This is a genomic window from Puniceibacterium sediminis (assembly GCF_900188035.1).
Lineage (GTDB): Bacteria > Pseudomonadota > Alphaproteobacteria > Rhodobacterales > Rhodobacteraceae > Puniceibacterium > Puniceibacterium sediminis.
Genome location: NZ_FZNN01000003.1, coordinates 1 through 230,686 on the forward strand (window position 1 = coordinate 1; position 230,686 = coordinate 230,686).

Genomic DNA, 230,686 nt, shown 5'->3' on the forward strand with positions numbered 1-230,686 from the left:
ATCGTCATGTGCAGAGACCCGACGATACGCGACCCCTTCAGTGGCTTCTCTTCACCGAATTCGGTGCGCAATGCCATCAGGCCCGGCATTTCCGTCTCGGCAATATCCAGTTCCTTGCGGCCATATGCGGCAAGCGCGATGTCCTTGATGATATAGTCATTCGCCATTCCGGCACTCCAATGCATGTCTTTTAGTTGAGGCGGGACTACCATCCCTCGATTTGTGTCGCAACGTAGATCAGAATCCGCTTAACAAAAGGTCCCCGCCAAATGACGCAGCCCAAGACAGTCCAAACATTGCATGGCACTGTCGTCTATGCGACGTCAAAGGCCACCCCCCTGAGCCTGAGATGAGTCGCCCATCATGCCCAAACAGCCCCGCGCCTGGCAAAGAATGCTCTCTGGTCGCCGTCTTGACCTGCTTGACCCCACCCCGGTGGATATCGAGATAGAGGATATTGCCCATGGCCTTGCCTTTGTCGCGCGGTGGAACGGCCAGACACGCGGCGATCACGCCTATTCTGTCGCCGAACATTCCCTTCTGGTCGAAGCGTTGTATTCCCGCCTCTGGCCTGACGCCCCAGTAAAATGGCGGTTGGCGGCCCTTTTGCACGACGCGCCCGAATATGTGATCGGCGACATGATCTCTCCCGTCAAGGCGGCTGTCGGTCCGGACTACGGCGCCTTGGATGACCGGCTGACTGCGGCCATCCATATCCGTTTTGGCCTGCCCGCGGCCATTCCCGTATCCGTCAAGAAACAGATCAAACGTGCCGACAAGATCAGCGCCTGGATGGAGTCAACGCAAATCGCCGGATTTTCAGAGGCAGAGGCGAACCGCTTCTTTGGTCGCCCCGCCCCTTCGCTGATCGACGGGCTGGACATCCAGTTGCGCCCCGCACCGATGGTCCGTGCCGAATTCACCGCGCGTCACGCCAGCCTCATGGACAAACTCTAATGCTGACAGTCCGCGCTGCCGGCAGGCTGGACACACGCGACATGGCCGACCTATTGAACGCCATCGTCGCGCAGGGCGGCACCACCGCGATTTCGGAACCCTTAGCCGCCGCGGACCTGACCGCTTGGATGGCGATGGCGCCGGACCGTTCGGCCTGGCATGTGGCCGAGGATGAAACTGGTCGGATCCTGGGCTTTCAGTTCATTGAACCGCATCCGGATCTGCCGCTGGATACCTGCGATATCGCATCATATGTCCGGATGGGCGAAACCGGTATCGGCATTGGATCCGCCCTGTTCAATGCCACAAGTGCCGCCGCCCGCGCACTTGGATACCGCGCCATCATCGCCGTGATTCGCACGGACAATGTCGGCGGTCTGGCCTATTACCAAAGCCGTGGTTTCGAGGACTATGGCAGATGGGATGAAGCCCCCATCGCGCCTCGCATCCTCAAACGTTTCGCTCTCTGAGCCCCAGTGATGGCTATGACTATTTCGCAGAGTCCAAGGGCGGAAGAGTGCGCAAATATGCCACCACGGCAGCCAGATCATCAGGGGCCATCTGCGCGAAGTAGCCATAGGGCATCGGTGGCAACATGGCAGACCCGTCGGGCCTTTGACCCTGCGTGATCATCACCCTGATTTCGTCATCCGTATAGTGCGCCAATCCGTCCGGCCCACTGGTCAGGTTCGACGCGACCGAGGTGCCCCAAGGCCCATGGAATTCAAATCCACCCCGCCCCAGATCTGTGCCAACCATCGGACCCATTGGCCCAATGGGCGTGTGACATTCCATGCAGTGCGAAACGGCGCTGGCCAGATAGGCCCCATATTCCGCCGTCGGTCCAGGATTCGGTGCCGTCACGCTGGCAACTGGCGGCCCGTAGGCCGGGGGAAGGTCAATGTGATAGGCCGAAGTGCCGGGGTCATTCTCAACCGTCGGAACGGTGCGCAGATACATGACCATGGACATCAGATCGTCATCGCCAAGCCCGCGATACATGGTGAAGGGCATGGGCGGCCCGATCACACTGCCATCGGGGCGGATGCCTTCACGAATAGCACGGGCAAATTCGGTATCGGTCCAACCCGCCACGCGACCACCGGGCGTAATATTGGCCGCAACCGCAAAAAAGGCAGGGTTATCTTCGACGACGCGCCCCGAAAGCTCTTTGGCCATATCCGGCCCCGTCGGGCCGAGTGGCGTGTGGCAGTTGCCACAACCTGCGGGGCCTTGCACCAGATAGGCACCTCGCTCCACGCTTGGCGCCGCCACTGCCGCGAACGTCATCAGAAACGATGCGGACGCAGCGCTGATTAATATCTTCATGTTAAACTCTCTGCCGTAAATGACCTTACGTCACCATAACACCAACAGTGAGTCGCGCATTCAGAAATCTGAAGTCAGCGGGGACTTCGTTTCGCCAGGATACGCTGAAGCGTCCGTCGGTGCATATTTAGCCGCCGCGCGGTTTCCGACACGTTGCGGTCGCACAATTCGTATACCCGCTGGATATGTTCCCAACGCACGCGATCTGCGGACATCGGGTTTTCAGGCGGGGGCGGAAGGTCATCGGTCTTGGCCAGCAGGGCGTTGGTTATATCCGTCGCGTCCGCCGGTTTGGACAGGTAGTCTGTTGCGCCAATCTTGACCGCAGCCACAGCCGTCGCAATCGCGCCGTACCCCGTCAGCACCACAACCCGGCAATCGGGCCGTTTTTCGCGCAGCACTTCGACCACATCCAGACCGTTGCCATCCTCTAGCCGCAGATCGACCACGGCATAGGCTGGCGGGCGGGCGGTGGCAAACGCCGATCCGGCTGCAACCGAACCGGCCATCTCTACCTCGAAACCACGTTTTTCCATGGCCTTGGCAAGGCGACGCAGAAAAGGTTCATCATCATCCACCAAAAGCAGAGTCCGATCATCCCCCAATTCGTCTACTGCGCGTTCTGCTGCCACTTCCGACCCTCCAGTCAGGACTTGTCTGTCCTGTCACTTAACCTGCGACACAAGGAGGGTCAAATTATCCTGAAAACTCAGAGTTTTTCTACGAAACACCCGACCCGTTCCGCCACCTGATCGGCACTCAGATCGTTGCGGAAATATTCCACGAAGCCGTATTCCGGCAGCACCAGATAGGTAAAGGTCGAATGATCGACCAGATAGTACTCATCGTCAGCTTCCTGCGCCTTGTAGTAGGTGCGATAGGCCTGACTTGCCGCCTTGATCTGCTCTGGGCTGCCTGTCAGCCCAACCATCCGATCGTGCATATTGGCTACATAGTATGCCATCACCTCGGGTGTGTCGCGCTGCGGATCAATGGTGATAAAGACCGGCGTCACCTCTTCTCCATTTTCTTCAAGTATATCAACAGCCTCAGCGTTTCTGGCGTTATCTATGGGGCAGATATCTGGACAGAAGGTGTAGCCGAAATAGACCAACGACGGCTTGGTGATCACATCCTTGCTGCTCACTGTCTTTCCGGTGGTATCCACCAGGGTAAAGTCTCCGCCGATGGTGTCTGACCCGCCGGCGATCTGCGACGACCGGCAGTCGGCAAAAATATCATCCCCGGTTCGGGGCATCGTGACGTACCAGATTCCGGCCACCAATGCGGCGATGGCGGTCCCTGCAGCAAGGGCGGCGATGCGGCTCATCTTATGTTTCCTCATGTTTTCTGCGTCGTTGCCTAACAGGCCTGCGACACCTAAGAATTGCTTTCATCCGTGCAAGGAAGCGTACATGTCTTCGACCGAAATCGGCCTGATGGGGGAACACAACCGCAGCAACTGGATCCGCTTGCGGACCATCATCCTGCTGCGCTGGTTCGCCATCGTCGGCCAGCTTGCCGCGCTTACGGTGGCAGAGTGGCTGTTCAACCTCCAGCTTGAACTCGGCCTCTGTTACCTTGCCGTGGGCGTGTCCGTCATGGGCAATATGGTCGCAATCTTTGTGTTTCCCGAGAACAAACGCCTTTCGGAATCCGAAAACCTGCTGATGGTGATGTTCGACCTGCTTCAGCTGTGTTTCCTGCTTTACCTCACAGGCGGGCTGAACAACCCGTTTTCGCTTCTGGTTCTGGGGCCGGTGACCGTGTCCGCGGCTGTTCTGCCCCTGCGTTCGACCGTGATGTTGGGCGGGACCGCCTTTGCCCTGATCACTGCACTGGTGGTCTGGCACCTGCCACTTCGCACCGAAGCGGGAGAGGTTTTACGGCTGCCCGACATCTTTGTCTTTGGCCAATGGGCGGCAATCAGTATCGCGCTGATCTTTATTTCGATCTACGCGCGGCGCATCACAACAGAAATGCACTCCATGTCCGATGCGCTCGCCGCCACCCAGATGGCTTTGGCACGGGCGCAAAAGCTGAATGATCTGGGCGGGGTGATCGCTGCCACTGCGCATGAGCTTGGCACACCACTGGCAACGATCAAACTGACGTCTTCGGAGCTGATCGAAGAGCTGGCTGACCACCCGGATTTGCAGGACGACGCGCGGCTGATACGGGAACAAGCGGACCGGTGCCGCGATATCCTGCGGTCGATGGGCCGCGTCGGAAAGGATGACCTGCATATGCGTCAGGCTCCTCTGACCGAAGTCATCCGAGAGGCGGCAGAGCCCCATCAGGGTCGCGGCAAGGAAATCCACATCGAAGACGGTCCAACCGGCAGTGGCGTATTCGGCCAACCACAGATCCTGCGGCGCCCAGAGATCATCCACGGCCTGCGGAACCTGGTGCAGAACGCAGTTGATTTCGCCCGGGCGAATATCTGGATCGAAACCCTCTGGACTGACAGTACCGTGTCGATCCGCATTATTGACGACGGGCAGGGATTTCCCCCCCATCTTATCGGTCGTATCGGCGATCCTTTTGTCCGCCAGCGGCGCAACACTGTCGACAGAAGGTCCCGACCGGAGTACGAAGGTATGGGCCTTGGTCTGTTCATTGCCAAGACTCTGCTCGAACGTACAGGTGCCGAGCTGAGCTTTGCCAACGGGTCCCATCCATTTGTGCCTTCGACCCAGCAGGGCGAACGCCGAGGTGCCATAGTCGAGGTCGTCTGGCCCCGCTCCAAGATCGTCTCTGAAGTCGGCCAGCGCGGCGTCGCTATGGGAGAGAATCGACCGCTCGAAGCCTGACCCAGCGTCACCAGGCCTGGGTAACACCTTGTTAATCCTATCCATCACACTTGCGTCTGGGTGGTATCACGACTGTTGGAGATGACTTTGGACGTTATTCTTGCTCTTGGAATTGGAGTCTGCGCAAGTTTCGCAGCCCTTTTAGGATGCTTGATCCTCTTCAGTCGCAACCCAAAGGTCCGTACCGTCGTCAAGCCGACCAAATCAGACGATGACATCGTGTTCCTCATGCGCAGCGGCCGGATTTATAGTGCAAGCGATTCTGCCCGCCAGCTTTTGACTGGCATCCCGTTCGACGATGCAGAATGGCAGCAGATCCACAAGTTGCTGGTTGCCGTCTTTCCCGACCTCCCGGCAGAAGAACCCAAAAAATCGCTGGTCCTGCACGCAAAAAATCAACCGGAATGCAGACTCGCGGTGCAGCCGGATATCGACGGCTTACGGGTTGAACTGTTTGGTCCTGCGCCTTCACCAGCAGAAATGACGCTATGCATCCTGCAAAGCGCCGAACTTGACATGCTGCGCGTTGCAATGGCCTCGATCGCTAGTCCATTTTGGGAAAGCGACGCACAAGGCCGTGTCATCTGGGCCAATGCCGCCTATCGTGACCTTTGTGACAAGATCGGCACGGAACAGCCAGACGCCGCGCTGTTCGACATCGCCATGCCCAAGACGCCTGAGCCGACGCGGTGCCGCACCAGTATCTCTGATACAGCGCGCGAAAATCACCGCTGGTTTGAAATCACCTCGCGACAGTCGAACGGAACCTGGCTGCACCACGGGATAGATATAGACGCGGTCGTCCGGGCCGAGACGGCACAACGCAATTTCCTTCAGACCCTGACCAAAACCTTTGCATATCTTCCGATCGGTCTTGCCGTGTTCGACCGCAACCGGCAGCTTGCCCTGTTCAATCCAGCGTTGATCGACCTCACGTCGCTGTCGGCAGATTTCCTGACAGGGCGTCCCAACCTGTTGTCCTTTTTCGATCATATGCGCGAAAACCGCATGATGCCGGAACCCAAAAGTTATTCCGGCTGGCGCGAACAGATGGCGGAACTGGTCGCTGCGGCAAGCGATGACCGCTATTCAGAAGTCTGGTCGCTGCCGTCTGGCCTGACTTACAAGATCACGGGACGACCCCATCCCGATGGCGCCATCGCATTTCTGATCGAAGACATCAGTGCGGAAATCTCGCTGACCCGCCGATTCCGGGCGGAAATGGAGTTGAACCAGTCTGTACTGGACGCTTTCGATCACGCTGTCGCTGTCTTCTCACATCTTGGAGTGCTCACCTTTTGCAATACCGCATATCGCGAGTTGTGGAATACCGACCCCGACAGCACATTAGCCGAAATGACGGTGCTCGACGCGACACTGCATTGGCAGTCTTCTTGCGAAGCCAGCCCGATCTGGCCCGAGCTGCGCGATTTCGTTCTGGATGGTCAGGACCGCGCCACTTGGGATGCAGAACTCACACTAAGGAACGGCATGATCGTAGATTGCACGGTTGAGCCCGTTTCCGGTGGCGCTACTGTCGTGTGCTTTAAACAGTCCGAGCAGCGCATGGTTTCGGCGCCCCCCCGGCTGCGCCTGACCAGCGAGGGCTGATCCGGGTTGCAGTGGCGGACAGTGCAGGTAAAGCTGCCCGCATGATCACTGACCAATACCTTAGATTTACCACGCCGTGCGATACAGCCCGTCCGGCGCAGGCCGTTGCACACATGTGCTGCAGTCCGTTGGGCGATTCCATGACAGGCCTGATCTTTGACTTCTGCGCACCGGTAGCGGCATGACACGGTCCTTTCTGGCTGAAGCGGGCTGGTCAGGGGCCGCGATGACGCCCATTGCGGGCGATGCCTCGGCCCGCCGCTACACCCGCCTTGCTCGCGACGGTGACACCGCCATCCTCATGCAGGATCCCGATGGTGACACCGCGCTTTTTGCCCGGTTATCCCGCCATCTGACCAGTCTTGGCCTTAGCGCACCCCAAATCCTTGCCGATGATCACACCAACGGGCTACTTCTGATCGAGGATCTGGGCGACGCCCTTTTCGCAACGTTGTCCGCCGCCGATCCGGCACAGGAAACAGCGCTCTATCTCGCCGCCACCGAAACCCTTCTGACGCTGCATCGGCAATCCGCTCCGGCGCTGGACGCCGCCACCCCACCTAAACTGGCGCAGATGACCGACCTTGCCTTTGACTGCTACCTCGTCAACGCGACCGGCAATGTCGCGCCACAAGCCAAGGCCGATTGCATCGCCGAGTTTGAGGCAGCTCTAGCCACCCATGCGCCCGACACCGATGTGATGATCCTGCGTGACTTTCACGCGGAAAACCTGATTTGGTTGCCTGACCGCGTGGGCCCGGCCCGGACCGGACTGCTCGACTTTCAGGACGCGCTGCAGGGTCACCGTGCCTATGACCTTGCTTCGCTGCTCACCGACGCGCGCCGCGACGTGTCCCGGTCGACAGCCGATGGCGTCATCCGCCACTATGTGACCAAAAGCGGGCTTTCCGATGCCGACTTCCGCTCCGCGCTCGCGGTTTTGGGCGCCCAGCGCAACCTGCGCATTCTAGGCGTATTCGCCCGCCTCGCCAGAAATGGAAAATCGCAGTATCTGAACCTGATGCACCGGGTCTGGGGTCACCTGCAAACCGACCTCGCACACCCGGCGCTGGCACCTGTCGCGGCGATCCTCAATCCGGTACTGCCGCCGCCAACCCCTGACATCCTCGCCAGACTGAGACTCTCATGCCCGACGCAGTAATGCTGTTCGCCGCCGGTTTCGGCACCCGCATGGGTGCGCTGACACAAGACCGACCAAAACCGCTGATCCCCGTGGGGGGGCACCCCTTGATCGACCACGCACTGGATATCGTCGACGCGCACGGCACACTGCGCCGGGTCGTGAACACGCACTACATGGCGGATCAGATGGCGGCGCACCTCTCGGGCAGGAACGTCATGATTTCGCCTGAACAGCCCGAGATCCTCGACACCGGCGGTGGCTTGCGTGCCGCCCTGCCGTTGCTTGGAGCAGAGCCGGTGTTCACGCTCAACACCGACGCGATCTGGTCCGGGCCGAACCCGCTCGACCTGCTCAGCGCGGCCTGGGATCCTGATCGGATGGACGCCCTTTTGCTGTGCGTGCCTCTGCCACAGGCTTTGGGCCGCAAGGGGGTGGGCGATTTCAGTCTGGATCAGGGGCGCCTGCACCGGGGCGGGGACCTTGTCTATACCGGGGCGCAGGTTCTGCGCACGGACAGGTTGGCGGACATCGCCGAGACCGCGTTTTCGCTCAACCTGCTCTGGAACCAAATGCAGGCCAATGGGCGGTTGTTCGGCCTCACTTACCCGGGAAAATGGTGCGACGTCGGCCATCCCGACGGCATCACGCTGGCTGAAACCCTGCTACCCGATGTTTGAACCCTCCTCCTCCCCGAGGCTTTTCGGCCTTGCCCCCGGCGTCGATTTTCCCGAAGCACTGGTGAGAGGCCTGCGCGACCGCCTGACCGGACAGCCGCCCGAGGCGATGGCCCGGGTCGAGCTGATCGTGAACACCCACCGCATGCGCCGCCGCCTGCGCGAGATTTTCGATGCAGGCCCACCCAGCTTTCTGCCCCGCATCCGCCTGCTGACCGATCTGTCCGACGTCGGCCTCATCCTGCCAGAACCGGTTTCGCCGCTCCGCCGCCGTCTGGAACTGGTACAATTGGTGTCGACCCTTCTTGAACGCCAGCCCGACCTTGCGCCACGATCCGCATTGTATGATCTGGCTGACAGTCTGGCCGGGCTCATGGACGAGATGCAGATCGAAAACGTGCCCCCCGACCGGATCGAGGCGTTGGATGTCTCGGATCAGTCCGGCCACTGGGAACGCGCGCTGACGTTTCTGCGGATCGTACAGCGCTATTTCGACCTTTCTGACGAAACACCCGACGCCGGTGCATTGCAGCGGATTGCGGTGGAACAGACCCTTGCCCGCTGGGCGGAAAACCCGCCGAGGCATCCCGTGATCATCGCGGGTTCGACCGGATCGCGCAGGACCACCGCGCAACTGATTCACGCAGCCACCCGCCTGCCGCAGGGTGCCGTTGTGGTTCCGGGGTATGACTTCGACATGCCCGAAACGGTCTGGGACAAGCTGACCGACAGCCTCACCGGAGAGGACCACCCCCAGTTCCGCTTTGCCGCCATGCTGGCCGCGCTTGATCTGCGCCCGGATGACGTCCTGCCATGGACGGGACAGAATCCGCCTAACGCAGGCCGCAACAGCCTGATTTCTCTGGCCCTGCGCCCTGCCCCGGTGACCAGTCAATGGCTGACCGAGGGACCGAAGCTGCCGCTGCTCGATGCCGCCACAGCCGAATTGACACTGGTCGAGGCACAGTCATCCCGCGAAGAGGCGCTGGCCATCGCCCTGCGCCTGCGGCAAGCGGCCGAGGATGGGCAGACAGCTGCACTGATCACGCCGGACAGGATGCTGTCGCGTCAGGTGACTGCCGCGCTCGACCGCTGGAACATCCTGCCGGATGACAGCGCCGGCATTCCCCCGCAACTCACCCCTCCGGGCCGGTTCCTGCGTCACGTGGCTGCCCTGTTCCAGCAGGATCTGACCGCTGAGGCGTTGCTGACGCTGCTCAAACACCCGCTGACCCATACCGGCGCGGGGCGTAGCGATCACCTGCGTCACACCCGCGATCTGGAGCTCTACATCCGGCGCAATGGCATCCCCTATCCTACCGCCGAAGTATTGACCGCTTGGGGCGAAACAACCGAAAACACAGGCTGGATAGACTGGATTATCACTGTTTTCGTTCAACCACCGGAAGCCGGGGAAATTCCCCTTGGCGAATGGCTGAGCCTTCATGTCAAACGGGCCGAATCCATTGCCGCAGGTTCGCTCAGCGACGATGCCTCGGAGCTCTGGGCCCAAAATGCAGGCCGTGCAGTAAAGGACATCGTCGCGGATCTGCAACGTGAAGCGGCGCATGGCGGCACAATGGGTGCGCGCGATTATGGCGACGTCTTCGGTGCGGTCTTGGCACGTGGCGAGGTGCGTAACCCCGACACGCCCCACCCCCATATCCGCATCTGGGGCACGATCGAGGCGAGGATCATGGGGGCCGATCTGCTCATCCTTGGTGGGCTGAACGAAGGCAGCTGGCCCGAAATGCCCGGCGCCGACCCCTGGCTGAATCGCAAGCTGCGCCATGATGCGGGTCTGTTGCTGCCGGAACGGCGTATCGGCCTTTCCGCGCATGATTTTCAGCAGGCCGTCGCTGCACCCGAGGTCTGGCTGACCCGGTCGATAAAATCCGACGATGCCGAGACGGTTCCCTCGCGATGGGTCAACCGGATGATGAACCTGATGCGCGGTCTGCCCGACCGGAATGGTCCCGCCGCGCTGGACGCGATGAAGCAGCGCGGCGCGCATTGGCTTGCCATGGCTCGCGCGGTTGAGGCGCCCGAACCGGCCCCTTCCGCGCCGCGTCCCTCACCGGTGCCACCAGTTGCAACCCGACCGACCCAGCTTTCTGTCACGGAAATCAAGCGGTTGATCCGCGATCCCTATGCGATTTATGCCAAACACATTCTCAAACTCTACCCTCTCAATCCTCTGCAACGCGCGCCCGATGCGCTGATGCGTGGAATCGTTGTGCATGAGGTGATGGAGCAGTTTCTGCGCGACGTGATCGACGACCCTGCCCTGCTGACGACCGACCATTTGCTGGCCGTCACCCGGCAGATCATTGCGCGCGACATTCCCTTTCCGACCATGCGCCACCTCTGGCAGTCCCGTGTCGCGCGGATCGCCGACTGGTTTGTGGCCTCGGAAATCATCCGCCAGAGCCACGCCCTGCCGCACCCCGCACGGATCGAGATCAAGGGCCGGGTGCCACTTCCGGGACTCAACTTTGCTCTCGTGGGCAAGGCGGACCGCATAGATCTGGATGCCAATGGCAACGCCTATATCTATGACTACAAGACCGGCAACGCCCCCGGAAAATCCGAGCAGAAGTATTTCGACAAGCAACTACTGCTGGAGGCCGCGATGGTCGAAAATCAGGGGTTTGAGGGACTTTCGGCGCGCCACACGATCCGTGCCGCCTACATCGCCTTGGGCACTTCCCCGGCAGAGGTGGACGCCCCGCTGGACGACACCACCACAGCAAAGGTCTGGGAGGAATTCCAGTCACTGATCCGCGAGTATTTCGAGCCGGACAAAGGTTACACTGCACGTCGCGCGATGCTGAAAGAGGGCGATGTGTCCGACTATGATCAGCTTGCCCGGTTTGGCGAATGGGACGTTTCGCAACTCCCAGTCAGGGAGGTGCTGGAATGATCCGCGACGATGCAAGCGCACGACAGGTTCAGGCCGCAAGCCCCGACCTGTCCACCTGGCTGTCGGCCAATGCTGGCTCCGGCAAGACCCGAGTGCTGACCGACCGTGTCGCACGGCTGCTGCTGGGGGACGTACTGCCCGAACACATCCTGTGCCTGACCTATACCAAGGCCGCCGCGACCGAGATGCAGAACCGCCTGTTTCGCCGTCTTGGTGCCTGGGCGATGTTGCCTGATGACAAATTGCGGGATGAATTAGGTCTGCTTGGCGTCGATACCGGTGTGTCGGGCGACTTTCTGCAAAAGGCCCGCACGCTGTTTGCACGCGCTATCGAAACCCCGGGCGGATTGCGCATTCAGACCATCCATTCGTTCTGCGCCGCCCTCCTCCGCCGCTTCCCTCTCGAAGCGCGAGTTTCACCCCAATTCAAGGAGATGGAGGACCGCGCCGCCGATCTGCTGCGGACCGATATCCTTGATCGGTTTTCGGATGGACCGCAGGCACATTTGGTGGCGGCACTGGCCCAGTACCTTACCAACGACGAACCCGAGGCGCTGCTGCGTGACATCGTCCGCAAGCCCGACGCATTTCTGCCCCCTCGCGACGACGCCACGATCCACGCGCTTTATGGTCTGAAACCGGATGCGAACATGCGCCAGCTGCTCGCATCCACCTTTCTGGGCAGCGAAGTCGATCTGATAACATCGCTGATCCCCCTGCTGAAGGCGAGCGGCAGCAATGATCAGAAAGCGGCCGCTATTCTGTCTGCCTTTGACCAGCCTGACGAAGACGGTCTGACCATTCTCACGAAAGCGCTGCTGACGCAGACTGGCACGCTGCGCAAAAATTTCCCGGCCAAGGCTGTCCGTACGGCAAATCCCGACCTGACCGCCCGTCTGGATGAGCTTGCCCTGCGGGTCGAAGACGCCCGAAACATCCAACTTGCCCTGCGCGCGGCCCGGCGTGACATCGTGCTGCACCGCTTTGCCCAAGCCTTCCTTCCCGCATATGCCGCTGAAAAGCAGCGTCGTGGCTGGCTGGATTTCGACGACCTTATCGACAAGGCCCGCGCCCTGCTGTCGGACCCGCGCGTGGCGCAGTGGGTGCTTTATCGGCTGGATGGCGGCATCGACCATATTCTGGTGGACGAGGCACAGGATACCTCGCCCGCGCAATGGCAGGTGATCGAACGGCTGGCGCAGGAATTCACATCCGGCGACGGGGCGCGTGCCGATGTAAACCGGACGATCTTTGTCGTGGGGGATAAAAAACAGTCGATCTATTCCTTCCAAGGTGCCGATCCGCGTGAATTCGATCGCATGCGGGATGATTTTGCCGCCCGGCTGGAAAAGACCGGTTCACCGCTCAACGATCTGACACTGGACCACAGTTTCCGGTCTGCTGAACCGATCCTGCGGCTGGTCGACAACACCTTTGTGGGGTCCGAGGCTTCGGGTTTTTCCGCCGCGCAGGGCCACGTCGCGTTCAAGGAGAAGATGCCCGGTCGCGTCGATCTCTGGCCCCATGTTCCCAAGACCGAAGAGGACAAGGATGGCGACTGGCACGACCCCGTTGATCAGGTAGGCCAGCGGCACCACACCGTGATCCTTGCGCAGCGCATTGCCCGTTTCATGCGTGAAACCATCGATGCAGGCACCCCGCTGCCCACTGAGATCGGCCATTCCGGTACCTACGAAACGCGACCGGTCCATGCCGGCGATTTCCTGATCCTTGTGCGGGGCCGATCGCGCCTTTTCACCGAGATCATCCGCGCCTGCAAACAAGAGGGCCTACCGATTGCCGGCGCAGATCGGCTCAAGGTCATGGCCGAACTTGCCGTGCGCGACCTTGGCGCGCTGTTGTCTTTCCTCGCCACACCCGAGGATGATCTGTCGCTTGCCACCGCGCTGCGATCACCGTTGTTCCGCCTCAGCGAAAACCAGCTTTTCGGGCTGGCGCAGGGCCGCAAGGGCTATCTCTGGACCGCACTACGCGAACGGGCCCAAGATTTTCCGCAGGTGATGGACACGCTGGGCGACCTGATGGCGCAGACCGATTTTCTGCGCCCCTTCGACCTGATCGAGAGAATCCTGACCCGGCATCGGGGTCGCAAGCGACTGTTGGGCCGGCTGGGGGACGAGGCCGAGGATGGCATCAATGCTCTGCTCCAGCAGGCACTGGCCTATGAACAGAACTCGGTGCCTTCACTCACCGGGTTCCTGACATGGATGCAGACCGACGACCTGACCATCAAGCGCGCCGCCGACAGCGCCGGGGGGCGGGTTCGAGTAATGACCGTGCACGGCGCCAAGGGGCTGGAAGCGCCTATCGTCATCCTGCCGGACTGCGCCCAGCCCCAGACCGCTCTGCGCGACGCGCTGCTAAACCAGGACGACACGGTGCTATGGAAACAGGCGTCGACCCTGATGCCTCCTGCGCAAACCGCAGCGCAGGAAATCGCGAAAGAAGCACAATCGCGCGAGCGGGATCGGCTGCTTTATGTGGCCATGACCCGGGCAGAAAAGTGGCTGATCGTCGCCGCCGCTGGCGAATTGGGCAAAAACGGTGAATCCTGGTACGACCGGGTAAAACAGGGTCTGGATCGCTCTGGCGCCGTGCCACAGACCTACGGTTTTGGCGATCTCGGCACGGGTGAGGGTCTGCAACTGGGTGTCACGGACCTGTCCGGTCTGACCTTCACCAACCCTGACGTGCGACACGAAGTGATCCCGGAGCTGCCCGAACACTTCCTGCAAACCGCCCCGATACCCGTCCCGCCCCCCGAGGTCAGGACACCCTCGGACCTGGGCGGTGCCAAGGCGCTGCCCGGACCCGATGGGGATGACTCCGAAGTTGCGAAAGCACGTGGCGAGCGGATGCATAAACTACTTGAACACCTCGCCCTCCTGCCAGCCACCGAACGCGCTGGCATGGCCGAACGTTGGGCGGGCGAAGATCCGGACCAGGACACCCTGTCGCTGGTCGAGGAATCCCTTGCGCTGATGGCCCCCCCGGCGCTGAGCCATCTCTTTGCACCCGGCAGTCTGGCCGAAGTGCCCTTGACCGCAGATGTTCCGCCTCTCGGACGGCTGCATGGCATCATAGATCGGTTGATCGTCACATCAGAAAAAATCACCGCGGTGGACTTCAAAACCAACCGCACGGTTCCAGACAACGCGGCCGCGTGCCCCGAAGGGCTTTTGCGTCAGATGGGTGCCTACCTGGCCATGCTGGGCGCGCTGTATCCAGACCGCGATATAGAGGTCGGGCTGCTTTGGACCCGCACCGCACACTATATGCCGTTGCCACACGCGCTTGTGACACAAGCTATAAGACGCGCGGGCACACCTTGACGTGCCCCGGGCGGGTCCATACCTTCTGCATCAAATGACGCAAGTCACACCCCCTTTTTGTTAGGAGAGACTCTCATGGCCACAGTTGCCGTAACCGACGCCACCTTTGACGACGTGGTAAAAGGCTCCGACGTTCCCGTCGTGGTTGATTTCTGGGCTGAATGGTGCGGTCCTTGCAAGCAGATCGGCCCGGCACTTGAGGATCTCGCAAGCGAATATGGCGACAAGATCAAGATCGTAAAGGTCGATGTCGATTCGAACCCGAACACCGCCGCCGCAATGGGCGTGCGCGGGATCCCCGCGCTGTTCATCTTCAAGGACGGCCAGGTGGTTTCGAACCGCGCCGGCGCAGCACCCAAGGCTGCCCTGAAAAGCTGGATCGACGGATCCATCTGATCGTGTGACCACTGAATTTTCTGGAACGGCTCCGCTTTTTCGGGGCCGTTTCTTTTTTGCGGGGTCTTTTTCTGACTCAAAGTGACGGCTTAACGATGAAGATTCGATGCCTCACTTCGAACCGAATAGCCCTTTCGGTTCGTCACTAACGGGTCAAAACTGCGCCTTATCAAGGGTTTGAAAATCGCCGCCGGGAACGCTACAGGTCTCACGAGCGCCGCATTCGCTTGCACAAGCAGGGCCCCACTCCCATATGCGGTGGGATACGAAAGGACTGACAATGGCAGAAAACGACTTCCCCGGTTGGCACGGCACTACGATCATCGGCGTCCGCAAGGGCGGACAGGTGGTGATTGCCGGCGATGGTCAGGTGAGCCTCGGTCAGACCGTGATCAAGGGCACCGCGCGCAAGGTACGGCGGCTGAATCCGGGTGGCTATGACGTTGTATGCGGTTTTGCCGGGTCCACTGCGGACGCTTTCACATTGCTTGAACGGCTGGAAGCCAAGCTTGAGGCGACCCCGGGCCAGCTGCAACGCGCAAGTGTCGAATTGGCCAAGGACTGGCGAACTGATAAGTACCTGCAAAAGCTTGAAGCTATGCTGATCGTGACCGACGGCACCGATCTTCTGGTGATAACCGGCGCCGGTGACGTGCTGGAACCGGAACACGACGTTACTGCCATTGGATCGGGCGGCAACTACGCGCTGGCCGCAGCCCGCGCCCTGATGGACAGCGAAATGAATGCCGAAGAAATTGCGCGCCGTGCAATGGCCATCGCCGCGGACATCTGCGTCTATACCAACGGCAACCTGACTGTGGAAACCATCGGCAGCTAAAAGTTTCCCCGAAACTTTTGGCAAATTTCTTGATAAGAAATTTTGCCCGGTCCTACCGTGGCGAAAGGATACCCCATGACAGACCTGACCCCCCGCGAAATCGTCTCGGAACTTGACCGGTTCATCATCGGCCAGTCGGACGCAAAGCGCGCCGTGGCCGTTGCGCTGCGCAGCCGTTGGCGCCGCAAGCAACTTTCAGATGATCTGCGCGACGAAGTCTATCCCAAGAATATCCTGATGATCGGACCCACGGGCGTCGGCAAGACCGAGATTTCCCGGCGCCTGGCCAAACTCGCCCGCGCGCCGTTCATCAAGGTCGAAGCAACCAAATTCACCGAAGTCGGTTATGTCGGCCGCGATGTCGAACAGATCATCCGCGATCTGGTCGACTCGGCCATCGCCCTGACCCGTGAAACTATGCGCGATGACGTCAAGGCCGCCGCCCACCAAGCTGCAGAAGAGCGCGTGATTTCTGCAATCGCCGGCGAAGATGCCCGCAGCGCCACCCGTGAAATGTTCCGCAAGAAGCTGAAGGCAGGCGAGCTGGATGACACGATGATCGAGCTCGACGTTGCGGAAACGGCAAGCCCATTTCCGCAGATGGATATCCCCGGCCAGCCCGGGGCAGGTATGATGAATCTGGGCGACATCTTTGGCAAGGCCTTCGGCCAGCGCACCGCCCGCAAACGCCTGAGCGTCTCGCAAAGCTATGAATTGCTGATCTCGGAGGAAGCGGACAAGCTGCTGGATGACGAAACGGTCAAAGCGGCAGCGCTGGAAGCGGTCGAACAGAACGGCATCGTCTTTCTCGACGAAATCGACAAGGTGTGTGCCCGCTCTGACGCGCGTGGCGGCGATGTCAGCCGCGAGGGCGTGCAGCGCGACCTCTTGCCCCTGATCGAAGGCACCACCGTTGCCACCAAACATGGAGCGGTCAAGACTGACCACATCCTGTTCATCGCCTCCGGCGCCTTCCACATCGCCAAACCCTCGGACCTTTTGCCGGAACTTCAGGGCCGTCTGCCGATACGCGTCAACCTGCGCCCCCTGACCGAAAGCGATTTTGTCCGCATCCTGACAGAGACGGACAATGCCCTGACCCGGCAATACACCGCGCTGATGGCAACCGAAGGCGTCGTGGTGACCTTCACCGAAGACGGAATTGCCTCGCTCGCTAGGATCGCTGCCGAGGTCAATACATCGGTCGAGAACATCGGCGCCCGCAGGCTCTATACCGTTATGGAGCGGGTGTTTGAGGAGCTGTCGTTCAATGCGCCGGACAAGGACGGCGAACAGGTGACTGTCGATGCCGGCTTTGTCGAAAAGCATCTGGGCGACCTCAGCCGTTCAACAGACCTCAGCCGTTACGTGCTTTGATCTGGACCGGGTCGAGGGACGCTGACGCTCACCAACCTATTTGAAAAGAGAAGAGGGGCAATTCCACCCAGCGCTTCTTCTCTTTAAAAATACGCATTGCGGCGCTGGTCGCTGAGGCCGTGCAGGGGTATGTTCGCGCAAACAGCAATCTGAGGTTCCCTGATGAAACGGTCCCGCATCAATGAAATCCTGCGCGAAGGCGATGCTTTCATCCGCTCACACGGCGTTATCCTGCCGCCCTTTGCCTATTGGGCACCCGACAAACTGCGCGCCGCTGATCATAGCCAGATCAAGGCGCGGCGGATGGGTTGGGACATCACGGACTATGGCGCCGAAAAATTCGACGAGATGGGGCTTTTTCTGTTCACCACCCGGAATGGGCGCCTCAGCGATCTGAGCAAGGGGCGCGGCATGCTATATGCCGAAAAGATCATGATATCGCGCGATCAGCAGCTTAGCCCGATGCACCGCCATGACCTGAAGGCCGAGGACATCATCAACCGTGGCGGCGGCAAACTGGTGATGGAGCTTTTCGCTTCGAACCCCGATGGCAGCATCGACCGCACCTCGGACGTGACCGTGATGGTCGACGGCATTGCGCGCACAGTTCAGGCCGGCGGGCTACTGAAACTTGATCCCGGTGAATCCGTCACCCTGATGCCAGGAGACTGGCATGCCTTCTGGGGCGAAGGCGGCGACGTGCTGATCGTCGAGGTTTCAACGGTGAACGACGATCTGCTAGACAACATCTTCGAGATGGAAATCGGCCGTTTCTCGAATATCGAGGAAGACGAAGATCCCGTGCATCTGCTCGTGAACGACTACGACGCGATGCTCTGAGCCTGCTGCGAAGCTAGGACGCCCTGTCAGAGCTTCACAAACCGACACGCAACAAAAAAGCCCCACCAACCGGTGGGGCTTTTTCTATCAATGTCGCGGGGCTCAGGCCATGTGCCAGCGTTCAGCCATGCGCGCGTTGTCCATCTGCCAAAGATTGCCGACCGTATCGGGCGACACAACCTTGTTGCTGACCGCCTGCACGTAGTTGGCAAACATCGGGATGATCACGCCACCATCGTCACGCAGGATCTGCTGCATCTCGTGATACATATCCTTGCGCTTGGTCGTGTCCAGCGTCGCGCGGGCCGTCAGCAGAAGTTCCTGGAACCGTGGCTGGTCCCATTGGCTGTCATTCCACGGCACACCTGCTTCGTAAGCGGTCGCAAACATCCAGTCCTCGGTCGCACGGCCCGAGAAATAGGAGGCGCAGAACGGCTTTTTCAGCCAGACGTTGGACCAGTAGCCATCCGCCGGTTCCTGCACCACGTTCAGGTTGATGCCGCCCGACTTGGCCGACGCCTGATAGAGTTGCGCCGCATCTACAGCACCGTTGAAAGCCGCATTCGAAACGTTCAGGTCGATGTCGAGCGAGGTCAGGCCTGCCTCTTTCAGGTAGAACTTGGACTTGTCCGGATCGTAGGACAGCGGCTCCATGTCGCCGTAATAATACTGGTTTGCCGGCCCGATGGGCGTGTCATTGCCGACAAGACCATGACCCTGCAGAATCTTGTCCACCAGTTCCTGGCGGTTGATCCCGTATTTCAACGCCCGGCGCACGTTCACGTCGTCAAAGGGCGCGACCTTGGTCAACATCGGGAAGGTGTAGTGCTGGTTGCCCGTGACCTCCTGGATCCGCACCATCGGGTTGGCCTTCAGCAATGCCTCGGTCTTGAAGTCGATGCGGTTGATCGCATCCACCTGGCCGGTCAGCAGCGCGTTCATCCGTGCCGTGGAATCGTTGATCGCGATATATTCGATCTCGTCAAAGAAGCCTGCCGCGTCACCCTTGTAGTGGCTGTCCACGCGCTTGGCGACCATGCGTACACCGGGCTCAAAGCTTTGCACGGCGTAAAGACCTGTGCCGATGCCCTTGGCGATGGCTTCTTCGACCTGGCCCGCCGGATAGATCAGCAGGTGATAGTCCGACATCAGGTAGGGGAAGTCGGCATTGCCCGCATTCAGGGTGAACTGCACCTGATAATCGCCAGTTTTTGTCATCTCGGCGATCGAGGCAACGATCGGCTGCGCCGCCGATTTCGACCCTTCGGCCACATGCAGTTGCAGCGATTCAATCACGTCATCGGCACCGAATGCCTTGCCGTTATGAAAAGTCACGCCCTGACGCAGGTTGAACGTCCAGGTCTTGGCATCTTCGCTCGCTTCCCAATCGGTGGCCAGTTCGCCCACCAGCGACCCGTCCGCCGTGACTTCGGTCAGGCTGTCAAAAACTGCGCCCTGCGCCGAGGCGATCATGTAGAGGTCGGAATGTGTCCGACCGTCCCAGCTATCCGAGGTGTTTGCGCCGTTCAGGCCGGCCCGCAGCCGTCCGCCGCGCTTGGCCTGCGCCATGACCGGCAGGCCTGTGGCCGCAAGGACACCCGCCGCTGCGCCGGATTTCAGCAATCCGCGTCTGCTAATTCCCATCATTGATAGTCTCCCTGTTTGTTATCCGCGAAGGGCAGCCCCCGCGTTTTTTTAGCAACCCTTGGACTGGGTTCCATTATAGCTCATCTTGTTCACAGCCGCATCGCCGATGTTGTCGATGCCACGCTCTGCAAGAAGTGTACTCAGCCAATCCGGATCCATCTCGGGAACCGAACTCAGCAGAAGATCCGTGTATGGATGATGCGGAGGCTGGAACATCTGCGCCTTCGGCCCCTGTTCAACAACCTCGCCATCCTTCATCACCACCACTTCGTCCGCGATCGATTTCACGGTGGCCAGATCGTGGGTGATGAACATGTAGCTCAGGTGAAGTTCGTCCTGAAGACGCGCCAAAAGCTTGAGGATACCCTCGGCTACCAGCTGGTCCAGTGCCGATGTCACCTCGTCGCAGATGATGAATTTCGGCTCTGCCGCCAGTGCGCGGGCGATGCCGATCCGCTGTTTTTGCCCACCGGACAGCTCCGATGGCAGCCGGTCGATATACTGATCAGCCGGCAATTCGATTTCGTCCAGAAGTTCCTCGACCCGGCGACGTTTTTCGCGCCCTTTAAGGCCCATGTAGAATTCTACCGGGCGACCGATGATCTCGCCAATTGTCTTGCGCGGGTTCAGCGCGGTATCCGCCATCTGATAGATCATCTGCGCCTGACGCAGTTGCGCCTTGTTACGCTTGCGGTAATCGGCAGGAAGCGCGACGCCATCGAACTCTATCACACCTTGGCGTGGCGGCAGCAGGCCGGTGATGCAGCGTGCTGTCGTGGATTTACCCGACCCGGATTCGCCGACCACCGCGACCGTGCGCCCCTCGTGAATGTCGAAACTCACCTCGTTCAGGACATCGACCTTACCATAGGCTGCCGTCACGCCCTGCACTGACACAACCGGGGTTGCCGAGGTATGAACCGCAGGCTTTGCCGGGCGGACAAAATCGCGCACGGCCCAGAGGCTCTTGGTGTAATCCTCTTTTGGACTGCTCAGCATGGTGCGGGTGTCGGCGGTTTCAACCTCGTCACCCTTTAGCAGGACCTTGATGCGGTCGGCCATCTGCGCGACCACAGCCAGATCATGGGTGATATAGATCGCAGCAGTGCCGAACTGTTCGACGATGTCGCGAATGCTGGCCAGCACCTCGATCTGGGTGGTGACGTCCAACGCCGTGGTCGGTTCGTCAAAGATGATCAGGTCCGGTCGACAGGACATGGCCATCGCCGTCATAGCGCGCTGCAACTGTCCGCCGCTGACCTGATGCGGATAGCGAAAGCCGATCTGTTCGGGATCCGGCAGGCGCAACTTGGCATAAAGCTCCATCGCGTCCCGTTCGCTCTCGCTTTTGGACATGACGCCGTGCTGGACCGGGCCTTCGGTATGTTGATCGATGATCCTGTGTGCAGGGTTGAACGATGCCGCTGCGGACTGCGCCACATAGGCGATGCGTTTGCCCAGCAGGGCGCGTTTTTTCGCAGCTGACGCCTTTAGCAAATCGATCCCCTCGAATTCCACAGAGCCCTTGGAAATCCGCACGCCGTCCCGGCAGAACCCCATCGCAGCCAGACCCATGGTGGATTTACCCGCGCCGGATTCACCGATCAGCCCCAGCACCTCGCCCTTGTCCAGATGCAGGTCGATGCCGTTGATGATCGGGTTCCAGGATTCGTCCGAACGACCCTCGATCCAGACGTCTTTCATGGTCAGCAGGCGGCTCATTCCTTTAACCCCGACGATCTGTGCAACATCCAGTCAACGACAAAATTGACAGCCACCGTCAGCAGCGCAATCGCGCCTGCGGCCAATAGGGGCGCAGATGCGACCTGCGGCGCGAAAGCGGCGAAGTTGATGAATTGCGCCAGATCGCGCACCATCGTGCCCCAGTCGGCCAGCGGTGGCTGGATACCGACGCCCAGAAAGGACAGCGAGGCAATCGTCAGGAAGACAAAGCAGAACCGCAGGCCGAACTCGGCCAGCAGAGGCGAGATGGCGTTTGGCAGGATCTCTTTGAAGATCAGATAGAACAGGCCTTCGCCGCGCAGTTTGGCGGCCTCGATATAGTCCATCACCACGATATTCGCACCCACTGCCCGCGCAAGCCGGAACACCCGGGTCGAGTCAATCACCGCGATGATGACCACCATATAGAATGTCAGAAGACCCTTTTCGGACCCGGCCCAGGCGCTGGCGATTGTCATCAGAAGCAGTGCAAAGATCAGGGACGGAATCGCCATCAGCACATCCACCCCACGGCTAAGCACCTGATCAAGCCAGCCGCCCAGCGTTGCCGCCAGAAAGCCAAGTGTGCCCCCCAGAACGAACGCCAGACAGGTCGTGGCAAAGGCGATGCCCACAGTGTTCTGCGCGCCATAGATCAAACGGCTTAGGATATCGCGGCCGATCTGGTCGGTGCCCAGCGGATAGGCCGGGTTGCCCCCCATGGCCGGATCACCGCCGGGGGCGATATTCGCCGCTGCCCCCTGAATGATCTGCTCCTGCCCATAGGGCGCAAGCACCCCGGCAAAAATGGCCAAAAGTGCGTAGATGAGGATCGTCAGCAGGCCAAAACTGGCCGTCAGCGGCATCTGGCGGAACAGCTTTTTCGTGCCCTGCGTGCCGACGGACCGCCCAAGCAGGCGGAACAGCCAGGCAGCGATGGCGAACAGGATGAACGCGTCGATCGCGCGGCGGAAGAAGAAGTACTTGTTCACCTCGGGCGCTTCCAGCGTGCGGGCAAGGTAATAGGACCAGACGATCCACACCAGAACCACGGCACCCAGCGCATAGCCAAAGGCAATGCTCAGCGGCATGTCGCGAAAGAACGGCTTGCCGTGAGTGATCTTTTCCCCGGCAAACTGAAACAGCCAGCCTGCGGCCAGACAGCCCAGAAGAACGCCCATGATCTCCAGCCAGAAACTCATTTCGGGTGCCTCAGGCGCGGATTCGAGATGATCGACATGATGTCCGCCGTCAGATTGAGAAGGATATAGGCACCCGCAAAGATCAGGCAGCAGGCCTGTACGACAGGGATGTCCCGGATTTTGACCGAGTCCACGAAGAGCTGGCCGATGCCGGGATAGACAAACACGACTTCGACCACGACGACACCGGTGATAAGATAAGCAAGGTTCAGCGCGATCACGTTGATGATTGGCGCCAGCGCGTTGGGCAGCGCGTGGCGGACGATAACCCGCATCGGGCTAAGGCCTTTGAGACGCGCCATTTCGATATAGGGGCTGGCCAGCAGGTTGATGATTGCGGCCCGGGTCATCCGCATCATGTGCGCGGTCACCACAAGCGTCAGCGTCAACGCCGGCAGCAGCGTTTTTTCAAGCCGCTCGCCAAAGCCCATGCCCTGATAGATATTGGACAGGCTCGGAAGCCAGGGGTTCAGCACCGCAAGAAACAGGATCAGGATATAGGCGAGGAAAAATTCCGGACTGCTGATCGAGGACAGGGTGAAGATGTTGGTAAACTTGTCGAAAACCGAGTTGCGGTAGAGGGCGGCAAGAATGCCCAACACCACCGAAAATGGCACCGCGATCAGCGCAGTCACTCCCGCCAGAAACATCGTGTTCCAGAACCGGGGCGCGATCTGCGTGGCGACCGAAGCCGTGTTGCCTCCGCTGTCCGCGCCGACGAAGCTGGCAAAGTTCGCCTGAGCAAAGGAATTGCCAAGGTCGCCCTGAAGCGCTCCGGCAAGCCACTGGAAATACCGGGCAACAGGTGGCTGGTCGAGTCCGAGGTCGCGACGGATGGCCTCTACCGCATCGGGCGTCGCCCCCTGCCCCAGAATGGCCTGGGCAAAATCCCCCGGCAGCATGTTCACCGCAGCAAAGATAAGGATGGACACAACGAACAGCGTCAGAACCCCAAGGGCCAGTCGCTGCAGAATGATTTTGAGAACAGTGGACAAGGAAGCGCCAGTTCAGTTTTTTATTTAAGTGCTTACGTTAACGTTTGGATCCCGGGTGTAAACACATCTTTGCCAATTCACTCTGCCAGCGCGAAAGTTGACACCGATCAGCCTTCTACCCCGGCAATCTGATCCATCGCCCGCACAAGTTCCGCACTGATCCCGGGCTCTGACAGGGCGTGACCAGCGTTGCGGATCATCCGCAGATCGCTATTGGGCCAAAGCTTCGCCAGATTCCACGCCCGCGTCGGCGGACAGATCATGTCATATCGGCCCTGCACGATAACGCCCGGAATGTGGGCAATCCGATCGATATTCTTCAGAATCCAGCCGTCGGTCTCAAGAAATCCGGAGTTGGTGAAATAGTGATTCTCAAGCCGTGCAAAGGCGCGGGCGTATTCGCCGGGGGCCTCGCCCCCCTGTCCGCTGGAATAGACGCTGGCCAGCGCATTTTCCCAGCTCGACCAAGCTTTGGCGAATTTCGTTTCCGTCTGCAGATCCCCGGAAAACAGTCTCCTGTTATAAGCCCCGATCATGTCGCCACGCTCATCCTCGGGGATCAGGTCCTCGAACCGCGCCCATGGCTCTGGCCAGAACAGCCCAGCGCCCCCTCCATAAAACCAGTCAAGCTCGGCCTGCGTCATCAGGAAAACGCCGCGCAGCACCAGCTGGCGCACATGTTCGGGATGGCTCAGCGCATAGATCAACGCCAGCGTCGCCCCCCAGCTGCCGCCAAAGACGATGAATTGCTCGACTCCCAGTGCCGCTCGGATCTTTTCGATATCGGCGACCAGATGCCAGGTGGTGTTGTCGTTGATACTTGCATGCGGGCGCGACCGCCCACAGCCGCGCTGATCGAACAGGACCACGCGAAAGATGCGCGGATCGAAATACCGCCGCATCGCCGGACTGCACCCGCCTCCGGGGCCCCCATGCAGGACAATTACGGGTATGCCCTGCGGGTTGCCGCATTGCTCTACATAGATGGTATGCCCGTCCCCTACATCCATCATACGCTGGTCAAACGGATCAAGCGGGGGATAGAGATACTGCACTGCGCGTTTTTGGCCCAAGTCTTTATCCATGAGAGATATATATTGGACAGGAACGCCAAAATGCCACCGGAAAAGGATGGGAAATTCCCCAGATGACTACCAACACCGTAGATCCGTCCGAGATTGCCAAATTTACCGCCATGGCCGCCGAATGGTGGGACCCAAACGGCAAGTTCAAACCATTGCACATGCTCAACCCCTGCCGGTTGGATTATATAACCCGCCAGATCGCAGCCGAATATGACCGCGATCTGGCGGCGTCCATGCCCTTTGAAGGCCTGCGCATTCTCGACATCGGCTGCGGCGGCGGGCTGCTCTGCGAACCCATGGCCCGACTTGGCGCCACGGTGGTGGGCGTTGATGCGGCCGAACGGAATATCCCCGTCGCCCAGGCCCATGCCGCCCAATCCGGCCTAACCATCGATTACCGCTTCACCACCGCAGAAGCGCTGGCCGCTACGGGCGAGAGTTTCGATGTGGTACTGAACATGGAAGTTGTTGAACACGTGGCCGACCCGCTGGGTTATCTCACCGCATGCCAGCAACTTCTCAAACCGGGCGGTCTGCACATCTGTTCGACCCTCAACCGCAACGCCAAAAGCTTTGCGATGGCGATTGTTGGCGCAGAACACATCATGCGATGGCTCCCCAAGGGTACCCACGAATGGTCAAAATTCATCACACCCGACGAACTTTTCGATCTGCTGGGCCGCGCAGGCCTTGACCCTGTCGACCGCAAGGGTTTCCAGTTCAACCCCCTGACCTGGGGCTGGAAAATATCCGACCGCGACCTGAGCGTGAATTATGTCACTACTGCTCTCAAACCTACCTGAGGCTCTTATTTCGTCGGCCACCCGATATCTGGACAGATGAAGACAGGATTACTCCCGCGCTTCATCTGTCCATGAATACTCGGCGGGCAGAGCCCCCAGTTCCGTCACTATGGCTGGTCACTCGTTCTCAAGTTTAGTGCGCAGCTCCCGCAGGACCGGCAAGGCGGCACGCACCTTTGCTTCGCCAAGCTCTGACACCATCTCGTTGATCAGCGGGGTGATCGCATCAAGCGCCGCATCCCGCGCCTGAGCCCCTGCGGGGCTGATGGAAACCATCTTGCGGCGAGCATCGTCCCAGTCCGGCCGGATGTGAATATATCCGGAATTTTCAAGTTTGGTCAGAGTGTTCGTCATGGCACCGCGAGTCACGTGAAAGCTGCGGGCCAGCTGTGCCGGACTACGCTCTGCGCCACCCCGGGCCAGATGATTGAGCACCGAAAAATGTGAAATTTCCATGCGGTTCGGCAGAACTCGCGTCAGCCGGTTGCGCAGCAACTGGTCCGCCGTCAAAAGTTCGCTGAACAACGATATGGCCAGGGCGTTGCTATCGCTCATGCGGGCCCCGTGAACGTTCTGCCATGTTCCAGCGATGGTATTTGTCGGCGGGCGGTCCGTACCTGCTCAAGATCCAGATCGACGATAAAGACCCCAGCTTCGCTGCCTGCGTCCAGCAGGATCTCTCCCCAAGGAGAAATCACCATCGAGTGGCCATATGTTGTCCGCGATCGGCCACGAGCAGCCTCATGTTGACCAACCTGCGCAGGGGCCAGCACGTAGCATCCGGTCTCAATAGCCCTTGCACGCAGCAGCGGCTCCCAGTGGGCGGGCCCGGTTATGTTGGAAAAGGCGGCGGGCACTGCAAGGATATCCGCCCCCCCCTGCGCCAGCGCGCGGTACAGATATGGAAAGCGTAGATCATAGCAGATCGAAAACCCAATCCGCCCCATGCCCGTATCGGCCACGACAGCCTTGTCGCCGGGCGTATATCCTGATGATTCGCGGTAAGTTTCGGCTTCGGATACCTGCACGTCGAACATGTGCATCTTGTCATAGCGCGCCGCCACCGCGCCATCCGGCCCGATCAGGACCGAACGATTGGCGAATCGCTCTTCTGGTGGCTCTGATTTGAGTGTCAGCGATCCCAGCAGAAGCCAGATGCCCAGATCTGCCGCCTCCTGACGCATGGCGGACAGCGTCTGATCATCGGATTCACGCTGTAACACGGCGTTCTGATGCCTTCGGCTGGCCGAGACGCAGTTGGTCACCTCTGGCGTCAGTATGAATTGGGCACCGTCCGCAACCGCCTGACGGACCATGGTCCGGACCATTTCAACGTTCCGCTCCGGATCGTCAGACGAGGTGATTTGAAGCAGCGCTGTCCGCATCAAGCGTTCAGAAGCGAATCGAGCTTGCCCGCACGATCCAGCGCATGCAGTTCATCACACCCACCAACATGGACGCCACCCACAAAGATCTGCGGCACAGTGCGCGCGCCATGGGCCCTCTGGATCATTTCGGGCTTGCGGTCGGGGTTGGCCAACACGTCAACCTCGGAAAAGCTCACGCCTTTCTGGCTAAGAAGACGCTTGGCTGCGTGGCAATAGCCGCAGAGAGGCGACGTATAGATTTCTACGGTTTGCATGGACACCATCCTTTTTTTCCTTGTCAGGGATTTAAGCATCCTTTGCAACGCGTGCCAGTACAGTGACGCAAACCTCCTTTGCACCTGCAGCAAGACAGACCTCTGCGGCAGCCGCGAGCGTGGCCCCCGAGGTCAACACATCATCGACCAGAAGCACGCTCCGCCCCACCAGAAGATGCGCCCGTTTCCTATGCACGGACAGGGCATTTGAGAGGGTCGCAAACCGTTCATCGCGGGATTTGCCGTCCAAAGAAGGCGTGTAGGTCGTGCGGATCAGCGCATCGGGACAGCACGGCAGATTGGTCTGCCGTGCCAGTGCCTGCGCCAGAAGGGCCGACTGGTTGAAACGGCGTTGCAGTAAACGGTAAAAATGCAGGGGAATCGGCACGACAAGCATATCAGGTGAAAGGATTGGCTGCGTGGCCCGCGCCATCCAGAGCGACGCCGAAGGCACAATGTCGTGCCGGTCCCCGTGTTTTAGGGCCAGCACCAGTTTGCGACCCGCATCGCGGTAGGTCAGCGCTGCACGGCCATGCGACCAGGGGCGCGCCGTGGTCAGGCAATCATCACAGTGTTCGATCCCGTCCGAGGTACCGGGCAGAGGCACTCCGCAGAGATCGCACACCAGACCTGAAATAAATGGCGTGTCCCGCCAGCAACTGCCACAGAGGCCAAAATCGCTTTCGACCAAGCCGCCGCAGACAAGGCAGCGCGGCGGATAGATCATCTGAACCGCTGTTTGCAACCGCTCCGTCAGCATCGTATTTACCCTCCATGCACAATCCACTGCCTCTGACAGACCGTTCCGCCCTTCAGCGCCATCGTGCGCGCGCACTGCATAACTCTGCGCTGTTTCTGCACGAAGCTGCTCTTGAGGATGTTCAGGATCGGATTGGAATGGTTAACAAAATCTTTACGAACCCCGCGATCGTGACTGCCTTTCCCGACGTCTGGCGCAAGCTCTGGCCCGATGCTGTTTTTGTAGACGATTCGGACGTTCTTGCTCTTAAGGAAGGCGCTCATGACCTGGTGGTACATTGTCTTGGCCTGCACTGGGCAAACGACCCCGTTGGACAACTGATCCAGTGCCGAAGGGCGCTGCAACCCGATGGGCTTAGCCTGACCCTTTGCTTTGGCGGACAGACCCTGCACGAGTTGCGCAGCGTTCTGGGCCAGGCAGAGATCGACGTGACCGGGGGACTGTCGCCGCGCGTGGCGCCGATGGGAGAAATCCGGGATCTGGGGGCTCTGCTGCAACGTGCCGGGCTGGCGCTGCCCGTGGCGGATTCGGTGCAGCTGAAGGCTAGCTATGGATCCGCGCTGAATCTGATGCACGACCTGCGCGCGATGGGCGAAACCAATGCCATGACGGCGCGGCTACGCAAACCGACGCGCCGTGCGGTGCTGCTGCGGGCCGCCGAACTCTATATGAAAACCTATGGTGACAACGACGGGCGCATCCCCGCAACATTCGAGATCATAACCCTGACGGGATGGGCCCCTGACGCCAGTCAGCCACAACCCCTGCGCCCGGGATCGGCCGCGGCCCGTCTGGCGGATGCACTTGGCACGCATGAAAAACCGCTGAAAGATTGACCTGCGCGCCAGAGACTATACTTACGCCAGATAAACAGACAGATCAGGACGCCATCATGCTGGACGCCACGCAAGCCGCAGTCAGACCCAAGCACGCGCCGACCGATCACCCGAAGATCGCCAACGGTAAGGTCGGTATTCTGGTGGCAAACCTCGGCACACCGGACAATTACGATTACTGGTCGATGCGGCGCTACCTGAACGAGTTTCTGTCGGACCGGCGGGTCATCGACTATTCACCCTGGCGCTGGCAGCCGCTGCTGCAACTGGTGATTTTGACCAAACGGCCGTTCAGCTCGGGCAAGAACTACAAATCGATCTGGAACGAAGAGGCGGGGGAAAGCCCGCTGATGACGATCACCAAGAATCAGACCCGCGCGCTGGCCGCCTCGATGCAAGAGCGGTACGGCGATCAGGTGATGGTCGACTTCTGCATGCGCTACGGCAATCCTTCGACCAAATCCAAGGTCCGCGAGATGGTCGAGGCAGGATGCCACAAGATTCTGTTCTTTCCGCTATATCCGCATTACGCCGGCGCAACATCCGCCACGGCCAATGACGAATTCTTTCGTGCGTTGATGAATGAGAAATGGCAGCCGACAGCGCGCACGGTCGACCCGTACTTTGAGCATCCCCAGTATATTGAGGCGCTGGCCCAGTCGATCGAGACGGCCTATGCCAAACTGGAAAAGAAGCCGGACATTCTGTGCTGCTCTTATCACGGAATGCCACTGCGCTACCTGATGGAAGGCGATCCCTATCACTGCCAATGCCAGAAGACGACGCGCCTGCTGCGCGAACGGCTGGGTTGGGCCGAGACCGAGATAAAGACCACCTTTCAGTCCAAATTCGGCCCCGAAGAGTGGCTGCAGCCCTATACCGTCGAAGAGGTGGCGCGGCTTGCCGCCGACGGCAAGAAAAACATTGCTGTCTGCGCACCCGCATTTTCAGCGGATTGCATCGAAACGTTGGAAGAGATCAACGAAGAGATCAAGGAAAGCTTTGAGCATGCGGGCGGCGAACAGTTCACCTATATCCCCTGCCTCAACGATGACCCGGCGCATATCCGCGCGCTGTCTCAGGTGATCGAGGAAAATCTTGGGGGCTGGCTGGAATGACAGTCATATAGCGGTTTGGCCGGAAGCCGCAGGGGTTCTTGGTGGTGATCGCTAACAGATCGCCCCGCCCCTGTGGACCGAGCCGCCTTTAAAGGTGGCGCATCTCACCTGATGATTCGGCCCGTTGGTCATAGCTCGCCCGATACTGTCATCACGGCAGATCGGGTGATGCGCCCTGATCCCTAGCCACGCACTGTGTGTTTCGTAGTGAGACAGAGTTGCGCGGTTCACACGCCTTACCAATAGAAAAAGGCGGCGCTTTCGCACCGCCCTTCGTTTTTTTCAACTGGCCGTAAGGCTTAGTTGCTGGATGCAACTGCTGCTGCCACGAGGGCGAGCAGGATCAGCGGAACCAGGATGCCCGAAGAGGACGACGCTTGCTGGGTCTCTTCAACGACCACAACAGGCTCCATCACAACGTCATCTTTTGCATACGAGCCGGCCATTGCGGAAGTGGCAGCACCGGTCATTGCAGCGGCGAGAGCGAGTTTCTTCATACTATCCTCCAGAAATTCGCCTGTAATCATCGCCCACGGGCAATATGACGACAGGCACCCAAGACTTACCTCGTGAGTCGATCTATGCCGCAAAACATTGGGATTGCAAACTCTTCTTGAGAAAGCTGATCACTCCAGATGGCGAATGTCGTCAAATTAGCAACACCTGCGTTCCGACCTCAGCCAATTGATAAAGCTCTTCAATATGCTGATTATACAGACCTATGCACCCGTTCGACGAACGACGCCCGATCTTGCGCGTGTCGTGGGTGCCGTGGATACGATAATATGTCCAGCTGAGGTGCATCGCCCGGGTACCAAGCGGGTTGTCCGGGCCGGGACCGACGTAATCCGGCCACTCAGGGTTGCGAATCTTCATCGATGGTGTCGGGCGCCAGTCAGGCTCGGGGTCCTTGAGCACGATGCTGGTCCGGCCCCGGCGGGTAAGATCATCGGTCAGGGGGACAGAGGTCGGATAAAGCTTGTAGGTCCGGCCATCCTCCGACCAGTAGTGCAGCGCACGGCTGGTGGTATCGACCAGAATCGCGCCTTTGCTCAGGTTGCTGAAATAAGGGTGCCAGTCCAGCGAGCGGAAGCTTGAGATGTTCCGGCGCACAGCGGCAGAAATGTCGCGCTCGATCTCGACCGTGCCCGCGCCGTTTACATCCTGCGCCAGCGCCGGTGTTCCCAGCATAGCGGCCGTGCCGGCCAGAAAGGCGCGGCGATTGAAACTCGGTTTTGCCGATTTCGTCATGTCATCGACTCCATTGTTACGGAAAACATGTGCTTGATAATATGACCTGAATGCCGCAGTCGCAAATCAAACCCCTGTCAGATGGCAGGCTCACGCCGATGTGGGTTTGATTAGCAACGCCCATCACGATAAGGCAGGACGGGACAATACTTCGGGTGACGAGCACATGACGCGGATTTCATTTCTTCTGATACCTCTTGCGCTGGCGCTTGCCGCCTGCGCACCTGCCCCGGTCGCGCCGACCATAGGGGCGGACGGAAGGCCCCTTCCCAAGGTCTACCGAATAAACAGCGCGGACGAAGCGCGGGTCGAATTCCGCATGCTGGACGCGGTGAATGCGCTGCGCGATGCATCAGGCGTACCGGCCTTGCAAATGAACGCGGCGCTGAACGCCGCCGCTGCGACCCATTCCCGGGATATGTCCGTGCAGAACCGGCCCTGGCATTTCGGCTCGGATGGCTCATCGCCGATCGAACGGGTGCAGCGCGTCGGCTACATCGGAATCATGCTTGGCGAAAACATCTCGGAAACTTACGAAACCGAGCTTGAGACGCTGGCCGCCTGGATGGAGACGCCAGCAACCCGCGACGTGATCCTTGACGAAAACGGCCGGGATCTGGGCTTTGCCTGGTTTCAGGAATCCAGTGGCAAGATCTGGTGGACGCTGATCGTTGGCGGCAACTCTGTGTCGACGCAGGCGGTGGGCTTCGGGTCCTGACCAGCGGGACCTGAACGGGCACGTCCCGATCAGGTCCAAATTGCGCCGCCGAACTCAGGGATTGATGCTGATCGGGGTCCCGTCGCGGACCATGGCGTAGACTTCCTCAATTTCCTCGTCGGTTACCGAAATACAGCCCCAGGTCCAGTCGCGCTGGCCGTTGCGGTATTGCTTGGGGCGTCCGTGGATAAAGATATCACCGCCCGGGCTTTTCCCGATTTCTTCGGCCAGCGCACGGTCCAAGTGATTCGGATACGAGACCCCAATCGACAGATGAAAGCGCGAATTCGGATTGCGCCGGTCAATGAGATACGTGCCTTCTGGCGTGCGCCCGTCGCCTTCGACCATCTTGTGGCCGGTCGGCGCAAAGCCCAGGCCGATGTCAAAGTCGCGCAGCACCTTGTCGTTATGTAGAAGGTACATCTTGCGCGCGCCCTTCTGGACGACGACATGTGTGACGGCAGGGCCGTTGTAGCTTTTGAATTTGCTGTCGGCGCACCCGGCCAGCGTCAGCGCCAGAAGCGCCAGAATCAGAAATCTGGAAAATCGCATGTTTTTTTGCCCGCTCGTTCTTTTTTCGGAACTATAGCGCGAAAACGGCCAGCAAAATAGCCTCGGAATCTATGATCACGCGTCGTTTACCAACTAGCGCAGCGACAGACTGGCGATGATTTCGACATGCGTGGACCAGCGGAACTGGTCGACAACCTGCACCCAGTCAAGGCTGTAGCCCGCCGCGATCAGGGCCGCGCTGTCACGCGCGAAGGTCACCGGGTTGCAGGAGACATACGCGATCTTTGGCACCCGGGACAGTGCGATCTGATCCACCTGCGCCTGCGCGCCTGCGCGCGGCGGGTCGATGACGACGGCCCCAAATTTTGCGAGCTCCTCAGGAATCAGCGGATTGCGAAACAGGTCGCGCCGCTCAACGCTTATGGGTTTTAACCCCTGCGCATTGCGCTTGCCTTCGTCCAGCGCCTTCAACATGGCGGCATCGCCTTCAACGGCGTGGACAGCGGCTGTCTGAGCCAGACGCAGCGCAAAAGTGCCGCAACCGGCAAACAGATCGACCACGCGGGCGGCACCTTGGGTGATCTCTTGCACGCCGGCCCAAAGCGCGGCCTCACCCTCGGGGGTGGCCTGCAAAAAGGCGCCGGGGGGCGTGACCACAAGCGCCTTGCCGATCCGCAAAGCGGGCGGTCGGCTAAGCAGGACAACCTCTCCATCCCAACTGATGCGGGGCAAGTCATGCTGTCGCGACAGGTCGCCCAGATCGGATTGCAGTTGCGCGTCCAGCGCCCGGCCGCCCTTGACCGAGATATCGAGCCCCCCGTCGGTGCGGGTGATCATGACCGACAGTTCGCCCTTGCGGCTACCGGCGAGGATGGCGAGCTGTTCGACCATCGGCAGAGCTGCGGCGATATCGGGATGCACCAAAAGACAATTGGGCACCGCGATCACCACATCCGAGGCTTTCATGTGGAACCCGGCCAGCGCGCCCTTTTTGGTGCGGCGCGCGGAAAAGCTGGCGCGGCGGCGGGTGCGGGTGGGCGACGTCACGGTTGGACGCAGATCCGTCTCAAGCCCATGGGCGTGAAGCGCCTGCCGCACGACGCCCTGCTTCCATTCAGCCACGAATGGGTCGCTGGCGTGCTGAAGTTGGCAGCCGCCGCAAGATTTGGCATGGGTACAGGGCGCTTTGATCCGGTCGGTCGAGGGCGTTATGATCCTGGGCGCGGCCATGATGCCGCCAATGATCTCGCCCGTGACCTCTTCGCCCGGGAGCGTTCCGGGAACGTAAACAGGACCGGGTGCAATTCCGTCGCCCTGATGGCCCAATCGTTCGATGTGCAATGTGTTCATGCCAGCCGTCTTGCCCCGTTTCGCGCGCAGCGTCGAGACCTTGAAATCATAGCTTTATGAAGACGCGCGGAATCAGGCCACTGGCCACGCCCGATTTGCGTCGCGCCCGCAGATTCACCCGCCTCACTCAGCCGCGTCCTGCGCACCCAGAAAGCCACCCGACTGCCGGTTCCAGAACCGCGCATAAAGACCCTTTTTGGTAAGCAGTTCTGTATGGCTGCCCATCTCGGCGATGCGGCCCTGTTCCAGCACGATGATCCGATCCATCTGCGCGATGGTCGACAGGCGATGCGCGATGGCGATCACTGTCTTGCCTTGCATAACCTGTGCAAGCGCGGCCTGAATTTCGGCCTCGACCTCGGAATCCAGTGCACTTGTCGCCTCGTCCAGCACCAGAACCGGAGCGTCCTTGAGGATGGCGCGGGCAAGTGCGATGCGCTGCCGTTGGCCGCCCGAAAGTTTCACGCCGCGTTCGCCCAGCCGCGCGCTATAGCCAGAGCGGCCGGTATGGTCCTGCAGCGTCAGGATGAAGTCATGGGCAGAAGCACGACGCGCGGCATCGAACACCTCTTCGTCCGTCGCGTCCGGTCGACCATAGCGGATGTTGTCCAGTGCCGAGCGGTTGAACATCGACGTTTCCTGCCGCACGACAGAAATGCGTTGGCGTAGGGCCTCTTGCGTCAAGTCACGGATATCGGTGCCGTCCAGCAGGATCCGGCCCTGCTCCACCTCGTATAGCCGCAGAAGCAACGAAACGATGGTCGATTTCCCGGCACCTGAAGCACCCACCAGGCCAATCTTTTCACCGGCACGGATGGTCAGCGAAAACTCCTTTAGCGCCGTGACCTTGCCACCATATGCAAACCGGATCCCGTCGAACTGGATGCCACCGGGGCCGGATGCGGATTGCGCCGCGTCTGGCCGGTCAGTGATCTCATGCGCGGGGGCAAGCGTGTCGATCCCATCCTGAATCTCGCCCAGGTTGGTAAAGATCGATATGGCGACGCGCCCGATGCGGTTGGTCAACTGGCTGAGCCGGGTCGACACCATCGCGGTCATCGCAATATCGCCTGGCGTCGCAGTGCCGGTTGTCCAAAGGTACAGCGCGCCGAGAATGCTGAACAGCGGCAGCATCCCGCCCAGCGTCATCAGCACCATCCGGAAACCTGACGACAGAACGCCGAAATCCAGCGCCTTGGCGCGGAAGATTTCAAGTTCGCGCAAGGTGGCGCGGTCCTCAAACGTGTTGTGGGCAAAAAGCTTGACCGCGGCGACGTTGGACAGGGTATCGACGATCTGCCCCGTCACCTGCGTACGCGCACCGGCGCGGGCCGCAGAACGCCGTTTGACGCGGGGAATGAAGTAACGCAGGGCAACAACGTAAAGACCGCCCCAGACCACGAAGATCAGCAACAGGCGGGTATCGATGCTGGCCATCAGCAGCAGCGAGCCGCCGAAAACGGCAAGTGAATAGATCCCGACATCGGCGACTTCGGTCACCACATCGGTTAGCGCACGCGACGTCTGCAGCGCCTTCTGGCTGATGCGGCCGGCAAAATCATTTTCGAAATACCGCATCGAATGGCCCAGCGTGTGCCGGTTGAGACGGCTGAGCACCAGCGGGAACAGATGTGGCCCCAGAAGAATGCTGGTGACGCCCGCATCGGCGGCGAACAGGATGGGGCGAACCACCAGAAAGAAGATGAGTCCGAACAGGATCAGCGGCCAGAAAGGGACCCAGAAACCCGCGTTCGCCCCTGAGGCCGTGCTGTCGATGATCCAGCCGGTAAAGGACGCAGCGACTAGCTCCGAAAGGCCCGCGATGAAGGTGACGGCCAGCGTCAGCGCAATGGCCTTTTCCGACCCGCTAAGCGCCCATCTGACGAAGGGCCAGAGCCGTTGTGGCGGCGGACCATCGGCGACAGCGAAAGGATCTATGAGACCCACAAACCACCGGTAAGCTGCGTTCATTGCGCCGCCTCGGTGCCGTCATCGTACCCGATGAACCCGCCCGACTGGCGGTTCCAGTAGCGCGCATAGAGGCCGTCCTTGGCGAGCAGGTCTGCATGGCTGCCAATCTCGACCAGACGGCCCTGATCCATCACGACTATCCGATCCATACTGCTCAGCGTTGACAGGCGGTGCGCGATGGCAAGCACGGTCTTGCCCTCCATCACCCGTTCGAGCGCGGTCTGGATCGAGGCTTCGACCTCGGAATCAAGCGCGCTTGTCGCCTCGTCCAGAATGAGGATCGGCGCGTCCTTCAGGATGGCACGGGCTAGGGCGATGCGCTGACGCTGGCCGCCGGACAGTTTGACACCGCGTTCGCCAAGGTGCGCATCGTACCCTGTGCGGCCCTTGTGATCCTGCATTTTCAGAATGAATTCATGTGCCTCGGCCTGTTGGGCGGCACGTTCGACATCGGCCTGTGTCGCGTCGGGGCGTCCATAGCGGATATTGTCCAGCGCCGAACGGTTGAACATCGCGGTTTCCTGCGTGACCAGACCGATATTGCGGCGCAGGCTTTCCTGCGTCACGTCGCGAATATCGGTGCCGTCGATCAGGATGCGGCCCTGTTCGGCATCGTAAAGACGCAACAGCAGCGCAACGAAGGTGGATTTCCCTGCGCCGGATGCACCGACGATGCCCAGCTTTTCACCCGGCGCGATTGAAAGGTTCAGGTGTTCGACCCCGCCCGATCTGCGACCGTAGGCGAACCCAAGATCATCCAGCGTGATCGCGCCCTGCTGGACCGTCAGTTCGGTCGCATCCGGTGCGTCAAGCAGGGTGTGCGCGGGCGTCAACGTGCGCATGCCGTCCTCGACCTCGCCCACATTGGCGTAAAGACCCATGAGCGTGAAACTGACCCAGCCGGTCATCTGCGCCAGCCGCAGCGCAACTGCGCCGGTCGCGGCGATGTCGCCGGCCGTGATAAGGCCAAGTGACCAGTACCACAGCGCGCCACCGACCAGCAGAACCGGCAACACACCGGCGATGGTCATCAGCCAGAACCGGAAGGTGACCGACAGGCGGCCAAAATCCAATGACGTGTCGCGAAAGGAATCCATCGCACCCAGCGCGGCGCGGTCCTCAAAATCGGCATGGGCGAAGAGCTTGACCGTCTTGATGTTGGTCACGGTGTCCACCACCTGCCCCGTCACCATCGCGCGCGCGCTGGCGCGACTTTTGGACAGGGACCGGATGCGCGGCATGAAATACCGGATCATCAGCAGATAGCCGACAATCCAGACCACAAGGCCTAGCGCAATCCGGATATCGACCGTGCCCAGCATCAGCACCGCGCCCGCCACCGACGCGAGGGCAAAGAGAACGGTTTGCACGATTTCGACTACTGAATCGGTCAGCGCGCGGGCGGTCTGCATTTCCTTTTGCGCGATGCGTCCAGCGAAATCGTCGTCAAAAAAGGTGACCGCCTGACCCAGCGTGTAGCGATGCAGCCGCGACAGGACGAGGTTGAAGACATTCGGCGCAACGACGATGGATTGCAGATACGAGTTCGCGCCAAAGATCAGCGGCCGCAGGACAAGGAAGAAAAGCAGCGAGAAGAGAAGGACACCGCTCTGGTCCGAAAATATCTGATCCGGGGCCGAGCCAAGCGCCGCATCCACGACTTTGCCGAGTATCAGGGCCGCCATCACTTCGACCACGCCGGCAAAGATGGAGACAACCGAAGCGACGCCCAGCGCCATTTCACTGCCCGCGAGGCTCCAGCGCATGAACGGCCAGAGACGGCGGGGCGGTGGGCCCTTTGCCCCGGCGAAGGGGTCAATCCAATCAGACGGTTTCATTCCGTAGCCTCGGTATCTGTGTCGAGGAACCCACCTGACTGGCGAGCCCAGAACCCTGCATATAGCCCGCCCTGCGCCAAAAGCGCGTCGTGGCTGCCCTGTTCAGCGATCCGGCCCTGATCCATGACCAGAATGCGGTCCAGATGGGCGATGGTGGACAGACGATGGGCGATGGCAATGACGGTCTTGCCCTCCATCATGCCATAAAGCGTGTCTTGAATCGCCGCCTCGACCTCGGAATCCAGTGCACTGGTCGCTTCGTCCAGCAGCAGGATCGGCGCGTTCTTGAGGATGACACGGGCAAGCGTGACGCGCTGGCGCTGGCCGCCGGACAGTTTCACGCCGCGTTCACCGACCAAAGCGTCATAGCCGGTATTCCCGTGGCTGTCGTGCAGACCCAGAATGAAATCATGCGCCTGCGCCTGTTTGGCGGCCTTTATAATCTCGGCCTCATCCGCATCGGTCCGACCATAGCGGATGTTATCGCGGACCGAGCGGTGCAAAAGAGCCGAGTCCTGCTGCACCATGCCGATCTGTCGGCGCAGGCTGTCCTGCGTCACCTGCGCAATGTCCTGTCCGTCGATCAGGATGCGGCCCTGTTCAGCGTCGTAGAACCGCAAAAGCAGTTTCACGAGGGTCGATTTGCCGCCACCGGACCGCCCGACAAGACCGATCTTTTCGCCCGGGTGGATGGTCAGCGATATGTTGTCCAGTCCGCCGACGTCGCGCCCGTAATGATGCGACAGGTTTTCAATCTTGATAGCTCCATTGGTGAGGGCAAGTGGCTTGGCCTTTGGTGCATCGGTCAGGGTGATGGGCTGAGCGATTGTTTCCATGCCCTCGGACACAACACCGAGTTCGCGAAAGAAACTGGTCAGCGCCCACATGATCCAGCCGGTCATGGCGTTCAGCCGCAATGTCAGGGCAGTGGCAGCGGCGACCGCACCGACGCTTGCCGTTCCCTGCATCCAGAGCACCAGCGCAACGCCGGTCACACCGACGACAAGCAGACCGTTCAGCATGACAAGCGTGACATCCATGATCGTGTAGATCCGCATTTCCGCCTGAAAGGTGGCGCGGGTCTGGTCGATCGCTTCCTTGGCATACCGGATTTCCTGATCGTGATGGGCGAACATCTTGACCGAATGGATGTTGGTGTAACTGTCCACCACGCGCCCTGTCACAAGGCTGCGCGCGTCAGAGGCGGCCTTGGATGCGGGGCCGACCCGGCGGATGGTCCAGGTCATCAGCGCGGCATATAGCGCGAACCACAACACAAGCGGGATCATCAGCCAGGGGTCTGCCTGTCCAAGCAGAAACATAGAGCCGGCGACATAGGCCAGTGAAAAGGTGATGGCATCGAAGATCTGGAACACGGCCTCGCCCGCGGCCGGCGGGGTCTGCATGATGCGATTGGCAATGCGGCCGGCAAAGTCGTTTTCGAACCAGCCGACGGATTGGCGCAGGACGTGCCGGTGCGACCGCCAGCGGAACAATGTCCCGATGTTGGGCATGATCGTGTTGTTGAGGATCAGCACATCCAGCGCCTGCAGCGCCGGACGTATCAGCAGGATGAACAGGGCCAGCAGGATCAGCGCGGTGCCGTGGCTGTCCCAGAACTGCGCGGGATCACCAGACAGGATATCGACGACCCAACCCATGGCCCAGATCAGCCAGAGTTCGACCAGCGCGACAACCACCGACATCACCGCTGCAAAGATAAAGACCCTGCGGAACGGGCGCACATAGTCCAGCATGAACGGCCACAACCGCGTCGGAGGCACGTTGGTTTCGGGATAGGCGGTGTAGGGGTCCACCAGATTTTCAAAGAACCGGAACACGGGCGGTTTCCTTCTGGGAGTCGGGATGGTGGGACCTTCCCCGATATCGCCGGGAATGGCCATGGTCGACGGACCGAAAAACTGTCCACATGTTGCCCGACCGTTATAGCCAGATTATAACCTGCGTCTCGGTGGGCGGCCGCTTTTCAGGGCTGATCGAGCAGATCCTGCCTGCTCAGCGAAAACCCGGAACCGATCCACAGGGTCTCCAGATGGGACAGCCTGGCCCCCAGTTCCGGGCCGGAAAAGGCAGGCATCAGATCCTGAGCCCGGACCGGAAACCGCTGTTGTGCGGCCAGCCGGACGGGGCCCAGCGTTTCGCCATTGAAAGGCTGCTCCAGGAGTGCTGCACGCAACAGCAGGATATCGCGAGCAGTCTCGAACCCGTGACGGTAACCGAGCTCCGCGGGAGACATGCCATTGCCTACGCCGTCGATCAGCAGCGTCAGGCGTTTCTGATCGGCGCGTGACAAGCGCAGGCTGGCCCCGTCGATCTGGCCCAGCGCAGCAAGGCGGCGCAGGGCGTCAGGCGCAGTGCCAATCTCAGCCTCAGCGTGGATCAGCAGGGGCAGCGCCCTGGCCGATGCACCGGGCAGAAGGCGGGTCAACACGCCGGTCTGCGCCATGGTGGCAACCGCTGGTGCGGGATCGGGGGCTGCCAGCAGCTTGGTCAGTTCGGACCCGATGCGTTCACGCGACAGCGCCGCGAGCCCATCGAGATTGTCGGCGATGGCAGCCAGAGCATCGGCATCAAAGCCGAGGGTGGGATCGCCGTACCAGGCGGTGAAGCGGAAAAAGCGCAGAATACGCAGGTAATCTTCGCGGATGCGGCGAACGGGATCTTCGATAAAGCGGATGCGGCGTGCGGCCAGATCCGGCAGGCCGTTCAGCGGGTCGATTACATTGCCATTTGCATCGGCATAGAGCGCGTTCACGGTAAAATCGCGGCGGCTTGCGTCCTCAATCAGGTCGTCGGAAAAGCGTACCGTCGCCCGACGGCCATCGGTGTCCACATCGGCGCGAAAGGTCGTGACTTCGTATCCGATGCCACCAGAAACGACCGTGACCGTGCCGTGATCAATGCCGGTGGGAATGGATTTAAGGCCCGCAGCCTTGGCGATGGCGATGACCTGATCGGGCCGCGCGTCGGTTGCAATATCCACATCGGCCACGGGCACATCCAGCAGCGCGTTGCGAACACAGCCGCCAACAGCATAGGCCTGAAAGCCCGCGCCGGTCAGGGCACCCATGACGGCCTGGGGCGCTACGGCGGTCAGCCAGTCGGCGGTGATGCGGTTCACGTGGTCATGCGATCAGCCAGCCCGCGCAGGATGCGCGCCGTCGCCCCCCAAATGTAATAGGGTCCGTAAGGCACCGTGAAATAATGCCGACGCTGACCACGCCAGCGTCGGTACTGGACGCTGAAGTTTGCCGGGTCGGTGACATGGGCAAAGGGTACGCGAAACACCTCTTCGACCTCTCCGGGTTCGGCCACCGGGGTAAAGGGCCCTGTGATCAGCCCGACAACGGGGGTCATCAGAAAGCTTGTCACCGTTTCGTGCGTCGGCAGTTGCCCCAAAAGGGTGACCTGATCGGTTTGCAGGCCAATCTCTTCGCGCGCCTCGCGCAGGGCGGCGGCCACGACGTCGGCGTCACCTTCGTCCTGCTTGCCGCCGGGAAAGGCGATCTGGCCGGGGTGATGACGCAGGGCCGAGGAGCGTTTGGTGAGGATGAGGTCGAGCCCCTGCGGCCCCTCGATCAGCGGCAAAAGCACCCCGGCGGCGCGCAGTTCGCGCCCTTTGGGCAGCACGGCACCGGGGTTGAGGTCAAAATCGGACGACGCGCCGCTGGTGCGGGCGAGTGCCTGCCGCAGCGCGTCGACTGGGTCAGCCATCAGAATTGCCTTCTGCCTCGAATCCCACGGATTTGGGATCGAGATCGTAATGCGCGCTGCAGAATTGGCAGTCAGCGGTCACGCGACCATCATCCGTGGTCATCTTTTCGATGTCCTTTGCGGAATAGATCGACAGGGACTGACGCACCTTTTCTTCGGAGCAGCTACAGCCGAAACGGACCGGCAGCGCGTCAAAGACACGGGGCTGTTCTTCGTGAAACAGCCGGACCAGAAGGTCTGTGGGCGGCAGTGTCGGGCCGATCAGTTCGATGTCTTCCACGGTGTCCAGAAGGATATTGACGCGGTTCCAGTTCTCTTCTTCGTCACCGTCGACAAGGTCTTTGGCTTGCAAAAGACCACCTGCGCCAGAGCCGCCTTCGCCCGGGAGCTCCTTGGCAAAGGGCGACGCCTTGGGCATGTGCTGCAACATCACGCCGCCAGCGCGCCAGTGCTCTGGCGTTCCCGGCTCGGTCGCGCGGCCAAAGCTGAGCGCAAAGCGGGTGGGCAGCTGTTCGGACTGGGCAAAATACGCCTCGGCGCAATGGGCCAGCGTATCGCCATGCAACGGGGTGATGCCCGAATAGGGTGTGGTGCCTTCGCCCTGATCCAGCAGCACGGCAAAATACCCTTCGCCCAACTGCTCCATCGGCGGACCATCGGTCAGGCGGTCGGCATCATAGCTGGCATAGGCGCGCATCCGCGCGGGGCTTCCATCCTCTTGCGCGGCATAGAAATCCGTGGCGATCATGCGCACCGGGCCATTGGTCTGAACCTGAAGCGACAGCTTCCAGCGCAGCTTGATCGTTTCACCGATCAGGGCGGTCAGCGTGGCCATTTCGGCCACCAGTGCCTCGACCACCTCGGGGTAGTCGTGTTGTTTCAGGATCCCGTCCAACACGCCGTCAAGACGCGCAACCCGGCCACGAATGTCCGAGCGGTCAAGCTGAAAGGGCAGGACTGTGTCGTCCCAGGCGAGTTTCATTCCGAGAGTCATGGGGTTTCCTTATCTGCCGCGAGTTGGCATATCGCCTCGATATAGGCACAACAAGGCCGAGTCCAAGGGGGTTGCCCATGACACGACGTTTCGGAGAGGCGCCCGAACCCGGTCGCCGTTACGTGCTGCGGCCCGGAGTTTATGCGATCTTGCCCCGGGATGGCGCGCTGCTGCTGACCCATCAGGCCGAGCCTGTGCCGGAATTTCAGCTGCCCGGCGGCGGTATTGATCCCGGTGAATCCCCGCTGCGTGCCCTGCACCGCGAGGTGTTCGAGGAAACCGGCTGGCGCATAGGTCAGGCGCGGCGTCTGGGTGTCTTGCGGCGGTTTACCTTCATGCCTGAATACGACCTTTGGGCGGAAAAGCTGTGCACGATCTATCTGGCCTTTCCTGTGCGCCATCTGGGCCCACCAAGCGAGCCGGGGCATCAGGCAGTCTGGATGGCCCCCGAGGTTGCCGCCCGCGAGTTGGGAAATCCCGGTGACCGGCATTTCGTTCGCCGCTACGGCTGAGCCACGTCAAATTCGAACAAGGCGGCGGAAACATCGTCCTGCATGCCCACATCGGTCGACATTTGCGCGCTGAGACGCCAGAAAAGATCATCGAGGAATTCAGGCCCATCCGCCGTATCACCGCATTCCTGGACCATCCGAAGAAAGCCTTCGTCGTCAAGCATGGTGCCGTCTTTCATCAGCGCCTCGGTAAATCCATCGGAATAGAGCAGTAGGCGATCACCGGACTGCATGACCAGATCCTGCCCTTCGTAACTGGCCTCTTCAACGAGTCCCACCGGGAGACCGCCGGTGCCCAGAAATTGCGCCCCGCCATCCGCGCGCAGCAACAACGGGGAAGGATGGCCGGCCTGAACCATCCGAACCTGCCCGGTTTTCAGGTTCGCGCTGAAGTACAGCATGGTCAGATACTCCGCGACGCCGGGGTCGGGCGCGAGCCGGTCATTCAGCAGGCGCGCCACATCTTCTGGTGCGCGCAGGCAAAAGCCGTCACCATCGCGTTCGAGCGCCAAATTCTGATCGGGATGTGCGCTACTGAGGTAGCCCGCGACACGGGCCGTGATCAGCGCCGACGTGATGCCATGACCCGAAACGTCGATACTGTAAGCACCAAGGTGATCGCTGCCGGCACTGAACATCCCCACCAGATCGCCACCGACATGGCCGCAGGGCTTTAGCAGCAGGCTCATCCTGGACGTGCCGAACTGGCCGACGCGGTGGGGAATCAACGCCTCTTGTATGCGGCGGGCCTGCTGCAGGTCGGCATCTATGGCGTCATAGACCGCCTGCAGTTTGGCCAGCGTTTCCGTGATCATGCGGTTCTTGTCGCTCAGCTCACGCTCCATCGACAGAACGCGGGCGCCGGCGTTGATGCGCGCGCGCAATTCTTCTGCGTTCACGGGTTTGGTCAGGAAGTCGTCAGCGCCGGCATCCAGCCCGTGCGCCACCGCGCGTTTTTCCGATTTCGACGTGAGCAGGATGAAATAGCCGTAGCCGTCTCTGGGGAGTTCACGGAACCGGCGGCAGAATTCAAGTCCGTCCATACCCGGCATCATCCAGTCCGACAACACCACGTCGGGCGGCAGACGGGCACATATTTCAAGCGCCGCTTCGCCGCTTTCGGCCTGCAACACCTCAAACCCCCAGCGTTTCAGCATGGAGGTCAGGATTCTGAGCTGCACGGCGCTGTCATCGACAACCAGCACGCGCTGCAAGGGGGCGGTCAGCGGTCCCTTCGCAACCAGCGAATTCGGCGAAGCATTCAAAACAGGATCCTTTCCGACAACGTGCCGCCCCAAACCGGCCCGCGTATCTAGGCGCAGTGGATTTAACAGCATATGAAACATAAAATGCGCCGGAATCGTTTTTGGCCGCTAACCAACTGTTGACGATTGGCGTCCAGAATCCCCGCCAACAGGAGGGCGTGGCATGATTGACTGGAGCCGGATTCGCGAGTTGCGCGATGAGATCGGTCACGACGATTTTCAGGAGGTCGTCGAACTTTTCCTATCCGAGGTCGAAGAGACTTTGGAAACACTTGAAGGCGTCAGCGGAGATGCCCGTCAGCTGGAAGAAAAAATGCATTTCCTGAAAGGCAGCGCCCTGAATCTGGGCTTTGTTGCCATGTCCGGAATGTGCCAGGAAGGGGAGACTGCGGCCGCGGCGGGCAATGCAGAAGCCGTTGATGTGCATCGCGTTATCGCAACATTCGCCCAATCACGGATTGCCTTTTTACAGGAACTTCCCACCGTTCTTGCCGCCTGATTTCCCCCGATCAGATCAGGAATTGCGCCAGAACCTCATCATCTGTGATGTCCTGATAGGTAAAGCCTGCCGCGTCGAGCTTGGCAAAGAAGCTGGCGAAATTGGCGGCGTCCGTCGTTTCGATGCCGATCAGAACCGAGCCGAAATTGCGGGCGGATTTCTTGAGGTATTCGAACCGTGCGATGTCGTCGTCCGGGCCAAGAACGTTCAGGAAATCCTTGAGCGCGCCGGGGCGCTGCGGCAGCCGCAGGATAAAGTATTTCTTGACGCCAGAGAACCGCAGTGCGCGTTCCTTGACCTCTGGCAGACGCTCGAAATCGAAATTTCCGCCCGAGGTGACGCAGACCACGGTCCGTCCCCTTATGGCCTGCCCCAGATCCTTTAGTGCATCGACCGCGAGCGCGCCGGCCGGTTCCAGAACGATACCTTCGACATTCAGCATCTCAAGCATGGTGGTGCAAAGGCGGTCCTCGGGGATGGTCAGCGCATTGGCAAGGCCGACGCCCTTGAGCCGTGCATAGGTCAGCGCGCCGATCTGACCGACCGCAGCGCCATCCGCAAAGGTGTTGACGTGATCCAGTTTGACCGGATGGCCTGCCCGCAACGCGGCATGCAGGCAGGCACCGCCCAAAGGCTCGACAAAGCTGTACTGAGTGTCTGTGCCAAAATAGCTGAGCGTGCCGGCAGAAAGGCCCCCGCCGCCCACCGGAATCACGATATGGTCGGGGATGCGGCCAAGCTGTTCCTCGATCTCGACCGCGACCGAGGCCTGACCTTCGATCACATCCTCATCATCGAAGGGCGACAGAAAATGCGCGCCCTGTTCGGTGCAATACGCCTGGGCCGCACGCAGCGTGTCATCAAAATAATCGCCAATCAGGCGAATTTCGATCGCGTCGCCGCCGAATATGCGGGTCTTCTGGATCTTTTGCTGCGGCGTCGTGACGGGCATGAATATCACGCCCTTTTTGCCGAAATGCCGGCACATGAAGGCGACGCCCTGCGCGTGATTGCCAGCCGATGCGGCAACGAAGCGTTCGGCGGACTGCTTGCGCATCGCATTGAAAGCACCGCGCAATTTGTAGCTGCGCACGGGCGAAAGGTCTTCGCGTTTCAGCCAGATATCGGCCCCGAAGCGGTCCGACAGATGGGCGTTGCGCAAAAGCGGTGTTGCGGGAAATACATCGCGCATCGCGGCGGTGGCGGCCCGCGCCTTGTCCTGAAAATCACTCATATCCGTTCTGTGACCCAGAGTGGCAGATTGCGCAAGAGATCAGTCGATGGAACGTTTTTCGATGAAATGGCCATAAAGTGTCGTGAGCACAGATATACCGATGACGGTTGCGAACCAGTTAACCACGAGTCCGTAGATCAGGCTGAGCAGGGAATTTGGGTTGCCGCTGAGCATTGTGGGCAGCTGCAGCAGGAAACTGGCACCAACCACCAGCACCGCCAGAACAATGATCGTGCCATTTTCACCTTTGGTCGCCGTCCAGGCTGCGGAAAAGGTGATCTTTTGACTCAGGGCGGCACCGGGCAGCACCACGCCCAGCCGAAAGAACAGATAGACACCAAGGCCCACCATGACAAAGGGCAGAAACAGAGCCAACCCCGGCGCAGCCGCTATCACCAACCCGATTGGGATGGAGGCGACAGCGACGGAAATCACCACCAGAATGCCCAGAAGGATCGACCTGCCCAGATAGCTGAGCATGCTTGATCCGTGCCACTGCGGCAGCCATCCCTTTGGATATTCCTCAGCAAGAACAAAGCGGTGCCACCCAACGGCGATCCAGAGGCTGGAAATGATAGCCAAAATCGCGAACAGCAGGTTCTGGGTCGCGTATTCGGTGGACATCATCGGCATTTCGATGCCGTCCATCATCGTCATTTCGGGCGGGTTCAGGAAGGTTGCGATCTGGCTGACCGCCACCACGAGGTAGAGCACGAGCGACACGCGCAGGGCGTGGCCCAGATTGGAGAGGACGAGCCGCACCGAGTGCGTGAAAATCTGCCAGCCCTTCATGTCATTCTCCTGTAAACTGATGCGGTTGCAGGGCTAACATGTGACCGGCGGATGAGATAGGGGCAATGCTTGCCGTTGGCTGCAAAAGCAGATATTCCGCGCGCCAAACCTTGCAGAGGAAACGCCCATGTCCGCGCCCAAATCCGCGCCCAAGAAAGTCGTTCTGGCCTATTCCGGAGGCCTTGATACGTCGATCATCCTGAAATGGCTGCAGACCGAATATGGCTGCGAAGTGGTCACATTCACTGCCGATCTGGGACAGGGCGAAGAGCTTGATCCGGCGCGCAAGAAGGCCGAGCTGATGGGGATCAAGCCGGAAAACATCTATATCGAGGATGTTCGCGAGGAATTTGTACGAGATTTTGTGTTCCCGATGTTCCGGGCCAATGCGCTATATGAGGGGCTTTACCTGCTGGGCACGTCCATCGCGCGGCCGTTGATTTCCAAGCGTCTGGTCGAGATCGCAGCCGAGACGGGCGCGGATGCCGTGGCGCATGGCGCGACCGGGAAGGGCAACGATCAGGTGCGGTTCGAGCTGTCGGCCTATGCGCTGAACCCGGAAATCAAGGTGATCGCGCCTTGGCGTGAATGGGACCTGTCGAGCCGGACCAAACTCCTTGCTTTTGCAGAAGAAAATCAGATCCCGATCGCCAAGGACAAGCGTGGCGAGGCGCCGTTTTCGGTTGATGCGAACCTGCTGCACACATCCTCCGAGGGCAAGGTGCTTGAGGATCCGGGCGAGGAAGCCCCCGACTACGTCTATCAGCGTACTGTGGCCCCCGAAGATGCGCCCGATACGCCGGAAATGGTCGAGATCACCTTTGAAAAAGGCGATGCCGTGGCGATCAACGGTGAAGCTTTGTCGCCTGCCAACATACTGACAAAGCTGAATGAATTGGGCGGAAAGCATGGCTGCGGGCGGCTCGACTTTGTCGAGAACCGGTTCGTGGGCATGAAGTCGCGCGGGATCTATGAAACGCCGGGCGGCACGCTGCTGCTTGAGGCGCATCGCGGGATCGAGCAGATCACGCTGGATTCCGGTGCCGGGCACCTCAAGGATTCGATCATGCCGCGCTATGCCGAGCTGATCTACAACGGGTTCTGGTTCAGCCCCGAACGCGAGATGTTGCAGGCGCTGATCGACAAGTCACAAGAACATGTGTCCGGCACTGTTCGGATCAAGCTTTACAAAGGCTCGGTCAACACGGTCGCGCGCTGGTCTGATCATTCGCTTTATTCCGAGGCGCATGTGACGTTCGAAGAAGATGCCGGTGCCTATGACCAGAAGGACGCGCAGGGTTTCATCCAGCTGAATGCGCTGCGTCTGAAGCTTTTGGCGGCGCGGAATCGGCGCGTTAAGGGCTAAGGTCACAAGCTGCGAAAACGGCGTATGGAATCCATATGGAAAGCGTATGGATTCCATATGGCTGGCATATGGCTTTCCCATGTTTTCAAGACGTTGGCATAAAACGTCCTGACGTCACGATTGAAGCCCGCTTTCGACGGTCCTAGCGTCGCACGCGGAAGTCAGGGAGAACGACATGGCGCTTGAAGACATTGCAGCGAAAATGCAGCGCGGGCTGGACAAGCACCCGCTGGCGGACAGTCTGAAATTCGACTGCGGTGCGGCGGGGGCGATCACGCTGTCGGGTGGGACGGCGCGGCTGGCCGATGACGCGGCGGATTGCACGATCCGGATTTCCGAAGACAACCTTGAAAAGCTGATCGGCGGGAAGCTGAACCCGATGACCGCCTTTGCCATGGGCAAGATCAAGGTCAGCGGCGACATGAGCGTTGCGATGAAGCTGAGCCAGCTGCTGAAAGCCTGAGCGCTCTGATCGTTTTTGGCATCTTTTGGCGCGTCGTTTAACGCAAGCGGTGCGCGGCCAGATGGTCGTAGTACAGCAGAGCCTGTGCCGCGATGTCGGCCATGTCTTTGCCAAGCGGGGGCAACGGTCCCTCTGGCCCCGCAAAGCCGGTGGATTTATGGACTGATCCGTACCAGACATCGCTCCAGATTCCGTCCGCCGCGTGCCCGCCGGCCGGCCAGGACAGCATTGCCGCATCAAAGGGCAGGCCGATCGCGTCGCAGAGCAGACGCAGCATGCGTTCGGGATTTTCGCGGATATCGGCGCTGTCGATCACGACCGGGGTCTGGCCCTGATCCAGTAACTGGTCGAACAGTTCGGCCTGCTGGACAAAGCCGATATCGGAGAGCGTCGTTTCCTGGTATTTTGCGCTGAAGCTGGCAAGAACGCGGGCCGGGTGGCGGATCAGAAAGACGTTTGTCACCCCGGCGATCCAGTCGCGCGGCATACCGTCGATCATGTGCTGGGACATGTGTTTGTGATAGGCGTGGGGCCTGCCATCCGGGATCGGTCCCAGCAGGGACGCGACCACCTGATCGGCGGTTTCGGGGCGGCTGGCGATGATTTCGTCGCGCATCGGATGTTGCAGGCCGGTGTCGCGCAGGTACGGCCCATAAAAGGGTTCATCCACGGCGTGCATGTCGGCGCGGTTGCCGAAACTGTACATCAGCGCCGTCGACAGGTTGCGCGGCCCGGACCACATGGCGATGCGCATCAGCGGGCCTCTTGCTGGATCAGCGATTTGTAGAGCGTTCGGATGCGTTTGGTGACCGGCCCCATGTCCCCGGTGCCGATCTGGCGGCCGTCTATCTGGCTGACAGGCGTCTGCGCGCCAAAGGTGCCGGTCAGAAACGCCTCGTCCGCGCCGTAGGTGTCGACAAGGCTGAAATTGCGCTGAAATACGGGGATGCCGTTGACCTCGCAGACGTCGATGACCTTTTGCCGGGTGATGCCGTTCATGCAGTAGTCGCCGGTGCTGGTCCAGACCTGCCCGCGGCGCACGATAAAGAAGTTGCAGGCGTTGGTGGTGTTCACAAAGCCATGCAGGTCGAGCATCAGCGCCTCATCCGCGCCGGCCTTTTCGGCGGCGATGCAGGCGAGGATGCAATTCAGTTTCGAATGGCTGTTGAGTTTGGGGTCCTGCGTCATCGGCAGGCCACGCAGATGAGGCACAGTGGCGAGCCGGATCGGGCGCGGGATCTTGGGGCGGGAATGTTCCATGATGATCGCGACCGTCGGACCGGAACGCGACAGGCTGGGATGCTGGAACGGGCGCGTCTTGACCCCGCGGGTGACCATCAGCCGGGCGTGGGCATCCGTGGTCATGCCGTTGGCGGTTTGGGTTTCGGTCAGCGCGGCAATCACCTGTTCCCGCGTCATGCCGATATCGAGGTCGATGGCCTTGGCTGCCTCAAACAGGCGGTCCATGTGATCATCGAGAAAAGCCCAGCGCCCTTCGTACAAACGCAGCCCCTCCCATACGCCGTCGCCCAGCATGAAGCCGCTGTCATAGACACTGACCAGCGCCTCGGCCCGGGGTTTCAGCCTGCCGTTGATCCAGATGAGGATGGATTCGTTGCGGGCATCATCCTCGGCCTGATGGGTGGTCACATGGTCGGTCATCGCGGGCTCCTGATTTTTCGGCAGGCTAGGCCGGCCCGGCGTCGCGGCCAAGTGGTAAAGTCACCGTCACCTCTGCGTGACAAGCGGTGTCAGAGCTTGCCCGCACCGCCCCCGGTGTGGTGGCATGGCGCTGATCAAGGAGGATGTCATGTTTCATTCATCACTGTGGAAGCCGATGCTTCTGGCGCTGTCGATTGCCATTGGCCTGTCATTGCAGTCCGCAAAGGCCCACGCCGACGAAATTGTGGTCGCCGGCGGTTGTTTCTGGTGCGTGGAGGCCGATTTCGAAAAGGTCAAAGGCGTGTCGGACGTGGTGTCGGGCTATACCGGTGGCACGCTGAAAAACCCGACCTACAAACAGGTGACGAAGCACGGGACCGGCCATTATGAGGCGGCGAAAATCATCTATGACCCGGCAAAGGTAAGCCTGGCGCAGCTATATGCGCTGTATTTCCGGTCGGTCGATCCCACGGATGCGGGTGGTCAGTTCTGCGACCGGGGGGATAGTTACCGCACGGCGATATTCGTCGCTGATGCGGCGCAAAAGGCAGCCGCCGAGCAGGCAAGGGCAGATGCGGCCCGTGCGCTGGGGCAAAAGATCGTGACGCCGATCCTTGCCGCGGCACCGTTCTATGACGCCGAGGATTACCATCAGGATTACTACAAGGGCAGCAACCGCGTGGTGACCCGGTTCGGCGTGATCCGGCAGGCAGACGCCTATCACCGCTACCGCAAGGGATGCGGGCGCGATGCACGGGTTAAGGCGCTGTGGGGCGCGGATGCCGCCTTTGTCAGCGGTTAGGAAAAACGGGCGTCTTCCAGATCCTTGAGGTCGGGAATGACGTCCGCCGTGCCGATTCGGGTGACCATGATCGCCGCCGCCCGCTGTGCAAGGGTGATCGCCTGCGCCATGGGCATTCCGCGATCCAGCCCCGCCATCAGATAGCCGGTAAAGGTGTCGCCGGCCCCGGTGGTATCTACGGGGGTTACGGGAATGGCGGGGAAATGCTGGGCCTCGCCGGCATCGGTATTGTACCAGCGGCAGCCATCGGCCCCCAGAGTCACCACCACATCGCGCACCGGCAGATTGGCCATCGTCTGGCCGGTGGCCTCTTCCAGCTGCGCGGCCTCGACCGCGTTCAGGACCAGAATGTCGAGCAATGGCAGCACGGCAGCCACTGCCGCGGCATCAAAGGGCGCCGCCGCATAGGCAACGCGAAGCCCCTGCCGAGACGCGATCCCGGCGGCATATGCGCCGGCGTTGGTTTCGTTCTGGAACAGAAAGATATCGTCCGGCCCCGCGTCCTTCAGCGCCTGCGCGATCTGCGTTTCAGATATCGCGTGGTTGGCCCCGGGAAAAAGCAGGATCAGGTTTTCGCCCGCGTCGTCGACGGCGATGATGGCATGGCCGGTCTGCTGATCCACCACGGCAATTGAGCGTGTGTCGACGCCATATTCCAGCATCCGCCCGACTGCCCAGGCGCCATCCTCGCCCACGGCGCCGATATGCACGACCCGCGCCGCTGCCCGGGACGCTGCCACCGACATGTTCGCCCCCTTGCCACCCAACCCGCGTGACAAAGACGTCGACGCCAGCGTTTCACCCGCCGTTGGCAGATGTGGCACGCGATAGACAAGGTCCGCATTGATGGACCCAAGATTGTAGATGGCCACAGCGCCGCCCCTTCTTTTCTTTTCAAATACGCCGGGGGGTGCGGGATTGGTCCCCGCTCCTGCCCCATCATGATGCGCGGTCAGCCGACCTTGCAGGCCGCCAGAACCGCCATGTTCAGGATATCATTGGCCGTGGAGTTGGTCGAACAGATCTGGATCGACTGATCCACCCCGGCCAGGATCGGGCCGATGACCGTGGCACCCGCCATTTCCTGCATCAGCTTGACCGAGATCGAGGCGGAGTGCCGCGCCGGCACGACAAGGATATTCGCCGGCCCGCTGAGCCGCTGAAACGGATAGGCATCCTGTGCCTTGGCGTTCAGGGCCACATCGACGGTCATTTCGCCTTCGTATTCGAAATCCACGCCGCGCGCGTCCAGTACATCGGGCGCCAGATGCATCTTTTCCGCACGTTCCGACACCGGATAGCCGAAGGTCGAAAAGGACACAAAGGCCACGCGCGGTTCCAGCCCCAGATGCCGCGCCACGTCAGCGGCACGTTCGGCGATGTCGGCCAGATCATCCTCGTCCGGCCATTCATGCACCAGCGTGTCGGAAATCAGCACGATCCGCCCCTTGTGCAGCAGGGCCGTCACGCCGGCGGCGCCATGTTCGGCGTCGGCGTCAAAGACGTGGTTGATCAGCTCCATCACATGCGCCGATTTGCGCGTCGCCCCGGTGATCAGCCCGTCGCCGTGCCCGTGGGCCAGCATCAGCGCGGCAAAGACATGGCGGTCGCGCGCCGCAAGGCGGTGGATATCGGTGCGATCAAAGCCCTTGCGCTGCAAGCGGTTGTAAAGAAACGCCTTGTAGGTTTCGAAATGCGGCGTGTTGCCAGCGTTCACCACCTCGATCTCTTCGACGGCGTCGCCCATGCCGGCGGCCTCAAGCTTGGCCTTCACATCCGGCGCGCGGCCTACGACCACGGCCTGCCCCAGCCCGGCGCGCTGGTACATCACGGCGGCGCGCAACACGCGGGGATCATCGCCTTCGGCAAAGATCATGCGGGCCTGAGCGGCACGGGCGCGGGTGTTGATGCCGCGCAGGATGCTGGCCGTCGGGTCCATGCGGGATTTCAGCGAAAGCTCGTACGCCTCCATGTCGATGATCGGGCGGCGGGCGACGCCGGTATCCATGCCGGCCCGGGCCACGGCGGTCGGGATGCGGTGGATCAGGCGCGGATCAAAGGGCGTCGGGATGATGTAATCGCGCCCGAAGCTGAGGTTCTTGCCATAGGCCAGCGCGACCTCGTCCGGCACATCTTCGCGTGCGAGGGCGGCAAGCGCCTCGGCGCAGGCGATCTTCATCTCGTCATTGATGGCGCGGGCGTGGATGTCGAGCGCGCCGCGGAACAGGTAGGGAAAGCCAAGGACGTTGTTGACCTGATTGGGATAATCCGAGCGCCCGGTGGCGACGATGGCGTCTTCGCGCACGGCGTGCGCCTCTTCGGGGGTAATCTCGGGGTCGGGGTTGGCCATGGCGAAGATGACCGGGTTGGGGGCCATGGAGATGACCATTTCCTGCGTCACGGCGCCTTTTGCCGACACGCCAAGGAAGACGTCGCAATCCTTCATCGCCTCTTCCAGGGTGCGGGCGTCGGTCATGGCGGCGTGGGCCGATTTCCACTGGTTCATGCCTTCGGTGCGGCCCTGATAGATCACGCCTTTGGTGTCGCACATGATGCAGTTGTCATGTTTGGCGCCCATGGATTTCAGCAGTTCAAGGCAGGCAATGCCGGCGGCCCCTGCCCCGTTCAGGACGATCTTGACCTCTTCGATCTTTTTGCCGGAAATATGCAGCGCGTTGATGAGGCCGGCGGCACAGATCACGGCGGTGCCGTGCTGGTCGTCGTGGAACACCGGGATGTCCATCTGTTCCTTGAGCGTCTGTTCGATGATGAAACATTCGGGCGCCTTGATGTCTTCAAGGTTGATGCCGCCGAATGTCGGACCCATGAGGCGCACGGCCTTGATGAATTCATCGGGGTCTTCGGTATCGAGTTCGATGTCGATCGAGTTCACGTCAGCGAAGCGCTTGAAAAGGACGGACTTGCCCTCCATCACCGGCTTGGACCCGAGCGCGCCCAGATTGCCCAGACCCAGCACGGCTGTGCCGTTGGATATGACCGCCACAAGGTTGCCCTTGTTGGTATAATCATAGGCCAGTTCGGGGTTCGCCGCGATTTCAAGACAGGGCACCGCAACACCGGGGGAGTAGGCCAGCGACAGGTCGCGCTGTGTGGTCATCGGAACGGTTGCCGTCACCTCCCACTTGCCGGGGGTGGGATCGAGGTGAAAGGCCAGAGCCTCTTCGCGGGTGTATTTCTGGTTCGACATGTTGGGCGCTCCTCCCGTAACGGTCCGGTGGTTCTATCGTAGGGGGGCTGGCGGCTCAACGTTGGTTTTTGTCTTTCAGGCTGGGACAGGTTTTCGCCTTTCAGGCTGGGACAGGTTTTCGCCTTTCGCGTGTCGGCAGGGATTTGTAGTGTGCGGCTGGATGAACGGGGGCCCCATGAACGCAGTCACGCCGATGATGGCGCAGTATCAGGAGATCAAGGCGCAGTACAAAGATGCGCTGTTGTTCTACCGGATGGGCGATTTCTACGAGATGTTTTTTGACGACGCGGCGGCGGCCTCGGCGGCGCTGGATATTGCGCTGACCAAGCGGGGCAAGCACGACGGCGATGACATCCCGATGTGCGGCGTGCCGGTGCATGCCGCCGAGGGGTATCTGCTGACGCTGATCCGCAAGGGATTTCGCGTCGCGGTCTGCGAACAGATGGAAAGCCCGGCAGAGGCCAAGAAACGCGGCGCAAAGTCGGTGGTGCATCGTGATGTGGTGCGGCTGGTGACGCCGGGCACGCTGACCGAGGAATCCCTGCTGGAGGCGCGGCGGCACAACTATCTGGCCGCGCTGAGCAATGTTCGGGACGATTGGGCGCTGTCCTGGTGCGATATTTCCACCGGTGTGTTTCACGTGATGCCCCTGTCGCAGGCGCGGATCGGGGCGGAACTGGCGCGGCTGGCCCCATCCGAAGTTCTGGTGTCGGATACGGTCGAGGAAACGTTGCGCGAAGTGCTGGGGGATCTGGGGATTCTGCCGACCATTCTGGGGCGGGCGTCGTTCGATTCAACCGGGTCGGAAACGCGGCTGTGCGGGTTGTTCGGGGTTGCGTCGCTGGACGCCTTTGGGCGGTTCGGGCGGGTCGAGGTATCAGCCATGGGGGCGTTGGTCGACTATCTGGACATCACGCAAAAGGGCAAGCTGCCGCTGTTGCAGCCACCCCGGCAGGATCAGGTCACGCGGCTGATGCAGATCGACGCGGCGACGCGGCGCAATCTGGAACTGACGCATTCCCTGAATGGCGGGCGGTCTGGGTCGTTGCTGTCGGTGATCGACCGGACCGTGACGGCCGGTGGCGCGCGTCTGCTGGAACGGCGGTTGTCATCGCCGTCGCGCGAGTTGGCCGTAGTGCAGGCCCGGCAAGAGGCGGTTGCCTGGTGTCTGGATCATGTGGAAGTGGCGCAGTTCCTGCGCGATGCGCTGAAACGGGTGCCGGATCTGGATAGGGCGCTGTCGCGGCTGGGTCTGGATCGGGGCGGGCCACGGGATCTGGCATCGGTGCGCAATGCGCTGGAGCAGGCCGAGCGGATTGCCGGGCGTCTGGCGGATCTGGAACTGCCGGTGTTTCTGTCCGATGCGTCCCGCGATCTGGGCGGGCATGATGATCTGATTGCCCTGCTGGATGCGACGCTGATTGCGGAACCGCCCCTGCTGGCGCGGGATGGGGGGTTCATCGCAACCGGGTATGATGAGGCGTTGGACGAAGCGCGGACCCTGCGGGACGAAGGCCGCAGCGTGATTGCGCGGATGCAGGCGGACTATGCCGCGCAGGCCGGTGTTTCCGCGCTGAAGATCAAGCATAACAATGTGCTGGGGTATTTCATCGAAACGACGGCGACTCATGCGGAAAAGATGCTGTCGCCGCCCCTGTCCGAGACGTTCATTCACCGCCAGACCACGGCCAATCAGGTGCGGTTCACCACGGTCGAGCTGTCCGAGATCGAAACAAAGATCCTGAATGCCGGCGGCGAGGCGATCGCGATCGAAAAGCGGCTGTTTGAGAGCCTGAAAGGCGCGGTTCTGGAGCAGGCCGCCGAAGTGTCCCTGACTGCGCTGGCGCTGGCAGAGTTCGATCTGGCCTGTGGTCTGGCGGATCTGGCAGCGTCGCAGGACTGGTGCCGGCCCGTTGTCGACGAAAGCCGCGCCTTCGAGATCACCGGCGGGCGGCATCCGGTGGTGGAGCGCGCGTTGAAGGCGCAGGGCGGGGCGCCCTTTATCGCCAACGACTGCGTTTTGATGCCCGAAGACGGCGGCGCGGCGGTGCAACTGCTGACCGGTCCGAACATGGCGGGTAAGTCGACATATCTGCGGCAGAACGCGCTGATCGCGCTGCTGGCGCAGATGGGCGGCTATGTGCCGGCGACTTCGGCGCATATTGGTTTGGTCAGCCAGATTTTCAGCCGTGTTGGTGCCTCGGACGATCTGGCGCGGGGGCGGTCGACCTTCATGGTCGAGATGGTCGAAACGGCAGCGATCCTCAATCAGGCAGACGACCGCGCGCTGGTCATTCTGGACGAAATCGGGCGCGGCACGGCGACCTATGACGGGCTGAGCATCGCCTGGGCCACGCTGGAACATCTGCACGAGGTCAACCGCGTGCGGGGGCTGTTTGCGACGCATTACCACGAATTGACTGTTCTGGCCGGCAAACTGCCGGGGGTCAGCAATGCGACGGTGGCGGTCAAAGAGTGGAACGGAGAGGTGATTTTCCTGCACGAGGTGCGCCCCGGGGCGGCGGATCGCAGTTACGGCGTGCAGGTGGCGCAACTGGCTGGTTTGCCGACCTCCGTGATCACGCGGGCGCGGCATGTGCTGGAACAGCTGGAAAAAGGTGAGCGGGAAAAGGTGTCGCCCAAGGCGCTGATCGACGATCTGCCGCTGTTTTCGGCGGTGGCGCGGGCACCGGAGCCTGTGGCGAAGGCTGTGCCTTCGGAGGTGGAGGACAGGTTGAAGGGTCTGTCACCGGACGAGATGACGCCACGGGAGGCGTTGCAGGCGCTCTATGAGTTGAAGGGGTTGGTGAAGCCCAAGGGTTAACTGCCAGGGTGAATTGATCTGCCTGCGAAACCTGACAAAACGCGCGACGTGAGCCGGGTGAGGGCCTGCCCGTGGGTCGGCGTTTGCAAAGGTCCTGCTGCGCGATTTATGGCTGCAAGGTCATTCTGCAAAACGAGCTATATCCTGACGTCACCAAAGCGCCGACCCGTCGGGGCGGGCAGGCGCTTGCCCGGCGCGCTGCGCGCTTGATTCCGGGCTGGGTCTGCGTTTTTGACGGCATTCAAAAAAATAAGGCGGGGTGATCCCCGCCCTACTCCGTGTGTTTCACGTGAAGCCTTAGCTGGCGGGCATCGAGCTGACACCGACCTGCGCGGGGCGCAGAAGGCGGTCGTGCAGCATGAAGCCTTCGGCCGAGACCTGAATGATCTCGCCGGCCTTGGTGCCGGGCACCGGCGCTTCGAACATCGCCTGATGCTGCTGGGGGTCGAATTTATCGCCGGCTTTCGGTGTGATCGGCTGAATGCCGTGTTTCTTGAACACCGACGTCAGTTCGCGCAGAGTCAGTTCCACACCTTCGATAAGCGCGGCTGAGACCTGCTTCTGCTCATCTGTGGCCGTGGCCAGAGCGCGCTGAAGGTTGTCATAGACCGGCAGCAAATCGCGGGCGAGCTTGGATCCGCCGTAGTTTTCGGCCTCGCGACGGTCCTTTTCGGCCCGCTTGCGCGAATTTTCTGCATCGGCGAGGGCACGCATGAAACGGTCCTTCAGCTCGTCGCGTTCTGCGCGCAGGGAATCCATTTCAACCGCCTCGTTGTCCATCTCTTCCATGTCTTGGGCATATTCCTCGTCTGTGGCGTCATCCACATCGTCAAGGAAATTGTCGTTTCTCGGGTCTGCCATTCTTATCCTCTACCTCCGGTCGGAGATCAGCTTGCCGACCAACTGGGCCGTGTAGTCCACGATCGGCACGATACGTCCATAGTTGAGGCGCGTAGGTCCGATGACACCAACCGCGCCGATTATCTTACGATCAGCGTTCATATATGGAGAGACCACCAGAGAGGAACCCGAAAGTGAGAAAAGTTTGTTCTCTGAGCCGATAAAAATGCGCACACCTTCGCCGTCTTCGGTCAGTTCAAGGAATTCGGCGATGTCGCGTTTGCGTTCAAGGTCGTCAAACAGGCTGCGGATCTTGTCGAGTTCCTCGGTCTGATTGTCGCTGCCAAGCAGATTCGACTGCCCCCGGACGATGAGCCGTTCGGACCGGTCGCCTTCGGCAGCCCAGACAGCCAGGCCGGATTCAACAAGATCATGGGCCAGACTGTCGATTTCCTGACGACGTGCCTTGATTTCGGTCGCCATGACGTGGCGCAGTTCTGACAGGGTCTTGCCTTCGATCAGGGAGTTCAGGAAATTCGCCGCCTCGCGCATGGAACTGGGCGTCTGGCCCGGGGGCGGCGTGAACAGCCGATTTTCGACGTGGCCATCCGCAAAGACCAGCACAACCAGCGAGCGGTCGTGGCCAAGGCTGACGAATTCGATGTGGCGGATCGGCGCCTCGTGCTTGGGGGTAAGGACAAGAGAGGCGCCCTGGGTCACACCCGAGAGCGCGGAACCGATCCTGTCCAGCAGGCCGCCGACATTGTCCGTGTTGTTGGTGAGTGTGGCGTCAAGCTTTTCACGGTCGGAATTATCAAGATCACGCACTTCGAGCAGGCCGTCGACAAACATGCGCAGGCCCATCTGGGTGGGAACGCGGCCGGCGCTGACATGCGGGCTATTCAACAGGCCAAGATATTCGAGATCCTGCATCACGTTGCGGATCGTCGCGGCCGACACCTTTTCGCTGAGCGTGCGGGTCAATGCGCGCGATCCGACCGGTTCACCGCTGTCCAGATAGCCTTCGACCACGCGGCGAAACACCTCGCGCGAGCGATCATTCATCTGGTCGAAAACATTCCTGCCGTCATTCATCAAAGTTTGCCCATTGTGCCGAACTATTAAAGGCCCCGCCGGAGGTACGTCAATTGCGGTTTCTATTGCGGAAGGGGCGTCTGCCCCTATATCCCCGCGGGGATAGATATAAGGGAAAAGCCATGCGACCGTCAGGACGAAACCTAGACCAAATGCGCGAAGTGTCCATCGAGACCGGTGTCACGAAACATGCCGAAGGGTCCTGCATGATCCGGATGGGCGACACCCATGTCCTGTGCACTGCCACCATCGAAGACCGGGTTCCGCCGTTTATCAAGGGCTCTGGTCTGGGATGGGTGACAGCGGAATACGGGATGCTGCCACGGTCCACCACCAGCCGGATGCGGCGCGAAGCGGCGACCGGCAAACAGGGTGGTCGGACGGTCGAAATCCAGCGTTTGATCGGTCGGTCCCTGCGGGCCGGCGTTGATCGCGTGGCGATGGGCGAACGTCAGATCACCATCGACTGCGATGTGATTCAGGCCGACGGCGGCACGCGCTGCGCGTCGATCACCGGTGGTTGGGTCGCGCTGAAACTGGCCGTGAAAAAGCTGATCAAGGCGCGTGAAATCGTCAGCGATCCGCTGATTTCCCCAGTGGCTGCAGTGAGTTGCGGGATCTACGCCGGCCAGCCTGTGCTGGATCTGGATTATCCCGAAGACAGCGAGGCCGGTGTGGATGGCAACTTCATCCTGCGTGGGGATGGACAGATGATCGAATTGCAGATGTCTGCCGAAGGATCCACCTTCAGCCGTGACCAGATGACCCAGCTTCTGGGGCTTGCCGATAAGGGTGTCGCTGAACTGATCGAAGCGCAGTTGAAGGCGGTGGCATGACCCGCAAGTTCGAGGGCAAGCGGCTTTTGGTGGCAACGCACAACGCCGGCAAGCTGGAAGAAATCGCTGACCTGCTGAAACCTTTTGGGGTGGAGGTGGTGGGCGCGGCAGAAATGGGTCTGCCGGAGCCCGAGGAAACCGGGACAACCTTTGTCGAAAATGCCCGGATCAAGGCGCATGCGGCGGCGCAGGCGACGGGTCTGCCCGCTTTGTCGGACGATTCAGGCATCGAAATCGACGCGCTGGACAAGGCGCCGGGCGTCTATACGGCGGATTGGGCAGAAACCGGCAATGGCCGTGATTTTGTCATGGCGATGCAAAAGACCCACGATCTGCTAGAGGCAAAAGGCGCCCCTGCCCCGCACACCGCGCGGTTCTGCTGCACGCTGGTTCTGGCCTGGCCCGATGGACACGACGAGGTGTTTCCCGGCGTGATGGAGGGTCAGGTCGTCTGGCCAACGCGCGGGGCGGAAGGTCATGGATATGATCCGATCTTTCAGCCCGAGGGCCAAGACGTGACCTTTGGCGAGATGGACCGGTTCGAGAAGAACAGGATCTCGCACCGGGCGGATGCCTTTGCCAGATTTGTGGCTGGGTGTTTTGGCTGAAAACCTGACCGAAGACTGGCGGCACGGGGGTTTCGGCCTTTATGTGCATTGGCCATTTTGCGAAGCCAAATGCCCCTATTGCGACTTTAATTCCCATGTTGTCGCGCATGTGGATCAGACCCGTTGGGCACGGGCGCTTGTGTCTGAGGTCGAGCGGGTCGCCCGTCTGACGCCCGGCCGCGTGTTGAATTCAGTGTTCTTTGGCGGCGGAACGCCCAGCCTGATGGCGCCCGAAACGGTTGCCGCAGTGCTGGATGCCGTGCGCCGGTCCTGGACACTGGCGAATGATGTCGAGATCACGCTGGAAGCCAATCCCCGGTCAGTCGAGGCCGGCCGGTTTCGGGGTTATGCAGATGCCGGCGTGAACCGGGTGTCGATGGGCATTCAGTCGTTGCGCAACGACGATCTGCGGCGCCTTGGACGGCTTCATGACGTCGGAGAGGCGCAAAAGGCGTTTGATGTGGCGCGATCGGTGTTTGATCGGGTCAGTTTCGATCTGATCTATGCCCGCCAAGATCAAACGCTGGAGGACTGGCGGGTTGAATTGCGCGAGGCGTTGAGCATGGCGGTGGATCACCTGTCGCTGTACCAGCTGACGATCGAACCGGGTACGGCATTTGGGGATCGCGCGCAGCGTGGCCGTTTGAAAGGGCTGCCCGAGGACGGGCTTGCCGCCGATATGTACGATCTGACGCAGGAGCTGTGCGATGCCGCCGGAATGCCGGCCTATGAGGTGTCGAACCACGCAGCGCCCGGATCGGAATCACGGCACAATCTGGTCTACTGGCACTATGGCGATTACGCCGGCGTCGGTCCCGGCGCGCACGGGAGATTGACCGTGGACGGTATCAAATACGCCACCGAAGCCTGGACCGCACCCGGCAAGTGGATCGAGGCCGTCGAACAGGGTTCAGGCGACAGCCTGTTTGAAGGCCTCTCGGGTGCAGATCAAAGTGGTGAATACACCATGATGGGGTTGCGCGTTAACGAGGGACTAGATGTTGAGCGTATTCGACAAATGTCCGCACAGGCGCTGCCCGATGCGGCCTGTCAGTCACTAGAGGAAATGGGCCTGCTTTGGCGCGATTCCGGTCGGGCCGGCGTGACCCGGAGGGGACGCCTTTTGCTCAATTCGGTGATTGCCGAATTGCTGCCCTAACGCCCTGAACTCAGGAGCATGCAGAGCGCATCAAGCTGTTCCAGCGTGTCGTAGCTGATGACGACATGGCCGGCCTCTTGACCGGGTTTGTGATCAACGGAAACTCGCATGCCAAGGGTGGCAGAAAGATCGCCTTCCAACGCTTTGGTGTCTGCATCCTTGTCAAAATTGAATCCACCCTCAGGCCGCTTGCGACGGGGGCGATCAGGGTCGGCCGCTTCTGACGCTGAGCGGGCCAGCTTTTCGGTTTCACGGACCGAGAGGCCGCGTTTGACAATGCTCGCCGCGAGTTCGGACGGATTGGGAGAGGTGATCAGCGCGCGGGCATGACCAGCACTGAGCGAACCAGAGACGACAAGCGTCTGAACATCGTCTGGAAGGTTAAGTAATCTCAATAGGTTAGCGATGTGGCTACGGCTCTTTCCCAGGGCCTCGGCCAGCTTTTCCTGGGTGTGACCGAACCGGGTCATCAGTTGGCGATAGCCTGCGGCCTCTTCGATGGCGTTGAGGTCCGCACGCTGGATGTTTTCGATGATCGCGATTTCGAGGACTTCGGTGTCCGTCATATCCCGAACGAGCACCGGCACTTCGTGCAATTGCGCCATCTGAGCCGCGCGCCAGCGGCGTTCGCCGGCGACGATTTCATATGTGCCCTCTTCCCCGCTGGGGTGCGGGCGAACGATAAGGGGCTGGATGACGCCCTTGGTCCGGATCGAATCAGCCAGTTCAGTCAGTTGAGAATCGGTGAAAGTGCGCCGTGGCTGGTCCGGGTTCGGCGTGATGCGTTCCACCGGAACCAGACGATCCGGCCGCCGGGATGACTCAGCGCCGGCCTCAGCCGCGATCACCCGAGGTTCAACGTCCGCCATCAGCGCGGACAGACCACGGCCCAGACCGCGACGAGGTTCTCTTTTTTCCGACATTTTGGGCCTCTGATCTTAAGCTGCGATTTTTGCGTTTTTCCGAAGGAACTCACGGGCGAGTTCGCGATAAGCCGATGCGCCCTTTGAATTGCTGTCGTATGCCAGCACCGGAAGCGCGTAGGACGGCGCCTCACTGACACGAACGTTGCGGGGAATGACGGCGTTGAAAACCAGATCGCCGAGGTTTGCGCGCGCGTCCGCCTCGACCTGCTGGGACAGATTATTGCGAGCGTCGTACATGGTAAGGACCACACCTTCGATCCGCAGGTCAGGATTGGCAGATTGGCGGACTTCGCGAATGGTCAGCATCAGTTGGGACAACCCTTCCAGCGCGAAGAATTCGCTTTGGAGCGGCACCAGAACCGAATGCGCGGCCACCATTGCGTTGACCGTCAAAAGGCTGAGCGACGGAGGGCAGTCGATGAGGATGTAATCAAAGCCAAATTCATCAATGCCCTTTTGTCTAAGGGCATTATGCAACAGGAAGCTACGGTTTTCATTGGATATTAACTCCATATCCGCAGAACTTAGATCAATGGTTGCCGGGATCAGGTACAGGTCCTGGGTGTCCGTCTTCTGGATCACGTCAGCCAGATCGATGTCTTCGAGCAGGAGTTCATAGGTGGTGTAATCGCGGTCGTCAGGGACAATACCAAGGCCTGTGGAGGCATTTCCCTGCGGGTCCAGATCGACGACGAGAATCTTGAAACCTTCTTCAACCAAGGCGGCGCCGAAATTGATGGTTGTCGTCGTTTTACCGACTCCGCCCTTCTGATTCGCAATCGCAATGATTTTCGGGCCTTTGGCGCGGGCCGCATCAGACATGAGCGATATCTCCGATTTGAAGGATAACGGCGTTTGGGTCAGTTTGACTTGTATGCTCGATAAGAGAAAATGACCATGTGGCGCGAGCGTCTTCGACCTCTTTTTTCCAGTTGGCACCCTTCTGGAAAAGCGCAACTCCGTCGTCTGACAGGTGGCGATCGGCATAGCTGCAAAGCGTCGTGAGATCAGAAAGTGCCCTGGCGCTGATTGTTTTCGCGTTTTGCGGCGGAATTATTTCAATTCTTTCAGAAATCACATCAGCGACAACACCAGTTTCCCTTAGGACCTGGCGCAGGAACGTGGATTTGCGTTGATCGCTTTCCACAAGCGTTACTTTACGGCCGGGATTTCTTTCACGTGCCAAGATGGCGACGATGATTCCCGGGAATCCACCGCCACTACCCAGATCGACCCAAGTCCCTGTTTTATCGGGGGAAAGATCGTATATCTGAATGGAATCCCGCACATGTCGATCCCATACATCTGGCAGAGTGCTCCGGGAGACGAGGTTAATTTTAGGGTTCCATTTTTTCAACAAATCGACGTAAATTTGCAGGGCTTCCCCTGTTTCACGTGAAACATTTTTCAGTATTTCCGCTGCAGTCACACCAGTCACGCGGATTTAACCCGCTGCGCTTGACGCAGCTTAGCCAGTATCAACGTAAGGGCTGCCGGCGTCATACCATCCACCCTACTCGCCTGAGCAAGATTCACAGGCCGCGCCGTATTGAGTTTCATTTTCAATTCGTTGGAAAGCCCCTCTATCCGCAGGAAATCGAAATCTTCAGGGATCTGCAAAGCCTCATCTTTTTTAAGTGCGGCGACATCCCTTTGCTGGCGATCGATGTAATTGGCGTAAAGCGCGTCACGCTCTAACTGCGCCTGAATGTCATCATCTATCACCGCGAGATCGTGGTCATAAGCAGCGAGACGGCTGAAAGACATATCCGGAAATGCCAGAAGCTGATAGCCCGTGCGACGTGCTCCATCTTGGCTTGCCATCAAACCTATCTGTTTGATTTCACTTGAAGAATAACCCTTGGAGTCGAGCATGGATCGCCCAGCAGCAAGTCTGTCCATCTTGTCTTCGAAAATGCGCTGCCGTGCTTCGGCGACGCAGCCCAAGGCGATTCCCTTACCGGTCAGGCGCTGATCTGCGTTGTCAGCACGCAAAGACAGCCTAAATTCAGCCCGGGATGTGAACATACGGTAAGGCTCCGTTACCCCACGAGATGTCAGATCGTCGATCATCACACCGATATAACTGTCGGAGCGGCTAAAATGGACAGGTTCCTGATCAACGGCATGTCGCGCCGCATTTAGGCCCGCAACCAGACCTTGGGCAGCGGCCTCTTCATAACCAGTCGTGCCGTTGATCTGGCCAGCAAGGAAGAAACCAGACATGCCTTTGACCGCAAGACGTAGATCGAGGGATCGGGGGTCAACATAATCATATTCGATAGCGTAGCCGGGCTGAACGATCTGAACCTGGCTCAAACCCTCTATAGATCTTACGTAAGCCTCTTGAATATCAATCGGCAAAGAGGTCGAGATCCCATTCGGATAAACAGTTGTATCGTTGAGGCCCTCAGGCTCCAGAAAGACCTGATGCGAGGTTTTATCGGCGAACCGAACGACCTTATCCTCGATTGACGGGCAATAACGCGGCCCGACACCAGAAATTTGTCCGCCATACATCGCGGATCGCGACAGGTTTTCGCGAATGATGTCGTGCGTTGCTTCGTTAGTGTGCGTGATTCCACAAGAAATCTGGCGCGCAAACGGGAGTTTATTGAGAAACGAGAAGACAACAGGATCATCGTCCCCCGGCTGGGAATGAAGAGTGTCCCAATCAATCGTTCGCCCATCCAACCGCGGCGGCGTCCCAGTTTTCAAACGTCCCAGGGGGAGTTCAAAGCTGTCGATACGCTCAGCCAGACGAACGGAAGGTTTGTCGCCCATCCTACCGCCTGGACTGGAAACGTCGCCGATATGTATGACGCCGCGCAGAAAGGTTCCTGTCGTCAAAACCACTGATTTGGAGGAGATGCGCTGTCCTTCTGCAAGAACAACGCCCGTTACACGGTCGCCTTCAAGGATCAGATCGACCACCTCGCCTTCCAGTATTTCGAGATTCTCGGCGGAGATTGTTTCTCGCAACATCTCTGACCGATAGATCTCGCGGTCGGCCTGAGCGCGTGGTCCTTGGACCGCCGGGCCTTTCCGCCGGTTCAGCAGCCTGAATTGGATACCCGCTTTATCGGCGACGCGGCCCATAACCCCGTCCATGGCGTCGATTTCACGGACTAAATGGCCTTTCCCCAATCCACCGATCGCTGGATTACAGGACATAACACCGATTCCAGAACGTTTGAGCGTAATCAAAGCCGTTCGGACGCCTAAACGTGCAGATGCGTGCGCAGCCTCACAGCCGGCGTGGCCGGCTCCGATAACAACTACATCAAAGTCCAGATGTTTCACGTGAAACACTCCCTACTTCCCAACGCAAAAGCTCGAAAAGATTTCATCGAGCAGATTCTCAACGTCGACGTGACCGACAAGTGTACTTAATCGACGAATCGCAATGCTGATCTCTTCCGCAGCGATATCATAGCTATCAACGCCCTGCGCAACCACTGGCAGCGCAACATCTAGTGAGGAAATTCCCTCTAAAAGCGCCAGCCTGTGACGTTCGCGCGTAACAAGACTAGCTTGAGCCACTTTTTTCGACAACCGGTCTTCGATTGCCACAATCAATGCATCGAGCCCCTGCCCCGTGAAACCGGAAATTCCCCGTCCATCTGGGCGAAGATCTGCCTTGGCATGCAGGACAAGATCGTCAGGCTCTGGGATGATATCCAGATCAGATCCATCTTCCATCAGAAATACGCGAAGATCTGCCGCAGCGGCTCTGTCTTTGGCGCGGGCTACTCCGATCGCTTCAACGCGATCATCGGTATCCCTAAGCCCCGCGGTATCCAAAAGCGTAACAGCAAGCCCGCCGATATCCATCCGTACTTCGATGACGTCCCGAGTTGTTCCAGCGACATCTGATGTGATCGCCGCCTCCCGGCCTGCCAACGCATTGAGAAGAGTGGATTTACCGACGTTTGGCGCACCAACAATTGCTACCTCAAACCCAGTCCGAATTCGCTCTGCTCCGGAAAAACCCCGCAACTCTTGGACAAGCTCTGCGCGAACGCCAGTTACAAGGTCCGTGACTTCGGGAGTCACATCGACGGGAACATCTTCATCAGCGAAGTCGATCACCGCCTCCAGCAAAGCGGCGGCTCTGATCAAATCCCGCCTCCAGCTATTCACTCGCTTGCCCAGATCACCGGAAAGGACCCGCAACGCTTGCCGACGTTGCGATTCAGTTTCCGCTTCTATCAAATCAGCAAGCCCTTCGACCTGTGTAAGATCCAGCCGCCCGTTTTCCAGCGCGCGCCGGGTGAATTCGCCGGGCATAGCCGGCCGGAGTCCGGGCTGAACGCTTAGCGCAGAAAGAACGGCACGCACGACGGCAATGCTGCCATGCAACTGAAATTCAACAGTTTTTTCGCCGGTAAAGCTGTGGTTTTTCGAGAAACACAGCACCAGCGCTTCGTCCAGGTATCCACCGTCCGTATCAACCAGACGTCTGACTGAGGCACGGCGCGGTTCGGGCAAACCCCCGGTCAAGGCAATGCCGGCATCCCAGGCATTTGGACCTGAAACGCGTACCACTGCGACGCCCGATTTCCCCTGCGCCGTGGCAAGGGCAAAAATCGTGTCCATGACGCCTACCCCTTTCAGGTCAGGTGTTCATTGAATCGAAGAATTCCGCATTTGACTTGGTTTGCTTGAGCTTCGAAATCAGGAATTCGATCGCGTCGGTCGTGCCCATCGGGTTCAGAATCCGGCGCAGAACAAAGGTTTTCTGAAGATCGCCCTTGTCCACCAACAGCTCTTCTTTCCGGGTTCCGGACTTAAGGATATCCATCGCCGGGAACACGCGTTTGTCAGCAACCTTGCGGTCCAGAACAAGTTCAGAGTTACCCGTGCCTTTGAATTCTTCAAAGATCACTTCATCCATCCGCGACCCGGTATCGATCAGGGCCGTTGCAATGATCGTCAGCGACCCGCCTTCTTCGATATTCCGCGCCGCACCAAAAAAGCGCTTGGGGCGTTGCAGGGCGTTAGCGTCAACACCACCGGTCAAAACTTTGCCCGACGATGGCACCACAGTGTTGAATGCTCTACCAAGTCTTGTGATTGAATCCAAAAGGATCACAACATCTCGTTTATGCTCGACAAGACGCTTGGCCTTTTCGATGACCATTTCGGACACGGCCACGTGGCGTGTCGCAGGTTCGTCGAAGGTTGAGGAGACAACCTCGCCCTTGACCGAGCGCTGCATGTCCGTGACCTCTTCGGGCCGTTCGTCGATCAGCAGCACGATCAGGTAGACGTCCGGGTGGTTCCGCTCGATGCTTGCAGCGATATTCTGTAGCAGAACGGTCTTACCTGTGCGCGGCGGTGCCACAATCAGCCCGCGCTGACCCTTACCGATGGGTGCCACGAGGTCAATGATACGGGCCGAGCGGTCCTTGATCGTGGGATCCTCGATCTCCATCTTCAAACGCTCGTCAGGGTAAAGCGGTGTGAGGTTATCAAAGGCGATCTTGTGCCGCGCTTTTTCAGGGTCCTCGAAGTTGATACGGCCAACGTCGGTCAACGCAAAATAACGCTCTTCATTCTCGGGCGCGCGAATTTCACCTTCGATGGTGTCACCGGTGCGCAATGAGAATTTCCGCGTCATCTCGGGTGAGACATAGATGTCGTCTGGGCCTGGCAGATAGTTCGCCTCGGGCGAGCGGAGAAAACCAAAACCGTCTTGCAGGACCTCAAGCACACCATCGCCAAAGATCTGCCAGCCTTCGTCCGCCCGCTCCCGCAGGATCTGGAACATCATCTCGCCCTTGCGCATGGTCGAGGCATTCTCGATCTCAAGCTCTTCGGCCATCGCCAGCAGATCCTTGGGGCTTTTCGCCTTGAGGTCAGCCAGATCCAGTTTTTCGATTTCCATGGAAACTCCTCACGGGATCAGCTGCGCTGTCCGTCTCGTCTTGGTCGTAGGGAAAATTCACCTTCGGACGAAGGCGAGAGAAGCATGTAGCCATGCTTTGGTACAGAGTCAATCTAGGCTATCCCCAGACGCGCCTGATGGGGAGACACCCTTCTAATATAATATTAAGATTATAGAGATGATGATGAAAGTAGGTATCAGGATTTCTCTGGATAAGTTATTTTTACACTGGTTACCCCCAATGCGTGTATCTGTGGATAAAATCACGGACAAACTTTTGAAAAACGCAAGACGAATTCACTAACTTGATGAAAAATAGATGTTTTAGGCGGAATTTTAACATTTACGATCTGTGTATAACTCTGCGCAGAACTCCGCGTTCGTAGAGCTATAACCGCCAGGGACTTGTTCTTACCCATAGGCGGAAAACATTGCCGACAATCACTGGTGTGACGTCGTTATCCCCTGTCTTGCAATGGCAGGGCTTTTTCCGCAGAAGAGACTCAGCTGATGTCACCAGGGTTTTCAACGGGTTTATCCACATGCCGCAGGAGATCATTCTTGCTTCGGGATCGTCCATTCGGTCGGATCTGCTGCGCGCGGCCGGCGTCGCGCATCGAATCGACGTGCCCCGGATCGACGAAGAATCGGTCCGCGCAGCGCTAGCCGCTGAACAGGCACCGCCACGGGACGTCGCCGATATGCTTGCTGAGATGAAGGCACGCAAGATCAGCGACCGCAATCCCGGTGCGCTGGTTCTGGGCTGCGATCAGGTTCTTTCCATCGACCGTGAAATCATCGGAAAACCGACGGATGTTGATGATGCGCGGGCCCAACTGCGGCGCCTGCGGGGCAAAACACACATGCTGCTGTCTGCGGCGGTGTTATATGAGGATAGCGCGCCGCTATGGCGTCATGTGGGGATTGCCCGTCTGCACATGCGAGACATTTCCGACGCCTATCTTGACGACTACCTGTCGCGGAACTGGGACAGCATCCGCCATTCGGTCGGTGGCTACAAACTGGAAGAGGAAGGTGTGCGACTGTTCACCCATATACAGGGCGATCATTTCACCATCCTTGGGCTGCCGTTGTTCGAACTGCTCAACCATCTGATCCTGAAAGGAACCCTCCCCTCATGACCGAGGACCGGATTCCCCTGGCCGGCGTCATCGGCGCGCCGATCCACCATTCGAAATCACCGCGTCTGCACGGCCACTGGCTGCGCAAATATGGGTTGAAGGGGCATTATGTCCCTATGGAAATCGCGTCGGCCGATCTGGAAGATGCGCTGCGGATGCTGCCAAAACTGGGTTTTGTCGGCGTCAACGTCACCATTCCTTACAAGGAACGGGTGATGGAGTTGGCAGATCAGGTAACTGATCGCGCAACCTTGATCGGGGCGGCCAACACGCTGATCTTTCGTAAGGATGGCAAGATTCATGCCGATAATACAGATGGTTATGGATTTATCGAGAATCTGCGCCAGAACGCGCCGGACTGGAATCCTGCGGCCGGGCCGGCCGTGGTCATGGGGGCCGGCGGAGCGGCCCGGGCTGTCATTACCAGCCTGCTTGATTGCGGTGTCCCCGAAATTCGGCTGACAAACCGAACCCGTATTCGCGCCGACAAGCTGCGCGAGGATTTCGGCCAGCGCGTGCATGTGGTCGAATGGGTGCAGGCGGGCAATGTGCTTGACGATGCGGCGACCGTGGTCAACACGACGTCGCTGGGTATGGTGGGCAAGCCGGAAATGCGCGTGCCGCTGGACGGGCTGCGGCCCGGGACGCTTGTTACCGACGTGGTTTACACCCCGCTTCAGACACGCTTGCTGCGCATTGCAGCCGAACAGGGGTGTATCTGCGTAGACGGTCTGGGGATGTTGCTGCATCAGGCGGTACCGGGGTTCGAACGCTGGTTCGGACATCGGCCAGAGGTTGACGAAGCTACTCGCGCTGCCGTGTTGAGATGAGGTTCAAGCTGGGTCTGACCGGGTCGATCGGCATGGGCAAATCCACGACCGCAAAAATGTTCGCCGAACAGGGCTGCGCATTGTGGGATGCAGATGCAGCGGTGCATCGGCTTTACAGTGCCGGTGGGGCTGCGGTGTTGCCCATGCAGGCGTTGTTTCCCGACGCGGTCACGGATGATGGTATCGACCGCGCAATGCTACGCGAGATTATTGCCGAAGACCCGGATGCGATCAGACAGATCGAAGCCATCGTGCACCCGCTTGTGCAACAGGATCGGCAGAGGTTCATAGATGCCAATCCCGACCAGATTGGCGTTTTCGACATCCCCCTGCTGTTCGAAACCGGCGGAGATGCCGCAATGGATGCGGTTGCCTGCGTGACGGTTTCAGGTGAAATACAGCGGCAACGGGTGCTTGAGCGCGGGACGATGAGTGTGGAGCAGTTTGAGCAGATCCTGGCGCGTCAGATGCCTATCGCAGAAAAGCTCGGCCGGTCGGATTACAGGATCGAAACCGACACTCTTGAGCATGCCCGCGCTCAGGTGCAGGATGTTTTGAAAGATATCGAAAGGCGGCTGAACCATGCGTGAGATTGTGCTCGACACCGAAACCACGGGATTTGACCCTGAATCCGGTGACCGGATCGTCGAAATCGGCGCGGTCGAACTGATGGGCCACATTCCGACCGGGAACACCTATCACCAGTATATCAACCCCGAACGCATGATGCCGAACGAAGCGTTTCAGGTGCACGGTCTGGGTGACGATTTCCTGCGGGACAAGCCCAAGTTCGCGCATATCGCAGAGGCGTTCCTTGCCTTTGTGGGTGAGTCCAAGATGGTGATCCACAACGCAGCGTTCGATATGAAATTTCTGAACGCCGAGTTGCGTTGGCTGGGGATGCGGCAACTGCCGTGGGAACAGGCCATCGATACGCTGGCCATCGCGAAAAAGAGATTTCCCGGCTCGCCGGCCTCGCTCGACGCCCTGTGTCGCCGTTTCAACATCGATAATTCGTCGCGTACGCTGCACGGCGCGCTGCTCGACTCCGAGATCCTGGCCGAAGTTTATCTGGAACTCGTCGGTGGCAAGCAGCCGGATTTTGGCCTGTCCCAGGTACGCAACGATTCCCGCACCAGTGTGGCCAGTGACCAGAACTGGCGCCCGCAGCCGCGCCCGCAGCCCCTGCCGGCCCGGATCACGGAAATGGAAAAGGCGGCACATGCCGCCTTTGTCGCCAAGCTTGGGGAAAGCGCCCTATGGTCGAAGGGCTGATTCAGGCAGTGCCCGCAGGAGCCTGTGCTGCCTGACGGCGCGCGATTTCGTTCCGGTAAAGCGACACAAAGTCGATTGTTTCCAGATTAAGGGCCGGAAAACCGCCGTCGCGTGTCACGTCCGAAACAATGCGGCGCACGAACGGGAACAGCATGCGCGGGCATTCGATCAGCAGGAATGGGTGCATCTGGTCCTCGGGAACGTTCTCGATGTTGAACACGCCGGCATAGTCCAGTTCCATCAGGAACAGCTGGTCACGGCTTTCTTTGGCCTTGGCATCGACCTTCAGCTTCATGACGACTTCGTACTGGTTGTCGGCAGAACGTTTGCGCGCATCCAGATTCACCTGAACCTGTACATCCGGGACCGTTTCGCCGCCGGTGCCGCGCTGCGCGAGGATATTTTCGAACGACATGTCGCGGATGAACTGTGCAAGCACGCTCATTTTGATCTGCGGTGCTGCTGCAGCGCCAGTTTCCGCGCCGTTTGCTGTCGGTTCATCTGCCATCATCTTCTCCCTTGAAGGTCAATTTCGCACAGTGCTTAGCAGCAACCAGCGACTGCCTCAATGGTTACACGAAGCCTGTGAACCTTGGAATTCAGTGCTTGGTCCAACCCGATCCGGGGTGCGTCGGGTGCTTGGGTGACAGCCTGTCGTCGGGGGATGTGACGTCTTCGTATTCGCCGTCGATCACATCGCCGCGCGCGCCGGGTTGTGGTCGCCGCTGCGGACCGGGCCCGCCGCCCATTTCAAAACGCTGAACCTTGATGTGTTTGCGCAGATAATTGATCACGGCGTTCCGGACCGGCGGGGTCAAAAGCGCAAAACCCATGGCATCGGTGAAAAAACCTGGGGTCAGCAACAGCACGCCGGCCACAAGGATCATGGCGCCGTGGGCCAAAGGTTCGGTCGGGTCGCGTAGATCGGAGAACGACCGGCGCACGTTATTTAGCGCCATAGCCCCCTGTGATCGGACCAACCAGGTGCCAAGAACGGCGGTCAGCACAACAATCGCAAGCGTCGGCCAAAGACCGATCAGGCCACCGACCTGGATAAACAATGCAATCTCGATAATCGGGACTGCCAGAAAAGCCACAAATAGCCACATTGGACCGGTCTCCTTCTCTTGCGGTGCGGTGGACTTGCCCGCACACAGCACCTACATAAGGTATTAACTGTCCCTTTTAAATGCACACGCCACCGCGAGGTCTCGATGAATTCACCGATTATCCAGTTGCTGGTTCTTGCCGGAGTGGCAGTTTTCCTGATTTTGCGCCTGCGCGGCGTGTTGGGAACCCGGGAAGGTTTTGAAAAACCGCCTGCTTCGGCGACCAAAGGCAAGGCCCGGCCCGATTTCGAGGTCATTGAGGGCGGTCCTGACCCTGACATCATCGATCACGTGCCCGAAGGCAGCCCCGCCGCCGATGCGCTGGCACGGATGAAGCGGATCGAGCCGAGCTTTGGCGTTGGTGAGTTCCTTGGCGGCGCACGCGGTGCCTATGAGATGATCCTGATGGCGTTTGAAAAGGGCGATCTGTCCGAGATCAAGCCATTCCTGGGCCCCGACGTCTACGAAACCTTCAGTGAAGTGGTGGAATCCCGTGAAGCGCAGGGTCTGAAAATTGAATCCGACTTCATCGGTATCCGCGAAATGGTCTTGCAGGATGCGGCCCTGAACGATGAAACCGGGCTGGCTGAACTGACGATACGCTATGTCGGTGAGCTTACCTCTGTCGTGCGCGACAGTTCGGGCGAGATCATCGAGGGCAACGCCAATCAGACCAAGAAGCAAAAGGACATCTGGACCTACGCACGCACCATGGGCAGCGACAATCCCAACTGGCAGCTCGTCGTCACGGGCGAGTGATCCGGGCGCTGTTTGCGAAACCCTTGCTGAGGACGGCTATGGCAACGGCAGACGGTGGCTTTGGGCCTGAACTCATGATTTGTGATCTTTGCGGCGGAGCGGTGGATAACTGGTCCGCCGCTCTGTCTGTATTTGTGAACACAGGTGGGGGTCTTGGCGGGTCGAACCGGTGCACCTTGTTGCCGAGGTCGCGGCGATGACCCGGCGCCGCGTGCGCCCAGAAGAGCTCGAGCTTTGGCGTCAGGTGGCCCGCAGCACGGAAAAGCTGGGCCGACGGGATCATTTTGCCCCCGTGGGGCCGGCCCCGCGCAAGCCGGACGTTGAACCAGCCCCAAAGCAGGCCGAGCCATTGGCGCCCTTCACTCTGGGCCAGAAAAACCAATCCAGACCCGAAGCCCCTGCCCTTCCTCGGACCACAAGCCAGCGATTGAATGGCGATGCGGTTCAGATGGACAAGAAGGCGCATACACGGCTCAAGCGCGGAAAACTGGCGCCGGAGGCGCGGATTGACCTGCATGGCATGACACTGGATCAGGCGCACCCCAGTCTGATCCGTTTCATCCTGACGCAGCAGTCACAGGGCGCGCGGCTGGTTCTGGTGATCACCGGCAAAGGGCAACGGGAAGATCCCTATGCGCCCATGCCCCACCGCCGCGGCGTTTTGAAACAACAGGTGCCGATGTGGCTGCGCATGGCGCCCGTCGCTCAGGCCGTGCTTCAGGTCACCGAGGCGCATATTCGTCACGGCGGCGGCGGTGCCTACTACGTCTATTTGCGCCGCACCCGTTAGGCGGGCGCTATTGTGAGCAACGGTCTGGCCCGCCGTATCCCGATCAGCATCATCACCGTGGTGAAGATGAAATAGGCGGAAACCGCCACATATTGCCCGTTTAGCGAAACGCCGGCGTCGATCAGCACACCGGTCAGCCCCGGCCCGATCGCAGTCCCGAAAACCATGACTGCCGCGCCCATCGCCTTGATCGAACCAAGGTGCCGTGTCCCAAAGAATTCGGCCCAAAAGGCATTGGGAAGGGTCGATTGCATGCCTTGCGTCAGGCCAAGAAACATCAGTCCGACGAAAGCGCCACCAAGTGTGCCGGTCTGGGCAAAGAACAGGAAGGCGACCGCAGCAGGCAATTGAAACCATGGCAGCACCCGGGGCGTGCCGAACCGGTCCAATGCCCAGCCTGATGCGATCATTGATCCGACCCCGACCAGCGTAAAGATCGGGAACATGGTGACCAGCGACAAGTGTTCCCAGCCCTTGATGCCGGCGTAGTGGACCTGATGGAAAAAGAATGCCGTGCTGAACGCCGGCGGCCCCAGAAGCGCCGGAACCATGAACCAGAACAATGGGTTGCGGAAAACCTCGTTGCGGCGCCAGTGGCGTCCTTCCATACCGGCGGACTGATCGGTTTCCGCCATGCTTTGCGGTGTACGTTCCTGACGCAGCAATAGGAACAGTAGTGGAATCGCGGCCAGCGCGACGACGGCGGCAAAAACCCAAAGCAGCCGCCAGTCAATGAACAGCATCAGAGAAACGAATGTGATCGGCAGCACTGCCTCGCCCAGAGCAATGCCGAGGCCGGCGACGGACAGCGCCTTGCCGCGTGTCGCGAGGAACCAGCGCGACATCGACACCACCGCAATATGGCTGGTCATGCCCTGACCAAAGAACCGCAGCGTGAAAATCACCACCGGCAAGAGGGCCGCAACAGGGTTTATGGCCATGAACAGGCAGGCACTGCCCAGCAGACACAGTACAAAAGCGCCAAGTGCGCGGGACCGGTAGTGATCCGTCAGCCCGCCGGCCCAGACCATGGCAATGGCCGAGCAGGTGGTGCCCAGTGAATAAATGCCTCCCCAGGCACCGTTGCTCAGGCCAAAGGCCTCGCGGATCTCGCCCGAAAAGACCGCGATGAAAAAGGTCTGCCCAAAGCTGGACAGAAAGCTGAGCATTGCACCAGCGGCGAGCCAGCGGGCATTATCGCGAAGAAAGGAAATCGTTGTCATAGGTGTTCTTTGTCCCTGACGTTTGAGCTGTGCAAGTGGATTTCTATGCCGACGAATTTTGGACATACACGATGGGCCAGACTGACGCCGTTTCGGGCAATCGTTGCTCCAGCCGGTGAAGATTTTTGGCCGATGCATTTGATATGGCGTTATCGGCCCTGACCTCTGAACTGGGGGGCGACGTTTGCTGACTTCAGTATTCCGCTTGGCTGCACACTGATCATGCTGTCAGCAAAGGTCCGTGGCTGACCTTGGATGGGCGGAAGGTGGTCGGTTTCGGCGCCAGTACAAATCGACGCGGGGTTTGTTCTAATACGTTTCGGACACTTGGTGAGGATTAGCCCTGTCCGTAACGGGGCGACGGGACAAATCCAAAATTCCGCACTGGGATTGCGCGACAGGGTTAGGACCGGATTGTTGGCAGTATTTGTACGAGTATCCATTATGACTTACGCGGTGCTGTCACAATATTATGACACATCCAGCCGCAGGAGCCTGCAATATCCTTGAACGCGCGTATAGCCGCCGCTGTGCGGAACGCCGTTTCCATAAGGCGGGGCGGAATATCCCCACCGCAACTTTCCAAGGCACTGGGCTATGCGACCGAACCCGGAGGTACACGGATCCGGCCGGCCATCCTGATGTCGGTGGCACTGGCCTGTGGCGATGACCAACCGCAACTCACAGATGCGGCGGCGCTTGAACTGACCTTGTTCACGACGATCTGGCTTGTTTCGACGACGCTGACATGCGGCGTGGAAAACCTTCGGTCCATCGAGCCTACTCCGAACCGCTTGCTGTACTTACCGGTGATTCCCTTATTGTTCTGGGTTTCGAAGTCCTGGCGAAGGCCGCAACGATAGTGCCCGAGAGAGGCATAAAGTTGGTGCTGTCGCTTGCGCAGCATACGGGGGTGGCTGGTGGCATTTGCGCCGGCCAGGGCTGGGAAAGCGAACCCGAGATTGATCTTTCGGCCTATCACCGTTCAAAAACCGGGGCTTTGTTCGTTGCTGCGACACAGATGGGTGCCACCGCTGCCGCTCAGGATGAAGAACCCTGGCACGAACTGGGGGGCCGCATTGGTGAGGTGTTTCAGGTCGCGGACGATCTTTGTGATGCGCTGCACGATGCCGGGACGCCAAGTGAACCGGCTGGGCAGGATAATCTGCACGGGCGGCGCAATACGGTGACTGAACTGGGTGTGGATGGGGCGCGAAAACGGCGCCGGGATATCCTTGTCGGAGCCATTGCATCGATACCGTCCTGCCCGGGAGAGGCATCGCTTGCGCAGATGGTGAGGATGCAGGCAGAACAGATCATGCCTGTAATCAACCCCGCGCTCGTTCTCGTCGAAGGCGTGGTAGTTGAAGGGCTGCTGGCCGGTACGGGTTCTTCGCCCAAGACTTCGATGTTCAAAAGACGAAGTGCTCGGTCTATATGAAGAGGACGCTGGTGAGTGCGCACACAGGGGCGCATTGAAAATCGGGTCCAAGAGGCCGGGACATACCCAGCTGCGAGCAGGAGACGTATGGATGTCGGCAAAAATTCCCGCGTGGGTGAACGGAACACTGGTTCCGGTGGACAAACTCGAAGCGCATGTCAAAGGCCTGCGTCACAAGGCCGTGTCCGTCTTTGTCACCCGTGGGAATGAGGTGCTGATCCAGCGCAGGGCGATGGGCAAGTACCATACCCCCGGCCTTTGGGCGAACACCTGCTGCACCCATCCGAGGTGGGATGAGACCAGCGAGGATTGCGCCAATCGCCGCCTGTCCGAAGAGCTTGGAATTACAGGTTTGTCGCCCGAATATCGTGATCGCGTGGAATATCGGGCAGATGTGGGCGGCGGGCTGACCGAACATGAGGTGGTGGATATTTTCGTTGCCACGTCACCTGTCGACCTGACCGTTGATCCAGATCCATCCGAAGTTATGGAGACGCGATGGATCAGTTATGACTCGCTGCTGTCAGAGGTAATGGTCGCCCCCGAACGATTTACTCCCTGGCTGCTGATCTACCTTGATACCTATGCCAGCAGGATTTTCTCACCCGAGATGCTGGCGCGCGCCTGAAGCATCGGCGTAGCTTTGGATTATCATCGCGATGTCCCAGGTATCGCGTTTCGTTTCAGCGCTGCGTGGGGGCGGGTCGATCAGGTGATCGGCTTCATCACCCGCAGTCATATATAATCGTTCCCATTTGAAGGCATCGCCGCGAGCCTGTCGTCAGTTCGCCGAGAAGGTCTGTGCCTGCCGCGTCAGCCCGAAGACACTGCCAATCAGGCTGAACACGGTTTGTGCCTTTGTCAGCGGGGATTCAGTGGCCAGTACGGTGTCTTGCGGATGGATCGCGAACTTTCTGGCCGCGAATAGCCCGTCTGCCGAGGTCAGGTCGAAGGTAAATATGACCTGCTGACGGGCGGGGCCGGTGTTATCCTGACGTACCTGACGGGTGTCGTATTCGCGCAGGACCATCACGCCCTTGGGATCGGCGCGGGAATCCTGAATGCCGCCCATCAACGACATAGCCTCCAAGGCGGTGATCTGATCCTTGGGGAAATAGATCAGGTCTTCGTTCCCCGAGGCACCCAGGGCGGTAAAGCTGCGCTGGTCTTCTTCCACCACAATTGTGTCGCGGGCGTGCAGGGTCGTGTTTCGCCCATTCGATTCATAAAGGTTTTTGGCGGTGATACGGTAGGTCGATGAACCGCGCAGCAGTTTCACCACCGGATTGCGCATGGTTGGAGAAATGCCACCCCCGGTCGCAAGCAGGGTGAGAATCTTGTAATTGCGTGATAGCATTGGATAATTGTCCGGACGCGCCACGCCACCGAGCAGATCGACCGAGTTCGCCAGCCCGGGCGTCAGGCTTAGCTGGACCTGTGCTGAAGGCACAATCGTTTCAAACTGGGACTGAACCCGCTCGCGGGCGGATGCTGGCGTCAAGCCGCGAACATGAACCTCGTTCACATAGGGCAGGAAGATCGCACCATCGGAACCAACTTCAATCGACTTGAGCGCGGTCACCTTTTCCGAAGCGCCGGTGATCAGAGAATTTTCCTGGCTGTCCCAGATGATGACATCGACCAGATCGCCGGTTTCAATCACGGAAGAGTTCTGTCCCTGACTGGAGCCGATCCAGTTATAGGCGTATTCCTGTCCTGTCATCGGCCACGCCGCAATCCCGGGCATGTTGGTGCGGGTCACGGGGACGACCTGAAACGTCGGATTGTCGGCTTGGGATTCGGCCAACACCTCGGACTGTAGCGCGGCTCCGCGTGGCAGGCTGCAGGCTCCAACAGACACGACTGTCGCTAACATGGCTGCGAGGCGTAAAGTTTTCCGCAAGTATCGTTCCCCAAAAATTTGTTTTACCTTGAACGTGTTTGTAACGGTTGATGGCGTTTACTCAAAGATGGTTTATGCGGCGTTAGGAAAAAGGATCCCGGCAAGTGGCGGAAATACGGCAGGGTACGAGATTCCTGGTTCTGGGGGCGAACGGAAAAGTCGGCAGGCTGGTGCGTGCTGTCTGGGCCGACAGCAACGATGACCGGGTGAAATTCGTGCCGGTCGTGCGCCGTGACTGCGGTCTACCAGGGCAAGTGATCTGGTCCCCTGGGGAGTCTCTGTCCACTCTGCCGGCGGCGGACGCAGTGCTTGCGCTATGGGGGGTAACACCGGGGCCCGGGGTCAGGCTGGAGATGAACAGTGTGCTGGCGCTGAATGCGATGGAGGTCGCGCGCGCGACCGGGGCCGATCGCGTGCTGCATTGCTCGAGCGCCGCAGTTTACGCACCGGCGACGGAGCCGCTGAGTGAGGAGATGCCGCCTAACCCGATCTCGGCCTATGGCCGTGCCAAGCTTGATATGGAGCACGTTCTGGCAGCGGATCAGGCGCGGCACCCACAGGGCCCTCGTATTATTTGCCTTCGGATTGGAAATGTGGCCGGCGCAGAGAGCCTGTTCGGGGCGATGATGCGGTCCGACGACGTCTGCCTTGACCGATTTCCCAACGAATCTGGCCCTGAGCGCAGCTATATCGCCCCGTCGGAGCTCGCGCATGTCCTTGCCCTGCTGGCCAGCCGTCCGGTCCAAGACATGCCAGAAGTGCTGAATATTGCGGCCCCTGTCGCAACTTCGATGGAATCCATCGCCCGCGCGGCGCAGCGAAGAGTGATCTGGCGCGATGCCGCTCCCGGGGCCGTGCAGCAGGTCGTGCTAGATACAAAACGTCTGAATACGGTATGTCCATTGCGGCCCGAAACAGCCCGTCCGGATCATCTTGTTTCGGATTGGCTGCGCTGGAAAGAGGCCGGATGACACCGCAGAAAAAGCTCTTTGACATGCTGAGCGCTATCGGACTGAGTATCTTGCTGTCGCCGCTTTTGATCGGCGTGGCGGTTGTGGTTCTTGTCCGGGATGGGCGCCCCGTTCTTTATAAATCGAAACGGATGAAAACTCCGACACAGTCTTTTCTTCTGTGGAAATTCCGCACCATGACCGTCGTGGCCAGGGATTCTGGCGTTTCGGGCGGGCATAAATCGTCGCGTGTCACCAAAACTGGTCGCATCCTGCGGCGCTATCGTCTTGATGAACTGCCGCAGCTTTGGAACATCCTTCGAGGTGACATCAGTTTTGTCGGGCCGCGGCCACCACTGCCACGTTATGTCCACAAGTATCCCGAAGTCTACAAGGAGGTGCTGAAGGCGCAGCCCGGGATCACCGGACTTGCCACCATCGCATTCCATAAGCACGAAGAGATGCTGTTGGCCAAATGTCAAACGGCGCAGGAAACCGAGGAGGTTTATTGCCGCCGCTGTATCCCGCGCAAGGCCCGAATTGATCGGATCTATGCTGGTCAAAGCAATGTGTGTGCGGATTTCAAGCTGATGTGGGCCACGGTTATCAGGCGTGTGAGCATGCACAAACGGCCGCGCTGACTGTTTTCTGTCCGTGCATAACCCAACCTTGTTCGCCCACCGGGGCATCGGAAATCTGTTCCTCAGGTTACAGATCCGGCAACGATTAACCGGACATTTTTAATTGTTAAGTCGGTCGTAATGAGCGCTCTGCTACCTCTTGCCTTGGGTGAGTAAATAAGGTGGTGAAAATGGCTGCGGACAGCAATGTCGCGCCAGTTATCATCAAACGGAAAAAGATCATCGCAGGCGGCGGGCACCATGGTGGAGCCTGGAAAGTTGCGTATGCAGACTTTGTGACTGCGATGATGGCCTTTTTCCTGCTGATGTGGCTGTTGAGTGCGACGACAGAAAAACAGAGAAATGGACTGGCGGACTACTTTTCCCCGACAATTGCGATCAGTCGCATGTCTAGCGGCGGAGACGGCAGTTTCGGCGGTGACAATCCGTTTTCGGAAGAAACGCTGCCCAAGTCGGGCACCGGTGCAACAAGCATGAACCCGACGGAATCCAACCACTCGCGTGGTCTGGACGGGCAAAGTGAAGATGCAAATGCAGAAACCGCCGAAGACGAAGTGTTCAAGGAGATCGAAAAACTGCTCAAGGGTCGGGGTGGCGAAAGCATGGTCGCCGATCCACTGTTGCAGCACATCGAAACCCGTGTGACCGACGAAGGTCTTGTGGTCGAGCTTTACGAGACTGAAGATGCCAGGCTGTTTGATCGTGACGGCGCGCCGACTGAATTGTTGGAGCAGTTATCAGGAGTCATTCTACGGGTCTCGGATCTCGTGTCCAACCCATTGGCAATCGAAGGTCACGTGCGATCCGAGCCCATCGTGGTGGCAAGAGATCGCTCTTGGGAAACATCCACAGATCGCGCTGCTGTCATGCGCAATCTTCTGAGCGGACAAGGGATGCCGAACAGCAGATTTGATCGTGTCACGGCACATGCGGATCGTGAGCCGATCCGTCGCAACCGGATGGAATTCCGTAACAGTCGCATTGAAGTAATCTATCTGCGTCGTCTGTGATAAACATCCAAAGCCAGAATGGTTTGGATTTTATCTGTTAGCGGCCCGTTAAGTCTGCGCGCGTATCTGTGGCTCGAGAGAGCTTGATACAGCAGAAAGGCGTGTCCATGACGATTTCTTCTTCCCTGAGTGCGGGTGTGGCGGGTCTGGCTTCGAATGCCAGCCGACTTGCAACAATTTCCGACAATATCGCCAACTCGTCGACCTATGGGTACAAGCGGGTGGAAACCGATTTCCAGTCCATGGTCACGGCATCGGGTGGCGGTAAGTACACCGCGGGCGGTGTTCGGGCCGGCACCCAGCGGTTGGTGGATAAAAGCGGATCGTTGATCTCCACCAGCAATGCGACAGACCTTGCGATAAGCGGGGGCGGCTTCTTGCCGGTGGCAAGCATGAACGAAGTGTCTAACGCCAATGGCAATCCGCAGATGTTTATGACCACCACGGGATCCTTCCGCACCAACGCGGAAGGATATCTTGTGACGGAATCGGGACTTGTACTGATGGGCTTTCCGGCTGCGGCCGATGGAACGATTCCATCCTACCCGCGAGATTCGAGCGATGGCCTTGAACCGATCCAGATTAACATGAATCAGCTTACGGGTGTGCCGACGACACAGATGAGTCTGGGCATCAATTTGCCGGCGTCAGATACATATTTTGACGCTTCGGGCGACCCACAGGACGTGTCGGTCGGATACTATGACAACCTCGGCGTGTCCGAAACTTTCGACGTGACTTTCACACCAACCATTCCTCCATCCGGTGCGTCGAACGCTTGGACGATGGTCATAACGGATTCAGCGCAGGCGAGCGCGGTGGTCGGAGAATACACCCTGACCTTCACGGATTCCCGTACCGCCGGCGGCAACTTGGCCACTGTGGGGACAACTTCGGGCGGGATTTATGATGGGACCACCGGTACCGTCATTGTCAATGCTGCCAGTGGTCCGATCGAGATCTCTATCGGCATGCTCGGTTCCAGTGACGGGTTGACCCAGTTGGGGTACAGCTTTGCGCCTCTCAATATCACGAAAGATGGCTCTGCTGTCGGCAGCATGACCTCTGTCGAGGTTGACGCGCTAGGCATGGTCAACGCAATTTTTGACACGGGGCTCCAGCGCACCATTTATCAGGTGCCGCTGATCGATCTTCCGAACCCGAACGGCCTGATCGCGATGGATAATCAGGTCTACATGGCATCTCCGGAAAGCGGCGCCTACTATCTCTGGAATGCAGCCGAAGGCCCAGTCGGAGACATCGCGTCCTTTGCTCGCGAGGAATCGACCACCGACGTGGCTAAGGAACTCACTGATCTGATCCAGACTCAGCGGGCCTATTCTTCGAATGCCAAGGTGATCCAGACCGTGGATGAGATGCTGCAGGAAACCACGAACATCAAACGTTGATCGATGCCTTCAGGCGATAAGCCGACCCCGTCGAAATAAAGGAAACCGCTATGTCACTATCAGGTGCCCTATCCAATGCGCTCAGCGGTCTGACCGCGAATGCGCGCGCCGCCACCCTTGTGTCGTCGAACATTTCGAATGCCTTGACCGACGGATATGCCCGTCGCGAACTCGCGACCTCGTCCAACGGGATGGGTTTCTATGGCGGGGTCCGTGTCGACGGGGTGACCCGATCTGTAAACCCGGTGATCCTCGCCGATCGCCGACTGTCCGATGCTGAAGCGGGCAGGGGGGAGCAGCTGCAAAGCTTTGCGTCACGCATAGAGCTCATGGTGGGGGATGCCACAGAAAGCGGATCGCTCAGCGGACGCATGGCGGCGTTGGAAAATGCGCTGATCACCGCAGCAAGCAATCCGTCTTCAACCCAGCGATTGGACACTGTTTCTCGCGCTGCGGAAGATCTGGCAAAGACCTTCAATAGTCTCTCGGACGGTATTCAAACTGCGCGTCAGGATGCCGACAGGGCAATCAGTTTTCAGGTCGATTCGCTGAACGACACGCTTGAGCAAGTGGAAGCTCTCAACACCCGCATCACACGTGCTCTTGTGCTTGGCCGGGATCCTTCGTCCCTTATGGATCTACGGCAGAAGGCAATCGACACCGTTGCCGAGGCGGTGCCGGTGCGGACCGTGACGCGCGAGGATGGCGGGATCGCGGTGTTCACCACTGGCGGGGTCACGCTGGTGGATGGCAAGGCGGCCACGATAGAGTTTTCCAATACGGCAATCATCGTGCCGCACATGACGCAGGCAAACGGCCTGCTGTCCGGGCTCACGATCAATGGCAAGGCTGTCGACACCTCAGCAAATAGCCAGCTGGCGGGCGGATCTCTTGGTGCACAATTCCAGATCCGCGATCAGGATGCCGTTGCGTTTCAGGCACAGCTCGATGGCGTTGCGCGCGATGCCATTGAACGTCTTGGCCCGGGCGGACCGGACGGTACCCTCACCGCGACGGACCCGGGTGTGTTCATGGATGCGGGATCGGCCTTTGTTGCTACTGACGAAATCGGTATATCCGGGCGGATCACCCTGAACCCGATTGTATCGGTCAACGGTGGTGAAACTTGGCGCCTGCGCGACGGTCTGGGTGCCGCTGCGACCGGAGAGGTGGGGGATTCAAGCCTGCTTAATGGTATTTATGATACCCTTACTCAAGCAAGCACACCAACCTCAAGCAGCCTTGATCCTACGGCGCGTAGTTTATCTGGTCTTGTGTCGGAGTGGGCATCCGGCGTTGGTGCGTTTCGCGTCCGTCAGGATGGGCAACTCAGCTATGCCCAGGCCCAGAACGTCGCCCTAACCGAGCTAGAGCTGGCCGAAGGCGTAGATACCGATCAGGAACTGCAGCTTCTGATGCTGCTCGAACAGAATTATCAGGCCAATGCCAAGGTCATGACAACTGTTGATCAGATGCTTCAGTCCATCCTCGCGATCTAAGGAGAACAAGATGCAATCCATCGGCGATATGGCGCAGACCCTTGTCATGCGACACCACCAGACGAAGCTGCGTGAACAAATCAACTTTCTTGGGGTCGAACTTACCACCGGCGTGGTTCAAGATAAGGCGGCACATCTTGGCGGCGATTTGACCGTTCTTGCTACCTTGGACCGATCGCTGATGGCGTTGGATGGCTTCAGGGTCGCTACGGCCGAGGCCACCTATGTGGCGGACGTCATGCAAACAGCGCTGGGCCAGCTGCAGAATCGTATCGAGGATCTGTCGCCCGGGCTGCTAAATGTCGAATTGGTCACATCCGAGACTCTCCGCACCTCGATGGCTCGGGACGCTGAAAACGCGCTTGAGGCAACCTTGGCAAGCCTTAATTCCACCGCCGCTGGCCGTGCGGTGTTTGGCGGGGTGGCAACTGACCGGGCGGCTATCTCCGATGCTGATACTATCCTTAATGCCCTGCGTATCGAACTTGCGGGCGAAACCACGCTGGCAGGTATCCAGACAAAACTGGATGCCTGGTTCGACACACCGGGTGGAGGTTTCGAAACCATCGCCTACGAGGGATCGACGACAAGTGTAGCCGACACGCGGCTGAGCAGCACCGATACTGCCAAGCTCGACGTTCGCGCAGATGATCCAGTGTTTCGCGATATGATCAAGGCGCTGTCGATGGCAGCACTCAGTAGTGATGCTACTCTGGCGTTCCCTCAGGGATTGAAAGCCGAAATCATTTTTTCTTCGGGTGCGCAAATGGTGAATGCACAGTCCGAGCTGACGGACCTGCGTGCGGGTGTGGGCAACCTGCAAGCCCGCATCGAAGAGACAGAGACTCGCAACGCATCGGAAAGAACCGCGACGCAGTTGGCCCGGCTCAAGCTGATCGGTGCGGATCAATATGAGACTGCGGTTCGACTTCAGGATGTCCAGGTGCAGCTCGAAGCACTCTATTCCGTGACTGCGCGGGCCTCTCGAATGTCGTTCGTGGAGTTCATGTGATGATTTCACGCCTACGCCTTTTCGTTGCGGTTGTTCTGGGCGTGGTCGCGTTGGCTGCCCCGGTGACAGCTCAGAACGTAAGGATCAAGGATCTGGTGGAATTCGACGGCGTTCGGTCGAACGATTTGGTGGGCTACGGACTGGTGGTTGGGCTGAACGGCACGGGGGACGGCTTACGCAACGCCCCTTTTACCGAAGAAATCATGACCAACATCCTCGAACGGCTGGGTGTGAACGTCACCGGTGAACAGTTCCGCCCCAAGAATGTTGCGGCGGTCTTCGTTACTGGCCGCTTGCCGCCTTTTGCGCGTACGGGTGGACAGATTGACGTCACGGTTTCAGCCATAGGCGACGCCAAAAGCCTTCTGGGCGGCACATTGATCATGACGCCACTTAATGCTGCGGACGGGCAGATCTATGCTGTCGCGCAGGGAACGATTATCGCCGGCGGGATCGAGGCGACGGGACAGGCTGCAACGGTTATTCAGGGCGTGCCAACATCTGGTGTCATTCCGGCCGGTGCACGGGTCGAACGTGAGGTCGAATTTGACTTTACGCAACTGTCGTCCCTGCGCTTGGCATTACGTGAGCCGGACTTTACCACCGCGGCGCGAATCGAATCTGTCATCAACCGGCAGTTTGGCCGCGCTTCCGCGATCATGCTGGATTCCGGAACGGTTAGCGTGGATCTCACCAAGTCTGGCGCCCGATCGCCCGCCCACGCAGTTGTCGCTATCGAAAACTTACCGGTCGAGCCAGAACGCCGTGCCCGCGTCGTGGTGGATCAGCGATCCGGAACTATCGTGATGGGCGAGGATGTTCGCATATCGCGGGTGGCTGTTTCCCAAGGCAATCTTACGCTCAGAATCCAAGAGGCACCAATCGCGGTACAGCCGAACCCCTTTTCCGAAGGTGAAACCGTGGTCGTGCCACGGACGGAAACCGGTATCATAGAGGAACCTGGCATCGGGTTAGCCGAAATCCCGGGCGGCACCACCTTGTCCGAGGTTATTGCCGGACTGAATGCGCTGGGCGTGTCGCCACGCGACATGATCGATATCCTGAAAAGCATCAAGGCCGCCGGTGCGCTACATGCCGAATTTGTCGTCATGTGAGCCGTCTGCTTTGCCGAACTCCAAAAGATCCACGCTGATACAATTTTAACATTCCCATGACATCGTCGCGGTGTCGTTAAACGGAGCTTTCACATGCTTGGCATCATTGGCATCATTATGATTTTCGTGATGGTTTTCGGGGGATACATCCTTGCGGGGGGCAAGATGGCCATCATCCTAAAATCCCTCCCATTTGAAATGATGATTATCGGCGGCGCGGCCGTCGGGGCTTTTCTAATCGGGAACGACATGAGTGTGGTAAAGCACACAGTCAAGGATATGGGCAAAGTCTTCAAAGGACCCAAATGGAAGCCTGAAGACTATCGCGATCTGCTGTGCTTGCTGTTTGAATTGGTCCGTCTTGCGCGCAGCAGTCCGGTTGCCGTCGAAGAGCATGTGGAAAACCCGCTGGAGTCTTCGATCTTCACCAAATATCCGAAAATCCAGGGCGACCGCGAATCAGTTGAACTGATCTGCGACACGCTTCGCTCGGTTTCGATGAACTACGACGATCCACACCAGGTCGAAGAGGTTCTTGAAAAACGGATGGACGCGACGCTGCATCACGCACTGCATTCCAGCCATGCTCTGCAGACGTTGGCAGACGGTCTTCCCGCTCTGGGCATCGTTGCGGCGGTTCTCGGTGTTATCAAGACGATGGCTTCGATTGATCAGCCGCCTGAGGTGCTGGGAAAGCTCATCGGTGGCGCTCTGGTTGGGACGTTTCTGGGCGTGTTTCTTGCCTACGGTCTCGTCGCGCCATTTTCATCCAAGGTTAAAGCCGTGGTCGAGGAGGATGGTCAATTCTATCAGCTCATTCGCGAGGTGCTCGTGGCCAACCTATACAACCATTCCACAAATATCTGCATCGAGGTTGGCCGCCAGAACACGCCAGCGCATTGTCGGCCCAGCTTCGTCGATCTTGAAGAAGCTTTGAAGGCGGTCAAGCAGGATGCCGCATGATACGAGTGCTCGCCACAGTTTTTCTTTCTCTCTGGGCTGCAGGTGCTGCGGCCCAGACTCTGCAGGTTCGCTCCGGGGAGCACGGTGATTTTACCCGTCTGGTGATCGATATCGAAAGAGGTACACGCTGGAACATCGAAAAGGGACCGGACCCGTATAATCAGGTGATCAAATTCCCCGGAAAACAATATACCTATGATACCTCGGAGGTGTTTTCTCGCATAAACAAGGACCGCCTTACCGAAGTTGGCATGATCGCGGGAACGGGTGATCTCGGTTTGCGCTACACTTGTGAATGTAGCGCAACGGCGTTTCTGTTGAACGGCACAATGCTCGTTCTGGATATCGCGAAATCCGATCCAGATTCGGTTGCCACACCACCTTCCACCAATCCGCCTGGTCTCCAGCGGGCGGCGTTAGGTGCCAGCCTGTCGTTGGAAAAAACTCCGGCGCCGCCGATGAAATCATTTGGAGCGCTGCCGCTCGACAAGCTGGCCAACAGCACGGGGCAAGCGGTCTCGGATCCTGCGACAGAAGACAGCGGCCACACAGATCCAGGACACGCGGTGATCGCCGAACTTGAGCGTGACATCGCCGAACAACTGGCGCGGGCTGCGACTACTGGATTGCTCGATGTATCGGAAAACCCGATCACGTCAGGTGCTGAACCGAAACCGGACGTGTCCTTGGAGCATAGCTTGTCTCATGATACGTCATCCGAGGATCAGCATGGCGAGCAAGCGGTACACCAGGATATTCCGCGCTCAATGCTGGCGGACGGGCGCATCCTGCTGAGTGGCGACAATTGCGTGGAAGAGGCAGATCTTACCTTGGCGGACTGGGCTGACGAGACGCCCTTCGAGAGACAACTGAGCGACCTGCGGCTAGGTCTTATCGGCGAGTTTGATCGGCTAAATCCTCAAGTTGCCACGAAACTCGCGAAATTCTACCTTCACTACGGTATGGGTCCCGAAGCAAAAGTCCTTCTGCAGATGTTGGATTCGCCGCCTGACGGCACTCTTGAGGGATTGGCTGCTCTTATGGACGGCGAACCGGATCCGGCTGGCACATTTTCCAGTCAAACACATTGCGAAAGCTCCGCAGCAATGTGGTCTTTGCTAGATCTCAACGGAGCCACGACGGACCGAGAAATCAACAAACGGGCCATCCTGAGTGGTTTTGAAGCGTTACCGGACAATCTCAAGGGATACCTCGCAGACCGTTTGGTCAATGAGTTACTGGTGTTAGGTGAGAAGGCAACCGCGCAGGATCTCTTGAAACGGCTCACGCGGTCGCTGCCAGAGCCGAGTCCGGAAATCGAACTAGCCAGGGCCAAGATGGATATCGACGAGGGCCATCTTAGTGCGGCGTCTGCTCGATTGACACAGGTGGCGCACTCAACCTCAAACGCTGCCTCTGCCCATGCGGTCGAAACTCTTATGGAGATTGCCGCAGAAAATGGCATCCCCGCCGAAGAGGGAATTTCAGAACTTGCATCAGCCTATTCTGTCGAGTTTCGCGGCTCCGAAGAAGGTCCCGGTCTTTGGCGTGCTCATCTAAGGGCACTGATCGGAAACGGGGATTTCGACGAGGTGTTCCGTGAGCTGAACAGCGAGACTTCGGGTGATCCGCAGATCGATTCTGAGTCCCGGACCGAAGCAGCAAATGCTTTGATCCGCAGCGCCGGGGATGTCAGCTTTATGCGCAACACGCTTGCAGCCAGCCCCGAGCATCCACTTGGATTGGAACGCTCGACACTACTTGCGGCGGCCAATCGAATGCTGTCAGTCGGTCTGCCGGATGCGGCGTCCTTGCTGCTGGCTGACATTGCGCCGGATCGGGGCGACCGTGAAGCACGTGTTCTCAACGCTCGCGTGCTGCTGGCACAAGTACGGCCGGAAGATGCGGAAATTATGCTGATCGGCCTGCAAGGCCCGGACATCTTGGAATTGCGAGCAGAGGCGCGGTCCATGATGGGGGATTACGACTACGCAGAATCGGCACCTGATGAAAACGGCAGCCCTGATGCCTCGACTGAAACGGCCTGGATTTCGAGCGATTGGACGACTGACGCACAAACTGCGGATGGCCCGGCTTCGGATGCTGCGAGGTCGGCACCATCGGATCGGGCAGTGCCAGATGCGGCCCTGACGGCTAGCCTTGGCGGATCAAAAGCCCTTGTCGGTGACAGCGAAACGACGCGGGAAACTATGCGCGCCTTGCTGGAGGCGACCCAGATTTCACCCGATAGCTAGAGCCTTGGTACGTCCAAACTAAAAATAAACACGATTCACCTAAAACTTTCCTAGATGCAGAATGCAAAGGAAGAACAGAATGTCCGAGGCCTTTCATCAGCCTAATCTTATGCAGTCCCCTCCGGGCCGACCGGGCCCCACGCAGCGGCTGACACCTTCTCTCGTGCGTGATCTTGGACGATCTGTTTTCGGTCAGAGCGACAGATGATTTTCGATCTGAAAGAGACGTTTTTCCGCCCAACGGTATTGCTTGCGGTGGCGTTGATGGCAGTTATTGTCATGATGATCCTGCCTGTGCCATCTTGGGTGCTGGATGTCGGTCTCGCCGCCTCTTTCGCGCTGGCAATCCTGATCTTCACCGTTACACTTTTCATTGAACGCCCGTTGGATTTCTCGGCATTTCCGACAATATTGCTGGCTTCGCTGATGTTGCGGTTGTCACTAAATGTCAGTTCGACAAAGCTGATCATAGGACAGGGGCACGAGGGCACCCATGCGGCCGGAAATGTCATTCAGGGTTTTGCGAACTTTGTGATGAATGGCAGCGTCTTTATGGGCCTTGTGGTTTTTGGCGTTCTGATGATCGTCAACTTTACCGTGATCACCAAAGGCGCTGCGCGAATGGCGGAAGTCGGCGCGCGCTTTGCTCTCGACGGGATGCCTGGCAAACAGTTGGCTATTGACAGCGACATGAGCGCTGGCGCCATCGATCATGCCGAAGCCAAGGCCAGACGCGAACGCGAACTGCAAGAAACGACGTTTTTCGGCTCGCTCGACGGGGCGTCGAAATTCGTCAAGGGTGACGCGGTCGCCGGTCTTTTGATCACCTTGCTGAACCTCGTCATGGGCATCATCATGGGCGTTTTTGTCCACGGCATGGCGATTGGCAGCGCGTTTGAAACCTATGCAATTTTGACTGTCGGCGACGGACTGGTAACCCAAATTCCGGCGGTGATCATCTCGATCGCCTCGGCATTGCTGCTTGCACGGGGTGGCACAACCGGTGCCACGGATCTGGCGCTTGTCGCGCAGCTCGGCAGATTTCCGGCGGCGCTGGGCACGGTCGCTGTCTTGATGGGCCTATTCGCCTTAGTACCGGGGTTGCCATTTTTGCCCTTTATCGCCGGCGCCGGCGTTCTGGGTTTTGCGGCCGTTTATGTTAAACGCAAAGCTGCACGTGAAGAGGAAGCTCCGGAGGCCACTGAGGTCGGCGGCCCCCCGCCGCCGAAACCGATAGGCGACGTGCTCGATCTGGACGACATCCATGTGGAATTTGCACCGGATTTGGTGAACATGGTGCTGGATCCGGGCACCGGTCTCGATGTACGGATTTCAAATATGCGTACTCATATCGCTTCGACCTTTGGCCTAATTATGCCCGAGATCCGTTTGACCGACGACGCCGCCCTGCCTACGGGGACCTATGTGGTCCGTATCCAAGGTGTCGAGCTGGCGCGGGGGTCGCTGAATCCAGCTTTGGTGTTGGCGTTGGTCCCCGATGACCGCACACGGCTGCCTGACGGTCGCGATGTCAGCGAGCCGGTCTATGGCGCGCCCGCCCGTTGGATCAAGCCCGAAGATCAGGAGCGAGCCGCTCTGACTGGTGTCACCATCGTCACGCCGACCGAAGTGCTGGCTACCCACCTTCTGGAGGTGATAAAACGCAACTTTGGTAGGCTTCTCAGCCTCCGCGCGCTGCGCCGAATTTTGGATGAGATGGTGTCGCTTTCCAACCCCGCCCGAGCCGAGGCAAACCGGCGGTTGATTGATGAGTTGATCCCGGACAAGGTCCAGATCGACGTGCTGCATTCGGTTCTGCGCTTGCTGCTGGACGAGCAGGTTTCGATCCGCAACCTGCCACTTATCCTTGAGGCGATTGCCGAAACCCGCGGCCAACAGGCCCGCCCCGAAGCGATCTGTGAACACGTACGACAAAGGCTCGGCTTTCAGCTGGTCGCAGGAATGCGCCGTAACGACGGGACTATTCCGCTGATCCAGCTGGCGCCAGAATGGGAAGAGCTGTTCACGCACTACCAGATCGAAGGCGATCGTGGCGGCATCGACATTGCCCTACCGCCCGATTCCTTTGAGACACTGACCGACGGCGTCGCGAAGCAGATGGGTGACGCCGGGGCGCGAGGCGTTTTTCCCGCGCTGGTGACATCTGGAAGACGGCGCAGGTTCCTTCGTACGATCCTCGCGGCAAAGGGCATCAGCAACCCGGTATTGTCCTTCGAAGAGATCGGAATCGAGGCGCGCCCGTCGCTCGTGGGTGTGGTCGCCGCATGATGCAGCTGATCGAGACGTCGCAGCAGGCGCTCTGGCTCGTCTTTGTGGTTTTCGTCCGGGTTGGGGCCGCGATGTCGGTAATGCCGGTCTTTGGAGAACGTTCTGTCCCGGTGCGGATTCGCCTGATCCTATCGCTGGCCATGGCCGTGATCGTGGCCCCCGCCGTTTACGCTACGATTAGCCCACCTGTGCTTGGACTCGGGTCGTTGGCGCGGATCCTCATGACGGAAACCATCGCTGGCTTGGCGCTTGGTATCGCATTGCGGCTGTTCATTCTGGCGCTGCAGACCGCTGGCGCGATAGCAGCGCAATCTACCTCACTATCGCAGCTGACAGGCAACAATGCGATGGACCCGATGCCGGCCATCGGGCAAGCATTGACCGTGTCGGCGCTGGCTTTGGTGATGATGACCGGGTTGCACGTCAAGGCGGCGGCGCTGTTCATCTTTTCCTATGAAGCCATGCCGCTCGGGACCTTTCCGGATGCCGCCGTTCTGGGCGAATGGGGCCAGGCGCAAGTCAATCAGGCGTTCCGGCTCGGCTTCACGCTCGCCGGGCCTTTTGTCATTCTATCGATGCTCTACAATCTGACGCTTGGCGTTATCAACAAGGCGATGCCGCAGCTCATGGTCGCTTTTGTCGGTGCCCCCGTCATCACGCTGGGCGCCATTTCCATGCTGTTCACCATCGCTCCCGTGCTGCTGGGTGTTTGGAACCGGGCGCTGGACGCGTTTCTCATCAACCCGTTCGGAATGCCCTGATGGCAGCGGATGATGATGACAGCGAAAAGTCACACGAGGCATCCCAACGCAAACTGGATGACGCCCGCAAGAAGGGCGAGATTGCCCGATCTCCGGATCTGCTGACGGCGACCGCCTATGGCGGGATCTTGTTGATCGCAGTTGCGATAGGCCACAATTCGATCTTTGGACTCGCCGAGACGTTGCTTCCTTTTGTCGACCACCCGCAGCAGCTCGCAAAAACCTATTTCGGCGACGGCAGCATGTCGCCCGTCGGGTCACTGATCAGTAGCAGCATCGCTCCTGTCCTGCCATGGGTGGGCGCTCCGGGACTTCTGGTTTTGGCGGTTCTCTTTGCACAGAAGGGGATTGCCGTCGCACCGGAAAAGCTGACTATCAAATGGTCCCGCCTGTCGCCGGTCGAAAACGCAAAGAACAAGTTTGGGCGGCGCGGTCTTTTCGAATTTGCCAAGAGCTTTACCAAACTCATGGTCTATTCCGCCGTACTTGGCCTGTTCCTGTCCGCTCAGATGGAATCGATCACCGGTAGCCTGCAGGGCGCTCCTGAAAATGTGGTGATCATTCTGATGTCTCTTGCGATCAAGATGATGATGATCGTCGTCATTGTGGCCACAGCTATCGGTGCGATCGACTATTTCTGGCAGCATCAAGAGCACCTGCGCAAGAACCGGATGTCTCACAAGGAATTGCGTGACGAATACAAGGACTCCGAGGGTGACCCTGGGATGAAGCAGCAGCGCCGTTTCCGGGCGCAGGAAATCGCGATGAACCAAATGATGGCGGATGTACCAAAGGCTGACGTGATCATCGTCAACCCGACGCACTATGCAGTCGCGCTAAAATGGAGCCGCGCGCCTGGAGAGGTGCCCGTCTGCGTCGCGAAAGGCGTCGATCATGTGGCTGCGCGCATCCGTGAGGTAGCCCAGGATTCGGCCGTGCCGATCCACTCCGACCCGCCAACGGCCCGGGCACTGTATGCATCCGTGGACATCGACCAATCCATCGCACACGAACATTACCGGCCGGTTGCCGCCGCCATCCGCTTTGCTGATGCAATGCGACGACGCGCCAAGGAAAGGGGCCGCTGATGTCCACGGAATTCGACGACATTCGCGAAATTACTGCAATTATGGAAGAACGAGCCCTGGCCAAACATCGCGACGTTCTTGCTCAGGAAGCCGCCGTGAATCGTGAAATCGTAGAAATCGAGAAGCTGCGCTATCAAACTCTGCGCCAGGATGATGGAGCCCAGGCGCGGCGTATGCTGGGAGCTGACGGGCTCTGGCAAGGCTGGTTGGCGCAACGCCGTATGCATTTGAACCAGGACTTGGCTATGCTGAGGGTTCGTAAGGCCGACAGTCTGCATGCTGCACAGACTGCGTTTGCCCGGCATCAGGTGACAACAAATTTGGCGTCGGACGCAAGGGCAGAACAGCACCAGCGCCGTATCTCGCAGTCTGAAAGACGGTTGGAAGAGGGTTTTCACGCTGATCCCGATGGATGGGATTCCGTATGATTGATCAGCGGGTGGGAAAAAGGCACCCTCCGCAAGTGCGCTTTTCCTTTCCAGAGGCGCGGTAAGATCAAAGCACTGGACTGTGCCGTTTTTAGCCAATTTATCAAGACCGGGGAGGATCCTACGGCTAAAGGTCGGTCGCGAAGGACCTGCTGGGTCGACCAGAAGCTTTGCGCTTTGCTTCTGCAGTCTGAATCGCAGCGTCGATGCTGGTCCGGTCTGTCACGCCCGAGAAATTCTTGCCTGTTGGCAAAGCCTCGGCCACATGTACAAATCGTTCATGCGCAACATCAAAGAGACGCCACATCTCGGCCAGTGGATTGGGATGATCGTCGGCGCGCAAAGAAAGCCACGGGTAATCTTCGGTCCGGTGGATGACCAGCGCCGCAGATTGCGTGCCGCGCTTGTCCCCGCCCGCCTGCGCCCCTGCCTCCATCGCGGTGATCAGTCGTGGTCCGAATGGCAGATGCATGTGCGCGAGGTAGCTTGCTAGCGTGTTTGCCACGACCGCTTCCCCGGCAAGCATATTGCCGGCCACCGACACGCCCGGGCCGCTTTGATGGCCACACCAGTCGGTGCAGCGCGCTCCGGTATGGGCGGCGATGCGACCATCGGCGTCGATCATGTGTATCTGGCGGATTGCCTCACCACCATCCCGGGCAACCAGATCTGCCACCACTTCCCGCGCGCTTTCACCAAGCGCCAGCCTGTTGGCCGCCTCAATCCCCCAGATCGGGTTGACAAAGGCCTGTGTGGCCACGGCACATTTGCCGCCGCGCAGATGCGGCACAAGGGCGCCGGTGGCAAAGAAACGGCTTGCGACGATCACGCCGTATTCCCCGGTTTCGGGGTCCTTCGCGACAATGGAATAGGTCATGGAAGCTCCTTTCTTGTTCAGCGCCCGACGGCATAGGCCTGCATCTGGCGTGGGGTTGCAGCCGCCCGAAGCAAGCCTGATGGGCTGCGGCTGGCGGCGGTCAGGCGACCCAGACTCCAAGGTTCGGCCCGTTCGAGACGATGACCGCGGGCCAGCAGAGCGGCCATTACCGTGTCTGCAAACGATGGTTCAACGACCAGGTGCCCGGGGTCGGCTGCGCGCGGATAGAATGACGCAGTGGCATGGGCGGTGTGGAACATTGGCGCGTCAATCGCCTGTTGCAGCGACATTCCACCATGGATCAGCCGCAACAGGAAGATGAGTTGCCACTGGTCCTGCTGGTCACCGCCCGGAGTCCCAAAGGCGAGACGCGCGCCGTCAGGATCCTGAGCCATCGATGGTGTCAGTGTCGTGCGCGGCCGGGCACCCGGTGTCAGCGACCCGGGCAGGCCGGGGGTCAGCCAGAACATCTGTGCCCGGGAATTCAGCGCCATGCCAAGGCCGGGAACGACAGGCGAGGACATGAGCCAACCGCCCGAAGGTGTGGCCGAAATCATATTACCCCAGCGGTCGATCACGTCCAGATGCACCGTATCGCCGCGTTTTTCACTGGGATGGAACGTCTCCATCGGCGCTGCACTGTTTCGCGCCCGGGCGACGGCCGCGTCGGCCAATGTCTTGGACCCGGACATGTCGCCCGGTCGCTGTTCGAGCGAGGCCGTTTCGCCGATCAGGCCGCGCCGCGTTTGGGCGTAGTGATCAGAGAGAAGGGTCTCGATAGGGATCTGACTGAACTCCGGGTCGCCATAATAGGCCTCGCGATCTGCAAAGCTGAGCTTCAGGGTTTCTGTCACGGTGTGGATGAATTCAGACCCGACAGGGTCCATCGCGGCGATTCCTGTGCCTGATAGCGTCTTCAGGGACTGTAAAAGCAACGGCCCCTGCGTCCACGGCCCGGCTTTCCAGACCGTCCAGCCGCAGTAATCGACGGACAGCGGCGGTTCGTATCGCGCCTGCCAACCCGCCATATCATTTGCGTTCAGAACGCCCTTTCGCCTGTTTCCGGTAGCATCCATCACACATGCATCACGCAGCCAGATGTCGATGCGTTCGGCGATGAAACCCTGATAAACGGCGCGCCGGGCGGCGTCGATCTGGGCGGTTCTATTGGTTTCGCACTCCGCCTCGGCCAGCAGGCGATCCCATGTATAGGCAAGATCCGGATTGCGAAATAGGACACCGGGTTCAGGGGCATTTCCGTGAGGAAGCCAGATCGCGTGCGACGTGGGCCATTCGGTGCGAAAGAATTCCGACAGATCGGCAATGGTTTTTGCTGCGCGGGCCAGCATCGGATGGCCGTGGCGTGCATAGTGGATCGCAGGTTCCAGCACTGCGCGCAGGGACAGTGTTCCGTGATCGCGCAGCATGAGCAGCCAGGCATCAAAAGCGCCGGGAATGACAGTGGCAAGCAACCCAGATCCGGGTATGAGAGTCAGCCCCGCGCTTCGATAATGGGCAATCGTGGCCGCGGCAGGTGCGGTGCCCTGACCGCAAAGTACCGTTGGCACCTCAGCTCCGGCAGGGCGGATCAGGGCCACCATGTCACCCAGCGGCCCGTTCAGATGCGGTTCGACCACCTGCAGGACAAAACCCATGGCGCAGGCAGCATCAAAGGCGTTGCCGCCCTGTTCGAGAATGGACATGCCGACAGTCGACGCAATCCAGTGGGTCGAGGTGGCTACGCCAAAGGTTCCGCTGATCTCGGGGCGGGTGGTAAAGGTCATCGCAATCCGGCCCTTGTCTTACAGATCCCGGGGATCAAGGGCGTCGCGCAGCCCGTCGCCCAGCAGGTTGAACCCCAGCACAACGAGGAAAATCGCGATGCCCGGCCACATGGCCATCCAGTGCGCCTGTTCCAGAAAGTTCTTGGCCACATTCAGCATCGATCCCCACGAAGGTGCGGGCGGCTGTTGACCCAGTCCGAGGAAGGACAGCGAGGCCTCGGCGATGATCGCGGTAGCGATGGTAAGCGTGGATTGTACCAGGATGGGCGGGAAGATGTTGGGCAGTATGTATTTCCGGATCAACGAAAAGTGCCCGAGACCAATGGCGCGGGCGCTTTCGACATAGTCTTCGGTCATGACGCTCATGGTCTGTGCACGGGCGAGGCGGATGAACAGGGGCATCGCCGACAGACCGATGGCGATCATCGCGTTGGACAGGCTTGGCCCGAGGAAAGCCGCGAGGGCGATGGCGAGGATGAGGAAGGGCGCGGCGAGCAGGGCTTCGGTAAAGCGCGAGATTACTGCGTCCGTCCAGCCGCGCAGATATCCCGACAGCATCCCCAAAGGGACACCCAGAGCGACGGCGATGAGGACCGAGACAACCCCGGCGAGAAGAGATGCCTGCGCGCCCCAGATCATGCGTGAGAGGACGTCGCGCCCGATTTCGTCCGTGCCGAACAGATGCGCGGCCGATGGTGCCTTGCGCACTGCGCCCCAGTCCGTCTCGGTCGGGCCGGGCACAGGCAGGATCGGTGCTGCGAGGGCGATGAATACGAAGAAGGCCACAATGACGGCGCCAAGGCTTGCAGATTTGCTGGCGCGCATCTTGCGCCAGAAACGGCTGGGCGTTCTGGGGGCGAGTGTCGCGTTGGCGTCGGTCATGCGTCCTTCATCCTTGGGCTCAGGACGCGGTAGGCAGCATCGGCGAGGATGTTCATGGCGATAAAGGCGATGCCGGTGCACAGCACAATCCCCTGCACCACAGCATAGTCACGGTTGAATACCGCATCGACAATCAGCTTCCCAAAGCCGGGAATGGTAAAGATCTGTTCGGTCAGGACGGCACCGGCAAGAAGTTCACCAAATAGCAGGGTGGTGACGGTGACGATGGGCACCAGCGCATTGCGCAGCGCGTGTTTTATCAGAACAACCTGTTCTGATAGGCCCTTTGCGCGGGCTGTACGCACATAATCCGACCGCAGCACACCCAACATGGCCGAGCGCGTATGTCGCATCAGTGTCGCGGCAAGGCCCGTGCCAAGCACGAAGGCCGGCATCAGCATGGTCAGGATGGATTGCAGCGGATCATCCGTCAGCGGCCGATAACCCGAGGCGGGCAGCCATCCAAGGTTTACCGAGACGAGCAGGATCAGCATGATCCCGAGCCAGAAGTTGGGGATCGACAGGCCGGAAAGGGCGACCAGATTGGCGATCCAGTCGACCCAGGTTCCCTTTTTATAGGCCGACAGGACGCCTGCGGGAATGCCGATGGACAGCGCGATGATCAGGGCCATAATGGCCAGCTGGATTGTCACGGGCAGCTTTTCACCGATCAGTTCGGTCACGGGTTGCTGGGTGCGCAGGGAAATGCCCAGATCACCCTGCAATGCATTGCCGATCCAGGTGAAATACTGCACCGGGATGGGATCGTTCAGGCGATATTTCTCGCGCAGAAATTCCATGACCTCGGGATTGCGGTCTTCGCCGGCCATCACAAGGACCGGATCGCCGGGCAGCAGTTTCTGCATCCCGAACACGAAAATCGAGATCAGAATGATCGTCGGAATGGCGATCAGGATGCGGCGTCCGAGAAAGGCCAGCATGTTGTGGGCTCCGGTTCAGTAGTTGGCACGGCGATCATGCCGCCGGGCTGGTGTGTTTACTCGGACAGCGACACGCCTTCGAGCCGGATCATCCCATCGGGGTAGGGGACAAAGCCCTGTACCTTTTCATCCAGCGCCCAGATCCACGCCTGGTGGTAGAGATAGATGATCGGCATGTCCTCTTGCAGGATGGCGAGGGCCGCGTCGTAGTCTTTCTTGCGGGTCGCCATATCGTTGGAAACGCGCGCGCTGTTCAGCAAGCCGTCGACCTCGGCGTTCGAATAGTGTGAATCGTTGATGCCGCCGTCGGTGGTCATGAACTGATGGATGTTGCCATCGGGATCGACACGGCCAGACCAGCCAACCTGACTGGCAGTGTAGGCACCCGCAGACTGATCCGACAGCAGTGTGGCGAATTCCTTGGCCAGCAGTTCGATGTTGATCCCGGCCTCGGCTGCCATTGCCTGCACGACCTGCATCAGCTGCATCTGGACGGGGTTGTTGGGTACCTGAACTTCGACCGTCACGCCATCGGGGAAACCGGCCTCTTCCAGCAAGGCTTTCGCGGCCTCGATATCACGTCCGGGTACCGGGAAGTCCTTGTTGTACCAAGGCGAAGTCGGCGGGAAAGGCTGGTTGCCAGCGGCAAAGGCACCCTCAAACACCACCTGGTTGATCACACTGCGGTCAATTGCCAAAGATAGCGCGCGGCGTACGGCAGAATTTTCGCCCAGCGGATTGGCGGCGCGGTCGGTATTGGCGACGTTTACTGTAATGCCCTGATAACCCAGCGATACGGCCTGTTCCATCTGAAGGGAGCCGTCTTCCTTGACCGAAGTCACATCTGTTGCGGCCAGACGTTCCAGCATGTCGAGATCGCCCGAGCGCAGGTTCGCCAGACGCACCGTCGTGTCCGGGATCGGCAGGAACAGGACTTTGTCAAAATTGATGCTGTCGGCGTTCCAGTATTCGGCGAATTTTTCGAGAACGATACGGTCCTGCTGCACGCGTTCGACAAACTTGAAGGGACCCGAGCAGACGGGGTTGAGACCAAAATCGACGCCAGCCTCGCTCGCGGCAGTGGGTGACACCATCATGCCGGCCCGGTCGGCGAGCTGCGCAAGCAGGGTCGCATCGGGCGCGCCCAGTGTGAACTTGACCGTCAGATCATCGACAGCCTCGGCTCCGGTGATCGAGGACAGTTCCGATTTGCGGCGGCTTTCGTCCATGTTTTGGCTGCGGTCAACATTGGCGATCACGGCTTCGGCGTTAAAGGGTGTGCCATCGTGAAACGTGACGCCATCCCGCAGGGTCATGGTAAGCTCGAGTCCATCATCGGACCAGCTCCATCCGCTGGCCAGCTGCGGAACGATCACAAGCTCGGGCGTGATATCAACCAGCTTGTCGCAGAGCGAGGCATAGACGATCCGCCCGACAAAGGTGCGCGACTGATCGGGATCGAGAACATCCGGATCTTCCTGCAGGCCGATGCGCAGGTCTGCGGCGAATAGCGCTGTGGCGCTGATTCCCAGCACCAGCGCGAGGCCGAGTGTCTTTGAGATGGTCATGAAAGTGTCTCCTTTGTTGAACTGTCAGTTTTTTCAGAGGCGGTTATTCCGCCTTCTTGCGCCCGCGCCGCGCGGTAGAGTGCAAAGCGCGCCCTGGCAGACGGGCTTCGGGCGGCGTCGCCCCCGGTTAGCCCGGTCAGGTCAAGCGTTTCGGCAAAATGGCAGGCCACCTGACGGCCTGTCAGGTCCCGTAATGTAGGGCGTTCTGTTTTGCAGCGGTCCTGCGCGTGGCTGCAGCGGGTGTGAAAACGGCAGCCCGGCGGCGGTGCGGTCGGGTTTGGAAGATCGCCCTCAATCCGCGCTTTCGCGCGACGGGGGCCGACCCGGGCAATGGGAATCGCGGCCAGAAGCGTTTCGGTGTAGGGGTGCCGCGGCGCGGTGAATAGCCCTTCGGCCGGGGCCACCTCGACAATCTCGCCCAGGTACATCACCGCGACGCGGTCGGCCATGTGGCGGATCACGGCAAGGTCGTGGGCAATCACGACAAGGGTCAGGCCGAAGGCCTCTTTCAGGTCTTCGAGGATGTTCACCACCTGCGCCTGAATCGACACATCCAGCGCGCTGACCGGTTCATCCCCGATGATGACCTTGGGGCCAGTCGCCAGCGCCCGCGCGATACCAACGCGTTGCCGCTGGCCGCCTGAAAATTCGTGCGGATAGCGATCCGCATGGGCGGGGGTCAGGCCGATTCGGGTCAGAAGGTCGTCAACCCGGGCACGCCGCTCGTCCTTGTCTCCGATGCCGTGGGTGATCAGGGGCTCTTCGATCAGTGCGCCAACTGTCATCTGCGGGTTAAGGGAAGAAAACGGGTCCTGGAAAATGAACTGAAGGTCGCTGCGCAGGGCGCGCAGTGCTTCTGGTGGTAGCTGAGCGATGTCGGCCCCATCATACCAGACGGACCCTTCGGACGGGTCGATCAGCCGGACGAGCAGGCGGGCCAAAGTTGACTTGCCACAGCCGCTTTCACCAACGATGGCAAAGGTTTCGCCCTTGAGGATGGACAGGTCCACACCGTCAACTGCCTGTACGACGGTCGCGGGCCCGAACAGCGGCTTGCGGGTGACAAAGCTGCGCTTCAGCCCTTCGGCCCGAAGGATGATATCGCCGCTCATGCGCCCACGACCCGCAGCTTTGGCGTTTGCTCCAGTGGGGCGTGAAAACAGGCAACCTCGTGTTCGTTTCCGAGGCTGGTCAATGGCGGAACATTGTCGCAAATGGGGGTCCGGAACGGACAGCGGGTGGAAAACCGGCAGCCATCGGGCATGGCGGCAGCCTGCGGTACCACACCGGGGATCGTCACCAGCCGGTCAGACCGTGCCCCAAGTGAGGGCATCGAGGACATGAGGCCGATGGTATAAGGATGCTGCGGATCGTCGAAGACCTGCGCTACCGGGCCCGTTTCCACGATGCGGCCGGCGTACATCACCGCCACTTGATCCGCCATTTCTGCGACCACGCCCAGATCGTGGGTGATCAGGATCATCGCGGCGCCTGTTTCGGCCTGCAAATCCCGCATTAGGTCGAGGATCTGAGCCTGAATGGTCACGTCCAGCGCAGTTGTCGGTTCATCCGCGATCAGCAGTTCCGGGTCGTTCGCCAGCGCCATGGCGATCATCGCCCGCTGGCGCATCCCGCCAGACAATTCATGCGGGTAGGCATCAAGCCGCTTTGCCGCCGCCGGGATCCGCACGCGTTCAAGCATTTCCAGCGCACGGGCGCGGGCGGCTTCGCGGCTCACACCCTTGTGTCGGCGCACAGCCTCGGCAATTTGCTCGCCGATCTTCAGCGACGGATTGAGTGAGGACATCGGTTCCTGAAAAATCATCGCCATACGGTCACCGCGCACTTGCCCCAGTTCGCGCCGCGTCATGGTCAGCAGATCGCGCCCGGCAAACTGTGCCGTTCCGCCAGCGATCGACAGCGGCGGCGTCTGCAACAGCCCCATGAGCGCGAGGGAGGTCAGGCTTTTGCCGCAGCCGCTTTCGCCGACGATGCACAGCGTCTGTCCCGCGCGAAGCGAAAAGGAGATGCGGTCGACCAGCGGGGGCCGAACTCCAGCCACCTGGATTGACAGATCGCGGACATCAAGCAGGGGGGCGTTCAGGTTCATGTTTGATCCGTTTCGCGAACGGCCTGTAGGTTCCGCGACAGGTGGGTCAGGTGTTCGCGCATGGCCGCCCGTGCGGCGTCAGCATTCCCATCGGCGATGGTTGTGACGATCAACTGATGCTGTTGCGTATAGATCTCGCGCAGCCGGGGGGAGCGCGCCCGGTCCCGTTCATCCTGCCAAAGCTGCGACGAACGCACCTCATCCACCAGAGCGAAGGCGGCCATCAGGATCGGATTTCCGGCGGCACGGGCGATTAGCCGGTGCAGGGAGCCGTCCCAAAGCTCTGCGGCATCTGCGTCAGAACTCTGGTCGATCCGTTCCACCAGGAACCGCATCCGCGCGATGTCATCAGGTTTGGCGCGAATGGCGCAGAGGGCCGCCAGCTCCGGCTCGATGCATAGACGCGCCTCCATCACGCTAAGAGCATCTGCGTTGACGCCAATTTCGGCGGCAAGCCTGCCTGTTGGGTCCGGCGGTTCGCCGACGAAAGTGCCCTTGCCCTGACGACGCCAGATCAGGCCTTCGGCTTCGAGCGCATCCAGAGCGCGGCGCAACGCGCGGCGGCCGACATCGAGCTGTATGGAAAGTTCCCGTTCGGTAGGGAGCTTTCCGTCAGCAGCCACGCCGCCAGACTCTATCAGCTGACGTACCTGAGCCAGAACTCTGGAAGCATTTTCGGCGTTCTTCAAATGGGGCGGCACGGGGGTATCATCCTTGCTTGGGCCACAATTCGTAATTCAGCGCTAAGCACTTGCGTGAACCATTTAAAGATTGGTTCAATTTTGCCGGCTGTCAAACGTTTTCGCCGTTGCGGGCGTGTATGACGCGGACGATGCTTACTGGATTGGCATCGCAGTGTTGTGGCAATGCGCTGAGTATGGTGGATTGGCCTGCCGTGACTCCCGAAACGCAAAGGCCCGGAGCGGCGTGCAGCAGGCCTTTGACCAATATTTCAAAAGCGTCAACTTACCGGGCAGATGCACCGTTGTCGATCCAGGCCTGAACCAGTTTGCCCAGAACCTGTTGCGTGCCCGGGGCAGGGGTGCGCCCCTCTCCGGGCTCCCAACTCCAACCAATCAGGCCGTCTTCGGCCATATGTTTCTGAATCTCGTTCAGGTCACGGTTGCCGTTCCGTTCGGGGTCCTTGATCTGGGCACGGATTTCAGGCGCGGTCATGCCGACTCATGCCATCTCGACCGGGGGCAAGCTGCCAGGGAGAATGCCCCGAAATGTTGCCTTTTCCGGTCAAAAAGGCAACATTTTCCGCGCTGTGCCAGGTTGTGCAGTACAGCCCCGGTGCGCCAAAGTCCGCGCCACCATGCTGTACCGGCGGCATGTGCGGATGCATGTCATCCCCCTGCAAGGGCGTGTCGCCCCTGGGGTGGCAATTGAGGCATCGCGGGCTTTCGATGACTTTCATCACCTCCTGAAACACGGCGGTGGACCGCTCGGCTTCACTCTCTATCCCGGCGAATTCATCCACGGTTTTCAGGCCATTCACGGTGTCGGCCATTGCCGGGCCCGTCAGGGCCAGACTCAGGGAGCAGTAGACGTGTCATTCAGGCACCTGCCGTTACAAAAGGGTGACGGCGCACGACCTGTCCGGTTAGCGCGCGCCAGACATTGGCTACCGCAGGGGCAATCGGGGGCGTTGCGGGTTCACCAATGTCAGTCGGGTCGGCGACCCTGTTGATGATCGCGACTTCGACCTCGGGCATTTCGTGAATGCGCAGCATCCGGTAGGTGTCAAAGCTCTTCTGTGCAACTTCGTCGTCCTCACGCAGGGTCGGTTCGTTGAACAGGGCCGTGCCTAGACCGTAGCCGACTGCACCCTCGATCTGCGCACGGATCACGTTCGGGTTCACGGCAACGACGCAATCCACCGTGATCCAGACCTTAAGTACCCTTGGGAAGCCTCTGGCGTCAGACACCTCGGCAATCTGCGCCACGTAGGTGCCGAAGTTTTCGTGAAGGGCGACGCCATAGCCGCGGTCACCCTTGATTCGCTCGCCATCCCATCCTGCCATCTTGGCCACCCGTTCCAGAACCGCGCGGTCTCGCCCGGCCTCCGAGCTCAGCAGGTCCAGACGTCCCTGTACCGCGTCTTTTCCGGCCTTTTCAAACAATTCGTCAAGGAACACGCCTGTCGCAAAACTGGTGTGGGTGTGCCCCACTGATTGCCACCAAAGCACCGAAAGCGGGCTTTTCATCCGGACCCAATTCACCCGGATCGTGGGAAGATTATAGGGCATCTTCGTTGAACCATCGTATGAGGTGGCGTCCTTGCCTTCGGATTTGCCGTTGTCAAAGAAAGTGTCCAGTCATGATCGACTGATTGGCGACCGTGTTTTCCCATCCGAGGATGTTCCGGTCGGCATTCAGTCCGGTGCGCATCTTGTGCACGGTCAGGGGACGGTAGTAGCCGCCAGTCAGATCGTCTGTGCGGTTCCAGATCAGTTTCCACGCACCATCTGTGCCTGCCGGCTTGGCGATCTCGGCAATCTTGCGGCCGATCTGCGCCGTGGTCTGCGCGCGCCGCCCAAAGCTGCCGCCAGCAAGCATGACGTTGAGGGTTATATCGCCATCATCGATCCCCAGCGTCTGGGCGACGGCACTCTTGATCGCGTTACCATTGGATTTGGCGGCAGTGTCCAGTTTGGGGCGATTCATACCGATCAGCTTGAATTCGCTAGAGTTTTTAGGGCAGGTTCGACAGGCACCTCCTGTAGCGCGGCAACCTCCGCCCGATCGCCAAAGGACGATGATTGCCCGCTGGCTGCGTGGGAAACCACGCGATCCTCGACAGTGATTTCCCTGGCCGGTACATCCCACTTTTCGGCGACTGCGGCCACGAACATGGCACGGGCGGTAGCACCGGCCTGACGCATCTGAATGTAGGAATTGGCCATCGCGGTCGAGCCGCTGGTCGCCTAGAGTCCAAAGAATAGGCTTTTGTAGAGCTTGTCATCGGCAGGGGCGGATTCCGCGCGCATCTGATCCCAGCTGGCGTCTAGTTCCTCGGCCACGAGGGTGGCAAGGCCGGTAAAGGGGCCCTGACCGAATTCAATGTGTTTGATCTTCACCGTCACGGTGTTGTCGGGGCGATCCGCACAAAGGCATTTGGCGCAAAAGTCCCTGCAGGAAGCCCGTCTTTGGTTAGGACGGCGGCAGTACCAGATTGGGCACGACCTCTCATGGGCAAGGCAAGGGCGATCACGAGGCCTGCGCCAGTGGCCAGAAACTGCCTGCGATTTTGTACTGTCATGGCTCCGCCCTCCATCGAACTGGAGGCGTCATGAATGGCCTGACGGATCCGCACATAAGTGGCGCAGCGGCAGACATTTCCAGCCATCGCCGCGTCGAGATCTTTATCCGTCGGCGTGGGCACTTCGCGCAGCAACGCGGTGGCGCTGATGATCTGGCCTGACTGGCACCCGCCGCACTGGGGAACATCCAACCCCTCCCAGGCTGCGGTGATGGCCTCGGCCTCTGGACCCTCAAGTCCTTCGATCGTCTCGATGCTGGAACCGTCTACCGTTCCGACCGGCGTGATACAGGTTCGGCGTGGCATGCCATATACTATCATCGTACAGGCGCCGCATCCGAACTTGCTGCCAGTCAGCCGGAGTTCATCCCGGACCACCCATAAAAGCGGAGTATCCTTCTCAACATCGACGGTGACGTCCCTGACACTGATTGTGAAAGTCGCCATAGCTTTTTCCCTGGCGTGTTTTCTGGTTTGAACTTAAACGGCACAATTGCCATCGGCGTCACGATCGCCTGTTTGGCCGTATTCCGGTTCTGAATACCGTATCCGAGCGCTGGTCCGGTATTTAGCGTGCCAGAGGCCGTCAAACCGCTGTTCTTTCAGATAACTATATTTCTTCCGACCCGGGGCAAGGCTCGGGAAAAGTCTCTTTAAGCTGAAAATTAGCAGACGACGTACGGGTGACCTCTGTGACAACGCCCTTGTTGGCGTGCGCTCAAGTAGCAGTTGGGAGATAGGTATACCCCGGTTCTTCAGCGTTGCCCCAAGCAGGTGCTGTACATAACAGATGGCAAGATCCGGATCCTGCCATCTGTCTTATCCAACCATGTTTACCAAAGGCACCAACATGGCGAATGCATCGGGGCCGAATTTGGACCCTTTTTGCGGGGAAGGTTGCCTTGCCGACTGCCTTTTCAAACCACCGGTGGTTTCCCAAGGTCTGGCCGGGGCGCCAACACTGCAACTGCAATATTGGCTTTAGTTCTTCGGCACCTCTGCATTCCGTCCGGCGAGAACGACCGAAATTGTGTAGGCAGCTCGGGGGCTTAACCCCGCCATGATCGAAGCTGCAGCGTCCGAGCGCATCCGTGCGAGAAAGCCGGCCGCAAAGTCTGGGTCCATTTCCTCGAACAGCGCAGAGGCCTGTTTTGGTTTCATCGCCGCATAGACGTCAGTGAGTCGCGTCAGATCGTCCTCGGCCGCCGAATCCGCAAGTGAGAGCGTGCTGCGCAACTTTTCTTCTGCATCGACAAGCGCAGACATCTTGCGGTCAATCTCGGTTTCCACCACCGACAAGGCCTGCATCCGCGTGCGGATTTCGGTCTCGCGTTTTTTGATGCGCTCGTCTCGTTCGTTTAGGGCCGCGAGGATTGGCGCGATGTCCTCCTCGGAGGTGCAGGATTGCGCTTCGGCACTTTCGGCTGCGGCTGTGTGCGCCGCAGGTGTGTTTTCCCGGGCGAAAGCCTCACCGGCTCCGCCGCCGATACGCACCAGCGCCGATGCCACCAGCAGCCCACCAATCACAGCAAGTGATCCGCGCATACGGCGCCTGCGTGGCTTGCGGCCCTTTTTCGGTTGAATTTTAGCGCTCATCGGGCAGACCCCGACTGCATGCGGCGGGAGAAAACAGGCTCCTGCGGCGGCGGCGGTTCAGGTTTGGGCTGCTCTGGCGGAAGATCGTGCATAGAGGCGACCATCAGCTCAAGACGTTTGGCCACGCCCTCCGCCCTCTCGGTCAGTTCATTCAACGAGGAGGCAGAAGATCCAGCGGTTTTCTGCGCTGCTGCCAGCGTTCGCCTAAGGTCGTCAACCTGGGCTGACAGAACTGCTACCGCGCCACCGACGCCATTTTCCAGATCGTTGAAACGGGTCAATCGGCGCGCCAAAATAAAGCAGTAGAAGCCTGCTCCAAGCGCCCCGGCGACCAGTAAGATATCTGCGACAAGATCCATTCATGCCACCTTTCAGTTCAGTACAAATTCCATGACCAGCAGGTCACGCACGCGGTCTTCTCCGGCAACGAGTTGGATGCGCCTCAGCATCTGCGCCCGGAGCCTAACCAATGATGAGGGTTTTTCGATATCGCGAGGCTCGAGCGCGCGCAGATAGCTGTTAAGCACGTCAACGACCCGAGGCATGATCATTTCGACATCAGCAACCTTGCCTTTTGGCACCTCGAGATCAGCGCGAAAGATAAGGTTTTTATTGAGCGAACCGGGCCCAAGCGTCACGACGATCTGTGGCATCGATACAAATGAGATGTCTGGCAGTGGGCCCGAATCGACAACATGCTCATCCTCTGCATGTTGTGTTTCGCCGTGATCTCCACCGCCGAACAGCAGGCCCGAGGACACCGCAAAAAATCCACCCCCGCCACCCACGAGGGCCAGAACGAGGCCGATGATCATTGGCAGCTTAGACGGTTTTTTGGCCAGTTCTTCCTCCGGCACGGTGGCGTCAGTCATTCTCAACCCTTTCTGTGGTCCCGGCCTTTATAGCCCGGCAGGAACTAACTGATTGTTAAGCCTGATGCGCCAATGATGCCCTTGAACGGAAGAAGAATTCATCTGATCGGAGATAGCTATTGCAACAGATCCTGACAGTCTGGAACGCACTCAGTGCGCGGCGTCGGATCATGGTCGTGGGCGCAAGCCTTGCCATGTTCGCGGCGGTTCTCGCGATGTCACGTATGGCGTCTACTCCTAACATGGTGCTGCTTTACTCGGGTCTCGAATCGGGTGCCGCAGGCGAAGTCGTGAGCGCGCTTGAGCAGCGTGGCGTGCCTTACGATGTTCGTGGCGGGTCGATTTTCGTTCCTGGGTCGGATCGCGACGCGCTCCGCATGACTCTCGCCAGCGAAGGCCTGCCGGCGAACAATAACCGCGGCTATGAACTGCTCGACACGCTATCAGGATTCGGCACCACATCGCAGATGTTCGATGCCGCATACTGGCGCGCCAAGGAGGGGGAGCTTGCGCGGACAATCGTGTCGAATCCTCAGATCACCCAGGCGCGCGTGCATATTGCCAACAGTTCGGCAAACCCGTTTCAGCGCGATGTGACGCCATCGGCATCGATTTCTGTGACGACCACTGGCAGCATTCTGTCTGCCGCTCAGGCGCGGGCATTGAAGCATCTGGTGGCATCTGCTGTGCCCGGTCTGATCGCCGAAAATGTAGCGGTAATCGACGGAAAAGGCGGCCTCATCGGGTCGGAAGACGATGCTACCCCCGGAGGGGCTGCGGATGACAAAGCCGATCAGTTGCGGGACCGTGTGCAACGTCTGGTCGAGGCGCGCGTAGGTTCTGGCAACGCGGTTGTCGAGGTCAGCGTCGACACTGATACACAGAGCGAATCGATTGTCGAACGCAGCTTTGACCCTGACACGCGCGTGGTGATCAGTTCGGACACAGAAGAACGGTCCAGCCAGTCGCAGGATAGCGGCGGTGGCGACGTCACGGTCGCGTCGAATCTGCCCACGGGCGCGGGTGAAAATGGAGATAACTCAAGCAGCCAAAACAGTGAAACGCGCGAGCGCGTGAACTACGAAGTGTCCGAAACCACGCGTGAAATCATCCGGGCTGCCGGGACGATCAAGCGACTGACCGTGGCCGTTCTGGTCAATGGCAGCTTTGCCCCGAATGAGGCGGGTGAACTCGCCTTTGTGCCGTTACCCGAGGCAGAACTGACAGCGCTGCGGGATTTGGTCGCCTCTGCCGTGGGGTTTGAAGAGCAGCGCGGCGATGCCATCACCATCCGCTCGCTCCCGTTTGAGCGGCCCGAGGGGCTGGGCACGGAGGCGTCGGCACCTGATTGGCTGACGGCTAATCTGGATCCGTTGTCGCTGATCCAGATGGGGATATTGGCGGCTGTCGCGTTGATCCTCGGGCTCTTTGTTGTGCGCCCGATCTTGGCCGGAAAAGCAGCGGGCACGCCTGCTCTGGCTGGCGGTTCGGCGCTCGCCATCGGCAACAGTATGAATGACGAGGGTGGCGAATTCCTGACGGGTGAGATCGATCCGGATGACGATTTCGGTAATTTGCCTGCTTTGTCCACGAATAACGACTTTGGCGACATGGGCATGGGTATGGGCATGGGTATGGATGATTTCGGCGGGTCTTCGGAAGACCCGGTTGAGCGGCTCCGCGGGCTGATCGATCAGCGCCGCGATGAAACGGTCGAGATCCTGCGCAGCTGGCTCGACGAACCGGAAGAGGCTAGCTGATGCGTTTACGTGACCTTCTCGAAGATTTTGACGGAACCCCCGTTGTCTTCGCTCCGCAGAATACGATGAGCGATGAGGACGTCGAAAATTTGAAAACCGGCGCGTTCGAAGAGGGATATCGCGCGGGATGGGATGACGCGATCAAGGCGCAGTCCGATGATCGTTCGCGCATTTCAAGTGACTTCGCTCAGAATCTTCAGGATCTGTCTTTTACGTATCATGAGGCATATTCCGAGGTACTCAATGCCATGACGCCGCTGCTCGACGACATCGTGCGCAGCGTGTTACCGCAGATTGCCCATGATGCGCTGGGCCTGCATGTTCTTGAACAGCTTGAGGCGCAAAGCCGGGCCATAGGCGCGCTGGGCGTCGAAATCGTCGTCGCGCCAGAAAATGTCGAGGCAGTCTCTGGCGTGCTGGATCAGGATTTCGGCTTCCCGCTGCAAGTGACTGCGGATGACACGATGGCGGCAGGTCAGGCAGACATACGATTTGGAGAAACCGAACAGCAAATCGACCTGTCCGAGGTCCTGACCAACGTCAGCGCCGCCTTGCAGGGCTTTGTGCACGAAAACCGAAAGAAGGTGGTAAATGGATAACGCAACCCGCGAAACGTCTGCGCGGAGTGAAGGGGCTACACCCTTCACCTCAGTCCCGATTGAGATCACGGTTTCGGTCGGCCGCGCCCGTCCTTTGGTGCGTGACCTACTCAAGCTCGACGAAGGGTCGGTTTTGACGCTTGACCGCCGGATTGATGATCCGGTGGAGCTCTATGTTGGCGATCAGCTGATTGGTATCGGCGCGCTAGAGGTGATCGAGACGGATGGCCAGAGCATGCTTGCGGTACGTCTAACCGAAGTGGCCGATTTTCAGGCGCCGTCCTGACTATGCTGCGGATCCTGCCTGCGGTTCTGGCGGCGATGATTCTGTCGGCGCAGCCAGCCGTGGCGCAGCAGCTTTCGGTTGATCTGGGCGGTGAGGGATCGGTAACTGCGACCAGCCTTCAGTTGATCGCGCTGATTACCCTGTTGAGCCTGGCGCCCGGCATTGCCATGATGATCACCTGTTTTCCCTTCGTGGTGACGGTGCTGGCCATACTGCGGCAGGCTATCGGGCTACAGCAGTCACCCCCAAATATGCTGATTATCAGCCTTGCTTTATTCCTGACCTATTTCGTGATGGAGCCGGTTTTTCAAACGGCCTACACCAACGGCGTCGAACCGCTTTTGAATGAACAGATCGATGTGGAAGAGGCGTTGAAACGCGGCATAGAGCCTTTCCGAGGCTTCATGGCTGCCCGAACAGATCCAAATACTTTCTCCGCCATGGCGGATCTGCGACCGGATGCCATCGGGACTGGTCTGAGCCCGGATGCGAACCTGTCGATTCTCGTGCCCAGCTTCATGCTATCCGAGATTTCGCGCGCCTTTCAGGTCGGCTTTCTGATCTTTCTGCCGTTTCTGATCATCGATCTCGTGGTCGCGGCCGTGCTTATGTCTATGGGTATGATGATGGTGCCGCCAGCCATCGTATCTCTGCCGTTCAAGCTGGCTTTCTTTGTCATCGCCGATGGCTGGTCGCTGATCGCCAGTAGTTTGGTGCGTAGCTATTTCTGAAAGGTCAGGCGGGGCACAGGACGATGTCGGTGTCCCACTCACGACACTTTTTGGTGAGGGATGCAGGGGGCGGAGTATCTGTAAAGAAGGTGTCGACCTCGGACATAGAGGTGATGCGGGCCGGAGCGGTGCGCTGAAATTTGGAGGCGTCGGCCACCAAGAAAGTGCAGCGCGCTTGTTCCAGGATGGCTTGGCTGACCACAACTTCTTGGACGTCAAAGTCGAGCATATCACCATCAGCGTCCAGCGCGGAACAACCGACCACGGCGAGATCGAGCTTAAACTGGCGAATGATCTGGGTGGTCATGTTTCCAACCAATCCTCCGTCAGAGCGGCGCAGCAGCCCGCCCGCCACCACGATCTGGCAGTCTGGATTTGCCGTGAGGATATTGGCAACGTTCATGTTGTTGGTCACGACCAGAAGATTCTTGTGGCGAAGAAGCTCGCGTGCAACCGCTTCTGTGCTGGTGCCGATATTCAGAAAAATAGAGGAATCCGAAGGGATTTGCGCGGCACAGGCCCGTGCGATAGCGATCTTGGCAGCTTCATTCAGCGCGCGCCGGTCCTCGTATTCGATATTGGACGTCCCGGAGGGCATGACCGCACCGCCATGCACTCGTTCAAGCTGGCCCGAATCCGCGAGGTCGGCTAGATCGCGGCGGATTGTTTGCTGGGTAACACTGAAATAATCCGCCAGGCGCTCGACGGTAACCCGCCCTTCGCGCCGGGCGATTTCGAGGATTTCAGGGTGCCTGAACGTCTGCGACATGGCTTTACGTGATCTCCGTTCTAAAATTTGCACCCAATCGCATGTTTCACCCAAAGGCGGAACCGCCTTCACAGGCTGCATGTTCACATTCGATTCGCCCAAATGATCGCACATAAACGCACATTTGCGCGCATTAAATAGCCTGGAATTCGCCGATCGAGCGGTCATTCTTGCCAAGATATTCAAATTTTACACGACAACTCAATGCATTAATCGATTCGATCAAAAACGAAAAAACCGAACGCTGAGGGCTTTCATTGATCTTCAAATACTGACATAATTTGTAAGGAACGAACTGCGCCCGGGGAGGGGCTTATGTCCGAGACGGCGGAACAGATCGAGTCGTTTGATCTTTTCATCATTGGCGGCGGCATCAACGGTTGCGGGATCGCGCGCGACGCGTCTGGACGTGGCTTATCCGTTGCGCTGGCCGAGATGAACGATCTGGCTTCTGCGACCTCTTCTGCCTCGACAAAGCTGTTCCACGGTGGGTTGCGCTACCTGGAATATTTCGAATTCCATCTGGTCCGGGAATCCTTGATCGAGCGGGAAACCCTGCTGCGCGCAATGCCGCATATCAGCTGGCCGATGCGATTCATTCTACCGTATCACAAGGACATGCGCTTCGAGAACGAGACTCCGACTTCGAAGCTGCTGAACACCGTGATGCCATGGATGAAGGGGCGACGGCCCGCCTGGCTGATCCGCCTGGGCCTGTTCATGTATGACAATCTGGGTGGTCGCAAGATTCTGCCCGGCACCACCACCGTTGACCTGACAACCAGCCCAGAGGGTGCGCCGCTGAACGACAAGTTCGTGCAGGCCTATGAGTATTCCGACTGTTGGGTGCAGGATGCCCGCCTTGTGGTGTTGAACGCCCGCGATGCCGAGGTGCGGGGCGCAAAAATCATGACCCGGACAAAGGTAATGTCCGCCGAACGTGTGGATCAACACTGGGAAATCGAACTCGAAGACACCGAGACCGGTGCCCAGAAAACGATCAAGGCGAAGATGATCGTGAATGCCGGTGGGCCTTGGGTGGGAGACATCATCCGCACCAAGATACGCAGCAATTCCAAGGAAGGCGTGCGTCTGGTCAAGGGCAGCCACATCGTCACGAAAAAGCTCTACGATCACGACAAGTGCTATTTCTTTCAGGGCGAAGATGGCCGCATCATCTTTGCAATCCCCTACGAGCAGGATTTTACACTGATCGGCACCACGGATTCCGAACATCAGGATCCGGAGGTCAAGCCGACCTGCAGCGAGGAGGAGCAGACCTATCTGTGCAACTTCGCGTCCAAGTATTTCAAGACGCCGGTCAGCACCGGCGATATTGTCTGGACCTATTCCGGTGTTCGCCCGCTTTATGATGACGGCGCCAGCAGCGCCACGGCGGCGACGCGCGATTATACGCTGAAAGTTGATGATAGCGGCGGCGCGCCGGTGTTGAACATCTTCGGCGGCAAGATCACGACGTACCGTCGCCTTGCCGAAGGCGCGCTAGACAGGATGAAGCCCTACTTTCCGGATCTGCCGGACAAGTGGACAGCTGGTGTAACGCTGCCGGGCGGGGATTTCCCGGTCAGCGGTGTGGCGGCATTGACCGAAAAGCTGGCCGGTCAATATGCGTTTCTGACTGATAGCTGGGCCCAACGACTGATCCGCGCCTACGGAACCGAGGCATTTGGCATTCTGAGCGACGCAAAGTCATCCGATGATCTGGGCCGAAATTTTGGTGGCTCGTTGACAGAGGCCGAAGTTCGCTGGCTGATAAGCCGTGAATATGCACGCACCGCCGAAGACGTGGTCTGGCGCCGTTCAAAACTCGGGCTGCACATGACAGCGGGCGAAATCGCGGAGCTCGATCGATTTATGAAAGACACCCGCACTGACAGAACGGCACACGCCGCGCAGTGACGGGGTACAGGGGGAGGATGATATGACGCTTGCACTGCAAGGGGTATCCAAGGTTGTGGGTGGGCAGACGCATGTCCACAAGACTGACCTGACACTGGAAAAGGGCACGATGAACGTGCTGCTGGGGCCGACGTCGTCGGGCAAGACATCGCTGATGCGGCTGATGGCCGGGCTGGACGTCCCCAATACCGGAACCATTCACTGGAACGGCAAAGACGTGACAGGCATGCGGGTGCAGGACCGCAAGGTTGCCATGGTGTATCAGCAGTTCATCAACTACCCCTCGATGACCGTCTACGACAACATCGCCTCGCCCATGCGGCTGCTAGGCAAGTCACCGGCCGAGATTGATGCCGCCGTTCAGAAATCCGCCGACCTGATGAAGTTGACCCCAATGCTGCAGCGCAAGCCGCTGGAACTGTCCGGCGGACAGCAGCAACGCTGTGCGCTGGCGCGGGCGCTGGTCAAGGATGCCGGATTGGTGCTGCTGGACGAACCTCTTGCGAACCTCGACTACAAGTTGCGCGAAGAGTTGCGGATCGAGATTCCCAAGATTTTCGAAGAAGCGGGCAGCATCTTTGTCTACGCCACCACCGAACCGGAAGAGGCGCTTTTGCTGGGCGGCAACACTGCCACCCTGTGGGAAGGCCGCGTGACCCAGTTTGGCTTGACGCCGAACGTTTACCGCAACCCCGTCGATGCAACTACGGCACGGGTGTTCAGCGATCCGCCGATGAACTTTGTTCAGATTCTCAAGACCGGACAGACCCTGAATTTCGGCGACGGCAACAGCGCGCCCGCCGCAGGAAAGCTGGCCGAGCTGCCAGATGGGGAATACACTGCGGGTTTCCGCCCCAACCACCTCGAAATCATGCAGCACACGCCAGAGGCGGTTGCCTTTACCGCAAGGCTTGTGGTGACCGAGCTGACCGGTTCGGAAACATTTGTTCACCTGAACCATCAGGGCGAACGCTGGGTCGGTCTGATCCACGGCATTCACAAGCTGAATATCGGCGATGACTTGCAAGTCTGGCTCGACCCAAGCCACATCTATATGTTTGATAAAAAAGGCGCTTTGGTGGCCCCTGCCGCCTATGCGCTAGCTGCCTGAGGGAAAGAGTTCATGGCCAAGATCACACTCGACAACCTCGCCCATTCCTATCTGCCCAACCCGAAATCCATGGATGATTTCGCGTTGAAAGAACTGAATTACGACTGGGCCGATGGCGAAGCCTATGCGCTGCTCGGATCGTCCGGCTGCGGTAAGTCCACACTGCTGAACATCATCTCGGGGCTTTTGCACCCATCGCAGGGCCGTATCCTGTTTGATGGCAAGGATGTTACCGGATCACCGACGGCTGAGCGCAACATCGCGCAGGTATTCCAGTTTCCTGTTGTCTACGACACGATGACCGTGCGCGACAATCTGGCCTTTCCGCTGCGCAATCGCGGTGTCGATGCGGCGATCATTGCCGAACGGGTGCAGAAGATCGGCAAGATGATCGATATGGAGAACATGCTTGACCGCAAGGCGCGGGGTCTGACCGCCGATGCCAAGCAGAAGATCAGCCTTGGGCGCGGCATGGTCCGCGAGGATGTGAACGCCCTGCTGTTTGACGAGCCGCTGACCGTGATTGACCCACACATGAAGTGGGAATTGCGCACCCAGTTGAAAAAGCTGCACCACGATTTCGGCCACACGATGATCTATGTGACCCACGACCAGACAGAGGCGCTGACCTTTGCCGACAAAGTTGTGGTGATGTTTGATGGCCGCGTCGTGCAGATCGGTACGCCCGAAGAGCTGTTCGAAAAGCCCGCGCATACCTTTGTGGGCTATTTCATCGGCTCGCCCGGCATGAATGTGCTGCCTGCGACCGTGAACGGCAATGTGGCCGTGATTGACGGGCACGAGGTGCCGCTTGGCGCCAGGTACACCAGCCGACAGGGCAAGGTCGAAATCGGCGTTCGTCCGGAATACTGCAAACTGTCGGAGACCCAGGGTTTGCCGGTCAAGATCCGCCGGATCGAGGATGTGGGCCGCCACAAGATCGTCCGCGCCGCCTATGGGGCACACGACATCAACATCATCGCGAATGAAGGCGACAATATTGGCGCCGACATGACCTGCGTCACCTTCGATCCCGATCACGTCAACGTCTATGCGGATGATTGGCTGGTCAGCCCGTCGGGCGCGCAGGGCACAAAGGGGGAGGCCGCGTAGTGGAAAAGACCGTCAATCAAAAGGCGTGGTTCCTTGTCCTGCCTGTTCTCATCCTTGTCGCGTTTTCCGCCGTGATCCCGCTGATGACCGTGGTCAACTATTCGGTTCAGGACACCTTTGGCCAGAACCAGTTCTTCTGGGCCGGTCTGTCGTGGTTCGATGATCTGCTGCACTCTGACAGGATGTGGAATGCGCTGGGTCGGCAGATGATGTTCTCGGCCATCATTCTGGCGATCGAAGTGCCACTGGGCATCTTCGTCGCACTCAATATGCCGAAAAAAGGTTTCTGGGCGTCGTTCTGCCTTGTCCTGATGTCCCTGCCGCTGCTGATCCCGTGGAACGTGGTTGGTACGATCTGGCAGATCTTCGGGCGCGTGGATATCGGCCTTCTCGGCTATACTCTGGATGCGCTGGGTATCGACTACAATTACACGCAGGGCTTCTTTGCGGCCTGGACCACGCTGATCGTGATGGATGTGTGGCACTGGACGTCGCTTGTCGCGCTGTTGGCCTATGCGGGCCTGCAGTCGATCCCGGACGCCTATTATCAGGCGGCCAAGATCGATCAGGCAAGCCGCTGGGCCGTGTTCCGCTATATCGAGCTGCCCAAGATGACGGGTGTTCTGATGATCGCGATCCTGCTGCGCTTCATGGACAGCTTCATGATCTATACCGAACCATTCGTCGTCACCGGCGGTGGCCCCGGCAACGCCACGACCTTCCTGTCCATCGACCTAGTCAAGATGGCGTTGGGACAGTTCGACCTTGGCCCTGCGGCAGCCTTTTCGCTGATGTACTTTCTGGTGATCCTGTTGATTTCATGGGTGTTCTACACGGTCATGGTCAACCTCGACAAACGGGACGGAGTGTAAGATGACCGACGCCACCTCAACCTCCATCCCGGGCAATCTGACTGCTCAGCGTGCGAAAAAACGGTTCAAGCTCAAGGGGTCGGCCATCGTCATGGGCCTGTACCTGCTGTTCCTGCTGCTGCCGATCTACTGGCTGCTGAACATGAGCCTGAAGACCAATACCGAGATCCTCGGAGCCTTTTCGCTGTATCCGCGTGACCTGACCTTTGCCAACTACATCACGATCCTGACTGATCCCTCGTGGTACATGGGCTATGTGAATTCGCTGATCTACGTGGTGATGAACATGGTGATCTCGCTCGCTGTGGCGCTGCCTGCGGCCTATGCATTTTCGCGCTACAGCTTCATGGGGGACAAGCACCTGTTCTTCTGGCTGCTGACAAACCGCATGGCCCCGCCGGCCGTCTTTGCGCTGCCGTTCTTTCAGCTTTACTCAAGCGTTGGCTTGTTCGACACGCACATCGCCGTCGCTCTGGCGCATTGCCTGTTCAACGTGCCCCTCGCGGTCTGGATTCTGGAAGGCTTCATGCGCGGCGTACCCAAGGAAATCGACGAGACGGCCTATATCGACGGCTATTCCTTTCCGCGCTTCTTCCTCAAGATCTTTGTACCCCTGATCGCCAGCGGCATCGGCGTCGCGGCCTTTTTCTGCTTCATGTTCTCATGGGTTGAACTGCTGCTGTCGCGCACGCTGACGTCTGTAAATGCCAAGCCGATCGCCGCCACGATGACCCGCACAGTTTCGGCCTCGGGCCTTGACTGGGGCGTGCTGGCGGCGGCCGGGGTGCTGACCATCGTACCTGGCGCGCTCGTGATCTATTTTGTCCGCAACTACATTGCCAAGGGCTTTGCCCTGGGGAGGGTGTGATGCTGAACGCAACCGAGTTCTGTACGACGCGCCATTCTGATCGGACGTCGCATGTTCACACTGCAATGGGGAGCTTCTGACATGGCATGGATGGCATGGACCTGGCCCACGGCGGCATTCTTCGCGGTGATCGCCTGCCTGCTGATCACCTTCACGGTGCTCGCAATCAAATTTCCTGAGACACCCCGCACCGGCGTGCTCAGGATCGAAACGACAAGGGGCGACCGCCTCTTCATCACCCTTCTGGGTTCGGCCTTTATCAATCTGGCCTGGCTCGGGATCGTCGGCGCAAACCAACCTTACGCGCTGATCGCCTGCCTCATCTATGCCGTCGCGGTCTTTCGCTTCGTCTAGAAAATGGTGCATCCGGGGCGCGAGGAGTTCCCGGATACGACAAGTCTGGTTCACAAACGGGAGGAATAACATGAACCTGAACCTCAAATCCACAACTGCGGTGGCCGCGGCGCTTGCGTGTTTCGCAAGCCCGTCCATCGCCGACATGGCGGCGGCAACCGCTTTTCTCGATTCCGAGATTGGCGACCTGTCCAGCCTGACCCGCGCCGAGCAAGAGTCCGAAATGCAGTGGTTCGTTGATGCCGCTGCCCCGTTCGCGGGCATGGACATCAAGGTTGTGTCGGAAACCATCGACACGCACAGCTATGAATCCAAGGTTCTGGCCGCCGAGTTCAGCAAGATCACCGGGATCAATCTGACTCACGACCTGATCGGCGAAGGCGATGTTGTTGAAAAGCTGCAAACACAGATGCAGTCGGGCGAGAATATCTATGACGCCTATATCAACGACTCGGACCTGATCGGCACGCACTGGCGTTACAAGCAGGCGCGCAGCCTGACCGACTGGATGGCGAACGAAGGCGCGGACGTGACCAACCCCGGTCTCGACATCGACGACTTCATCGGCACCCAGTTCACCACCGGCCCGGACGGAGAGCTTTACCAGCTGCCCGACCAGCAGTTCGCGAACCTTTACTGGTTCCGTTATGATTGGTTCAACGACGAACAGAACAAGGCCGATTTCAAAGCGAAATACGGCTACGATCTGGGTGTCCCGGTCAACTGGTCGGCTTATGAGGACATCGCTGAATTCTTTACCGGTCGTGACCTGTCGCGTCTTGGTGTAGAAGGCGAAGTCTTTGGCAACATGGACTACGGCAAGAAGGACCCCAGCCTTGGCTGGCGTTACACTGATGCGTGGATGTCCATGGCTGGAATGGGCGACAAGGGTGAGCCCAACGGCCTGCCGGTCGACGAATGGGGCATCCGTGTAAACGACCAGTCCCAGCCCGTCGGTGCCTGCATGACTCGTGGTGGCGCCACCAACTCGCCCGCTGCGGTCTATGCCGTGGACAAGGCGATCACGTGGCTCAAGGACTACTCGCCGCCCGCCGCACAGGGCATGACCTTCTCTGAGGCCGGCCCGATCCCGGCGCAGGGCAATGTCGCGCAGCAGATGTTCTGGTACACCGCATTCACCGCGGCGACGGTTCTGCCTGACCTGCCCGTGATGAACGAGGACGGCACGCCCAAGTGGCGCATGGCCCCCTCGCCGCACGGCGCATACTGGGAAGATGGCATGAAAGTCGGCTATCAGGACGTGGGTTCCTGGACGCTGATGAAATCGACTCCGGTCGATCGTGCCAAGGCGGCCTGGCTCTATGCCCAGTTCGTGACCTCCAAGACTGTGGACGTTAAGAAAGCGCACGAAGGTCTGACCTTCATCCGTGAATCGACCGTTCAGCACCAGTCCTTCACCGATCGCGCGCCGAAACTTGGCGGTCTGGTGGAATTCTACCGTTCGCCCGCCCGCGTCCAGTGGTCGCCGACCGGTACGAACGTGCCTGACTATCCCAAGCTGGCACAGCTGTGGTGGCAGAACATCGGCGACGCCATGTCCGGCGCCAAATCCTCGCAGGAGGCCCTCGACAGCCTTTGCGGCGATATGGAATCGGTGATGGAGCGTCTTGAGCGGGCAGGCATCCAGGGCGACATCGGCCCGAAGATGAACCCGGTTGAGACTGCCGAATACTGGCTCGAGCAGCCGGGCGCACCCAAGCCCAAGCTTGAGAACGAAGACGAAGAGCCCAAGACCGTCAGCTATGACGAGCTGATCGCTTCGTGGAAGTAAGATGCCACCGCCGGAGCCCCGCACTTGGGGCTCCGGCTTTTTTGTGCTTAGTTTTCCGGGCGCGGTGTTTTGTACAAAGCGGGGCTGGCGGTCTGGATCGGGCCCCGTTTCGTACAAGGCAGACCAACCAGGAAAGGAACGGCCATGCGCTATATCTTAGCCATTGATCAGGGGACAACCTCCAGCCGGGCCATCCTGTTCGACGAATCCATGAAGATCACGGCGACGGCCCAGGAGGAGTTCGAACAACACTACCCGGCCTCGGGTTGGGTCGAACACGAAGCGTCCGACCTTTGGTCCACCGTGGCGGGCACCTGTAGGCAGGTCATTGAACGCGCGGGCATTTCCACGACCGAGATCGCAGCAATCGGGATCACCAATCAGCGCGAAACCACCGTTGTCTGGGACAAGGACACCGGACAGGCGATCCACAAGGCCATCGTCTGGCAGGACCGCCGCACGTCGCAGATTTGCGCCGAATTGCGTGATGCCGGCCACGAAGAGATGTTCACCGACCGCACCGGCCTGCTGCTCGACCCGTATTTCTCGGGCACCAAGCTCAAGTGGATCCTCGATCATGTGGATGGGGCGCGGGACCGCGCGCGCGAAGGCAAGCTGCTGTTCGGCACGGTAGACAGTTTCCTGATCTGGAAACTGACCGGCGGGGCCGAGCATGTGACCGACGCGACCAATGCGGCGCGGACCCTGCTTTATGATATCCGCAAGGGACGCTGGTCCAAGACCATCTGTGACTTGTTGGACATACCGATGGAGATGCTGCCAGAGGTCAAGGATTGCGCCGCCGATTTCGGCATGACCCGCCCGGATCTGTTCGGTCGCGAAATTCCCATTCTTGGGGTGGCCGGGGACCAGCAGGCCGCGACGCTGGGGCAGGCCTGTTTCCAGCCCGGCATGTTGAAATCCACCTATGGTACGGGCTGCTTTGCGCTGCTGAACACGGGGGATACGCCAGTCAAATCCCGGAACCGCCTGCTGACAACAATCGCCTACCAGCTGGATGGCAAGCCGACCTATGCGCTTGAAGGGTCGATCTTTATCGCCGGCGCGGTGGTGCAGTGGCTGCGTGATGGGCTCAAGATCATCCGCGACGCGAAAGAGACGCAGCCGCTGGCCGAAGGGGCGGACCCAAGCCAGAATGTCGTTCTCGTGCCTGCCTTTACCGGCCTTGGTGCACCCTATTGGAACGCCGAATGCCGGGGCGCGATCTTTGGACTGACGCGCAATTCCGGTCCCAATGAATTCGCCAAGGCGGCACTTGAATCCGTTGGCTACCAGACTCGCGACCTGCTCGAAGCCATGCATGCCGATTGGGCGCCGGAGGGTGGCGACCAAACCCTGCGGGTTGACGGCGGCATGTCGGCCAGTGATTACGCCATGCAGTTCCTGTCGGATATCATCGGAGCGCCTGTGGATCGACCAAAGGTGCTGGAAACGACGGCAATGGGTGCGGCGTGGCTTGCCGGTCAGCGCGCCGGGGTGTACCCGGATATGGAAGGTTTTGCAGAAATGTGGCGCCTAGACCGGAGCTTTGACCCCGGCATGTCCGAAGATGACCGCGCGACGAAATACGATGCCTGGAAACGTGCCGTTTCCGCTGCCATGACTTTTTAGACGCTTGATTTGAAAGGCCCGAAATGACCGCCATCACCCTTCGCCGCCATCTGACTGATGCCGGTCATGACTCTGACCTGATTTTCCTGCTCGAAGACATTGCCAGCGCCTGCCGCTCCACCGCCTACGAAGTGCGCAACGGGCCGCTCAAGGGCAATCTGGGCGTGGCTGACAGTATTAATGTGCAGGGCGAGGATCAGAAGCCGCTCGATATCATCGCCAACGACATCTTTGTGTCGACCTGCGCGAATTCGCCCCGTCTGGCCGCGCTGGTGTCGGAAGAGATCGAAGAGGTCGTGTGGCTGAAAGAGCCGAAAAAAGGCGACTACATGCTGTTCTTCGATCCGCTTGACGGGTCGTCCAATCTGGACACCAACCTGTCTGTAGGCACGATTTTTTCGATCATGCAGATCGAGGAGGACGGCAACAGAAACGTCCTGCGCAGGGGTGCCGATCAGCTTGTTGCCGGTTATGCGCTTTACGGTCCCGCCACGATGATGGTGCTGGCCGCAGGGCGGGGTGTTCAGGGGTTCACCCTGCATCAGGGTACGGGCATCTTCCGCCTGACACAGCCCAGCATGTCCATCCCCGAAACCACCAACGAATTTGCAATCAACACGGCCCGCCGCCGATTCTGGGATCAGCCGATCCGCGATTATGTTGACGACTGTCTTGCCGGGACAGAAGGCCCCCGTGGCAAGGACTTCAACATGCGCTGGGTCGCTTCTATGGTGGCCGAGGTTCACCGAGTCCTGATGCGCGGTGGCGTGTTCCTTTATCCGCTCGATGACAAGAACCGCGCCGCGGGCGGCCGCCTGCGTCTGCTTTACGAAGTCGCGCCAATGGCCAAGATCATCGAAGCGGCTGGCGGTGCAGCGTCCACTGGCACGGAACGGATTCTTGATCTGGTCCCGACCGAACCGCATCAGCGCGTCGCCACCATCCTGGGTTCGCGAGAAGAGGTTGCGCTTCTGGAGCAGATGCACCGAAAGCCAGCAGAAGCGTGAACTGGCAGGGGGCGCGGCAATGAAGTCATTTTCACTGCTCGCGCCCCGGATCGTCTTTGGCCGGGGCGTTGTTTCAAGCCTGCCGAAAGAGGTGGCGCGCTACGGTTCTCACGTCCTTCTTGTTCGGGGCCGGTCTGTCCCTTTCGTGGATGTTATCGATGCGGGCCTTCGGGCGCTGGGGTGCAGTGTGACCACGATCATCTGCTCGGGCGAACCGGATTTACCCCAGCTTGAGGTGGCGCTGACGACCGCCCGCGCTACTCAGGTCGATTGCGTTCTCGCCATGGGCGGCGGGGCGGCCATTGACCTTGGCAAGGCCCTTGCCGCGCTGATACCTGCCGGGCGCGGCCCGATGGCCTATCTCGAAGTGGTGGGCGAAGGTCTGCCACTTGACGCCGCGCCGCTGCCCTTCATAGCCTGTCCGACCACGGCTGGTACAGGGGCCGAGGCAACGAAGAATGCCGTGATCGCGGTGCCGTCCCACAATCGCAAGGTCAGCCTGCGCGACGACCGCATGTTCGCCGATCTGGCGCTTGTCGACCCCGCACTGACGGACAAATGTCCAAGGGGCGTGACACTGGCCTCTGGGTTGGATGCGATCACACAGGTTATCGAACCCTACCTGTCTGCCCGCGCGACCCCCCTGATCGATGCGCTGTGCCGGGACTCCATTCCACGCGGACTGCAGGCCCTGGCCCGACTGATGCAGGGCGAAGACAGCAGCGCCCGAGATGACCTCGCTTATACCAGCCTGATGGGCGGCATTGCCCTGTCGAACGCGGGCCTTGGGGCGGTTCATGGTTTTGCAGGGGTTATCGGTGGCCGCTATTCCACTCCACACGGCGCGATTTGCGGGCGGCTTCTGGGGCCAGTGCTGCGGATGAACGAGCGAGTGTTGCCAGAGCAGGGCGAAAAGATCGCGCGCTATCAGGAAGTGCGGCATTGGCTGGCAGAGGCGTTTGGCGGCGAGCCGGACTCAGCCTTCCGGCTGTTGGAGGATTGGGTCGATGATAAAGGCCTGCCACATCTGTCAGAGCTTATCGCGCCAGATGCGGACCTTACCGATATCGCGACCGAATCCAGGACCTCCTCTTCGATGAAGGCCAACCCAGTGACGCTGGAGACCCATCAACTCGTGCAGATCCTCTGGGAAACCCTGCATCGGTAGAGGCAGCGCTCTAGAATGTGCACCACTCGGGTGCGGTATCCTGTAACGGAAGCGTAGAATAAAAAATAGCGCGCCGGGCCACGGCGCGCCATCAACTCACAGACTTTCACGAACCCCGGGGATTAGCCGAGAACCTTTTTCACCGCGATGGCTGTCTTGTCGGCAACCTCGTCCGCCTCTTCACGGGTCAGGCAGAAAGGCGGTGCAAAGCCGAGGATGTCGCCTTGTGGCATGGCGCGTGCGATCACACCCTGTTCAAGCAGCGCCGCCGACAACTGCGGCCCGACCTTGTCCGCGCCGTCAAAGAACGTCCGGCTGTCGCGATCCTTCACGAATTCGACCGCACAAAGCATCCCTTCGCCACGGACATCGCCCACATGAGCGTGTGATCCGACGGCCTCTGCCATCACCTTGTTGAGGTAGGCGCCAATTTCACCCGCATTCTGTACAAGGTTCAGTTCATCGATGAGTTTCAGGTTGGCCACACCGGCTGCCGCCCCGACGGGGTGGGCCGAATAGGTCCAGCCATGGCCGATCGGGCCGTTCTCATCTGTGCCCTGCTCAAGCACCTTCCACATCTTCTCGCTCACGATGGAACCCGAAAGCGGCGCATAGGCCGAGGTCAGACCCTTGGCGATGGTGATAAGGTCAGGCTTCAGCCCGTAGTGTTCAGAGCCGAACATGGTGCCCAGACGACCGAAACCGGTCACGACCTCATCCGCGATCAGCAGGATGTCGTTCTTTTCCAATACCTTCTGGATCGCATCCCAATACCCGGCAGGTGGCGGCACGATGCCCCCGGTCCCCAGAACAGGTTCGCCGATGAAGGCGGCAATTGTATCTGCACCTTGCTCTTCAATCAGTTCTTCCAGCTTGGCGACGCAATGGGCGACGAAATCTGCCTCGCTCATCGCCAGATCGGGGCGGCGGAAGTAATAGGGCGCTTCGGTGTGCACTACCTGGCTTAGCGGCAGGTCGAACTTGTTATGAAACAGCTCCAGCCCGGTCAGCGACCCGGTCATCAGGCCCGACCCGTGATAGCCGCGCCAGCGCGAGATGATCTTCTTCTTCTCGGGGCGGCCAAGGATGTTGTTGTAATACCAGACCAGCTTGATGTTGGTTTCGTTGGCATCCGAGCCAGACATGCCAAAATAGACCTTCGACATATGTGCAGGCGCGCGGTTCATGATCATCTTGGCAAGCGTGATTGACGCCTCGGTGCCGTGGCCCACGTACGAGTGATAATAGGCCAGCTCTTTCGCCTGGACAGCAATCGCCTCGGCGATATCCTGACGGCCGTAGCCGACGTTCACACAGTAAAGACCCGCAAAGGCATCCAGCAGTTTGTTGCCATCACGATCCTCGATGTGACAGTTGGTTCCGCCAGTGATGATCCGCTGCGGGACATTCCCGCGCGCAAATTCGGCCAAATGGGTCGAAGGGTGGAAAAAGTTCTCGCGGTCCCACTGCTCCAACATGTCATTCTTCAGCATCATTTTTCCTTTTCTTAAAAATTCATTGGGACGCTTGGAAAAGAATTTTCGTACGAAAATTCTTGCCTCCGGCCCCAGCGCAGAGTCATGCCCAGTCGCGGCATACGTATTTGATTTCGGTAAAGGCCTCGAGCCCCTGCCGCGCCCCTTCGCGACCCAATCCGGATTGCTTCATGCCGCCAAAGGGGATCGGCGCACCTGTCACCTTGGTTCGGTTCACGGCAACCATTCCGAATTGCAGGGCCCGGGCCAGACGATAGATCCGCCGGGGATCGACCGTGTGCACATATGCCACCAGACCGTATTCAGTGCTATTGGCGCGGGCGATGACCTCGTCTTCGGAATCAAACGGTACAATTGCGGCCACCGGGCCAAAGGTCTCTTCCCGCAGCATCAACGCATCGGCAGGCACATCGGCCAGCACAGTCGGCTCATAGAACAGCGGACCCAGCGCATGCCGCTTGCCACCGCAGACCAGCCGCGCGCCCTTGGCCAGCGCGTCGGCAACGTGCTCTTCCTGCTTGGCGACGGCCTTTTCGTTCATCAGCGGGCCAAGGTCAGGGTCATCCATGCCTGTTCCGATCGTCAGCTTCTGCGCTGCCGCCGTGAACTCTTCGACAAAGGAGTCGTAAATGGGGCGTTCAACAAAGATCCGATTGGCGCCAAGGCAGTCCTGGCCAGAGGTCGCGAACTTTGCCTTGATTGTTTCCTCGACTGCCTGCGCCAGATCAGCGTCCTTGAACACCAGCACGGGCGCGTGGCCGCCCAACTCCATGATCAGGGTCTTCATGGTGTCGGCGCACTGACGGTACAGCAGTCTCCCCACTTCGGTCGATCCGGTAAAGGACAGCACCCGCACGCGGGCGTCTTTGGTCCAGGGCTCGACGATCACCGGGGCCTTGCCGGTCACCACATTGAACACGCCCGGGGGAAATCCAGCGCGTTCGGCCAATTCGGCCAGCGCCAGCGCGGAAAATGGGGTTTCGGCGCTGGGATGCGAAACCACAGTGCAGCCAGCCGCAATCGCTGCGGCGGCCTTGCGGGTCAGCATCGCAGCCGGAAAATTCCATGGCGTGATCAGCGCGGCAACGCCGACTGGCTCGCGCCACAATTCGACCTCGGCGTCGGGCAGGTGTGATGTCACGCCTTCGATATTCGTGCGACGCGTCTCTTCGGCGTAGAATTCCACGAAATCGGCGGCATAGGTGATTTCGCCCCGCGCTTCGGAAATCGGCTTGCCCTGCTCAAGCACCATGATCCGGGCCAAGTCTTCGCGGTGTTCGATCATCAGATCGTACCAGCGACGCAGCAGGCGGGCGCGCTCCTGCGGCAGGGTGGTCGACCAGGTGGCAAAGGCGGCCTGCGCAACGTCAACGGCACTGCGGGATTCGATGCCCGACAGACTGGCGACTTCACCCAGCCACTCTCCGTCCGCCGGGTTTGTCACGGCAAATGCGGCACCGTCTGCGGCCCGGCACCATTTACCGCCGATGTACGAAAAGCTGCGCACAAGGCGTTGGTCGGACACCTGGCCAAGGGGTGTTTTGGGTAGCGTCTGGTGAACGGTCACGGGGCATACTCCTCTGACTGGGTTGCGCAAAACCTAGCCGCCCGCCGCCAGTGAAAGAGACCAAATACACCACCCCTGGCAGAGGAATCCTCTGCCCATCACGCCGGAAGCAGCCCAAACTTGCCTCGGCCTCGAGAGGCGCCTCCTGCTTCTATCCAAATACGCAAAACTGACCCTGCGCCAAAGCCTCGATGGCTTATTCGTCCAGCAAAAGCCCCAGAGGCAGCCCGACCGAGGATTTAACGGGCTTTGTCACGATATAAGTATAGTATCGCGCCAGCCCGATCCGCGCCTCTAGCAGCGAGTCGATCAGCCTTTGATAGGCGTCGATGTCCCGCGTCACCACTTGCAAAAGATAATCGAACCCACCGCCCAGAGCCCAGCACCAGGTGACTTCATCATGCATCAGAACCGCGCGTTCGAAAGCTTGGAAATGCTCGGCCTTGTGTCCCTCAAGCTCGGCAGCGACGAAGACAACCACATGCGGCCCGAACGCCTTGAGCGATAGGCGCGCGCCGTAGCCTTCTATGATTCCGGCCGTTTCCAGTTTCTTCAGCCGCTCCCAGCAAGGAGTCGGTGACAGGCCCACCTGTTCGGCCAGTTCCGCCTTGGTGATGCGTCCCCGCTGGCTGAGCACCCGGAGGATTTCCATGTCGCGCGCGTCAAGTTTCAGCATGGCAGGCCCAGCACGTGGGTGGCGATCGCGGTGTCCTGCGCGCCGGTGCCTGTCAGGTCGGCTATGGTGATATCGCTTTGTTTTTGCCGTCCGTGGTGGGCGCCGGTGATGATCGCGCCCAGTTCCGGTGGGGCGCCACGGGTCCAGACACCGGCCTCAATCGCGGCGCGCAACTCGCCCAGGCGCTCGACTTGGGATACCCGGTCCGCGACATAAAGGTCGGCGCGCATCAGTGCCGCGGGCACCAGTTCGCATTTCCCCGGTGCGTCCGATCCCATCGCTGTGACGTGCAGTTCAGGGTGCAGCCAGTCTGCCTGAAGGATCGGTTCACGCGCCGGTGTCGTGGTCACGACCAGTTGGGACCGTTTCACCAGAATGGCGGGATCGCTCGCAACCTCGGCCTCGATCCCCAGCGCGTCAGCCAGATCCGAGGCACAAAGCGCCGCCTTTTCCATGTCCCGCCCCCAGACCAGAACCCGTTCGAAAGGGCGCACCAGATGTGCCGCGCGCATTTGCAGACGTGCCTGCAAGCCAGTGCCGATGACGCCCGCCGTTGTCACCTTGGCCGGTGCCAGATGCCTCGCCGCCACGGCACCGGCCGCAGCCGTGCGCATGTCGGTGAGGAAACCATTGTCCAGCAGCACTGCCTGCACCTGCCCGGTGGTGGCGGAAAACACCGTCATCAATCCGCCAAGGCTGGGCAGACCGCGTTTCGCATTGTCAAAGAACCCCGTGCTGACCTTCAGCGCAAAACTGTCGAGGCCGGGGATATAGGCGGTCTTTACGTCCACTTCGCCATGCACAGCGGCCAGATCCATCGACAGGATCGGCGGCATGATCACCCCACCACCGGCAAGCGCCACAAAGGCCGCCTCGACCACGTCGACAAGCGCCAGATCCAGCGGCACCATGTTGAGCAACTCGGCCTCGGTCAGGATACGGATATCATGCGCCATAGGGCATCCCCTTGATCGTGACATCGCCCAGAATAACGTCCCGCCCCGACACGATGCGCGTGAACACATCCATGTCCAGATTGCGCCCTGTGATCACGGTGGCCGTCGGGCCGGTCAGGGTCAGCTTTCCGGCCTGCACTGCGGCGGTGCCGACGACGCAGCCACCTTCGGCAACGATCCGATCTTCGTAATACAGCGTCTGCATGGCGCGGTAGATTTCTTCTTCGGTGACCAGAATGACATCATCCAGCAATGCGCGGCACATGGGATAGCTCAGCCGATTTTCCACTCCGATTCCGCCGCCCAGTGAATCCGCAAGGCTGGCGTATTCGGCGACCTCGACCGGGTGCCCGGCCCGCAAGGATTCGTACATCGCTGCACCCCGGTCCATGCTGATGCCGATGACCTTGACCGAGGGCTTCAAAGCTTTTGCGGCCAGTGCCACACCCGCCGCCAGACCGCCGCCTGAAAGGGGGACCAGCAACGTCTCGATTTCGGGGCGGCGCTCCATGATCTCAAGCCCGATGGTGCCTTGCCCTGCGATCACGAAAGGATCGTCGAAGGGCGAGATTTCGACCAGCCCTTCCTCGGCCACCAGTCGTCGGCTTTCGGCAAAGGCGTCATCCTGTGATCGCCCGACGATCCGCACCTCGGCGCCAAGGGCGCGAATGCCGTCCACCTTGGCCTGCGGCACAAGTTCCGACATGCAGACCACGGCCCGCATCCCCTTTTCCGCCGCAGCATAGGCCACACCACGTCCGTGATTGCCAGTGGAACAGCAGGTCACACCCGCCGTGCCGTCCGGCAGGTTAGCCACAGCGTTCAGTGCGCCGCGCAGTTTGAACGCGCCGATGGGCTGCATATTTTCGAGCTTGAGCCAGAACGGCTGGCCGAACTGCGCCTCCAGATAGGGAGAGGGGACAAGGGGTGTGTCGTCGGCAACACCGCGCAGCACGTCGGCGCCGGCCCGGATGTCGTTCAGCGTGAGGGAGGGGGACAGATCTGTCATGGCCGGACTATAGGATCGCGGGCAAAGGCGTGGAAGTCATGGCGTGATCTCGATCTGCAGATGCTGGCGGTAGGGCCGATCGGGGGTGCACAGGATTGATCCGAACTGCGGATGCATCAGCGCACCGGGGAGGTTCTGTGCCTCAAGGCAGATCCCGGCAAAGGGCGCGTGGGCGGCACTGCCATTGGTTTCAGCATGAGGCCCGAGGGTGTTCGAGGTATAGAGCTGGATGCCCCGCTGGTCCGTCCAGAGCCGCAGTCGCATGCCGTTTGGCGCGGTGACTTCGGCCTGTGGGCCGTCGGTGTCATCCAATACAACGTTGCCGTCCCAGCCGGTGCGCGCCGGGTCCGCTTCGGCCAGCACTTTCGGGGTGCGGAAATCGTAAGGGGTGCCGGTCACATCCGCAATCTCGCCCGTGGGCATCAGATCTGGGCCATTGGGTGTGTAGTGTGACGCGGCAAGGCGCAGCGCATGATCACGCACACCGCCGAAACCCATGAGGTTGAAATAAAGGTGCTGTGCCAGATTAATAGGCGTTTCCCGGTCGGGGCGCACCATCATTTCATAACTTAGGCGGTGGCCATCAAGGGTCATCTTCACTTCGGCATCGACCGCGCCGGGGTAACCCTGATCCAGATGCGGGGAATGCAGGCGCAGTGTCACCGCCCTGTCACCCTCGGGCGAAAGGATCCAGTTGCGCAGCCCAAACCCGCCCGAACCGCCATGAATGTGGTGCGGAGGTGCGTTTACGTTCAGCGGCCAGACCTGTCCGTTCAGTTCGAACCGCGCATCGCGGATGCGGTTCACGACCCGGCCGCAAAGCGCGCCCATGGCGACAGGATTTGTGCGATAGGATTCGGGATCCGCATAGCCAAGAACGACCGGTACGCCGCCCACACGCCAGTGTTGCACCACGCAACCCATCGACAGCACGGTGATTTCGACATCGCCGTCACGCAGCGTATGGCTTTGGATAGGGTCGGATGGCGTCACGTTCGCGGCTCCTGCGTAGAAGGGTCCGCGCCACTCTGACCAATGGGGCGGCACTGTCAAACAGGTGGGGGCAGGTGATACAATCGAAATACGGTCAGGGATGTCATTCCGGCGAAACCCCCGCCTGTTTTGCGCCCGACGAACGGGAGGTGATACCGCCAGTCCGCAACGGTCAGGGGGGCAGGGGAAACAAAGCACCTTGTTTTAGGATCATGGGTGGGACTGTGGGCGGGCGCAGAGGAGCGAATTGGCACAGACTGGCCCTGTCAGAGATGTAATCTGGCTATACCCCGGCGCGCAAACGCGCATAGGGTGCGGCGTATGACGCCAGAGCACGCACCCCCCGACACATCACCATTCGACAGCCGCTATTCCTGGGCGCGTCTGGGCATTACCCTGTTGATTGCCGTGATGGGCAATGTCGGCATGTGGGCGATCATCGTGATCATGCCCGAGGTCGGTGCCGAATTCGGTGTCAGCCGGGCCGAGGCCACTTTGCCCTACACAACCACGATGATTGGCTTTGCGCTGGGCAACATGGTTATCGGCCGCGCGGTGGACCGCTGGGGCGTGACAACGGCGCTGTCAGGCGCGGCGCTGCTGATCGCGGTTAGCTACGGCGTTGCCGCGTTCAGCCCGACCATCATGGTGCTGAGCCTTGTGCAACTGGCCATCGGTTTTGGCACGGCTTCGTGCTTTGGTCCGCTGATCGCGGACATATCGCTTTGGTTCGACAGGCGGCGCGGTATTGCGGTCGGAATCGCCGCCTCGGGAAACTACCTGTCGGGCGCGATCTGGCCGGTGTTGCTGGGCTGGCTGGCAGAGGACGCGGGCTGGCGGTGGATCTACATGGTTCTGGCGGTTCTGACCGTGGTGATGATCCTGCCGCTTGCCCAGTTGCTGCGCCGTCGTCTGCCGCTAGACGCAACGGCACAGGCCGAGGCAAAGTCCGCCTCTCGCGCCCGGTCAACCGGGTTCAGCCCAAGCCAGCTCAGCTGGATGCTGGGGCTGGCGGGCATTGCCTGTTGCGTGGCGATGTCCATGCCGCAGGTGCATATCGTAGCGCTTTGTGTCGACATGGGGTTCGGCGCGACCGTCGGTGCCGAGATGCTGTCGCTCATGCTGCTTGGCGGGGTGGTGTCGCGCATCCTGTCCGGGCTGCTCGCCGACCGGCTGGGTGGCGTGCGCACGCTGCTGATCGGCTCGGCCCTACAGGGCATCGCGCTGTTCCTGTATCTGCCTGCCGGTGGGCTGGTGTCGCTCTACCTCGTCAGCCTTGTGTTCGGTCTGAGCCAGGGCGGGATCGTGCCGAGTTATGCGGTCATCGTGCGCGAATACCTTCCGGCGCGAGAAGCAGGGGCAAGGGTCGGGTTCGTCATGATGATGACGATTCTGGGCATGGCGCTGGGTGGCTGGATGTCGGGTTGGATCTATGATGTGACAGGCAGCTATCAGTGGGCGTTTCTCAACGGAATCGCTTGGAACGGCTTGAATATCGCGATCATGGTGGTGATTCTGTTGCGCGGACAGCGTGGTCAGGGAATGCGGGCAGTGCCTGCCTGAAGCGCAGCGGCAGGGGCCGCCTCAGTCCTGCCGCGGACCGATGCAGACCTAGGAGTCTTCGGGAAGGTCCTGATGAAGGTGGCGTTCACCGCGCGCTTTTGCCAGCAGGATTTGTTTCTGCCGCTCGCGGAAACGGGCCTTGTCCTCGGACGTGGTTTCGTCTGCACAAAGATGGCAGGCGACGCCTTCCTCGAATTCGGGACGGTCCCGGTCTGCTGGCAGGATCGGGCGGCGGCAGGCGTGGCACAGTTCGTGGGGTCCTTCGGTCAGGCCGTGGCCGACCGAAACCCGCCCGTCAAAGACAAAGCATTCGCCCTGCCACCGGCTTTCTGCCTCCGGAACCTCTTCGAGATATTTCAGGATGCCACCCTTGAGGTGATAGACGTCCTCGACTCCCTGACCCAGTAGGTAGTTGGTGGACTTTTCGCAACGGATGCCGCCGGTACAGAACATCGCGATGCGCTTGTTGTGGAAGCGGTGTTTGTTTTCCTCCCACCAGGCAGGGAAGTCCCGAAAGCTGGCGGTTTGCGGATCCACCGCGCCGTCGAAACTACCGATGGCGACCTCGTAATCGTTGCGGGTGTCGATCACCGCCACATCCGGGGCCAGGATCAATTCGTTCCAGTCCGCAGGGGCGACATAGTGGCCGGTACGCGCCAACGGGTCCACGTCCGGCTGGCCCATGGTCACGATTTCTTTCTTCAGCCGCACCTTCATGCGGGCAAAGGGGCGCGTCGCTGCAGTCGACAGCTTCCAGTCGATGTCGGCGCAGCCGGGCAGGGCGCGGATCTGGTCCAGCACCGCCGTTACTCCCGCTTCGGGACCGGCGATGGTGCCGTTGATCCCCTCGGGGGCGAGCAGCAGAGTGCCGGTCACGCGGTTCGACAGGCAGGCCGCGCGCAGGGGCGCCTGATACGCGGCAGGATCCGCGAAACGGGTAAAGTGATAGAGGGCAGCAACGGTGAACATTAGGGCGATGTACGCCCGCCGCGACCCCAGATCAAGAGACTGGTGTCCGAGGATCTTGAGCAGCGCGGCGGAGCGCCCTAGTCTGCCCAGAACCCCAGAAGGAGCTCCGCCATGCCCGCCCTGATCGTGATCGACGTCCAGAAGGATTTCTGCCCTGGCGGTTTGCTTGCCGTGCCGGATGGTGATGCGGTGGTCGCGCCAATCAACGCCATGATGCCCGATTTCGATGCGGTGATCCTGACGCAGGACTGGCATCCGCAGGGCCATAGCTCTTTCGCCAGCCAGCATCCGGGCAAGGCGCCACTGGAAATGATCGAGATGCCCTATGGGCCGCAGGTGCTCTGGCCCGATCACTGTATTCAGGGATCGGACGGCGCCGCGTTTCATGCGGATCTGAACGTCAATCCTGCGGACCTGATCATCCGCAAGGGATACCGTCGTGCAATCGACAGCTATTCCGCATTTTTTGAAAATGACCATGTCACGCCAACAGGGCTGGATGGCTACCTGCGCAGTCGCGGCATCAATGACCTGACAATGGTCGGCCTTGCCTTTGATTTCTGCGTTTTCTACTCGGCCATGGATGCCGCAAAGCTGGGTTACAGCGTCACCGTGCGGCGCGATGCAACGCGCGGTATCGATTTTGACGGATCGTCCCAAACCGCCCAGACCGCCATGCAGGAGGCCGGGGTGATTCTGATCTAAGCCTCTTGCGGCTTTATTAACTGGACGGGGGCTACACCGGGCACGAACAGGTTTGGTGGCCCCCGCATGATGCGTTCTCCTCTTGGCTCCGATGCTCAGGCGATCGCGTTCGAAGCGCGACATTCGCCCGAAGGACTGCTGGCCCGGTATGCCAATGGCAGGGTCAAGCATTTCTGGGCGCGTCAGGTGCTGACCGCGATTGGGGCCGGTTCACTCGCTCTTCTCGATACCGTCCAACTGGGTCTGATCACTTGTGCCTTGGCTCTGGTGGGAGAAGGAGTCGACTGCGCGATCTTGCGTCAGGTCCCGCGCTGGTTGAAACGCGGCATGCCTTTTGACTGGATAAGTAGAATTACCACGGTAACGGCCGGCTTTCAGGCGATGACCATTTCGGCTTGCATTCTTCTGACGCTCCTCGCTCAGTCAGAACATCATGTCAGCTTTTTCGCCATCGCCTTCCTTGTCGGTGCGACCTTCAATGCAGGCGTTGTAATCACATATCACCCGCCCGCCGGGAAAACGCGCGTTGGAATCTACGCGGCGACAGGTCTTATATATATGGCGCTGGACATCGCCATGGAAGGCGGGCTTGTCGCGCATCACGGCTTTGAAATGATGGCCGTCCTGCTGATGGCCAACAATGTCCGGGCCTTCCTGACCATGGTCATCGGGGCGCAGCGCTATCATGTTCAGTCTAATCGCGAACTGATCAAGGGTGCGCAGGCGCTGGAAAAAAGCAACCAGGAACTGCTGGAAGCCCAGCGAGAGGCGCGCCAGCTGGCACTAGTCGCCCGCCACGCCAATGACAGCGTGATTATGTCCGACAAGCACGGCAAAATCATCTGGATCAACGAGGCCTTCCAGAAGGTGACCGGCTTTGGCTGGCATGAGGCCGTGGGTCAGGAGGCGGGCGCCCTGCTTAACGGCCCCGAGACCGACGCAGAAACAATCCAGGCTATTCAGTCCGCCGTTCGAGAAGGTCGCCCGGTGCGTACGCATATCCTGAATTACACAAAGGACGGGCGCCGGATCTGGGTGGACATCAATCTTGTGCCTATCTGCGATGAAGATGGGCAAACAGACGTGGTTGTTGCTGTCGAGCGGGACATCACCGCAGCCAAGATGCATGCGATAGAATTGGCCGGGGCCAAGGCAAAGGCCGAAGAAGCGGCGCGCGCCAAGGCTGCCTTTCTTGCGACCATGAGCCATGAGATCCGCACACCGATGAATGGCATCATCGGGATGTCGGATCTTCTGTCCGAAAGCGCGCTTGGCCCGCAGCAGCGCGAATATGTCAGTGCCATCCATACCTCTGCCGAGTCACTCCTGCGGATCATCAACGATATTCTCGACTATTCCAAACTCGACGCGGGCAAGATGACCATGGTGGAGGAACCCTTCAGCCTGGCGCGCTGCATCCGTATGTCGGCAGATCTGTTGCGTGGTTCAGCACGCGACAAGGGCCTGTTTCTGGATATCTGCCACGACATGGCGCTGCCTGATATCATCATGGGTGACGAAGGGCGTGTGCGACAGGTGTTGCTCAACCTGCTTGGCAATGCGGTCAAGTTCACGGCGGCCGGCGGCATCACGCTGCGGGTCATGGCTGAACGCAAGGGGACCACCTATGCCGTGAGGATCAGTGTGACGGACACCGGGATCGGCGTGCCCCCCGACCGGGCAGCGCGTATTTTCGAACAATTCGAACAGGCCGATGTCGCCACGACCCGCAAGTTCGGCGGGACTGGTCTGGGTCTTGCCATCTCGCGGCAGCTGGCGCAGCGGATGAACGGAAATCTGGTCCTGATGCCGGGGGACAAACCGGGTGCCACCTTTGTCTTCACCTTTGCCGCCAGCGCTCAGCCAGCAGAGCGGCCCACCGAACTCCGGGCTCCCGCAGTGACCCAGGTGCTGGACCTGACAGGTATCACGATCCTGCTTGCAGAAGACAATCGAACCAACAGTCTCCTGATCGCCCGGTATCTTGCAGACGCGGAGATCACTCTCTGGTTTGCGACAAACGGGCGGGAAGCGGTGGAACTTGTTCGCGAACACAAACCCGACGTGGTGCTGATGGATGTCTCGATGCCGGAACTGGACGGTATCACCGCAACAATTCAGATCCGCGAAACCCAAGGATGGCAGCCACATATCATCGCGCTGACGGCCAATGCCTTTGATTCGGACCGTGACGACTGCATTGCTGCAGGCATGAACGACTTTCTTCCCAAGCCAGTTCGCAAGGCGGATCTATTGGCGGCATTGGCACGGAGTCCCAGGGTACACAAACCGCTTGGATCGTCCCCGACGCATCGCGTATCAGGGGAGGGACAAGCAAAAGAGGCCCCGAATTGGACATCGCAACCCGCGTCTGGAACCACAAGTGGAAGATCGACCCGATCGTCCGGTCTCTGATCGACACCGATTTTTACAAATTGCTGATGTGTCAGTCGGTGTTTCGCAACAAACCCGACACCCAGGTGACCTTCAGCCTCATCAACCGCTCTACGCATATCCCACTGGCCAATCTGATCGACGAAGGTGAGTTGCGCGAGCAGTTGGATCATATCCGGTCCCTGTCGCTGCGGCGCGGGGAATCGACCTGGATGCGCGGCAACACGTTTTACGGCAAGCGCCAGATGTTCCGCCCCGACTTCATGGATTGGTTCGAAAAACTGCGCCTGCCGCCTTATCATCTCGAACGCGTCGGCGATCAGTATGAGTTGACCTTTGAGGGCAGCTGGCCCGAGGTCATGCTTTGGGAAATTCCGGCGTTGGCCGTGCTGATGGAGTTGCGCGGCCGGGCTGTCCTGAACACGATGGGCCGCTTCGAATTGCAGGTGCTCTATGCGCGAGCCATGACCAAGCTTTGGGAAAAAGTCGAACATCTTCGGCAGGTGCCCGACCTGCGTATCGCCGATTTCGGGACCCGTCGCAGGCACTCCTTCCTGTGGCAGGACTGGTGCGTGCAGGCCATGCAGGAGGGGCTCGGGAACGGTTTCGCGGGCACGTCGAACTGCCTGATCGCCAAGAATCGCGATATGGAGGCGATCGGCACCAACGCCCATGAACTGCCGATGGTCTACGCCGCCCTGGCAGAAGACGACGCCGCGCTTGCCAGCGCACCCTATGATGTTCTTGCCGACTGGCACGAAGAGCATGAAGGAAACCTGCGCATCATCCTGCCCGACACCTATGGAACGAACGGATTTCTGCGCAATGCCCCTGACTGGCTGGCTGGCTGGACGGGCATCCGCATCGACAGCGGCGATCCTGCTGCGGGGGCGGAAACTGCGATCCGCTGGTGGCAGGAACGTGGTGAGGATCCGCGTACCAAGCTGGTGATTTTCTCGGACGGGCTGGACGAAGCGAAAATCGTTGAACTGCACAAACAGTTTCTGGGCCGCGTCAGGGTCAGTTTCGGCTGGGGCACGCTTTTGACCAATGACTTCCGCGGGCTGACCGAAGGCGACCGGCTTGCCCCGTTCAGCCTGGTTTGCAAGGCGATTTCGGCGAACGGACGGCCAACGGTCAAGCTGTCGGACAACCCGAACAAGGCGATGGGGCCGCAAGATCAGATCGACCGCTACAAGCGTGTATTCGACGTCGGGGCGCAGAAGCGGTTCGAAGTATTGGTGTGAACCTCAGTCGCGCAGGTGCGGCCCGTCAACCGGCGCGATGATCCTTTGCAGCGTTTCGGGGGGCTCGCCATCAATGCGGCGCAGCAGGATTTCGCCCATCTGTTGTCCAGTCTTTTCGACGTCCTCGAATATCGACCTGAACTTGGGCCGCATCAGATCGAATACCGGTGAGGCTTGCTTGATCAGCATGTCGACCTGATCGCCCGCAACCATACGTGCATCATCGATTGCTGCCAGTGCGGCCAGTGCCATCACCTCGCCCACGCAGACGATCCCGTCGGGCGGTGTGTCCGACAGCAGCATTTCCTTCAGCCGCCGCGCGATCTCGGCCGGGGGTGTGTCGATGCTGAGGTCTTCGGGAATGATATGCTCGATGCCGGCCTCGCGCACTTCGGACAAGAAACCAAATCGCAAGTGCTGGGAAAACGTGAACTGCGCCTGCGGCAGTACGATCATCAGCCGTCTGCGCCCCGCCTTTAGCAGCCACTGGACGGATTGGCGGGCAAAGGCTTCGTTGTCGAAATCGACATAGGCGTGTGGTGTCGTGAATTCTGTGCGCCCGTGGCTGACAAAGGGAAAGTCCTGTTCAAGCAGCAGCCGCACCCTGGGATCAAAACATTCGGTCCGGGACAGCACGATTCCGTCCGCAAGGTTGTTACGCAGGATGTTCCGTATCACCGATATCCGGTCCGAATCGATGAAGTCCGGGGTGATCGTGACCGAATAACCGGTGCCCCGCAGTGCCGCCGTGATCCCGTTCAGCAGCACATGGGTAAAGCCCAGATATTCATGCCCGGGATTGATCAGAAGCGAGATAACCTTTGTGCGGCCGGTCCGCAGCCTTTGCGCTGCGCGGTCCGGCACATAACCCAGCGTTTTCGCGGCCGTGGCCACCGTGTCGCGCGTCGTTTGTGCGATCTTGGGATCATTCGCCAGCGCCCTGGACACGGTTGTCACAGCATAGCCCGTCGCCTGGGCGACGGTCTTGAGGGTCGGCTTTCCGACCGGACGAGTCTGTGGCAGATCCTTGGTCACAATCCTGTCGATTTCCCTTGGGTTTCCTGGATGTCGCTTGGTTTGTATAACGTTACAAACATGGTTCGACTGTCAATGACTTTCGAGATTCGCCTTTTTTAATAGTGCTTTATGCTGCAACTGCGAACAAAGCGTGGCCCCAAAATAGCTGTTGACATAATGACTATTTAAATCGTTACAATAAACGCGGACGAGATCATGTCGTACCATTCTGGGAGGATAAAATGAAACTTATCAAACAACTCAAACTGTCTGCAGCGGCCTTGGCCCTGTCCGCAACCGCTGCCGCGGCGGCGGATGTCGAGGTTCTGCACTGGTGGACTTCGGGCGGTGAAGCAGCTGCGCTGAACGTGCTGAAAAATGACCTCGAAGGTCAGGGTATCGGCTGGATGGACATGCCGGTTGCCGGCGGCGGCGGCGAAGCGGCGATGACCGTGCTGCGTGCGCGCGTCACATCGGGCAACGCGCCGACGGCCGTGCAGATGCTGGGTTTCGACATCACGGACTGGGCAAAGGAAGGCGCGCTTGCCAACCTCAACGACGCTGCCGCCGCAAATGGCTGGGACGCAGTGGTGCCCGAGGCATTGCAGAAATTCTCCAAATACGAAGGCAACTGGGTTGCTGCGCCGGTCAACGTTCACTCCGTGAACTGGGTCTGGGCCAACAAGAAGGTGTTTGACGACAACAACATCGCCGTCCCCACCACCTGGGAAGAGTTCGAAGCCGCGATGGCGACGCTGAAAGCGGCCGGTGTGACGCCGATCGCACAGGGCGGCCAGCCTTGGCAGGAAGCGACGCTGTTCGATTCCGTTGTGATGGCCACAGGCGGTCCCGATTTCTACCAGAAGGCTCTGATCGACCTGGACCCCGAAGCACTGGGTTCGGACACCATGAAGCAGGCGTTTGATCGTCTGGGTGAAATCCGCGCCAATGTGGATGACAACTTCTCGGGTCGTGACTGGAACCTGGCCACTGCGATGGTGATCAACGGCGAAGCCGCCATGCAGATCATGGGCGACTGGGCCAAAGGTGAATTCGTCGCTGCGGGCAAGGTTCCGGACGAGGATTTCCTGTGCTTCCGCTTCCCGGGCACGCAGGATCAGGTGATGTTCAACGCCGACCAGTTTGCCATGTTCGACCAGGGTGGCGTCGTGTCGCCCGAGCAGGCAGCACTGGCCACCGCGATCATGTCGCCGACATTCCAGTCCGCGTTCAACGTGGTCAAAGGCTCGGTTCCCGCACGCACCGATGTGCCTGACACCGACTTTGACGCTTGTGGCAAGAAGGGCATCGCCGATCTGGCTGCGTCCTCCTCCTCGGGCAACCTGTTCGGCTCGCTTGCTCAGGGTTACGGCGCCCCGGCGTCGATCAAGAACGCCTACTATGACGTTGTGACGGCCTTCTTCAACGGTTCCTTTGACAGCCAGACGGCGACCGAAGAGCTGGTGACAGCTATCGAAATCGCGCAGTAAGCGCGGCCCCGGGGTTCGGCGCCTTTGCGCCGGACCCCATTCCAAACACCCTGACAGACTGGACCGCGTCATGGCATCTGCACCCGCGCAGGCGGATTTCAAAACCCGTCTGCAGAACCTGATTCCCAAGCTGGTGCTCGCGCCCTCGCTGGCGGTGATCTTCCTGTTCGTCTACGGATTTATCATCTTCACGGGCTACCTGTCTTTCACCGACAGCCGTATTTTGCCCAGCTTTAATCTTGTCGGGTTCGAGAATTACTCAAAGCTCTTCCGCCTGTCGCACTGGACCACCTCGATCACCAATCTGGCGATCTTTGCCAGCCTCTATATCGGCATCTCCACGCTGATCGGCCTCTCGCTCGCCACGTTTCTCGATCAGAAGATCCGGGGCGAAGGCCTGCTGCGTCCGATCTATCTCTACCCGATGGCGCTGTCCTTCATCGTGACTGGCACCGCATGGAAATGGCTGCTCGATCCCGGTATCGGACTTGAACATACCATGCACCTCTGGGGCTGGACCTCGTTCCATTTTGACTGGATCAAGAATTCCGACTACGCGATCTACACGGTCGTCATCGCCGCCGTCTGGCAGTCCAGTGGTTTTGTCATGGCGATGTTCCTCGCCGGCCTGCGCGGGATCGACAACGAAATCCTGAAGGCCGCACAGATGGACGGGGCAGGCAACTGGCAGATGTATCGCCGGATCATCCTGCCGCAGCTGCGCCCAGCGTTCTTGTCGGCTTTCGTGATCCTGTCCCACCTTGCGGTCAAATCTTATGACCTCGTCATTGCACTGACAGGCGGTGGCCCGGGTCGGGCAACAGAATTGCCGGCAACGTTCATGTATTCCTACACCTTCACGCGTAACCAGATGGGTATCGGTGCCTCGTCTGCCGTCATCATGCTGATGACCATCGCGGCGATCATGGTGCCCTATCTCTACGCCGAACTGCGGGAGAAGAAATAATGTCTGTCGCAACCCAAGACACCGCCCTGCGTACGGGGCGCGTTGCCCGCACCCTTATCTACCTGTTCCTGTTGCTGATGGCGCTGTTTTATCTGCTGCCCTTCGGGATCATGGTGATCAACTCGCTCAAACCCTTGTCTGAAATTACCGGCGGCAACATGATGTCCCTGCCGCAGGAATGGACGCTGGACGCCTGGCGCGCCGCATGGTCCACCGCGCAGATCGGGGTTGAGCCGACGGGTATGCGGCCCTACTTCTGGAACTCGATCAAGATGGTCGTTCCCGCCGTTGCCATCTCGACCGTGCTGGGTGCGCTGAACGGCTATGTGCTGACGAAATGGCGGTTCCGGGGCGATACGATCCTCTTCGGTCTGATGCTGTTTTCCTGCTTCATCCCGTTCCAGATCGTCCTGATTCCAATGGCGCGCGTGCTGGGCCTGATGGGGCTTGCCGGGACGACCAGCGGTCTGATCCTTGTCCACGTCGTCTATGGCATCGGTTTTTCCACGCTGTATTTCCGCAACTACTATGCGGTTTTCCCGACGGAACTCGTACGTGCTGCGATGATGGACGGCGCGGGATTTTTCCGGATCTTCTGGCGCATCCTGATGCCGTCTTCGGGGCCAATCACCGTGGTCTGCATCATCTGGCAGTTCACCAACATCTGGAACGACTTCCTGTTCGGCGCATCCTTTGCGGATTTCGACAGCCAGCCGATCACCGTTGCGTTGAACAACCTCGTGAACTCCTCCACCGGAGTAAAAGAGTACAACGTCCACTTTGCAGGCGCGATCTATGCCGCCCTTCCAACACTGCTCGTCTATATCGTGGCGGGCCGGTATTTCGTGCGCGGGCTGATGTCCGGATCGGTCAAGGGGTGATGACGATGCACCTGAACAACATGCACGGCGTCAAGACGCCCCTTTCTATTCCAACCGAAGGGTTGCCCTCATGAGCTTTCTCAAGATCGACAACGTCACCAAACGCTACGGCGCCGTCGAGGTGCTGCACCGCGTCGATATCGATGTGCAGCAGGGTGAATTCCTGGTCCTCGTTGGGCCTTCGGGTTGTGGCAAGTCCACGCTGCTGAACATGATCGCGGGGCTTGAAGAGATTTCTTCGGGCACCATCGCGATCAAGGACAAGCCGATGAACGGCGTGCACCCAAGCAAGCGTAACATCGCCATGGTGTTCCAGTCCTACGCGCTTTACCCCAACATGACCGTGGGCAAGAACATCACCTTTGGTCTGGAAATGCATGGCGTTCCGAAAGAGGATCGCGACCGCGCGATGGACAAGGTCGCCGACATGCTCCAGATCAAGCCGCTGCTGGATCGCAAGCCCGGCCAGCTTTCTGGCGGTCAGCGCCAGCGTGTTGCGATGGGCCGCGCGCTCGTCCGGGACCCGGACGTGTTTCTGTTCGACGAACCGCTGTCCAACCTTGATGCCAAGCTGCGCGTCGACATGCGGACCGAGATCAAGAAGCTGCACCAACGTCTTGGCACCACCATCGTCTATGTCACCCACGACCAGATTGAGGCGATGACTCTGTCCACCCGCATCGCGGTGATGAACGGCGGCTATATCCAGCAGCTGGGCACGCCCAAGGAAATCTACGACACGCCGAACAATATCTTTGTCGCGGCCTTCATGGGGTCACCGTCGATGAACCTGCTGGATGCGGTGATCCGCATCAAGGGTCCGGATGCAGCGGCCGAGATCACCGATTACAACGGTCATCCGATCACGCTGCCGCTGCCGCTTCCTGCGGCATCACTTGCAGGTCGCGATGGCACCAAGGTTGTGCTTGGTATCCGGCCCGAGGCGATCACCGATCCCGACGGCGCGGACAAGTCTGCCAAAATCGTGGTCCAGATGCAGAACAAGATCGATGTGACGGAGCCTGCCGGTTCGGACACCTTCATCACAACCACGATGGTCGGCAAGGATGTGATCGGTCGGATGCGCGCCGATGCCCACGTCAACGCCGGTGACATCGCGGATCTGTCGATCAACATGGACAAGGCGGTGATCTTCGATCCGAAAAGCGAAGACCGCATCGTCTGACAATTGGCGCCCGTCTGCGGGCGGGCGCGTCATCGCACTCCAGAAAAATCACACGTTCCCCTTGCCGCCTGCACAAGCTAGTTATCCAGCAAACTCATGCAGGAGATCCCCGGATGACGCAGGACTATCCCGTCTACGGCCGCATCGACGGCCCCATCGTGATGATCGGTTTCGGCTCGATCGGCAAAGGCACCTGGCCCCTGATCGAACGCCATTTCGACTATGACGCCAGCAAACTGACCGTAATCGAACCCGACCATGCGCAGGCCAATTTTCTGCGCCAGCACGGGCTGAAGCATCTGCAAGTCGCGATCACAAAAGACAATTATCGCGAAGTCCTTGGCGATCTGTTCAGCGAAGGCAAAGGCTTCTGCGTCAATCTCTCGGTCGATACCTCTTCGCTTGATCTGATGAAATACTGCCGGGAACTGGGCGTGCTTTACATCGACACCGTGGTCGAACCCTGGGCCGGTTTCTACTTTGATACCCAGAACAACGCCGAACGCACCAACTATGCCCTGCGCCAGAAGGTCCGCGACGAAAAGGCCGCAAACCCCGGCGGCCCCACGGCGGTCAGTTGTTGCGGCGCGAATCCCGGCATGGTCAGCTGGTTCGTCAAGGAGGCGTTGCTGACGTTGGCCAAGGATACCGGCCACGACACCACCACGCCGACTGACCGCGACGGCTGGGCCAAACTGATGCAGAGCCTTGGCGTCAAGGGTGTCCACATCGCCGAACGGGACACACAGGCCCGGCGTGTCCCGCGGCCGCGCGGTGTCTTCGTCAACACATGGTCGGTCGAAGGTTTCATCTCCGAAGGGTTTCAGCCGGCCGAACTAGGCTGGGGCACGCACGAAAAGTGGTTCCCCGAAAACGGTCACAGCTACGACACCGGCTGTCAGGCCGGCATCTGGCTGGAACGCCCCGGCGCGATCACCCGCGTGCACACATGGTGCCCGACCCCGGGGCCGCAGTTTGGTTACCTCGTGACCCATAACGAGGCGATCTCGATCTCGGACTACTACACCGTCGGCGACGCGGCCAAACCCGAATTCCGCCCGACCTGCCACTACGCCTACCACCCCTCGGACGATGCGGTGCTTTCCCTGCACGAGATGTTCGGCTCGGGTCGTCAGCAGACCAAACACCACATTCTGACCGAAGATGAGATCGTCGAGGGCATCGACGAACTGGGTGTGCTCCTGTTCGGCCATAAAAAGAATGCTCTCTGGTACGGCTCGCGGCTGTCGACCGAAGAGACCCGCGATCTGGCGCCGTATCAGAATGCCACCGGCCTTCAGGTCAGCTCGGCTGTTCTGGCGGGCATGGTCTGGGCGTTGGAAAACCCCATGGCCGGCATCGTCGAGACGGACGAGATGGACCATGCGCGGTGCCTCGAAGTGCAGCGGCCCTACCTTGGTCCGGTCGAGGCGCATTACACCGACTGGACCCCGCTGCAGGACCGGTGGGAGCATTTTCCCGAGGATATCGACGATTCCGACCCCTGGCAGTTCCGCAACGTGCTGGCGAGCTAGAGGAAAGCGTAAAACAAGTCCCAGCCTTGATGGTCGGGTGGGTGTAGCCCGCACTTCCCACTTGCCGCTTTTCTTGCCGAACCGCCCTCGCTAAACACCTTCCAACAGGAGTTCACAGATGACACAGATCACGCCCCAGCCCGGCATCATGGACATCGCCCTTTATCAGGGTGGCAAGGCGCATGTGGATGGCGTGTCCAACGTGGTCAAGCTCAGCTCGAACGAGAACCCTTTTGGCCCCAGCCCCGCCGCTATGGAGGCTGTTCGCCGCTCGGCGCACGAATTGCACCGCTACCCCAACACCGACCACGCGTCACTGCGGCAGGCCATTGCCGAGGTGCACGGACTGGACGCCAACCGCATCATCTGTGGTGTCGGCAGCGACGAAATCATCCACTTCCTCTGCCAGTGTTATGCCGGTCCGGGGGATGAAGTGGTGCACTCGGTGCATGGTTTCGGCATGTACCGGATCTCTGCTCTGGCTTCCGGCGCGACCCCGGTCGAGGTCCCCGACAGCGAACGCGTCACAGATGTCGACGCGTTCCTCGCGGGCTGCTCTGAGCGCACCAAACTGGTCTTTGTCGCCAACCCCAACAACCCCACCGGCACGATGATCGGCATGGCCGAGATTGAGCGCCTTGCCGAAGGTATTCCGCCGCAAGCGATCCTTGTCCTTGACGGTGCTTATGCAGAATACGTCGAAGGCTACGATGGCGGCGCGGCGCTGACGCAGGCGCGTGACAACGTGGTGATGACCCGCACATTCTCCAAACTCTACGGCCTTGGTGGTTTGCGCGTCGGCTGGGGCTATGGCCCGCAGGAAATCATCGACGTCCTCAACCGTATCCGCGGGCCTTTCAACCTGTCCAGCACCGCCCTTGTCGCGGCCGAGGCAGCAGTTCGTGATCAGGCCTATGCCGATAAGTGTCGCGCCGAAAATGCGCGAATGCGGTCCTGGCTGTCCGAGGCGCTGGCCGAACATGGCGTGCCGTCCGACACCTCGACCGCGAATTTCGTCTTGGCCCGCTTCGGTTCCGTCGAAGAGGCAGAAGCCTGCGACATCTACCTTCAATCCCAAGGGCTGATCGTGCGCCGGGTGGGGTCCTACAAGCTGCCGAATGCCCTGCGCATCACTGTGGGCGATGAATCATCCTGCCGCCGGGTCGCTCATGCCGTGGGGCAGTTCAAGGCAGGTCAGCGATGACTGAGGTATACCCCCGCGTCGCCCTGATCGGTCTGGGCCTGATCGCCTCGTCCATGTTCTGGGCGATGAAACGACGCGGCGTGGTCGGTCATGTCACCGGCTACGCGCGTTCTGCCGCAACCCGTGACACCGCCCGACGCATCGGATTGTGTGACACCGTTTGCGACAGCGCCGCCGAAGCTGTGGAAGACGCCGATCTGGTGGTCCTTGCCGTTCCGGTGGGGGTCATGGGCGATGTGGCCGCGGAAATCGCTCCGTACCTCAAACCCGGCTGCACTGTGACAGACGTCGGTTCGGTCAAGAAGACGGTGATCGAGGCGGTCGCGCCCCACCTTCCAGAAGGCGTGCACTTCGTGCCGGGGCACCCGCTGGCAGGCACCGAACACTCCGGCCCAGAATCCGGCTTTGCCAGCCTTTTCGACAACCGCTGGTGCCTGCTTGTCCCCGTCGAGGGGGCCGCACCCGAAGCGGTCGAAACGCTGACCACCTTCTGGCAGGCGCTGGGCGCAAATGTTGAACTGATGGATGCCGAACATCACGACCTTGTCCTTGCCGTCACCAGCCACACACCGCACCTGATCGCTTACACCATGGTGGGCGTGGCGGACGACCTGCGCCGTGTCACCGACAGCGAAGTCATCAAATACTCTGCCGCCGGTTTCCGCGATTTCACCCGCATCGCGGCATCCGATCCGACCATGTGGCGCGACGTGTTCCTCAACAACAAAGAGGCGACTCTGGAAATCCTCGGCCGCTTTACCGAAGAGCTCTTTGCCCTTCAGCGCGCCATCCGCACCGGCGACGGCGACCACCTTCACGCCTATTTTACGCGCACCCGCGCCATTCGACGTGGTATCATCGAGGCGGGTCAGGACACCGATGCCCCGAATTTTGGACGAACAAGAACGGAGCGGTAATGCGGCTGATAGTCAAAGGCTTCTTGGCGCTTGTCCTTGCCACATCTGCCTTTGCCGAGTCTCCTGATACCTCGCTCCGCCCAGTTGCCCGCCTTCAGAACAGCATCGCGCCGCCCTCTGTGGCCACAGCAAACGTCGTTTTGCCACGTCTTTCGGCGGATAGCCGCCCCGCCGCCCGGCCCGGAATGCCTGAGGTCGCGCTGATCGCAAATTCGCCACGCGCTGCGGTCGGGCGCAACGAACGTCTGCCTGATTTGGCCGCTCCTTCTGCCTCAAGCCTCGCCGTTAGCCGGACTCTGCGCCCATCGCTTCGCCCCGCTGCCATCGTTCAGGCGGCCATGGTCCAGCGGAAAAAACAGGCGCGCGGGGCTGTCTGTGGTGACCCGGCACTTCAGGGTGAAAGTATCGGCCTTGTGTCCGGGCGTCTTGGCGGTTGCGGCATCAAGGATGCTGTGCGCTTGCGCTCGGTCAACGGTATCTCGCTTAGTCAGCAGGCGCTGATCAACTGCACCACCGCCAAGACGCTGAAACGGTGGGTCGACACATCGCTGATCCCCGCCGTCGGTTCGCGGGGCGGGGGCGTGGCGCGTATCACCGTCGCTGCACATTACGCATGCCGGTCGCGAAACAATCAAAAGGGCGCGAGGATTTCCGAACACGGAAAAGGCCGCGCCATCGACATTTCAGGGTTTCGCCTGCGCGACGGGTCCCGGATTACCGTTCTGAAAGGCTGGGATACCACTCAGGACGGTCTCCTGCTGCGCAAACTGCACAAGGCAGCCTGTGGTCCGTTCGGCACCGTGCTGGGGCCGGGGTCAGATGGGTTTCACCGTGACCATTTCCATTTCGACACAGCCGCTTACCGCAGCGGGTCCTATTGCCGCTGAGCCTGCCTTGACACGGCCCGCCAACGGGCCGAAGACGTTCCTGGGCGCTAAAAGGCGCTGTGACAGGACATGAGGTGAGCATGGCCCAGTTGGCCGGACGCGGATCACCGGCAACGCCCGCATGGTAGTTGCCAAAAACAAGGACGATCAGCTGAAGACGCTGTCGCGGCGTGCGCTTTGGGGGCATATCACCTTGGCGCTGACACTTGGGGTTGCCGGGGGGCTGCTGTTCAGCAGTCTTGGCTCGCCCCTGCCCTGGATGCTGGGGCCGATGATCTTCAACACCATTGCCGCCGTTCTGAACGCCCCCATTCGCCCGCCGATCCGGGTGCGCCCCTATGTGATCGTGGTCATCGGCGTGATGCTGGGTGCCGGATTCAAGCCCGAGGTGATCACACAGGCCAGGGACTGGCTCGTGTCCTTCGGGTTTCTCGGTCTCTACCTTGCGGTGTCCTGCGTTCTTGTCGTGCCGTTCTACCGCAGGTTCGGCGGTTTCGATCTTGTCACCGCCTTTTTCGCCGGGATGCCCGGGGGCCTGAACGAGATGATCCTGATTGGTCGCGACTACGGCGGTGACGATGCCAAGATCGCGCTTGCCCATGCGGCGCGCATTGTCATCGTGGTTTCTCTGGTGGCGGTCTGGTTTCGCCTGATCGCGGGCTATGATCTGGGCGACCGGTCACAATTCGGGGTCAGCTTTTCGGAGATCCCTCTGCGCGATCTGGCGGTGCTGACGGTCTGCGGCATTCTGGGTTTCTATCTTGGCCCGTTGCTGCGCCTGCCCGCGCCGACCCTGATCGGTCCCATGATTGTCAGCGCGGTTGCGCATCTTGCGGGGCTGGCCAGCAACCCGCCGCCGTCCGAGCTCGTGGTACTGGCGCAGCTGATACTGGGCACGATCATCGGTTGCCGGTTCGTGGGCTCCAAGGCGCGCGACATTGGCCATGCGCTGCTGCTCAGCCTGGGTGCTACGATCATCATGTTGGCCGTCACCGTGGTTTTTGCGGTGGCATTCCACGGCCTGTTTGGCCAGACGACCGAGCAGGTCCTGCTGGCCTATTCCCCCGGCGGTCTGGCTGAAATGAGCCTTGTCGCGCTCGCCATGCATGCACAGGTTGCCTATGTCGCCAGCCACCATGTTGTGCGCATCACAATGGTAATTCTGTTCGCGCCGCTGGTCTTTCGCTGGTTGCAGCGTCGGTCAGCCAGGGGCTGACGCGTGGGTCTTGGCTGCCGCTACTCTTCCCCGATCAGCGCCCGCAACATCGCCTTGGCGCTGTCCGAAGACCACTCTGCATCGCCCTGAAGTCGTCCGACCTCCTGCCCCTCGGGGTTGATAATCACCGTTATCGGCAGGCCCAGAACGCCCATCTCGCGCGCCAGCAACGACTTGGGGTCGCGGTGCAGTGGCAGGTTCGTCACGCGGATCTCGTTAAAGAATTTCTGCATGGCACTCGGCGGATTGCGCCCCGTGGCGATGGTCACAACTTCGAAATTCTCTCCGCCCAGCTCGGTCTGCAACTCTGACAGCATGGGCATTTCCTTGCGGCAGGGTGCGCACCATGTGGCCCAGAAATTCAACAGCACCCATTTCCCTTGGTAATCCGCCAGCGACAATTGATAGTCCGCCAGAGACAATGGCTTCTGATCGAATCCGGTAAATTGCGACGTGCCGACTGCTTTGGGCACTGAATGGAAATTCATCTTCTTCATGTCCCCCTCGCGCAGCGCCGATGCAGCGTCCACATCGGCAAGGGTCGGGTTTGCAAGAACGACAAGGCCGGTATAGACGAACGCGAGAAGATATCGTTTCATTTTGCCTCCGAAGGGCTTTGCTTATGTCTGACACAACCTCGAACCAGATGTGGGGCGGCCGCTTTGCCGCCGGACCGGATGCGATCATGGAGGCGATCAATGCCTCGATCGGGTTCGATCAGCGGATGGCGGCTCAGGATATCGCCGGCTCTCGGGCCCATGCCGCCATGCTTGGCGCGACGGGCATCGTCAGTCCTAGCGACGTCGAGGCCATTCGGAAAGGCCTTCTCACGGTCTTGTCAGAGATCGAGACCGGCCAGTTCCAGTTTTCCACCGCTCTGGAAGACATCCACATGAACGTCGAATCCCGCCTGACCGAGGTGATCGGCGCCCCGGCGGGTCGTCTGCACACAGCACGGTCGCGCAACGATCAGGTGGCGACCGATTTCCGGCTATGGGTTCGCGATCAGCTGGATGCCACGGACGCGGGTCTTGTGGCGCTGATGAAGGCGCTGCTGACCCAAGCCGAGGTTGGCGCCGGTTGGGTCATGCCCGGTTTCACCCACCTTCAGACCGCGCAGCCGGTGACATGGGGCCACCACATGATGGCCTATGTCGAAATGTTCGCGCGCGATCTGTCGCGCGTCCGCGATGCCCGCAAACGCATGAATGAATCGCCCCTTGGCGCGGCGGCGTTGGCCGGCACATCCTTTCCCATCGACCGGCACATGACTGCCGAGGCGCTGGGGTTCGACCGTCCGATGGCGAACTCGCTTGATGCCGTGTCGGACCGCGACTTTGCTCTGGAATTCCTGAGCACGGCCAGCATCTGTGCCATGCACCTGTCCCGCTTTGCCGAGGAACTGGTGATCTGGTCCTCTGCCCAGTTCCGTTTTGTCACGCTGTCTGACCGCTTTTCCACCGGCTCCAGCATCATGCCGCAGAAGAAGAACCCCGATGCGGCGGAACTGATCCGTGCCAAGATCGGTCGGATCTTTGGTGCCAATGTCGCACTGATGATGGTGATGAAGGGCCTGCCGCTGGCCTATTCAAAGGACATGCAGGAAGACAAGGAACAGGTCTTTGACGCCGCTGACAACCTCATGCTGGCACTGGCCGCGATGGAAGGCATGGTGAAAGACATGTCCGCCAACCGTGAATCGCTGGAACGCGCGGCAGCAAGCGGTTTTTCGACGGCCACGGACCTTGCCGACTGGCTTGTGCGCATCCTCGACCTACCTTTCCGTCAGGCGCATCACATTACCGGCGCGCTGGTGGCTTTGGCGGAAAAGAAGGGCTGCGATTTGCCTGATCTTACCTTGGCCGACATGCAGGGTGTGCACGAAGGCATCACCGATGCCGTGTTCGAGGTGCTGGGCGTGCACAATTCCGTCGCCTCGCGTCTCAGCTATGGCGGCACCGCCCCGACGCGCGTGCGCGAACAGGTAGCCCGCTGGCAGGAGCTTTTGGGATGAGACTCGCTATCATCCTCAGCGTTCTGGCGCTGTCCGGCTGCGGCGCAGATGGCGAACCCGTTCGCCCGTCGTACACTGCCACCCTGAGTGGGGGCAGCAGTGGCGTGCATTTGGGCGGCGCTGTGGGTCTGAGCAAGGGCCCGGTATCGATCGGATACGGGTTCTGATCACGCGACAGCGCCTTAGCGCAGTTCCACAGACACCCGACCAGAGGCTCCTGTCGCGTCTATCACCGTCAGGGTTGTGAACCCCGGTCCATTGGTCGGAATCAGCGTTTCGGGGCGTCGCAGGTTTGCCGTCACGACGGCACCGTCGCGCAATACCGTGAACGGTGCCTTGCCATCACGCAGTTTCAGCGGGAAACCCGCATCGCCTGCTGCCAGCCGCGCCCCGTCCGGCGGGAACCGGATCGACAGTTTCGGCGCGTTGTTCTGCATCCCGCCAAAGCGCTGTAACGGCAGGGGCAGATCGGCATTCGACACTATCAGTGTATCGGCGGGCGGCGGTGGCAAAGGCACCGGCTGGCTGCGCACACGACCCAACACCTCGAACAGCAGCGGGGCGGCTTCATCGCTGCCAAAGGCACCGGGCACCGGCGTCCCGTCAGGTCGCCCGATCCACACCCCAACCACATAGCGCCCGTCATAACCGACCGCCCAGGCATCGCGGTGCCCGTAGGATGTGCCGGTCTTGAACGCCACGCGGCCCCGCGGCCCGGAGGCGGCTGGCGGCACGATTCCGGCAAGGATGTGCCCCACCTGCCAGGCCGCGCGCGGACTTAGCACCTGTTGGCCTGCGCCGCTGGCATCGCCTGTCCAGCGCAGGGGCGTTGCGCGTCCGCCTTTGGCCAGCATGGCATAGACTTGCACCAGATCCTGCAAGGTTAGCCCGACGCCGCCAAGGCTGACCGCCAACCCGGGCACACCGGTCGGCAGGTCCGGATGCGCCCCGGCGCGACGCAGCGCCTCCATCAAATGTGCGGGGCCAAGCGCCTCGGTCAGACGCACCACAGGGATGTTGAGCGACAATTGCAGCGCCTCGATTACCCGGATGTCGCCGCGAAACTGGTGGTCAAAGTTCTGCGGCGCGTAGCCGCCGAACTGCACTGGTGTGTCCGAGATCAGCGTTTCGGGATGCGCCAGCCCCCGGTCAAAAGCCAACCCGTAGACCAGCGGTTTCAACGTCGACCCGGGCGACCGCACGGCCTGCGTCATATCGACGAACCCCTGCCCAAGAGTATTGTCATAATCCGGCGATCCGGCCGAGCCGAGGATTTCGCCAGTCACATGATCCGCCACCAGAATGGCCAGCGACAGACGCGCATCGCGCCCCGCCATATGCCGCTGTGCCAGCGTTTCCAGCCGCACCTGCAATCCACCGTCCAAAGTCGTGTCCACCCGCCCGCGCCCCAGCGCCAGCGCCCGATCGGCCAGATGCGGGGCCAGTTGCGGCACCGGGCGACGCGCGACAGGGCTGGAGTCTCGCAGCGCGGCATCGGCGGCCTCGGCGCTTAGGACGCGGGCGGTGACCATACGCGCCAGCACCCGGTCCCGCGTCGTCCGCGCAGTATCGGCAAACCGATCAGGGCGGCGGGTTTCGGGCGATTGCGGCAGCGCGACCAGCAGCGCGGCCTGCGACGGGGTCAGGCGGCGCGGTTCCTTGCCGAAATACGCCAGCGTGGCGGCGCGCAGCCCTTCGATATTGCCGCCATAGGGCGCGATCAGCAGATATAGCGACAGGATCTGGTCCTTGCTCAACTGTCGTTCCAGCGCCAGCGCCACACGCACCTGCCGCAGCTTTCCGCCCCAGTCACCGGTGCCGCTGTTCTCAAGCAGCCGCGCCACCTGCATGGTCAGGGTCGACCCGCCCGAAACGACTCTGCCATTGCGCAGCGCTTGTATTCCGGCCCGCAGGATTGCGCGGGGATCAACCCCGCTGTGGTGGTAGAACCGCCTGTCCTCATAGGCCAGCAGCATATCGACGAACAGCGGATCAACCGCATCAAGGGTCAGCGCCATCCGCCAGCGCCCATCCTCGACGGTATAGGCGCGCAGCAATGCGCCATCGCGGTCGCGCACCTCCGGTGCGGTCGCAATAACCAGTGGCGGCAGCACCGTTGCGCCCATCCAGCCGTCAAACCCATCACGCAGCGCCGCCCCGGACCACATCACCAGGGTCAGCGCCAGCAGCAACCGGTCAGGGCGCATGGCAGTTTTCCCAGTGGCCGGGATATTGGGTGACAAAGCCATGTTCGTTCACCCGAAACTGCGTCGAATAGCCGGTCTGTTCAGCGCGATATTGCACCACGTGACCGCGCTGGCGGGTGTAGACCTGATCCAGCGGTTCAACGGTGCCCGACGGATCGCGTAGCCAGGCCGCACGGCAGGGCAGGCGGCCAATATCCGGCAAACGGCGCAGCGGCATGAGATTGGTCGCCGGAGTGAATCCAAGGTCGATATCCGTCGCTCCTGCCACCTGCGGCTGCACCACACCGTTCAACTGCCAGGCAGCCCCCGACCGAACAAGGCGCAGGGCGACACGCGTGTCACCATGATTGCCGGTGATATCGGCGCTGGTTGTGGTCCAGTCCGGCCCGCAGCGCACCACATAATCCAGCGCGGCCCAGCCATGGGAATGGTGAAACTGCGCATGACCCACCAGCATCCAGCCGCCGGTCAATTGGGTCAGGGTGCAAGAATCCTCGCCTTCGCGATCCAGTGCGCGCCAGTGCATCCGGCAAATGACGGTTCCGCTCATGTTCGTCCCTTCATTCGGTGATTGTCATGGCGCCGGTATCGGTCCGGGCGCGGTACTGCGGGCGGTACATATCCTCGACCGAGGCCGCCGGATGGTGAAACACCCCCGGCGACACCGCCCGTACCACATAGGCCAGTTGGAAGGCCTCAGCCGATTCCCAGTCGACGGCCGCAAGGAACCGGTCACTGCGGAACTCGACGTTGCGCGTTTCGGCAGGGTCGAGCCAGTCCAGCGCACGGATGTCACCGGCGCGCAGCAGGTTGGGATTGTCGATCTCGAACCCGGCGGGCAGGGGGTCATCCACCATCAGCCGGGCGCCGGTGTCTTCGGCCGGGCGTACGGTCAGAACGGTCACCAGCCGGTCTCCGATCGCCACAGGACCGGACAGCGCAACGCCGTCCATCGTGTAATAATCCCGCGTGATCGCATAGCCATATCCCCCGGCTGGGGCGGGCACCGACGGCACGCCCAGCGTTGTCAGGGTGATGTCGGTCGGTGCCCCTGCGGTGTTGCGGATCTCCTGCGGTTGCAGCACATCCCCTGACAGCCGCCGGATAAACGGCCCCGATACCGGTGCTCCGTCTACAGTCAGCCCCGAAACCGTGGGGTCCTGCACCAGCGCATGTGCCGCCAGCAATGACCAGCTTTGCTCTTGCGTGGACATCGGGCGGTCGGCGGAGGCGATCCGGACGGTCAGCGCCTCGCGATCCACCGCTATGCTCCCGGCCTCGACCGCCAGCGACAACAGCCCCGCTGCATCACGCAAATTCGACCCATAGTCGGTGCGGTAGCCCGAGGGCTCTGCCCCGACCTGCCCGGACAGTTTTTGCGCCGCCTTGGCGAACATCATGTCGGCGCGGGTCTGGTCGCCATAGCTCGCCAGCGCCGCGCCCATCTGTGCCTGCGCCAACGGGGTGGCGAAATCATCCGCCATGGTGTCGGCATAATACCGCAGATCCCCCATCGCCGCCTGACCTTCGCGGGCCAGCACCATCAGCGCATAGGCGATATCCTCGCCCCCCTGATCGAAATCGGCGGCATAGGCGATGCGGTTGCGCAGATTGTCCATTGCGGCCTTGAACGCAACGACGGGCACGCCGTGCCCCGCCGTCCGTGCCCGGCTCAGGAAGTCCGAGACATAGGCGTCGAGCCAGAAATCCCCGGAGTCAGCGGACCAAAGGCCAAAGGCCCCATTCGCCGCCTGCCGCGTCAGGATCTTGGTGATGGCCTGATCCACCCGCGCGTCCATCTGCGCCTTTGGCCCCAGCCCCATCGCCTCGGCCACACTGGACATGTACAGCAGCGGCAGAGCCTGCGACGTGACCTGTTCCGTGCAGCCATATGGGTAGCGGTCCAGCGACGCCATCAGCCCCGGCGCGTCGAACCGCGCCAATGGACCGGCAGCCAGAAACGCCGTCGCCGTGTCGGGGCGCAGCCCGTCAAAGACATGCTGATCAAGGGTAAAGGTCTGCCCGGAGGCAAGCGAAAAGCGCCGCGTTTCGGCCACGACCGGATCGTTCGCCCGCACACCCAGCGTCAGCGTCTTGATCAGTTGCGTGCCGTCCGGTGTGGTCAGCGCCACGCGGATCGTGTGATCGCCCCCTTCCTGCGCGCTTAACGGAATACGCAGCCGCGTGGTGCCGTGATCACTCAGGTCCACACCCGAGGGCACGGCGGTCGCATCCAGTACCAGACCGTCGGCGGTCACATCCAGCCCCATCCGCCCAGCCGGTCCCGTGGCGTGGACAATCTCAAGCAGCAGGCGCGCGGTATCACCGGGCGCAAGGAACCGTGGCAGGGATGCACTGACCACCACCGGATCGCGGACAAGCACGTCCCTTGATGCCTGACCCACGGCGGTCGGCGACCAGGCAATCGCCATCAGCCGCACGGTGCCGTTGAATTCGGGCATGTCGAAACTGACCTCGGCACGACCATCGACAACCCTCACAGGCCCCGAAAAGAAGGCGACAAGCTCCTCTGTCGGCGGCGGGCTTTGCAGGCGCATCTGCGCGGATGCATCGCCACCGGAACGGACCTGCCCCATCGCGCCATTCATGCCGTCGATCAGCCGACCGTACAGGTCGCGCATTTCAACCCCCAGCCGACGCTGGCCAAAGTAATAGGTCGACGGATCGGGGGCTTTGAACCCGGTCAGATTCAGGATTCCCAGATCGACCGCGGCAAGCGTCACATAGACCTCTTGCCCATCACCCAGCCCATCAACGACCACGGCAGCAGACAGCGGCCCGCGCGGCGTGGATTCGGCCATTGTCTCAATCGAAACAGACAGCTGCCGCGCGCCGGGGGCGATCGACGCATGGGCCAGCCCCAGACTGCGCGCCGGGTTCTGCCCCGCCGCCACATCCATCGGCCGGATGACCTGCGCCGTGACATAGGCCCCGGCGCCCCATTCATCAGTGACCGGCACGGGAATCAGGTTTTCGCCCTCGCTCACCTCGACCGCCTGCATTGAAATCACGTGATTGCTCAGCACCGTCACCAGCGCCTTGCCCGCATAACGCGGCACGATGCGCAGCATTGCCGTGTCACCGGGGCGGTATCCGGGCTTGTCGAGCGACAGTTCCAGCGTGTCCGGCGTCGCGGCGGCATCGGCGGGCGCGTACCAGCCCGCATCAAACCCGACCGACGATGCGACGTAACTGCCTCCCAGCCGTTCGACCACCAGTTCGTACTGGCCCCAGCCGACAGCCTGCGACAGTTCCACCGGGTCGCTGCCCAGCATGACGGTGCCCGAAGCCACCTGTTTGCGGGTTGTCACGGGTTCCCAGTCCCAGTTGCCGTAAAGCTGATACCACTGGTACCGTGTTTCGACCCGGTTCAGGGTCCATTGCGCCTCCATCCCGACCGGGGTCAGCTCCGCGCCCACGGCCTGCAACAGGAACTGCGCCTCGGCCCCGTTCGGCACGGCATCGTCGAACAGCGGTTTGATTCCGATCATCGGCTGTATGGGCGCCAGCGGACGGGTGATCATGCGCTCAACCGGCCGACCGGATCCCTCGGCCAGCCGCAGGGTGATTTCGGCGCTATAGGGCCGCCCGGCGGTGATGCCGTCCGCGTCAGGCAGTGGCAGCGCAAGTTGTGCAAACCCGTTTGCATCTGTGCGCAGATCACCGGGAAGGCTGCGGGTCTGGACGTCCGTTTCATCGTCATGCAGGCCGAATTTATACCCCGGAAAGGCATCCAGAGAGTCCCGCGCCGATAGACGCAACTCGCCCTCGATCGGCAGATCGGCCCCCGGCGCACCGAACAGATACCGGGCTGAAACCTCCAGCAGCGGCGGTGACGACGCGCGGATCGCCCCCTCGGGCAGGGTCAGGGCAAAGTCGATACGTTCGGGCACAAAATCTTCGACCAGCAGGGTCTGACGCGCCAGCGCCGGGGCATCCACATCTGCGAAAACCGCCAACTGCCATGTTCCGCGCGGGACAGACTGCGCCAGTGGCAGGTTGAACACATGCCCGCCCGCGACTCCGCTCGTCGACAGGGTCCGCGTATATTCCACACCGTCGGGGCGGGTCAGGATCGCCGTGACCGGCACACCGTCTATGGCCGCAAGGTCCGCGTCGCGCAAAAGGGCCGTGGCATGGATCACCTCGCCCGCCCGATAGGCCCCACGATCCGTGGCGAGAAAGGTATCGATTGGCCCGGCAGGCTCGCGCCCCTCGACCCCACGGTCGGACAGGTCAAATGCCGGATCGGTCAGCGACAGAAAGGCCAGATCACTGTCCCCCTGACGCACGACGACCATGGCGGGCGCCGACCCATCCGTGCCGCGTATCAGACCGGGGGCAAAACTTGCCACGCCATCGCTGTCAGTCCGCGCCATGGCCAGTTCACGGTTGGACCGCGACACCAGCGTGAGCGACAGACCCTCAAGCGCCGAGGCATCGGACAGCGCGCGCGCAAAGACGTGCAGGCCGTCCACCCCCGACAGGGTGGTCAGGCCAATGTCGGTCAGCACAAACCACTGGGTAGCGCCCGCATCTTCGTAGGGGTCCGCCCCGACAACCGACGCCGTCAGCGCATAGATCCCCGGTTCAAGATCGCCCACCACTGCGCCCATCGGCAATCGGGTCATCACATCGGCGTTCAGACGGTTTTCCACCTCGCCAGTGCCGGTCCATATCTTTTCTGCCAGATCGTCGTTGAAATACTCCAGCTCATACTGCCCCAGAGGGCGACCGAAATAGTTGTCTTGCAAGGCGCGCACCATGTTGCGGTCGCTCACCCGCGACAGGGACAGGGACACCTCATCCAGATTTACCGTCTCGATCGGCAGCCCGGCATCAGCGGAGCGGGGCAGCACATAGGCCCGCCCCGGAAACCGGACCGACGGGCTGCGGTCGCGCACATACAGCGTCACCGGCACATCGCGCGTCAGCTCCTCGCCCGCAGCCGAGGGCAGACCAGCACGGAAGGTCAGCGTATAGCGCTGGCCATGTTCCACGCCGTCTATGCAGATCTGACGCTCTGACGGCTGCACAACCAGCCGCTGATCAGGCAGGCGGACATATGGCGCATACTCCACGCCGGCCTTGATCAAAGGTTCAGAAAACTCCGCACAGATGCGGGGCGCGGCGCTGTCCGCCTCTACGGTCGTGTCGATGACACGAAAACCGTATTTGCCCACGGCATCGTCCAGCAGCGCGGTGACGTCGGCGCGCGGCTGAAGGCTTTCGGCCAGTCGCAGCGCCGGGATCATCTCGCGGCCCCGGTCAAGCGCTTCCAAAGATTGTGCCAGTGCCACCAAGGCGTTGACCCTTTCAGGGGTGCTGCCTGCGCGAAGGTACGCATTGATGGCGGACAGCTCGGCCCGCTCCTGCAATTCGCGCTGTTCGCGGTTGTTTTTCTCGGACCCGGCCAGAACCCCGGCCAACCGCCCGTATTCGATCCACAGATCGGTGGTATCCATCTGGGCCAGCGCGGCACCGGTCCAGTTCATTGCCTGGCGTGTGTTGCCTCGGGCCATCTGTTCCCGCGCGGCCTGCATCAGCTGCTCGCCGCTCCATTCGCCGCCGCCGTGCAGGGTGGCCAGCGCTTCGGCCTGCGCACGGGCGCGGGTCAGATCGGTTTCTGGCAGAAAGCCGAGGTCCTGCGCCCGCGACGCGGCCTGCGACAGCACCGCAGCGGGTGTTGCCACGACCTGCGCCGACACTGCGCCATCATAGGGACTGCGGTCGCTGATGGCGGATTTTGGGAAACATGCGCGCGAACGGGTGTTGAAGGTAAAGGCCTGACAGGCCGGATCGTTCAGGCACACGCGCTGGCAGGCATCCAGCGTCGTGTCGAACAGAGTCTGCAGATCGGCACCGTAGAAATCCACGTCCCGCGTCACGATCAGGCGCCGTTCTGGCACCGGATTCTGCGCCAGCGCAGGGGCAAGGCCCAGCATCAGAAACGCGATGGCTGTGAATAGGCGACGCATGAAAACCTCCCCGTGCAGTTGAGTTACCGTGGCACGCAGGTCCCGGACCATGCAACGATTCCCGCCGGGCCAACTTAAACACTTCTTCACGTTGAATGCGCAAAAGTACCCTCATGTGACGGAGAGTGGCATGAATCTGGCCCAGAAACTGGCCGAGGAACGACGCGCCCGACTGGCGGCAGAGCGGCTGCTTGAACTCAAGCAGGCGGAACTTTTTGCTGCCAACCGCAAACTTGGTCACCATGCCCGCAGGCTCAGCCACGAAATCACCGAAACCCGGGCCGAAGTGGCAACTGTGCGCGACGAAAATGTGCGCGTCAGAACCGAACTGGGCGAAGCGTTTCAGAAGATCGAAGTGGTTGAAGGCCAACTCTGGAAGGCGCTGCGCTCTGTCCGTGACGGGTTTGCCCTGTTCAATGCCGAAGGACTGCTGGAACTGGCCAACCCGCCCTACCTTGCTGTGTTCGAGGGGCTTGATAGCATCGGCCCCGGAACCAGCTATGCGCATTTTGTCGATATGATGGTCGAAGAGGGCATCGTCGACCTCCAAGGCGAAGCGGCGCAGGTATGGCGTGGCCGGATGCTCTCCCGGTGGGATGAAACAGAGATTCCGCCCATCACCATCCGCCTCTGGTCCGGTCAATTTCTCAAAATTCAGGACCGGCGCACACCGGATGGCGGGATCGTCAGTCTTGCCACCGACATCACGGAACTGATGCGGATGTGGTCGGCGGTCGAGGAATTGCCGGATGGCTTTGTCATCTACGATTCCGATGATCGTCTGCTGATGAGCAACGCGCCCTACCGCCACATGTATGAATCAAGTGCCGAGGCGATGGTCGCCGGCGCGACCTTCGAGGAGATCCTCAGGTTTGGATTGGAAAACGGCCAGTACCAGGAGGCGCACGGCCGTGAGGCAGAGTGGCTCGAAGAGAGAATGGACCGACACCGCCTGCCATCCTTTGAGCACGAACAGCAACTCACCGACGGGCGCTGGCTGCGGGTGTATGAAAAGGAAACCTCGGATGGCGGGCGGGTCGGGCTGCGCATCGACATCAGTCAGATGAAACAGGTCCAGCAGGATCTGCAAGAGGCCAAGGCCCGCGCCGAATCCGCCAATCGTGCCAAGTCGTCCTTTCTTGCCAACATGAGCCATGAGATCCGCACACCGATGAACGGCGTGGTCGGCATGGCTGACCTGCTGATAGACGCTAATCTGAGCGAAGAGCAGCGGCTTTATGCAGAGACCATCCGCAATTCGGGCGAGGCGTTGCTGGTCATCATCAACGATCTGCTCGACTTCTCCAAGATCGAAGCAGAAATGCTGGTTCTGCATCCGGAGCCCTTCGATCTGGAAAGCGCGGTGCATGAGGTGGTCATGCTGCTGCAGCCGACCGCGCGCGAGAAGGCAGTGGAATTGCTGGTTGATTACGACATGTTCCTGCCATCCCGGTTCGTCGGGGATGCCGGACGTCTGCGCCAGGTGCTGACCAACCTGCTCGGGAATGCGATCAAGTTCACCATCGAGGGGCACGTGCTGGTCCGCATCGTCGGACTACCGGGCGAGGATGGCATGACCGCGATCCACCTCACGGTCGAGGATACCGGCATCGGCATCCCGGCGGACAAGGTGGAACACGTATTCGGCGAATTCAATCAGGTCGATGACGAACGCAACCGCCAGTTCGAGGGGACAGGCCTTGGCCTTGCCATCTCTCGCAGGCTGATCGAACTGATGGACGGAGAGATCTGGGTCGATTCCGAACTGGGCAAGGGGTCGTGCTTTGGCTTCCGCGTGGTGCTGCCGACGGACATGCCGGTCGTCTTTGAATCGGTCAAGGTGCCCGAGGGGTTGAAACGGGTCCTCGTGGTCGACGACCACAGCGCCACCCGCAGTATTCTGGGCAAACAGTTGGGCATTCTTGGGCTGGAGGTCGCTTTTTGCCAGTCCGGGGCAGAGGCGATCGATCATGGCAAAGATCCGTTCGACCTGCTGATCATCGAGCAGGATCTGCCGGATATGGACGGCCTTAGCCTTGCCACCGAAATGCGGCGCGTGGGGCACAAGGTGCCGGTGCTTCTGTTCAGCCGCAATCCCGGCGCACTTCAGAATTCCAGATCACGGGGCGATGTGACGGCGATCCTGCAAAAACCCGTGGCACGCCGTGCCCTGTTCGCGGCGATCGAAGGGGTGAACGGGCATGATACCGCTGTTGCTGACGCCTCGGGTCCGGCTGAAAAAGCGCCGGATCTTGGGCCGATGCGCGTTCTTGTGGCCGAAGACAACAAGACCAACCAACTGGTGTTCCGCAAGATGGTGTCGTCGCTGGATCTGGATCTGGTCTTTGCCAACAACGGATTTGAGGCAGTGGAGGCTTTTCAGGCCAGCCGCCCCGACATCATCTTCATGGATATCTCAATGCCCGGCATGGACGGCAAGGAAGCCACCCGCGAAATCCGTAAACTCGAAGGTAACGGGCCGCATGTCCCGATCATCGCCGTCACGGCCCACGCGATGACCGGCGACCGCGAAGGTATTATCGAGGCCGGTCTTGACGACTACCTTACCAAACCGCTGCGCAAGGCTGAACTGATTGCCAAGTTCAGCGAGTTTGTCGCCGCCCCCGCAGACAAGCGCGCGGTGGGGTGAGGGACACTGAGCAGGGCTGCGATCCCCAAAAGACCGGACCAAAGCACCCCTGGCCGGGCCGCCAGAGTACGTGTGTCCAAGAAAAATAAGTCAGGGGCGTCGATTAGGCGTCGTAGGGGCGCACAAAGACCGGCTTTTCCTCAGTGCTCAGATCGGGGCGGTAGGCGTAGCCGCCGCTGTCAAAGTCCAGCAGGCTCGCCGGATCGTCCAGCCGCCGCGTAATGATATAGCGCGCCATCGCCCCGCGCGCGCGCTTGGCGAAAAAGCTGATCATCTTTGGCGTGCCGTTCTTATCTTCCAGAAACTGTGGAGTGATCAGCCGCAGTTTCAGAGCCTTGCGCGGCACGGCACCAAAATATTCCTGACTGGCACAATTCACCAGCACATCGGTCCCCAGGGCCTGCCCCTGCGCGTTCAGGTCATTGGCCAGCGTGTCGCGCCAGTAGTCATAGAGCGAGGTCCCACGCCGCGTCTTCAGCCGGCTGCCCATTTCCAGACGGTAGGGCTGAATCGCATCGCATGGGCGCAACAGGCCATATAGCCCCGAAAGGATGCGCAGATGGTCCTGCGCCCAGTCAATTTCATCCGGGTCCAATGAGGTAGCATCGAGCCCCTGATAGGTGTCCCCGGCAAAGGCCCAGGCCGCGGGTCGCACCGCCTCTGGTTCCGGCTCTTCGGCAAAGGTGCGGAACCGGTCGCGGTTGAGCCGGGCCAGATCGTCGCTGAGACCCATCAGATCCTTCAACGCGCCAAGGGTAAGATTGCGCGCGGTGGTGGCCAGCCGCACGGCATCCTCCTGATAGGCGGGTTCTGTTGTGGTCAGGGCGGTTTCGGCCCAGTCCAGCCGCTTGGCCGGGGAAATCACGACGAGCATCGGGCGCTCCTTCTGAGGTTGCCGGTTCCGGCGTTTCCGGGGGATTTAGCCCGCGCCGTGCAGAACGTCCAGAAAAGCGGGGCCAAAACGCTCTGCCCGCCGCTCGCCCAGCAGCCGTTCAAGCGATTCCGGGTTTGGCTTGTGCATCTGCGCCACCTTGGCAAGCATCCCCGCCGAACAGCTGAGCGGTTTGTCATGCCCGTCTGGCCCGCGCGCAAGATCCGCCTGCGCGGCCAGCAGCTGGTCATAAAGCGCGCCGGCATCGCGCCCGGCCAGCTTGCGCCGCGTGGGGTGCATCTCTTCCGTGGCGCCGTTCAGCACGGACAGGAATTCGGACCCGTATTTTTCCAGCTTCTTCGCGCCAACACCGTTGATCCGCGCCATCGCATCCAGACTTGCGGGGCGTTCCTCGACCATCTCGATCAGCGTCCGGTCGGGAAAGATCATGTAGGCGGGCAGGCTGGCCGCCTCGGCCAGCGCACGCCGCTTGGCCTTGAGCGCCGAGAGCAGCGGCGCATCCTCGTCACTGACCATCGCCTTGATCGCCGGGCGGCGGTCGGATGCAGCCCGGTTCAGGCTGTCGCGGCGCAGGGTGATCGTGGTTTCGCCGCGCAGCAGGGGTCGTGCGGTCTCGGTCATCACCAGCGCGCCATGGCGGGCGGCATCCGGGCGTAGCAAATCAAACCCCATCATCTGCCGGAACACCCCCTGCCAGGCGGCCTTGCCCAGATCGCGGCCCACGCCGAATGTCGGCAGGGCGTCGTGCCCGCGCTGTTTCACCTTGTCCGTCGCATTGCCGGTCAGCACGTCGATCAGATGCCCCGCGCCGAAACTCTCACCGGTGCGCAGCGCAGCCGACAGCGCCTTGCGTACGGCTTCGGTCCCGTCAAAGACTTCGGGCGGGCTTTCGCAAAGATCGCAGTTACCACAGGTGATTTCGGTCTCCCCGAAATAACCCAGCAACGTCTCGCGGCGGCATTTCTGCGCCTCGGCCAGACCCAGCAAGGCGTTCAGCCGACCATGGTCCGCCGCCTGCCGTTCCGGCGGAGCAAGTCCTTCGTCGATCTGGCTGCGCCGCAGGCGGATGTCATCGGGGCCGAACAGTGTCAGCGTTTCGGCAGGCGCACCATCACGGCCCGCGCGGCCGATCTCCTGATAGTAGGATTCGATGGATTTTGGCAGATCCGCGTGGGCGACCCAGCGGATGTCGGGCTTGTCCACACCCATGCCAAAGGCGACCGTGGCCACAACGATCAGCCCGTCTTCCTGCTGGAACCGGGTTTCCACATGGCGGCGGTCTTCGGCCTCCATCCCGCCGTGATAGTGGCACGCCGCATGGCCCGCCTGTCCCAGCGCCGTCGCCAGACCTTCGGTCTTGGCCCGCGTGCCGCAATAGACGATGCCGGACTGGCCCTTGCGGGCGGCGGCAAAATTCAGGATCTGCGCCCGGGGTCCATCCTTGGCGGCAAAGGCAAGGTGGATGTTGGGCCGGTCAAAACCGTGCAGAAAAGTCGACGGCTGCTCGCCCTCGAACAGGCGCTGCACGATCTCGACCTGGGTTTCGCTGTCGGCCGTGGCGGTAAAGGCGGCCAGCGGCACATCCAGCGCGCGACGCAATTCACCAATGCGCAGGTAATCGGGGCGGAAATCATGGCCCCACTGGCTGACGCAATGCGCCTCATCCACGGCGATGAACGACACACCGGCCCGCGCCAGCATCCGCTGGGTGCCGGTATTGGCCAGCCGTTCGGGCGCGAGGTACAGCAGCTTCAGCGTGCCCTCGGCCAGCTGGGTCCAGACTGCGTCGGTTTCTTCTTCGGTATTCCCGCTGGTCAGCGCACCCGCTGCGACACCTGCCTCGCGCAGCCCGCGAACCTGATCACGCATCAGTGCGATCAACGGGGAAATCACCAGCGTGACGCCGGGCCGCAGCAGGGCGGGCAGCTGAAAACACAGGGATTTGCCACCGCCTGTCGGCATGATGGCCAGCACGTTGTCGCCCCGCGCCACCGCTTCGACAATCTCGCCCTGACCGGGGCGGAAGGCATCAAACCCGAAAACGTCGCGCAGAATCGCGCTTGCTTCGGAAAGATTTCCGCTAGGGCCGTCGGGCATGAGGTGAACCTGCAATTTAAACTAAATCTGCTCTCATACCAATTCTCACACACTCAGAATCGGTAAACAAGGGCGCGAAACCCCTGTTCATCTGCCACCCGCCAGTTTTGCATAAGCAAAATTCGCGGTGAATACTCCGGGGGGCGTCAACCGTCAGGGCGACGGGAGCAGCGCCCCCGAACCACCTCAGAAGTTGTAGAAATATGCGGCATTGTTGGCCAGAACGATCCGCAGTGCGTAGATCGCCACCAGCGTGACCAGCGGGGCAAGGTCGATGCCGCCCATCGCGGGCAGAATGCTGCGGATGCGCGAATAGATCGGCTCGAGCAGGCGGTTCAGCCCGTCCCAGATCTGGGCGACCAGCGGCTGACGCAGGTTGAGCACCTGAAAATTGATCAGCCAGCTCATGATCACATGCGCGATGATGAAGAACCAGACGATATCCAGAATAAGCATCAGGATCTGAAACAGCGATTGCATGGGGTATGGGTCCTTTTTGCGCGTACAGCGACCAAGACCTAAGGGCGGACAGGCCAAAGGGCAAGAGTGCCGCAAGGTCTTGGTTGACGCGGCGGCCCTGACTTGCCCGAAAGGGACACAAATCAGGAGAGCGCCATGTATCCCTTTGTCCGACTGTTCAAGGAATTGTTCCTGCATCGCAATGCCCCGCGGCTGGCCCTGGGCGAAGTTCATGTGTCGCATCACATCTGCTGGCCCTGGGACATCGACCTGTGGATGGAGCTGAACAATGGCCGCACGCTGACGGTCTATGATCTGGGGCGGATCCCGATGGCGCAGCGCAGCGGTCTGATCACGGTCCTGCGCCGGATGCGCTGGGGGCTGACCATCGCCGGCACCTCGGTGCGCTACCGCCGCCGGGTGCGGATGTTTGACCGGATCGAGATGCGCTCGCGGCTGCTCTGCTGGGATGCGCGGTTCATGTATCTGGAACAAAGCATGTGGAAGACGGATGGCGAATGCTCCAGCCACGCGGTCTATCGCAGCGCCATCACAGACCGCAACGGCATCGTGCCGACCTCGGACGTGATGCTTCAGATGGGGATAGACGTCGAATCCCCCGCCATGCCCGACTGGGTGGTGCGCTGGACCGAAGCCGAGGCCCTGCGCCCCTGGCCGCCAATGCAGGATGACGTCCGGATTGGTGATCAGTAGATCCCCAAGGGGCCGTCGTTTTGCACAACTCCCCCTTGCCAGTCCGCCCACTAGACCGTCTTATCGCCGGAAAATCCGGGGGCACCATGGCAAGCGATACCGACATCACCGCTGTTGATCCGCGCACATTGCGCAAACGCATCTGGGGCTGGTTCTTTTTCGACTGGGCCAGCCAGCCTTACAACACGCTTCTGCTCACCTTCATCTTTGCGCCCTACGTCAAGGAACTGATGGGCGACGGCACCGCCGCGCAATCGGCATGGGGGTTCGGCATTGGCGCGGCGGGCGTGATCATTGCCATCTTCGCCCCGTTTCTGGGCGCGCTGGCGGACACCGGAGGCAATCGCCTGCGCTGGATCTGGCTGTTTTCGGCGCTTTACGTGATCGGATCGGGCATGTTGTGGTTCGCGGCACCCGGCGATTTCCATCTGATCACCACGCTCTTCTTCTTTGCCATTGGTCTGATCGGGATGGAGTTCGCGACGATCTTTACCAACGCCATGCTGCCCGATCTGGGCCCAAAGGAGGAAATCGGTCGCATCTCGGGCAATGGCTGGGCTTTTGGCTATGTCGGCGGGATGATCACCCTGATCCTCATGCTGGTGTGTTTTGCCGAAAGCGCCACAACCGGCAAAACCTTTGTTGGCCTCACGCCGCTGTTCGGGCTGGACCCGGAAATGCGCGAAGGCACCCGGTTCGTCGGACCGCTGACCGCGATCTGGTACGCGGTCTTCATGATCCCGTTCTTTCTGTACGTCCGCGACCCACGCGCTAAACCCGCGCCCAAAGGGGCCGTGGCCAAGGCGCTCAGGGATCTGCGGCACACCATTAGCAAGCTGCCGCAGTCGCCGTCGCTGTTTGCCTATCTCGGATCGTCGATGTTCTACCGCGATGCGCTGAACGGGATGTATGCCTTTGGCGGCATCTACGCCGCCGGCGTTCTGGGCTGGACGGTGGTCGACGTTGGTATCTTCGGCATCCTCGCCATCATCGCGGGCGCGGTTTTTGCCTGGCTCGGTGGCATGGCGGATGTGCGGTTCGGGCCCAAGACGGTGATTGCCACCTGCATTCTGATCCTGACCGGCGTCGCCGTGACCATCGTGCTGATCTCTCGCACCAGCGTGCTGGGCTTTCCGGTCGCACCGGATTCGAACCTGCCCGATATCGCATTCTACATCATCGGCGCGCTGATCGGCGCGGCCGGCGGGGTGATCCAGTCGGCAAGCCGCACGATGATGGTTCGTCAGGCCGACCCGAACCGCATGACCGAAGCCTTTGGCCTCTATGCCCTGGCCGGCAAGGCGACCAGCTTTATCGCCCCGACCTTGATCGGTGTCGCCACATATCTCAGCGGATCACAACAAGTTGGGGTTTCCCCGCTCATCGGCCTTTTCGTCTTGGGGTTGATTCTGCTACTCTGGGTCAAACCCGACGGAGATCGAGCAGCATGATACGACCTATTCTGGCACTGACGCTTCTGGCCGCTCTTGCGGCTTGCGGCGGCGACAGGCCGTCAAAGAACCTGCAAAGCATGTCACGCGGCCCTGTGGCCACGGTCGTCCCCGTGTCCGGGGTTGTCTCCAGCAAAAGCGCCAAGCAGCTTTTCGGCAATGAACATGAACCGTCGCGCCAGCGGTCGGAATCCTTTGGCAGCTATGCCAGAGGCTGCGCGGCCGGCAACGTTCAGCTGCCCGAAACCGGCCCGACATGGCAGGCCATGCGCCTGTCGCGCAACCGCAACTGGGGCCAGCCGGTCACCATTGATTTCATTCAGGATCTGTCGCGCAAGGCCGCGCAGCAGCCGGGTTGGTCCGGGCTCTATGTCGGGGACATCAGTCAGCCAAAGGGCGGCCCGATGATCACTGGCCATGCCAGCCACCAGATCGGTCTGGATGCAGACATCTGGATGCTGCCGCCCAAGAATACCTCGCTTGACCGGGCAGACCGCGAAAAAATCTCGTCCATCTCGATGCAGCGGGCCAAAGGTGCCTATGTGAATGGCGACTGGACGCGCCAGCATCACGAAATCCTCAAGGCCGCCGCCAGCGATCCACGCGTCGCGCGGATCTTTGTCTTTCCCGGTGCCAAGGTGCAGATGTGCAAGGATGAAACCGGCGACCGCAGCTGGCTGAACAAGGTCCGCCCGTGGTACGGGCACCACTATCATTTCCACGTCCGCCTTGCCTGCCCTCCGGGTGCGACCGGCTGCGTCAATCAGGCCGCGCCCCCGCCCGGCGATGGCTGCGCCGACGCACAGGCCTGGGTCAACAACATCCTCAACCCGCCACCCCCAAAACCGCGTGATCCCAACGCCCCAAAGCCCAAGCCGAAACGTGAACTCACCCTGAACGATCTGCCCGGCCAATGCTCAGGCGTTCTCGCGTCGCGCTAGGCGCGGCCCTGGCGGCGCTTCTGACACTTCAGGTGTCGGCCAGCCCGATCCAGCGCGCGCAGTTCATCGACACATTCACCTGGCTGATGCCGGACCGGGGCTTCGGCGGGTTCTCGGGGCTTGAAATCAGCAGCGACGGCCAAAGCTTTACCGCTATTGGTGACCATGCCCATATCGTGCAGGGCCAGTTCCAGCGTCGGGATGGGCGCATCGCGGGCGTCGTCTCCGGCCCGATCAAGCGGATATTTGACACCCGGGGCAAAAGGCTGGATCTGGAGAGGCGGGACAGCGAGGGCCTCGCGATCAGCGCGGACGGACGCATCTTCATCTCGTTCGAAGGTGGCAACCGGGTGTGGGAATATCACGAAAAGCAATCCGTGCCGCTACCCCACCCCAAGGCCTTCGACAAGATGCAGAAGAATTCGGGACTGGAGGCGCTGGCCATCGACGCCAATGGCTGGCTTTATACGCTGCCCGAACGGTCGGGTGCGCTGACCCGCGACTTTCCGGTCTACCGGTTTCGCGATGGCACCTGGGATCAGCCGTTTTCGATCCCCCGCACAGCCCCATTTCTGGTGGTAGGCGCGGATTTCGGCCCCGACGGCAGGCTCTACATACTGGAGCGCTCCTTTACCGGTTTCAGCTTTCAAAGCCGGGTGCGCCGCTTCGACGTTACGGATACTTCCATCAGCGCAGGCGAAACCCTGCTTGAATCCAGCAACGGCCAGTTCGACAACCTCGAAGGCCTGTCAGTCTGGCGCGACGCGCAGGGCCGGATACGCCTGACAATGATCTCGGACGACAATTTCCGCTTTTTCCAGATCACCCAGTTCGTCGAATACGCCGTTACGGAATAACTTGCACCATGGCCTGTCAGGGTCTAAGGCCCTCCGGTCCCCAACCGGGGGCCAAGTTCCCGCAACCTTGGAAAAACGGGCCATACACATGACACGTCAACACCTTCCCGGGATTCTGGCCATGGCGGCCATTGTCCTTGCCTCCAACATTCTGGTGCAGTTCCTCTTTGGCAACTGGCTCACCTGGGGAGCCTTCACCTATCCCTTCGCCTTTCTGGTCACCGACCTCATGAACCGGATCTACGGTGCCCGCGCCGCGCGTCAGGTCGTCTTCGCGGGTTTTGTGGTCGGGATCGTCTGCTCCCTGATCGGCACACAGATCATGGGTGAATACGGCCCGCTGGTCACATGGCGTATCGCCATCGGCTCTGGCGTGGCGTTCCTCACCGCACAAATGCTGGACGTCGCCATCTTTGATCGTCTGCGCACGGGTGCATGGTGGCGCGCGCCGCTGGCCTCGACGCTGGTCGGCTCGTCCGTGGACACAATGCTGTTCTTCTCCATCGCCTTCTCCGGCGCGCTGTCGTTCATCGAACCTGCCAACGATGTTTCCTGGGCAGCAGAGGCGCTGCCACTACTGGGCTTTGGCCCGCTGGTGCCGCTCTGGGTGTCGCTGGCCGTCGCGGACTGGGGCGTCAAGCTGGGCCTGGCCCTGATCGCGCTGATCCCGTTCCGAGTGATCGTTTCAAAGGCAATGGCCGGAAAAATCATCGCCTGACGGCAAAAAACGCTTTGCGATTCAAACCTCTCATGCCACCTTTCCCTTAGGTTCAACGTAATTGAAAGGAGGTGATCCAGTGTCGAGAGAAACATTGGAGAGAGGTGTCGGAACAGTTCGGAGGATGACGCCCTAGGGCAGCCCCGGGGTCAAACCCCTCCCGAATTGGTGAGCGCCTAACCGGCCCCACCTCCTCAATTCTCGAAGGGCCGTCCGAAGATCGGGCGGCCCTTTTTGCCTGCCAGACCACGACCGCGAAATGGAACGAACGATGCTACGGATCAACGACAGGATAGCGATCGAGGACTGGGAACTGACCGAACAGTTCATCCGCGCTTCGGGACCCGGCGGGCAGAACGTGAACAAGGTCTCTTCGGCGGTCGAACTGCGGTTCGAGGCAGAGCGTTCGCCGAACCTGCCGACCGCGGTCAAGATACGCCTGCGCAAACTCGCCGGGCGGCGCTGGTCCAAAGAGGGCGCGCTGGTGCTTCAGGTCGACGAAACCCGCAGCCAGGTCCGCAACCGCGAAATCGCTCGCGACCGGCTGAGCGAGTTGATCCGGCAGGCCTGCGAAAAACCCAAACGCCGTATCCCGACAAAGCCGACTCTGGGGTCAAAAAAACGCCGCCTGCTGGCCAAGAAGGTCCGGGGCGAGGTCAAGGCCCTGCGTGGCAAGGTCGAAGGCGAAGGTTGATGTCACAGGGGGCGCTGCCCCAATCGGGCGTTCCGGGCGCTTTCCCGCCGCAGGCGATCCGGCATCGCCACCCATGCGTCATGCACCTCTCATGCGTCACGGTGCGACCCGCGCCAAAGGAGGCGGCACGCCGACGCGGCTGACCAGTGCGCGCAAACGCGCGCTCCGCAGGATCAACGCTCAGAACCGTTCGAGCAGGCGTTCGAGGTAGTCCAACTCTTCGTCCGGCCTCTGGCCTTCACCTGACCGACGGCGGATTTCGTCCAGCAGTTCGCGGGCGCGGCGATAGACGTCTTCGCCCTGCAACATGCCGTCTTCTGATCCGATCTGTCCACTGCTGCCGGCGCTGCGCCCCAACGGGTCGCGCTGTTGCCCGGGCTGGGTGCCCTCGGCCATGCCTTGCTGACCCTGGTTCTGCTGTTGTTGCTGCGCCAGCGCCTCGCCAAGGTTGCGCATGCCCTCGCGCAGGGCCTCCATCGCTTCGGACTGTTTGTCGATGGCTTCGGCCAGATTGTCGCCGCGCAGGGCGTCTTCGGCGCCTTCCATAGCACCCTCGGCCCGGTTCAGCGCATCGCGCGCGGCGTCACCTTCGGCGGTGCCCTGTCCGGGCAGGTCGCTGCGCTGGCGGTTCAGCTCGTCGCGCAGGTCACGTTGTCGCTGGGCCAGATCCTGCTGCAACGACTGGCCGCCCTCGCCTTGCTGTCCCGGTTGCTGGCCCTGACCCCCTTGCTGACTTTGCCCTTGCTGGCCCTGTTGCCCCTGGCCGGGCTGTTGCCCCTCCTGACCGGGGTTGAACTGCTCCTGCAAATCGCGGAACGCCTGATCCGACAGGCTCTGCTGATCGCGCAGCGTTTCCGACAGATCCTCCATCGCCTGCTGGCCCGGGGATTGCCCACCCTGACCCTCGCCCTGGGTCACGCGCATGTTTTCCATCATCTGGCGCAGCTCTTCCAGCGCCTGCTGCGCCTCGGCCATGCGGCCCTGCTCCATCAGCTCCTGAATCTTGTCCATCATCGCCTGCAGATCGCTTTGGTTCATCTGCATGCCTTCCTGATTCTGCGACATCTGCGAATCCGGGTTCTGTTCGGCCTCTTTCTGGGCCTCGGCGCTCAGCTGGCGCATGTAGTCGTCCGTGGCCTCGCGCAGCTCCTGCATCAGCTCGGCGATTTCCTGATCCGAGGCGCCATTCTTCATCGCCTCGGCCAGCCGGTCCTGCGCCCGCTTCAGCCGTTCGCGCGCATCGTCCAGATTGCCCTCTTCCAGCAACAACGCCAGATCCCACATGGCATTCGAAAGCTCGGCCTGCTGATCGTCTGTCATACCGAAACGCGCAAAACTCTCCATGCGGCGCAGGATGGTGCGCAGCCGCAGGTAATGCACGGCAGAGCGGAATATATCGTCGGGCCGGTGCGACACCGCGCGCAGGATCTGACCGATGTCGCGGGCATTGTCACGGTTCCATAGCAGCGCGCGCCGCTGTTCGATGATCGCGGCGGCCATCGGGTCAAAGAACCGCCGCCCGGGCAGTGTCATGACCTCTGGCGCGACAGACCCGTCCTGACCGGCGGCATCCTCGACCGACAGCGTGATCGTGACCGGCAGGTTCGCCCATGGATGTTCCGAGAAATTTTCGATCAGGGTTTCGGTGAATTTCGACCGGTCGCCCGAAATCGGCATCGGCAGCGGCACCTCGATCGCGTCGCGCGCTTCGGGGGCGATGCGCTGGCCATAACGGCGCTCCACCTGATCCAGCGCCAGTTCGAACCGCGCCGTGCCCGCGATCACGCCGTGATCGTCCGTCGCGGCAAAGGGGATCGATGCCTCACCGTCATAGCTGGCCTCGACCTCACCCTCGCGCGTCACCATGGGCGGCTCATCCGGGGCCATCGCAACATCCCAGACCCGCCCGCCCGGACCGTCGATGGCTAGGGTGCCGGACTGCACGACAGTGAATTCCTGCGCCGTTTCGGGGTTGCCGCCATCGGGCAGCGGGTTGCCGGACACGCTTTCGCTGACGGTCAGCGCGCCGACCTCGCCATACATCCGCAGGGTGATGCGTGCGCCCTCGGGCACGTTCAGTGCGCTGTCGGTGATGTCATTCAGGTAGATCGACGGCAGCCGCGTATATGCCGGCGGTTCCATCCAACCCTCCCATGTGGGACCAGAGGCAAGGTTCGCGCCGCCCGGACCCATGCCGGTGACGGACTGCACCCGCAGAACCGACCCGAACAGCAGCGCCGTGAACAACGCCAACAGGGCGACATAACGCAGCGCAAAGGGATCGGCGGCGGACACCCGCAGATCCGGCTGCACCGCCTTTGCTTCGGACAGCCGCGCGCGCATCCGCGCCTGATGCGCCCGCCAAACGGCAAGCGAGGCCGCGTCGTCGCCGCCAATCGCCTGTGTATCCAGCACGGATTGAATCGGGTTGCCCCGCATCGTCGCGTCCAGCCGTGCCAAGGCACCCGCGCGCGTCGGCATCCGGAAACGCCGCGCACCCCAGACCGCCGCCACCACCACGCCCAGACCAAGAACGCCAACCGCAGCCCAGATCACCTCGACCCGGACCAGATCCTGCAGCCCCAGCATCAGCGCCGCCACCGCGACGAACACCACGGACCACAGCGGCCAGAACGCCCGCACGACCCGTTCGGCAACCATCCCTGTGCGTGTCAGAAACAGCGGGCCGCGAACGGCCTTGAAAATCTCGGGGGGCAGTGTGTCCGGTGACGCCATTCGCCTCTCCTGCTGGTCAGCCGCAGAGAGGATACCCTACAACCATTCAGGAATGGTATCGCGGGAAATCATTTCGTCAAAGCTTGGCCGCGCCCGAATGACCGCAAAGTGATCACCTTTCACCAGAACCTCGGGCACAAGGGGCCTTGTGTTGTATTCCGACGCCATAACGGCCCCATATGCACCGGCCGAGCGAAAGGCGACGACGTCCCCGGCCTGCAATTGGGGCATCATCCGTGCCTTGGCAAAGGTATCGCCGGATTCGCAGACCGGCCCGACAATGTCATAGGGCAGCTGTTCGGCACCTGCCTCGGGCTCATTCAGCGGCACGATATCGTGCCAGGCATCATACATCGCCGGGCGGACCAGATCGTTCATCGCGGCGTCAAGGATCAGAAACTCGCGCCCCTCGCCCTGCTTGACATAGATCACCTCGCTGACCAGCAGCCCGGCATTCCCGGCGATCAGCCGCCCCGGCTCGATCTCGATCTCGCAACCCAGATGCCCGACGGTCCGCTGGATCAGCTTGCCGTAATCGGTGGGCAGCGGAGGCGCCTCGTTTGAGCGCGCATAGGGAATGCCCAGACCGCCGCCCAGATCCAGACGGCGGATATTGTGGCCATCGGCGCGCAACTGTTCGGTCAGTTCGGCCACCTTGAGGTACGCCGCCTCGAACGGGGCAAGGTCGGTCAGCTGGCTGCCGATATGCACATCGATGCCAATCACCTCCAGCCCCGGCAGGGCGGCGGCCTCGGCATAGACGGCACGCGCCTTGGCAATCGGAATGCCGAACTTGTTTTCGGATTTGCCGGTGGCGATCTTTGCATGGGTCTTGGCGTCCACATCGGGGTTCACCCGGATGGTGATCGGTGCGACCTTGCCCATCGCGCTGGCCACTTCGGACAGCACCAGCATCTCGGGCTCGCTCTCGACGTTGAACTGGCGGATGCCGCCTTCCAGCGCCATGGCGATCTCGTCCCGGGTCTTGCCGACACCGGAAAACACGATCCGTTCGCCCGGTACACCGGCGGCCTTGGCGCGGGCATATTCGCCGCCCGAAACCACATCCATTCCGGCACCAAGTGCTGCCAAAGTCTTCAGGATCGCCTGATTGCTGGCCGCCTTCATCGCGTAACAGACCAGATGGTCCATCCCGGCAAGCGCCTCATCGAACAGCCGGAAATGCCGCTCCAGCGTGGCCGTTGAATAGACGTAAAAGGGGGTGCCGACCGCCGCCGCGATCTCGCTCACGGCAACATCCTCGGCAAACAATACGCCGTCGCGATAAAGAAAATGATCCATGCCAGCCTTCCCTAAGGTATCGCCAACGCAATTACTTCAGCGCGGTCTGTCCGACCACCCCGAAAAACGCGGCCCCCCCACAGCCTTCCCGCCGCGCGACCCCATGGTTCATCTGGCTAAAAGGGTTCCGGCGGTCAGACCGACCGCCGGGACCGTATCACAGCCGTTCGATCGCCAGCGCGATCCCCTGACCGCCACCAATGCACATGGTGATCAGCGCCCGCTTGCCGCCAATCCGCTCCAGCTCGTACAGCGCCTTGACCGTCAGGATCGCGCCCGTCGCCCCCACCGGATGACCCAGCGCAATGGCCCCGCCGTTGGGATTGACCTTCGCGCCATCCAGCCCAAGCACCTTGTTCACTGCCAGCGCCTGCGCCGCAAAGGCCTCATTGCTCTCGACCACGTCGAAATCCGCAGCTCTCAGCCCGGTCTTTTCCAGCAGCTTTTCAACCGCAGGCACCGGACCGATGCCCATGACCTCGGGGCGCACCCCGGCATGGGCATATCCCAGCACCCGCGCGCGCGGCTTCAGCCCCGCCGCCTCGGCCGCGCCCGCACGCGCAAAGACCAGCGCCGCCGCGCCGTCATTGATGCCGCTGGCATTGCCCGCCGTGACCGAACCATCCTTCTGGAACACCGCGCGCAGACCGGCCAGCGCCTCGGCGCTTGTCGCCTTGGGGTGCTCGTCGACCTCAAACGCCACCATGTCACGCTTCACACGCACCTCGACCGGCACGATCTGATCGCGGAACCGCCCCTCGGCAATCGCCGTCGCCGCGCGCTGCTGGCTGAGCAGCGCAAAAGCATCCTGTGCCTCGCGGCTGATGTCATGCTCGGCCGCGACGTTTTCCGCCGTGATCCCCATATGGCCGGTGCCAAAGGGGCAGTTCAGCGCGCCCAGCATCATATCCAGCGTCTTTACATCGCCCATCTTTGCGCCCCAGCGCTGATCCGGCACGATGTAGGGGCTGCGCGACATGCACTCGGCCCCGCCGGCCAGGGCGAAATCCGCATCCCCCAGCTTCAGCGACTGAACCGCCGAGACAATCGCCTGCGCCCCCGACCCGCAGAGCCGGTTGACGTTCATCGCAGGCACCGTCTCTGGCACACCCGCATCCATCGCGGCGACCCGGCTCAGGTACATGTCGCGAGGTTCCGTATTGATCACATTGCCAAACACCACATGACCGATCTGGCCGCCCTTGACCCCGGCGCGCTCCAGCGCGGCACGGGCCACGGTGGTGCCCAAAGTGATCGGTGTGGTGCCTGCCAGCGCGCCGCCAAAGGCGCCGATGGCGGTGCGCGCGCCGCTCAGGATGACGATATCGTCGGACATGATGTTTTCTCCCCCGGGGTTTCGCGCAAACTATGCGGTTCCGGGTGCGCCTTGTCAGCCGCGACGTTCCGTCAGAGACCGCCCCGCCCCTGATTGACAGCAGTCGCGCGACCCGGCACATCTTCTGTCATGACGGAGGATACCGACGATATGCTGTCGCGCCTGCCCGCGCGGCTGAAAGCGGCCCGGCGCGCGCAGGGGCTGTCGCTCGATGGCGTGGCGAAACTGTCGGGCGTGTCCCGGTCGATGGTCAGCCAGATCGAACGCGGCACCTCGTCCCCCACCATCGCGACCCTCTGGAACCTGACCCGCGCGCTGCAAGTGGATTTCGCCGGCTTGCTGGACAGGACGGCCGGCGCGGGCGAGATCGAGATTCTGCGCAGCACCGAGGTGCCCACCATCGACAACCGTGGCCAAGCCTGCCGCCTGCGCATCCTGTCGCCCCCCGAAGAGGCCGGTCGGCACGAGGTCTATGACCTTGTGCTTGGCGACGGCGGTGCTTTGGTCAGCGCCGCCCACCGGCGCGGCGCGCGTGAGCATCTGACAGTGATCGAAGGCCGGATCGAGGTCACCTCGGGCACCTCGGTCGAGGTTCTGACCGCCGGCGACACAGCCCGCTACGCGGCCGATCTGGCACATGCGATCCGCGCTGTCGCTGGTCCGGCGCGGGCCTTTCTGGTGGTGCAGAACGCCTGAATTCAGGACAGGTCGCGCGGCCCGAACCCCGACATATTTGGAATATGAAAGAACGCCAGAGATCGGTCCGGGGCAACCCGCGCTGAAATTCGCGCCGATCACATTTCTTCTATTTGAGAAATTTATCCGTCATGTTAGATAACCTCTCATGCAACGGAGATTGCCATGAACAGCACCTTTCTGACCCGGATCACTGACACCCTGAGCGAGATCGAGGCCGACGGCCTGCGCAAGGTCGAACGCCCGATGACCTCGCCCCAGGGCGCGAAAATCACCGTCGGCGGCCGGGAAATGCTGAACCTTTGTGCCAACAACTACCTTGGGCTAGCCAACCATCCCCGTCTTATCGCGGCGGCAAAGGATGCGATGGACAGCCATGGCTATGGCATGGCCTCTGTCCGGTTCATCTGCGGCACGCAGGATCTGCACCGCGAGCTGGAACAGAAACTGGCCGCCTTTCTGGGCAAGGATGACAGCATCCTCTTTGCCGCCTGCTTTGATGCCAACGCCGCCGTGTTCGAACCCCTGCTTGGCCCCGAGGATGCGATCATCAGCGACAGCCTCAACCATGCGTCGATCATCGACGGCGTGCGGCTGTGCAAGGCGAAACGCTATCGCTACGCCAACGCCGATATGGACGACCTTGAAACGCAGTTGAAACAGGCCCGCGCCGACGGGGCACGCGATATCATGATCGCCACCGACGGTGTGTTCAGCATGGACGGCTTCCTCGCCCCGCTGCCCGGGATCACCGCGCTGGCCGCGAAATATGACGCGCTGACAATGGTCGATGACTGCCACGCCACCGGTTTCATGGGCGCAACCGGCGCGGGCACGCCGGAACATTTTGGCGTCGATGTGGACATTCTGACCGGTACTTTGGGCAAGGCGCTGGGCGGAGCGATCGGCGGCTATATCGCCGGTCCGCAGCCGGTGATCGACCTGCTGCGCCAACGCGCGCGCCCCTATCTGTTTTCCAACGCGCTGCCGCCCGCCGTGGTCGCCGCCGGGATCGCGGTGCTGGACCTTATCAAAAACGGCGACACCCTGCGCGCCCAGCTGTTCGAAAACGCCCGCTACTGGCGCGCCGGTCTGGAACGCCTCGGCTTTGACGTCCTGCCCGGCGAACACCCCATCATCCCCGTGATGACCCATGAGGCCCGCATCGCGCAGGACATGGCGACCGGCCTGTTTGAAAACGGCGTCTATGTCTCGGGCTTCTTCTTTCCGGTGGTGCCCAAGGGGCGCGCCCGCATCCGCACGCAGATGAACGCCGCCCTGACCCGCGACGATCTCGACACCGCTCTGGCGGCCTTTGGCACCGTCGGCAAGAAACTGGGAGTGATCTGAGATGCACAATGATATGAAGGCATTGGTCAAGGCCGAGCCGCGCGAAGGTCTGTGGATGCAGCGCGCCCCGGTGCCAGAAATCGGGCCCGATGACGTGCTGATCCGCGTGAACAAGACCGGGATTTGCGGCACGGACGTGCATATCTGGAACTGGGACGGCTGGGCGCAGCGCACCGTGCCGGTGCCGCTGATCACCGGCCATGAATTCGCCGGCGAGATCGTCGAACTGGGCCGCAACGTCGACGGTCTGGAACTGGGCCAGCGGTGTTCAGGCGAAGGCCACCTGATCGGCAAGAAAAGCCGCCAGAGCCGCGCCGGCAAGTTCCATCTTGACCCCGCCACGCGCGGCATCGGCGTCAACGAACCCGGTGCCTTTGCGCAATTCCTGCGCCTGCCGGCCTTCAACGTGGTGCCTTTGCCCGATGCCATCGACGATGAAATCGGCGCAATCCTCGATCCGCTTGGCAATGCGGTGCACACCGCGCTCAGCTTTGATCTGGTGGGCGAAGACGTGCTGATCACCGGCGCCGGCCCCATCGGGATCATGGCGGCCGCGGTGGCGCGGCACGTCGGCGCGCGGCATGTGGTGATCACCGATGTCAATCAGGCACGGCTGGATCTGGCCGCACAGGTGACGGATGTGGTGCCGGTCAATGTCGCGCATGAGGATCTGAAAGACGTCGTTGCGCGGCTCAAGATGAAGGAAGGTTTCGACGTCGGGCTTGAGATGTCAGGCAATCAGCAGGCGCTGGACCAGATGGTCGAGGCGCTGGTGATGGGTGGCCGTATCGCCCTGCTGGGCATCCCGCCGGGCAAGTCCCCCGTGGACTGGAGCCGCATCGTCTTCAAGGCGATCACGCTGAAAGGCGTCTATGGCCGCGAGATATTCGAGACATGGTACAAGATGATCGCCATGCTGGAAAACGGTCTGGATGTGCGCCGGGTGATCACCCACCGCTTTGGCGTCGACGACTTTGCCGAAGGGTTCGAGGCGATGCGTTCCGGCACCAGCGGCAAGGTCGTGCTGGACTGGCGCGGCTGAACGTCAGACCCGCCGATCCATCCGGACGGGATGATCGGGCACCTTGGGTTCAGGCACCTTCGGGCGGCCCTCAAGCTGTGCCAGCAGCCCCCTGCGCAAACGCACCGCGAACTTGCGCCGCGCGCCACGAATCCGCCGCCGAAGCACAGACAGCAAAAGCTGTGGCAGGCTTTTACCCGGGCGAGCATTGCCCTGTGCGGCAACGTTATAAGAGTCGGAGTGGCGAAACGGGTCTGTCATGACGCTAACCCTAGCGGCGACTCCCTTTCCAACCGATGAAGATTCACGCCTTCAGTCAGGCAAATCCACCGCAGCGGCGCGCTGATTGGTGGTCCGCAGGGTCGACCCTTCCAGCATCGTCACTTCGCGCTGCGGGAAGGGGATCGAGATGTCGTTTTCCTGAAACGCATCCCATAGCGCCAGAAACACATCGCCCCGGATGTTGGTCAGCCCGCCGATCGGATCACTGATCCAGAACCGCAGGATGTAATCGACCGAGGAATCACCGAAACCCACGATGTGGCAGACCGGCGGCTTGAACGACAGCACACGCTTGACCCCGGCCGCCGCCTCGATGGCGATGCGGCGTACCTTGTGCGGATCGTCGTCATAGGCCGCGCCGAAAAAGATATCGAGCCGGACAAATTCGTTGGAATGGGACCAGTTGACCACCTGCCCGGTGATCAGATCCTCGTTCGGAATCAGGTATTCCTTGCCGTCCCGGGTCAGCACCGAAACATAGCGCGCGCCCAGCGACTGGATCCAGCCGAACGTCTCGCCCAGCGATATCACGTCCCCCGGTTTGATCGACTTGTCCAGCAGGATGATGATGCCCGAAACAAGGTTCGACACCACCTTTTGCAGACCAAAACCAAGGCCGACACCGATGGCCCCCGACAGCACCGCAAGCCCGGTCAGATCGACGCCAACCAGCTTGAGCCCGTAAAAGAACGCCGTGCCATACAGCACCACCTGCAGGAACTTGATCGCCAGCACCTGCATCGACGGCGAAATTTCCGGGTTGCTGCGGATACGGGCAGAGGTGGACGTCGACAGGAACCGCGCGACAACGATCAGCAGGCCCAGCGTCACCGCCGCCTGCGCAATCAGCCACAGCGATATCCGCGTACTGCCCACGGACAGCGCAAAGCTGTCCAGCAGCGTCTGCGCCTCAGAGGTCAGCCCCAGGATCGACAGGGTGACCCAGGCCCAGGCGCCATAACGCACCGCCGACCGCATCAGCCCGTTCGCGATCAGCCGGGTGGCGAAAACGATGAACAGCCAGGCGGTTGCCAGTTCCGAAATGACCCCCAGAAGGTAGGAACGCGACGGCCAGGTCACCTCCTTCATCACGGCGACGACCACCCAGATCAGCAGGACGAACAGGATCATCCGCAGCCGGCGATGCATCAGAACCAATACCCGCATCTGCCACTTTGGCCGGCCTTCCAGCCCGCGCATCCATTCGTGGACGCGGGGCTTCAGCACGGCGGCCAGCACCAGCGCCGCAACAAAGATGCCAAGGGCAATGAACAGCTGATAGGCGTTCCACGGCCGCAACAGCCCGATCAGGAACAGCTCGCTCCGCGCCGCCAGCCCAAGGGCGATTTCCTGCACCTGTTCAAGCGGCGCATGGCTTAGCTCATCTGGGTTCATGCTGCTTCCGGACTGTCATGTCGCCCAGCGTTGCACCAAGCATCGCCGCAAGGCAAGCCGCGTCGGCATCGCGTGGCCTGCTCCGGGCCCTGCAAACACGGCGACAACGGCGCGCCCAACCCCGCTCTTGATAGACTCGGGGCAAAGGAGTATCTCGCTGCGCATGACAATGGTGTTCGACATTGATGACCGCGCACGCCTGCGCGAACGCTTTTTCGGCGCCACGCACACCGTGCTGGCCCGACTATAAGCCAGAGCGCCCCGCAACGGGCGCCCCAGCCGCACGCCCACTCAAAATTTTCGAACATCATCAAAGGGAGAGGACGCATGTCCCCCAAAACGCTCTATGACAAGATCTGGGATGCCCATGTCGCCCACGAGGCCGAAGACGGCACCTGTCTGCTGTACATCGACCGTCACCTTGTCCACGAAGTGACCAGCCCGCAGGCGTTTGAAGGTCTGCGCATGGCTGGCCGCAAGGTCCACGCCCCGGACAAGACGATCGCCGTGCCGGACCACAACGTGCCGACCACGCTTGACCGCGCCAATGCCGCGACGATGACCGAAGACAGCCGCATCCAGGTCGAAGCGCTCGACAAGAACGCCAAGGATTTCGGTATCCACTACTACCCTGTGTCTGACGTCCGTCAGGGCATCGTGCATATCGTCGGCCCCGAACAGGGCTGGACCCTGCCCGGCATGACCGTGGTTTGCGGCGACAGCCACACCGCGACGCACGGCGCCTTTGGCAGCCTTGCCCATGGCATCGGCACCTCCGAAGTTGAACACGTCCTTGCCACCCAGACGCTGATTCAGCGCAAGGGCAAGAACATGAAGGTTGAAATCACCGGCAAGCTGGCCCCCGGCGTCACCGCCAAGGACATCACCCTGTCCGTCATCGGCAAGACCGGCACAGCCGGCGGCACCGGCTATGTCATCGAATATTGCGGTGAAGCGATCCGCGATCTGTCGATGGAAGGCCGCATGACCGTCTGCAACATGGCCATCGAAGGCGGCGCCCGCGCCGGCCTGATCGCGCCGGACGAAAAGACCTTTGCCTATGTCATGGGCCGCCCCCACGCGCCGAAAGGTGCCCAGTGGGAGGCCGCGATGAACTGGTGGAAAACCCTCTATTCCGATGACGACGCCCATTGGGACAAGGTTGTGACCATCAAGGGCGAAGACATTGCGCCCGTCGTCACATGGGGCACCTCGCCCGAAGACGTTCTGCCGATCACCGCCAACGTGCCCGCCGCCGACTCCTTTACCGGTGGCAAGGTGGACGCGGCCAAACGCTCGCTCGAATATATGGGCCTGACCGCCGGAATGCCCCTGTCCGATATCAAGATCGACACCGTCTTCATTGGCTCCTGCACCAATGGCCGGATCGAAGATCTGCGCGCCGCTGCCGCCATCCTCAAGGGGAAAAAGATCAAGGACGGAATGCGCGCCATGGTCGTCCCCGGTTCGGGCCTTGTCCGTGCCCAGGCCGAGGAAGAAGGCCTTGCCGACATCTTTATCGAGGCGGGCTTTGAATGGCGCATGGCCGGCTGTTCCATGTGCCTTGCGATGAACCCCGATCAGCTCGCCCCCGGCGAACGCTGCGCGGCCACGTCGAACCGCAACTTTGAGGGCCGTCAGGGCCGGGGCGGACGTACCCACCTCATGTCCCCCGCCATGGCCGCCGCAGCGGCAGTGACCGGGCATCTGACCGATGTGCGCGACCTGATGTGATCCCTCTGCGTCACCCCGCCCCAACGCAGGGTGACGCGGATTTAACGTAAACCAACGGGTAATAGCCGCAGCACTGGCAACAGCGTTCCAGCCATACGCCAGCCATACGGTTTCCATACGCAAACCATACGTCTGCCAGCCCCGCCAAAGTGTCAGGAGACACCCATGGAAAAGTTCGACAAACTCACCGGCATCGCCGCCCCGCTTGACCTGATCAACGTCGATACCGACATGATCATCCCCAAACAGTTCCTCAAGACGATCAAGCGTTCGGGCCTTGGCGTGAACCTGTTTGACGAGATGCGCTATGACGACGACCGCAACGAAATCCCCGATTTCGTGCTGAACAAACCGCAGTACCGCGATGCTCAGATCATCGTGGCCGGCGACAACTTCGGCTGTGGATCGTCCCGTGAACACGCCCCCTGGGCGATCAAGGATTTCGGGATTTCTTGCGTCATCGCGCCAAGTTTCGCGGATATCTTCTACAATAACTGCTTCAAGAACGGCATCCTGCCGATCGCCCTGCCGCAGGAACAGATCAACGTTCTGATGAAGGATGCCCAAAAAGGCTCCAACGCCCGGATGGAAATCGACCTTGAGGCGCAGACCATCACCACATCCGATGGCGAGGTGTTCACCTTCGACGTCGACGCGTTCAAGAAACATTGCCTGATGAACGGACTCGACGATATCGGCCTGACGATGGAAAAAGCCGCGTCAATCGATACCTTCGAAGCCGCCGCCGCCCAGTCCCGCCCCTGGGTCTGACGCCGCATCCGGCATGGTCCCGCCGCGCCGTGTCAAAACCGCGCGGCGGCCTCCGGCTGTAAAAACCCTTCTGACAAGCCGCTCACCCAGCGCCGAGCGCACACGACATGACACAGCCCACGACAGGGGCGCTTCAGCCATGTCCGGGCTTTCGATCATTTCGGCATCACATGCGCCCCCTTTTGCCTGCAAAAATTACTGAATGTTTCCAATAGGCTTGATGCCTTGGGCGAAAGCAGGCAAATAATGGGAACCGGGTCGACATTGGCGCGCACAGGCTGAAACTAGGACGCGGCATCCAATCGCGACTGTCAGATTGGAAAGGAAGCGGCAGTGTTCAATCGCATGATCAGAGCAGGCATTCGTGCCGCTCTTGTGGCCATGCTAATCATGTTTCCTGCCCTGATGCTGCGCGGCTCGGCCACGGAAACCACACAGATCGTTGTCCTTCTGGCCATTCTGGCCGCCATTCTGACCTTCGCGGAATACTTCAGCCGCTATCCCTCGGTTATCGAATTCCGCAACGCTCCGCCGTTCAACCGGCTGCGCTTTGCCGCGCTGTTCCTGAGCGTGGTTCTGTTGACGGCCATGAACCACCGCGTCGCCGACCCTACGGTCATCAGCAGCACGCTGAACGGGTGGGGCATGTACATTGGTAGGGCGTTGGATTTCCCTTTATCGCCAATCCACCTGATGATGCTTCTGATGCCGCCAGACGTGCCGCTGACCGACGTTCAGCGCCTGTGTTGTCAGGCCGGGGTGGCCTATGTGGTTTCACTTCTGACCATGCTGGTGTTTGTCTTTCTGGTGCGCTTCATGAATTGGCCCAGCCAAAGCAGGGCGTTCAACTTCTGGGTCAATCTGCCCAGTTTCGATCCGACTGCGGGTGGTGACGTGATCTACCACCTCAGGCGGGATGCCCGTGTTAACGTCGCATTAGGGGTCTTGCTGCCATACTTGATCCCGGTCGTGATGAAAGCGGCCACCTACGTGCTGGATCCGGCCACGCTCGGTGATCCACAGACCCTGATCTGGATGATGACCGCATGGGCCTATCTGCCGGCAAGCATGATGATGCGCGGCATCGCGCTGTACCGCATTGCCGACCTGATCAGGAAAAAACGCAGTCGCGCGCACGCGCAGGCCGACTTTCAGTCTGCCTGATCAAGGGTTTGTTAACCTTTGCACCGCTGCTGTTAACACTTTCCTTACTCTTTCCAACGCCCACAGGTGCGGACACTCTGCGTGTCGCCACATGGCACGCGAACCTTAGCCGCAAGGGCCCCGGCCTGCTGCTGCGGGATGTATCTGCGGGCAAGGACGCCGAAATTCCCGCTATTCTTCAGGGTCTTGCGCTTCTCGATGCCGATGTCCTGCTGCTCAGCGACATCGACTATGACCTTGATCTTCAGGCGCTGACCGCGCTGCGCGACCGGCTTGCGCAGGACGGCCCGGCCTATCCGCATCTCTTCGCGCGCCGTCCCAATACCGGGCGTCCCACTGGCCTTGACCTTGATGGCGACGGGCGCTTGGGTGGCCCGCGCGACGCGCAGGGGTTCGGCTATTTCAACGGGCAGGGCGGGCTGGCCATCCTGTCGCGCCTGCCGATCGATGCTGATGGGGTCACCGACCTCAGCGACCTTCTGTGGCGCGATCTGCCGGGCAGCCAGATGGCGGCAGACGATCCCGGGGCTGAAATTCAGCGGCTCTCGACCACGGCGCACTGGGACGTTCCGGTGATCCTTCGGCAGGGCAAGCGCCTGAACCTGCTGGTTTATCACGCCACGCCCCCGGTATTTGACGGCCCCGAGGACCGCAACGGGCGGCGCAACGCGGATGAACTGCGGCTCTGGCAACATTACCTTGATGGCGCTCTGGCTCAGACCCCGCCGAAAGGCAGTTTTATCCTGCTGGGCAATGCCAACCTTGATCCCCTGCGCGGCGATGGTCTGCATCACGTCATGCAGGCCTTTCTGAACGATCCCCGCCTGCGCGACCCGGCGCCGGATACCATCACCGCCAACTGGCCCGCCCCGGGCCCCGGCCCGATGCGCGTCAGCTACGCGTTACCCTCGGCGGACCTCAGGGTGATAAACGCCGGGCAGGGCGATCCTGTCGGACCGCACCGCCCGATCTGGATCGACATCGAAATCACACCTTGATCACCCCAGGGCGGCAGGCACCCGCATCGGTAAAAAACAAAGCCTTTCCAGCCGTGCAGGACAGCATTTCTTGACGATCCGGCGCGGCACCGTTACGCGAGTGCGCAACATGTGTGACCAAAGGACACCCCCAACATGAGCAACCCCTCGCTTCTTATCCTGCCCGGTGACGGGATTGGCCCCGAAGTCATGGCCGAGGTGCGCAAGATCATCGGCTGGTACGGCGCAAACCGCGGCCTGAACTTTGACGTGAGCGAGGATCTCGTCGGTGGCGCCGCCTATGACAAACACGGCACGCCCCTGACCGACGCCACCATGGCCAAGGCGCAAGAGGTGGATGCCGTCCTTCTGGGTGCCGTCGGCGGCCCGAAATACGACGTGCTGGATTTCAGCGTGAAACCGGAGCGCGGCCTGCTGCGCCTGCGCAAGGAAATGGATCTTTACGCCAACCTGCGCCCGGCCCAATGCTTTGACGCGCTTGCCGATTTCTCGTCGCTGAAGAAAAACGTCGTGGCCGGCCTCGACATCATGATCATCCGCGAACTGACCTCCGGCGTCTACTTTGGCGAACCGCGCGGGATCTTCAAGGAAGGCAACGAACGCGTCGGCATCAACACCCAGCGCTACACGGAATCCGAAATCGAACGTGTGGCCCGTTCCGGTTTTGAAATGGCCCGCAAGCGCGGAAACAAGCTGTGTTCGATGGAAAAGGCCAACGTGATGGAATCCGGCGTGCTGTGGCGCGAAGTGGTCCAGCGCATCGGCGACACCGAATACCCCGATGTCGAACTGTCGCACATGTATGCCGACGCCGGCGCCATGCAGCTGACCCGCTGGCCCAAGCAGTTCGACGTCATCGTCACCGACAACCTGTTCGGCGACCTGCTGTCCGACCTTGCCGCCATGCTGACCGGTTCGCTAGGTATGCTGCCCTCGGCCAGCCTCGGCGCGCCGATGGCCAATGGCCGCCCCAAGGCCCTGTACGAACCCGTACACGGCTCGGCGCCCGATATTGCCGGTCAGGGCAAGGCAAACCCGATCGCCTGCATCCTGTCCTTCGCCATGGCCCTGCGCTACAGCTTTGATCAGGGGGATGAAGCGACCCGGCTTGAAAAAGCTGTTGAGGCGGTTCTGGCCGATGGCTTCCGCACTGCGGACCTGCTGGGAGAAGAGGGGGTAAGCCCGGTATCGACCTCGGAAATGGGTGATGCGGTGCTCAAGGCGCTGGATGCCAGCATCGCCTGATCGCAGCTGACACGAACCAAAGCTGAAGCCCCCCGCGCGGGGGCTTTTTGCTGTCAGATGAACGGGTGATTCAGAAACACCGGGTATTGCCTCTTGAACCAACGCGTCCTGCGGGGGTAGCAAAGTTCATGTTAGCGAAAACAGCGAGCGGTGAGGAAGATGAGTCCAAACGTAAACGGCGCACTCCTGTCGCTCCTGTCTTTCGGGATTTATGCCAGTCACGACGTGATCGTCAAAACTCTGGGTGGCACCTACAGCCCCTTCCAGATCGTGTTCTTCAGCGTGCTCTTCAGCTTTCCACTCGCGATGATCTTGCTGATCCGCGACTCGGAACCGGGCCATCTGCGCCCCGTTCATCCCTGGTGGACCGCCCTGCGCACCGTCGCAGCCGTCACAACCGGTGCCTCTGCGTTTTATGCCTTTTCCAACCTGCCGCTTGCACAGGTCTATGCGATCCTCTTTGCCGCGCCGCTGATCATCACGCTTCTGTCGATCCCCATTCTGGGGGAACGCGTGCGCCTGCGCCGCTGGATGGCGGTGATCGTCGGGTTGTGCGGCGTTCTGGTCGTGCTGCGTCCCGGTATGACCACCCTTGCCGCCGGTCACATGGCGGCACTTGTGGCGGCCTTCGGATCGGCGCTGGCGTCAATCATCGTGCGCAAGATCGGAAACGAGGAACGCCCCGTCGTGCTGGTACTCTATCCGATGCTCACCAACTTTGTGGTGATGGGCGCGCTGACCGCCTTTGTCTATGTCCCGATGCCGCTGGAACATCTGGCGCTGAACGCCACCATGGCGCTGCTGGGCTTTACCGCGTCGATCATCATCATCTACGCCTACAAGGCGGCCGAGGCGGTGATCGTCGCGCCGATGCAATATTCCCAGATCCTGTGGGCGACGATCTTTGGCGTCCTGTTGTTTGACGAAATTCCCGATGCGCTGACCCTGCTGGGTGCGGGAATCATCATCGCCAGCGGCATCTACATCGTGGTGCGCGAAGGCGTTGCGGATACGTCTGAAAACACGCCGGTGCTCCAGAACCGCAGCCGGTTTGAGACCGGAACAATCCCGCGGATCAGTACGCTTTTGCGTCTGCGCAAGGACAGGGCCAAAGATCCGCACTGAGCCCTTGCCAAAGCATCCGCAACGGGCTATCCCGCCCGCCACGGTCGGAGTGTAGCGCAGCCTGGTAGCGCACCTGCTTCGGGAGCAGGGGGTCGGAGGTTCGAATCCTCTCACTCCGACCAATTTCCCGATTTCAACATATCCGCTAAAGTTCCCAGCCCGGCATCATGGCGCGCAGTGCCGCCGAGCAGTGCACGACCGCCGTATGGCCGGGCGCTTTTGTGACGCCCTCGCATCGCTGAAATGGCCTGCGGGACTGAACCATAAGGTGCCTCGCACTATCGGCGGGCAGCGCCGACCTGCGGTCCTGCGCTGCCCTCCGTTAGGTCCCCATCCCAAAAGTCGGATTACTCCAGCTTTGCCTCCGCCCAGGCGGTTTTCAGCTTCCAGCCCTCGATGATCGTGCCCTCGGTCTTGAGCCGACTGGCAAAGGAATAGAGCCGCTGCGTCGCCGGTCCCTTTGGCGCCGTCTCGAACCGCTGCTTGAGGTAATAGGGCGGTATCGCCTGTGAATAGAGCGTTGCCGTCACCTTGACCGTTCCCGGATCGGTGCCTTCGGGCAGGGCGATCCGGTATTCCAGCTGGTCCTCTCCGGGGGTGAAATCCGGATCCGACGCGGCGCGCCCCTCTGGCATCGTGGCCTTCATAAAGGCGGCTGTCACCTCGCTGTCGCCGAACTTGGCCTTGAAGGCATCCGTTCCCGGCGTCAGCGCCCCATGGGGTGTCAGGCGATTGTCTTTGGGGTGATAGACCCGGTGGACAAAGCTGGTGGTGAATTCCCGCTCGGCATTCTGCGTCAGCTCTTCGTAGATCTGCACCTGATCGGGGCTGTCGATCACCTGATGATGCGGCTGATACAGCGCCTCGGTCGCCCCTTCGGGCACCACGTCCAGAAACTCGGTGTTGAGCCGCTTGCCATCCGCGCCGATGATCACCCCGGCTGCGTTCGAACAGCCCGAACACCAAAGCGTTTCCCCCCCTGGATCGGTGGCCCTCACCTCAAGAAACGCGCGGCGGAAACCGACGCCGGATGGCAGGCGGTGCCCGGTTTTGTTCCCGACCGCGACTTTGGCCACCAGACCACCGTCGCCCTCGCCCAGATACAGCGAGACCGACGCCGTCTCATTCCGGGCCTGCAACTCCATCGTGTCGATCGCCAGCTGCGCGCCGTTGTCGGCATAGGTCATCGGATCCGTCAGGCTCATCCCGGTTTCATCGCTGAACTGGCGCATCATCTCGACCATATAGGCGTTGAGGCCGACGAAATTGTGCCGCTTGTACCCCTCGCGGAAGGGCACGTTGATCTCTTCTGTCGGCAAAAGATTTTCCACATCCGGCATAGCACTGTCCTGGATCGTGGCGATCTGCGTGGTGATCGTATCCAGCTTGATCTTGCCATCCACGCTCTCGAAATTGCCCTTCATATGACAATCCTGACAGGACTGTGCCGTGCCCGGATCGGCATAGGAACTGTTGACCCATTCGATATAGGTCGCCTGTTCGACCGAGTGCTGGAATTTGGTCAGCGGTTCCGGAAAGGTCACGCCGTACTGGCTGTTCAGGAATTCCGACCCGTTGACCGACGCCTGATTGAACACGGCCTGATCCGCAGCGGTATAGCCGGGCAGGGGCGCGTTCGGATCGGCATCAACGTTGGGCAGGTTGATCGTGTGGCAGGCGCCGCACAGCTCACTGTTCTTGATATAATCGTCATGCTCGGGGGTGATGCCCATCGCGTTCTGCATCGGTTTCTGGCGGACATCCTTGAACGGCCCGATCAGTTTATCCGAATCGTTCAGGCGGAAAACGCCCGTGGTCCCGTTCATCAGGTAGGTGTCGAGCTTGTTGTAATCCGGCTGCCCCTCGGCCCGCTCTGGCGGGGCGATATGGTGGCACACGGCGCAGGAAATCCCCTCGCGCGCGAGGTTGCCGTACTGGTGATAGGGATAGGTGCCATCGGCCTCCTGCGCCTCTTGCTCGGCCTGGGTCAGGGGGTCGTGCAGCAGGGTATAGGCCACCTTGAAGTTGTTGGGGTTCAGTCCCGCATCGGGGTTGGCATGGGCGTCGATCTGCAACTGCCGCTGTCCCATCGCGCCATGGCAGGACAGGCAGGTCGTGCCGACATTTGCCGCCAGATCACCATTTCCCGCCGCCTCAAGCAGGGCGAATTCGCTTTCCAACTGCGCGAAAAAGATCGGATCGCGTCCGGCCAGCCCCATGGGCGACCAGCGCCATTCGCCATATTCCGAAATGTTGTATCCGTCGCCGTATTTTGGCCCGTCCTGCAGGAACATCGTCGTCCCGGAGGGCGGCCCGCCAAGCCCGCCATGACAGCCGACGCAGTTGTCCGAGCTCAGGAAATGCTGCGGATCATTGGGCCGCGATGGCACATGGTCGAGCCATTCGCTCGGCATCTTCAGCACCTGATCCGGGGGCACATCAATGCCGCCGGTGGCTGGGAACATCTCGGTAAAGACCGGGTTCACGTCGATCGGCGATTCGGGCGCGGCTGCGTTCAGCTTGGCCAGCAGGGCCCGATTGTGAAACATGTCGTCGATCAGCTCACCCTCGGATGCCCCCATCGCCGGGCGCTGCCATTTCGGCAGGTTGAACGGCCCAGGCGGAAAGTCCTCCAGCTTGCGCCAGCTTTCGTCGACGTTAAAGATCAGCGGCTCGCCCGGGTATCCCTCGACATTCGACAGTGCCGAAAAGATCAGCTCGTTGGCCGAAGAAGCATGGCAACGCATGCAGGTGCCTGCCCCCGCCTGACCCGAGGGCGGGTTGAAGGGTGCATCGAAACTGTCGATTGCGGCGTCCTGCGCGACAGAGGCAAAGAACCAGCCGCCGTGACTGATCGCGCTGTCCTTGACCATCACGGTCCAGTTCAGGTTGTCGCCCTTTTTCAGGTATTTCAGCATCTCGGCTTCGACCAGCGCGGGGTCCTCCGGGTGCATGTATTCCAGCATCTCGCGGTATTCGTTGTAGCGCGCGGCGGGCGAAGCCACCATTTCCTTGACCACGATAGAGCCATCCGGCACCGCGCCCAGCCGCCCGCCCTCAAGCCAATCAATGACTTCGGGCGAATAGTAGATCCGCACCGCAGGGTGCACACCGTAGGAGGTGTCGAGGACGAAAGGCCCGGTGTCACGCCAGCTTTTGTCCGGGGTCCAGCCAAGGTCGACATAGTCGCGGTTGGCGATAAAGGGATAGAGCGCGCTTTCGTAATCCAGCAGCGGCAGCTCTGACGGCATCGGCAGATTGGCGGGTGTTCCCTGTGCCTGAACGCCTTGGGTTGATCCGAGAATGAATGCGAGGCATGCCAAAAAACGCGTCATGTGAAACCCTTCCAGCTAAAAATAGTGTCAGGATGCGAAGCAAGCGACGTTTTTGCAACTAAAAAGTGTGGCCGCGTCCTTGGAATTTATGTTGGCTTTTGGCTGAAACAGCCGATTCAGCCTTGTTTCAGAAAGGCCTGACCGTCCACAAGAAACCGTTCGGACAGCGGCAGACAGGCCGCACCCAGCGATCTGGCCGAGGGCCCAACCGTGCCGGCATTGACCTCGGGCGGAGTGATTCCCGCCATGTTGATCCGGGCCAGCGCAGTGCGGACGTCCTGCACCAGCCGGTCGCGGACCGCAGCAGGGATCCAGCCGTCGATCAACACAGATTCAAAATCGATGAGCGATGCCGAGGCCGCGATCGCATGGGCAATGCCCTTGGCCGCATCGGCAATCCAGATATCCATTATCCCCGGCGGCACCGACCAGTTTTCCGGATCGCCCCAAAGCCCCTGCGTCGGCAGGCCCTCTTGCTCCATCAATTTTTCGATGCCGGACAACGACGCGACGTCGATCAATTGCAGCGATCCCCCCGGCCCGGGCACAGGCATAGACCCCAGCGCGCCGGCGTTGCCAGACCGGCCACTGTAGAGCGTCCCGTTCAGGACCAGCCCGCCCCCGATGAAGTACCCGACATAGAAATAAAGGAAATCGCGCGGGGTATCCTGTGCGCCCAGGACAAGCTCGGCCCCGCAGGCGCATGAGGCGTCGTTCTGCAGATACACCGGATAGGGCACCTGCGCCGCCAGTTCCGCCTTGATGTCGCGGTCCTGCCACGTCGCCATTTCCGCCGGATCGACCCCGATCAGCCGCGCCCAGTTCCACATCTCGAACGGCATCGCGATGCCAAGTCCGGCAATCCGGGCCTTCTGCTCAGCACTCAGCGGATCAGTCAGTTCCCGCAGTGCCTGCAGGGCAAAGCTGACCGTATCTTCGGGGTGGGGATAGGCATGGGTGCGTTGCACACGGCCGTGGACCTTGCCCAGAAAGTCGATCAGCACCAGTTCCTCGTTCCGTCGCCCGATCTTGATCCCAAGGAAATAGGCCCCCTCGGCTGCCAACCTCATCGGTACGGATGGTTGGCCGACCTTGCCGCGTACCGGGTCGCCCTTGACCAGCAGCCCGTCCGCCTCAAGCTGGCGCATGATCACCGAAACCGTTTGCGCAGACAGGCCCGTGGTGCGGGCGATTTCTGCCTTGGCCAGTGCGCCATGGCGGCGGACAAGGGTCAGCACCAACCGTTCGTTATGCGCGCGCATCCCGCTCTGGTTCGAGCCGCGGCTGCCGGGCTCTGCTAACCCATCGCCTCTGTCCGCTGTCGCAATCCGCTCCACGGTGACCTCTGAATTCATCCTGATACATGCCCCAGACTAGGGGGCTGCGGGTGGCTGTCAATAATAAATAAGATTGATTTATTTATTATTGACAGGTCCGGGTGATTCCGTGTCTTGTGACAAAGTAGGTGATGCACAGGGAGGTGTGTCCCCGACCAGAAAGCCGGCCAAGCCGGTTCTTGTTATCCTTTGGGAGGAACACAATGACTTTTAACAAAACCCGTACCGCCGGTCTGCTGGGCACTGCTGCTCTGATGACGCTGATGTCTGCGCCTGCCTTTGCCGCCGCACATTCCGTCAGCGCCTGCCTGATCACCAAGACCGACACCAACCCGTTTTTCGTCAAGATGAAAGAAGGCGCCGAAGCCAAGGCCGAAGAGATGGGCATCACGCTCAGCTCTTATGCCGGCAAGATCGACGGCGACGTCGAGACGCAGATCGCGGCTGTGGAAAGCTGCATCGCCGCTGGTGCCAAGGGTATCCTGATCACCCCGTCCGACGGTGCGGCCCTTATGCCGGTCATCGCGCAGGCGCGTGAAGCCGGCGCGCTGGTCATCGCGCTGGATACGCCGTTTGAACCTGCGGATGTGGCCGACGCAACATTTGCCACCGACAACTTCAAGGCCGGCGTACTGATCGGCGAATGGGCCGCCGCCAAGATGGGCGACACTTCGGCTGCCAAAATCGCGTTGCTCGACCTCAACCCCTCCGAGGTATCGGTCGACTATCTGCGCGACAACGGCTTCCTTCAGGGCTTTGGCATCGACATCAAGGACCCGACCGACATCGGCGACGAGGATGACGAACGCATCGTCGGCAACGACGTCACCAACGGCAACGAAGAAGGCGGCCGGACCGCGATGGAAAACCTGATGCAGATGGATAACGGCATCAACGTTGTCTACACCATCAACGAACCCGCAGCGGCCGGTGCCTATGAGGCGCTGAAATCCTTTGGCATGGAAGATCAGGCGCTGATCGTTTCGGTCGACGGTGGCTGCCCAGGTGTGCAGAACGTCAAGGAAGGCATTATCGGCGCGACTTCCATGCAGTTCCCGCTGTTGATGGCCTCCATGGGGATCGAAGCGATTGCCGCCTTCGCCAAGGACGGCACCAAGCCGCAGAACACCGAAGGTCTGGATTTTTTCAACACCGGTGTCGAATTGGTGACGGACGAGCCGATCGAAGGCATCCCGTCAATCACCTCCGACGAAGCACTGGAAAAGTGCTGGGGCTAAGCCTCCGGTACTTTCAGGGAGGGGGCCGCGCGGCCCTTTCCCACTCTCACCCCTCTCGCAAATCTTTGACCTGACAGTCCGTTTCAGCCACGCTGGACCGGAGGAGGAGAGATCATGACGGACACGAACCAGACCCCGGCCAAGGGGCAGGACTTTGAAAGCTCGCTTGATAAAAGCGACAAGAAGGTCGCGGAATTCGAGCACAGGCGCAAAGGTTTGGTGGACGGTCTCCAGCACCTTCTGCACCTCAATCCGACGCTGGTGCCGGTCATGGTTCTGGTAGTTTCGGTCCTGATCTTCAGCCTGCCGATGGTGACCGGCGGCAAATTCATGACCATGTTCAACCTGTCTCTGATCATGCAGCAGGTGTCGATCATCGGCGTTCTGGCTGCGGCGCAGTCTCTGATCATCCTGACAGCGGGCATCGACCTGTCTGTCGGGGCTCTGATGATCTTTTCCGCTGTGGTCATGGGTCTGCTGGGCGTCAATCTGGGTGTCCCCAGCTTTATCGCGCTGATCGCTGGATTTGTGGTGGCCATCGGTGGCGGGCTGATGAACGGCCTTCTCGTCACCCGGATCAAACTGCCGCCCTTTATCGTGACGCTGGGCACATGGTACATATTCCTCTCGGTTCTGCGCCTGCTGACCGGATCCCAGTCGATCCGCAGTCAGGACATCGACGCCGAGGCTCCGATACTCAAGATTTTCGGCAGCTTCATCTCAATCGGTTCTGCACGCATCACCTTTGGCGTGATCCTGATGATCGTGGTTTTCGCGGTGCTATGGTATTTCCTGAACAAGACCGCCTGGGGGCGCCACGTCTATGCCATTGGCGACGATAAAGAGGCCGCCGAACTGGCGGGCATCAAGACCGACCGCACCCTGCTGACTGTCTACATGGCCTCCGGTGCTGTGGTCGGCATTGCGGCCTGGGCATCCATCGGTCGGGTCGGGTCGATTTCCCCCAACGCCTTTGCCGAGGCGAACCTGCAAAGCATCACCGCCGTGGTGATCGGGGGCATCTCGCTTTTCGGTGGGCGCGGTTCGATCCTTGGGCCGTTGTTCGGCGCGCTCATCGTGGGTGTGTTTGAATCGGGTCTTCGCCTCGCCGGTCTTGACGTGCAGTGGCAGGTCTTTGCCATCGGTTGGCTCATCATTCTCGCGGTCGCCATCGACCAATGGATCAGAAAGGTTTCGGCATGACACAGCCCATCATCAAGGCCCGCGGTCTGGTAAAGCGCTACGGTCGCGTGACCGCCCTGAACAATGCCGATTTCGATCTGATGCCGGGGGAAATTCTGGCCGTGATCGGCGACAATGGCGCTGGAAAATCCTCGCTGATCAAGGCGATTTCGGGTGCTGTACAGATTGACGAAGGCACCATCGAACTGGATGGCAAGCCGACCGGCTTCAAGACGCCGCTGGATGCGCGCAATGCCGGGATCGAAACGGTCTATCAGACCCTCGCCCTGTCACCTGCCCTGTCCATCGTCGACAACATGTTCGTCGGCCGTGAGATCCGCAAGCAGGGGTTCATGGGCAAATACTTCAAGATGCTCGACAACAAGGAAATGGCGCGCATTGCCCGGGAAAAGCTGAATGATCTGGGTCTGATGACGATCCAGAACATCAATCAGGCTGTAGAAACCCTGTCTGGTGGCCAGCGTCAGGGCATCTCGGTCGCCCGCGCCGCCGCATTCGGGTCCAAGGTCATCATCCTGGACGAACCGACCGCCGCGCTGGGCGTCAAGGAAAGCCGCAAGGTGCTGGAGCTGATCCAGGAGGTCCGGTCGCGCGGTATTCCCATCGTGCTGATCAGCCACAACATGCCACATGTGTTCGAAGTGGCCGACCGTATCCACGTTCACCGGCTGGGCAGCCGTCTTTGTGTGATCAACCCCAAGGAACACAGCATGTCAGACGCGGTCGCCTATATGACCGGCGCGAAAGTTCCCGAAGGGGTTGCAATGGCCTGACCGGCGCACCCCGCAGACACGCCTTGATCCAAGGCAGCCCTACGCGCCCGCACCATAGCGATTATCGAGCAGAAGTGAGGCACCCGCGCAGACAATTGCGCGGGTGTTTTCGTTTCAGGCCTGCACCCGGGGGTGCATCCCCGCGCGTTATGCGCAACACTGCCCGTGTTTGCACCAAAGGAGACTGCTGACATGCCCCGCATCGGATTCGTCGGAACCGGCCATATCGCGGCGCCAATGGCCCGCGCGCTGGCCCGCGGCGGGCACAGGGTCACCGTGTCGGAACGCAGCGCCACGACCGCGGCAGAACTGGCAGCGGCCGGGCTGGGCATCACCGTTGCCACAAACGCGGACGTCGTTGCCGACAGCGATATCGTCTTTCTTTGTCTGCGCCCGGCCGTCTGGGCGGATGTCATCCCGTCCCTGCCATGGCGCGCCGGGCATCAGGTGATCTCGGTCATGGCCGGTGTGCCGCTGGCCGACCTTGCCAAAGGCTGCGCACCTGCCAGTGATCTGGCAGTGACCATTCCCTATGGCCTTATCGAAAACGGCGGTTGCCCCTTGCCTGTTGCGGGCAACCCTTCGGCGCTGACGGCCTTGTTCGGCGCGGCAAACCCGATCCTGCCACAAAAGGACGAAGCCGCCCTGACAGACCACTTTGCCGCCTCAACCATGACGACCGCCGCGCTTGGACTGCTGGAAACGGCAAGTCACTGGCTGGCGGGACAGACGGGCGACAGGGATCAGGCCGAAGTTTATGTCTCGAATCTGGTCGCGGGTTTTCTGCACAACCTTGACAGGGATCGCGCTGGCCGCCTGTCAGAGGCGCGCGACGCGCTTGCCAGCCCCAACACCTTGAACCTGCAGATGGTCAATGGGCTGGACAAGGCGGGTGCATTTGACGCGCTGCCCGACATCCTGGACAGCATTTCGGCCAGCATGCGCAAGTAAATCAGACCTCGGCGGCAAGATCGTTCAGGATGGGGCAATCGGGGCGGTTGTCCCCGGCACAGCAGCGCACCAGTTCGGACAGCGTGTCGCGCATCGTCTTCAGCTGGGCGATCTTGTCGTCGATCTGGCCCAGATGTTCCTGCGCCACCTGTTTAACATCCGCACTGGCTCGCCCCTCATCAGCATATAGCGCAAGCAGCGTGCGGCAATCCTCGATGGTGAAACCAAGCGTGCGCGCACGGCTCAGGAAGGCCAGCTTGTGCAAATCCTGTTCGCGAAAGGCGCGGTAGCCGTTTGGGCCCCTCAGCGGTTTGATCAGGCCGATTTCTTCGTAATAACGGATGGTCTTGGGTGGCAGCCCCGCGCGTTTGGCAACGTCACCGATGTTCATGGCGGATCTCTCCTGACGATGGTTTCCCACCCCAATATAAGGATTCCAGTGACGGGAAGGTCAAGGTGCGATCAGGCCGGGCGCATGGCCTCGTGCAACCTGCAACGGCTTTCCTCGCACAACAGCGGAAGGCCCGCGCGGGACGCCGCCAGGATCAACGGCAGGATTCCGGCGGGGGACACCAGAAAACTCGCATCCAGATAGGCCGTGTCGCGGTCTTGTTCCGTTGCCGTCAGTACAAATCGGGCGAAAACGGCCTCATCCTCGGACAGACGGGTAACCTCGGAGGGCAGCACCGTCAGCGCGCGCCAGCCATGGCGGCGCAGCAGACGCAGTACATCTTCGAACGCCGAAAGGCAGTTCCGGGCACGGTTGGACCCCAGAACGGCGCACAATCCGTTCCAGACCTGCTCCTGCCCCGCAGCACCTTCGCCCCAAAGCCGCAGCATCGCGACAAGGCGCGCCTCGGCCAGACGCAGATCACTCAGGCCCAGCGGACGGGCGTCAGAAAGGGTAAAGGATGCGTGTTTCATGGCGGGACCCTCAGTCAGGATAGCCCCGACTCTTGCCGTGCGGCAGCCCTTCTGTCAATCCTGATTAATTCAGTTGGGTATATTTGACTTGATATTTTGGGTAATCCGCTGCCGTTGATGGCACACCCCAACCGACCTTGTGGGAACCTGTTTGAAATCGAAAAGTTAAACGACGGAGCCATAATTTACGAAACGCACAGGACCAGAATCACATAACCGGTTTGGAAAACGGGAAAGAAAACTGGATCCACGCATCTTCGCACCAGCCAGGACTGTCATCTACAACGCCCCTTGGGCCTTATCGGGATTATCAGATAAGGGGGCGAATCGACGGTTCACCACCCAGATACAGCGATGTCCGGCGCTGCACATAAACGATAGGAAAGTCCGCCCATGTTCGATGTCATCACCAACTGGCTGTCCGCCATGGGAAGTTTTGGCGTCGCTCTGCTTATGTTCCTCGAAAACGTCTTCCCCCCAATCCCGTCCGAACTCGTGATGCCCTTTGCCGGTTACCTCTCGGCTCGCGGTGAAATGAGCTTTGTCACCATTGTGCTGCTGGGAACAATCGGTTCGGTGACCGGGGCGGTCCTGTGGTACTGGGTCGGTCTCTGGGCGGATGAAACCCGACTGCGCCGCTTCATCGCGGGTTATGGCAAATGGCTGACCCTCTCCAACGAAGATCTGGACCGCGCGCTGGCATGGTTTCGCAGGCACGGTGCGGGGGCGGTATTCTTTGGCCGGATGGTCCCGGGGGTGCGCACGCTGATCTCGGTTCCGGCGGGTCTGACCCGGATGCCGATGCTGCCATTCCTGCTCAGCACTGCCCTGGGCAGTTTCCTGTGGACCGTACTGCTCGCGGCAGCCGGATACCTGCTGCGGGCGCATTTCGACCGCGTGGCGGACTGGCTCAACCCGATCACCAACGCGCTGCTGCTGTTGCTGCTCGGCCTCTACCTCTGGCGGGCGCTGCGCGGGGTTCTGCGCAGCTAGCCCCCTCAGCCCTGACCGGTCTCTGCCGCGATCTGTGCGCGGGACTTGCGCGCGCGCTCTGTCGCAGACTTCAGCTGACCACAGGCCGCCATGATATCCTCGCCACGTGGGGTGCGGATCGGGCTGGCATAGCCGGCGTGATACAGGATGTCGGCAAAGGCGTGGATACGGTTGCCCGAAGACCTCTCGTACGGCGCGCCCGGCCATTCGTTGAACGGGATCAGGTTGATCTTGGCGGGAATGCCCCGGATCAACTCGACCAGACGGTGCGCATCCTCATCCGAATCATTCACACCCTTCAGCATCACGTATTCAAAGGTGATCCGCTCGGAATTCGACACCTTCGGGTATTCCCGCAGCGCGTTCAGCAGCGTCTCGATATTCCAGCGCTTGTTGATCGGCACCAGCCGGTCGCGCACCTCGTCCGTGGTGGCGTGAAAGCTGACCGCCAGCAAACAGCCAATCTCGGATGCGGTCTTAGCGATCTCGGGCACGACGCCGCTGGTCGACAGGGTGATCCGGCGACGGCTCAGCGAAATGCCCTCGGGGTCCATGGCGATCTTCATGCCGTCGCGCACATTGTCAAAGTTATACAGCGGCTCGCCCATGCCCATCAGCACGATGTTGGACAGCAACCGCGTTTCGTTCTTTGGCGCGCCCTGCACGGGCCATTCCCCCAGATCGTCGCGGGCCAGCATGATCTGGCCGACGATTTCACCCGCCGTCAGGTTGCGCACCAGCTTTTGTGTGCCGGTGTGGCAGAACGAACAGGTCAGCGTGCAGCCCACCTGGGACGAGATGCACAGCGTGCCGCGATCCGTCTCGGGGATATAGACCACTTCGACCTCGTGACCCCCGGCGATCCGCACCAGATACTTGCGCGTCCCATCGGATGACACCTGCTTGGATACGATCTCGGGCAAGTCGATGACGAAATTGTCCGCCAGCGTGGCGCGGAAATCCTTGGCCAGGTTGGTCATCGATTCGAAATCGCGCACGCCCCAGTGATAAACCCACTGCCAGATCTGATTGACCCGCATCTTGATCTGCTTCTCGGGCGTGCCGATAGCGCGCAGCGCCTCGGCCATCGCCGGACGTGTCAGCCCGACAAGGTTCACCGGCCCCTCGGCAACTTTGCGGGGGATCGTCATCACGTCCTGGGTAATCGGCACCGAAGCAGACATCGCACATCATCCTAAAGTCAGAAGAGCGCCCCATACAGGATTCGCGCCGGAATGCCAAAAGCAAAAAAGACCGGCGCGCCAAGGCACCGATCCCCACTTCTTCTCTTTTCAAATACCCCGGGGGTATGGGGACAACGCCCCATCCGGCCGATCAGCTGGAACAGCGCTTCTCGGCATCCTCGACCGCCGCGGTAAACCCGAGCAGCGAAAAGGTATCCTTTGTCTGCGTCCCGCGGGCCGAACGCGCAGTCAGAACCGCATCCGCCCCACGTTTCAGCGCCGTGATAAGCTTGCTGTCATCTTCCGGGGTGGCGGGCCAGGCCCATTCGCCCTCTGTGAACAGCTCGAACTGCGTACCGCTCACATTGACGTTCACGGTCGACCCGTCGGCAAAGGGGTAGCCGCCGGTAAAGGCGACCTGTCCCGCGACATTGGCACCGGGGCGGTAGAAAACCATCAACAGGATCTCACCGCGCGTCACCGCAACGACGCGCCCGTCCTTGGAGTTCACGCTTTCCTTGTAGGTGGTCACCGCCCAGCATTCGCGCGGCTCCTTGCCCTCGAACACCGACCAGTCGGTCATCGCGTCCACGCGGTTCGTGCTCGCGCTCTGGGCAAGCGCAGTCCCGGCCACCAGGACCAGTGCAACTCCAGCGATCATGCGGCTCAAAATTGATGTCATACGCGCAGCCTCCAGCTGTATTCAGCCTCAATACCCATGGTTGCGTCCTTGGTGGTCTGGCTTATGCTGCCACGCAACCGTTTTTGTCTCGACGGGCGGAGATTAGCCTGAAATACCGGCCGCGTGAAAGCCCCGTTGGCAGAATATCGCTTGTTTGTGAGGACCCCATGACAGCCACGCCCGCCCCCCTTGCCGAAATCTGGCGCGGTCCCTTCGCCGAAAGCCTGCACTTTGGCCATGTGGTGATCTGTGGCCCCGATGGCGAGATCACCGAATCCTGGGGCGATCCGCAGGCAGTGGTGCTGCCGCGCAGTTCCTCCAAGATGATCCAGGCGCTGCCGCTGGTGGCCTCCGGCGCCGCCGATGCCTTCGGTCTCAGCGAACGGCAACTGGCCCTCGCCTGCGCCTCGCACCAGGGCGCCACGATACATGTCGAGGCGGTTCAGGCATGGCTCAAGGATCTCGGCCTGAGCGACGCCGATCTGCGCTGTGGTCCCGAAATGACCCGCGACCGGGATCTGGCGCGCGAGATGATCAAACACGACGAATCGCCCTGCCAGTGGCACAACAACTGCTCGGGCAAACACTCCGGTTTTCTGACCCTGAACCGGCATCTGGGCGGCGGGCCGGAATACGTCCAGCCCGATCACCCGGTGCAACAGGCCTGCCTTGACGCTTTTGAAACGGTCACGGCGGAATCCAGCCCCGGCTACGGCATCGACGGCTGCTCGGCCCCGAACTTTGCTACCACGATGCACGGCATGGCCCGTGCGATGGCATTTTATGCAACGGCGCATCAACGCTCCGACAGCCTCAGCCAGGCGGCGGCACGGCTGACGGCGGCGATGTACGCTTTCCCCGAGATGGTCGCAGGCGAAGGCCGGGCGTGTACCCTGCTGATGCGCGCCGCAACCGAACCGGTCGCCCTCAAGACCGGAGCCGAGGGCTATTTCATCGCCATCCTGCCCCAACGTGGTCTGGGTCTGGCGCTCAAGGTGCAGGACGGTGCAACACGCGCATCGGAATGCGCCCTCGCGGCTCTGCTGGTACGGCTGGGCGTGGTCGATGCACAGGACCCGACGGTGGTGCAGTTCCTGAACCCCGAGATCGTGAACCGCCGCGGCATCGTGACCGGACAGATCCGCCCGGCTGCCGACCTGATGCGCTGACGGCCCGACGCAGCGCCCAAGAGTTTTCAGAAAACTCTTGGCAAAACTTTTTTGAAAAGTTTTGCGTCAGCGCCGTGGGTCAGGTCACAAAATCAGATCGCGCGTAGCCCTGCAGAAACAGCAGCGCGGTCAGATCCCCATGGTTCACGCGCACTTGGCACTGTGCCTGAACCGACGGCTTGGCATGCAGCGCCACACCAGTACCGGCGCGCCCAAGCATGCCCAGATCGTTGGCACCATCTCCGACCGCGATGACATCTGCCTCGGTTATCCCGAGCTGCGCCGTGATTTCTTCCAGCGCGCTCACCTTGGCCTCGCGTCCCAGAATGGGCTGGGCAACCGCCCCGGTCAGGGCCCCGCCGGCCAACAGCAGCGTGTTGGCCCGATGTTCGTCAAACCCCAGCCGATGGGCAATCGCGCCGGTAAAGGCGGTGAAGCCGCCTGACACAAGCGCCGCGTAACCGTTCTGCGCCTTCATCGTGGCCAGCAATTCGGCGCCACCCGGCATCAGCGTGATCCGTGTCTCAAGAACCTGATGAATCATGCCCTCAGGCAACCCTTTCAACAGGCTGACCCGCTCGGTCAGGGCTCCGTCGAAATCCAGCTCTCCGTTCATCGCCCTTGCGGTGATCCCGCGCACCTGATCGCCGACACCGGCAACCTCGGCCAGCTCGTCGATGCATTCCTGCTGGATCATCGTGCTGTCCATATCGGCCAGGAGCATCTTCTTTGTCCGACCGTTGGTCTGCTGAACGACCAGATCCACCGCCAGATTCTGCAAGTCCTGCCAGACCTCCCACTGGTTTCCCGGAATCTGGGTCAGGCCGAACTCTGCCGCCTCATCCGCCGCAAGCCATACTGCGTCCCCGCCACCCCAGGCATTGCGCAGCGATTCGACAAGGGCAGGGTCCAACCCGCCGGGACGGGCGATAAGGGTCGCTGTGAACATGGGGCAAGTTTCCGATCGTAGCCGTTGCGCGTCGCGAATTGCATCTCAACCGGCGCAATAGCGTCATTTTCCAGCTTGTGGAACCGCGAATTGGCTCGTATCCCCAGCGGCGGGACACCCTTCCCCAACGAAGGGCGCTTATCTGGAAGGATAGCACAAATGGCTATTGAACACCCGGCCACCCGGCCGATGAATCCGCGTTTCTCCTCTGGCCCCTGCGCCAAAATCCCCACATTCTCGCTCGACCTGCTTGCAGACGCGCCTCTGGGCCGTTCGCATCGCGCAGGCGTCGGCAAGGCCAAGCTCAAGGCCGCGATCGAGGGCACCCGCGAGATCCTGAACATTCCCGCCGACTACCGCATCGGAATCGTGCCCGCATCGGACACCGGCGCTGTCGAGATGGCCATTTGGTCCATGCTCGGTGCCCGTCCCGCGACCATGGTCGCCTGGGAAAGCTTTGGCGCCGGATGGGTCACCGACGTGGTCAAGCAGCTCAAGATCGAGGCGACGGTGAAGACAGCCGATTACGGCCAGATCGTCGATATGGCCGCTGTGGATTACGACACGGACGTTGTCTTTACCTGGAACGGCACCACCTCGGGCGTGCGCATGCCGAACGGCGATGCGATCCCGACGGACCGCGCCGGTCTCACCATCTGCGACGCCACCAGCGCCGCTTTCGCGCAGGACCTGCCCTGGGACAAGCTCGACGTCACCACCTTCTCCTGGCAGAAGGTGCTGGGCGGCGAAGCGGCCCACGGCATCATCGTGCTGTCGCCCCGCGCTGTTGAACGGCTGGAAAGCTACACCCCCGCATGGCCCCTGCCCAAGATTTTCCGGCTGACCAAGGGCGGCAAACTGATCGAAGGCATCTTTGTCGGTGAGACGATCAACACGCCCTCCATGCTCGCGGTCGAGGATTACCTCGTCGCGCTCGACTGGGCGCGTTCGGTTGGCGGTTTGAACGGCCTGATGGCCCGCGCCGACGCCAATGCGCAGGCGATCTGGGATTTCTGCGCGGCGAACGACTGGATCGCGAACCTGGCGCAGGATGATGCGACCCGTTCGAACACCTCGGTCTGCCTCAAGTTCACCGATGCGCGGATCACCGATGGCGCAACCTTTGCCAAGGCCGTGGCCAAGCGGCTTGAGGCCGAAGGCGTGGCGCTGGACATCGGCGCTTATCGTGACGCACCTGCCGGTCTGCGGATCTGGTGCGGCGGCACGGTGGAAACCTCGGATATCGAGGCGCTCCTGCCATGGCTCGACTGGGCGTTCCACGCCGAGATCGCAGCGCTGTCACAAGCCGCCTGATCCAGAATTTTCTGCGAAAATTCTTGGGCTCCGCGTGGGCCCAAGCCTTTCCCCATTCCATGAAGGACCACCACAATGGCCCCCCGCGTTCTCATTTCCGACAAACTCTCCGACGCCGCCGTTCAGATCTTCCGCGATCGCGGCATCGAGGTCGATTTCCAGCCTGACCTTGGCAAGGACAAGGACAAGCTTGCCGAAGTCATCGGCCAGTATGACGGCCTTGCCATCCGCAGCGCCACCAAGGTCACCGAAAAGATCCTTGCCGCCGCCACCAACCTCAAGGTCATTGGCCGCGCGGGCATCGGTGTCGACAACGTCGACAAGGAAGCGGCATCCAAGAAAGGCGTGATCGTGATGAACACGCCCTTTGGCAACATGATCACCACCGCCGAACACGCCATCGCCATGATGTTCGCCGTTGCCCGCCAGATCCCCGAGGCGTCAGGCTCGACCCATGCCGGTAAATGGGAAAAGTCCAAGTTCATGGGCGTCGAGCTGACCGGCAAGACGCTTGGCGTCATTGGCGCAGGCAACATCGGTGGCATCGTCTGTGACCGCGCCCGCGGGCTCAAGATGAAGGTCGTGGCCTATGATCCCTTCCTTGGCCAGGAAAAGGCCGACAAGATGGGTGTCGAAAAGGTCGAGCTGGAAGAGCTGCTCAAGCGCGCCGATTTCATTACCCTGCACGTGCCGCTGACCGACACAACGAAGAACATCCTGTCCCGCGAGAACCTTCAGAAAACCAAGAAGGGCGTGCGCATCATCAACTGCGCCCGTGGCGGTCTGGTCGACGAACAGGCGCTGGCGGATCTGCTGACCTCTGGCCACGTCGCCGGTGCGGCCTTTGACGTCTTTGCCGAAGAACCGGCCAAGGAAAACCCGCTGTTCAACCTGCCCAACGTCGTCTGCACGCCCCACCTTGGTGCCGCAACCACCGAAGCACAGGAAAACGTCGCCCTTCAGGTGGCTGAACAGATGGCGGACTACCTTCTGACCGGTGCCGTGACCAACGCGCTGAACATGCCGTCGGTGACCGCAGAAGAGGCCAAGGTCATGGGCCCCTGGATCAAGCTTGCCGACCACCTTGGCGCCTTCATCGGCCAGATGACGGATGAGCCGATCCAGGCAATCAACATCCTTTACGATGGTACGGTTTCCAACATGAACCTTGCCGCGCTGAACTGTTCGGTCATTGCCGGGATCATGAAACGCGCCAATCCGGATGTTAACATGGTTTCTGCCCCGGTCATCGCGGCGGAACGCGGGATCAAGATAAGCATCACCAATCAGGCCAAATCGGGTGCCTTTGACGGTTATATCAAGGTGACCGTGGTGACGAACAAACGCGAACGTTCCATCGCGGGTACGGTGTTCAGCGATGGCAAGCCGCGCTTTATCCAGATCAAGGGCATCAACATCGACGCCGAGGTCGGTGCGCACATGCTCTATACCACGAACGAGGATGTCCCCGGCATCATCGGTACGCTGGGTATGACCATGGGCGAAAACGGTGTGAACATCGCGAACTTTACCCTCGGCCGGTCCGCCGCCAAGGGCGAAGCGATTGCCCTTCTCTATGTTGATGACGTGGTACCGGCCGATGTGATTGCCAAGCTGGAAAAAACCGGCCTGTTCCAGCAGATCAAGCCGCTGGAATTTGACGTCGCCTGACGGGCCACAGTTCAAACCGGAAAATGAGTTGAAAGGCGCGCCGTACCATCGGCGCGCTTTTTTTCGTTTGAAATGGCGTGCCGCCGGGGAGCCTCTGCTGCTTTCTGGCTGAGCAATTGCCCAAGACATGGGCGATACGTCATCCGCTGTGCGTTTCCCCAGGCCAATTAGCCTTTTTCTTACCGATGCCGCTTTTTTGCACAATCAATCCTAAATTGTGTTTACCGTGAGTTCCACGCCACGAGGGGCGCATAAAAACAAGGAGGTTCCTATGTCCGGAAAAATCGTCGTCGGTTATGACGGCAGCGCTGCGGGTCGGCGTGCGCTCGACTTTGCCTTGGCGCAGGCCAAGGCGCAGGACGCGTCTGTCCTGATCGCACATGTTCTCGAATGGTCACCCTATTCGTTCCTCACTGCCGAGGAACTGGCAGAGCGGCACAAGCGCCGTAACGAAGAAATGGCGCGTGCGGAAACCGCCGTTCTGGCCCCGGTCCTGGAAAAGCTCAAGGATTCAGGTGTTCCGGTCGAAACGGTCATCAAATACGGCCATATCGCCGAGAAACTGTCTGACATCGCCACCCAGGCAGCCGCGAGCCAACTGGTCGTCGGTCGTGACGGGCAGGGATCGCTGGTCGCGCGGGTCTTCGGTTCGGTTGCGGGCACTCTGGTCCAGATCGCCAAGGTCCCGACCACCATCGTTCCATGATCCATGTGCCTGAACATTAGAAAAAAAGACAGGGATAGTCATATGCAGACTTACATTCGCACCGTTCTGGCGGCTCTGGGGGTCACGTTTTTCGGCGCTGCCCCGGCGCTGGCGCAGACGATTGACGAACAGGTGAACGCGCTTTTTGCGTCTTCGACCGGTTGGTTCGTCAATTTCATCTTCAGCCCCTTCCCGGGCACAAGCTTTCCTTGGATCGTCGGCTGGCTGGTTGTCGCCGCGACGGTCTTTACCTTTTACTTCAAATTCGTTCAGTTCCGCTTTTTCGGCCATGCCATCTCGTTGGTCAAAGGCGACTATTCCGATCCGGATGACGCGGGCGAGGTCAGCCACTTTCAGGCGCTGGCCACCGCTTTGTCGGGCACCGTGGGCCTTGGCAATATCGCCGGTGTTGCGGTTGCCATTGGCATTGGCGGCCCGGGCGCGACCTTCTGGATGATCCTCGCGGGTCTGATGGGCATGGCGTCCAAGTTCACCGAATGTACGCTGGGCGTGAAATACCGCAATGAATACCCGGACGGCACCGTTTCGGGCGGCCCGATGTACTACCTGACCAAGGGTTTTGCCGAACGCGGCACACCGGGTGGCAAGGTGCTCGCGGTTCTGTTCTCGATCTTCTGTATCCTCGGCGCGTTGGGCGGCGGCAACATGTTCCAGGCCAATCAGGCCCATGCACAGCTGACCAACGTTCTGGGCGACTATCCGGGCTGGATCACTGGCGTGATCTTTGCGGGTATCGTCTTTGCGGTGATCATCGGCGGTCTGAAATCCATCGCGCAGGTGACGGAAAAGGTCGTGCCGATCATGGGCGTGCTTTATGTCGGCACGGCGCTGGTCATCCTGCTGATGAACTTTGGCCAGATCGGCTGGGCCTTTGGTCAGATCTTTGACGGTGCCTTTACCGGGCTTGGCGTCGCTGGCGGCATGGTCGGCGCGCTGATCCAGGGCTTCAAGCGGGCAGCCTTCTCGAACGAGGCGGGCGTCGGCTCTGCGGCCATCGCCCACTCGGCGGTGCGCACCAAGGAACCGATCACCGAAGGCTTTGTATCGCTGCTCGAGCCCCTGATTGACACGGTGGTGATCTGCACCATGACCGCTCTGGTGATCATCATCACCGGTCAGCTTGTGTCGGATCCGGAAACCGGTCTTTACCTGTTGAACGATGCCGGTACGGCGATCAAGACCGTTGGCGACAACTCCGGTGTGGCGCTGACCTCTGCGGCCTTCTCGTCCTCCATCGGCGGGTTCAAGTACATCCTCGCGATTGCGGTGATCCTGTTCGCCTTCTCGACGATGATCTCCTGGTCCTACTACGGCCTCAAGGCCTGGACCTACCTGTTCGGCGAAGGCAAGACCAAGGAACTGGTGTTCAAGGTCATCTTCTGCATCTTCGTCGTCATCGGCGCAGCGGCCAGCCTTGGCCCGGTTATCGACTTCTCGGATGCGGCGATCTTTGCGATGGCAGTGGTCAACATCATCGGCCTCTACTTCCTGATGCCGATCGTGCTGAAGGAGCTGAACAGCTATTCCGCCCGTCTGAAGTCCGGCGAGATCAAGAAGTTCGTCTGATCCATTTCTGAAACCAGCAACGCAAAAGGGCCGGGATTTCCCGGCCCTTTTCATTAGTGCGTTACGTTTCCGGGCGCCTTGCCCGGAATCAAGCCAAAGGCGCCGGGCAGCGCCTGCCCGTCCGGCGGGCTGGCGCTTGGGTGGCATCAGCAAATAGCTAATAAGGACGAATGACCCAGCGGATATAAAGCGCGCCGCTAATCTGTTGCTGCGCCATCCCACGGGCAGACGCAGCCCGGCTCCGTCTGCAGTGCCGACATGTCCGCAAAGCGCCAGAGTCGCCCCTAACGCTTTGCGGACACTCCGTATCAGTCCAGATCTTCCGGCAGCAGCAGGTTCAGCACGATGGACAGCGTCGCCGCAGGCAGCAGACCGCTGGTCAGCAGGATCTGCAGCGTCTTGGGCAGGTGCTGCAACGCGCTCGGTTCCAGCTGAAGACCCAGACCCACCGACAGCGACACGGCAAAGATCACCATGTTGCGGCGGTTCCAGACCACTTCGGACAGCATGTTGATGCCGGCCGCGCAGACCATGCCGAACATCACGACAACACCGCCGCCCAGCACGTTGATCGGCACCGTGGACACCGCCGCGCCAACCTTGGGAACAAGGCCGCAGACAATCAGGAACAGCGCGCCGATGGTCACCACATGGCGGCTCATTACACCAGTCATCGAGATCAGGCCGACGTTCTGCGAAAACGATGTGTTGGGCAGGCCGCCGAACACGCCGGCAACCGCCGTACCCAGACCGTCAGCAAAGGTCGCGCCAGAGATTTCCTTGTCAGTTGCCTCGCGACCGGCACCGCCCTTGGTGATGCCAGAGACGTCACCGACCGTTTCGATGGCCGAAATGACGGCCATGAAACACATGCCGACGATGATGGCGACATTGAACTCCATCCCCCAGCGGAACGGGTTGGGCAGGGCAAAGCTCGCCGCGCGGCTGATATTGCCAAAGTTCACCTGACCCATGGACAGCGCCACAAGGTAACCGGCGACCAGACCCACCAGAACCGCCGAAACCGACAGCAGCCCCTTGGTAAAGAACTTGATCCCCAGCGTCACGACGATGACGACAAGCGCGGGGAACCACATCGAAAGGGTGCCGAACTCAGGCTTGCCCATCAGCGGAACGCCGCCCGCCGCATACTGGATGCCGACCCGCACAAGCGCGAGGCCGATCATCAGCACGATAAGGCCGGTCACCAGCGGCGGCAGCGCAAAACGGATGCGCCCCACGAATGTACCCAGGAAGAAGTGGAATATGCCACCGATGACAACCCCGGTCATGAGGCCAGCCATGCCCGCCACGCCCTGACCCGCAACGGCGGGGATCATGATCGGCAGAAAGGCAAAGCTTGTCCCCTGCACGATGGGCAGACGCGCGCCGATCGGGCCAAAGCCGATGGTCTGGAACAGCGTCGCGATACCGGCAAACAGCATCGACATCTGGATCATGTAGATCAGGTTCGGAAAGTCCGGGCTGTTCGAGCCAAAGCCGAAACCGGCCGCACCCGCGACGATGATCGCCGGGGTCACGTTGCTGGCGAACATCGCCATCACATGCTGGATGCCCAGCGGTACGGCCTTGGCCAGCGGGGGGGTGTAATTGGGATCGGCGAGTTGCGCCGGGCTCCCGATGCTTGCGTCAGTCATGGTCGTATGTCCCTTGTCAGTCAGATGTTTGAGTTGTGGAATGCGCCTCTTGCCGGACGCTTTTGAAATGGGGTTTGCCGCGCCTCAGGCAGCGGGCAGGGTGATGATAACCGGCTCTTTCAGCGGATATTCTTGCAGGTTCGGCGTGTCCCCGATCCTGTCGATGACAGCAAACAGGCCCGGGCCATGCAGCGGTGTCAACACGCCATGCCAGGTGCCGCGATGCAGGTTCACGCCCTGTCCCGGCGATGCGACAAAAGCGTGCAGCGCACCGGGAGTCGGGCCGTCTTCGGCGACGATCACCAGCCATGGATTTTCATGCATCGGCACAAAGGCCTGGCTGCCCTCGGGATGCCGCTCAACCAGATCGCAGGTATAGGGCAGGGCGCGCGGCTGGGCGCTGAATATGCTGATCCCGGCGCGTCCCCCGCCGCCGAAATCAAGGCGCGCACGGTCGTGAAAACGCCCGCAAAGCCCCGCGTTGATCATCTTGTCAGGCGCGCCTGATGCATCAAGCACGTCGCCATAGGGGGCAAAGGCCGCAGCGGTCAGCGGTTGGGCGATCAACTGCGTCATTCAGGCGTTTCCACCATCCTACGGACTCCGCGCGGACAATTTGCAGGCAGATGACCCATCAAAGCGTCAGCGCCGGGTGGCGGTTGACGTCCTTGTATAGCAGGTAGCGGAACGGCTCATCCCCCGTCGCTTCGCAGGCCTGCGGGCAGAAGGCGCGCAGCCACATGAAATCGCCGGGGCCGACATCGACCCAGTCCTGATTTAGCAGGTAACGCGCCGTGCCCTGCAACACATACAGCCCGTGTTCCATCACATGGGTTTCGGCAAAGGGGATGCGCCCGCCCGGCTGAAAGGTCACGATATTGGCGTGCATGTCATGGCGCAGATCACCCGGATCGACAAAACGGGTCGTGGCCCATTTGTCGGTATTGGGCATCATTGTGGGGGCAACGGCGCGGTCCGAGGTGACAAAGGTTTCCGGCGTGTCGAGCCCCGGCGCCGGGGTGAACCGCTTGCGAATCCAGTGAAACTGCAGCGGGGTCTGGCCGGGGTTGGTCAACTGCCAGATGGCACCCGGCGCGATATAGGCATAACCGCCGTCGCTGAGCGCGTGATCCAGCCCGTCGATCTTCAGGTGCATCTCGCCGCTGGTCACAAACAGCACAGCCTGCGCGCCGCTGTCAGGCTCGGGCCTGTCCGACCCGCCGCCCGGCGCCACCTCGACCGCGTATTGCGCGAATGTTTCGGCAAACCCGGTCAGGGGCCGCGCAAGGATCCAGGCGCGGGTACCGGTCCAGCCGGGCAGGGCGCTGGTCACGATATCGCGCTGGGTGATCGCGGGGATGAACGCATAGGCCGTGGTGAACACCGCGCGGCCCACTGGACTCACGGATTGGTCGGGCAGACCGCCGGGGGGAAAGGCATATGTCAAAGCAGGGTCTCCAGCCGCAGGCGGGCGATGCGTTCGACCTGGGCACAGGCCTCGGCAAACTCGGTTTCGGTGTCGTTGCTCACGCGGCGCTCAAAGGCTGACAGGATCGTCGCCTTTGTGTTGTCGCGCACCGCGATGATGAAGGGAAATCCGTGCCGGGCGACATAGGCGTCGTTCAGCTCGGTGAACCTTGTCCGTTCCGCATCCGTCAGCGCATCAAGGCCCGCGCTCGCCTGCTCTTCGGTCGACTCAGCCGTCAGCCGCTTTGCCGCCGCAAGCTTGCCCGCCAGATCCGGGTGCGCCTTCAGCACGCCCAGCCGTTCGGCGTCAGAGGCTGACCGGAACATCCGCGCCAAGGCGTTTGCCAGCCCTGCCGCACTGTCATGGGCCGGACCCAACTCAAGCCCATGCGCACGTTCGGCGATCCACGGCGAATGCTCGTAAATACCGCCATAGCGCGCGACAAACGTCTCCTGATCCAACTCGCTGGGCCGTTCGCGCGTCACCGGAGGGTGGGTTTCGGCCCAATGCCGGGCGATGTCGATGCGGCGCGGGCACCAGACGTCATCGAACCCCTGAATGTAGTCGATGAACCGCTTGAGCCCGGCCAACTTGCCCGGACGCCCGATCAGGCGGCAGTGCAGCCCGATGCTCATCATCTTGGGCGCGCCATCGGTGCCTTCGGCGTACAGCACGTCAAAAGCGTCTTTCAGATACTGATAGAACTGTTCGCCGGTGATATAGCCGGGTGCCGTGGCAAACCGCATGTCGTTCGCCTCAAGCGTATAGGGGATGATCAGCTGATCGCGCCCGCCGATCCGCGCCCAGTAGGGCAGGTCGTCATCATAGGTGTCGCTGATGTAATCCAGCGCGCCCGTTTCCGCCACCAGCCGCACGGTGTTGACCGAACAGCGCCCGGTGTACCAGCCCTTGGGCGGTGTCCCGACCACCTCGGTGTGCAGGCGGATCGCCTCGGCAATCGCCGCGCGCTCTTCTTCCTCGGGCATGTCGCGGTGTTCGACCCATCTCAGACCGTGCGATGCGATCTCCCACCCCGCGTCCGTCATCGCCTCGACCTGCTCGGGGCTGCGGGCAAGCGCCGAGGCGACGCCGTAGATCGTCACCGGGATATCCGCGCCGGTGAACAGCCGGTGCAGCCGCCAGAACCCGGCCCGCGCGCCGTAATCATAGATCGATTCCATGTTCCAGTGGCGCTGCCCCGGCCATGGTGCGGCCCCGGCGATGTCGGACAGGAATGCTTCGGATGCGGCATCGCCATGCAGGATGTTGTTCTCGCCGCCCTCTTCGTAGTTCACAACGAACTGGACGGCGACCTTGGCCTGGCCGGGCCAATCCGCCTTTGGCGGCGTCGCTCCATAGCCTGTCATGTCGCGCGGATATCTTTGCATCCTGCACCCCCTCTTGTTTGACCTTCAGTCATAACGCACAAATCGCCCCGGTATTTTCAATATTTTCCGAAAGGACTTTCAGGGCTGCGCAGATGTGGCGGATCGCTTAGCCTTGCGGCAGAATTGCGCAATTCGCCCCAGACAGGAGCATGTCATGTCCAACGGTTACCTTACCACCCATGTCCTTGATACCGCCCGGGGGATGCCGGCGCAGGGCATCACCATCGCGCTCTATCGCGTCAGCGGCAATTCCCACAAAAAGATCGCCGAGGCGGTGACCAATTCCGACGGGCGCACCGATGCACCGATCCTGCCTGTCGGCAAGATGACCGCCGGGACCTACGAGCTGATCTTTGACTGCGCCTCCTATCTTGACGCCAGCGGTGCCGCGCCGGAAGAACCCCGGTTCCTCAGCACCATCCCGATCCGCTTTGGCATTTCGGACGCTGAGGCGCATTACCACGTGCCGCTGCTGCTCTCGCCCTTTGGCTATTCCACGTACCGGGGGAGCTGAGCGGTCAACGCTTTTCGCTCTCCAAATGCCTCCGAAGAGCAGACCAGCCCGGAATCAAGGCACGCAGTGCCGCCGGGCAGCGCCCGACCGCCCATATGGGCGGGTGCTTTGGTGACGTCAGTATGAGGTTCATCTGGACGGCGGGGCTGAGAGATAAAGCGCGCCGTTCAGCCGTTATATGCGCCCACCCGCGGTCAGGCGCTGCCGGGCTCCTGTTGCGCTCCACCCCAAAGCCCCTATCTGTGATGGACACACCATCCACCCTTAGGTATCACCCGCGCTCATGGCACAGACGAAATCAGATCCCAACTACAAGGTGCTCTCGGAAAACCGCAGGGCGCGCTATGACTATGCCATCGAGGATGACCTTGAATGCGGCATCATCCTGCAAGGGTCCGAGGTCAAATCCCTGCGCGAGAATTCCTGCAATATCGCTGAAAGCTATGCGACCGTCGATCAGGGTGAACTCTGGCTGGTGAATTCCTACATCGCGCCCTACGACCGCGCCATGTTCGGCCACGAAGAACGCCGCCGCCGCAAGCTGCTGGTATCGCGCAAGGAACTGGCCCGCCTGTGGAACGAAACCCAGCGCAAGGGCATGACCCTTGTGCCGCTGGTGATGTACTTCAACCACAAGGGCATCGCCAAGATCAAGATCGGCATCGCCAAGGGCAAAAAGAACCACGACAAACGTGAATCCGATGCCAAACGCGACTGGGGCCGCCAAAAGGCCCGCCTGCTACGCCAGAACAGTTGACCGCTCTGCTTGGCGCGCGTCAGCGTTGCCCGCAGGCGCTGCGTTGCAGGCCTGCGGAAAATTAACGTAGGGCTGGACGGGGGTTAGGCCGTGCCGCGTGGTGGGCGGCTTTTCTCTTTTGTAAAGATCATGCCATCCAACAGCTCTTCCAACTCCGGACGGGCCGACGGTCCGTTTGAGATCGAAATCAATACGATGCTGCCATCGGGGCGGACCACGAAAACCCCCGGCTCGGCAAAGCGGCGGTCCGTTTCCGTTTCGGTCAGCGGGTCAGAGACATAGACTCCTAGGGTCGCCATCTGCTGCTCTGACAGGTCATAGCCAATGTCAAAGCTCCAACCGAACTCATTCAGATCTGCCTGCACTTTTTCGACAGGATCTGCCGAAGCGACCACGATATCAAATCCGGCATCCTGCCACTTTTGGCGCATGTCATTGAGGATCGTCAGATATTTTTTGCACCGCGAACAATGTTTGCCACGATAGATGACGACAAGAGACCAGTTTTCGCGAACACCTCCGATCACGATGTCACCGCCGCCCATCTTGGGGAGGTTGATAGGAGGAAGAATTGAACCTGCGACGGGTTTAGGCGTTGGCATGATTTTTCGTTTCCTTTGGGACAGCTTAAAGTTAGCCAGACAAGCCGCCGGGTGCAAGTTTGATAGCATCGGCCATGCGAGAGGTCATGCGAGCCTTGGAAACCGGATACTGACGCACCCGGCGGGGTGACTGGCCCCATAGGTCAACGCCCCGGGCGCATCCGGCCCACTGCCCAGTATCAGGACCACATCTGCCATCTGCCCGATCCCGCTGCCCTGTTTTCCAACACAGGGTTCGGTGCGACGCGGCCACAAGTCAATCAAATCCGTTAAATCGGTCCCGGTGTGGCGTCAAACGGGCGCTTGCACCCCATCTGAGATATTCAGACGAGGTGCAAATACGTGAATACACTCTCATGTGGAGCACAGTGCGGTACACCAGATCAGGCCATTCATGCTTGCAGGGGGATTTTCAGCACGGCAAGGTGTGCAAGGCGGGTCAAAGATGACGTCTAACGGTTAGTTGGCTTCATTCAGGAGTAGAAGGAAATGTTTACAAGAATTGGTCGGATCGTGGGCTTTGTGGCCGTTGCTTTGGGATTTGCAGCGATCATCGGAGCGTTCTTTTTTCCAGTTGATCTGTTTTCCCCTGAGTTTGATCGGACAGCCTTTAACTTTAGGCAATCGACGGCCCTGTTCTCGCAAGGTTCAATTTTGGTATTCTTCGGTTTAGTCCTTGGGGTCCTCTGTGAAATAAGTGTCAAGCTGGATAAATAGCGGCAACGAGCCGAATGTTAGCTCTTGAGTTCGAGTTTCGATAACGCCGCATTTGAAGCGAAGCCTTCCGCTTTTCGCGATTGTGAACGAAAGTCGCACATTGGTGCGAACCATTTGCAAAGTCCCGACCCCGCACCCATCCACGTCTACCACAGCTCAATCCCCGCCCACCGCCAGCCACCCCTTGCCACTCCTGCCCTTGCGGAATATGCACGGGGCCAGCTTCTTATGGGGGAAACTGATGGCCCAAGACGATCCCAGAACGCTGGTCTCGACAGACTGGCTGGCCCGGCATCTCAAGGACCCGGATCTGCGCATCCTTGATGCCAGCTGGCACTTGCCCGACGCAGGCCGTGACGGCCGTGCGGAATTCAACGCGGATCACATACCCGGCGCGCGGTTTTTCGATATCGACGATATCAGCGACAGCCGCTCGGACCTGCCCCACATGGCCCCCCCGATCGAAAAATTCATGTCCCGGCTGCGCGCGCTGGGCGTTGGCGACGGGCATCAGGTGGTGGTCTATGACACCGTCGGCCTGTTCTCGGCGGCGCGTGTCTGGTGGCTGTTCCGCCTGATGGGCCAGATGGATATCGCCGTTCTTGACGGGGGCCTTGCCAAATGGCTGGCCGAGGGCCGCGAGACCGAGGACATGCCCCCCATCATCCGCGACCGTCACATGACCGTCCGCCGCCAGAACCATCTGGTCAAGGATGTGACTCAGGTCGCCGCCGCATCGAAGCTTGGCGATTATGAAATCATCGACGCCCGTTCGCCGGCGCGCTTTCGTGGTGAAGCCGCCGAACCGCGCCCCGGTCTGCGCGCCGGGCATATCCCGGGCTCAAAGAACGTGCATTATGCCACGCTGCTGAACGCCGACGGCACGATGAAGGAGACCGACGCACTGAAGGCCACATTCGCGGCCGCTGGCGTCGACCTTTCCAAACCCGCCATCACCACTTGCGGGTCGGGCGTCACCGCCGCGATCCTGTCGCTCGCGATGGAGCGTATCGGCAAGACGGATCATTCCCTTTACGACGGGTCCTGGTCGGAATGGGGCATGTTCCCGACCGTACCAGTCGAAACCGGCCCCGCCCCCACCGGAGACATCTGATGTTCGAGACTCTAAAAGAACAACCCGCCGACAAGATCCTGATGCTGATGCAGGCCTTCAAGGAAGACCCGCGTGACAACAAGATCGACCTTGGCGTCGGCGTCTACAAGGATGCCAGCGGCAACACCCCGATCATGCACGCGGTCAAATCCGCCGAAAAGCAGCTGTGGGAGGCCGAGACAACCAAGGCCTATACCGGGCTTGCCGGCGATCCGGCTTTTGGCAATGCCATGGTTGCGCTGGTGCTGGGCGATTCCGTGCCGCGCGCCAATGTCGCCGCTGCGGCCACGCCGGGCGGCACCGGTGCCGTGCGTCAGGGCTTTGACATGCTGCTTGCGGCCAACCCGGATGTCCGCGTGTTCGTCAGCAATCCGACATGGCCGAACCACCTGTCGATCCTGAAACACATGGGGATTGAAACGGTCCCCTACCGTTATTTCGACGATGAAACCCGTGGCGTCGATTTCGATGGCATGATGGCGGATCTCGCGCAGGCGAAAAAGGGCGATGCCGTCCTGCTGCACGGCTGCTGCCACAACCCCACCGGCGCCAACCTGAACATGGCCCAGTGGAAAGAGGTCGTCGCCCTTCTGCTGAAAACCGGCGCAACGCCGATGATCGACATCGCCTATCAGGGCTTTGGCGACGGTCTGGACGAAGATGCCGCCGCAACCCGGCTTGTGGCGTCATCGGTCCCGGAATGCCTGATCGCGGCCAGCTGTTCCAAGAACTTCGGCATCTACCGCGAACGTACCGGCCTGCTGATGGCCGTGTCGCAGGACGCGTCGGCACAGAAACTGAACCAGGGCACGCTGAACTATCTCAACCGCCAGAACTTCAGCTTTCCGCCGGATCACGGCGCGCGGCTGGTGACCATGGTGCTGACAGACGACACCCTCCGCGCCGACTGGATGGCCGAGCTTGAGGCCGTGCGCAAATCCATGCTTGATCTGCGCGAACAGCTTGCCTCGGAACTTCAGCGCCTGTCGGGGTCCGACCGCTTCAGCTTTATCGCCCAGCATCGCGGCATGTTCTCGCGTCTTGGCACCACGCCCGAGCTGGTGGAAAAGCTGCGCGCCGATCACGGCATCTACATGGTCGGCGATTCCCGCCTGAACATCGCGGGCCTGAACAAGACCACCGTTCCGATCCTCGCCAAGGCGATCATCGACGTCGGCATCTGACGCATTCCGCCCAACCACTGATACCTACCGCACAAGGCGCTCCCACCCCGGGGGCGCCTTTTTGTTTGGCTGTGGTGACGCGACCGACATTGGCGCGGAACCATTCCTGCAATGGCACGTTGTATCACCAGACAGCAAACGCCGGGTCAAACACCCCGGCCGACACAGAAAACAGGACGCCACATGAACAGGATTATCTACATCATCGGGCTGATCGTCGTTGTACTCGTGATCCTCTCTTTCCTCGGATTGCGCTGAAAACGACACCCGGCTGAACCGCGCCTTAGGCAAGTTCCGATCAGGTGCGGCCCGTCGCCTCTGACGGGCGATGGAACGGCCAAACCAGACAGCATCATGTGCTGCGCCCACCCGCCGGTGCGCCGCGAAACTGCGCGCTGCTGGCAAATCAAATTCATCCGGAACCACGGCATCGGCCGCAGTCCGGGAAACCCTGAAAGGACACAATATGAACTGGGATCAAATCGAAGGTAACTGGAAACAGATGACCGGCACCGTCAAGGCCAAGTGGGGCGACCTCACCGACGATGACGTGACCGAAATCGCCGGCAACCGCGAAGTGCTGGAAGGCAAGATTCAGGCCAAATACGGCAAGACCAAGGAAGAGGCCCGCAAGGAAGTCGACGAATTCCTCGCTGACCGCTGATCGGCATCGACGACACGGCTACCAAAAGGCGCTCCCACCCCGGGGCGCCTTTTTTACGACCTGCGCCCCCCCCCCGAAATCAAGCGCCGAAATCAACCGCCGTGCTCGGCCAGACTGTCGCTGGGGGCCTCGTCCCGGTCGAACATGCCGTAATCCCGGATGACGTGGCAGACCTTTAGCCGGTAATCCGAAAACACCCCGTCGCGTCCGCGTTTTTGCGCACCGCGATGGCCGTTCAGACAGCGCCAGCGTTCCACCGCCGCCTCATCCTCAAAGAAACTGATCGACAGCAACTTTTCCGGATTGGTCAGGCTCTGGAATCTCTCGACCGAAATGAACCCCTCGACCCCTTCCACCATCGGCCGCATGGCGGCGGCGATATCCAGGTATTCCTCCTTGCGCCCCTCCGCCGGAGTGACTTCGAAAATGATCGCGATCATGGCACTGCTCCCCCGTATCCTGCGGGCACCATGCGCATGCCGCCCCCTGCTGACAACCCGGGCCTCTTCATCTGTCCGGAAATACTCCGGGCGACGTCCGCGGGGCGGCGGGCAGCGCCCCCTTGCGCCCGCGCCAAAATCACCGCCAAATGGCCCCGCACACCACCCGGAGCCCGCAATGAACATCCTTCCCGTCACACCTTCGGTCACACCCGAACACGACGCCCCGGCACCCGACCGCCTGATCTCGGGCGATCCAAAATTCACCACCTGGAATCTCGAAGACCGCGATGGCCTCTATTGCGGCATCTGGCAGGCGACCCCGGGCAAATGGCGCATCGCCTACGATGAATGGGAATACTGCCGCATCCTCTCGGGCGTCTCGATCCTGACCGAGCATGGCCACCCACCCCGCACCTACCGCGCCGGCGACAGCTTTATCATACGCCCCGGTTTTGCCGGCACATGGGAGGTGATCGAAACCACCACCAAGGATTACGTCATCCGGGTTTGACCCACCGCGCGTTGCGCCGAAATCACCGCGCGCGATGACAATCCGACCTTAACCGTGGTCAGCAGTCCCGTGCGGGGCGCGCAAAATCCGCGCGCCCCGCTGATCGGCATCAGCCATACGCCAGCCATACGGGAACCATACGCGTTCCATACGGCTTCCATATGCCGTTAAACGACGTTGAAACCGGGTCCATAGGGGTAGTGCGTGATGTCCTCGGCGCCGTCCTCATGCACCACCAGAATGTCATGCTCGCGGTATCCGCCCGCCCCCGGTTGGCCCGCCGGAATGGTCAGCATCGGCTCCATCGAAATCACCATTCCCGGCTCCAGAACCGTGTCGATATCCTCGCGCAGTTCCAGCCCCGCCTCACGTCCGTAGAAATGCGACAGCACGCCGAACGAATGGCCATAGCCAAAGGTGCGGTATTGCAAAAGGTCGCGTTCCTGTAGGAAGTCATTGATCTTGTGGGTGATTTCAGAACAGGACGCGCCGGGCTTCAACAGCGACATGCCATATTCGTGGGTCGCAACGTTTGCCTCCCACACCTTCAGTGACGCCGCGTCGACCTCGCCCACGAACAGCGTCCGTTCAAGCGCGGTGTAATACCCCGAGATCATCGGGAAGGTGTTCAGCGACAGGATATCGCCCCGCTCCAGCACCCGCGCGGTGACCGGATTATGCGCGCCGTCGGTGTTTAAACCGGATTGAAACCAGACCCATGTATCCCTGTATTCGGCATCCGGAAAGGCACGCGCAATCTCGGCCTCCATCGCGTCCCGCCCCGCCATCGCAACGTCGATCTCTCTAACGCCTTGTTTAATGGCATCTTTTATCGCGTAGCCACCAACATCGGCGACCCGCGCGCCTTCACGGATCAGGGCGATTTCGGCTGTGGATTTGTGCATCCGCTGGTGCATGGTCGCATCGTTAACGGCTACTTTACTTTTGGGCATCAAAAATGCGTCAAGCTTTGCCATCCCCTGCAACGTCAGGTGATCCTCTTCAAAACCGATGACCTGACCGGTGCCGGTCACCGACAGGATCGCGCGCCAGAAATTGTCGCGCTGCCAGTCAGTATAGGTGATGTTGTCGCCATGGCAGCGCCGCCACGGCTGGCCCGCGTCGATCCCGGCGGAAATCGTCACGCTGTCGGTCGCGGTCACGACCAACCCGTAGGGCCGCCCGAAGCTGCAATAAAGAAAGCCCGAATAATAGGCGATATTGTGCATCGAGGTGAAGACGCAGGCGCCGACGCCAAGCGTTTTCATCGTGCTGCGTAATCCCGCCAGCCGGGCGTCATATTCCGATGCCGCGAACGGCAGAGCGGCTTTTTCACCATTGTGAAATCTATAGAATTCAGGACGTTGTGTCATGCGACCCTCCAGAAGCGTGCCGCATCAGGGGGGGTGTTGCGAAACCTGATCCCGCCGCGAAACGGCACAGAAAGGTCCCGGCGTTCAGGACTGGGATAAAGCTCATGGCACAGGCCATGTGGCGACGCCATCGCCCCGCTTCAACGCCAGCGTTACGCCCCCTGTGGTCATCGCGCAAGATGGCTTTTTCTCATTCCGAATACGCAAAGCCACTTTCGGCCAAACACGCGCCAGCAAAGCCCTTTAGTCCCTCATCAGGGTCCGTACCATTTCACTTTGCGGATCCAGAAGGTCGTCGATCACGTCGAAATGGTGCCTCTTGGGCTGGACCACATGGCCGCAATTCCAGGCCTCGGCCAGCCATCTGGCCTGATCCAGAAAAACGGGTTTCTCATCCGCACCCACCCAGACCGTCACCGGCATGTCGGGTTTTGGTTGAAAAACAGGACTTTCGGCCTCTGCTTCGTCGGCATCCAGCCTGAAATCCGCGTTCATCCGGGTTTCAAGCAACGGCCGCAGGTCTGAAACCGGCGAAATCGGCATTGCCTGCGCGATCCGGCGGTGCACATCATCCTCCAGCATCCCGGGCGCCAGCATCCGCGCCACCAGATGCCCGCCCGCCGAATGACCGACCAGCCGCACAGGACCGGCAACCTCATGCGCGGCCACGGTAATCGCCTGCGCGACCTGCCGCGCAATGTCACAAATCCGCACCCGGGGGACAAGATCATAGGACGGCAGCATCACTGCCTGACCATGCGCCAGAAACCCGGTTGCGAAATGGGAAAACAGACTGCGGTCAAACCGCCGCCAGTAACCGCCGTGAACAAAGACAGTCAGTCCGACGGGCTGCTGATCGGGCAGAAACAGATCCATCGCCTGCCGCGTGCCGTGGCCATACATCAGCCCCAGACGCGCCCTGTCGGCCAATGACATCCGTTGGCGAAAGGCCTCAGCGGCGTCGCGCCAACGTGGTTCGTATGCCGCGGCATCCGGTATATATCCGACATTGTCATATGCGTCGTCCAGGTCCATCACTTTCCTCATCTTGTCGTCTGGACTATAGGCATACCAGACGGTGCACCCCAAGCAGCATCAAAACCGGAGACAGACATGCTCGACCAGACAACAAATCTCGCTTCGCTTATGAATGACCCAAGTTTGCTGGAAACCCGCGCCTATATCGGCGGCAAGTGGGTCGATGGCGACAAGGGCACATTTGATGTCACCAACCCCGCGCGCGGCGATGTGGTCGCCCAGGTGGCTGACCTGTCGCGGGCCCAGGTGAATGGCGCCATTGCGCAGGCCGAGGCGGCGCAAAAGGAATGGGCCAAGTGGACCGGCAAGGAGCGCGCCGCCGTCATGCGCAAGTGGTTCGACCTGATGATGGCGAACCAGCATGACCTTGGCCTGATCCTGACGGCCGAGCAGGGCAAGCCGCTGGCCGAGGCCAAGGGCGAGATCGCCTATGGCGCGTCCTTCATCGAATTCTTTGGCGAAGAGGCCAAGCGCATCTATGGCGAGATGATCCCCGGCCACCAGCGTGACAAGCGCATCATGGTGATCAAGCAGCCGATCGGCGTTGCCGCGTCCATCACTCCGTGGAACTTTCCCAACGCCATGATCACCCGCAAGGCTGGCCCGGCGCTGGCCGCCGGTTGTGCCTTTGTCGCCCGTCCCGCCAAGGAAACGCCGCTGTCGGCCATCGTGCTGGGTGTTTTGGCCGAACGCGCGGGCATACCGGCAGGTGTGTTCAACGTCTTGCCGTCGTCGTCGGCGTCGGAAATCGGCAAGGAATTCTGCGAAAATCCGGCCGTGCGCAAACTGACCTTTACCGGTTCGACCGAGGTTGGGCGCATCCTGCTCAAGCAGGCGGCTGATCAGGTGATGAAGTGCTCGATGGAGCTGGGCGGCAATGCACCGTTCATCGTGTTCGACGATGCGGATCTGGATGCCGCCGTCGAGGGCGCGATCATGTGCAAGTTCCGCAACAACGGCCAGACCTGCGTCTGCGCCAACCGCCTGTATGTCCAGTCGGGCGCCTATGATGCCTTCGCAGAAAAGCTGCGGGCGCGGGTCGCGGCGATGAAGGTGGGCGATGGCCTGAAAGACGGCACCGATCTGGGTCCGCTGATCAACGAAGACGCCATCGTCAAGGTGCAGGAGCATATCGCTGATGCCAAGGCAAAGGGCGGCGAGGTCATTCTGGGCGGCGAGGCCGACCAGAAGCAGGGCAACTTCTTTGGCCCGACCATCGTGACCGGCGCGACCAAGGACATGCTGTTCTCGACCGAGGAAACCTTTGGACCGCTCGCGCCGCTGTTCAAGTTCGAGGACGAGGATGAGGTGATCGCGCTGGCCAATGACACGATCTTTGGCCTCGCATCGTACTTCTATGCCAAGGACCTGGCCCGCGTCTACAAGGTGGCCGAGGCGCTGGAATATGGCATCGTCGGGGTGAATACCGGGATCATTTCGACCGAGTTGGCACCCTTTGGCGGGGTCAAGCAGTCGGGTCTGGGCCGCGAAGGCAGCCATCACGGGATCGAGGATTACCTCGAGATGAAGTACGTCTGCCTGTCGATCTGATCCTGTCCGTAACCTGATCCAGCGGTGCGCGCCCCCGCCGGGGCGCGCGCTTTTTTGTCTCGTCCCCCGCGCTGCGCGCGGAGTCCTCGGGTGGGCGCCCGTTGCCAACGCCCGAGCGTCATGGCGATGTTACAAAACCTTCAAACGGATGTCGTGCAATCGGCGCACACCGCCCCCAAAGATAACAAGGGGACATCCATGCCAATTCGTACACTCTGCCTGACTTCGACCCTCGCGCTTTGCGCAGGATCCGCCACGCTCGCGCTGACTGCGGGGGCGGCAAAGGCCGACATGACGTTCAACCGCATCGCGAGCTTTGCCGTTATGGGCAACATGGCCGATGGCGAAGACCTGACCCGCGAAAGTTCGGCCGAGATCATTTCGGTCAGCGAAGACGGCATGACGCTGGCATATACCGACAGCCCGCTGGGTGTGCTGGGCCGCATCGACATCACCGACCCCGCCAATCCCAAGCCCCTGGGAAATATCGAACTGGGTGGCGAGCCGACAGCCGTCAGCGTTGTTGGCCAGACCGCCTATGTCGCCGTGAACACCTCGGAGAGCTATACCGCTCCGTCGGGTCACCTGTCGGCCATTGATCTGGCGAGCGGCGAGGAGTTGGCGCAATGCGATCTGGGCGGTCAGCCGGATTCGACCGCATTCGCCAAGGACAGCAGTTTTATCGCCGTGGCGATCGAGAATGAGCGTGACGAAGATCTGGGTGATGGCCGCGTGGGTCAGATGCCCGGCGGCGACGTCGTGATGATCGACCTCGCGGATGGCACGATGGATTGCGCCACCCTGCGTCATGCCGATGTGACCGGCCTGGCCGCGATCGCGCCCGAAGATCCCGAGCCCGAATTCACCGACATCAACGCGCTTGGCGAAGTCGCCGTGACGATGCAGGAGAATAATGAGATCGTCATCCTGTCGCGCGACGGTGAGGTGATCAACCATTTCAGCGCCGGTTCGGTGGATCTGGTGGGCATCGACGCCACGGACGAGCGCGGCGCGCTGCTGTTCACTGAATCGCAGATGGGTCGCCTGCGCGAACCCGATGCGGTGCAGTGGATCGACGACGACCACATCGCCATCGCCAACGAAGGCGACATGGACGGCGGTTCGCGCGGGTTCACCGTGTTCCACAAGGACGGCACCGAGGTCTACGAAAGCGGCACCAGCTTTGAGCAGGCGGTCATTCAGGTCGGCCACTACCCGGACAAACGTTCGGACGCCAAGGGGATCGAGCCTGAGGGCATGGAGATCGCCACTTTTGACCGTGTGCCCTACATGTTCCTGCTGGCCGAGCGTGCCTCGGTTGTCGGTGTCTATGACATGAGCGATCCGGCCAGCCCGGTGCTGAAGCAGATCCTGCCGTCGGGCATCGCGCCTGAAGGTGCTGTGGCGATCCCGCAGCGCAACCTGCTGGTCACCGCGAACGAAGCCGATCTGATCGAGGATGGCGGCGTGCGTTCGCATGTCATGATCTACGAATACGCCGAAGGCGAAGCCGCTTATCCGACACTGACCTCGGCCGGTGCGGACAAGCTGATCGGCTGGGGCGCGATTTCCGGCATGGTCGCCGGTGAAGGGTCCACGCTTTATGCGGTGAACGACAGCTTTTACAGCTACCAGCCGACGATCTTCACCATCGACACCTCAGTGTCACCGGCACAGATCACCGATGCCCTGCCAGTCACCCGCGCCGGGATGCCCGCGCAGAAGCTGGACATGGAAGGCATCACGCTGGACGGGAAGGGCGGTTTCTGGATCGCTTCGGAAGGCCGCACAGACCGTCTGGTGCCACATGCCCTCTACCACGTGAACGCCAAGGGTGAGATCAAGGACGAAATCGCCCTGCCTGCCGAGCTTCTGGCCCACGAAAAGCGCTTTGGCTTTGAAGGCATCACCAAGGTTGGTGACTGGCTCTGGATGGCGGTTCAGCGTGAATGGGGCGACGATCCCAAGGATCACGTGAAACTGGTCGCCTACAACGTCGAGACCGAGGAGTGGGGCGCCGTGCTCTATCCCAAGGCAAAGCCCGACGCGGGCTGGACCGGCCTGTCCGAGATCGTGGCACACGGTGACTGGGTCTATGTGATCGAGCGTGACAACCAGATCGGCGCTGCTGCCGTCACGAAAAAGGTCTATCGCATCCCCGCGACCGACATGGTGCCGGGTGCTTTGGGATCGGAGCTCAAGGTCGTGACCAAGGAAGAGGTGCGTGACCTTATCCCCGATCTCAAGTCTTGGAACGGTTACGTGGTGGACAAGGTCGAAGGTCTGGCCGTGACCGAAGACGGCACCTTCTGGGTGTCCACCGACAATGATGGCGTCGACGACAGTTCGGGCGAAACCTTCCTGTGGTCGTTCAAGTAAACTGAAGTCTCCGGCATCCGTTCCGTTTGAGCAAGCGGACGCCGGATCACCAGAAAGCGCCTGCTCCTATCCGGGGGCAGGTGCTTTTTTTTGACGTAAGCGCCATGTTTTGGCGTAAGCGCAATGTTTCGGAATGAAGAGATCGCTTTCGCCATGCAACAACTCAAACCTTGCTCCGTTGTGCGATGTTCAGATAGCCCCCGGGGCATTGTTTGGCAGGTAGCGGGCAGGGCTCACATATCCGGCGACATTTCGATCCGGTAGATCGCGTCAGACCAGCCGCCCGTTGAGCAATGCGCCCGTATGAACAGCTCGCGCACTCCATCCGGTACCATCACGGCCGACAGGGACCGTTTGAAAGGCTGCTCGTCCACATGCGGGTGCATCAGTTCGCGGGTGGCGATGATCTTGCCTTCGGCATTTTCGACCCGCCAGCTGTCGGCATAGTGGTCCCAGCCTGAGTCCGGATGGCGCAGGGTCACGGCGATGCGCCAGCCCATACCCACCTTGTCTGCTTTGACCGATACGATGTCAGGCGGTTCACCCCACGCAGAGGAAGCGAGCACAGCGGCAATTGCAAAACATGCGGAGAGTGTTTTCATGCCGTCATCCTAGCAGCTTGCCCGGACCCTTGGCGTCAACTCCGCGTGTGGCTTTTGTGTGTGGTTCGCGATCGCTGCCATCCAGCAACACTTCGCGTGAGGCGGACCAGAATTCGCGCCGCAGGATGACCAGCAAGGTGAACACCGTGGCCACAGCCAGCGCCCATGCCCCCAACAGCCAGGCAGCTGACGCGATGCCGAAATAGACGGACCGCAACCCGCCGTTAAAGCTGCGTGCAGCGGTAATGTTGATCTCGCCCGATTTCGCGGCGCGGATGTAGGCCACAGGGTTTTCGGCATCATTGGGTACCGCCGCCATCAGCACCGCACAGTAGCCGAAAAGCCGGTGCGACCAGACGAATTTCAGAAATCCGTTGGTGGCAAAGAACAGCATCAAAAGCAGCTTGATTTCCCACACGATCGTCGGGGCGGTGCCCAGTGTCAGATCCTGCGCCACGCCGCGCAGCATGTCGGCATTGCCGATCAGCGCCAGACCGCCGCCGATCGCGATCATGCTGGCCGACGCAAAGAATGCCGCCCCCTGACGCATGTTGTCGATGATCTGCGAATCAAAGATCCGCGGCTCGCGCGTCACGAAATGCCGCAGCCATTCCCGCCGGTAATCAGCCATGAGCATGGAGACCGAGGGCCGTCGCTTTGGCGGATGATCAATGATCCGGCTGGCCCCCATCCAGCCCAGCAACAGCACAGCCAGTGCGGCGTAATCCAGCGCCGTAAAAAGGTTCAGTTGATCGCTCCAGATCATGTCCATGCCTCAGAACGGCTTGACGACAACGACCCACAGGATCGCGATCACTGCCAGCACGCTGACTTCGTTGAATATCCTCAGGAAACGTTCCGATTCCGTGAATACGCCCCGGCGCGCCCGCAGGACCATACGCCCGGTCCAGCCATAATGCGCCGCCAGCGCCAGCACGAGGCTCAGCTTCAGCCAGACCCAGGCTGGAAAACCCCATGTCGCGGCGAGCCACAGTCCGGTGATGAGAGCGATCACCCCCAGCCCGGCGGAAAAACGGTAAAGCCGCACCGTCAGATCCCCCAGAGGCCCGAATTCGCCCAGTCGGGCATATTCGCGCTTCCAGTAGATCAGCGCGCGGGGGACGGCAAAGATGCTCGTCATCCATCCCATCACGCAGAGAAGGTGTATGATCTTGACCCAGTTCATGGCACGATCCCTGCGACAGCGCCGATATTTTGGCAAGCCATGCTGGGGCTGCGGCAATAAATCATTTGTTGCCCGTGCTGTTTTGGTTATATTACTTTACCAATTCATAGGATGTTGTCATGGAAATGCCCGTTCCGAATGCCGATGTGATTGCGCGCAAGGCGCAGATCGTTGCTGCGCTCAGCAAGGTTATGCCGTCCGGGGCGGTGATCTCTGACGTTTCTGAAACCCGCGCCTATGAATGCGACGCCCTGACCGCCTATCGCTGTGCGCCTCTGGCTGTGGTCCTGCCTCGATCGACCGAAGAAGTGTCGGCCGTGATGAAGATTTGCCACGACATGGGCGTTCCGGTTGTGCCGCGCGGGTCGGGCACGTCGCTGGCCGGGGGGGCGCTGCCCACGGCGGATTGCGTGCTTTTGGGCGTGGCGCGGATGAACGAAGTGATCGAGACTGATTATGAAAACCGTTTCATACGGGTGCAGACAGGCCGCACCAACCTAAGCGTTACCGGCGCAGTCGAGCAGGAAGATTTCTTTTATGCTCCTGACCCGTCATCCCAGCTTGCCTGTGCCATCGCCGGCAATATCGCGATGAATTCCGGCGGCGCGCATTGCCTTAAATACGGCGTGACAACAAACAACCTGCTGGGCGTGACGATTGTGCTGATGGATGGCACCGTCACCGAAATCGGCGGCGCGCATCTGGATTCTGGCGGACTGGATCTGCTGGGGCTGATTTGCGGCTCCGAAGGGCAGCTTGGCGTCGTGACCGAGGCGACCCTGCGCATCCTGCGCAAACCGGAAGGCGCGCGGCCCGTTCTGATGGGGTTCGACAGCAACGAAGTGGCCGGAGCCTGCGTGTCTGACATCATCAAGGCCGGCGTCCTGCCGGTGGCGATCGAATTCATGGACCGCCCCTGTATCGAAGCTTGCGAGGCTTTTGCCCATGCCGGTTATCCCATGTGCGAGGCGCTGCTGATCGTCGAGGTCGAAGGCTCCCCTGCCGAGATCGACGAACAGCTTTCGGTGATCCTCGACATTGCCCGGCGCCACAACCCGGTGGAACTGCGCGAGGCAAAAGATGCCGACGAAGCGGGCCGCATCTGGCTGGGACGTAAATCGGCGTTTGGCGCCATGGGGCAGATCAATGACTACATGTGCCTGGATGGTACGATCCCGGTGACCTCGCTGCCCTACGTTCTCAAACGTATCGGGGAGTTGTCCAAACAGTACGGTCTGGGCGTGGCGAACGTGTTTCACGCGGGCGATGGCAACATGCATCCGCTGATCCTGTTCGACGCGAACAAGCCCGGCGATCTGGAGTTGTGCGAAGATATGGGCGCCGACATCCTGCGGCTGTGCGTCGAGGTGGGCGGATGCCTGACCGGTGAACACGGGGTGGGCATCGAAAAACGCGATCTCATGGTGGATCAGTTCGCGCCGGACGACCTTGAGGCGCAGATGGCGGTAAAGGATGTGTTCGATCCGAAGTGGCTTTTGAATCCGGCCAAGGTGTTTCCGCTGGCAGCATCCGAAAGCCGCCGAAATTTTGCCCTGGCGGCAGAGTAATCTTGGGCCTCGCCCCCCTGCAAATTTGGAACCCAGAGAAGACATGAGACCAGAGACAGAGGCCGAGCTTGCCGAAATGATTGCCGCCGCAAAGGGCCCGCTGCATGTGCAGGGGGGCGGCACCCGCCCTGTGGGGCAACCTGTGACGGGCGAAATGTTGCACACCAGCGGGATGTCCGGGATCACGCTTTATGAACCGGGCGCGCTGACCCTTGTGGTGCAGGCGGGGACTCCGCTGGCCGAGATCGAGGCGGCGCTTGATGCAGAAGGGCAGAGGCTACCGTTCGAACCGATGGACCATCGCGGATTGCTTGGCACTTCGGGCACGCCGACAATTGGTGGCGTGGTGGCGTCGAACGCATCGGGGCCGCGGCGGATACAGGTCGGCGCATGTCGGGATTTCATGCTGGGCGTACGGTTCGTGGATGGGCAGGGCACGGTGATCAAGAACGGCGGCCGCGTGATGAAAAACGTCACCGGCTATGATCTGGTCAAGCTGCTCTCGGGCAGCTGGGGTACGCTTGGCGTGCTGAGTGAGGTGTCCCTCAAGGTGCTGCCAAAACCTGACAGTGCCGCAACCCTGAAGTTTCGGGGACTGGACGTGGCGCAGGCCGTAAGTGTGATGAGCCGCGCGCTCGGCTCTCCCTTCGAAATCACCGGCGCGGCACATGACCCGCAGGCGGGGCAGACCCTGCTGCGGATCGAAGGATTCGCGCAGTCAGTGACCTATCGCGCGGGGCAGTTGCGGGCGCTGTTCAGCGATCATGCCATCGAGATAGAAAACGATCCCGCACAGGTCGCCGCAACATGGGCCGGAATACGCGACGTTGCGCCGTTGCAGGATGGCACGGGCGATGTCTGGCGTTTGTCCGTGAAACCCTCGGATGCGCCCGAATTGGTGGCCCGGCTCGATGCCGAGGCGCTGTTGTTTGACTGGGGCGGCGGGCTGATCTGGGCGCGAGTGCCCGAAGGCACAGATCTGCGCGCCCGAATGAGCGGTGTGAAAGGTCACGCGACCCTGATCCGTGGGTCCGCCGCCAGCCGCGCGGCGCTGCCGGTGTTTCACCCCGAGCCCGCACCACTTGCCCATATTACCGACGGTTTGCGTCTGCGGTTCGATCCGCGTGGCATCCTCAATCCCGGGCTGATGGGGGCATGATTGCTGCCCCCTCTCGCGCCCAGCATCCTGCAACGACTTTGCAATGGTCCGCGCAATCCATGGCCCAAACGGTGAATTTCTGACATGCAGACGACCTTTACCCCAGAGCAGCTGACAGATCCCGAAGTGGCCCGTAGCAATGAAATCCTGCGCGCCTGCGTGCATTGCGGTTTCTGTACCGCCACCTGTCCGACCTATCAGGTGCTGGGCGATGAACTCGACAGTCCCCGGGGGCGGATCTACCTGATCAAGGACATGCTCGAAAACGAGCGCAAGCCCGATGCCAAAACGGTCAAGCATATCGATCGCTGTCTCAGTTGTCTGGCTTGCATGACGACCTGCCCGTCAGGCGTGCACTACATGCATCTGGTCGATCACGCCCGCGCCTATATCGAACAGAACTATGACCGCCCCTGGTCCGACCGCGCGTTGCGTTGGGTGCTGGCGCGCATCCTGCCCTATCCGAACCGGTTCCGGCTTGCGTTGCTGGGGGCTAAGATCGGGCGCCCCTTTGCCTTTCTGATGCCGGATGCCCGGTTGAAGGCGATGCTGGAAATGGCCCCCAGGACCATCCCGCCCGTCAGCCGCAATGATGACCCGCAAAGCTTTGCGCCCCTCGCCCCGCGCAAGAAACGTGTCGCGCTGATGACGGGCTGCGCACAAAAGGCGCTGAACACCGACATCAACGATGCCACCATCCGCCTGCTGCGCCGTCTGGGCTGCGAAGTTGTCGTGGCCAAGGGTGCCGGCTGCTGCGGGGCGCTGACCCATCACATGGGAAAGGTGGACGAAAGCCATGGCTCCGCCGCTGCCAACATCCGCGCATGGGCGGCCGAAATGGACGGGGGCGGCCTTGATGCCATCGTGATCAACACCAGCGGGTGCG

General features: G+C 60.6%; 210 protein-coding genes, 1 tRNA gene and 2 pseudogenes (1 of these 213 cut by a window edge). 114 read left to right on the forward strand and 99 right to left on the reverse strand.

Annotated elements, in window-relative coordinates; translation table 11 throughout:
* The coding region (locus tag CHB75_RS04425) for an adenosylhomocysteinase (RefSeq protein ID WP_141135076.1) at positions 1-167 on the reverse strand (167 nt) is incomplete at its 3' end.
* A 196-nt stretch (positions 168-363) separates the two neighbouring features.
* On the opposite strand from CHB75_RS04425, the gene CHB75_RS04430 reads away from it, so the two are divergent.
* On the forward strand, positions 364-957 hold the full coding sequence (locus tag CHB75_RS04430; RefSeq protein WP_089269330.1) for an HD domain-containing protein: 594 nt from the start codon (positions 364-366) through the stop codon (positions 955-957).
* Positions 957-1,427 carry a GNAT family N-acetyltransferase gene (locus CHB75_RS04435; RefSeq protein WP_089269331.1) on the forward strand — a complete coding sequence of 157 codons (471 nt, stop codon included), beginning with the start codon at positions 957-959 and terminating at the stop codon, positions 1,425-1,427. Before CHB75_RS04430 ends, CHB75_RS04435 begins: the two co-directional genes overlap by 1 nt.
* A gap of 19 nt (positions 1,428-1,446) precedes the next feature.
* On the opposite strand, the gene CHB75_RS04440 is transcribed toward CHB75_RS04435, so the two are convergent.
* The 3 genes from CHB75_RS04440 to CHB75_RS04450 form a co-directional block, all read right to left on the reverse strand.
* Positions 1,447-2,286 (reverse strand): cytochrome c family protein, encoded by an 840-nt coding sequence (locus tag CHB75_RS04440; protein ID WP_089269332.1) that lies wholly within the window; start codon positions 2,284-2,286, stop codon positions 1,447-1,449.
* A 74-nt stretch (positions 2,287-2,360) separates the two neighbouring features.
* Positions 2,361-2,918 carry an ActR/PrrA/RegA family redox response regulator transcription factor gene (locus CHB75_RS04445; RefSeq protein WP_089269333.1) on the reverse strand — a complete coding sequence of 186 codons (558 nt, stop codon included), beginning with the start codon at positions 2,916-2,918 and terminating at the stop codon, positions 2,361-2,363.
* Between the two features lie 77 nt (positions 2,919-2,995).
* On the reverse strand, positions 2,996-3,616 hold the full coding sequence (locus CHB75_RS04450) for an SCO family protein (protein WP_089269334.1): 621 nt from the start codon (positions 3,614-3,616) through the stop codon (positions 2,996-2,998).
* Between the two features lie 85 nt (positions 3,617-3,701).
* On the opposite strand from CHB75_RS04450, the gene regB reads away from it, so the two are divergent.
* The 10 genes from regB (at position 3,702) to CHB75_RS04500 (ending at position 18,255) form a co-directional block, all read left to right on the forward strand.
* Complete coding sequence (regB, locus tag CHB75_RS04455) at positions 3,702-5,099, forward strand: sensor histidine kinase RegB (RefSeq protein ID WP_089269335.1); 1,398 nt, start codon at positions 3,702-3,704, stop codon at positions 5,097-5,099.
* A 150-nt stretch (positions 5,100-5,249) separates the two neighbouring features.
* The gene (locus CHB75_RS04460) at positions 5,250-6,710 is read left to right on the forward strand and encodes a PAS-domain containing protein (protein WP_245840707.1); all 1,461 of its coding nucleotides are present in this window, start codon (positions 5,250-5,252) and stop codon (positions 6,708-6,710) included.
* 181 nt (positions 6,711-6,891) lie between these two features.
* Complete coding sequence (locus tag CHB75_RS04465; RefSeq protein ID WP_089269336.1) at positions 6,892-7,872, forward strand: aminoglycoside phosphotransferase family protein; 981 nt, start codon at positions 6,892-6,894, stop codon at positions 7,870-7,872.
* Positions 7,857-8,531, forward strand: a complete 675-nt coding sequence (locus CHB75_RS04470; RefSeq protein ID WP_089269337.1) for a nucleotidyltransferase family protein — start codon at positions 7,857-7,859, stop codon at positions 8,529-8,531. Before CHB75_RS04465 ends, CHB75_RS04470 begins: the two co-directional genes overlap by 16 nt.
* The gene (gene addB / locus CHB75_RS04475) at positions 8,524-11,451 is read left to right on the forward strand and encodes a double-strand break repair protein AddB (protein ID WP_089269338.1); all 2,928 of its coding nucleotides are present in this window, start codon (positions 8,524-8,526) and stop codon (positions 11,449-11,451) included. The genes CHB75_RS04470 and addB overlap by 8 nt, the downstream gene beginning before the upstream one ends.
* Complete coding sequence (addA, locus tag CHB75_RS04480; protein ID WP_089269339.1) at positions 11,448-14,804, forward strand: double-strand break repair helicase AddA; 3,357 nt, start codon at positions 11,448-11,450, stop codon at positions 14,802-14,804. Before addB ends, addA begins: the two co-directional genes overlap by 4 nt.
* Before the next feature lie 75 nt (positions 14,805-14,879).
* Positions 14,880-15,200, forward strand: coding sequence for a thioredoxin (gene trxA / locus CHB75_RS04485; RefSeq protein WP_089269340.1), 321 nt, complete (start codon positions 14,880-14,882; stop codon positions 15,198-15,200).
* Between the two features lie 280 nt (positions 15,201-15,480).
* Positions 15,481-16,038 (forward strand): ATP-dependent protease subunit HslV, encoded by a 558-nt coding sequence (hslV, locus tag CHB75_RS04490; RefSeq protein WP_089269341.1) that lies wholly within the window; start codon positions 15,481-15,483, stop codon positions 16,036-16,038.
* 75 nt (positions 16,039-16,113) lie between these two features.
* Positions 16,114-17,415, forward strand: a complete 1,302-nt coding sequence (gene hslU / locus CHB75_RS04495) for an ATP-dependent protease ATPase subunit HslU (protein WP_089269342.1) — start codon at positions 16,114-16,116, stop codon at positions 17,413-17,415.
* 162 nt (positions 17,416-17,577) lie between these two features.
* Entirely contained in the window at positions 17,578-18,255 is a 678-nt protein-coding gene (locus CHB75_RS04500) for a D-lyxose/D-mannose family sugar isomerase (RefSeq protein WP_089269343.1), read from the forward strand.
* A 102-nt stretch (positions 18,256-18,357) separates the two neighbouring features.
* Here CHB75_RS04500 and CHB75_RS04505 read toward each other — a convergent pair whose 3' ends face one another.
* The 5 genes from CHB75_RS04505 to pip all read right to left on the reverse strand — a co-directional run bounded on the left by CHB75_RS04505 (position 18,358) and on the right by pip (position 24,906).
* Positions 18,358-19,902, reverse strand: a complete 1,545-nt coding sequence (locus tag CHB75_RS04505) for an ABC transporter substrate-binding protein (RefSeq protein ID WP_089269344.1) — start codon at positions 19,900-19,902, stop codon at positions 18,358-18,360.
* A 48-nt stretch (positions 19,903-19,950) separates the two neighbouring features.
* The gene (locus tag CHB75_RS04510; RefSeq protein ID WP_089269345.1) at positions 19,951-21,624 is read right to left on the reverse strand and encodes an ABC transporter ATP-binding protein; all 1,674 of its coding nucleotides are present in this window, start codon (positions 21,622-21,624) and stop codon (positions 19,951-19,953) included.
* Positions 21,621-22,826, reverse strand: a complete 1,206-nt coding sequence (locus CHB75_RS04515; protein WP_089269346.1) for an ABC transporter permease — start codon at positions 22,824-22,826, stop codon at positions 21,621-21,623. The genes CHB75_RS04510 and CHB75_RS04515 overlap by 4 nt, the downstream gene beginning before the upstream one ends.
* Positions 22,823-23,821, reverse strand: coding sequence for an ABC transporter permease (locus CHB75_RS04520; protein WP_089269347.1), 999 nt, complete (start codon positions 23,819-23,821; stop codon positions 22,823-22,825). The genes CHB75_RS04515 and CHB75_RS04520 overlap by 4 nt, the downstream gene beginning before the upstream one ends.
* A gap of 107 nt (positions 23,822-23,928) precedes the next feature.
* Positions 23,929-24,906 carry a prolyl aminopeptidase gene (gene pip, locus CHB75_RS04525; protein ID WP_089269348.1) on the reverse strand — a complete coding sequence of 326 codons (978 nt, stop codon included), beginning with the start codon at positions 24,904-24,906 and terminating at the stop codon, positions 23,929-23,931.
* A 62-nt stretch (positions 24,907-24,968) separates the two neighbouring features.
* Here pip and ubiG point away from each other — a divergent pair, with 62 nt between their 5' ends.
* The gene (ubiG, locus tag CHB75_RS04530) at positions 24,969-25,709 is read left to right on the forward strand and encodes a bifunctional 2-polyprenyl-6-hydroxyphenol methylase/3-demethylubiquinol 3-O-methyltransferase UbiG (RefSeq protein WP_089269349.1); all 741 of its coding nucleotides are present in this window, start codon (positions 24,969-24,971) and stop codon (positions 25,707-25,709) included.
* Positions 25,710-25,826: 117 nt separating this feature from the next.
* On the opposite strand, the gene CHB75_RS04535 is transcribed toward ubiG, so the two are convergent.
* The 4 genes from CHB75_RS04535 to CHB75_RS04550 are packed head-to-tail and all read right to left on the reverse strand — an operon-like array spanning position 25,827 to position 28,111.
* On the reverse strand, positions 25,827-26,264 hold the full coding sequence (locus CHB75_RS04535) for a MarR family winged helix-turn-helix transcriptional regulator (RefSeq protein ID WP_089269350.1): 438 nt from the start codon (positions 26,262-26,264) through the stop codon (positions 25,827-25,829).
* Positions 26,261-27,094 carry a carbon-nitrogen hydrolase family protein gene (locus tag CHB75_RS04540; RefSeq protein WP_089269351.1) on the reverse strand — a complete coding sequence of 278 codons (834 nt, stop codon included), beginning with the start codon at positions 27,092-27,094 and terminating at the stop codon, positions 26,261-26,263. Before CHB75_RS04540 ends, CHB75_RS04535 begins: the two co-directional genes overlap by 4 nt.
* On the reverse strand, positions 27,094-27,351 hold the full coding sequence (grxC, locus tag CHB75_RS04545) for a glutaredoxin 3 (RefSeq protein WP_089269352.1): 258 nt from the start codon (positions 27,349-27,351) through the stop codon (positions 27,094-27,096). The genes CHB75_RS04540 and grxC overlap by 1 nt, the downstream gene beginning before the upstream one ends.
* A 31-nt stretch (positions 27,352-27,382) precedes the next feature.
* A complete protein-coding gene (locus CHB75_RS04550) occupies positions 27,383-28,111 on the reverse strand; it encodes a ComF family protein (protein WP_245840710.1) in 729 nt (242 codons plus the stop codon).
* A 14-nt stretch (positions 28,112-28,125) separates the two neighbouring features.
* Here CHB75_RS04550 and CHB75_RS04555 point away from each other — a divergent pair, with 14 nt between their 5' ends.
* Both CHB75_RS04555 and hemH read left to right on the forward strand, forming a co-directional pair.
* Complete coding sequence (locus tag CHB75_RS04555; RefSeq protein WP_089269353.1) at positions 28,126-28,947, forward strand: methyltransferase domain-containing protein; 822 nt, start codon at positions 28,126-28,128, stop codon at positions 28,945-28,947.
* Positions 28,948-29,003: 56 nt separating this feature from the next.
* Positions 29,004-30,065, forward strand: coding sequence for a ferrochelatase (hemH, locus tag CHB75_RS04560; protein ID WP_089269354.1), 1,062 nt, complete (start codon positions 29,004-29,006; stop codon positions 30,063-30,065).
* Positions 30,066-30,364: 299 nt separating this feature from the next.
* On the opposite strand, the gene CHB75_RS04565 is transcribed toward hemH, so the two are convergent.
* Positions 30,365-30,562, reverse strand: a complete 198-nt coding sequence (locus CHB75_RS04565) for a ferrochelatase (RefSeq protein WP_089269355.1) — start codon at positions 30,560-30,562, stop codon at positions 30,365-30,367.
* Positions 30,563-30,713: 151 nt separating this feature from the next.
* Complete coding sequence (locus CHB75_RS04570) at positions 30,714-31,316, reverse strand: L,D-transpeptidase (RefSeq protein ID WP_089269356.1); 603 nt, start codon at positions 31,314-31,316, stop codon at positions 30,714-30,716.
* 166 nt (positions 31,317-31,482) lie between these two features.
* Between CHB75_RS04570 and dalA the strand changes: the two genes are divergently transcribed.
* Complete coding sequence (gene dalA / locus CHB75_RS04575; protein ID WP_089269357.1) at positions 31,483-32,034, forward strand: divisome-associated lipoprotein DalA; 552 nt, start codon at positions 31,483-31,485, stop codon at positions 32,032-32,034.
* Positions 32,035-32,088: 54 nt separating this feature from the next.
* On the opposite strand, the gene CHB75_RS04580 is transcribed toward dalA, so the two are convergent.
* The 8 genes from CHB75_RS04580 to hslO form a co-directional block, all read right to left on the reverse strand.
* Positions 32,089-32,586, reverse strand: coding sequence for a L,D-transpeptidase family protein (locus CHB75_RS04580; RefSeq protein WP_089269358.1), 498 nt, complete (start codon positions 32,584-32,586; stop codon positions 32,089-32,091).
* 93 nt (positions 32,587-32,679) lie between these two features.
* Positions 32,680-33,897 carry a class I SAM-dependent RNA methyltransferase gene (locus CHB75_RS04585; RefSeq protein WP_089269359.1) on the reverse strand — a complete coding sequence of 406 codons (1,218 nt, stop codon included), beginning with the start codon at positions 33,895-33,897 and terminating at the stop codon, positions 32,680-32,682.
* Positions 33,898-34,020: 123 nt separating this feature from the next.
* Positions 34,021-35,868 (reverse strand): ABC transporter ATP-binding protein, encoded by a 1,848-nt coding sequence (locus tag CHB75_RS04590; RefSeq protein ID WP_089269360.1) that lies wholly within the window; start codon positions 35,866-35,868, stop codon positions 34,021-34,023.
* Entirely contained in the window at positions 35,865-37,706 is a 1,842-nt protein-coding gene (locus tag CHB75_RS04595; protein ID WP_089269361.1) for an ABC transporter ATP-binding protein, read from the reverse strand. Before CHB75_RS04595 ends, CHB75_RS04590 begins: the two co-directional genes overlap by 4 nt.
* Positions 37,703-39,547 carry an ABC transporter ATP-binding protein gene (locus CHB75_RS04600; protein ID WP_089269362.1) on the reverse strand — a complete coding sequence of 615 codons (1,845 nt, stop codon included), beginning with the start codon at positions 39,545-39,547 and terminating at the stop codon, positions 37,703-37,705. Before CHB75_RS04600 ends, CHB75_RS04595 begins: the two co-directional genes overlap by 4 nt.
* A gap of 146 nt (positions 39,548-39,693) precedes the next feature.
* Positions 39,694-40,848: a CCA tRNA nucleotidyltransferase gene (locus tag CHB75_RS04605; protein ID WP_245840712.1), complete on the reverse strand. Its 1,155-nt coding sequence runs from the start codon at positions 40,846-40,848 to the stop codon at positions 39,694-39,696.
* Entirely contained in the window at positions 40,845-41,441 is a 597-nt protein-coding gene (locus CHB75_RS04610; RefSeq protein ID WP_089269363.1) for a CoA pyrophosphatase, read from the reverse strand. The genes CHB75_RS04605 and CHB75_RS04610 overlap by 4 nt, the downstream gene beginning before the upstream one ends.
* Positions 41,434-42,435 (reverse strand): Hsp33 family molecular chaperone HslO, encoded by a 1,002-nt coding sequence (gene hslO / locus CHB75_RS04615; protein ID WP_089269364.1) that lies wholly within the window; start codon positions 42,433-42,435, stop codon positions 41,434-41,436. The genes CHB75_RS04610 and hslO overlap by 8 nt, the downstream gene beginning before the upstream one ends.
* A 77-nt stretch (positions 42,436-42,512) precedes the next feature.
* On the opposite strand from hslO, the gene CHB75_RS04620 reads away from it, so the two are divergent.
* Positions 42,513-42,947, forward strand: coding sequence for an NUDIX hydrolase (locus tag CHB75_RS04620; protein ID WP_089269365.1), 435 nt, complete (start codon positions 42,513-42,515; stop codon positions 42,945-42,947).
* Here CHB75_RS04620 and CHB75_RS04625 read toward each other — a convergent pair.
* Positions 42,938-44,212 carry a PP2C family protein-serine/threonine phosphatase gene (locus CHB75_RS04625; protein ID WP_245840714.1) on the reverse strand — a complete coding sequence of 425 codons (1,275 nt, stop codon included), beginning with the start codon at positions 44,210-44,212 and terminating at the stop codon, positions 42,938-42,940. The two genes, CHB75_RS04620 and CHB75_RS04625, sit on opposite strands and share 10 nt — an antisense overlap.
* Positions 44,213-44,375: 163 nt before the next feature.
* On the opposite strand from CHB75_RS04625, the gene CHB75_RS04630 reads away from it, so the two are divergent.
* Positions 44,376-44,711, forward strand: a complete 336-nt coding sequence (locus CHB75_RS04630; RefSeq protein WP_089269366.1) for an Hpt domain-containing protein — start codon at positions 44,376-44,378, stop codon at positions 44,709-44,711.
* Between the two features lie 10 nt (positions 44,712-44,721).
* On the opposite strand, the gene ilvA is transcribed toward CHB75_RS04630, so the two are convergent.
* Together ilvA and CHB75_RS04640 are read right to left on the reverse strand one after the other, a co-directional pair.
* Positions 44,722-45,945 carry a threonine ammonia-lyase IlvA gene (gene ilvA, locus CHB75_RS04635; RefSeq protein WP_089269367.1) on the reverse strand — a complete coding sequence of 408 codons (1,224 nt, stop codon included), beginning with the start codon at positions 45,943-45,945 and terminating at the stop codon, positions 44,722-44,724.
* Positions 45,946-45,984: 39 nt separating this feature from the next.
* Complete coding sequence (locus CHB75_RS04640; protein ID WP_089269368.1) at positions 45,985-46,737, reverse strand: hypothetical protein; 753 nt, start codon at positions 46,735-46,737, stop codon at positions 45,985-45,987.
* A 127-nt stretch (positions 46,738-46,864) separates the two neighbouring features.
* Here CHB75_RS04640 and CHB75_RS04645 point away from each other — a divergent pair, with 127 nt between their 5' ends.
* Both CHB75_RS04645 and CHB75_RS04650 read left to right on the forward strand, forming a co-directional pair.
* The gene (locus tag CHB75_RS04645; protein ID WP_089269369.1) at positions 46,865-48,103 is read left to right on the forward strand and encodes an argininosuccinate synthase; all 1,239 of its coding nucleotides are present in this window, start codon (positions 46,865-46,867) and stop codon (positions 48,101-48,103) included.
* Positions 48,104-48,278: 175 nt separating this feature from the next.
* Positions 48,279-48,566 carry an SCP2 sterol-binding domain-containing protein gene (locus CHB75_RS04650; RefSeq protein WP_089269370.1) on the forward strand — a complete coding sequence of 96 codons (288 nt, stop codon included), beginning with the start codon at positions 48,279-48,281 and terminating at the stop codon, positions 48,564-48,566.
* Positions 48,567-48,603: 37 nt separating this feature from the next.
* On the opposite strand, the gene CHB75_RS04655 is transcribed toward CHB75_RS04650, so the two are convergent.
* Together CHB75_RS04655 and CHB75_RS04660 are read right to left on the reverse strand one after the other, a co-directional pair.
* Positions 48,604-49,320: a sulfotransferase-like domain-containing protein gene (locus CHB75_RS04655; protein WP_089269371.1), complete on the reverse strand. Its 717-nt coding sequence runs from the start codon at positions 49,318-49,320 to the stop codon at positions 48,604-48,606.
* Positions 49,320-50,228, reverse strand: coding sequence for a D-amino acid aminotransferase (locus CHB75_RS04660; RefSeq protein ID WP_089269372.1), 909 nt, complete (start codon positions 50,226-50,228; stop codon positions 49,320-49,322). The genes CHB75_RS04655 and CHB75_RS04660 overlap by 1 nt, the downstream gene beginning before the upstream one ends.
* A 148-nt stretch (positions 50,229-50,376) precedes the next feature.
* Between CHB75_RS04660 and msrA the strand changes: the two genes are divergently transcribed.
* Entirely contained in the window at positions 50,377-51,030 is a 654-nt protein-coding gene (gene msrA / locus CHB75_RS04665; RefSeq protein WP_089269568.1) for a peptide-methionine (S)-S-oxide reductase MsrA, read from the forward strand.
* Here the strand turns inward: msrA and CHB75_RS04670 are convergent.
* Both CHB75_RS04670 and CHB75_RS04675 read right to left on the reverse strand, forming a co-directional pair.
* Positions 51,027-51,902 carry a ribokinase gene (locus CHB75_RS04670; protein ID WP_089269373.1) on the reverse strand — a complete coding sequence of 292 codons (876 nt, stop codon included), beginning with the start codon at positions 51,900-51,902 and terminating at the stop codon, positions 51,027-51,029. The genes msrA and CHB75_RS04670 overlap by 4 nt on opposite strands.
* An 80-nt stretch (positions 51,903-51,982) precedes the next feature.
* A complete protein-coding gene (locus CHB75_RS04675; RefSeq protein ID WP_089269374.1) occupies positions 51,983-54,238 on the reverse strand; it encodes an NADP-dependent malic enzyme in 2,256 nt (751 codons plus the stop codon).
* Positions 54,239-54,413: 175 nt separating this feature from the next.
* Here CHB75_RS04675 and mutS point away from each other — a divergent pair, with 175 nt between their 5' ends.
* Complete coding sequence (gene mutS, locus CHB75_RS04680) at positions 54,414-57,062, forward strand: DNA mismatch repair protein MutS (RefSeq protein ID WP_089269375.1); 2,649 nt, start codon at positions 54,414-54,416, stop codon at positions 57,060-57,062.
* A gap of 297 nt (positions 57,063-57,359) precedes the next feature.
* On the opposite strand, the gene CHB75_RS04690 is transcribed toward mutS, so the two are convergent.
* On the reverse strand, positions 57,360-57,923 hold the full coding sequence (locus CHB75_RS04690; protein ID WP_089269377.1) for a nucleotide exchange factor GrpE: 564 nt from the start codon (positions 57,921-57,923) through the stop codon (positions 57,360-57,362).
* Between the two features lie 9 nt (positions 57,924-57,932).
* Positions 57,933-58,997: a heat-inducible transcriptional repressor HrcA gene (gene hrcA, locus CHB75_RS04695; RefSeq protein WP_089269378.1), complete on the reverse strand. Its 1,065-nt coding sequence runs from the start codon at positions 58,995-58,997 to the stop codon at positions 57,933-57,935.
* Positions 58,998-59,119: 122 nt separating this feature from the next.
* Between hrcA and rph the strand changes: the two genes are divergently transcribed.
* The 3 genes from rph to hemW are packed head-to-tail and all read left to right on the forward strand — an operon-like array spanning position 59,120 to position 61,600.
* Entirely contained in the window at positions 59,120-59,833 is a 714-nt protein-coding gene (rph, locus tag CHB75_RS04700; protein WP_089269379.1) for a ribonuclease PH, read from the forward strand.
* Positions 59,830-60,441 carry an RdgB/HAM1 family non-canonical purine NTP pyrophosphatase gene (rdgB, locus tag CHB75_RS04705; RefSeq protein ID WP_089269380.1) on the forward strand — a complete coding sequence of 204 codons (612 nt, stop codon included), beginning with the start codon at positions 59,830-59,832 and terminating at the stop codon, positions 60,439-60,441. The genes rph and rdgB overlap by 4 nt, the downstream gene beginning before the upstream one ends.
* Positions 60,410-61,600: a radical SAM family heme chaperone HemW gene (hemW, locus tag CHB75_RS04710; RefSeq protein WP_425439486.1), complete on the forward strand. Its 1,191-nt coding sequence runs from the start codon at positions 60,410-60,412 to the stop codon at positions 61,598-61,600. Before rdgB ends, hemW begins: the two co-directional genes overlap by 32 nt.
* Here hemW and CHB75_RS04715 read toward each other — a convergent pair.
* Genes CHB75_RS04715 through rho form a run of 6 tightly spaced genes read right to left on the reverse strand, consistent with a single transcriptional unit; the run spans position 61,597 to position 68,416 of the window.
* Positions 61,597-62,523, reverse strand: a complete 927-nt coding sequence (locus CHB75_RS04715; RefSeq protein ID WP_089269382.1) for a ParB/RepB/Spo0J family partition protein — start codon at positions 62,521-62,523, stop codon at positions 61,597-61,599. The two genes, hemW and CHB75_RS04715, sit on opposite strands and share 4 nt — an antisense overlap.
* 15 nt (positions 62,524-62,538) lie before the next feature.
* Positions 62,539-63,348, reverse strand: a complete 810-nt coding sequence (locus tag CHB75_RS04720) for a ParA family protein (RefSeq protein WP_089269383.1) — start codon at positions 63,346-63,348, stop codon at positions 62,539-62,541.
* Positions 63,341-63,964 carry a 16S rRNA (guanine(527)-N(7))-methyltransferase RsmG gene (rsmG, locus tag CHB75_RS04725; protein WP_245840716.1) on the reverse strand — a complete coding sequence of 208 codons (624 nt, stop codon included), beginning with the start codon at positions 63,962-63,964 and terminating at the stop codon, positions 63,341-63,343. Before rsmG ends, CHB75_RS04720 begins: the two co-directional genes overlap by 8 nt.
* Complete coding sequence (gene mnmG, locus CHB75_RS04730; protein ID WP_089269384.1) at positions 63,961-65,829, reverse strand: tRNA uridine-5-carboxymethylaminomethyl(34) synthesis enzyme MnmG; 1,869 nt, start codon at positions 65,827-65,829, stop codon at positions 63,961-63,963. Before mnmG ends, rsmG begins: the two co-directional genes overlap by 4 nt.
* 12 nt (positions 65,830-65,841) lie before the next feature.
* Positions 65,842-67,125, reverse strand: a complete 1,284-nt coding sequence (mnmE, locus tag CHB75_RS04735) for a tRNA uridine-5-carboxymethylaminomethyl(34) synthesis GTPase MnmE (protein ID WP_089269385.1) — start codon at positions 67,123-67,125, stop codon at positions 65,842-65,844.
* A 19-nt stretch (positions 67,126-67,144) separates the two neighbouring features.
* A complete protein-coding gene (rho, locus tag CHB75_RS04740; protein WP_089269386.1) occupies positions 67,145-68,416 on the reverse strand; it encodes a transcription termination factor Rho in 1,272 nt (423 codons plus the stop codon).
* Between the two features lie 542 nt (positions 68,417-68,958).
* On the opposite strand from rho, the gene CHB75_RS04745 reads away from it, so the two are divergent.
* Genes CHB75_RS04745 through dnaQ form a run of 4 tightly spaced genes read left to right on the forward strand, consistent with a single transcriptional unit; the run spans position 68,959 to position 71,663 of the window.
* Positions 68,959-69,558, forward strand: coding sequence for a Maf family protein (locus tag CHB75_RS04745; RefSeq protein WP_089269387.1), 600 nt, complete (start codon positions 68,959-68,961; stop codon positions 69,556-69,558).
* Positions 69,555-70,388: a shikimate dehydrogenase gene (locus CHB75_RS04750; protein WP_089269388.1), complete on the forward strand. Its 834-nt coding sequence runs from the start codon at positions 69,555-69,557 to the stop codon at positions 70,386-70,388. The genes CHB75_RS04745 and CHB75_RS04750 overlap by 4 nt, the downstream gene beginning before the upstream one ends.
* Positions 70,385-70,978, forward strand: coding sequence for a dephospho-CoA kinase (gene coaE / locus CHB75_RS04755; protein WP_089269389.1), 594 nt, complete (start codon positions 70,385-70,387; stop codon positions 70,976-70,978). Before CHB75_RS04750 ends, coaE begins: the two co-directional genes overlap by 4 nt.
* Positions 70,971-71,663 (forward strand): DNA polymerase III subunit epsilon, encoded by a 693-nt coding sequence (gene dnaQ, locus CHB75_RS04760; RefSeq protein ID WP_089269390.1) that lies wholly within the window; start codon positions 70,971-70,973, stop codon positions 71,661-71,663. The genes coaE and dnaQ overlap by 8 nt, the downstream gene beginning before the upstream one ends.
* A 1-nt stretch (position 71,664) precedes the next feature.
* On the opposite strand, the gene secB is transcribed toward dnaQ, so the two are convergent.
* Together secB and CHB75_RS04770 are read right to left on the reverse strand one after the other, a co-directional pair.
* Positions 71,665-72,171 carry a protein-export chaperone SecB gene (gene secB / locus CHB75_RS04765; protein WP_089269391.1) on the reverse strand — a complete coding sequence of 169 codons (507 nt, stop codon included), beginning with the start codon at positions 72,169-72,171 and terminating at the stop codon, positions 71,665-71,667.
* Between the two features lie 91 nt (positions 72,172-72,262).
* Entirely contained in the window at positions 72,263-72,772 is a 510-nt protein-coding gene (locus CHB75_RS04770) for an FxsA family protein (protein WP_089269392.1), read from the reverse strand.
* Between the two features lie 105 nt (positions 72,773-72,877).
* On the opposite strand from CHB75_RS04770, the gene CHB75_RS04775 reads away from it, so the two are divergent.
* Positions 72,878-73,531, forward strand: a complete 654-nt coding sequence (locus tag CHB75_RS04775; RefSeq protein WP_089269393.1) for a Tim44/TimA family putative adaptor protein — start codon at positions 72,878-72,880, stop codon at positions 73,529-73,531.
* 196 nt (positions 73,532-73,727) lie between these two features.
* Positions 73,728-74,321, forward strand: coding sequence for a Smr/MutS family protein (locus CHB75_RS04780; protein WP_089269570.1), 594 nt, complete (start codon positions 73,728-73,730; stop codon positions 74,319-74,321).
* Here CHB75_RS04780 and CHB75_RS04785 read toward each other — a convergent pair.
* Positions 74,318-75,544, reverse strand: coding sequence for an MFS transporter (locus tag CHB75_RS04785; protein ID WP_089269394.1), 1,227 nt, complete (start codon positions 75,542-75,544; stop codon positions 74,318-74,320). The two genes, CHB75_RS04780 and CHB75_RS04785, sit on opposite strands and share 4 nt — an antisense overlap.
* A 500-nt stretch (positions 75,545-76,044) precedes the next feature.
* On the opposite strand from CHB75_RS04785, the pseudogene CHB75_RS04790 reads away from it, so the two are divergent.
* Positions 76,045-76,871, forward strand: a pseudogene (locus tag CHB75_RS04790) (polyprenyl synthetase family protein); the annotation flags it as partial.
* Positions 76,872-77,076: 205 nt separating this feature from the next.
* Positions 77,077-77,613: an isopentenyl-diphosphate delta-isomerase gene (gene idi, locus CHB75_RS04795; RefSeq protein WP_089269395.1), complete on the forward strand. Its 537-nt coding sequence runs from the start codon at positions 77,077-77,079 to the stop codon at positions 77,611-77,613.
* 153 nt (positions 77,614-77,766) lie between these two features.
* Here idi and CHB75_RS04800 read toward each other — a convergent pair whose 3' ends face one another.
* On the reverse strand, positions 77,767-78,861 hold the full coding sequence (locus tag CHB75_RS04800) for a polysaccharide biosynthesis/export family protein (protein WP_089269396.1): 1,095 nt from the start codon (positions 78,859-78,861) through the stop codon (positions 77,767-77,769).
* A 131-nt stretch (positions 78,862-78,992) separates the two neighbouring features.
* On the opposite strand from CHB75_RS04800, the gene CHB75_RS04805 reads away from it, so the two are divergent.
* The 13 genes from CHB75_RS04805 (at position 78,993) to CHB75_RS04865 (ending at position 94,308) form a co-directional block, all read left to right on the forward strand.
* On the forward strand, positions 78,993-79,859 hold the full coding sequence (locus CHB75_RS04805; protein WP_089269397.1) for an NAD-dependent epimerase/dehydratase family protein: 867 nt from the start codon (positions 78,993-78,995) through the stop codon (positions 79,857-79,859).
* Positions 79,856-80,479 (forward strand): sugar transferase, encoded by a 624-nt coding sequence (locus CHB75_RS04810; RefSeq protein ID WP_089269398.1) that lies wholly within the window; start codon positions 79,856-79,858, stop codon positions 80,477-80,479. The genes CHB75_RS04805 and CHB75_RS04810 overlap by 4 nt, the downstream gene beginning before the upstream one ends.
* 170 nt (positions 80,480-80,649) lie before the next feature.
* Positions 80,650-81,489: a flagellar motor protein MotB gene (locus CHB75_RS04815; RefSeq protein WP_089269399.1), complete on the forward strand. Its 840-nt coding sequence runs from the start codon at positions 80,650-80,652 to the stop codon at positions 81,487-81,489.
* Between the two features lie 107 nt (positions 81,490-81,596).
* Positions 81,597-82,898, forward strand: coding sequence for a flagellar hook protein FlgE (locus tag CHB75_RS04820; protein ID WP_089269400.1), 1,302 nt, complete (start codon positions 81,597-81,599; stop codon positions 82,896-82,898).
* Positions 82,899-82,948: 50 nt separating this feature from the next.
* On the forward strand, positions 82,949-84,397 hold the full coding sequence (gene flgK / locus CHB75_RS04825) for a flagellar hook-associated protein FlgK (RefSeq protein ID WP_089269401.1): 1,449 nt from the start codon (positions 82,949-82,951) through the stop codon (positions 84,395-84,397).
* A gap of 10 nt (positions 84,398-84,407) precedes the next feature.
* The gene (locus tag CHB75_RS04830) at positions 84,408-85,409 is read left to right on the forward strand and encodes a flagellin (RefSeq protein ID WP_089269402.1); all 1,002 of its coding nucleotides are present in this window, start codon (positions 84,408-84,410) and stop codon (positions 85,407-85,409) included.
* Positions 85,409-86,524 carry a flagellar basal body P-ring protein FlgI gene (locus CHB75_RS04835; RefSeq protein ID WP_089269403.1) on the forward strand — a complete coding sequence of 372 codons (1,116 nt, stop codon included), beginning with the start codon at positions 85,409-85,411 and terminating at the stop codon, positions 86,522-86,524. Before CHB75_RS04830 ends, CHB75_RS04835 begins: the two co-directional genes overlap by 1 nt.
* A 93-nt stretch (positions 86,525-86,617) precedes the next feature.
* A complete protein-coding gene (gene motA / locus CHB75_RS04840; protein ID WP_089269404.1) occupies positions 86,618-87,487 on the forward strand; it encodes a flagellar motor stator protein MotA in 870 nt (289 codons plus the stop codon).
* Positions 87,484-89,742: a hypothetical protein gene (locus CHB75_RS04845; RefSeq protein ID WP_089269405.1), complete on the forward strand. Its 2,259-nt coding sequence runs from the start codon at positions 87,484-87,486 to the stop codon at positions 89,740-89,742. Before motA ends, CHB75_RS04845 begins: the two co-directional genes overlap by 4 nt.
* Before the next feature lie 204 nt (positions 89,743-89,946).
* Entirely contained in the window at positions 89,947-92,031 is a 2,085-nt protein-coding gene (gene flhA / locus CHB75_RS04850; protein WP_089269406.1) for a flagellar biosynthesis protein FlhA, read from the forward strand.
* Positions 92,028-92,792: a flagellar biosynthetic protein FliR gene (locus CHB75_RS04855; RefSeq protein WP_089269407.1), complete on the forward strand. Its 765-nt coding sequence runs from the start codon at positions 92,028-92,030 to the stop codon at positions 92,790-92,792. Before flhA ends, CHB75_RS04855 begins: the two co-directional genes overlap by 4 nt.
* Positions 92,792-93,880 (forward strand): EscU/YscU/HrcU family type III secretion system export apparatus switch protein, encoded by a 1,089-nt coding sequence (locus tag CHB75_RS04860; RefSeq protein WP_089269408.1) that lies wholly within the window; start codon positions 92,792-92,794, stop codon positions 93,878-93,880. Before CHB75_RS04855 ends, CHB75_RS04860 begins: the two co-directional genes overlap by 1 nt.
* Positions 93,880-94,308, forward strand: coding sequence for a hypothetical protein (locus CHB75_RS04865; protein ID WP_089269409.1), 429 nt, complete (start codon positions 93,880-93,882; stop codon positions 94,306-94,308). Before CHB75_RS04860 ends, CHB75_RS04865 begins: the two co-directional genes overlap by 1 nt.
* 127 nt (positions 94,309-94,435) lie before the next feature.
* Here the strand turns inward: CHB75_RS04865 and CHB75_RS04870 are convergent, their stop codons facing one another.
* The 18 genes and pseudogenes from CHB75_RS04870 to CHB75_RS04945 form a co-directional block, all read right to left on the reverse strand.
* Entirely contained in the window at positions 94,436-95,185 is a 750-nt protein-coding gene (locus tag CHB75_RS04870; RefSeq protein WP_089269410.1) for a DUF1028 domain-containing protein, read from the reverse strand.
* A gap of 17 nt (positions 95,186-95,202) precedes the next feature.
* A complete protein-coding gene (locus CHB75_RS04875; RefSeq protein WP_089269411.1) occupies positions 95,203-96,969 on the reverse strand; it encodes a gamma-glutamyltransferase family protein in 1,767 nt (588 codons plus the stop codon).
* An 18-nt stretch (positions 96,970-96,987) separates the two neighbouring features.
* A complete protein-coding gene (locus CHB75_RS04880) occupies positions 96,988-97,851 on the reverse strand; it encodes an ABC transporter permease (RefSeq protein WP_089269412.1) in 864 nt (287 codons plus the stop codon).
* Complete coding sequence (locus CHB75_RS04885) at positions 97,848-98,792, reverse strand: ABC transporter permease (protein WP_089269413.1); 945 nt, start codon at positions 98,790-98,792, stop codon at positions 97,848-97,850. Before CHB75_RS04885 ends, CHB75_RS04880 begins: the two co-directional genes overlap by 4 nt.
* 56 nt (positions 98,793-98,848) lie before the next feature.
* On the reverse strand, positions 98,849-100,360 hold the full coding sequence (locus CHB75_RS04890) for an ABC transporter substrate-binding protein (RefSeq protein ID WP_089269414.1): 1,512 nt from the start codon (positions 100,358-100,360) through the stop codon (positions 98,849-98,851).
* Positions 100,357-101,472 (reverse strand): ABC transporter ATP-binding protein, encoded by a 1,116-nt coding sequence (locus CHB75_RS04895; RefSeq protein WP_089269415.1) that lies wholly within the window; start codon positions 101,470-101,472, stop codon positions 100,357-100,359. Before CHB75_RS04895 ends, CHB75_RS04890 begins: the two co-directional genes overlap by 4 nt.
* Positions 101,469-102,470 (reverse strand): ABC transporter ATP-binding protein, encoded by a 1,002-nt coding sequence (locus CHB75_RS04900; protein ID WP_089269416.1) that lies wholly within the window; start codon positions 102,468-102,470, stop codon positions 101,469-101,471. The genes CHB75_RS04895 and CHB75_RS04900 overlap by 4 nt, the downstream gene beginning before the upstream one ends.
* Entirely contained in the window at positions 102,467-103,171 is a 705-nt protein-coding gene (locus CHB75_RS04905) for a FadR/GntR family transcriptional regulator (protein ID WP_089269417.1), read from the reverse strand. Before CHB75_RS04905 ends, CHB75_RS04900 begins: the two co-directional genes overlap by 4 nt.
* 265 nt (positions 103,172-103,436) lie before the next feature.
* Positions 103,437-103,646 (reverse strand): hypothetical protein, encoded by a 210-nt coding sequence (locus CHB75_RS21970; RefSeq protein ID WP_245840718.1) that lies wholly within the window; start codon positions 103,644-103,646, stop codon positions 103,437-103,439.
* Positions 103,633-103,983, reverse strand: a complete 351-nt coding sequence (locus CHB75_RS21975) for a hypothetical protein (protein ID WP_245840719.1) — start codon at positions 103,981-103,983, stop codon at positions 103,633-103,635. The genes CHB75_RS21970 and CHB75_RS21975 overlap by 14 nt, the downstream gene beginning before the upstream one ends.
* Before the next feature lie 46 nt (positions 103,984-104,029).
* Positions 104,030-104,722: a molybdopterin cofactor-binding domain-containing protein gene (locus CHB75_RS04915; protein ID WP_089269418.1), complete on the reverse strand. Its 693-nt coding sequence runs from the start codon at positions 104,720-104,722 to the stop codon at positions 104,030-104,032.
* A gap of 52 nt (positions 104,723-104,774) precedes the next feature.
* Positions 104,775-105,140, reverse strand: coding sequence for a molybdopterin cofactor-binding domain-containing protein (locus tag CHB75_RS04920; protein ID WP_089269419.1), 366 nt, complete (start codon positions 105,138-105,140; stop codon positions 104,775-104,777).
* 5 nt (positions 105,141-105,145) lie between these two features.
* Entirely contained in the window at positions 105,146-105,379 is a 234-nt protein-coding gene (locus CHB75_RS04925; RefSeq protein WP_089269420.1) for a hypothetical protein, read from the reverse strand.
* 21 nt (positions 105,380-105,400) lie between these two features.
* Positions 105,401-105,553 (reverse strand): hypothetical protein, encoded by a 153-nt coding sequence (locus CHB75_RS21610; protein ID WP_176439059.1) that lies wholly within the window; start codon positions 105,551-105,553, stop codon positions 105,401-105,403.
* A gap of 188 nt (positions 105,554-105,741) precedes the next feature.
* Positions 105,742-106,182, reverse strand: a pseudogene (locus CHB75_RS04930) ((2Fe-2S)-binding protein); the annotation flags it as partial.
* Between the two features lie 534 nt (positions 106,183-106,716).
* Positions 106,717-107,280 (reverse strand): MotE family protein, encoded by a 564-nt coding sequence (locus CHB75_RS04935; protein WP_245840721.1) that lies wholly within the window; start codon positions 107,278-107,280, stop codon positions 106,717-106,719.
* 47 nt (positions 107,281-107,327) lie between these two features.
* Complete coding sequence (locus CHB75_RS04940) at positions 107,328-107,690, reverse strand: hypothetical protein (protein ID WP_089269423.1); 363 nt, start codon at positions 107,688-107,690, stop codon at positions 107,328-107,330.
* Between the two features lie 12 nt (positions 107,691-107,702).
* A complete protein-coding gene (locus tag CHB75_RS04945) occupies positions 107,703-108,203 on the reverse strand; it encodes a flagellar basal body-associated FliL family protein (RefSeq protein ID WP_089269424.1) in 501 nt (166 codons plus the stop codon).
* 119 nt (positions 108,204-108,322) lie between these two features.
* Between CHB75_RS04945 and fliF the strand changes: the two genes are divergently transcribed.
* From fliF to fliP, 4 genes are read left to right on the forward strand one after another with little or no spacing between them, the layout of a single operon-like run.
* Positions 108,323-109,963, forward strand: coding sequence for a flagellar basal-body MS-ring/collar protein FliF (gene fliF / locus CHB75_RS04950; RefSeq protein ID WP_089269425.1), 1,641 nt, complete (start codon positions 108,323-108,325; stop codon positions 109,961-109,963).
* A complete protein-coding gene (locus CHB75_RS04955) occupies positions 109,963-110,562 on the forward strand; it encodes a FliH/SctL family protein (RefSeq protein WP_245840723.1) in 600 nt (199 codons plus the stop codon). Before fliF ends, CHB75_RS04955 begins: the two co-directional genes overlap by 1 nt.
* Complete coding sequence (locus tag CHB75_RS04960) at positions 110,555-110,848, forward strand: FliM/FliN family flagellar motor switch protein (protein WP_089269427.1); 294 nt, start codon at positions 110,555-110,557, stop codon at positions 110,846-110,848. Before CHB75_RS04955 ends, CHB75_RS04960 begins: the two co-directional genes overlap by 8 nt.
* Before the next feature lie 2 nt (positions 110,849-110,850).
* The gene (gene fliP / locus CHB75_RS04965; protein WP_176439060.1) at positions 110,851-111,579 is read left to right on the forward strand and encodes a flagellar type III secretion system pore protein FliP; all 729 of its coding nucleotides are present in this window, start codon (positions 110,851-110,853) and stop codon (positions 111,577-111,579) included.
* Positions 111,580-111,583: 4 nt separating this feature from the next.
* On the opposite strand, the gene CHB75_RS04970 is transcribed toward fliP, so the two are convergent.
* A complete protein-coding gene (locus CHB75_RS04970) occupies positions 111,584-112,348 on the reverse strand; it encodes a DeoR/GlpR family DNA-binding transcription regulator (RefSeq protein WP_089269429.1) in 765 nt (254 codons plus the stop codon).
* A gap of 315 nt (positions 112,349-112,663) precedes the next feature.
* On the opposite strand from CHB75_RS04970, the gene glpD reads away from it, so the two are divergent.
* The 10 genes from glpD to CHB75_RS05020 all read left to right on the forward strand — a co-directional run bounded on the left by glpD (position 112,664) and on the right by CHB75_RS05020 (position 124,185).
* Complete coding sequence (glpD, locus tag CHB75_RS04975) at positions 112,664-114,268, forward strand: glycerol-3-phosphate dehydrogenase (RefSeq protein ID WP_089269430.1); 1,605 nt, start codon at positions 112,664-112,666, stop codon at positions 114,266-114,268.
* 22 nt (positions 114,269-114,290) lie between these two features.
* On the forward strand, positions 114,291-115,379 hold the full coding sequence (locus tag CHB75_RS04980) for an ABC transporter ATP-binding protein (RefSeq protein ID WP_089269431.1): 1,089 nt from the start codon (positions 114,291-114,293) through the stop codon (positions 115,377-115,379).
* Positions 115,380-115,391: 12 nt separating this feature from the next.
* The gene (locus tag CHB75_RS04985; protein ID WP_089269432.1) at positions 115,392-116,492 is read left to right on the forward strand and encodes an ABC transporter ATP-binding protein; all 1,101 of its coding nucleotides are present in this window, start codon (positions 115,392-115,394) and stop codon (positions 116,490-116,492) included.
* Complete coding sequence (locus CHB75_RS04990) at positions 116,492-117,364, forward strand: carbohydrate ABC transporter permease (RefSeq protein ID WP_089269433.1); 873 nt, start codon at positions 116,492-116,494, stop codon at positions 117,362-117,364. Before CHB75_RS04985 ends, CHB75_RS04990 begins: the two co-directional genes overlap by 1 nt.
* Before the next feature lies 1 nt (position 117,365).
* On the forward strand, positions 117,366-118,232 hold the full coding sequence (locus CHB75_RS04995) for a carbohydrate ABC transporter permease (RefSeq protein WP_089269434.1): 867 nt from the start codon (positions 117,366-117,368) through the stop codon (positions 118,230-118,232).
* Positions 118,233-118,313: 81 nt separating this feature from the next.
* Positions 118,314-118,586: a DUF2160 domain-containing protein gene (locus CHB75_RS05000; RefSeq protein ID WP_089269435.1), complete on the forward strand. Its 273-nt coding sequence runs from the start codon at positions 118,314-118,316 to the stop codon at positions 118,584-118,586.
* A 70-nt stretch (positions 118,587-118,656) separates the two neighbouring features.
* On the forward strand, positions 118,657-120,378 hold the full coding sequence (locus CHB75_RS05005; RefSeq protein ID WP_089269436.1) for an ABC transporter substrate-binding protein: 1,722 nt from the start codon (positions 118,657-118,659) through the stop codon (positions 120,376-120,378).
* A 144-nt stretch (positions 120,379-120,522) separates the two neighbouring features.
* The gene (gene glpK, locus CHB75_RS05010) at positions 120,523-122,010 is read left to right on the forward strand and encodes a glycerol kinase GlpK (RefSeq protein WP_089269437.1); all 1,488 of its coding nucleotides are present in this window, start codon (positions 120,523-120,525) and stop codon (positions 122,008-122,010) included.
* Between the two features lie 23 nt (positions 122,011-122,033).
* Positions 122,034-123,017 carry a class 1 fructose-bisphosphatase gene (locus CHB75_RS05015; RefSeq protein ID WP_089269438.1) on the forward strand — a complete coding sequence of 328 codons (984 nt, stop codon included), beginning with the start codon at positions 122,034-122,036 and terminating at the stop codon, positions 123,015-123,017.
* Positions 123,018-123,036: 19 nt separating this feature from the next.
* Positions 123,037-124,185 carry an iron-containing alcohol dehydrogenase gene (locus CHB75_RS05020; protein WP_089269439.1) on the forward strand — a complete coding sequence of 383 codons (1,149 nt, stop codon included), beginning with the start codon at positions 123,037-123,039 and terminating at the stop codon, positions 124,183-124,185.
* 122 nt (positions 124,186-124,307) lie between these two features.
* Here the strand turns inward: CHB75_RS05020 and CHB75_RS05025 are convergent, their stop codons facing one another.
* The 6 genes from CHB75_RS05025 to CHB75_RS05050 all read right to left on the reverse strand — a co-directional run bounded on the left by CHB75_RS05025 (position 124,308) and on the right by CHB75_RS05050 (position 130,882).
* The gene (locus tag CHB75_RS05025; protein WP_089269440.1) at positions 124,308-125,678 is read right to left on the reverse strand and encodes an aspartate aminotransferase family protein; all 1,371 of its coding nucleotides are present in this window, start codon (positions 125,676-125,678) and stop codon (positions 124,308-124,310) included.
* An 85-nt stretch (positions 125,679-125,763) separates the two neighbouring features.
* The gene (locus tag CHB75_RS05030) at positions 125,764-127,248 is read right to left on the reverse strand and encodes an NAD-dependent succinate-semialdehyde dehydrogenase (protein ID WP_089269441.1); all 1,485 of its coding nucleotides are present in this window, start codon (positions 127,246-127,248) and stop codon (positions 125,764-125,766) included.
* A gap of 196 nt (positions 127,249-127,444) precedes the next feature.
* Positions 127,445-127,921: an Lrp/AsnC family transcriptional regulator gene (locus CHB75_RS05035; protein WP_089269571.1), complete on the reverse strand. Its 477-nt coding sequence runs from the start codon at positions 127,919-127,921 to the stop codon at positions 127,445-127,447.
* Positions 127,918-128,880: a cyclodeaminase gene (locus CHB75_RS05040; RefSeq protein ID WP_089269442.1), complete on the reverse strand. Its 963-nt coding sequence runs from the start codon at positions 128,878-128,880 to the stop codon at positions 127,918-127,920. Before CHB75_RS05040 ends, CHB75_RS05035 begins: the two co-directional genes overlap by 4 nt.
* The gene (gene eutB / locus CHB75_RS05045; RefSeq protein ID WP_089269443.1) at positions 128,870-129,889 is read right to left on the reverse strand and encodes a hydroxyectoine utilization dehydratase EutB; all 1,020 of its coding nucleotides are present in this window, start codon (positions 129,887-129,889) and stop codon (positions 128,870-128,872) included. Before eutB ends, CHB75_RS05040 begins: the two co-directional genes overlap by 11 nt.
* A gap of 36 nt (positions 129,890-129,925) precedes the next feature.
* Entirely contained in the window at positions 129,926-130,882 is a 957-nt protein-coding gene (locus CHB75_RS05050) for an aldose epimerase family protein (protein ID WP_089269444.1), read from the reverse strand.
* 321 nt (positions 130,883-131,203) lie between these two features.
* On the opposite strand from CHB75_RS05050, the gene CHB75_RS05055 reads away from it, so the two are divergent.
* Complete coding sequence (locus CHB75_RS05055) at positions 131,204-132,445, forward strand: MFS transporter (protein WP_089269445.1); 1,242 nt, start codon at positions 131,204-131,206, stop codon at positions 132,443-132,445.
* 48 nt (positions 132,446-132,493) lie between these two features.
* Here CHB75_RS05055 and trhO read toward each other — a convergent pair whose 3' ends face one another.
* Positions 132,494-133,414, reverse strand: a complete 921-nt coding sequence (gene trhO / locus CHB75_RS05060; protein WP_089269446.1) for an oxygen-dependent tRNA uridine(34) hydroxylase TrhO — start codon at positions 133,412-133,414, stop codon at positions 132,494-132,496.
* 111 nt (positions 133,415-133,525) lie between these two features.
* Between trhO and pncA the strand changes: the two genes are divergently transcribed.
* The 3 genes from pncA (at position 133,526) to pncB (ending at position 137,760) form a co-directional block, all read left to right on the forward strand.
* A complete protein-coding gene (pncA, locus tag CHB75_RS05065) occupies positions 133,526-134,119 on the forward strand; it encodes a bifunctional nicotinamidase/pyrazinamidase (RefSeq protein WP_089269447.1) in 594 nt (197 codons plus the stop codon).
* A 66-nt stretch (positions 134,120-134,185) separates the two neighbouring features.
* Complete coding sequence (locus tag CHB75_RS05070) at positions 134,186-136,534, forward strand: hybrid sensor histidine kinase/response regulator (RefSeq protein WP_245840726.1); 2,349 nt, start codon at positions 134,186-134,188, stop codon at positions 136,532-136,534.
* Positions 136,471-137,760 (forward strand): nicotinate phosphoribosyltransferase, encoded by a 1,290-nt coding sequence (gene pncB / locus CHB75_RS05075; RefSeq protein WP_089269448.1) that lies wholly within the window; start codon positions 136,471-136,473, stop codon positions 137,758-137,760. The genes CHB75_RS05070 and pncB overlap by 64 nt, the downstream gene beginning before the upstream one ends.
* A gap of 3 nt (positions 137,761-137,763) precedes the next feature.
* Here pncB and CHB75_RS05080 read toward each other — a convergent pair whose 3' ends face one another.
* Positions 137,764-138,795 (reverse strand): LacI family transcriptional regulator, encoded by a 1,032-nt coding sequence (locus tag CHB75_RS05080; protein WP_217898762.1) that lies wholly within the window; start codon positions 138,793-138,795, stop codon positions 137,764-137,766.
* Between the two features lie 224 nt (positions 138,796-139,019).
* On the opposite strand from CHB75_RS05080, the gene CHB75_RS05085 reads away from it, so the two are divergent.
* From CHB75_RS05085 to CHB75_RS05125, 9 genes are all read left to right on the forward strand, one after another.
* A complete protein-coding gene (locus CHB75_RS05085; RefSeq protein WP_089269450.1) occupies positions 139,020-140,267 on the forward strand; it encodes an ABC transporter substrate-binding protein in 1,248 nt (415 codons plus the stop codon).
* Positions 140,268-140,337: 70 nt separating this feature from the next.
* On the forward strand, positions 140,338-141,234 hold the full coding sequence (locus tag CHB75_RS05090; protein ID WP_089269451.1) for a carbohydrate ABC transporter permease: 897 nt from the start codon (positions 140,338-140,340) through the stop codon (positions 141,232-141,234).
* Entirely contained in the window at positions 141,234-142,115 is an 882-nt protein-coding gene (locus CHB75_RS05095) for a carbohydrate ABC transporter permease (RefSeq protein WP_089269452.1), read from the forward strand. Before CHB75_RS05090 ends, CHB75_RS05095 begins: the two co-directional genes overlap by 1 nt.
* A 70-nt stretch (positions 142,116-142,185) precedes the next feature.
* On the forward strand, positions 142,186-143,301 hold the full coding sequence (locus CHB75_RS05100; RefSeq protein WP_089269453.1) for an ABC transporter ATP-binding protein: 1,116 nt from the start codon (positions 142,186-142,188) through the stop codon (positions 143,299-143,301).
* Positions 143,302-143,414: 113 nt separating this feature from the next.
* Positions 143,415-144,836, forward strand: a complete 1,422-nt coding sequence (locus CHB75_RS05105) for a homospermidine synthase (protein ID WP_089269454.1) — start codon at positions 143,415-143,417, stop codon at positions 144,834-144,836.
* Positions 144,837-144,954: 118 nt separating this feature from the next.
* Positions 144,955-146,040, forward strand: a complete 1,086-nt coding sequence (gene hisC, locus CHB75_RS05110; RefSeq protein ID WP_089269455.1) for a histidinol-phosphate transaminase — start codon at positions 144,955-144,957, stop codon at positions 146,038-146,040.
* Entirely contained in the window at positions 146,037-146,957 is a 921-nt protein-coding gene (locus tag CHB75_RS05115; RefSeq protein WP_089269456.1) for a prephenate/arogenate dehydrogenase family protein, read from the forward strand. The genes hisC and CHB75_RS05115 overlap by 4 nt, the downstream gene beginning before the upstream one ends.
* Positions 146,957-147,844: an extensin-like domain-containing protein gene (locus tag CHB75_RS05120; protein WP_089269457.1), complete on the forward strand. Its 888-nt coding sequence runs from the start codon at positions 146,957-146,959 to the stop codon at positions 147,842-147,844. The genes CHB75_RS05115 and CHB75_RS05120 overlap by 1 nt, the downstream gene beginning before the upstream one ends.
* Before the next feature lie 121 nt (positions 147,845-147,965).
* Positions 147,966-149,060 (forward strand): AbrB family transcriptional regulator, encoded by a 1,095-nt coding sequence (locus tag CHB75_RS05125; RefSeq protein WP_089269458.1) that lies wholly within the window; start codon positions 147,966-147,968, stop codon positions 149,058-149,060.
* A 20-nt stretch (positions 149,061-149,080) separates the two neighbouring features.
* Here CHB75_RS05125 and CHB75_RS05130 read toward each other — a convergent pair whose 3' ends face one another.
* On the reverse strand, positions 149,081-149,659 hold the full coding sequence (locus CHB75_RS05130) for a TlpA family protein disulfide reductase (RefSeq protein WP_089269459.1): 579 nt from the start codon (positions 149,657-149,659) through the stop codon (positions 149,081-149,083).
* A 23-nt stretch (positions 149,660-149,682) separates the two neighbouring features.
* On the opposite strand from CHB75_RS05130, the gene argH reads away from it, so the two are divergent.
* Both argH and CHB75_RS21615 read left to right on the forward strand, forming a co-directional pair.
* Positions 149,683-151,074 (forward strand): argininosuccinate lyase, encoded by a 1,392-nt coding sequence (gene argH, locus CHB75_RS05135; RefSeq protein ID WP_089269460.1) that lies wholly within the window; start codon positions 149,683-149,685, stop codon positions 151,072-151,074.
* On the forward strand, positions 151,071-151,241 hold the full coding sequence (locus CHB75_RS21615) for a hypothetical protein (protein ID WP_176439061.1): 171 nt from the start codon (positions 151,071-151,073) through the stop codon (positions 151,239-151,241). Before argH ends, CHB75_RS21615 begins: the two co-directional genes overlap by 4 nt.
* Positions 151,242-151,256: 15 nt before the next feature.
* On the opposite strand, the gene pbpC is transcribed toward CHB75_RS21615, so the two are convergent.
* Genes pbpC through CHB75_RS05150 form a run of 3 tightly spaced genes read right to left on the reverse strand, consistent with a single transcriptional unit; the run spans position 151,257 to position 159,280 of the window.
* Positions 151,257-153,281, reverse strand: coding sequence for a penicillin-binding protein 1C (gene pbpC / locus CHB75_RS05140; protein ID WP_089269461.1), 2,025 nt, complete (start codon positions 153,279-153,281; stop codon positions 151,257-151,259).
* The gene (locus CHB75_RS05145; RefSeq protein WP_089269462.1) at positions 153,271-153,831 is read right to left on the reverse strand and encodes a putative glycolipid-binding domain-containing protein; all 561 of its coding nucleotides are present in this window, start codon (positions 153,829-153,831) and stop codon (positions 153,271-153,273) included. Before CHB75_RS05145 ends, pbpC begins: the two co-directional genes overlap by 11 nt.
* A gap of 10 nt (positions 153,832-153,841) precedes the next feature.
* Positions 153,842-159,280 carry an alpha-2-macroglobulin family protein gene (locus CHB75_RS05150; protein ID WP_089269573.1) on the reverse strand — a complete coding sequence of 1,813 codons (5,439 nt, stop codon included), beginning with the start codon at positions 159,278-159,280 and terminating at the stop codon, positions 153,842-153,844.
* 130 nt (positions 159,281-159,410) lie between these two features.
* On the opposite strand from CHB75_RS05150, the gene CHB75_RS05155 reads away from it, so the two are divergent.
* Positions 159,411-161,930: a response regulator gene (locus CHB75_RS05155; RefSeq protein WP_089269463.1), complete on the forward strand. Its 2,520-nt coding sequence runs from the start codon at positions 159,411-159,413 to the stop codon at positions 161,928-161,930.
* Between the two features lie 103 nt (positions 161,931-162,033).
* Here CHB75_RS05155 and yaaA read toward each other — a convergent pair whose 3' ends face one another.
* The 3 genes from yaaA to CHB75_RS05170 form a co-directional block, all read right to left on the reverse strand.
* Positions 162,034-162,804: a peroxide stress protein YaaA gene (gene yaaA, locus CHB75_RS05160; RefSeq protein WP_089269464.1), complete on the reverse strand. Its 771-nt coding sequence runs from the start codon at positions 162,802-162,804 to the stop codon at positions 162,034-162,036.
* A 45-nt stretch (positions 162,805-162,849) separates the two neighbouring features.
* Positions 162,850-164,919 (reverse strand): DNA helicase RecQ, encoded by a 2,070-nt coding sequence (gene recQ, locus CHB75_RS05165; RefSeq protein ID WP_089269465.1) that lies wholly within the window; start codon positions 164,917-164,919, stop codon positions 162,850-162,852.
* A gap of 186 nt (positions 164,920-165,105) precedes the next feature.
* Positions 165,106-165,399, reverse strand: a complete 294-nt coding sequence (locus CHB75_RS05170; RefSeq protein ID WP_089269466.1) for a YggT family protein — start codon at positions 165,397-165,399, stop codon at positions 165,106-165,108.
* Between the two features lie 135 nt (positions 165,400-165,534).
* Between CHB75_RS05170 and CHB75_RS05175 the strand changes: the two genes are divergently transcribed.
* From CHB75_RS05175 to arfB, 6 genes are all read left to right on the forward strand, one after another.
* Positions 165,535-166,092: an acyl-CoA thioesterase gene (locus tag CHB75_RS05175; protein ID WP_089269467.1), complete on the forward strand. Its 558-nt coding sequence runs from the start codon at positions 165,535-165,537 to the stop codon at positions 166,090-166,092.
* 86 nt (positions 166,093-166,178) lie between these two features.
* The gene (locus tag CHB75_RS05180) at positions 166,179-167,543 is read left to right on the forward strand and encodes an MFS transporter (protein WP_089269468.1); all 1,365 of its coding nucleotides are present in this window, start codon (positions 166,179-166,181) and stop codon (positions 167,541-167,543) included.
* Positions 167,540-168,484, forward strand: a complete 945-nt coding sequence (gene mepA, locus CHB75_RS05185) for a penicillin-insensitive murein endopeptidase (protein ID WP_089269469.1) — start codon at positions 167,540-167,542, stop codon at positions 168,482-168,484. Before CHB75_RS05180 ends, mepA begins: the two co-directional genes overlap by 4 nt.
* Complete coding sequence (locus CHB75_RS05190) at positions 168,457-169,341, forward strand: esterase-like activity of phytase family protein (protein ID WP_089269470.1); 885 nt, start codon at positions 168,457-168,459, stop codon at positions 169,339-169,341. The genes mepA and CHB75_RS05190 overlap by 28 nt, the downstream gene beginning before the upstream one ends.
* Before the next feature lie 88 nt (positions 169,342-169,429).
* Entirely contained in the window at positions 169,430-170,059 is a 630-nt protein-coding gene (locus tag CHB75_RS05195) for a queuosine precursor transporter (RefSeq protein WP_089269471.1), read from the forward strand.
* Between the two features lie 271 nt (positions 170,060-170,330).
* On the forward strand, positions 170,331-170,753 hold the full coding sequence (gene arfB, locus CHB75_RS05200; RefSeq protein WP_089269472.1) for an alternative ribosome rescue aminoacyl-tRNA hydrolase ArfB: 423 nt from the start codon (positions 170,331-170,333) through the stop codon (positions 170,751-170,753).
* Positions 170,754-170,933: 180 nt separating this feature from the next.
* Here the strand turns inward: arfB and CHB75_RS05205 are convergent, their stop codons facing one another.
* The 3 genes from CHB75_RS05205 to CHB75_RS05215 all read right to left on the reverse strand — a co-directional run bounded on the left by CHB75_RS05205 (position 170,934) and on the right by CHB75_RS05215 (position 176,127).
* Positions 170,934-173,489, reverse strand: coding sequence for a TIGR02302 family protein (locus tag CHB75_RS05205; RefSeq protein ID WP_089269473.1), 2,556 nt, complete (start codon positions 173,487-173,489; stop codon positions 170,934-170,936).
* Positions 173,490-173,525: 36 nt separating this feature from the next.
* A complete protein-coding gene (gene lysA / locus CHB75_RS05210) occupies positions 173,526-174,791 on the reverse strand; it encodes a diaminopimelate decarboxylase (protein WP_089269474.1) in 1,266 nt (421 codons plus the stop codon).
* 157 nt (positions 174,792-174,948) lie between these two features.
* Positions 174,949-176,127: an acetyl-CoA C-acyltransferase family protein gene (locus tag CHB75_RS05215; RefSeq protein WP_089269475.1), complete on the reverse strand. Its 1,179-nt coding sequence runs from the start codon at positions 176,125-176,127 to the stop codon at positions 174,949-174,951.
* Between the two features lie 129 nt (positions 176,128-176,256).
* Between CHB75_RS05215 and CHB75_RS05220 the strand changes: the two genes are divergently transcribed.
* The 3 genes from CHB75_RS05220 (at position 176,257) to tdh (ending at position 179,215) form a co-directional block, all read left to right on the forward strand.
* Positions 176,257-176,823, forward strand: a complete 567-nt coding sequence (locus tag CHB75_RS05220) for a helix-turn-helix domain-containing protein (protein ID WP_089269476.1) — start codon at positions 176,257-176,259, stop codon at positions 176,821-176,823.
* A 165-nt stretch (positions 176,824-176,988) separates the two neighbouring features.
* Positions 176,989-178,173, forward strand: coding sequence for a glycine C-acetyltransferase (locus CHB75_RS05225; RefSeq protein WP_089269477.1), 1,185 nt, complete (start codon positions 176,989-176,991; stop codon positions 178,171-178,173).
* A gap of 1 nt (position 178,174) precedes the next feature.
* Positions 178,175-179,215 carry an L-threonine 3-dehydrogenase gene (gene tdh / locus CHB75_RS05230; RefSeq protein ID WP_089269478.1) on the forward strand — a complete coding sequence of 347 codons (1,041 nt, stop codon included), beginning with the start codon at positions 178,175-178,177 and terminating at the stop codon, positions 179,213-179,215.
* 3 nt (positions 179,216-179,218) lie between these two features.
* Here the strand turns inward: tdh and CHB75_RS05235 are convergent, their stop codons facing one another.
* Together CHB75_RS05235 and CHB75_RS05240 are read right to left on the reverse strand one after the other, a co-directional pair.
* Positions 179,219-179,455 (reverse strand): hypothetical protein, encoded by a 237-nt coding sequence (locus CHB75_RS05235; protein ID WP_089269479.1) that lies wholly within the window; start codon positions 179,453-179,455, stop codon positions 179,219-179,221.
* Positions 179,456-179,506: 51 nt separating this feature from the next.
* Positions 179,507-180,871, reverse strand: coding sequence for a mechanosensitive ion channel family protein (locus tag CHB75_RS05240; RefSeq protein ID WP_089269480.1), 1,365 nt, complete (start codon positions 180,869-180,871; stop codon positions 179,507-179,509).
* A 327-nt stretch (positions 180,872-181,198) separates the two neighbouring features.
* Here CHB75_RS05240 and leuC point away from each other — a divergent pair, with 327 nt between their 5' ends.
* From leuC to CHB75_RS05280, 7 genes are all read left to right on the forward strand, one after another.
* A complete protein-coding gene (leuC, locus tag CHB75_RS05250) occupies positions 181,199-182,605 on the forward strand; it encodes a 3-isopropylmalate dehydratase large subunit (protein WP_089269482.1) in 1,407 nt (468 codons plus the stop codon).
* A 165-nt stretch (positions 182,606-182,770) separates the two neighbouring features.
* Positions 182,771-183,376 (forward strand): 3-isopropylmalate dehydratase small subunit, encoded by a 606-nt coding sequence (gene leuD, locus CHB75_RS05255; RefSeq protein ID WP_089269483.1) that lies wholly within the window; start codon positions 182,771-182,773, stop codon positions 183,374-183,376.
* A 333-nt stretch (positions 183,377-183,709) separates the two neighbouring features.
* Positions 183,710-184,540 (forward strand): hypothetical protein, encoded by an 831-nt coding sequence (locus CHB75_RS05260; protein ID WP_245840728.1) that lies wholly within the window; start codon positions 183,710-183,712, stop codon positions 184,538-184,540.
* 8 nt (positions 184,541-184,548) lie between these two features.
* On the forward strand, positions 184,549-185,538 hold the full coding sequence (locus CHB75_RS05265; RefSeq protein ID WP_245840730.1) for an endonuclease/exonuclease/phosphatase family protein: 990 nt from the start codon (positions 184,549-184,551) through the stop codon (positions 185,536-185,538).
* 135 nt (positions 185,539-185,673) lie between these two features.
* Positions 185,674-186,783, forward strand: a complete 1,110-nt coding sequence (gene leuB / locus CHB75_RS05270; RefSeq protein ID WP_089269484.1) for a 3-isopropylmalate dehydrogenase — start codon at positions 185,674-185,676, stop codon at positions 186,781-186,783.
* A 159-nt stretch (positions 186,784-186,942) separates the two neighbouring features.
* Positions 186,943-187,908 carry a DMT family transporter gene (locus CHB75_RS05275; protein ID WP_089269485.1) on the forward strand — a complete coding sequence of 322 codons (966 nt, stop codon included), beginning with the start codon at positions 186,943-186,945 and terminating at the stop codon, positions 187,906-187,908.
* Between the two features lie 45 nt (positions 187,909-187,953).
* Positions 187,954-188,030: transfer RNA gene (locus tag CHB75_RS05280), tRNA-Pro, on the forward strand.
* 225 nt (positions 188,031-188,255) lie between these two features.
* Here the strand turns inward: CHB75_RS05280 and CHB75_RS05285 are convergent.
* Together CHB75_RS05285 and CHB75_RS05290 are read right to left on the reverse strand one after the other, a co-directional pair.
* Positions 188,256-191,243 carry a cytochrome P460 family protein gene (locus CHB75_RS05285; protein WP_089269486.1) on the reverse strand — a complete coding sequence of 996 codons (2,988 nt, stop codon included), beginning with the start codon at positions 191,241-191,243 and terminating at the stop codon, positions 188,256-188,258.
* Positions 191,244-191,359: 116 nt separating this feature from the next.
* On the reverse strand, positions 191,360-192,598 hold the full coding sequence (locus CHB75_RS05290) for an ROK family transcriptional regulator (protein WP_245840732.1): 1,239 nt from the start codon (positions 192,596-192,598) through the stop codon (positions 191,360-191,362).
* A 245-nt stretch (positions 192,599-192,843) separates the two neighbouring features.
* Between CHB75_RS05290 and CHB75_RS05295 the strand changes: the two genes are divergently transcribed.
* From CHB75_RS05295 to CHB75_RS05310, 4 genes are all read left to right on the forward strand, one after another.
* The gene (locus CHB75_RS05295) at positions 192,844-193,818 is read left to right on the forward strand and encodes a sugar ABC transporter substrate-binding protein (RefSeq protein WP_425439487.1); all 975 of its coding nucleotides are present in this window, start codon (positions 192,844-192,846) and stop codon (positions 193,816-193,818) included.
* 114 nt (positions 193,819-193,932) lie between these two features.
* A complete protein-coding gene (locus tag CHB75_RS05300) occupies positions 193,933-195,021 on the forward strand; it encodes an ABC transporter permease (RefSeq protein WP_089269489.1) in 1,089 nt (362 codons plus the stop codon).
* Positions 195,018-195,794 carry an ATP-binding cassette domain-containing protein gene (locus tag CHB75_RS05305; RefSeq protein WP_089269490.1) on the forward strand — a complete coding sequence of 259 codons (777 nt, stop codon included), beginning with the start codon at positions 195,018-195,020 and terminating at the stop codon, positions 195,792-195,794. Before CHB75_RS05300 ends, CHB75_RS05305 begins: the two co-directional genes overlap by 4 nt.
* 192 nt (positions 195,795-195,986) lie before the next feature.
* Entirely contained in the window at positions 195,987-196,745 is a 759-nt protein-coding gene (locus CHB75_RS05310; protein WP_089269491.1) for an NAD(P)-binding domain-containing protein, read from the forward strand.
* Between the two features lies 1 nt (position 196,746).
* Here CHB75_RS05310 and cueR read toward each other — a convergent pair whose 3' ends face one another.
* Positions 196,747-197,136: a Cu(I)-responsive transcriptional regulator gene (gene cueR, locus CHB75_RS05315; protein WP_089269492.1), complete on the reverse strand. Its 390-nt coding sequence runs from the start codon at positions 197,134-197,136 to the stop codon at positions 196,747-196,749.
* A gap of 71 nt (positions 197,137-197,207) precedes the next feature.
* Positions 197,208-197,669: a hypothetical protein gene (locus CHB75_RS05320; protein ID WP_089269493.1), complete on the reverse strand. Its 462-nt coding sequence runs from the start codon at positions 197,667-197,669 to the stop codon at positions 197,208-197,210.
* Between the two features lie 393 nt (positions 197,670-198,062).
* Here CHB75_RS05320 and CHB75_RS05325 point away from each other — a divergent pair, with 393 nt between their 5' ends.
* Positions 198,063-198,662: a DedA family protein gene (locus CHB75_RS05325; RefSeq protein WP_089269494.1), complete on the forward strand. Its 600-nt coding sequence runs from the start codon at positions 198,063-198,065 to the stop codon at positions 198,660-198,662.
* Between the two features lie 5 nt (positions 198,663-198,667).
* Here CHB75_RS05325 and rlmN read toward each other — a convergent pair whose 3' ends face one another.
* Both rlmN and CHB75_RS05335 read right to left on the reverse strand, forming a co-directional pair.
* Positions 198,668-199,846, reverse strand: a complete 1,179-nt coding sequence (gene rlmN / locus CHB75_RS05330) for a dual-specificity RNA methyltransferase RlmN (RefSeq protein ID WP_089269495.1) — start codon at positions 199,844-199,846, stop codon at positions 198,668-198,670.
* A 151-nt stretch (positions 199,847-199,997) separates the two neighbouring features.
* Positions 199,998-200,528 carry an invasion associated locus B family protein gene (locus CHB75_RS05335; protein ID WP_089269496.1) on the reverse strand — a complete coding sequence of 177 codons (531 nt, stop codon included), beginning with the start codon at positions 200,526-200,528 and terminating at the stop codon, positions 199,998-200,000.
* Positions 200,529-200,695: 167 nt separating this feature from the next.
* Between CHB75_RS05335 and CHB75_RS05340 the strand changes: the two genes are divergently transcribed.
* Complete coding sequence (locus tag CHB75_RS05340; RefSeq protein ID WP_089269497.1) at positions 200,696-201,697, forward strand: asparaginase; 1,002 nt, start codon at positions 200,696-200,698, stop codon at positions 201,695-201,697.
* Between the two features lie 79 nt (positions 201,698-201,776).
* Here CHB75_RS05340 and serB read toward each other — a convergent pair whose 3' ends face one another.
* Positions 201,777-202,646 carry a phosphoserine phosphatase SerB gene (gene serB / locus CHB75_RS05345; RefSeq protein WP_089269498.1) on the reverse strand — a complete coding sequence of 290 codons (870 nt, stop codon included), beginning with the start codon at positions 202,644-202,646 and terminating at the stop codon, positions 201,777-201,779.
* 159 nt (positions 202,647-202,805) lie between these two features.
* On the opposite strand from serB, the gene CHB75_RS05350 reads away from it, so the two are divergent.
* From CHB75_RS05350 to CHB75_RS05365, 4 genes are all read left to right on the forward strand, one after another.
* Positions 202,806-203,960, forward strand: a complete 1,155-nt coding sequence (locus CHB75_RS05350; protein ID WP_089269499.1) for a phosphoserine transaminase — start codon at positions 202,806-202,808, stop codon at positions 203,958-203,960.
* A gap of 75 nt (positions 203,961-204,035) precedes the next feature.
* Positions 204,036-205,631: a phosphoglycerate dehydrogenase gene (gene serA / locus CHB75_RS05355; RefSeq protein WP_089269500.1), complete on the forward strand. Its 1,596-nt coding sequence runs from the start codon at positions 204,036-204,038 to the stop codon at positions 205,629-205,631.
* Positions 205,632-205,902: 271 nt separating this feature from the next.
* Positions 205,903-206,337, forward strand: a complete 435-nt coding sequence (locus CHB75_RS05360; RefSeq protein WP_089269501.1) for a universal stress protein — start codon at positions 205,903-205,905, stop codon at positions 206,335-206,337.
* Between the two features lie 42 nt (positions 206,338-206,379).
* Entirely contained in the window at positions 206,380-207,924 is a 1,545-nt protein-coding gene (locus CHB75_RS05365; RefSeq protein WP_089269502.1) for an alanine/glycine:cation symporter family protein, read from the forward strand.
* 308 nt (positions 207,925-208,232) lie between these two features.
* Here the strand turns inward: CHB75_RS05365 and CHB75_RS05370 are convergent, their stop codons facing one another.
* The 4 genes from CHB75_RS05370 to puuE form a co-directional block, all read right to left on the reverse strand.
* Positions 208,233-209,582 carry a uracil-xanthine permease family protein gene (locus CHB75_RS05370; protein ID WP_089269503.1) on the reverse strand — a complete coding sequence of 450 codons (1,350 nt, stop codon included), beginning with the start codon at positions 209,580-209,582 and terminating at the stop codon, positions 208,233-208,235.
* A gap of 84 nt (positions 209,583-209,666) precedes the next feature.
* Entirely contained in the window at positions 209,667-210,158 is a 492-nt protein-coding gene (locus tag CHB75_RS05375) for an ureidoglycolate lyase (protein WP_089269504.1), read from the reverse strand.
* Between the two features lie 58 nt (positions 210,159-210,216).
* Positions 210,217-211,029 carry a bifunctional allantoicase/(S)-ureidoglycine aminohydrolase gene (locus CHB75_RS05380; protein WP_089269505.1) on the reverse strand — a complete coding sequence of 271 codons (813 nt, stop codon included), beginning with the start codon at positions 211,027-211,029 and terminating at the stop codon, positions 210,217-210,219.
* On the reverse strand, positions 211,026-212,438 hold the full coding sequence (gene puuE / locus CHB75_RS05385) for an allantoinase PuuE (RefSeq protein ID WP_089269506.1): 1,413 nt from the start codon (positions 212,436-212,438) through the stop codon (positions 211,026-211,028). The genes CHB75_RS05380 and puuE overlap by 4 nt, the downstream gene beginning before the upstream one ends.
* 154 nt (positions 212,439-212,592) lie before the next feature.
* On the opposite strand from puuE, the gene uraH reads away from it, so the two are divergent.
* Together uraH and smpB are read left to right on the forward strand one after the other, a co-directional pair.
* Entirely contained in the window at positions 212,593-212,952 is a 360-nt protein-coding gene (gene uraH / locus CHB75_RS05390; RefSeq protein ID WP_089269507.1) for a hydroxyisourate hydrolase, read from the forward strand.
* Between the two features lie 283 nt (positions 212,953-213,235).
* Positions 213,236-213,709: an SsrA-binding protein SmpB gene (gene smpB / locus CHB75_RS05395; protein WP_089269508.1), complete on the forward strand. Its 474-nt coding sequence runs from the start codon at positions 213,236-213,238 to the stop codon at positions 213,707-213,709.
* A gap of 83 nt (positions 213,710-213,792) precedes the next feature.
* Here smpB and CHB75_RS05400 read toward each other — a convergent pair whose 3' ends face one another.
* The gene (locus tag CHB75_RS05400; RefSeq protein WP_089269509.1) at positions 213,793-214,311 is read right to left on the reverse strand and encodes a peroxiredoxin family protein; all 519 of its coding nucleotides are present in this window, start codon (positions 214,309-214,311) and stop codon (positions 213,793-213,795) included.
* Between the two features lie 489 nt (positions 214,312-214,800).
* Between CHB75_RS05400 and CHB75_RS05405 the strand changes: the two genes are divergently transcribed.
* The 4 genes from CHB75_RS05405 (at position 214,801) to CHB75_RS05420 (ending at position 217,990) form a co-directional block, all read left to right on the forward strand.
* Positions 214,801-215,028, forward strand: coding sequence for a hypothetical protein (locus CHB75_RS05405; RefSeq protein ID WP_089269510.1), 228 nt, complete (start codon positions 214,801-214,803; stop codon positions 215,026-215,028).
* Between the two features lie 241 nt (positions 215,029-215,269).
* A complete protein-coding gene (sseA, locus tag CHB75_RS05410; protein WP_089269511.1) occupies positions 215,270-216,142 on the forward strand; it encodes a 3-mercaptopyruvate sulfurtransferase in 873 nt (290 codons plus the stop codon).
* On the forward strand, positions 216,142-217,326 hold the full coding sequence (locus CHB75_RS05415; protein ID WP_089269512.1) for an amino acid aminotransferase: 1,185 nt from the start codon (positions 216,142-216,144) through the stop codon (positions 217,324-217,326). Before sseA ends, CHB75_RS05415 begins: the two co-directional genes overlap by 1 nt.
* Positions 217,327-217,792: 466 nt before the next feature.
* Positions 217,793-217,990, forward strand: a complete 198-nt coding sequence (locus CHB75_RS05420) for a CsbD family protein (protein WP_089269513.1) — start codon at positions 217,793-217,795, stop codon at positions 217,988-217,990.
* Between the two features lie 92 nt (positions 217,991-218,082).
* Here the strand turns inward: CHB75_RS05420 and CHB75_RS05425 are convergent, their stop codons facing one another.
* Positions 218,083-218,430, reverse strand: coding sequence for an antibiotic biosynthesis monooxygenase family protein (locus CHB75_RS05425; RefSeq protein ID WP_089269514.1), 348 nt, complete (start codon positions 218,428-218,430; stop codon positions 218,083-218,085).
* Positions 218,431-218,608: 178 nt separating this feature from the next.
* On the opposite strand from CHB75_RS05425, the gene CHB75_RS05430 reads away from it, so the two are divergent.
* Positions 218,609-218,944, forward strand: coding sequence for a cupin domain-containing protein (locus tag CHB75_RS05430; RefSeq protein ID WP_089269515.1), 336 nt, complete (start codon positions 218,609-218,611; stop codon positions 218,942-218,944).
* Between the two features lie 167 nt (positions 218,945-219,111).
* On the opposite strand, the gene CHB75_RS05435 is transcribed toward CHB75_RS05430, so the two are convergent.
* Both CHB75_RS05435 and CHB75_RS05440 read right to left on the reverse strand, forming a co-directional pair.
* Entirely contained in the window at positions 219,112-220,317 is a 1,206-nt protein-coding gene (locus CHB75_RS05435) for a M24 family metallopeptidase (RefSeq protein WP_089269516.1), read from the reverse strand.
* A gap of 243 nt (positions 220,318-220,560) precedes the next feature.
* Positions 220,561-221,352 carry an alpha/beta hydrolase gene (locus CHB75_RS05440; RefSeq protein ID WP_089269517.1) on the reverse strand — a complete coding sequence of 264 codons (792 nt, stop codon included), beginning with the start codon at positions 221,350-221,352 and terminating at the stop codon, positions 220,561-220,563.
* A gap of 78 nt (positions 221,353-221,430) precedes the next feature.
* Between CHB75_RS05440 and CHB75_RS05445 the strand changes: the two genes are divergently transcribed.
* Positions 221,431-222,906: an NAD-dependent succinate-semialdehyde dehydrogenase gene (locus tag CHB75_RS05445; protein ID WP_089269518.1), complete on the forward strand. Its 1,476-nt coding sequence runs from the start codon at positions 221,431-221,433 to the stop codon at positions 222,904-222,906.
* Positions 222,907-223,104: 198 nt separating this feature from the next.
* Positions 223,105-225,285 carry an esterase-like activity of phytase family protein gene (locus tag CHB75_RS05450; RefSeq protein WP_089269519.1) on the forward strand — a complete coding sequence of 727 codons (2,181 nt, stop codon included), beginning with the start codon at positions 223,105-223,107 and terminating at the stop codon, positions 225,283-225,285.
* Positions 225,286-225,518: 233 nt separating this feature from the next.
* Here CHB75_RS05450 and CHB75_RS05455 read toward each other — a convergent pair whose 3' ends face one another.
* The 3 genes from CHB75_RS05455 to CHB75_RS05465 are packed head-to-tail and all read right to left on the reverse strand — an operon-like array spanning position 225,519 to position 227,073.
* Positions 225,519-225,887: a hypothetical protein gene (locus CHB75_RS05455; RefSeq protein WP_089269520.1), complete on the reverse strand. Its 369-nt coding sequence runs from the start codon at positions 225,885-225,887 to the stop codon at positions 225,519-225,521.
* Positions 225,888-225,891: 4 nt separating this feature from the next.
* Positions 225,892-226,653 (reverse strand): DUF599 domain-containing protein, encoded by a 762-nt coding sequence (locus CHB75_RS05460; RefSeq protein ID WP_089269576.1) that lies wholly within the window; start codon positions 226,651-226,653, stop codon positions 225,892-225,894.
* 9 nt (positions 226,654-226,662) lie between these two features.
* A complete protein-coding gene (locus CHB75_RS05465) occupies positions 226,663-227,073 on the reverse strand; it encodes a CopD family protein (protein ID WP_089269521.1) in 411 nt (136 codons plus the stop codon).
* 119 nt (positions 227,074-227,192) lie between these two features.
* On the opposite strand from CHB75_RS05465, the gene CHB75_RS05470 reads away from it, so the two are divergent.
* The 3 genes from CHB75_RS05470 to glcF all read left to right on the forward strand — a co-directional run.
* The gene (locus tag CHB75_RS05470) at positions 227,193-228,641 is read left to right on the forward strand and encodes an FAD-linked oxidase C-terminal domain-containing protein (RefSeq protein ID WP_089269522.1); all 1,449 of its coding nucleotides are present in this window, start codon (positions 227,193-227,195) and stop codon (positions 228,639-228,641) included.
* A 43-nt stretch (positions 228,642-228,684) separates the two neighbouring features.
* Positions 228,685-229,800, forward strand: coding sequence for a glycolate oxidase subunit GlcE (glcE, locus tag CHB75_RS05475; RefSeq protein ID WP_089269523.1), 1,116 nt, complete (start codon positions 228,685-228,687; stop codon positions 229,798-229,800).
* Between the two features lie 84 nt (positions 229,801-229,884).
* On the forward strand, positions 229,885-230,686 hold the 5' portion of the coding sequence (gene glcF, locus CHB75_RS05480; protein ID WP_089269524.1) for a glycolate oxidase subunit GlcF. It continues 491 nt past the right edge of the window; only the first 802 of its 1,293 coding nucleotides appear in the window; it begins with the start codon at positions 229,885-229,887; its stop codon lies off the right edge, out of view.

Coding starts and splice junctions, on each gene's coding strand:
- CHB75_RS04430 (WP_089269330.1), top strand. CDS start 364: ATGCCCAAACAGCCCCGCGCCTGGCAAAGAATGCTCTCTGGTCGCCGT.
- CHB75_RS04435 (WP_089269331.1), top strand. CDS start 957: ATGCTGACAGTCCGCGCTGCCGGCAGGCTGGACACACGCGACATGGCC.
- CHB75_RS04440 (WP_089269332.1), bottom strand. CDS start 2,286: ATGAAGATATTAATCAGCGCTGCGTCCGCATCGTTTCTGATGACGTTC.
- CHB75_RS04450 (WP_089269334.1), bottom strand. CDS start 3,616: ATGAGCCGCATCGCCGCCCTTGCTGCAGGGACCGCCATCGCCGCATTG.
- regB (WP_089269335.1), top strand. CDS start 3,702: ATGTCTTCGACCGAAATCGGCCTGATGGGGGAACACAACCGCAGCAAC.
- CHB75_RS04465 (WP_089269336.1), top strand. CDS start 6,892: ATGACACGGTCCTTTCTGGCTGAAGCGGGCTGGTCAGGGGCCGCGATG.
- CHB75_RS04470 (WP_089269337.1), top strand. CDS start 7,857: ATGCCCGACGCAGTAATGCTGTTCGCCGCCGGTTTCGGCACCCGCATG.
- addB (WP_089269338.1), top strand. CDS start 8,524: ATGTTTGAACCCTCCTCCTCCCCGAGGCTTTTCGGCCTTGCCCCCGGC.
- addA (WP_089269339.1), top strand. CDS start 11,448: ATGATCCGCGACGATGCAAGCGCACGACAGGTTCAGGCCGCAAGCCCC.
- trxA (WP_089269340.1), top strand. CDS start 14,880: ATGGCCACAGTTGCCGTAACCGACGCCACCTTTGACGACGTGGTAAAA.
- hslV (WP_089269341.1), top strand. CDS start 15,481: ATGGCAGAAAACGACTTCCCCGGTTGGCACGGCACTACGATCATCGGC.
- hslU (WP_089269342.1), top strand. CDS start 16,114: ATGACAGACCTGACCCCCCGCGAAATCGTCTCGGAACTTGACCGGTTC.
- CHB75_RS04500 (WP_089269343.1), top strand. CDS start 17,578: ATGAAACGGTCCCGCATCAATGAAATCCTGCGCGAAGGCGATGCTTTC.
- CHB75_RS04505 (WP_089269344.1), bottom strand. CDS start 19,902: ATGATGGGAATTAGCAGACGCGGATTGCTGAAATCCGGCGCAGCGGCG.
- CHB75_RS04510 (WP_089269345.1), bottom strand. CDS start 21,624: ATGAGCCGCCTGCTGACCATGAAAGACGTCTGGATCGAGGGTCGTTCG.
- CHB75_RS04515 (WP_089269346.1), bottom strand. CDS start 22,826: ATGAGTTTCTGGCTGGAGATCATGGGCGTTCTTCTGGGCTGTCTGGCC.
- pip (WP_089269348.1), bottom strand. CDS start 24,906: ATGGATAAAGACTTGGGCCAAAAACGCGCAGTGCAGTATCTCTATCCC.
- ubiG (WP_089269349.1), top strand. CDS start 24,969: ATGACTACCAACACCGTAGATCCGTCCGAGATTGCCAAATTTACCGCC.
- CHB75_RS04535 (WP_089269350.1), bottom strand. CDS start 26,264: ATGAGCGATAGCAACGCCCTGGCCATATCGTTGTTCAGCGAACTTTTG.
- CHB75_RS04540 (WP_089269351.1), bottom strand. CDS start 27,094: ATGCGGACAGCGCTGCTTCAAATCACCTCGTCTGACGATCCGGAGCGG.
- grxC (WP_089269352.1), bottom strand. CDS start 27,351: ATGCAAACCGTAGAAATCTATACGTCGCCTCTCTGCGGCTATTGCCAC.
- CHB75_RS04550 (WP_245840710.1), bottom strand. CDS start 28,111: ATGCTGACGGAGCGGTTGCAAACAGCGGTTCAGATGATCTATCCGCCG.
- CHB75_RS04555 (WP_089269353.1), top strand. CDS start 28,126: ATGCACAATCCACTGCCTCTGACAGACCGTTCCGCCCTTCAGCGCCAT.
- hemH (WP_089269354.1), top strand. CDS start 29,004: ATGCTGGACGCCACGCAAGCCGCAGTCAGACCCAAGCACGCGCCGACC.
- CHB75_RS04565 (WP_089269355.1), bottom strand. CDS start 30,562: ATGAAGAAACTCGCTCTCGCCGCTGCAATGACCGGTGCTGCCACTTCC.
- CHB75_RS04570 (WP_089269356.1), bottom strand. CDS start 31,316: ATGACGAAATCGGCAAAACCGAGTTTCAATCGCCGCGCCTTTCTGGCC.
- dalA (WP_089269357.1), top strand. CDS start 31,483: ATGACGCGGATTTCATTTCTTCTGATACCTCTTGCGCTGGCGCTTGCC.
- CHB75_RS04580 (WP_089269358.1), bottom strand. CDS start 32,586: ATGCGATTTTCCAGATTTCTGATTCTGGCGCTTCTGGCGCTGACGCTG.
- CHB75_RS04585 (WP_089269359.1), bottom strand. CDS start 33,897: ATGAACACATTGCACATCGAACGATTGGGCCATCAGGGCGACGGAATT.
- CHB75_RS04590 (WP_089269360.1), bottom strand. CDS start 35,868: ATGAACGCAGCTTACCGGTGGTTTGTGGGTCTCATAGATCCTTTCGCT.
- CHB75_RS04595 (WP_089269361.1), bottom strand. CDS start 37,706: ATGAAACCGTCTGATTGGATTGACCCCTTCGCCGGGGCAAAGGGCCCA.
- CHB75_RS04610 (WP_089269363.1), bottom strand. CDS start 41,441: ATGGCTGACCCAGTCGACGCGCTGCGGCAGGCACTCGCCCGCACCAGC.
- hslO (WP_089269364.1), bottom strand. CDS start 42,435: ATGACTCTCGGAATGAAACTCGCCTGGGACGACACAGTCCTGCCCTTT.
- CHB75_RS04620 (WP_089269365.1), top strand. CDS start 42,513: ATGACACGACGTTTCGGAGAGGCGCCCGAACCCGGTCGCCGTTACGTG.
- CHB75_RS04630 (WP_089269366.1), top strand. CDS start 44,376: ATGATTGACTGGAGCCGGATTCGCGAGTTGCGCGATGAGATCGGTCAC.
- ilvA (WP_089269367.1), bottom strand. CDS start 45,945: ATGAGTGATTTTCAGGACAAGGCGCGGGCCGCCACCGCCGCGATGCGC.
- CHB75_RS04640 (WP_089269368.1), bottom strand. CDS start 46,737: ATGAAGGGCTGGCAGATTTTCACGCACTCGGTGCGGCTCGTCCTCTCC.
- CHB75_RS04645 (WP_089269369.1), top strand. CDS start 46,865: ATGTCCGCGCCCAAATCCGCGCCCAAGAAAGTCGTTCTGGCCTATTCC.
- CHB75_RS04650 (WP_089269370.1), top strand. CDS start 48,279: ATGGCGCTTGAAGACATTGCAGCGAAAATGCAGCGCGGGCTGGACAAG.
- CHB75_RS04655 (WP_089269371.1), bottom strand. CDS start 49,320: ATGCGCATCGCCATGTGGTCCGGGCCGCGCAACCTGTCGACGGCGCTG.
- CHB75_RS04660 (WP_089269372.1), bottom strand. CDS start 50,228: ATGACCGACCATGTGACCACCCATCAGGCCGAGGATGATGCCCGCAAC.
- msrA (WP_089269568.1), top strand. CDS start 50,377: ATGTTTCATTCATCACTGTGGAAGCCGATGCTTCTGGCGCTGTCGATT.
- CHB75_RS04675 (WP_089269374.1), bottom strand. CDS start 54,238: ATGTCGAACCAGAAATACACCCGCGAAGAGGCTCTGGCCTTTCACCTC.
- mutS (WP_089269375.1), top strand. CDS start 54,414: ATGAACGCAGTCACGCCGATGATGGCGCAGTATCAGGAGATCAAGGCG.
- CHB75_RS04690 (WP_089269377.1), bottom strand. CDS start 57,923: ATGGCAGACCCGAGAAACGACAATTTCCTTGACGATGTGGATGACGCC.
- hrcA (WP_089269378.1), bottom strand. CDS start 58,997: ATGAATGACGGCAGGAATGTTTTCGACCAGATGAATGATCGCTCGCGC.
- rph (WP_089269379.1), top strand. CDS start 59,120: ATGCGACCGTCAGGACGAAACCTAGACCAAATGCGCGAAGTGTCCATC.
- rdgB (WP_089269380.1), top strand. CDS start 59,830: ATGACCCGCAAGTTCGAGGGCAAGCGGCTTTTGGTGGCAACGCACAAC.
- CHB75_RS04715 (WP_089269382.1), bottom strand. CDS start 62,523: ATGTCGGAAAAAAGAGAACCTCGTCGCGGTCTGGGCCGTGGTCTGTCC.
- CHB75_RS04720 (WP_089269383.1), bottom strand. CDS start 63,348: ATGTCTGATGCGGCCCGCGCCAAAGGCCCGAAAATCATTGCGATTGCG.
- mnmE (WP_089269385.1), bottom strand. CDS start 67,125: ATGGACACGATTTTTGCCCTTGCCACGGCGCAGGGGAAATCGGGCGTC.
- rho (WP_089269386.1), bottom strand. CDS start 68,416: ATGGAAATCGAAAAACTGGATCTGGCTGACCTCAAGGCGAAAAGCCCC.
- CHB75_RS04745 (WP_089269387.1), top strand. CDS start 68,959: ATGCCGCAGGAGATCATTCTTGCTTCGGGATCGTCCATTCGGTCGGAT.
- CHB75_RS04750 (WP_089269388.1), top strand. CDS start 69,555: ATGACCGAGGACCGGATTCCCCTGGCCGGCGTCATCGGCGCGCCGATC.
- coaE (WP_089269389.1), top strand. CDS start 70,385: ATGAGGTTCAAGCTGGGTCTGACCGGGTCGATCGGCATGGGCAAATCC.
- dnaQ (WP_089269390.1), top strand. CDS start 70,971: ATGCGTGAGATTGTGCTCGACACCGAAACCACGGGATTTGACCCTGAA.
- secB (WP_089269391.1), bottom strand. CDS start 72,171: ATGGCAGATGAACCGACAGCAAACGGCGCGGAAACTGGCGCTGCAGCA.
- CHB75_RS04770 (WP_089269392.1), bottom strand. CDS start 72,772: ATGTGGCTATTTGTGGCTTTTCTGGCAGTCCCGATTATCGAGATTGCA.
- CHB75_RS04775 (WP_089269393.1), top strand. CDS start 72,878: ATGAATTCACCGATTATCCAGTTGCTGGTTCTTGCCGGAGTGGCAGTT.
- CHB75_RS04780 (WP_089269570.1), top strand. CDS start 73,728: ATGACCCGGCGCCGCGTGCGCCCAGAAGAGCTCGAGCTTTGGCGTCAG.
- CHB75_RS04785 (WP_089269394.1), bottom strand. CDS start 75,544: ATGACAACGATTTCCTTTCTTCGCGATAATGCCCGCTGGCTCGCCGCT.
- idi (WP_089269395.1), top strand. CDS start 77,077: ATGTCGGCAAAAATTCCCGCGTGGGTGAACGGAACACTGGTTCCGGTG.
- CHB75_RS04800 (WP_089269396.1), bottom strand. CDS start 78,861: ATGTTAGCGACAGTCGTGTCTGTTGGAGCCTGCAGCCTGCCACGCGGA.
- CHB75_RS04810 (WP_089269398.1), top strand. CDS start 79,856: ATGACACCGCAGAAAAAGCTCTTTGACATGCTGAGCGCTATCGGACTG.
- CHB75_RS04815 (WP_089269399.1), top strand. CDS start 80,650: ATGGCTGCGGACAGCAATGTCGCGCCAGTTATCATCAAACGGAAAAAG.
- CHB75_RS04820 (WP_089269400.1), top strand. CDS start 81,597: ATGACGATTTCTTCTTCCCTGAGTGCGGGTGTGGCGGGTCTGGCTTCG.
- flgK (WP_089269401.1), top strand. CDS start 82,949: ATGTCACTATCAGGTGCCCTATCCAATGCGCTCAGCGGTCTGACCGCG.
- CHB75_RS04830 (WP_089269402.1), top strand. CDS start 84,408: ATGCAATCCATCGGCGATATGGCGCAGACCCTTGTCATGCGACACCAC.
- CHB75_RS04835 (WP_089269403.1), top strand. CDS start 85,409: ATGATTTCACGCCTACGCCTTTTCGTTGCGGTTGTTCTGGGCGTGGTC.
- motA (WP_089269404.1), top strand. CDS start 86,618: ATGCTTGGCATCATTGGCATCATTATGATTTTCGTGATGGTTTTCGGG.
- CHB75_RS04845 (WP_089269405.1), top strand. CDS start 87,484: ATGATACGAGTGCTCGCCACAGTTTTTCTTTCTCTCTGGGCTGCAGGT.
- flhA (WP_089269406.1), top strand. CDS start 89,947: ATGATTTTCGATCTGAAAGAGACGTTTTTCCGCCCAACGGTATTGCTT.
- CHB75_RS04855 (WP_089269407.1), top strand. CDS start 92,028: ATGATGCAGCTGATCGAGACGTCGCAGCAGGCGCTCTGGCTCGTCTTT.
- CHB75_RS04860 (WP_089269408.1), top strand. CDS start 92,792: ATGGCAGCGGATGATGATGACAGCGAAAAGTCACACGAGGCATCCCAA.
- CHB75_RS04865 (WP_089269409.1), top strand. CDS start 93,880: ATGTCCACGGAATTCGACGACATTCGCGAAATTACTGCAATTATGGAA.
- CHB75_RS04870 (WP_089269410.1), bottom strand. CDS start 95,185: ATGACCTATTCCATTGTCGCGAAGGACCCCGAAACCGGGGAATACGGC.
- CHB75_RS04875 (WP_089269411.1), bottom strand. CDS start 96,969: ATGACCTTTACCACCCGCCCCGAGATCAGCGGAACCTTTGGCGTAGCC.
- CHB75_RS04880 (WP_089269412.1), bottom strand. CDS start 97,851: ATGACCGACGCCAACGCGACACTCGCCCCCAGAACGCCCAGCCGTTTC.
- CHB75_RS04885 (WP_089269413.1), bottom strand. CDS start 98,792: ATGCTGGCCTTTCTCGGACGCCGCATCCTGATCGCCATTCCGACGATC.
- CHB75_RS04890 (WP_089269414.1), bottom strand. CDS start 100,360: ATGACCATCTCAAAGACACTCGGCCTCGCGCTGGTGCTGGGAATCAGC.
- CHB75_RS04895 (WP_089269415.1), bottom strand. CDS start 101,472: ATGAGCGGCGATATCATCCTTCGGGCCGAAGGGCTGAAGCGCAGCTTT.
- CHB75_RS04900 (WP_089269416.1), bottom strand. CDS start 102,470: ATGAACCTGAACGCCCCCCTGCTTGATGTCCGCGATCTGTCAATCCAG.
- CHB75_RS21970 (WP_245840718.1), bottom strand. CDS start 103,646: ATGACCGCGCCTGAAATCCGTGCCCAGATCAAGGACCCCGAACGGAAC.
- CHB75_RS21975 (WP_245840719.1), bottom strand. CDS start 103,983: ATGGCCGACACCGTGAATGGCCTGAAAACCGTGGATGAATTCGCCGGG.
- CHB75_RS04915 (WP_089269418.1), bottom strand. CDS start 104,722: ATGCCCTATAATCTTCCCACGATCCGGGTGAATTGGGTCCGGATGAAA.
- CHB75_RS04920 (WP_089269419.1), bottom strand. CDS start 105,140: ATGAATCGCCCCAAACTGGACACTGCCGCCAAATCCAATGGTAACGCG.
- CHB75_RS04925 (WP_089269420.1), bottom strand. CDS start 105,379: ATGGCCAATTCCTACATTCAGATGCGTCAGGCCGGTGCTACCGCCCGT.
- CHB75_RS04935 (WP_245840721.1), bottom strand. CDS start 107,280: ATGCGCGGATCACTTGCTGTGATTGGTGGGCTGCTGGTGGCATCGGCG.
- CHB75_RS04940 (WP_089269423.1), bottom strand. CDS start 107,690: ATGGATCTTGTCGCAGATATCTTACTGGTCGCCGGGGCGCTTGGAGCA.
- CHB75_RS04945 (WP_089269424.1), bottom strand. CDS start 108,203: ATGACTGACGCCACCGTGCCGGAGGAAGAACTGGCCAAAAAACCGTCT.
- CHB75_RS04955 (WP_245840723.1), top strand. CDS start 109,963: ATGCGTTTACGTGACCTTCTCGAAGATTTTGACGGAACCCCCGTTGTC.
- CHB75_RS04960 (WP_089269427.1), top strand. CDS start 110,555: ATGGATAACGCAACCCGCGAAACGTCTGCGCGGAGTGAAGGGGCTACA.
- fliP (WP_176439060.1), top strand. CDS start 110,851: ATGCTGCGGATCCTGCCTGCGGTTCTGGCGGCGATGATTCTGTCGGCG.
- CHB75_RS04970 (WP_089269429.1), bottom strand. CDS start 112,348: ATGTCGCAGACGTTCAGGCACCCTGAAATCCTCGAAATCGCCCGGCGC.
- glpD (WP_089269430.1), top strand. CDS start 112,664: ATGTCCGAGACGGCGGAACAGATCGAGTCGTTTGATCTTTTCATCATT.
- CHB75_RS04980 (WP_089269431.1), top strand. CDS start 114,291: ATGACGCTTGCACTGCAAGGGGTATCCAAGGTTGTGGGTGGGCAGACG.
- CHB75_RS04985 (WP_089269432.1), top strand. CDS start 115,392: ATGGCCAAGATCACACTCGACAACCTCGCCCATTCCTATCTGCCCAAC.
- CHB75_RS04995 (WP_089269434.1), top strand. CDS start 117,366: ATGACCGACGCCACCTCAACCTCCATCCCGGGCAATCTGACTGCTCAG.
- CHB75_RS05000 (WP_089269435.1), top strand. CDS start 118,314: ATGGCATGGATGGCATGGACCTGGCCCACGGCGGCATTCTTCGCGGTG.
- CHB75_RS05005 (WP_089269436.1), top strand. CDS start 118,657: ATGAACCTGAACCTCAAATCCACAACTGCGGTGGCCGCGGCGCTTGCG.
- glpK (WP_089269437.1), top strand. CDS start 120,523: ATGCGCTATATCTTAGCCATTGATCAGGGGACAACCTCCAGCCGGGCC.
- CHB75_RS05015 (WP_089269438.1), top strand. CDS start 122,034: ATGACCGCCATCACCCTTCGCCGCCATCTGACTGATGCCGGTCATGAC.
- CHB75_RS05020 (WP_089269439.1), top strand. CDS start 123,037: ATGAAGTCATTTTCACTGCTCGCGCCCCGGATCGTCTTTGGCCGGGGC.
- CHB75_RS05025 (WP_089269440.1), bottom strand. CDS start 125,678: ATGCTGAAGAATGACATGTTGGAGCAGTGGGACCGCGAGAACTTTTTC.
- CHB75_RS05040 (WP_089269442.1), bottom strand. CDS start 128,880: ATGGCGCATGATATCCGTATCCTGACCGAGGCCGAGTTGCTCAACATG.
- eutB (WP_089269443.1), bottom strand. CDS start 129,889: ATGACAGATCTGTCCCCCTCCCTCACGCTGAACGACATCCGGGCCGGC.
- CHB75_RS05055 (WP_089269445.1), top strand. CDS start 131,204: ATGACGCCAGAGCACGCACCCCCCGACACATCACCATTCGACAGCCGC.
- trhO (WP_089269446.1), bottom strand. CDS start 133,414: ATGTTCACCGTTGCTGCCCTCTATCACTTTACCCGTTTCGCGGATCCT.
- pncA (WP_089269447.1), top strand. CDS start 133,526: ATGCCCGCCCTGATCGTGATCGACGTCCAGAAGGATTTCTGCCCTGGC.
- CHB75_RS05070 (WP_245840726.1), top strand. CDS start 134,186: ATGATGCGTTCTCCTCTTGGCTCCGATGCTCAGGCGATCGCGTTCGAA.
- CHB75_RS05085 (WP_089269450.1), top strand. CDS start 139,020: ATGAAACTTATCAAACAACTCAAACTGTCTGCAGCGGCCTTGGCCCTG.
- CHB75_RS05090 (WP_089269451.1), top strand. CDS start 140,338: ATGGCATCTGCACCCGCGCAGGCGGATTTCAAAACCCGTCTGCAGAAC.
- CHB75_RS05095 (WP_089269452.1), top strand. CDS start 141,234: ATGTCTGTCGCAACCCAAGACACCGCCCTGCGTACGGGGCGCGTTGCC.
- CHB75_RS05100 (WP_089269453.1), top strand. CDS start 142,186: ATGAGCTTTCTCAAGATCGACAACGTCACCAAACGCTACGGCGCCGTC.
- CHB75_RS05105 (WP_089269454.1), top strand. CDS start 143,415: ATGACGCAGGACTATCCCGTCTACGGCCGCATCGACGGCCCCATCGTG.
- hisC (WP_089269455.1), top strand. CDS start 144,955: ATGACACAGATCACGCCCCAGCCCGGCATCATGGACATCGCCCTTTAT.
- CHB75_RS05115 (WP_089269456.1), top strand. CDS start 146,037: ATGACTGAGGTATACCCCCGCGTCGCCCTGATCGGTCTGGGCCTGATC.
- CHB75_RS05120 (WP_089269457.1), top strand. CDS start 146,957: ATGCGGCTGATAGTCAAAGGCTTCTTGGCGCTTGTCCTTGCCACATCT.
- CHB75_RS05125 (WP_089269458.1), top strand. CDS start 147,966: ATGGTAGTTGCCAAAAACAAGGACGATCAGCTGAAGACGCTGTCGCGG.
- CHB75_RS05130 (WP_089269459.1), bottom strand. CDS start 149,659: ATGAAACGATATCTTCTCGCGTTCGTCTATACCGGCCTTGTCGTTCTT.
- argH (WP_089269460.1), top strand. CDS start 149,683: ATGTCTGACACAACCTCGAACCAGATGTGGGGCGGCCGCTTTGCCGCC.
- CHB75_RS21615 (WP_176439061.1), top strand. CDS start 151,071: ATGAGACTCGCTATCATCCTCAGCGTTCTGGCGCTGTCCGGCTGCGGC.
- pbpC (WP_089269461.1), bottom strand. CDS start 153,281: ATGCGCCCTGACCGGTTGCTGCTGGCGCTGACCCTGGTGATGTGGTCC.
- CHB75_RS05145 (WP_089269462.1), bottom strand. CDS start 153,831: ATGAGCGGAACCGTCATTTGCCGGATGCACTGGCGCGCACTGGATCGC.
- CHB75_RS05150 (WP_089269573.1), bottom strand. CDS start 159,280: ATGCGTCGCCTATTCACAGCCATCGCGTTTCTGATGCTGGGCCTTGCC.
- CHB75_RS05155 (WP_089269463.1), top strand. CDS start 159,411: ATGAATCTGGCCCAGAAACTGGCCGAGGAACGACGCGCCCGACTGGCG.
- yaaA (WP_089269464.1), bottom strand. CDS start 162,804: ATGCTCGTCGTGATTTCCCCGGCCAAGCGGCTGGACTGGGCCGAAACC.
- recQ (WP_089269465.1), bottom strand. CDS start 164,919: ATGCCCGACGGCCCTAGCGGAAATCTTTCCGAAGCAAGCGCGATTCTG.
- CHB75_RS05170 (WP_089269466.1), bottom strand. CDS start 165,399: ATGCAATCGCTGTTTCAGATCCTGATGCTTATTCTGGATATCGTCTGG.
- CHB75_RS05175 (WP_089269467.1), top strand. CDS start 165,535: ATGTATCCCTTTGTCCGACTGTTCAAGGAATTGTTCCTGCATCGCAAT.
- CHB75_RS05180 (WP_089269468.1), top strand. CDS start 166,179: ATGGCAAGCGATACCGACATCACCGCTGTTGATCCGCGCACATTGCGC.
- mepA (WP_089269469.1), top strand. CDS start 167,540: ATGATACGACCTATTCTGGCACTGACGCTTCTGGCCGCTCTTGCGGCT.
- CHB75_RS05190 (WP_089269470.1), top strand. CDS start 168,457: ATGCTCAGGCGTTCTCGCGTCGCGCTAGGCGCGGCCCTGGCGGCGCTT.
- CHB75_RS05195 (WP_089269471.1), top strand. CDS start 169,430: ATGACACGTCAACACCTTCCCGGGATTCTGGCCATGGCGGCCATTGTC.
- arfB (WP_089269472.1), top strand. CDS start 170,331: ATGCTACGGATCAACGACAGGATAGCGATCGAGGACTGGGAACTGACC.
- CHB75_RS05205 (WP_089269473.1), bottom strand. CDS start 173,489: ATGGCGTCACCGGACACACTGCCCCCCGAGATTTTCAAGGCCGTTCGC.
- lysA (WP_089269474.1), bottom strand. CDS start 174,791: ATGGATCATTTTCTTTATCGCGACGGCGTATTGTTTGCCGAGGATGTT.
- CHB75_RS05215 (WP_089269475.1), bottom strand. CDS start 176,127: ATGTCCGACGATATCGTCATCCTGAGCGGCGCGCGCACCGCCATCGGC.
- CHB75_RS05220 (WP_089269476.1), top strand. CDS start 176,257: ATGACGGAGGATACCGACGATATGCTGTCGCGCCTGCCCGCGCGGCTG.
- CHB75_RS05225 (WP_089269477.1), top strand. CDS start 176,989: ATGAACAGCACCTTTCTGACCCGGATCACTGACACCCTGAGCGAGATC.
- tdh (WP_089269478.1), top strand. CDS start 178,175: ATGCACAATGATATGAAGGCATTGGTCAAGGCCGAGCCGCGCGAAGGT.
- CHB75_RS05235 (WP_089269479.1), bottom strand. CDS start 179,455: ATGACAGACCCGTTTCGCCACTCCGACTCTTATAACGTTGCCGCACAG.
- CHB75_RS05240 (WP_089269480.1), bottom strand. CDS start 180,871: ATGAACCCAGATGAGCTAAGCCATGCGCCGCTTGAACAGGTGCAGGAA.
- leuC (WP_089269482.1), top strand. CDS start 181,199: ATGTCCCCCAAAACGCTCTATGACAAGATCTGGGATGCCCATGTCGCC.
- leuD (WP_089269483.1), top strand. CDS start 182,771: ATGGAAAAGTTCGACAAACTCACCGGCATCGCCGCCCCGCTTGACCTG.
- leuB (WP_089269484.1), top strand. CDS start 185,674: ATGAGCAACCCCTCGCTTCTTATCCTGCCCGGTGACGGGATTGGCCCC.
- CHB75_RS05275 (WP_089269485.1), top strand. CDS start 186,943: ATGAGTCCAAACGTAAACGGCGCACTCCTGTCGCTCCTGTCTTTCGGG.
- CHB75_RS05285 (WP_089269486.1), bottom strand. CDS start 191,243: ATGACGCGTTTTTTGGCATGCCTCGCATTCATTCTCGGATCAACCCAA.
- CHB75_RS05290 (WP_245840732.1), bottom strand. CDS start 192,598: ATGAATTCAGAGGTCACCGTGGAGCGGATTGCGACAGCGGACAGAGGC.
- CHB75_RS05295 (WP_425439487.1), top strand. CDS start 192,844: ATGTCTGCGCCTGCCTTTGCCGCCGCACATTCCGTCAGCGCCTGCCTG.
- CHB75_RS05300 (WP_089269489.1), top strand. CDS start 193,933: ATGACGGACACGAACCAGACCCCGGCCAAGGGGCAGGACTTTGAAAGC.
- CHB75_RS05305 (WP_089269490.1), top strand. CDS start 195,018: ATGACACAGCCCATCATCAAGGCCCGCGGTCTGGTAAAGCGCTACGGT.
- CHB75_RS05310 (WP_089269491.1), top strand. CDS start 195,987: ATGCCCCGCATCGGATTCGTCGGAACCGGCCATATCGCGGCGCCAATG.
- cueR (WP_089269492.1), bottom strand. CDS start 197,136: ATGAACATCGGTGACGTTGCCAAACGCGCGGGGCTGCCACCCAAGACC.
- CHB75_RS05320 (WP_089269493.1), bottom strand. CDS start 197,669: ATGAAACACGCATCCTTTACCCTTTCTGACGCCCGTCCGCTGGGCCTG.
- CHB75_RS05325 (WP_089269494.1), top strand. CDS start 198,063: ATGTTCGATGTCATCACCAACTGGCTGTCCGCCATGGGAAGTTTTGGC.
- rlmN (WP_089269495.1), bottom strand. CDS start 199,846: ATGTCTGCTTCGGTGCCGATTACCCAGGACGTGATGACGATCCCCCGC.
- CHB75_RS05335 (WP_089269496.1), bottom strand. CDS start 200,528: ATGACATCAATTTTGAGCCGCATGATCGCTGGAGTTGCACTGGTCCTG.
- CHB75_RS05340 (WP_089269497.1), top strand. CDS start 200,696: ATGACAGCCACGCCCGCCCCCCTTGCCGAAATCTGGCGCGGTCCCTTC.
- serB (WP_089269498.1), bottom strand. CDS start 202,646: ATGTTCACAGCGACCCTTATCGCCCGTCCCGGCGGGTTGGACCCTGCC.
- CHB75_RS05350 (WP_089269499.1), top strand. CDS start 202,806: ATGGCTATTGAACACCCGGCCACCCGGCCGATGAATCCGCGTTTCTCC.
- serA (WP_089269500.1), top strand. CDS start 204,036: ATGGCCCCCCGCGTTCTCATTTCCGACAAACTCTCCGACGCCGCCGTT.
- CHB75_RS05360 (WP_089269501.1), top strand. CDS start 205,903: ATGTCCGGAAAAATCGTCGTCGGTTATGACGGCAGCGCTGCGGGTCGG.
- CHB75_RS05365 (WP_089269502.1), top strand. CDS start 206,380: ATGCAGACTTACATTCGCACCGTTCTGGCGGCTCTGGGGGTCACGTTT.
- CHB75_RS05370 (WP_089269503.1), bottom strand. CDS start 209,582: ATGACTGACGCAAGCATCGGGAGCCCGGCGCAACTCGCCGATCCCAAT.
- CHB75_RS05375 (WP_089269504.1), bottom strand. CDS start 210,158: ATGACGCAGTTGATCGCCCAACCGCTGACCGCTGCGGCCTTTGCCCCC.
- puuE (WP_089269506.1), bottom strand. CDS start 212,438: ATGCAAAGATATCCGCGCGACATGACAGGCTATGGAGCGACGCCGCCA.
- uraH (WP_089269507.1), top strand. CDS start 212,593: ATGTCCAACGGTTACCTTACCACCCATGTCCTTGATACCGCCCGGGGG.
- smpB (WP_089269508.1), top strand. CDS start 213,236: ATGGCACAGACGAAATCAGATCCCAACTACAAGGTGCTCTCGGAAAAC.
- CHB75_RS05400 (WP_089269509.1), bottom strand. CDS start 214,311: ATGCCAACGCCTAAACCCGTCGCAGGTTCAATTCTTCCTCCTATCAAC.
- CHB75_RS05405 (WP_089269510.1), top strand. CDS start 214,801: ATGTTTACAAGAATTGGTCGGATCGTGGGCTTTGTGGCCGTTGCTTTG.
- sseA (WP_089269511.1), top strand. CDS start 215,270: ATGGCCCAAGACGATCCCAGAACGCTGGTCTCGACAGACTGGCTGGCC.
- CHB75_RS05415 (WP_089269512.1), top strand. CDS start 216,142: ATGTTCGAGACTCTAAAAGAACAACCCGCCGACAAGATCCTGATGCTG.
- CHB75_RS05420 (WP_089269513.1), top strand. CDS start 217,793: ATGAACTGGGATCAAATCGAAGGTAACTGGAAACAGATGACCGGCACC.
- CHB75_RS05425 (WP_089269514.1), bottom strand. CDS start 218,430: ATGATCGCGATCATTTTCGAAGTCACTCCGGCGGAGGGGCGCAAGGAG.
- CHB75_RS05430 (WP_089269515.1), top strand. CDS start 218,609: ATGAACATCCTTCCCGTCACACCTTCGGTCACACCCGAACACGACGCC.
- CHB75_RS05435 (WP_089269516.1), bottom strand. CDS start 220,317: ATGACACAACGTCCTGAATTCTATAGATTTCACAATGGTGAAAAAGCC.
- CHB75_RS05440 (WP_089269517.1), bottom strand. CDS start 221,352: ATGGACCTGGACGACGCATATGACAATGTCGGATATATACCGGATGCC.
- CHB75_RS05445 (WP_089269518.1), top strand. CDS start 221,431: ATGCTCGACCAGACAACAAATCTCGCTTCGCTTATGAATGACCCAAGT.
- CHB75_RS05450 (WP_089269519.1), top strand. CDS start 223,105: ATGCCAATTCGTACACTCTGCCTGACTTCGACCCTCGCGCTTTGCGCA.
- CHB75_RS05455 (WP_089269520.1), bottom strand. CDS start 225,887: ATGAAAACACTCTCCGCATGTTTTGCAATTGCCGCTGTGCTCGCTTCC.
- CHB75_RS05460 (WP_089269576.1), bottom strand. CDS start 226,653: ATGATCTGGAGCGATCAACTGAACCTTTTTACGGCGCTGGATTACGCC.
- CHB75_RS05465 (WP_089269521.1), bottom strand. CDS start 227,073: ATGAACTGGGTCAAGATCATACACCTTCTCTGCGTGATGGGATGGATG.
- CHB75_RS05470 (WP_089269522.1), top strand. CDS start 227,193: ATGGAAATGCCCGTTCCGAATGCCGATGTGATTGCGCGCAAGGCGCAG.
- glcE (WP_089269523.1), top strand. CDS start 228,685: ATGAGACCAGAGACAGAGGCCGAGCTTGCCGAAATGATTGCCGCCGCA.